Source organism: Streptomyces sp. NPDC087845 (genome assembly GCF_044742755.1).
In the GTDB taxonomy this organism is placed as follows: Bacteria; Actinomycetota; Actinomycetes; order Streptomycetales; family Streptomycetaceae; genus Streptomyces.
Genome location: NZ_JBIUVC010000013.1, coordinates 1 through 221,198 on the forward strand (window position 1 = coordinate 1; position 221,198 = coordinate 221,198).

The following is a 221,198-nucleotide window of genomic DNA, read 5'->3' on the forward strand; positions in this document are numbered from 1 at the left end:
GCAGGGGGGACCCTGTGGGAGAGTAGGACGCCGCCGAACTCCTTTTGTGAGAAGCCCCGTGCCCTTGTGGCACGGGGCTTTTCTGCGTTCAGAGCCCGTCGCCTGTGGGGCGCTCTACGAGCGTCGTGGTGAGAGGGGTGGTGGTTCCTGGTGAGGGCTCGTCAGAACCTTCTGCGGGCACTGGTTTTGAGCATCCCTGAGTTCAGGGTATGCTTTACCTCGTTGCCACAGCGCAGCAAGGCCCCAATAGCTCAGTCGGTAGAGCGTCTCCATGGTAAGGAGAAGGTCTGCGGTTCGATTCCGCATTGGGGCTCAGATAAGAAAGGGCCCCCGCCATTCGGCGGGGGCCTTTTTTGCATGCCTTGTGTGGACACGTCCTGGCCCCACTGGCGCAGGCTCCCCCCCCCCCGGGCCTGGACGCCGTGGTTGGTTCTGGTGCTCCCAGAAGCGGCCCCGGGGGCCGTACCGGGCGTGTGGGGACTGGTCTTGGGGTGGTCCGACATCTCCGTGGATCGCCATGCCCCCGGAATATGGGGTGATTGGCTGTCAGGGTCGCCGCACTCTCACGCACCCGTGTCCGCTGCGGTGTTGGAATGCCGCACCGGAACCGGTCCCGGTGAAATGCGGTCAGGTGGTGGGGTGCTCGGGGACGCGCATGGCGAGGATGGCCATGTCGTCGGAGGCCGGCTCGGCGGCGAAGCGTTCGACCGCCCGCAGGATGCGTGCCGCCACCGCGCCGGCCGTGAGGCCCGTACAGGTGGCCAGGACGTCCGCCAGGCCGTCGTCGCCGAGCATGCGGGTGCCCTCGCGGCGTTCCGTGACACCGTCGGTCACGCACAGCAGGACATCGCCCGGGGCGAGAGTGACCGTCTGCTCGTACAGTTCGAGGTCCTCGATGACGCCCAGCAGCGGCTGCGGTTCGGCCGCCGCTTCGACCGAGCCGTCCTGGTGCAGTCGCAGCGGCAGGGGGTGGCCCGCGCAGACGACCTTCAGGAGAGCACTGCCGTCCTCCTGGGGCCACAGCTCCCCGTACAGGAGGGTCAGGAAGCGGCTGCGGGCGCCCTCGTCCAGGATGGCGGCGTTGAGGCGCTCCAGGACCGCCGGGCCGCCGAAGCCTTCTCGGGCGAGGAGGCGCAGGGCGTGGCGGGCGAGACCGGTGACGGCCGCCGCCTCAGGACCCGTACCGCAGACGTCACCGATGGCGAAGCCGTAGGCTCCGTCGCGGATCGGGAAGACGTCGTAGAAGTCGCCACCGACCTCATTGCCCTCGCCCGCAGCGCGGTAGATGACCTCGATCTCGACGTTGGGGACCTCGGGCAGCCCCGGCGGCAGCAGGCTGCGCTGGAGGGACTGGCTGATCGCCATGCGTTCCGAGTAGAGGCGGGCGTTGTCGAGTGCGAGGGCCGCGCGTCGTGAAAGATCCTCGGCCAGTTCCAGGATCTCCTGGCGGAAGTGGTCGTCGGAGGGCTTTCCGAGCGTGAGCATGCCGATGACGCGGTTTCGGGCGACGAGTGGCAGGACCACGGTCTCTCCGCCCACCGCGGCGGCGGTGGCGAGTGTCGTATGGACACCGGAGCCGAGCCCGCCGGGCTCGCCGAGGCCGAGCGTACGCATCGAGGTGCGCAGGGCCGCCTGGTGGGCGGCTTCGGACGGGGCCGCCCAGACGCGGGCGCCGGGGGTCGGCACGGGGTCCGGGGGAGCGATCTTGGAGAGAAGGGCCTTGAGGCCGTCGATGCGCTCCTCGTCCTCGTGCAGGACGTAGGAGAGGTACGGCTCCGAGGACTGGTCGGCGATCGTGTAGACGGCGCACCAGGTGGCCAGGGTGGGGACCGTCATCTGGGCCATCAGGGCCAGGGTCTGGTCCCGGTCGAGCGTGCCCGCGAGCAGGTCGGAGGCCTCGACGAGGAAGGAGAGGGAACCGCGGCGCAGGCGCTCCAGCTCGCCCAGGCGGGCCGATTCCACGGCCAGCGCGATGCGGTCCGCAGCGAACTGGAGGCGCAGGGCCTCCTCGTTGGAGTAGCGGCCGGCCGCTTCCGCGGCGACTCCGAGAGAGCCGGTGAGGCGTCCTTCGACCTTCAGCGGGACGGTGACGACGGAGCGCATCCCGGTGCCACCGAGCAGGGGGACGGCGCCGGGGACGTTGTCGAGGTCCTCGTGGACGGCGGGCATCCGGGCGGAGCCGTACCGTCCGGTGCCTGCCTCGACCGGAACCCTGGCGAATCGCTGGCGGGCGGAGGGCAGGCCGGTCGTGGCCCGTACCTCGAGTTCCGTTTCGTCGTCCGTCGCCAGCAGCAGGAAGGCCGCATCGGCGTCGAGCATGTCGCGGGCCCGCTCGACCGTGCGCTGGAGCAGGCCGTCGAGGTCGTCGGGGGCCGGGGAGCCGATGAAGATCTCGAACGGATCCGTCTTGTGGCCGTCGGCGTTCGCGTCGGACACCGGTGTGCGGACCGGGGACTGGAGCACGGCGCGTTCGTAGTCGCGGACGAGCAGACAGACCGTGGACGGTTCGCCGTGGGTGTCGCGGACGCGGAGGTGTGAGGCGTAGACGGGGATGGTGCGGCCGTCGGCGCCCCGGATCCCGTAGCTGCCCTCCCAGCGCGAGAGCCGCAGTGCCTCGACGATGCCCGTGTTGGTGCCGGGCGTCTGCGGCCAGGCGGTGAGGTCGGTGAGCTGCTTCCCGGTGACCTGGTCGGCGGTGTATCCGAAGAGGAACGCCGCGTCCTCGTTCCAGGCGGCGATGGAACCGGTGCTGCCGATCTGGACGACGGCGACGCGGACGCGCTCGTCGGCGACCGGGAGCAGTCCGACCGGGAGCAGCGGGCCGGCGGAGCGGATGCCCACCGGGCGCTCCGGAAGATCGAGCTGGAACCAGACATGTTTGCGGGTGGGTGAATACTCGACGCCCCACCGGGAGGCGAGCGCCGCACAGAGCAGGAGTCCGCGGCCGTTCTCGCGGTCCGGACTGCCGAAGTCCAGGCCCGTGCTCTGGAGCGGGATCTCGCGTTCCGGATAGTGGTCCGAGACCTCGACCCGTACGCCGTCCTCCGTACGCAGGCACAGCACGTCCGCGGCCGTGCCCGCGTGCACCACGGCGTTGGTCACGAGCTCGCTGGTGAGAACGACGGCGTCGTCGACGACATCCGTGTATCCCCAGCCCTGGAGAGTGTCACGGACGAAGGCGCGGGCGGTCGCGACGGAGCGCCCGACCGGGTCGAAGGTGGCAGCCGCGCGCGCGGTGATCACAGCACTCCCCATATGGTGTCTCGTCGCTTCCCCGAGTCCTGTGCCCGTTTCTCGCCGCTTCGATTCGCCTAGCCAGGCTAGACGCTCGGTCTCGGTACCGGGTACACGAGGGCCGACTTCGGGCAGCAACGACCAGTAACAGACATGTGACCGGACAAGTGTGGTCTTCCCAACAGAGGTATGTGCGGCAACCGTTGGAGGCTGCACCCCGATCGGGTCGGACCTGGTACGTTTCAACGATTTGACGTCCGCATGGTCACCCGTCGACGGTGGGCAGTGGCGGTAGCCAATGAGGAACTGGGCAAGCTCCCAGATAAGGCCCGAGCGATACGGTCAACCCCTGCGGGAGGGATCACGGTGGAGTCTGGCGTGGCGGCGCGGGGAACAGGCACGCGCACAAAAGGCGGACAGCCCGTGAAAAAGCAGCGCAATGGAACCGTCGATGTCGATGCGGCGGCGCTCAACAGACTACTGGCGGGCCTGGTCGCGATGCGCGACGGGAACTTCCGCAGGCGCCTGACCGTCTCGGGCGACGGCGTGATGGCGGAGATCGCGGCAGTCTTCAACGAGGTCGCCGACCGCAATCTTCACCTCACCGGCGAGCTGGCCCGGGTGCGGCGGGTGGTCGGACGTGAGGGGAAACTCACCGAGCGGCTGGAGACCGGCGCCTGTGAGGGCTCCTGGGCCGCCGCCATCGACGCCTCCAACGAGCTGGTGGACGATCTGGCCCGGCCGGTCTCGGAGGTCGGGCGGGTGCTGTCGGCGGTGGCCGACGGTGATCTCGAACAGCGGATGGAACTGCGCTCGCACACGGCCGACGAAACGGTACGGCCGCTGCGCGGCGAGTTCCTGAAGGTCGCCCGTACGGTCAACAACCTGGTCGACCAGCTGTCGGCGTTCACCGAGCAGGTGACGCGGGTCGCGGTCGAGGTCGGTACCGAGGGCAAGCTGGGCGGGCAGGCCCAGGTGCGCGGGATGTCCGGGTCGTGGAAGGACCTCACGGACTCCGTGAACACCATGGCGTACCGGCTCACGGCGCAGGTGCGGGACATCGCTCTGGTGACGACGGCGGTCGCCAAGGGCGACCTGTCGCGGAAGGTCACCGTCCATGTGGCCGGCGAGATGCTCCAGCTGAAGAACACCGTCAACACCATGGTCGACCAGCTGTCGTCGTTCTCCTCCGAGGTGACCCGGGTCGCCCGCGAGGTGGGCACGGAGGGCGAGCTGGGCGGGCAGGCGACCGTGCCGGGCGTGGCCGGGGTTTGGAAGGACCTCACCGACTCCGTCAACACGATGGCCGGAAATCTGACCTCCCAGGTGCGTGGGATCGCCGAGGTGACGACGGCCGTGGCCAACGGCGACCTGTCCCAGAAGGTCAGGGTGAGCGCCCGGGGCGAGGTCGCGCAGCTGGCCGAGACCATCAACCAGATGACGGAGACGCTGCGGACCTTCGCGGACGAAGTGACCCGGGTGGCCAGCGAGGTCGGTGGCGAGGGTCTGCTCGGCGGCCAGGCCCAGGTGCCGGGGGCGGCGGGGACCTGGAAGGACCTCACCGACTCGGTGAACACGGTCTTCCGGAACCTGACGACCCAGGTGCGCGACATCGCGCAGGTGACCACGGCGGTGGCCAGCGGTGACATGACGCAGAAGGTCACCGTCGATGTGGCCGGCGAGATGCTGGAGCTGAAGAACACCGTCAACACGATGGTGGACCAGCTCCAGTCCTTCGGTTCGGAAGTGACCCGGGTGGCCCGGGAGGTCGGCGTCGAGGGCCGACTGGGCGGTCAGGCCGAGGTGCCGGGGGCGGCGGGGACCTGGAAGGACCTCACCGACTCGGTGAACACGGCGTTCCGGAACCTGACGGGGCAGGTGCGTGACATCGCGCAGGTGACGACCGCGGTCGCCAACGGCGATCTCTCGCAGAAGGTCACCGTCGATGTCGCGGGCGAGATGCTGGAGCTGAAGAACACCGTCAACACGATGGTGGCGCAGCTCTCGTCGTTCGCCGACCAGGTGACGCGGATGGCGCGTGACGTGGGCACGGAGGGCCGCCTCGGCGGCCAGGCCCGGGTCGACGGCGTTTCCGGTACGTGGAAGGAGCTCACCGACTCCGTCAACTTCATGGCGGGGAACCTGACCTCCCAGGTGCGCCAGATCGCGCAGGTGACCACGGCGGTGGCGCGTGGTGACCTGTCGCAGAAGATCGATGTGGACGCGCGCGGCGAGATCCTGGAGCTGAAGAACACCATCAACACGATGGTGGACCAGCTCTCCGCCTTTGCCGACCAGGTGACCCGGGTGGCCCGCGAGGTCGGCACCGACGGGCGGCTCGGCGGCCAGGCGCAGGTCCCCGGCGTGGCCGGTGTGTGGCGTGACCTGACCGATTCGGTCAACGGCATGGCGGGGAACCTCACCGCTCAGGTCCGCAACATCGCGCAGGTCGCCACGGCGGTGGCGCGCGGTGACCTGTCGCAGAAGATCGATGTGGACGCGCGCGGCGAGATCCTGGAGCTGAAGAACACCCTCAACACGATGGTGGACCAGCTCTCGAACTTCGCCGAGCAGGTGACGCGGGTGGCCCGCGAGGTCGGCACGGAAGGCATGCTGGGCGGCCAGGCCGAGGTGCAGGGGGTGTCCGGTACGTGGAAGGACCTCACCCAGTCCGTCAACGGCATGGCGAACAACCTGACCCTTCAGGTGCGCAACATCGCCGAGGTCACCACCGCGGTCGCCAACGGCGATCTGTCCAAGAAGATCACGGTCGACGCCAAGGGCGAGATCCTCGAACTGGTCACGACCGTCAACACCATGGTCGACCAGCTGCTCAACTTCGCCGACGAGGTGACGCGGGTCGCCCGCGAGGTGGGTACCGAGGGCATCCTCGGCGGCCAGGCCCGGGTGCGCGGCGCGACCGGCATCTGGAAGGACCTCAGTGACAACGTCAACCTGATGGCCAACAACCTGACCAGTCAGGTGCGGAACATCTCCCGGGTCTCGTCCGCGGTCGCCAACGGCGATCTGACGAAGAAGGTCACCGTCGAGGCGCGGGGCGAGGTCGCCGAGCTCGCCGACACCGTCAACACGATGGTGACGACGCTGTCCTCGTTCGCCGACGAGGTGACGCGAGTCGCCCGTGAGGTGGGCACGGAAGGCGAACTGGGTGGCCAGGCGCGCGTTCCGGGGGTCTCCGGTACGTGGAAGGACCTCACCGAGTCCGTGAACTCGATGGCGTCCAATCTGACCGGTCAGGTGCGGCAGATCGCCACGGTCACCACGGCCATTGCCAAGGGCGACCTCACGAAGAAGATCGACATCGACGCGCGCGGTGAGATCCAGGAACTGAAGAACACCATCAACACGATGGTCGACCAGCTCTCCTCGTTCGCCGAGCAGGTGACCCGGGTGGCCCGTGAGGTGGGCACGGAGGGGCAGTTGGGCGGCCAGGCCCGGGTCCGGGACGTCGACGGCACCTGGCGCGACCTCACCGAGTCGGTGAACGAGATGGCCGGGAACCTGACCCGTCAGGTGCGGGCCATCGCGGCCGTCGCCACCGCGGTGACCCGCGGTGACCTCAACCTCAAGATCGACGTGGACGCGGCGGGCGAGATCCAGGCCCTGCAGGACAACATCAATACGATGATCGCCAACCTGCGCGACACCACGGCGACCAACAAGGAGCAGGACTGGCTGAAGGGCAATCTCGCCCGGATCTCCGGTCTGATGCAGGGGCGGCGCGATCTCGACGACGTGGCCTCGCTGATCATGAGCGAGCTGACCCCGGTCGTCTCCGCGCAGCACGGTGCGTTCTTCCTGGCCATGCCGACCGGGGACACCGGCGCGGTGGGGTCGGAGAGCGAGAAGGACAGCTCGTACGAACTCCGTATGAGGGGCAGTTACGGATATTCGGCGGGATCGATGCCGACGTCGTTCCGGCCCGGTGAGACGCTCATCGGCACGGCCGCGGAGGAGAAGCGGACCATTCAGGTGGACAACGTTCCGCCGGGATATCTGAAGATCTCCTCCGGGCTCGGCGAGGCGCCGCCCGCGCATGTGATCGTGCTGCCGGTGCTCTTCGAGGGGAAGGTTCTCGGTGTGATCGAGCTGGCCTCGTTCCAGCCGTTCACGCATATTCAGCGGGACTTCCTCAACCAGCTCGCCGAGATGATCGCGACGAGCGTCAACACCATCAGCGTCAATACGAAGACCGAGAAGCTCCTTGAGCAGTCGCAGGAGCTGGCCGAGCAATTGCGGGACCGGTCACAGGAGTTGGAGAACCGGCAGAAGGCGCTTCAGGCATCCAACGCCGAACTGGAGGAGAAGGCCGAGCTGCTGGCCCAGCAGAACCGCGACATCGAGGTCAAGAACACCGAGATCGAGGATGCCCGGCAGGTGCTGGAGGAGCGTGCCGAGCAGCTCGCGGTCTCGATGCGCTACAAGTCGGAGTTCCTGGCGAACATGTCGCACGAGTTGCGCACACCGCTCAATTCCCTGCTCATTCTCGCCAAGTTGCTCGCGGACAATGCCGAGGGGAATCTCTCGCCGAAGCAGGTGGAGTTCGCCGAGACGATCCACGGGGCCGGGTCCGATCTGCTCCAGCTGATCAATGACATCCTCGATCTGACGAAGGTCGAGGCGGGCAAGATGGATGTCAGCCCGACCCGGATCGCGCTGGTCCAGCTCGTCGACTACGTGGAGGCGACATTCCGGCCGCTCACCGCGGAGAAGGGGCTCGATTTCTCCGTACGGGTATCGCCGGAGCTGCCCGCGACCCTGCACACGGACGAGCAGCGGCTGCTCCAGGTGCTGCGCAATCTCCTTTCCAACGCGGTGAAGTTCACCGACAGCGGGGCGGTCGAGCTGGTGATCAGGCACGCCAACGAGGACGTGCCGAACGCCATCCGCGAGCAGCTCCTGGAGGCCGGCTCGCTGCGTGACCCCGATGCCGATCTGATCGCCTTCTCGGTCACCGACACGGGGATCGGGATCGCGTCCAGCAAGATGCTGGTGATCTTCGAGGCGTTCAAGCAGGCGGACGGCACGACCAGTCGCAAGTACGGCGGTACGGGGCTCGGCCTGTCCATCAGCCGGGAGATCGCCCGTCTGCTGGGCGGCGAGATCCACGCGGCGAGCGAGCCGGGCCGCGGCTCGACCTTCACGCTGTATCTGCCGCTGCACCCGAGCGAGTTGCCGCCGCAGGGGTATCCGCAGATCGGCCCGGGGCCGGGCGAGGCGCACGGCGCCGCGGCCGACGAAGGTCTGCTTCCGGAGGCCGGCCCGACTGCCACCGCGCAGGATCCGGCCGGTGTCTCCGGTGTCTTCGACGCCGCTGCAGCCGCCGGGCTGATGCGGCGACGCACGACCCCCGGGAGTGCGGAGCGGCGGCCCGTGCTGCCGCCCCGTGCTGCTGTTCCGGCCGCTCCGCAGGAGCCGTGGGCGCTGGGCGGGCAGGAGGAACCGGAGGTCCGCAGGACGTTCCGGTTCCACGGCGAGAAGGTGCTGATCGTCGACGACGACATCCGCAATGTCTTCGCGCTCACCAGCGTGCTGGAGCAGCACGGTCTCTCGGTGCTGTACGCGGAGAACGGACGCGTGGGGATCGAAGTCCTGGAACAGCACGACGATGTGACGGTCGTACTGATGGACATCATGATGCCGGAGATGGACGGCTATGCCACGACGACGGCGATCCGCCGGATGCCCCAGTTCGCCGGCCTGCCGATCGTCGCGCTGACCGCCAAGGCCATGAAGGGGGACCGGGAGAAGGCGATCGAATCCGGTGCTTCCGATTATGTGACCAAGCCTGTCGATCCTGATCATCTCCTTTCCGTAATGGAGCAGTGGATGCGCGGAGAGTGATCATTGGCTGAGGGAATCGCGATGAGTTGATGATCGACTGTGCTCGCGGGAGTGTGAGAAGGCGCTGTACGGGGAACCTTCTCGTCCCCCACCGCGTTTCTGCTGTGTGCACAGTGACATCGCGGTGACAGGGTGTGGTGACGGGCGGGGTGCGGCTACCATGACCGGCACAAGGACGGACGGCGTAAGGGAGTCGTCCCCTGGGGCGGCGCCCGGTGCAATTCCGGGGCGAGGAGGACGGGCCATGGTGCAGAAGGCCAAGATCCTCCTGGTCGATGACCGGCCGGAGAATCTGCTGGCGCTGGAGGCCATCCTCTCTGCGCTCGATCAGACACTGGTACGGGCATCGTCAGGGGAGGAAGCGCTCAAAGCGCTGCTCACGGACGACTTTGCGGTCATTCTGCTGGACGTCCAGATGCCGGGCATGGACGGTTTCGAAACCGCGGCGCACATCAAGCGGCGGGAACGGACGCGCGACATCCCGATCATCTTTCTCACCGCGATCAATCATGGTCCGCATCACACCTTCAGGGGTTACGCGGCGGGCGCGGTGGACTACATCTCGAAGCCGTTCGACCCGTGGGTGCTGCGGGCCAAGGTCTCGGTCTTCGTCGAGCTGTACATGAAGAACTGCAAGCTGCGCGAGCAGGCAGCGCTGCTGCGTCTCCAGCTGGAGAGCGACACCAACGGCGGCGGGGGCCACGAGAGGGAGCCCGCAGGGCTGCTGGCCGAGCTCTCGGCGCGGCTCGCGGCCGTCGAGGAGCAGGCCGAAGCGCTCTCCAAGCAGCTCGACGACGAGTCGGCGGACGCGGCGGCCGTGGCCACCGCCGCCCACCTGGAACGCAAACTGACCGGCCTGCGCCGGGCACTCGATGCACTGGAGCCCGGCACCGGAAGCGGCGCGCCCGTGCTCCCCTCGTGACGTCGTACCGCCGCGCGACTCCACGACGGGGAACGGTCCGGCGGTGCGACCTCCGGCCGGGGGACGGGCGGTTGCCCGGGGACCCGGCCCAACTGCTGCGCCGTCTCGGTCGTTCGCCGGTGTGACGGATCGCCGGTTCGACGGCCCGAGGTCAGGGCATCCGCCGGCACGGGGGCGTGAGAGCGCGTCAGTTTCCGGCCTCTGTCCAGCGACACGGTCGGGTGAAGCGGCAGGGGCACGTGTTCACGGCCGTCGGCACCGGTAACCTCGGCACCATGGCCTCACGTACGTCCGGCAAGGGTTCCCAGGGCACGGCGGGCACCGCGAAGCGCGTCGGCCGTACCGCGGGGCCGGCCAAGAAAGCCGCGCCCGCGAAAAGGACCGCGCCCGCCAAGAAGACCGCCGCGAAGAAGACCGCGCCCGCGAAGAGGGCCCCCGCCAAAAAGGCGGCCGCGCCCAAACCGGCGCCGTCGCCCACCGGTGGGGTGTACCGCCTGGCACGCGCCGTCTGGCTCGGTGCGGCCCACGCCGTCGGCGCGATGTTCCGTGGCGTAGGGCGCGGTGCCAAGGGGCTCGACCCCGCGCACCGCAAGGACGGAGTCGCGCTGCTGCTGCTCGGTCTCGCGCTGGTCGTCGCCGCGGGCACCTGGTCGAATCTGCGCGGGCCCGTCGGGGACCTCGTCGAGATGCTCGTCACCGGAGCCTTCGGCCGGCTCGATCTGCTCGTGCCGATACTGCTCGGTGCCATCGCCGTCCGGCTGATCCGCTACCCGGAGAAGCCCGAGGCCAACGGACGCATCGTCATCGGACTCTCCGCCCTGGTCGTCGGGGTGCTCGGACAGGTCCACATCGCGTGCGGATCGCCCGGACGGGGCGACGGCACCACGGCGATGCAGGACGCGGGCGGGCTCATCGGCTGGGCGGCCTCCAAACCGCTGATCTACACGATGGGCGAGGTCCTCGCCGTACCGCTGCTGCTGCTGCTCACGGTCTTCGGGCTGCTCGTCGTCACCGCCACACCGGTGAACGCCATTCCGCAACGGCTCCGGCTGCTCGGCACCAGGCTGGGCATCCTCGACCCGGTGTACGACCCCGAGGCGGACGAGGAGAGCGACGACGAACGCTACGACGAGCAGTGGCGCGAAGCGCTGCCCGGCCGCCGCTCCTCCGCCCGCCGCTCCGGGGCGCCCGAGGAGTACGACCCCGACCGGGCGGAGGCCGACGCGCTCTCCAAGCGCCGCAGGCCGCGCAGGCCCACCGCGCAGCCCGCGATGAACCGCACCATGGACGCGGTGGATGTCGCCGCGGCCGCCGCGGCCGCGCTCGACGGGGCCGTGCTCAACGGAATGCCGCCCTCGCCGATCGTCGCCGACCTCACCCAGGGCGTCGCCGCGGAGCGCGAACGCACGGGCTCGCCGGTACCGGGGGCCAGGGAGGGCGAGCCCGCCCTCGGGGGAGGGAAACCGGAGCGGGCGGCGCCCTCGGGCGGTGTACCCGATCTGACGAAGCCCGTGCCCGACTCGCAGTCCCAGCCGTTGCCGGCCCGGGCCGAGCAGTTGCAGCTCTCCGGCGACATCACCTACTCGCTGCCCTCGCTCGACCTGCTGGAACGCGGCGGACCGGGCAAGACCCGCAGCGCCGCCAACGACGCGATCGTCGCGGCCCTGACGAACGTCTTCACCGAGTTCAAGGTCGACGCCGCCGTCACCGGCTTCACCCGCGGACCGACGGTCACCCGGTACGAGGTGGAGCTCGGCCCCGCGGTGAAGGTCGAGCGGATCACCGCCCTCGCCAAGAACATCGCGTACGCCGTCGCCAGCCCCGACGTCCGGATCATCTCCCCGATCCCGGGCAAGTCGGCGGTAGGCATCGAGATCCCCAACACCGACCGGGAGATGGTCAACCTCGGTGACGTACTGCGCCTCGCGGACGCAGCCGAGGACGACCATCCGATGCTGGTCGCGCTCGGCAAGGACGTCGAGGGCGGCTATGTGATGGCCAACCTGGCGAAGATGCCGCACGTGCTGGTGGCCGGCGCGACCGGTTCCGGCAAGTCGTCGTGCATCAACTGCCTGATCACCTCGGTCATGGTGCGGGCGACGCCGGACGACGTCCGGATGGTGCTGGTCGACCCCAAGCGGGTCGAGCTGACCGCGTACGAGGGCATCCCGCACCTGATCACGCCGATCATCACCAACCCCAAGCGCGCCGCCGAGGCCCTCCAGTGGGTCGTACGGGAGATGGACCTCCGGTACGACGACCTCGCCGCGTTCGGGTACCGGCACATCGACGACTTCAACCAGGCCGTCCGCAACGGCAAGGTCAAACCGCCGGAGGGCAGTGAGCGCGAGCTCTCGCCGTACCCGTATCTACTGGTGATCGTCGACGAGCTCGCCGACCTGATGATGGTCGCTCCGCGCGATGTGGAGGACGCCATCGTCCGCATCACCCAACTGGCCCGCGCAGCCGGTATCCACCTCGTGCTCGCGACCCAGCGGCCCTCGGTCGACGTCGTCACCGGCCTGATCAAGGCGAACGTGCCCTCCCGGCTCGCTTTCGCCACGTCCTCGCTGGCCGACAGCCGGGTCATTCTCGACCAGCCCGGTGCCGAGAAGCTCATCGGAAAGGGTGACGGTCTGTTCCTGCCGATGGGCGCCAACAAGCCCACCCGTATGCAGGGCGCCTTCGTCACCGAGGACGAGGTCGCGGCCATCGTCCAGCACTGCAAGGATCAGATGGCGCCGGTCTTCCGCGAGGACGTGGTGGTCGGCACCGCGAAGAAGAAGGAGATCGACGAGGACATCGGCGACGACCTGGATCTGCTCTGCCAGGCCGCCGAACTGGTCGTCTCCACCCAGTTCGGATCGACCTCGATGCTCCAGCGCAAGCTGCGGGTCGGCTTCGCCAAGGCCGGCCGGCTGATGGACCTGATGGAGTCGCGGAACATCGTCGGGCCCAGCGAGGGATCCAAGGCGCGTGACGTCATGGTGAAACCGGACGAGCTGGACGGGGTGCTGGCACTGATCCGCGGGGAAACCGCTTCGTAGCGGCTCCGAGGAGACGCCGGATTCCTGGAGAAGCCGGGTTCGGGGTGAAGTCCGGGCAACCGTTTCGCCGGGTCGTACGTCAAGTTGAAGGGAGGGGCGGCAGGATGGTCCTTCTCGGGGCGGCCCGGCGGATATGACGGGGTTCGAGCCTCTGGCGCGAGTCCCATGCGTTCGAGTCCGACGACGCGAGTCCGATGGCGTACAAAGTCGTTCCTCCCGGTTGCCCCACCCTTTCGTACCCCCCCTAGACTGAACACCCAGCAGGTGGCTCACGCTCGAAAGGCGCCCCCGTGTCCATCGGCAACTCCCCCGAAGACGACCGGCCTTCGATCGGTCGAGTGCTCCAGCAGGCTCGCATCGCCGCAGGTCTCACGGTCGAAGAGATCAGTTCGTCCACCCGGGTGCGCATCCCCATCGTGCGCGCGATCGAAGAGGACGATTTCTCCCGCTGCGGCGGCGACGTGTACGCGCGCGGCCATATCCGTACCTTGGCGCGGGCCGTCGGGATCGACCCGGAACCGCTGGTCTCGCAGTACGACGCCGAGCACGGCGGCCGTCCCGCGCCCACGCCCGCGGCTCCGCTGTTCGAGGCCGAGAGAATCCGTTCCGAACCCCGACGGCCCAACTGGACGGCGGCCATGGTCGCGGCGATCGTCGCCGTCGTCGGTTTCGTCGGTTTCACCTTCCTCAAGGGCGGCGACGACAACTCCTCGACCACACGGGTCGCGGAGGGCTCGACGCCCAACACCAAGACCCCCAAGCCGACGGCCAGCAAGCCCGTCGACCCCAAGCCGGCGCCTTCCGACAGTGCCATCGCCGCGGCACCCAGGGACAAGGTGACGGTGAAGCTCAGCGCCAGTCAGGGCAAGAGCTGGATCTCCGCCAAGGACCACAACGGGCGGCTGCTCTTCGACGGCCTGCTGCTCCAGGGCCAGTCCAAGACGTTCCAGGACCAGGAGCGGGTCGACCTCGTCCTCGGTGACGCCGGATCCATCGAGCTCTTCGTGAACGGCAAGAAGGTCGAGGACAAGTTCCAGCCCGGTCAGGTCGAGCGGCTCTCGTACACGAAGGGCGACCCGGCGGTCGGCTGACCCGTACACGCACCGTCTCCGAAGTCGCCCACGCGACGCGGCGGGCGTCCGGCAATCCTGCCGGGCGCTCGCCGCCTTTGTTACTCGGTGTAACGGTGGAACCCTGCACGGCAGGGCGGGTGCCGGGACAAAGTAGTCTTGAGCCCATGCCCGAACGCCGTACCGTCGCCCTTGTCACTCTTGGCTGCGCCCGTAACGAGGTGGACTCGGAGGAGCTCGCAGGCCGCTTGGCAGCGGACGGCTGGGAGCTCGTCGAGGATGCCTCCGACGCGGATGTCGCCGTCGTCAACACCTGTGGATTCGTCGAGGCCGCCAAGAAGGACTCCGTCGACGCCCTGCTCGAAGCCAATGATCTGAAGGACCACGGCAGAACCCAGGCCGTGGTCGCCGTCGGCTGCATGGCCGAGCGCTACGGCAAGGACCTCGCCGAGGCCCTGCCCGAGGCGGACGGCGTCCTTGGATTCGACGACTACGCGGACATCTCCGACCGCCTCCAGACCATTCTCAACGGCGGCATCCACGCCTCGCACACCCCGCGCGACCGCCGAAAGCTCCTGCCGATCAGCCCGGCAGAGCGGCAGGACGCCGCCGTGGCCCTGCCGGGGCACGCGCAGGAGGCCGCAGCGGTCCCGGCCCCCGAGGACCTCCCCGAAGGAGTCGCTCCGGTCTCCGGGCCACGTGCGCCCCTGCGCCGGCGGCTGGGCACCAGCCCCGTCGCCTCGGTGAAGCTCGCCTCCGGCTGCGACCGCCGCTGCTCCTTCTGCGCCATCCCGTCCTTCCGCGGCTCCTTCATCTCGCGGCGCCCCTCGGACGTGCTGGGAGAGACCCGCTGGCTGGCGGAGCAGGGCGTGAAGGAGGTCATGCTGGTCTCCGAGAACAACACCTCGTACGGCAAGGACCTCGGTGACATCAGGCTGCTGGAGACGCTGCTGCCGGAGCTCGCCGACGTCGAGGGGATCGAGCGGATCCGGGTCAGCTATCTGCAGCCCGCCGAGATGCGGCCGGGCCTCATCGACGTACTGACCTCGACCCCGAAGGTCGCCCCGTACTTCGACCTGTCCTTCCAGCACTCGGCCCCCGGCGTGCTGCGGGCCATGCGCCGCTTCGGCGACACCGACCGTTTCCTGGAGCTCCTGGACACCATCCGCGGCAAGGCACCGCAGGCCGGTGCCCGCTCCAACTTCATTGTGGGCTTCCCCGGTGAGACCGAGGCGGATCTGGCGGAGCTGGAACGCTTCCTCACCGGTGCCCGGCTCGACGCCATCGGCGTCTTCGGCTACTCCGACGAGGAAGGCACCGAGGCGGTCGGCTACGAGAACAAGCTGGACGCCGACGTCATCGCCGAGCGGCTCGCGCACATCTCCCAGCTGGCCGAGGAGCTGACCTCGCAGCGTGCGGAGGAGCGGCTCGGGGAGACCCTTCAGGTACTGGTCGAGTCCGTCGACTCCACCGAGGACGAGCCGCGGGCGGTGGGGCGCGCCGCGCACCAGGCACCCGAGACGGACGGCCAGGTGCTCTTCACCGCACGCGAGGGCCTCGCGCCCGGCCGTATGGTCGAGGCGAAGGTGGTGGGCACCGAGGGAGTGGACCTGGTGGCCGAGTGTTCCGAACTCGTGGAGGCGGCCAGATGACGGGAGTCCCGGCATCCGCGGCGGGCGGCTCCGGCGCGAAGCCGGTCCGCGGCGGCAAGCTGGGCACCGCGGCCGTCAATCAGGCCAGTCTGTGGAACATCGCCAATCTGCTCACCATGCTGCGACTGGTGCTGGTGCCCGGCTTCGTGCTGCTGCTGCTGCACAACGGCGGTTACGACCCGGCCTGGCGGTCGTTCGCCTGGGCGGCGTTCGCCATCGCCATGATCACCGATCTGTTCGACGGCCACCTCGCGCGCACGTACGACCTGGTCACCGACTTCGGGAAGATCGCCGACCCGATCGCGGACAAGGCGATCATGGGCGCGGCGCTGATCTGCCTGTCCTATCTCGGTGATCTGCCCTGGTGGGTCACGGGCGTGATCCTCTTCCGCGAGATCGGCATCACGCTGATGCGGTTCTGGGTGATACGGCACGCGGTGATTCCGGCCAGTCGCGGCGGGAAGATGAAGACCCTGGCGCAGGGAACGGCCGTCGGGATGTACGTCCTGGCGCTGACCGGTCCACTCGCCACCCTGCGCTTCTGGGTGATGGCGGTGGCCGTCGTGCTGACGGTCGTCACCGGGCTCGATTACGTGCGCCAGGCCGTCGTGCTCCGCCGCAAGGGCCTGGCGGCGGAGAGGGCCGCCGCGGCGGGGGCGTCCGGGACGGCCGAGGGGCCCGGGGCCGCCGAGGGTACGGGGCCGGTCTCCGGGGACTCGACGGCGCATGGCTCGACCGCCCATGGCTCGACGGAGGCCGAGCGGTGACCGCCGCGGCCCGGGTGCTGGAGCTGCTCGCGGAGCGTGGTGAGACTCTTGCCGTCGCCGAGTCGCTGACCGGCGGTCTGGTCGCGGCAGAGCTGACGTCCGTGCCGGGTGCCTCGCGCTCCTTCCGCGGGTCCGTGACGGCGTACGCGACGTCCTTGAAGCGGGAACTGCTGGGCGTGGACGACGCCCTGCTGGCGGCCCGAGGCGCGGTGGACCCGGAGGTGGCGCGGCAGATGGCGACAGGTGCGCGTCGCGTTCTCGGGGCAGACTGGGGAGTGGCCACCACGGGAGTCGCCGGCCCCGACCCCCAGGACGGCAAGCCTGTGGGCACGGTCTATGTAGCGGTGGCAGGGCCGGACGACGCGGGGAATGTGACCGCGTTGCGATTGAACGGCGGGCGTACGGACATCCGTAGAGAGAGCGTACGGAGCGTGCTCGCATTGCTCTCCGCCGAACTCGGCAAGAATGCAAGGGCACAGGATACGGAACAGAACGGGGGGAATTGATGTTTGCAGCCCTGAGTGAACACGACATCGCTCCCCGCACGGCCGCGGCGCAAGGCGGTACGGTGGGGCGTGAAGGATGCGGCTACGCGGTCCGAGGAGGGAGCCACCGATGATTCTGCTCCGTCGCCTGCTTGGTGACGTGCTGCGTCGGCAGCGCCAGCGCCAAGGCCGTACTCTGCGCGAAGTCTCCTCGTCCGCCCGAGTCTCGCTCGGCTATCTCTCCGAGGTGGAGCGGGGGCAGAAGGAGGCATCCTCCGAACTGCTCTCCGCCATTTGCGACGCGCTTGACGTACGGATGTCCGAGCTCATGCGTGAAGTGAGCGATGAGCTGTCGTTGGCCGAACTGGCCGAGTCGGCAGCAGCCAGCGATCCGGTGCCAGTGCCGGTACGCCCCATGCTCAATTCCGTCTCCGTGACGTCGGTGGCAGGTGTGCCGACGGGACGGGTGACCATCAAGGCGCCCGCGGAAGCGGTGGATGTGGTCGCCGCCTGACCCGCGCGGTCCCGGTGTGAAGCGGAGCCCCGGTTGGCCCCTCAGTGGGTTGCCGGGGCTTTCGCATGCCCTGGAGCGCTGCTCCGGAGGGGCGCGGTCCGTTCTGGATGCGGCCCGGGGGTGTCTGGGCGAGACTGCGAGTAAGAGGCATCGATCAGGAGGAACACGAGCGGACCGACACGGTCCGACGTGGACCGGCAACAGCCTGAAGTGTCTCGATGCGGCCTGATGCGGGCCGCACCGGCCTGTACCGGGGCGCCGGAGCGCCTCCGACTCAGGTGGAGCCGTGATCCGGAGCAAGCCCGGATCTCCCGGGCGGAGAGCGCACAACGGTCTGCGGCTGCGCACTGCGCGCCGGTGGTGCACCGGTGCGCCCTCCCGCCGGGTGAGCGCGCCGGACTAGGTTCGGCCGGAGGAGGCAGCCATGGTACGGCGATGGGTGCCGGCGCTCGTTCTCGGCGGGGTGTGGTGGTGGGCCGTGCTGCGGCTCGTGCTGGAACCGGCCCATGCGGGGCTTGTCGAGGGTGCGGTGGCGGCGGGCGGATGGGGGCTGAGCCTCCTGCCCGTGCACGCGGCCGCGACCGCTGGGTCGACGCGGGCGAGCGGCACGGATGTCGACGCGGAGGCGGGGGCCGGCGGGGGCGGGGGTGGCCCCTGGGGATGGGAATCCGGTGTCGGGGCGCGGCTCGCGGGCCGGTGGGCGGATGTGGGGCTGCGATGCGTGGGCCGATGGTCGGACGGCGCGATGCGGTACCTGGGGCAGTGGTCGGACGGCGCGGTGCGGTACGTGGGGCAGTGGTGGTCGGATGCGGGGCTGCCGTGGGTCCGCCGGGTCCGGCGAACTACCACGGCATGGCTACGCCGCCGTTCGGGCGGAGGATCTGGCCGGTCATGAAGGCCGAGGCATCGGATGCGAGATGGAGCACGGTGTGGGCGACGTCCTCGGGTTCGCCGACCCGGCCGAGCGGGGACATCCGTGCCATCGTGGCCTCCGCCCGGTGTTGCCGTTCGGCGTCGTGGCGGGCGGTCATGGGCGTACGGATCCAGCCCGGGGCGACGGCGTTGACGCGAATGGAATGAGGCCCCAATTCGGCCGCGAGGGTTTTCGTCAACTGGACGACCGCCGCCTTGGCCGCGCTGTAGCAGAGCAGCCCCGGGTTCGCGGCGTCGACCGCTCCGGAGGCCATGGTGATCAGCGAGCCGGGCGCGCCGCGCGCGATCATGCCGCGGGCCACTTCCTGACAGGCGTACAGCACGCCCTTGAAATTGACGGAGAGGACGCGGTCGAGATCGTCGTCCGTGGTCTCCAGGACGCTGCTCGTATGCATGATTCCGGCGACGGCGGCCAGGATGTCGAGGTCGCCCGCGGCAGCCACCGCGGCCCTGATCCGACCGCGGTCGGTGACATCCAAGGGGTGGACATGGGAGGTACCGCCCGCTCCGGCGATCAGGTCCCGGGTCTCCAGCAGGCCCTTCTCGTCGAGGTCCGCGCAGTGCACGGTGGCGCCCGCCGCCGCGAGGAGGACGGCGCTTGCGCGGCCGATGCCGCCCGCCGCGCCGGTGACGAACGCGGAGCGGCCCGTGAGGTCGTACGCGGTGAGGGGCATGACGGGACCGTACGACCGGAACTGACGGGTCGTCAACCAGGGTGGGGGCCCGATTGGCAGCGCGGACACCAGTAGGCGGGGCGGGTGTCCTGGTCCGCTGTGCGGATGGGGGTGCCGCAGCGCAGGCAGGGGCGGTTGGCCCTGCCGTAGACCCAGAGGCGTTCGTGTGTGCCGTATCCGCGGGTCGCGGCGCCGGTGGTCGTGCGCATCGGGCGGTCGCGGTTGGCTTCGAGGAGCTGCTTGGCCGTGGTGACGAGGCGCGCTGCGGTGGAGGGTGCCAGGTCGCCGATGGGGAGCCAGGGGGTGGCACGGGCGAGGAAGCAGAGCTCGGCCTTGTAGACGTTGCCGATTCCGGCCAGGTTGCGCTGGTCCAGGAGGGCTTCGCCGAGGGGGCGGGCGGGGTCGCTGAGCAGATTGCGCAGAGCGGAGTCGGGGTTCCAGTCGGGGCCCAGCAGATCGGGGCCGAGGTGGCCGACCACCTGCTCCTCGTCCCGGGTGCGAAGGAGTTCGAGGACGGGGAGCCGGTAGCCGACGGCCGTGTGCTCCCGGTTGGCGAGGACCGCACGGATCTGGTGGGCGGGGCCACCGCGCCAGCGCTCACCCGGGGCGTAGACGCGCCAGGAGCCGTCCATCCGCAGATGGCTGTGCAGCGTCAGGTCCCCCTCGATACGGGTGAGGAGGTGCTTGCCGCGCGAGACGACGTCCAGGACCGCCCGGCCGGTGAGGTCGGCGGTGGCGAACCGGGGGACACGCAGGTCGGAGCGGGTGAGGACCCGGCCGGCGAGTGCGTTGTGCAGGCGTCCGGCAGTCTGCAGGACGGTGTCTCCTTCGGGCATGCCTCCATGATGCGGGGCCGAGTGGCGAGTGAGGGCGACGCGCTGGGTGTGTGCGGTGTGCGGTGCATGTTGTGCGTGCAGGCGTTGTGGCTGGTACGGGGCGGTGTGTGCGGGACGGGATGCCGGGCGCGAGCTCTGCGGTGGGTGACGGGCGGGACGGGACGGTGGTTCAGGCGCGTAGGCGGAGTCCCCGCGGGGTGGCCAGGAATCCGGCCGCTTCCAGCGTGCGGCCGAGTGGGGAGGTCAGGGACGAGGCGCCGTTGGTGCGCTCCACCGTGACCGTGCCCAGTGCTCCCGCGCGGGCGGCTGCCGCCAGAGCCCCGGCCGCCGCGAGGAGTGCCGGGTCCTCCGGGTCGGTGGGCCAGGCCAGCAGCGTCTTGCCGCCGCGCTCCATGTACATCGCCAGCTCGCCGTCGGCCAGCACCACCAGGGCGCCCGCCTTGCGGCCCGGCTTGTGACCGGCGCCGTCCGGCGGCTCGGGCCAGGGCAGCGCCGCGCCGTAGGCGTTGGCCGGGTCCGCCGCGGCGAGGACCAGGGCATGGGGCGCGGCGCCCGGATCCGTACGGTCACAGGCGGTGGCCGTGGCCCGCAGCCGGTCGACGGCGCCGTCCATCGCGAACTGCGCCGCTCCCAGGCCCTCGACGACATAGCCGCGCCGCGCCTGTCCGTTGTCCTCGAAGGCGGAGAGGACGCGGTACGCGGCGGAGAAGCCGCCCTCGACGCCCTCCGCCTGGACCGCACCGCGGGTCACCACGCCGTGGCGGTCGAGGAGGGTGCGCGCCAGGGCGTGTGCGCGGTGCGTGGGTTCGGGTTCGGCGGTGGGGAGCAGGGACCAGCGGCCCGAGACGGTGGGCGGGCCGGTGCGGGAAGCGGGTCGGGCGGCGGCGGTGAGCGAGCCGTAGCGGCCGCGCGGGATGCTCCGCTTGGCGCGGTGGGCGGTCGACCCTGCCGTGCGCCCGGATCCGAGGAGCGAACGCAGCGGGGCGAGTGTGTCGTTGGTGAGCCGGCCCGACCAGGCCAGGTCCCAGACGGTGTCGGCCAGTTGCGGATCGGTGCAGTCCGGGTGCGTGGTGGCGCGGACCTGGTCGGCGATCTGCCGGAAGAACAGTCCGTATCCGCCGCTCAGGGTCGTCAGGACGGATTCGTGCAACGCGCTGAGTTCGAGCGGGTGCGGGGGCGGGAGGAGCAGGGGTGCGCTGTCGGCGAGGTAGAGGGACAGCCAACCGTCCTTGCCGGGCAGGGCACCGGCACCGGCCCAGACGACCTCGCCGGTGGTCGTCAGCTCGTCCAGCAGCGCGGGGGTGTAGCCCGTGACCCGGCCCGGCAGGATCAGCTTCTCCAAAGCCGACGCCGGGACGGGCGCGCCCTGCAACTGCTCGATGGCGCGGGCCAGTCCGTCGATTCCGCGCAGGCTGTTGCGGCCCATGTGCTGCCACTGAGGAAGGAAAGCAGCGAGGGCGGCGGGCGGCACCGGCTCCAGTTCATGACGGAGCGCGGCGAGGGAGCGGCGGCGCAGCCGGCGCAGCACGGTGGCGTCGCACCACTCCTGGCCGATGCCGGCGGGGTGGAACTCGCCCTGGACGAGTCGGCCGGCGGCGGCGAGCCGTTGCAGTGCGCCGTCCGTGACGGCAGTGCCCAGGCCGAAACGGCCGGCGGCCTCGGTGGAGGTGAACGGGCCGTGCGTACGGGCGTATCGGGCGAGGAGGTCGCCGAGGGGGTCCTTCACCGGTTCGGTGAACGCCTCGGGGACACCGACAGGAAGGGCGGTGCCCAGGGCGTCGCGCAGCCGTCCCGCGTCCTCGATCGCGGCCCAGTGGTCCGCTCCGCCGATCCGTACCCGGATGGCGCGGCGGGCGGCGGACAGCTCCGGAGCCCAGGGCGGCTGGGCGCCGCGCGCGGCCAACTCCGGGTCGGTGAGCGGTCCGAGGACCCGAAGGAGATCGGCGACCCCTTCGATGTCCTTGATCCGGCGGTCCTCGGTCAGCCACTGGAGCTCCTGCTCCAGCTCGGTCAGGACGTCGGCGTCGAGCAGCTCGCGCAGTTCTGCCTGGCCGAGGAGCTCGGCCAGCAGGTGGGAGTCGAGGGAGAGGGCGGCGGCCCGCCGCTCGGCGAGGGGTGAATCGCCCTCGTAGAGGAACTGGGCGACATAGCCGAACAGGAGGGAGCGGGCGAAGGGAGAGGGCTCCGGGGTGGTCACCTCGACCAGCCGGACGCGGCGTGCTTCGAGGTCACCCATGAGTTCGGTGAGCCCGGGAACGTCGAAGACATCCTGGAGGCATTCGCGGACCGCTTCCAGGACGATCGGGAAGGAGCCGAACTCGGAGGCGACCTGGAGCAGTTGTGCGGCGCGCTGACGCTGCTGCCAGAGCGGGGTGCGCTTGCCGGGGCTGCGTCGCGGCAGCAACAGGGCACGTGCCGCGCACTCGCGGAACCGGGAGGCGAACAGGGCCGAACCGCCTACCTGGTCGGTGACGATCTGACTTATCTCGCCCTGGTCGAACGTCACATCCGCAGCGCCGACGGGTGGTTGATCGCTGTCGTGCAGGGGGAACGGCAGCGGTGCCGGATCCTGGGCGGGGTCCTGCGCCGGGTCGAAGTCCAGGAGGTCCAGCCCCATCAGGTCGGCATCCGGCAGCCGCAGCACAATGCCGTCGTCGGCATGCATCACCTGGGCGTCCATGCCGTACCGCTCGGCGAGGCGGGCGTTGAGCGCCAGCGCCCACGGGGCATGCACCTGCGCGCCGAACGGCGAGTGGACGACGACGCGCCAGTCACCCAGTTCGTCGCGGAATCGCTCGACGAGGACGGTCCGGTCGTCCGGCACATGACCGCAGGCGCGGCGCTGTTCGTCGATGTACGAGAGGGTGTTGTCGGCGGCCCAGGTGTCGAGACCGGCGGCGAGCAGACGCTCCCGGGCGTCCTCCGGCGGCAGCCCGCCGATCTCGCGGACGAACGCACCCAGCGCACGCCCCAGTTCCAGTGGGCGGCCCAGCTGGTCGCCCTTCCAGAACGGCAGCCGGCCCGGAACCCCGGGGGCGGGCGACACCAGGACCCGGTCGCGGGTGATGTCCTCGATCCGCCAGGACGTGGTGCCCAGCGTGAAGACGTCGCCGACCCGGGACTCGTACACCATTTCCTCGTCCAGCTCACCGACCCGGCCGCCGCCCTTCTTGGGGTCGGCGCCGGCGAGGAAGACCCCGAAGAGTCCGCGGTCGGGAATGGTCCCCCCGGAGGTGACGGCGAGCCGCTGGGCACCGGGGCGGCCCGTGACCGTACCGGCCACGCGGTCCCAGACCACACGCGGGCGCAGCTCGGCGAAGGCGTCGGACGGATAGCGGCCGGCGAGCATGTCCAGCACGGCGGTGAACGCCGATTCGGGCAGGGAGGCGAAGGGAGCGGCGCGGCGCGTCACGGCCAGCAGATCGTCCACCTGCCAGCTGTCCAGGGCGACCATGGCGACCAGCTGCTGGGCCAGCACGTCCAGGGGGTTGGACGGGATCCGGAGCGCCTCGATGGAGCCCTCGCGCATGCGCTCGGTGACCACGGCCGCCTGCACCAGATCGCCCCGGTACTTCGGGAAGACCACGCCGGTGGAGACCGCGCCGACCTGGTGTCCGGCCCGGCCGACCCGTTGCAGCCCGGAAGCGACCGACGGCGGCGACTCCACCTGGACCACCAGGTCGACCGCGCCCATGTCGATGCCCAGCTCCAGACTGGAGGTGGCGACCACGGCCGGCAGCCGCCCCGCCTTGAGGTCCTCCTCGACCTGGGCGCGCTGCTCCTTGGAGACCGAGCCGTGGTGGGCGCGGGCGAGCAGCGCGGGGGCGCCCTTCGCCGCGCCCGACTGGGCCATGATCTCGGCCGGGGAGTGCGCCTCCGGCAACGTCGGGGCGGGGGCGTGCTCATCGAACACGGTGCCGGTGGCCCGCTCGTACGCGATCTCGTTGAGGCGGTTGCACAGCCGCTCCGCGAGGCGGCGGGAGTTGGCGAAGACGATCGTGGAGCGATGCTCCTGGATGAGATCGACGATGCGTTCCTCGACATGGGGCCAGATCGACGGCTTGTCCGCCTGGCCCGCCTGGGCGGGGTCGGTGGCGGGGGAGCCGCCCAGCTCACCCAGATCCTCGACCGGCACGACCACCGACAGGTCGAACCGCTTGGTGGACGGCGGCTGGACGATCTCCACCTTCCGCCGCGGCGAGAGGAAGCGTGCCACCTCGTCGACCGGCCGGACCGTCGCCGACAGGCCGATCCGTCGTGCGGGCCGGGGCAGCAGCTCGTCGAGGCGCTCCAGCGATACGGCGAGGTGGGCGCCCCTCTTCGTGCCCGCCACGGCGTGCACTTCGTCGAGAATCACCGTCTCGATGCCGGACAGCGCCTCCCGGGCCGATGAGGTCAGCATCAGGAACAGCGATTCGGGTGTGGTGATCAGAATGTCCGGCGGCCGGGTCGCCATCGAGCGGCGCTCGGCGGGCGGGGTGTCCCCGGAGCGGATACCGACCCGGACCTCGGGCTCGGGCAGCCCCAGACGCACCGACTCCTGGCGGATGCCGGTCAGTGGTGAGCGGAGGTTGCGCTCGACATCGACCGCGAGGGCCTTGAGGGGCGAGACGTAGAGCACGCGGCAGCGCTTCTTCGCCTCGGCGGGCGGCGGGACGGACGCCAGTCCGTCCAGCGCGGCGAGGAACGCGGCCAGGGTCTTGCCGGAGCCGGTCGGCGCGACGACCAGCACGTCCGAGCCCTCGCCGATCGCGCGCCAGGCGCCTTCCTGCGCGGCGGTGGGCGTGCTGAAGGCCCCCGCGAACCAGCCGCGGGTCGCGGGGGAGAACGAGTCGAGCGCAGATCCGGCCATGTCCCCCATCGTGCACCCGGCCACTGACAACAGCCGTGACGTCCATCGGCGACCGCGTCCGGGAGCTGCGAGAATTCGTCCATGGTGGCCGTACCGGAGGCGGGATCGGGGGAGTGGGCGAGGCACTGGCAGTACGCGGAGCTGCCCGACCTCGATCTGCTGCGTGCCCGGTACGTGCGTCACACCTTTCCGCGCCACAGTCACGAGGGGTATGTCTTCGGCACCATCACCCGCGGGGTCGAGGACGTCGGGCTGCCGGGCGGCACCGTCCACGCGGGACCCGGCGACGTCGTCATGATCAATCCGGAGGTGCCGCACACCGCCCGCGCAGGGGTTCCCGAGGGCTGGGTGTACGCCACGCTGTACCCGTCCGCGCAGGTGGTCAACGACATCGCGGCGGAGATGACGAGTCTGCGTGGCACGGTCGGTTTCACCGAGGCCAGCGTCGTGGACCCGTATGCGGCCCGGCTGATCGGCGAGGTCCACCGGGCCGCGGAGGAGGGCAACGCACTCGCCGCCGACACCGTGCTGCGGGTCATGGTCGCGCGGCTGCTCAGCAGGCACGGCAGCGTGCTGCCCTTCCGCGAGCCCCGCTCGGCGGGGGCGCGGGACGCGGCGCGGGCCCGTGCGGTGCTGGAGGGCCGCATGGCTCGGCCGCCCACTCTGGACGCGCTGGCCGCCGAGCTCGGAACCAGCCCGTTCGCGCTGCTGAGGGCCTTCAAGAAGCAGTACGGGATGCCGCCGCACACCTGGCTCACCGATGCCCGCGTGCGGGCCGCGCGCCGGATGCTCGACGCGGGGACGGCGCCCGCGGCGGCGGCCGCCGAGGTCGGCTTCACCGATCAGCCGCATCTCAACCGTCACTTCACCCGGATCGTGGGGGTGCCCCCCGGCGCGTACCAGCGCGAACGTGCAAGAACGTACAAGACCGGTCGAGATCTGCCCACGTAGCGTTCCGGTCGTGGCAGAACAGACATCACTTCCAGCGGGCACCGGCGAAGCACCCGGCGCACCCCACGGCAGCACGACCGTCCACGGGGCGCGGCCAGAGGCGGCAGAGGCGAAGCCGGAGGTCGCCGGGGCGGCATCGGACGCGGTCGCGCCGACGCCGGAGGCCGCCGCGGCGAAGCCGGACGGGGCCGTCGTACGCGATGCTCTCGGCGTCGGTATAGCCGTCGGGCTCTCCGGCTTCGCCTTCGGCGTGACCTCGGCCGGCTCCGGACTGAGCCTGTTGCAGACCTGCGTGCTCAGCCTCGCCGTCTTCACCGGTGCCTCGCAGTTCGCCCTTGTGGGCGCGCTCGCGGCGGGCGGCAATCCGTACACCGCCGCTGCCGGGGCCTTCTTCCTCGGGGTACGCAACTCGTTCTACGGCCTGCGGCTCTCGCAGCTCCTCGTGCTTCCGCGCGCCCTCCGTCCCTTCGCCGCCCAGTGGGTCATCGACGAGACCACAGCCGTGACACTGCCGCAGCCCACCCGGCGGGCCGCGCGGATCGGTTTCGCCGTCACCGGGCTCACCCTTTACGTGCTGTGGAACCTGACCACGCTGCTGGGGGCCCTCGGCGCCGAGGCGCTCGGTGACACCGGCACCTGGGGGCTGGACGCGGCGTCGCCCGCGGTCTTCCTCGCCCTGCTCGCGCCGATGCTGAAGAGCGCCACGGAGCGCGTCACCGCCGCAATCGCGGTTCTGCTCGCGCTCGGACTGCTGCCCGTGCTGCCCGCAGGCGTCCCCGTCCTGCTGTCCGCGCTCGCCGCACCCGCTGTTCTGTTCCTGAGCGGACGACGGAAGGGAACGGGCCGGAGCGAGACCGGGACGGTACCGGGCCGGGGCGAGGCGGGGACGGTACTGAGCCGGGGCGAGTCCACGACGGACGAGTCCATGACGAAAGAGATCACGTTGGACGAGTCCATGACGGGCGAGATCGCGACGGAGGAGTCCATGACGGGCGAGAACGCGACGGAGGAGGGCCGGTGAACGTCTGGATCGCCATCGCGCTGACCGCCGTCGGCTGCTACCTCGCCAAACTGCTCGGCCTGCTCGTGCCCGCCGGTGTGCTGGAACGTCCGCTCGCGCAGCGCCTCGCCGCGCTCCTGCCCGTGGCGCTCCTGGCCGCCCTCACCGCACAGCAGACATTCGGCGACGGGCAGCACCTGACGCTGGACGCCCGGGGTGCGGGGCTTGCCGTGGCGGCCCTGGCACTGGTCCTGCGCGCGCCTTTCCTCGTGGTCGTAGGAGCCGCCGTGGTCGTCACCGCGGGGGTACGTGCCCTCGGTTGGGCGCCTTGACGAGACACCTGGGTAAGTCACATGTGTAAGGGGCTCGGTTCCTGGGACTGAGCCCCTTACACATGTACTCGTCGACCCGTTCAGTGCACTGCGAGGCCCATCGGCGCGGTCTCCGCCACGTCCAGCCGTGCCGCGTCCTTCTCCGGCCGGAGAAAGCAGACGGCGAGCACACCGGCCGGCGCCACCAGCCCCGCCATCAGGAGATACGCCGAGTGGTAGCCCGTGGGAACGGAGGCCGCCGCATCGACCGTCCGGCCTGTGACGAGCGGCGAATTGACGGCGCCTCTGTCCGCCGGCGGTCGCCGACGTGTGGCAGTGCTGGGTCAACGGGTGGCGACGGCCAAGCTGACCACGTAGTGCTCCTCGATCATCCGGTTCGGGAAGACCTCGGCCAGGAGGGCGCGCTCCTTGGCGATAAAGGTGTTCGTCGCCTTTTTGCCGAGGACGAGGAAGTCGGAGTAGCTGGCGAGGTTGGCGAGATGCATGTCGAGAGGGACGCTCCGGGTCCACGACACGTGCCGGTGGACGAAGCCGAGCTCGGGCGGCAGTCCGCGGAACCGGGCCATGGGGTCGTGAGGGCTGTCGTCGGCACCGAAAAGCCGACGCAGGCGCGCGTCCTGGTCGGCAATCCACGGAACGGTGCTGTCCGAGTCGTTCCACCAGAGGGCGAGTGCACCACCGGTGCGCAGGACTCGGAGAGCTTCCGGGACGGATTTGCGCTGGTCGGTCCAGTGCCAGGCTTGGGCATATGTGAGGACGTCGATGGAGGCGGAGGCCAGTGGCAGGTTGTTGCCGTCCCCGATCACCAGGGGGACCTCGGGCAGGCTGAGACGGAATTGAGAGGCCATCCCGGGGCCGGGCTCGACCGCGATGACGTTCGCACCGCGGGCCCGGAGAAGCATCGTCGCCAGTCCGGTGCCGGCCCCGACGTCGGCGACGCGGGCGCCCTTCAAGGGGGAGCCGGTGAGTTCCTCGACCGCGTCGAGCAATTCGGACGGGTAGGAAGGACGGCTCGCAGCGTAGCTGGCGGCAGCCGTGTCGAACGAGCGGGCCTGCGAAGTGATGGTCATACGAATATTGTTGACGGCTGCAGGTACTTGGCGCCGTACTTTTCTGCCTTTCCTCCGACAGCAGATAGTCACCGGGGACGTCGGCGGATGTAGCAGCGTGACGGCTCGCCGCCCACACGAGGGCGGCGACCGTTGAGACAGGGTCGTCGGACGCCAGCCGGCCCTCGCTTGCTCTCCGGCTCGCGCTCGGGTGGTGGTGAGGCGGTAGGAGTCGGTGCCGATGCCGACACGGAAGGCATACGCGTGGCGCCACGATACGGGCGTACGGCGCGCGGTTTGCGGTTGGTGGTTCGCTGGGCAACTTCGCAGGTCGTACGGCTCACAGCGCCCGGGAAACAGGCCACGGTGCCCGGACCCGGACGGGGGCGCCCGATGCCCGATGCCCGGGCCCGGATCCCGGACACGACGACCGCAGGCCCGCCCGTCCGGTCTCAGTCGAGGCTGCGTCCGTGGGCCCGGAGGGTCAGGAGCGCCTTGAGCGTCACGAGGGGCCGCCCTTCCAGAGCCGTCCCCGGCGCCCACTGCCGCCAGTTCACCGGCCAGCCGCCGTCCGCCTGCTGCTCCGCCGCAAGGTGGTCGAGCGAACGGGCCAGCTCCTCGTCGGTGAACCAACCGCGGGCGAGCGACTCGGGGGTTCGGGCGTAGTCGTACGGGAAATGCTGCTCGCCCGGTGCGTATCCGGCCGCCACCGGGTAGTCCGCGCGCCGCTCCGGATCCAGCACGGCGAGCCGCTGTTCCCGCACCAGGCGCCCGAGCCGGTCGGCCGCCGCCTCCGCACGGGCCCGGTCGGGGGCGCCGTCCAGAAAGGCGAGCGCCGCCTCGATCTCGTACGGATGCGACCGGTCCAGGGCCTCGACCGCCGCCCAGCAGAAGTCGGTCGCCCGGAACAGCCAGGCGTGCCATACCGCATTGCGGTGCAGGAGCCCGACGACCGGGCCGGTGGCCAACAGTTCCGCGGGCGGGTCGTCGACGATCGGGATGAACGGCGCGGCCGGATAGCCGCGCTGCGACGGCAGGAGAGCGGGCAGCGCCCCTTCCTTGGTGGACACCTCGGTCAGGAAGCGGCAGATCCGTTCCACCCGCGGTCCGTCGCAGCGGCCGATGTAATCGAGGACATTGAGCGCGTGGGCGGTGTGCAGCGGCTGACTGACGGGGCCACGCAGATCGGGTTCGAGCGCGTGGCCGTATCCGCCGTCCTCGTTCAGATAGGCGGCGAGTGCGGTCTCCACGGCGTCCGCACTTCCTTTCAGGAAGTGATGGGCGAACCGCCGCTGTTCCAGTACACGGGCCGTGAGCCAAATGAACTGCTCAGCACGGTCGAGGGGACTTGTTCCGGTTCCAGCCATGGACCGACCGTAGGGCGGTAAGCGCTCTCGGCAGGGCGTAGCGGCCCGGCTGCACCCTCAGGAGCGGGATACTGACGTCATGCGGTTGACGATTTTCTGGGAACGGATGGCTGACCACTTCGGCGCGGGGTACGCCGATTCCTTTGCGCGTGATCATGTGATGGCCGAGCTCGGCGGGCGGACCGTGCACCAGGCACTGGCCGCCGGCTGGGATGCCAAGGACGTCTGGCGAGGCGTCTGCACGGCGGTCGACATCCCCGCCGACAAGCGCTGATCCCCGGCTCGTCAGCGGCCGGACCTGTGATGCTGTCCGGGGCGGGCGGCTGTTTGTCACAGCTGTAGGCGAGACTGGATCCGTGCCACCGACAGACGAGACAGCCCAGACCCAGACACCGTTCTCCCCGCCCACCCCTCCCGCCCCGACGGCCGCGCCGTCCGGCAGTGGGCCGGCCCGCATGCCGGCGTGGCTGCCGCGTGCCATGGTGCTCGCCCTGGCGCTCTACGCCTGTTTCCAGCTCGGCAGCTGGGCCTTCGACCAGCTCATCGGGCTGCTGATCAATGTGCTGATCGCGTTCTTCCTGGCGCTTGCCATCGAGCCCGCGGTAGGCCGGATGTCGGCGCGTGGCATGCGCCGCGGCCTCGCCACCTTCCTGGTCTTTCTCATGGTGCTGATAGCCGCGGCCGGTTTCGTCGTGCTGCTCGGCTCGATGCTCGCGGGCCAGATCGTCGACATGGTCGAGGGGTTCCCGAAGTATCTGGACTCGGTGATCAACTGGGTCAACCAGAACTTCCACACCGAGCTCTCCCGGGTCGAGGTCCAGGACAGTGTGCTGCACTCCGACTGGCTGCAGAAGTACGTCCAGAACAGTGCGACCGGAGTGCTCGACATCTCCACCACCGTGATCGGCGGGCTGTTCCGTCTTCTGACGATCTTCCTGTTCTCGTTCTACTTCGCCGCCGACGGCCCCCGGCTGCGGCGTGCCCTGTGCTCCGTACTGCCGCCCGCCAGGCAGGCAGAGGTGCTGCGGGCCTGGGAGATCGCGGTCGACAAGACCGGCGGTTATCTCTACTCGCGCAGCCTGATGGCGCTCATCTCCGGGATCGCGCACTACATCCTGCTGGTGATCCTCGGTGTGCCGTACGCGCCCGCGCTCGCGATCTGGGTCGGCCTGGTTTCTCAGTTCATCCCCACGATCGGTACGTATCTGGCGGGCGCCCTGCCGATGCTGATCGCGTTCACCATCGACCCCTGGTACGCGCTGTGGGTGCTCGGCTTCGTCGTGGTCTACCAGCAGTTCGAGAACTACGGGCTGCAGCCCAAGCTCACCTCCAAGACCGTCGACATCCATCCGGCTGTCGCCTTCGGATCGGTCATCGCGGGTACGGCGTTCATGGGTGCCGTGGGTGCGCTGATCGCGATCCCGGCCGTCGCCACGCTCCAGGCGTTCCTCGGCGCCTATGTGAAGCGGTACGACGTGACGGACGACCCGCGGGTGCACGGCCGCCGCCACCAGCGGCGTGGTGAGCCGGCGCTCACCCGGCTGCGCCGGTCCTGGCGGACCGCCGAGAGCGATGACGCCCGCAACGGACAGGACAGGACCCCGGAGCCGGATCCGGAACGCGCCTGACCGCCTCACCGCTGCTGGTGTCGTCGTCGGTGGAGCCGAAGCTCACCTCGACGGTGTCCGCGTGGAGGCGGCGGCAGGTCTCCCAGTCCCAGTCCCAGTCCCAGTCGCGGACGTCGGCCGAGGTGAAATGCTCGTGCACGACGATCAGGATGCCGTTGCAGTCGCTCATGGTGGGCCCCTCACGCTGCCCGGCCGGGCAGCGGCGCCACACTCGCGGACGGCTTCCCGACCGTGTGGGGCACCAAGGCCCTCACTCGGCGCGACGGCCTTTCATGGATCATGGACCGAACTCCGGGAAATGCCTGGCCGGTGACCTCGCAGCGTGTTGTGGGCGCGGTATCCGGAGAGCCGTCGCGGCTCGGTGGCCGGTCGTGCGCTCACCCGGCCGGATACCGCGCCGACTGGCCAGGCGGAGTGTTCAGAGCACGGTGGCGTGCCGGCAGCAGATCGTCGACGTCGAAATCCACAGGCCGTTCGACCACGCTCCGGGGAGGATGCTTCCTGTGAACCATGTACTGTGCGGGCTCGCCGGCAATGCGGCCCTGCCCTTCGAGCTGGTCGACCGGCTGATCGCAGTCGCGGACGCGGACATCGCCGAGGGCCTCGCCCGTCGTGCGGACCTCAGCCATGAGCAGGCGGTCGCCCTGGCCGCGCGGGTCGAGGAGAGCGCTGTGCGACTCGCGTACGAGGGCCTGCTGACCGCCGCAGACATCGATCCCGTCACACAGCCGCAGGCCGCGCTCGCCCTGCTCGACGAGTGTGCCGGTGAGCTGGACTGGGCACGGCTCTTCGCTGCGGACCCGGATGCCGAACGCCGGGAGAAGCTGGCCGCCTGCCCCGGACTTCCCCCCGATGTGCGGGAGACGCTTGCCGCCGACCCGGACGTTCGGGTCGTCGCCGAACTCGCGTTGTGGGCGACGGCGGACGTGGCAGCCCGGCTCGCGCGGCATCCGCACGCCGAGGTCCGCCGCGCGGTGGCGGCCAACGAGGCGACGCCACCGGACGTGCTGGCGATGCTGATCACCGGCAAGGGGCTTCCTCCGGCAGAGCGGTGCCTGGTCTGCGACGACGAGGAGACGCCCTTCGTGCACGATCCGCAGTGTCCGCGGCTCGACTGCGAGCTGCGGTCCGGAGCCTCATGCGACGGCTCCCACGAGTCCACCGTCCACGAGACGGCGGAGCAGGCGCTGGGGAACCCTGCCACGCCTGTCGAGGCCCTCCTCCGGTTCGCCGGCCACTCTTCGACGGTGCTGCGCTGCCGGCTCGCCGCCCGCCCGGACCTGCCGCCGGAGGCAGGGGCGCGGCTCGTCGCTGATTCCGTTCCCGGCGTTCGAGCCGAACTCGCGGGGAACCCGGCGATCGGCGAAGCCCTGATCCGTGTGCTGGCTGTCGACCGCGGCCACGACGTGCAGCGCAGACTCGCGCACAACCCCCGCGTACCGCTCGACGTGCTCTCCCGCCTGGCCGCCGCCGTCAAGATCGGCCCGACCCTGCTGCCGAGGATTGCGGCCGCCTCTCCCGCAGAGGTCAAGGAGCTTTCCGCGTCGTCGAATCCGGCTGTGCGGATGCTCCTGGCCGAGCGGCGAGACCTGCCGGCCGAGATCCGCGACGTGCTGGCCGCCGACCCCGACGCGAAGGTGGCCAAGTCCGTCGCGCCGCACCCGGGCCTCTCGGAGGCTCAGCTGCGGAGCATGGTTGAACGCCACGGGGTCCGGGTCGCCGCCAAGGTGGCGGCCAACCCGGATGTACCGCCGGCACTGCTTGCGGACCTGACCAGACATGTACCGCCGGTCAAGAAGGCACTGCGCGAGGTCGCCCGGCGCCGCGATGCGGCGGGCCCGGCGCTGCTCGCCTGCCTGGCGGACAGGCGGGCACGGCCGATAGCCGCCGGGCATCCGGCCCTGCCGCCGCAGGCCGTCGTCGAACTGCTCGCCGACGACGACTGGCGAGTGGTCGAAGCGGCTGCCGCCAACCCGTCGCTGCCGTCGGCCGTGATGGCGGAGCTGGTGCCTGAGCCGAGCGGGGCTGGTGCCTGAGCCGAGCGGGGCGAGCGGGGCATAGGTCCAGCGCCGCGCGCCGCCCGACCGTGTGTATCGCCCCGCAGGTGCTCCGGCCTCAGGCGTCGAAGCGGCGGCGGGCGGCCTCGATGTGGCTGAGGTACTGGTGGGTCCAGCCGCACATGCCGTCGACCGTCGCCCGGAGGCCCTGGCCCGACTCGGTGAGGGTGTATTCGACCCGCGGCGGCACGGTGGGGTGCACGGTGCGCTCGACCAGACCGTTGCGCTCCAGCATGCGCAGGTTCTGGGTGAGCATCTTGTGGCTGATGCCCTCGATCTCGTTCCGCAGCTCGCTGAAGCGCAGGGTGCCCTCACCGAGAGCCTCGATGATCAGGAGCGCCCACTTATTGGCGACATCGGAGAAGACCTCCCGCGCCAACGAGTCCGCGCGCCTCAGGTCCGCCTCCTCGGGCGAGCCCCCGAACTGCTTGGTCACCATAAGGTTCCCCAGTCACTGAAAAGTGCGTTCTTCCAGGTCAGCGGCCACTCTCCTACAGTTCCCGAGTAACCGCAAGAGACCGAGAGTGTCTCGGTCGGTACGCGAACCCACGTGCGCTCATGACTCGGTACGCGAGCCCGCGTGCGCTCATGACAAGGAGGCAGACAGCATGGCCATCACCCTGGTTAACCCCAGCGGATTGCCGGAGATCCCGGTGTACCGGCAGGTGTCGATCGCGAGTGGGGCGAAGCTGGTCTTCATCGCCGGGCAGGTCGCGTGGGATGCCGAGGGGGTCACGGTCGGCGAAGGCGACCTCGCCGCTCAGGTCGAGCAGAGCTACCTCAACGTCGGCACCGCACTGGCCGAGGTCGGCGCTTCCTTCGACGACGTGGCGAAGCTGACCGTCTACGTCGTCGACTGGACCCCCGACAAGATGCCCCTGCTCCTGGAGGGAATCGCCCGAGCCTCCGCGAAGCTGGGCACCACCCCGAAAGCGCCGGCCACGCTGATCGGCGTGGCGACGCTGGACGTACCTGATCATCTGGTCGAGGTCGAAGCCACCGCGATCATCGACTGAACGGGATGCTCTTCGCTCCCTGGGCGCCGAGGCGGCCGGCTACGGCGTTCAGGGGCCGACCAGCCTGCTCGGTCACATCGCCGACCGGCTCGGAGCGGTGCGCTTGACACTGAAATCGAACATCCATTCTCATGGGATTCCGGCCGGGTTTTCCCGGGCCCGACCGTGGAGTTGTCCACAGGCCGGGAGGACGTCGAGGCCCATTGTCAGTGGCAGGGGTTAGCGTCTTTGACGTGAAGCGATCGACTCAAGCAAATCGGGTGGAACCCATGGCAGGAACCGACCGCGAGAAGGCGCTGGACGCCGCACTCGCACAGATTGAACGGCAATTCGGCAAGGGCGCGGTGATGCGCCTCGGTGAGCGGCCGAACGAGCCCATTGAGGTGATCCCCACCGGGTCGACTGCCCTCGACGTGGCCCTCGGCGTCGGCGGCCTGCCGCGCGGCCGCGTGGTGGAGGTCTACGGACCGGAGTCCTCCGGCAAGACGACGCTGACGCTGCACGCCGTGGCGAACGCGCAGAAGCTCGGCGGCTCGGTGGCCTTCATCGACGCGGAGCACGCTCTCGACCCCGAGTACGCGAAGAAGCTCGGCGTCGACATCGACAGCCTCATCCTGTCCCAGCCGGACAACGGTGAGCAGGCTCTCGAAATCGTGGACATGCTGGTCCGCTCCGGCGCCCTCGACCTGATCGTCATCGACTCCGTCGCGGCGCTCGTACCCCGTGCGGAGATCGAGGGCGAGATGGGCGACTCGCACGTGGGTCTGCAGGCCCGCCTGATGAGCCAGGCGCTCCGCAAGATCACCAGCGCGCTCAACCAGTCCAAGACCACCGCGATCTTCATCAACCAGCTCCGCGAGAAGATCGGTGTGATGTTCGGCTCGCCGGAGACCACGACCGGTGGCCGGGCGCTCAAGTTCTACGCCTCGGTGCGCCTCGACATCCGCCGGATCGAGACGCTGAAGGACGGTACCGACGCTGTCGGAAACCGCACCCGCGTCAAGGTCGTGAAGAACAAGGTCGCGCCGCCCTTCAAGCAGGCCGAGTTCGACATCCTCTACGGCCAGGGCATCAGCCGCGAGGGTGGTCTGATCGACATGGGCGTGGAGCACGGCTTCGTCCGCAAGGCGGGCGCCTGGTACACGTACGAGGGCGACCAGCTCGGCCAGGGCAAGGAGAACGCCCGCAACTTCCTCAAGGACAACCCCGATCTCGCCAATGAGATCGAGAAGAAGATCCTTGAGAAGCTGGGTGTCGGTGTCAGGCCGGATGCCGATGCCGCCGAACCCGGCGCGGATGCGGCAGGCGGCGCAGCGGCTCCGGCCGACAGCGCGAAGTCGGTGCCCGCTCCGGCCGGCAAGAGCAAGCCGGCCAAGGCTGCGGCGGCCAAGAGCTAGACCGTGACGCGTCGTACGGAATGGCCGGTCAGCGCCAGCGACCCTGGTGCCGGTCCTGGTCCCGAATTCGCTGCCGGATACACGGCCGGGTCCGAGGGCGCGTACGAGCCGGAGGCCGGTCACGGCAGCGGCTCGCGCACCGGATTCGGCGAGAGGGAGGGGCGTCGTGCTCGCTCCCGCTCCAGAAGCAGCGGCTCCCCTTCCTCGTCGAGGGCCGAGAAGGGGGAGCCGCGAGACCCGGTGGAGCAGGCGCGCAACATCTGTCTGCGGCTGCTCACCGGGACACCGCGCACCCGGAAGCAGCTCGCGGACGCCCTGCGCAAGCGGGAGATCCCGGATGAGGCGGCCGAAGAAGTGCTGTCGCGCTTCGAGGACGTCGGGCTGATCGACGACGCCGCGTTCGCGGATGCCTGGGTGGAGTCCCGGCATCATGGCCGAGGGCTCGCCCGCCGCGCTCTTGTCCGCGAGCTGCGCACCAAGGGGGTGGACTCCGCAGTGATCGACGAGGCTGTCGGGCAGCTCGACTCCGATCAGGAGGAGGCGACCGCCCGTGAGCTGGTCGCGCGCAAGCTGCGCTCCACTCGTGGCCTGGACCGCGACAAGCGGCTGCGCCGCCTTGCGGGCATGCTCGCCCGCAAGGGGTACGGAGAAGGGATGGCCCTGCGCGTGGTGCGGCAGGCGCTGGAAGAGGAGGGCGAGGACACGGAAGGCCTGGACGAGCCTTTCTGACCGGCGGTTCGAGGGACGTTCGCATGGGACGGCGGCCTCATGGGGAACGCAGGCGCCAGGGGGCGGGCCGCCGGGGCAGGACGGACCTACGTAGGCGGGTGGGGCGGCAGGGGCGCCGGAGCCGCTGCTGTTGCCGAAGAGGTTGCCGTGACTGAAGAAACTGCCGTAGCTGAAGAGAACTGCCGTAGTTGAAGAGAGCCGCCGTAACTGAAGAGGACTGCCGTAGCTGAAGAAGGCTGCCGTCATCGAAGAAGCGAACGGGCCGTTTCCGTAGTCGCGGTGTCGCCCGCATGTTGTGATCTCACCCGCACGCCTTCGAGAGGTCTGCGCGGTTGCGGGAGCAGCGGGTGCCTGAGCACCAGGCGGACCGGTTTTCGCGGACCGGCGGGCCGCGGCCGCCGCCGCCGGGCCGGTCGAGGGGCTGAACACCCAGACGTCCCCGGACTCGGCAAGGGCGATGCCGTAGGGATTCCGTCCTCGGATCCCCGGACCTCCGATCGGCCCGGTGGCGGAGACGTCGTGATCCGTGCGGACGCGGGAAGTACGGGCCGTTCCCGTGAGTGGGTACGTGGTACGTGCAGGTGGGGACGGGTTTGGGGTGCCGCCGGGGGAGAAGGGCGCCATCAACACGGAGAAGCGTCGATCCGGGTGGGCCACCCGATCCTGAGGTCGGCGTACGCGCCTGCTGGGATGTCGCGGGCGGTAGGAGCAGTGAGTCCGGCGGGCGTCAGCGGGCCGCGACCGGCGTGCGGACCACCGCGTGCGGGAGCCGTCGGACGGTGCCGGCACGGTGCGGGCGCGGGGCGGACACCGTCCGACGGTGCTCAGCGCTGCATGGCCGCCGAGGTGCTCCGGAGACCGGCCGTCGCGATGACGGCGCCCAGCAGGCAGAGCACACCGGTGACGGCGACGGCCGTGTGCACACCGTTCATGAACGCCTGGCCGCTGCCTTCCACGACGGCCGCCCGGAGCCGGGCGGGCATGTCGGGCGAGACCGGAGCGACCCCCATCGCCACCGCGTCCCCGGCCCCGGGGCTGTTTCGCCTCCGGTGGGGAGGCGGCGGGCAAGGCGGTGGTGGACGGCATGAAGGCGCCTTGTCTGTCAGGAGTGCTACGCGAAGCCAGGAGTGCTACGGGAAACAGGGAAGGGCGGACGGGGCGGGTCTGTCTCCGGGCACGGGAGATCCCCACGTGCACGGAGACGGCCGTGCGCGCGTTCGGTCGAGCCCCCGGTAAGGGGATCGCGGGGCTATTCGGCGGCGGGCACGGGGCGCAGATGACGAGTGAGCGACGTCAGCGCACCGACGGCCGAACCGAGTGCGTCCATCTCACCGTCGGTGAGGGACTGGAGGGCCTGGGACAGGTGGGCGCCCTCAAGACGCCGGACCTCGGCCAGCTCCCGCCGCGCCCTCGCGGTCGGATGCAGATGGGCGATCCGCTTGTCCCCGGCGTCCTGCCGGCGCTCCAGCAGCCCCTGCTCGGTGAGCTGGGAGACGAGGGCACTGACGTTGTTCGGCCGCATGAGCAGGGCGTCGGCGGCCTCGCGCACGGTCGCCCCCTCCTGCTGCGACACGAAGCGCAGCAGTGCGAGTTGCCCCTCGGGCGGCTTGGGCTGCTCGAAGTCCTGGGCGACCCGCCGGTCGAGAGCCCGGTTCAGCGCGGGCAGGCATGCCGCGAGGGCAGAGGCCACACGGTCGAGGTCCTGGGCGGACGCGCGGGAATCGGGCATGGCCCGAATGGTAGTTCTGAGAATATAGGTATGTCGAAAGATATTTCTGTGCGCGACGCTCGCGCGGCGACGGACGGGCTCCTGTTCCCGTGCCCGGAGCGCCCCGGCCGGTGCACCGGGTGGCGCTCAGCGCACGACGTCGCCCCGGCGGGCATCGGCCCGCGGGGCGGCGTCGGCTGCTGAACGGGGCGGAAGCGGGATCAGACTTCGGCCGCGGCCTGCTCGGGCGCGGCGGCCCTGCTCTTTGCGTCGACGCCCGAAGCGGCGCGGACGGCCGGGATGACGCTCGCGATGGCCGCGGCGATCAGTGCGATGCCGCAGCCGATCATCAGGCCCGTGCGGAAGCCGTTCTCGGAGGTGAAGCTGTGTCCGCCCATGGTGACCGTCATCTGGGAGAGGACCACGCCCATCACGGCGGCACCGACCGAGGTGCCCAGTGAACGCATGAGGGTGTTGAACCCGTTGGCGGCGGCGGTCTCGGAGAGCGGCACCGAACTCATGATCAGTGCGGGCATCGATCCGTAGGCGAGGCCCACGCCGCTGTTGATGACCATGAGGGCCAGCATGAGGCCCCACGCGGAGCCCATGAGCACGAGCGACAGGCCGTACCCGGCGGCCAGCACCAGGACGCCGCAGATCAGGGTGAACTTCGGGCCGCGGGCGTCGGTGAGCTTTCCGCCGAACGGCGAGACAATCATCATCATGATGCCGCCGGGTGCCATCCACAGGCCGGCGGCCAGCATCGACTGGCCCAGGCCGTAGCCGGTGGCCTCCGGAAACTGGAGCAACTGCGGCACGACCAGCATGCTCGCGTACATGCCGAAGCCGACGAAGACCGAGGCGATGTTGGTGAGCAGTACTCGGGGGCGGGCCGTGGTGCGCAGGTCGATCAGCGGCTCCCGCGTGCGCAGTTCCCAGGCGCCCCAGGCCAGCAGGATCACGACGGCGGCGGCGAACAGCCCGAGGGTGGTCGCCGAGGTCCAGCCCCAGTTGGCGCCCTTCGACACGGCGAGCAGCAGGCAGATCAGTCCGGTGCCGAGCCCGGCCGCGCCGAGGGTGTCGAAGCGCTGGCCCTTGGCGCCGGCCGGGATGTCGGGGATGAGGAACCAGATCGCGACGGCGATCAGCGCCGCCAGGGCGGCGGAGCCCCAGAACAGCACGCGCCAGTCGGCGTACTGGGCGACCGCCGCGGCGATCGGCAGGCCGAGCCCGCCGCCGATGCCCATGGAGGCACTCACCAGCGCGATGGAGGAGCTGAGCTTCTCCGGCGGGACCACGTCACGCAGCAGGGCGATGCCCAGAGGCACCATGCCCATGCCCATGCCTTGCAGCCCACGCCCGATGATCATGGGGACGACGGAGGAGGCGAGGGCGCAGACCACGGAGCCGGCCACGAGCGGCACGGAGCACGCGAGGAGCATGCGGCGCTTGCCGATCAGATCGCCGAGGCGTCCGGAGATCGGTACGCAGATCGCCCCCGCCAGCAGGGTGACAGTGATCACCCATGCCGCGTTCGACGGCGAGGTGTGCAGGATCTGGGGCAGCTCCGCGATGAGCGGAGTGACCAGTGTCTGCATGATCGCGGCAGTGATGCCGGCGAGGGCCAGCGTGGCGACCACACCGCCGGTGCGGGCCGTGGGCTGGGGGGCGTCCATTCGGGACTCCAGGAGGTGAGGGGGCTGCCGGGCGTCATTCGCTCGCCCGGAGCCAAAAGTAAACATCTGCTTACATGGACGCTAGGGCAGGCGCGGGAGTGAGGTCAACATCTGTTTACACAACGGCGCGGGCGGTACCGTTCGAGCAGAGAGAGGACAGCCATGAAAGCCAGCAGTTCCCCGGCAGGTCCCGCGCCCCTGGCGCCTGCGGACGACAGCCCGCCGCCATCCCGGCGCGGTGCCGGTGCCAGGACCCGTGGGCTCCTGCTCGACTCGGCCCGCCGACGGTTCGCGTACGACGGATACGCGGCCACGACCGTGCGCGACATCGCCGACGACGCCGGCGTCAATGTCGCGCTCATCAACCGTTACTTCCGGTCCAAGGAAGGTCTCTTCGAAGCCTGTCTGAAGGCGGTCATCGACGAACTCGTCCACGCGGCGGGCGCGGTGGCCGACCTGGAGCAGATTCCGGGGATCATCGCGGGCCACACCGCGGGCGTGGTCGCCACGGACGGCCCCAGGGACGCCCTTCTCCTGCTGCTGCGTTCCTCCGGCGACGAGCGCACCGAGGAGATGCGCACCGGCCTGCTGCGCATGTTCAGCGAGCGGCTCGCCTCGGTGGCCGGATGGCGGCCCGGAGACCCCGACGGCGACGGGCTCCTCCTGCGCGCCCAACTCGTTCTGTCCGTGGCCTTCGGCATCACGGTGCTGCGGGCCTCTCCCGGTCTGGAGCCGCTCGCCTCGGCCACCGCGCAGGACCTCGCGGAGCCGCTGCGCGAACTGGTCGACGCGCTGCTCACCCGTCGCTGAGGCGCGGCTCCGCGTCCCGGTCACGGGCTGGGACGCGGAGCCGCGCGCCCTCGGCGAAGGCCGTGCCCGCGGTGTCCGTGCCGACGCGGATCACTGCCCGGCGCGGGCGGCGCGGGCGATGGTGGCGTCGATCAGGGCGAGTGCGTCCTCGGCGGTTCGGCCGGGGCAGCGGTTCCATGGTCCGATCAGACCGGTCCAGCCTCGGGAACGGAGCTCGGTGACGAGCCAGGCGCCTGCCCGGTCCACGGTGTCGAGGGAGCCGTAGCCCAGGCGGTGGGCGGTGACCAGAGCACCGCAGACGCACCGGGCGCCGCGCGCGTTGCGGAGCCGGTACGGGGTGTTCTGCCAGCCCCACTCGGTCAGGATCTGCCGTGCGTAGGCGAGGTGGGTGGAAGGCCGCACCTCGGGCTGCCCGATGCGCCGCCAGGAGTGGAGCCGGTCGGGGAGGATCGCGCCGAGCCGCCCGGGGAGGGGCCGCTCGCGCGGTGCGGTGGCCGGCAGGGCGCGCACGGACTCGGCGATGAGCTGATCGACGGGTACGGACAGCAGGTCGCGCCAGTCGGCCCGCTGACGGACCGTCGGACGGTCGGTGGCGCAAGGGGAGGCGGGGGGTTCGGGTTCGGCGGCGGTGAGCTCCCAGCCGGTGACGATCCGCTGCCAGACCTCGGTGTCGTGGAGGCGAGCGGCCTGGGCATCGAGCTGATCAGGGGTCAAGGTGGGCGTCGGCATGGGTGCGAAGTCTCCGTCACGTCGGTCCTTGGCGTTGAGCCGAATGTCCGTCGGGTACGGAGATTGCTCCACCGGAGCGTGGCGTTCGGGTGTGTCGGGGCGGATTCGGGGAACCGGCGAGCGGGGCACGGGTCCGGTCCCCGCACCCCGGAGACCGGTGGTACCGCGTTCATGGGGCGCCGGGCCCGCTCCTCGGCGGATGCCCACCCGCAACCTGAGCGGACAACCCCCGTGCGACCACGCGTGCCTGAAAACCGAGCGGACGCCCACGCCGGGACGTGGCCCTCACCCGCGCACGCCCGGGTCCGCAGCAGGCCGACCTCAGCCGACAGCTCCCGCGTCACGTCTCGACCGGCAGTCCCGCCTCCGGCCCCGTGCGTCACGTCTCGACCGGCAGTCCCGCCTCCGGTCCCGTGCGTCACACCTCGACCGGCAGTCCCGCCGAGCGCCACGCCTGGAATCCGCCGATCAGATCGGTCGCCCGGTGCAGCCCCAGCAGCCGCAGGGACGCGACGGCGAGGCTCGACGCGTAGCCCTCGTTGCAGACCACCACGACCTGGAGGTCGTGGCTCACCGCTTCCGGGGCCCGATGGCTTCCCAGCGGGTCGAGCCGCCACTCCAACTCGTTGCGCTCGACCACCAGCGCACCCGGAATCAGTCCGTCCCGCTCCCGCAGCTTCGCGTAGCGGATGTCCACGAGAAGCGCCCCGGCCGCGGCAGCGGCACGTGCTTCGTGCGGGCCGATCCGGACGAAGCCGGCCCGGACCCGTTCCAGCAGTTCGTCGATCCCGACCGGTGCCGCGTCACCCCGAGGGCTGTCGCTCACTGCCAGTCCTCCGGCCGTTCGACCTGTTCGAGACGGAGTACCGCGCCGGAGCGGCTGTAGCGCCGGATCCGCGGCAGCGGCGGGTAGTACGCATGGACGGAGACGGCGTGTTCCGTGGCGGACTCGTTCAGCACCTCGTGGACGTGGTGGCGGCCGAACGCCCTGCCCTGGCCGGTGGCCAGCTGCCGGGAACGGTCGATGCCCCCGGTGAGTTCGAGGGTCTTCCAGCCGTCGGTGGGCAGCCGGGCGGCGAGTGACAGTTCCTTGAGGGTGCCGGCCGCGGTGGTGAAGGCGCCGATCGAGTCGGCGTGGTCGTGCCAGCCGGTGCCGGTACCCGGCGGCCAGCCGATCAGCCATGCCTCACTGCCGCCGGGACCTTCGAGCTGGATCCAGGTGCGGCCCTCGGAATCGAGGGGCAGTGAGGCGACGGCCTCGGCGTCGGCGGCGACACGGCGGACGAAATCGAGCAGTTCCGCGGCGGTCGGACCGGAACCACTGCCGGAAGCGGGCGCGGAGGGGTGTACAGAGGGTGACGACGGGGCAGACATGGAGACCGTCCTGAGAGTTCGCGCGGAGGCACGGCCGTACGGCAGAGCGCACGCCGTGGCGGGAAGAGGCGATTCAGCAGGACGGGCGACACACGCAGCCCGCATAGCGGACGAGGTCCATATGGACCCTCCGCCACAGGCACACATCGGTGTCGGTCACGTTCCGGAGTAGACCATGTCCGTCCGCAGCGGTCAATTGATGCCCGCAGTCTGGTCGGAGCGTACGGAGGCGCGCGCGGCCCCGCCCCGCACCGCGTCTGCCGCGGCGAAGAGTTCCTGGGGCCGTACCCCGCCGAAGGACGCCACGAGATGACCGTCCGGCCTGATCAGCAGCACGGTGTGGGCCGCCGCTCCCGGATAGCTCTCGGTCACCAGCAACTCACCCTTCACCGGCAGCGCGTCGACGGCCGCGACCAGCCGCGGCATGACGCCGGCGGTCATCCAGTGACGCCGGTCCCACACTCCCGTCCCGGGCGCCACCAGGACCACCAGGAGATGCCCCTGTCCCAGCCGCTCGCGCAGCCGCACGGTCGTGCCGTCGGGTGCCGTGACCCGCACATCGGTGACCGGCGCACCCGGGGGCGTACCGACGGATGTGTGCGCCTCGGCGCGTGGGGGCGCAAGGGGCGAGTGCGCGTAGGAGGGGGGCGCACCGAGGGGGCCACAGCCCAGATGTCCGTCGGTGAGCAGCGAGTCGTGCCCCCGTGCGCTCCCCGGTACCAGGGTCCGCAGACCTCCGCCGCCGCGCAGTATCGGCAACGACTGGTCCGCGGCGCGCAGCCGTGCGGCGACAGCGGCCCGTCGCTCGGCCTGGTAGCTGTCGAGCAGTACGTCGGAGGCGCCGTGGTGCCAGGCCTGGGCAAGTTTCCAGGCCAGGTTCTCGGCGTCCCGCAGCCCCTCGTCGAGCCCCTGGGTGCCCAGCGCGCCCAGCAGGTGGGCGGCGTCCCCGGCCAGGAAGGCCCGCTCGACCCGCCAGCGCAGGGCGAGCCGATGGTGCAGCGTGTACACGCCCGTGTCCAGCAGTTCGTACGGCGGTGTCTCGCCGCACCAGCCCTCCAGGGTGTCCCGGATGCGGGTGATCAGGGCGTCCGGAGTGACGAGCTCGCCGCGTGGCGGCAGCAGCCAGTCCAGCCGCCAGACGCCGTCCGGCAGCGGACGTGCCGTCACCTCGGCGCCGCCGGTGCGCCACGGCGGCAGCCGGTGCAGCACGGCCTGTCCGGGCCAGGGAAGCTCGGTGCGCAGTGCCGCGACGGCGTGCCGCTCCACCGCCGTACGCCCGGGGAAGCGGATGTCGAGGAGCTTGCGCACAGTGGACCTGGCGCCGTCGCAGCCCACCAGGTAACTCCCGCGCCACCAGGTCGAATTCGGCTCCCGGGTGTGCACCGTGACCCCGGACGGATCCTGCTCCAGGGTGTCGATCCGGCTGTACGGGGCGACCTGCACCAGCTCCTGAGCGGCCACCGCGTCCCGCAGCCCGCGCGTCAGGACGTGCTGCGGCAGATGGAGCGGGGCGGGCAACGGATCGCCGTCGGGGGAGTCCCCGTCGAGCCGCAGCTCACGCACGAGCTGCCTGCGCCGCATCGATCGCCAGCCGGACCACCGGATGCCCTCGTGCCGGAGCGCTTTGCAGCCGAGCCGTTCCACCAGCGCGGCGGTGTCCTCGCGCAGCACCACCGTACGGGCCGGGCGCGTCTCGTCCTTGGCCGGATCCTCGTCGAGCAGGACGGTGGGGACGCCCTGGGCCGCCAGGGCGAGCGACAGAACCAGGCCGACGGGCCCGGCGCCGACGACGATCACCGGGTCCACGACGAGGCTCCTTGAGTTCGTGCGGACGACGCAGAAGAAGCAGGCGACGCAGAAGAAGCGGACGACGCAGAAGAAGCGGACGACGCAGGCGCCGCGGGCGAAAGGAGCGAATGGTGCCAGTGAGGCGTAGGGGACGGAGGCGGTGTGGCGGCGGGGGCTCGGTGCGCGATCACAGAACGTATGCAACCTACTGCCGGTGCCCGCGTCAAGCGACACCGGACGGCGGCGAGGGGCGGTGGCTCATCTGCCACCGCCCCTCGGAACACCGTGCGACGAGCCGTCAGACGGCGCGCCCGTCATCGACGACGAGCGACGGCGTACCGACGGTCTCGGGTGCGCCCCCGGGTGCGGTGCCCTTTTCCTTCTTGTTGCGCCGGAGCCACTGCTCCAGCCAACTGGCGAAGGACGTGAGCGCGAAGTTCAAGGCAATGTAGATCAGGGCGATGATCGTGAAGCAGGCGATCGTGTTCGCGCCGTAGTTCGCGCTCATCGGGCGGACCGACGCCAGCAGTTCGGGGAACGTCATCATGGCGCCGCCGAGCGCGGTGTCCTTCACGATGACGACGAGCTGGCTGACGATCGCCGGCAGCATGGCCGTCACCGCCTGCGGCAGCAGCACCGACAGCATGATCTGGTTCTTGCGCATGCCGAGTGCCTTGGCCGCCTCCGCCTGGCCCTTCGGCAGGGTCTCGATCCCGGCCCGCACGATCTCGGCGAGGACCGAGAAGTTGTACAGCACGAGTCCGGTCACCACGGCGTACAGCGGACGCACATCGGTGCCGATGGTGGTGTACTCCGCGTACACCGCGTTCGCGGTGATCATCAGGATCAGTACCGGGACGGCGCGGAAGAGCTCCACGACGAAGCCGGCCGGCATCCGTACCCAGCGGTGGTCCGAGAGCCTGCCGATCCCGAACAGGGCGCCCAGCGGCAGCGCGATGATCAGGGCGAAGAACGCCGCCTTGAGCGTGTTCTGGAGGCCCGGCCAGATGTACGTGTGCCACGGCTGGGGGCTGGTGAAGAAGGGCTTCCACTTGATCCAGTCGAGCTGGTGCTTCTCGGCCAGGCCGTCGTAGACCCACCACACCACGGCCGCGGCGCACAGGACGAACAGCACCGTGTAGAGGATGTTGCGCTGCTTGGCGCGGGGCCCCTGGGCGTCGTAGAGGACGGAACTCATCGCTTCACCGCCACCTTCTTGCTCACCCAGCCGAGGATCAGGCCGGTCGGGAGGGTCAGGACGACGAAGCCGAACGCGAAGACCAGCGCGATCAGAATCAGCTGGGCCTGGGCCTCGATCATGTCCTTCATCAGGTAGGAGGCCTCGATGACGCCGATCGCGGAGGCGACCGTGGTGTTCTTCGTCAGTGCGATCAGCACGTTGGACAACGGGTTGACCACCGCGCGGAACGCCTGAGGAAGGATGATCAGCCGCAGTACCTGAGTGAAGCTCAGCCCGAGTGCGCGCGCCGCCTCGGCCTGGCCGACCGGCACCGTGTTGATGCCGGAGCGCAGCGCCTCGCAGACGAAGGCGGCCGTGTAGGCGACCAGGGCGAGTACGGCCAGCCGGAAGTTGATGTCGTCGACGACGTCGGCACCGAGCATGACGCCCAGCGTCTGGTACAGACCCAGCGACGAGAACACGATGATCACGGTCAGCGGAATGTTCCGGACCACGTTCACGTACGCGGTGGCGAAGCCGCGCATCAGGGGGACCGGGCTGACCTTCATGCCGGCCAGCAGCGTTCCCCATATGAGGGAGCCGAGGGCGGAGTAGACGGTGAGCTGCACCGTCACCCAGAAGGCCCCCAGCAGGTCGTAACCTTCAAGAAAGTCGAACACGATCTCCCGCGCTTCCGCGTGTAGGAGGGCACGGCACGCCGCCGTTCACGGACGGCGTGCCCGGTCAGCCCTGCTTCACTTGACGATGTTGCCGATCTTCGGGGCGGGGTCGTTCTTGTAGTTCGCCGGGCCGAAGTTGTCCTTCACTGCCTTGTCCCAGGAACCGTCCGAGACCATCTTGGTGAGCGCGTCGTTGATCTTCTTCTTGAGGTCGGCGTCGCCCTTCTTCAGGCCGATGCCGTAGTTCTCGTTGGTCATCTTGAAGCCGGCCAGCTTGAACTTGCCCTGGAAGTTCTGCTGCGAGGCGTAGCCCGCCAGGATGCTGTCATCGGTGGTCAGCGCGTCGATGACCTTGTTCTCCAGGCCGGTCAGGCACTCCGAGTAGCCGCCGTACGTCTGGAGCTGCGCCTTCGGCGCCAGCTTGTCCTTGACGTTCTTCGCCGAGGTCGAGCCGGCGACCGAACACAGCTTCTTGTTGTTCAGGTCGGCCGGGGACTTGATCGAGTCGTCGTCGGCGCGGACCAGGATGTCCTGGTGGGCCAGCAGGTACGGACCGGCGAAGTCGACCTTCTGCAGGCGCTCGTCGTTGATCGAGTAGGAGGCGGCGATGAACTTCACGTCACCGCGTTCGATCGCCGTCTCGCGGTCGGCGCTCTTGGTCTCCTTGAAGTTGATGTCCTTGGCGTCGTAGCCGAGTTCCTTGGCCACGTACGTGGCGACATCGACGTCGAAGCCGGTGTACTTGCCGTCCGGGGTCTTCAGGCCGATGCCCGGCTGGTCGATCTTGATGCCGATCGTGATCTTCTTGCCGCCGCCCGAGCCGCCGTCCTCCTTGTCGGAACCACAGGCGGTGGCGGTCAGGGCGAGGGCGAGCACAGCGGCCGAGGCGGCGGTGACCTTACGAAGCTGCATGGTGAATTTCCCTAGAGTTGACGCGATGTGAGCGATCGACCGGTCCGGGAACCGGTGGTGCAGGATCAATCAGTGGTGAAGGATCTTCGACAGGAAGTCCTTGGCCCGGTCACTGCGCGGGTTGCTGAAGAACTGGTCGGGCGTGGCCTCTTCGACGATCTTTCCGTCCGCCATGAAGACGACGCGGTTCGCCGCTGAGCGCGCGAAGCCCATCTCATGGGTGACGACGACCATCGTCATGCCGTCCCGGGCGAGTTGCTGCATGACTTCCAGCACCTCGTTGATCATCTCCGGGTCGAGCGCGGAGGTCGGCTCGTCGAAGAGGATCACCTTGGGGTCCATCGCCAACGCCCGCGCGATCGCCACACGTTGCTGCTGGCCGCCGGAGAGCTGGGCGGGGTACTTGTCGGCCTGCGTCGCCACGCCCACCCGGTCGAGCAGTGAACGGGCCTTGTCCTCGGCGGCCTTCTTGTCCGTCCTGCGGACCTTGACCTGGCCCAGCATCACGTTCTCGAGCACCGTCTTGTGCGCGAAGAGATTGAACGACTGGAAGACCATGCCGACATCGGCGCGCAGCCTGGCCAGCTCCCTGCCCTCCTCGGGCAGCGGCTTGCCGTCGATCGATATGGCGCCCGAGTCGATCGTCTCCAAGCGGTTGATCGTGCGGCACAGCGTGGACTTCCCGGACCCGGAGGGCCCGATGACGACCACGACCTCGCCACGGGCGATGGTCAGGTCGATGTCCTGGAGCACATGCAGCGCGCCGAAGTGCTTGTTGACGTTGCTCAGTACGACAAGGTCGTTCGCCGCAGGTGCGGCGTCCTCGGCGCCCTTGGTCACTGAAACTCCGCTCATCGGCTTCTTGCTCCGTCCTCCTCGGTTGGGAAGGACCCTAGTGACGCAGTGCAACGAGCGTCATTACATCTGAGCGGAAATTGAGGATAACGATCCGGCGGCAACCGGACACTCCGTGTGAAGGGGACGGCCGGCGAGGTGCCCGGGGCGTACCGGGTGGATAACGGATGGCTCGATGCAATGGGCGGGCCCTTGACTGACGTACCCGTCATCGGAGTGGATGCCCTGGTACGCCATGACGTGAAACACCTCGATACGGGGAAGTGACGAGAGGCGTACGAGAAATCGCACCGACACCGCACCCGTGGGAACCGAACACCGAGCCCACGGGAACCGACACCGCACCTTCGGAAGGGGGGCCATGAGACTGCTGCTCGTCGAGGACGACAACCATGTCGCGGCCGCCCTCTCCGCGATCCTCGCCCGGCACGGCTTCCGGGTGGTGCACGCGCGCAGCGGCGAGGAAGCCCTGCGGGCGCTGCTGCCGACCGGCACGGAGCCCTTCGGTGTCGTGCTCCTCGACCTCGGGCTGCCCGACCAGGACGGCTACGAGGTGTGCGGGAAGATCCGCAAGCGCACCTCCACCCCGGTGATCATGGTGACCGCGCGCGCCGATGTCCGGTCGCGGATCCACGGTCTCAACCTCGGGGCCGACGACTACGTGGTCAAGCCGTACGACACCGGCGAGCTCCTCGCCCGTATCCACGCCGTCAGCCGCCGCAAAACGGCCGGTGAGGACACCGTGTCCACACCCGTCGCCGCTCTGCGCCTCGGGCACGTCCAGATCGAGCTGCCCACCCGCCGGGTCAGTGTCGACGGGTCGGAAGTCCAGCTCACCCGCAAGGAGTTCGACCTCCTCGCGCTGCTCGCCCAGCGCCCCGGAGTGGTCTTCCGCCGGGAGCAGATCATCAGCGAGGTGTGGCGCACGAGCTGGGAGGGTACGGGGCGCACGCTCGAAGTGCACGTCGCGTCCCTGCGTTCCAAACTGCGGTTGCCCGCACTGATCGAGACGGTGCGCGGGGTCGGCTACCGCCTCGTCGCCCCGTCCGCGTAGAGGCGTACGTCCCAGGTGCGCACCCGGCTGCTTCCCCTGCTCATCATTCTCATGGCGAGCGTGCTGCTCGCCCTCGGCTTCCCGCTGGCCGTCAGCGTCGCTGCCGCCCAGCAGCAGCGCGTCGTCATCGACCGCATCGACGACACGGCCCGGTTCGCCGCACTCGCCCAGTTCGTCGCCGAGCGGACCCCCGGTTACGAGGAGCGGCGCCGCATCCTGCGGAGCGAACTCGACACGTACGCGTCGGTGTACGGCATCCGCTCCGGTGTCTTCTACCGCGACGACAGCGCCATGGCGAAGGCGCCGGCCACCTGGCAGCTGCCGATCGAGGGGGAGGGGAGAGAGGCGTTCAAGGAGGCGCTCCTGGGGCGTCGCAGCCACGATCCTCCGCAGGTCTGGCCCTGGCAGAGGGGCAGGGTCGTCGTCGCCTCACCCGTCGTACGGGACGGGGACGTCGTCGCCGTCGTGGTCATCGACTCGCCCACCGCCGAAATGCGCGCACGCACGCTGCGCGGCTGGTTGCTCATCGCGGCCGGCGAAGCGGTCGCGATGCTGGTGGCGGTCGGCGCCGCGATCCGGCTCACCGGCTGGGTGCTGCTGCCCGTACGGACCCTGGACGCGGCCACTCATGACATCGCCAGCGGCCGGATGAGGTCCCGGGTCGCGGCCTCCGGGGGGCCGCCGGAACTCAGGCGCCTGGCCCGTTCGTTCAACGAGATGGCCGACAATGTCGAGGACGTGCTGGAGCAGCAGCGTGCCTTCGTCGCCGACGCCTCGCACCAGCTGCGCAACCCCCTTGCCGCGCTGCTGCTGCGGATCGAGCTCCTCGCGCTCGAACTCCCCGAGGGCAACGAGGAGATCGCCTCCGTACGCACGGAGGGCAAGCGCCTCGGGCAGGTCCTGGACGACCTGCTCGACCTGGCGCTGGCCGAACACGCCGCGGCCGATCTGCGGCTCACGGACATGGGCGCGCTCACCGCGGAACGCGTCGCGTCCTGGCGGCCGGTCGCCGAGGAGAAGGGCGTACGGCTCAGGGCGGACGGCTCGTCCGCCGTAGCGGCCTGGGCGGACCCCGTCGCCCTGTCGAGCGCCCTCGACGCCGTCATCGACAACGCCCTGAAATTCACCCCTGCCGGTGAAGAGGTCCTCGTCACGGTCGCCGCCGGGCGTGACGACGTCACGGTCGTCGTCGCCGACCGCGGACCGGGCCTCACCGCACAGGAGATGGAGCGCGTCGGCGACCGCTTCTGGCGCAGCGCCCGGCATCAGAACGTGCAGGGCTCCGGCCTCGGACTCTCCATCTCCCAGGCCCTCCTGGCCGCGGGCGGGGGCTCGATCGGCTACGCCGCCCACGAGCCGCACGGACTGCGGGTGACGGTGTCCGTGCCGCGCCAGGGCCCACAGGGCTGAGCGGGAGCGGGGAAGTGGCCGCCGGGATCAGGGCTTGACCGAGCGGTAGTACCGCCTGGCCCCCTCGTGCAGCGGCAGGGGATCGGTGTAGATCGCCGTACGCAGGTCCACCAGCTGGGCCGCATGCACCTCGCGCCCGATCCGGTCCCGGCTGTCGATCACGGTCCGGGTGAACGCCTCGGTCAGCGCCGGATCCGTACGGTCCGTGGTCACCAGCACATTGGCGACCGCCACCGTCGGCACCGCCTGCCCCTGCTGCGCGCTGTGATAGGCGTCGGCGGGCATCACGGCCGACCGGTAGTAGCGGGCCGAACCGCCCACGGCCTGAAGCTCCTTGATCAGCGGGGCCTCCAGCGGCACCAGCCGGATCGCGAACCGGTCCGACAGCTCCTGCACGGCGGAGGTGGGCAGCCCGCCGGACCAGAAGAAGGCGTCGAGCAGGCCGTGCTCCAATTGCCCCGGCATGGTGTCGATGCCGTTGGGCACGGGCGTCACATCGTTCGCCGGATCGAGACCGGCGGCCGTCATCAACCGGTCGGCGACCAGCCGTACGCCCGAACCCGGCTGCCCCACCCCGACGCGCTTGCCGATCAGGTCGGAGACCTTCCGCACCCCGGAGTCCCGGGGCACGACCAGCTGGATGTAGTCGTCGTAGAGCCGCACACAGCCCCGCAGCCGGGCCGCGCCGGGCCCGCCGCTGCTCAGATAGGTGGCCAGGGCATCGGTGGTGGCGATGGTGAAGTCGGCCTTCCCGGTCGCCACCCGCGCGATGTTCTGCTGCGAGCCCTCGCTGGTGCGCAGCCGTATCGACACCTGGGGCAGATCCTTGGCCAGGTCCCCCTTGAGCCGCTCGCCGTAGCGCTGGTAGACCCCGCTGCGCACGCCGGTGCTGAAGGTCAGCGTGCCGCTCGGAGCCGGCTCCCCGAGCGGGAGCAGCCACCACAGCACCAGCCCGAGCACGACGACGAGAGCGGCGCACGCCTGAAGCCTGCGCAGCCGGCCGATACGGGACAGTGCCTGGAACATGGCGGCGATCCTGCCAGCCCGTCCCGGCGATGACCAGGGCCGGACCGCCGCGGTCCCGGGACCGCGGCCCCGTACCCGGCCGAGGGGCCGTGATCCCGGCCGGCGGGGTATTCATCAGTGGGGCCCGGCCGGAGCCCTTACCCTGGACGGGTGAGCGGCAACGACGTGGCTGGTGGAGTAGTGGACGGTTTGAAAACGTACGAGGTGCGCACCTACGGGTGCCAGATGAACGTCCACGACTCCGAGCGGCTGTCGGGGCTGCTGGAGGACGCGGGTTACGTACGTGCCGCGGACGGCTCCGACGGCGACGCCGACGTCGTCGTCTTCAACACCTGCGCGGTCCGGGAGAACGCAGACAACAAGCTGTACGGCAACCTCGGCCGGCTCGCCCCGATGAAGACCAGGCGGCCCGGCATGCAGATCGCCGTCGGCGGCTGCCTGGCGCAGAAGGACCGCGACACCATCGTCCGGCGGGCCCCCTGGGTGGACGTCGTCTTCGGCACGCACAACATCGGCAAGCTGCCGGTGCTGCTGGAACGCGCCCGCATCCAGGAAGAGGCGCAGATCGAGATCGCCGAATCCCTGGAGGCCTTCCCGTCCACGCTCCCCACCCGCCGCGAGTCCGCCTACGCGGCGTGGGTCTCCATCTCCGTCGGCTGCAACAACACCTGCACCTTCTGCATCGTCCCGGCGCTCCGCGGCAAGGAGAAGGACCGCCGCACCGGCGACATCCTCGCCGAGATCGAGGCACTGGTCGCCGAGGGCGTCTCGGAGATCACCCTGCTCGGCCAGAACGTGAACGCGTACGGCTCCGACATCGGCGACCGCGAGGCGTTCTCCAAGCTGCTGCGCGCCTGCGGGAGGATCGAGGGCCTGGAGCGGGTCCGCTTCACCTCGCCGCACCCCCGCGACTTCACGGACGACGTGATCGCGGCCATGGCCGAGACGCCCAATGTGATGCCTCAGCTGCACATGCCGATGCAGTCGGGCTCGGACACCGTCCTCAAGGCGATGCGGCGCTCCTACCGGCAGGAGCGCTTCCTGGGCATCATCGAGAAGGTGCGTGCCGCGATGCCGGACGCCGCCATCTCCACCGACATCATCGTGGGCTTCCCCGGCGAGACCGAGGAGGACTTCGAGCAGACCATGCACGCGGTCCGCGAGGCGCGCTTCGCCAACGCCTTCACCTTCCAGTACTCCAAGCGCCCCGGAACCCCGGCCGCCGAGATGGAGGGGCAGATCCCCAAGGAGGTCGTCCAGGAGCGGTACATGCGCCTGTCCGCCCTCCAGGAGGAGATCTCCTGGGAGGAGAACAAGAAGCAGGTCGGCCGGACGCTGGAGATCATGGTCGCGGAGGGCGAGGGCCGCAAGGACGGCGCCACCCACCGCCTCTCCGGCCGCGCCCCCGACAACCGCCTGGTCCACTTCACCAAGCCGGCCGAGGACGTGCGTCCCGGCGATGTGGTGACCGTCGAGATCACCTACGCCGCCCCGCACCACCTGCTCGCCGAGGGCGCTCCGGTGGGCGTACGGCGGACCCGGGCCGGGGACGCCTGGGAGAAGCGCACCGCCACCGAGGCCGCCAAGCCTGCCGGAGTGATGCTGGGCCTGCCCGGTATCGGCGCCCCGGCGCCGCTGCCGGCCGCGGCGGCCCCCGGCTGCGGCTGCGACTGACACCGGCGGGAGACGGACGGCGGCGGCCGACGGGCTTGCCGCGCCCAACCAGTACGCTGCCCACCATGCTTGTCGCCGCCGCTGTCTGCCCCTGCCCGCCCTTGCTGGTACCCGAGGTCGCCGCCGGTGCCGCGCCCGAGCTCGACGCCCTGCGGGACGCCTGCTCCGACGCCCTCGGCGTGCTGGCCGCGGCCCGGCCCGATCTGCTGATCGTGACCGGGCCCGCGGACCACGCGGGCCGCGGACCCCACCCCGAGGGAGCCACCGGCACTTTCAAGGGCTTCGGCGTCGATCTGGACGTCCGGCTCGGACGCGGCCACGGGGCCGTGACCGACCGCCCCCTTCCGCCGTCCCTGACCGTCGGCGCCTGGCTGCTCGCCCGTGCGCAGTGGGCCGCGGCGCCGGTGGAAGGGCTCGGCGTCGGCGAGCCGCTCGAAACGACTCGCTGTGCGAGCACCGGACGGGACTTGTCCGCCAGGGCGGAACGGGTGGCGCTGCTGGTCATGGGCGACGGCAGTGCCTGCCGCTCGCTCAAGGCCCCCGGCTATCTGGACGACCGTGCCGAGGCGTTCGACGCGGCGGCCGCCTCGGCGCTGGGCACCGCCGACCCCGGGGCGCTGATCGCGCTGGACGCGTCGCTGGCGCACGCGCTCAAGGCGGCGGGCCGGGCACCCTGGCAGGTGCTCGCGGGCGCGGCCGAAGGCGCTGGCCTGGGCGGGCAGTTGCTGTACGAGGACGCTCCGTACGGCGTGGGCTACCTGGTCGCCACCTGGTCCTGAGCGCGTCCGTGGCTGCGCGGGCACGGACGGCGGCCGTGCGGCGTCGTCACCCCACGGCCGTCCGTCCAGTTCGATCGGCTGGTCGGAATTCAGGATGCGGGCGGCGTGCCCGGCGGCGTACCGCTCTCGTCCTGCTCGGTGCCGGCCTCGTCGTGCTTGGTGCCGGCCTCGTCGTGCCTGTGGGACAGGCGCTCGACCGCTTCCTTGGCCTTCCTCGTGCCGGACTCGATCTTGTCGCTGTACTTGCCCTTGGTCTTTTGGTCGACCGTCCGCGCGGCCTTGTCGAGACCCTGGTCGATCTTGTCCCCGTGCTGATGCGCGAGATCGCCGACCTTTTCCTTGGCGGGGCTCAGCTTCGCCTTCAAACTGTCCAGGAAGCCCATCGGGCACCTTCCCTGCTGGGGGACTTCGGTCGGGCGTGTTCTCCGGCCTCGCTGCCGGGCTGCCTCGGAGGGCGAACGGCAAACCATGAAAAAACGCCCGTATTCACTTAGGAATTCTACTGGTACGGCCGAAGATCCGCGCCGTTCGGAGCGGGAGCGGAGGGCAGTCGCCCCGCTCGTTCGGGAAGAGGGTCGGAGGTTTGCGAGACTGGGGCGGTGAGAAGCTCAGCTCCCGCACCGCGGGTCATCACCGTCGTCGGTCCCACTGCGGCCGGAAAGTCCGATCTGGGGGTATTCCTTGCTCAGCAGCTCGACGGCGAAGTGGTCAACGCCGACTCCATGCAGCTCTACCGGGGGATGGACATCGGCACCGCGAAGCTGACGCTGTCCGAACGCGGAAGCGTTCCGCATCATCTGCTGGACATCTGGGACGTCACCGAGACCGCCAGCGTCGCCGAGTACCAGCGGCTGGCCCGGGCGCAGATCGACCGGCTGCTCGCCGCGGGCCGTACCCCCGTCCTCGTCGGCGGCTCCGGGCTCTATGTGAAGGGCGCCATCGACGCCCTGGAGTTCCCCGGCACCGAGCCCGACGTCCGGGCCAGGCTGGAGGAGGAACTGGCCGAGCGCGGTTCCGGGGCGCTGCACGCCCGGCTTGCCGCCGCCGACCCCGAAGCGGGCCGGGCCATCCTGCCGAGCAACGGCCGCCGGATCGTGAGGGCCCTCGAAGTCATCGAGATCACCGGCAAGCCCTTCACCGCCAACCTCCCGGGTAACGATGCGGTGTACGACACCGTCCAGATCGGCGTCGACGTGGCCCGCCCCGAACTCGACGAACGCATCGCCCTGAGGGTCGACCGGATGTGGGCGGCCGGACTCGTGGACGAGGTGCGGGACCTGGAGGCGCACGGCCTGCGGGACGGACGGACCGCGTCCAGGGCGCTCGGCTACCAGCAGGTGCTGGCCGCGCTGGCCCAGGAGTGCACCGAGGACGAGGCGCGCGCCGAGACCGTTCGCGCCACCAAGCGATTCGCGCGCCGCCAGGACTCGTGGTTCCGCCGCGACCCGCGGGTCCACTGGCTCAATGGCGCCGCGGAGCACCGCGGGGAACTCCCGCACCAGGCGCTGGCGTTGGTCGAACGAGCGGTTACAGCCTGATCACGTGATGGCATCGGGAAGCCCTGCCCGTCATTTCGGTGACCGGGAGCGTGCCATCATCGAGCATCGATCGACCAGTGGAGTCCGAGTTGGGAGGGCGCGTGGCGATGGAGGCCGGCCCTCGCGACACAGGACACGACGCACCGGACACGCTGCACGACGCAGGAAGCTTGAGCCCCGACGGGCCCGATGAGCTCGATGTGACCCCCGAGGTCGAGGTCGAGCTGCGGCCCGCGCGGCGTCTGCGCATCTGGCAGCTCGCGCCGATCGTCATGCTCGCCACCGTGGGATCGCTGATGTTCGCGTTCCCGCTGGCGTTCGAATTCGGCGACGGCGGCGCGGTCGTCGCCATGCTGGGCCTGCTGATCAGCTGCTGCGCCGCGGGCTGGGGCATGATGGCCGCCCGCCGCGTGGGATACACCTGGCCCGGACTCCCGCAGCGGGGCTCGGGCGGGCGGGCCGACTGGCGCGTGATCGCCCTGTACGTCGCCGTGTGCGCCGCGCTGGTCGCACTGTCCGTCTGGCGCGTGGCCCGGCTCCGCTGACGGACGCGGCGGCTCCGTCGGCGCGCCGCCGGTCCGGTGCCCGGATCCCTCCCGTCTCCACGCGCCGTCGCGCGGCCCGATTTCGTCGGCTGTCGGTGCCGCCTCGTACAGTTGCTCCGTGAGCACCTCGCAGATCACCTTCCTCAAGGGCCACGGCACCGAGAACGACTTCGTGATCGTTCCCGACCCGGACAACGCCTTCGACCTGCCCGCGTCCGCCGTCGCCCGACTGTGCGACCGCCAGGCCGGCATCGGTGGTGACGGGCTGCTGCATGTCGTACGGTCCGCCGCGCATCCGGAGGCGCGGGCCATGGCCGACGGGGCCGAGTGGTTCATGGACTATCGCAACGCCGACGGCTCGATCGCCGAGATGTGCGGCAACGGCGTACGGGTCTTCGCCCACTATCTGCGGCGTGCCGGGCACGTCGAGGAGGGCGACCTCGCCGTCGCGACCCGGGGCGGCGTGAAGAAGGTGCACATCGCCAAGAGCGGTGACATCACGGTCTCCATGGGGCGCGCGCTGCTCCCCGAGGACGGCGTCACGGTCAGCGTGGACGGCCGCAGCTGGGCCGCCCGCAACGTGAACATGGGCAATCCGCACGCGGTCGCCTTCGTCGACGACCTGGCGCACGCCGGAGATCTGCTCTCCGTACCGCCGTACAGCCCTGCCGCCGTCTACCCCGACGGCGTCAACATCGAGTTCGTCGTGGACCGCGGGCCGCGCCACGTCGCCATGCGGGTCCACGAGCGAGGCTCGGGCGAGACCCGCTCCTGCGGCACGGGTGCCTGCGCCGTCGCTGTCGCCGCGGCCCGCAGGGACGGCGTCGATCCCGCAAAGACCGAAACCCCGGTCACGTACACGGTCGATCTGCCCGGCGGCACCCTCGTGATCACCGAGCGGCCCGACGGCGGGATCGAGATGACCGGAGCCGCCGTGATCGTCGCCGAAGGCACGATCGACCCGGCCTGGCTCGAAACGGTGATCGGCTAGAGCTTCGCTCGAATGGGTGATCCGTTTCACGCTGAGCGAGAGCCGGACTCCGCCACGTGGTGGGCTCGGTAGCATCAAGCACCGGCCCGGAGGCGCGACCGCGCCCTCCCACCGCCGGTCGACGTCGCCGGAGGTGCCCCATGAGTGCAGAGGCCGCCAACCCAGGTGCTCCCATCCGCAGACGGGGCCGGCCCCGGATCGATCTCCGCAGGCTCGGCCGCGTCGCGCTGCTCGGCCCGGTCTCCCGGGACCGACTGCCCGACGCGATCGGTCATGTCGCCGAGGCCCACCGGGCCCACCACCCGGATGCCGACCTCTCCGTCCTGCACCGGGCGTACGTACTCGCGGAGTCCTCGCACCGCGGGCAGATGCGCAAGAGCGGCGAGCCGTACATCACGCACCCGCTCGCCGTCACGCTGATCCTCGCCGAGCTCGGCGCCGAGACCACGACGCTCACCGCCTCGCTGCTCCACGACACCGTCGAGGACACCGAGGTGACTCTCGATCAGGTACGGGACCAGTTCGGCAAAGAGGTCTGCTACCTCGTCGACGGCGTCACCAAACTCGAAAAGGTCGACTACGGGGCAGCGGCCGAGCCCGAGACCTTCCGCAAGATGCTGGTCGCCACCGGGGACGACGTCCGGGTGATGTCGATCAAGCTCGCCGACCGGCTGCACAACATGCGCACCCTCGGCGTGATGCGCCCCGAGAAGCAGGCCAGGATCGCCAAGGTCACCCGGGACGTGCTGATCCCGCTGGCCGAACGGCTCGGAGTCCAGGCACTCAAGACCGAACTGGAGGACCTCGTCTTCGCGATCCTCCACCCCGAGGAGTACGCACACACCCGCGCACTGATCGCCGCCGCGTCCGCCCGGCCGGACGCCCCCGGCGCCGCCGCCCGGGCCCCGCTCGCGGCCATCGCCGAGAATGTCGGGGCGGTACTGCGGGAGGCCGGCATCCCGGCGGAAGTCCTCATCAGGCCGCGCCACTACGTCTCCGTGCACCGGGTCAGGATCAAACGCGGAGAACTGCGCGGCACCGACTTCGGCCGCCTGCTGGTCCTCGTCGGAGAGGACGCCGACTGCTACGCCGTGCTCGGTGAACTGCACACCTGCTTCACGCCGGTGATCTCCGAGTTCAAGGACTTCATCGCCGCCCCCAAGTTCAACCTGTACCAGTCACTGCACACCGCGGTCGTCGGCCCCGACGGGGCGGTCGCCGAAGTCCTCATCCGTACGCACCGGATGCACAAGGTCGCCGAGGCAGGCGTCATTGCCCTCGGCAATCCGTACGCCGCGGACGGCGGCTCCGGGCTCCAGACCGCCGAACCCTCGGACGGCGAGCGCGCCGACCCGACCCGGCCCGGCTGGCTCTCCAGGCTCCTCGCGTGGCAGCAGTCCGCCCCGGACTCCGACACCTTCTGGACCACGCTCCGCGCCGACCTCGCCCAGGACCGGGAGATCACGGTCTTCCACACCGGCGGCGGCACGCTCGGGCTCCCCGCCGGAGCCAGCTGCGTAGACGCCGCCTACGCGCAGTACGGGGACGAGGCGCACCGCTGCATCGGCGCCCGGGTCAACGGCCGGCTGGCCACCCTCGGCACCGTACTGAGCGACGGCGACACCGTGCAGCTGCTGCTTTCCGAGGACGCCGGATCCGGCCCCTCGCCCGACTGGCTCGACCACGCCCGCACCCCCGCCGCCCGCATCGCCATCACGGGCTGGCTCGACACCCATCCCGCGGACGCCCAGAGCCCGCACAACAGCAGGCCCACGGAGCCCAGGCCGTCCGAACCGCAGCCCCAGGGATCCGGCACCCCCGGCACCGACTGGGCCGGGGACGGCACCGCGGACGCCGTGGTGGACCGGCCGGACGCGACCGTACGTCTCGCGGGCTGCTGCACCCCCGCACCCCCCGACGCCGTCACCGGGTTCGTCGTGCGCGGCGGCGCCGTCACCGTGCACCGGCTGAAGTGTCCCACGGTGTCGCGGATGCAGTCCGTCGGCCGGGTGCCGGTCCCGGTGACCTGGGGCGATGTGGCCGGGTGCCGGGTCACCCTGGTCGCCGAGTCCTTCGGACGCCCCCGGCTGCTCGCCGATCTGACCGAGGCGATCGCCACGGCGGACGCGGCGATCATCTCCGCCACCGTCGAACCCCCCAGCGAACAACGCGTCCGGCACACCTACACCTTGCAGCTCCCCGATGCAGCCGGGCTCCCGGCGCTGATGCGTGCGATGCGTGACGTCCCCGGGGTGTACGACGTGAGCCGCGCCCGGCATCCGGCAGCCACCGTCTGACTTCCGCCGACTTCCGCGCCCGATTCCCCGTCCGATTCCGCCGCACAGCGCCATCTGCCTCGGCGATCTCGTTCGAGTGGCGCGGCGCGCGCCGCACCTGTCCCGGCGGGAGTCGCTGGTAGCGGTAGTTCATGCCGTTCATCTCCCGCCGTCTGCGGGCCGCCCTGCTGGCCACCGCATCGGCCGCCCTCATCGCCGCCGCCCTCCCCGCACCCGTGCCGCTCGGCATCGGCGACCCCCTCTTCCCGCACCTCGGCAATCCCGGATACGACGTCCTGTCGTACGACATCGGACTGACCTACCGGGGCAGCAACAGCGAGCCGCTGGAGGCCGTGACCACGATCGACGCGCGGACCACCGAGCCGCTGGACCGGATCAACCTCGACTTCACCCGGGGCACGGTCCGAACGGTCGAAATCAACGGTCTGCGCGCCGACTTCGCCGTGGCGGACGAGGACCTGGTCATCCAGCCGCCCGGCCGGCTCCCGGCCGGAGTGCCGCTGCGCATCACCGTCCGGCACACCAGCGACCCGCGCGGCGACCGGGAAAGCGGCGGTTGGCTGCGCACCGCCGACGGACTGGCCATGGCCAATCAGGCCGATGCCGCACACCGGGTCTTCCCGAGCAATGACCACCCCGCCGACAAGGCGTACTTCACCTTTCGGATCACTGCCCCCAAGGACCTGACGGTGGTCGCCAACGGTCTGCCCGCCGGCAGGACCCGGCACGGTGCCGACACCACCTGGACCTACCGGACCGAACACCCCATGGCCACCGAACTGGCCCAGGTCACCATCGGCCGTTCCACCGTCCTGCGACGCACCGGGCCGCACGGACTGCCGGTACGCGACGTGGTGCCGAGTGCCGACCGCAAGCGGCTGGAACCCTGGCTCGCCAAGACACCCGCTCAGCTGGAATGGATGGAACAGCAGGTCGGCCGCTACCCCTTCGAGACGTACGGGCTGCTGGTCGCCGCCACCGAGACCGGCTTCGAGCTGGAGACCCAGACGCTCTCGCTCTTCGAACGGTCCCTGTTCACCCGGACCGCCTCCCCCGAGTGGTACGTCGACTCGATCATGGTGCACGAGCTCGCCCATCAATGGTTCGGCGACAGCGTCTCCCCGCACGCCTGGTCCGATCTGTGGCTCAACGAGGGACATGCCACCTGGTACGAGGCACGCTACGCAGAGGAGCACGCAGGCAAGCCGCTGGAACGCCGCATGCGTGAGGCGTACGTCAAGTCCGACGGCTGGCGCGCGGCCGGTGGCCCCCCGGCCCGCCCCGACACCCCGGCGCCCGGACAGAAGCTCAGCCTGTTCCGGCCAGTGGTGTACGACGGCAGCGCACTGATCCTCTACGCGCTGCGCCAGGAGATCGGTGAGGACGCGTTCGACCGGCTGGAGCGGCGCTGGGTGAAGAAGCACCGCGACGCCAACGCCGCCACCACCGACTTCGTGCGGCTGGCGTCGCAGGCCGCGGGCCGCGACCTGACCTCGTTCTTCGACGGCTGGCTGTACGGCGCGAAGACCCCGCCGATGCCGGGGCACCCGGACTGGCACAGCGCCAAGCCCGCCGGACAGCGATAAACCCGAGTGACGAGCTCGGCGGACCATGCCACTATCGACGGGTCGACGCGGCGGCCCGACTGCGGATTCCCGACTGGTGGGAATCATCGGGAGAGGTCACGCGTTGTGACTGATGTAACGGATTTCAATCGACGTAAGGATCCAATGACCTCCTCTTCTTCCCTTCCCCAGGACGCGCAGAAAGCGCAGAGCGCTACGGAGAATGCCACCGAGAGCCTCACCGAGAGCCTTCGGGCCGACGCCCTGATGGAAGAGGACGTCGCCTGGAGCCACGAGATCGACGGAGAGCGGGACGGCGCGCAGTTCGACCGCTCCGAGCGCGCCGCCCTGCGGCGTGTGGCGGGACTCTCCACCGAGCTCGAGGACGTCACCGAGGTCGAGTACCGGCAGCTGCGCCTGGAGCGCGTGGTGCTGGTCGGCGTCTGGACCTCGGGGACCGTGCAGGACGCGGAGAATTCCCTCGCGGAGCTGGCCGCACTCGCGGAGACGGCGGGTGCTCTGGTGCTCGACGCCGTCTTCCAGCGCCGCGACAAGCCCGACCCCGCCACCTACATCGGCTCGGGCAAGGCGCTGGAGCTGCGCGACATCGTCCTCGAATCAGGGGCCGACACCGTCGTCTGCGACGGTGAGCTCAGCCCCGGCCAGCTGATCCATCTGGAAGACGTCGTCAAGGTCAAGGTGGTCGACCGGACCGCTCTGATTCTCGACATCTTCGCCCAGCACGCCAAGTCCCGGGAGGGCAAGGCGCAGGTCTCGCTGGCGCAGATGCAGTACATGCTGCCGCGGCTGCGCGGCTGGGGTCAGTCGCTCTCCCGCCAGATGGGCGGCGGCGGTTCCAGCGGTGGTGGTGGCATGGCCACCCGCGGCCCAGGTGAGACCAAGATCGAGACGGACCGGCGTCGGATCCGCGAGAAGATGGCGAAGATGCGCCGGGAGATCGCGGAGATGAAGACCGGCCGCGAGATCAAGCGCCAGGAGCGCAAGCGCAACAGGGTGCCGTCGGTCGCCATCGCCGGCTACACCAACGCGGGCAAGTCCTCGCTGCTCAACCGGCTGACCGGTGCGGGCGTCCTTGTGGAGAACGCGCTGTTCGCCACCCTGGACCCGACCGTGCGACGGGCCGAGACGCCGACCGGCCGGATCTACACCCTGGCCGACACGGTCGGGTTCGTACGGCATCTGCCGCACCACCTCGTCGAGGCGTTCCGCTCCACCATGGAGGAGGTCGGTGAATCCGACCTGATCCTGCACGTGGTGGACGGCTCGCACCCGGTGCCGGAGGAGCAGCTCGCCGCGGTGCGCGAGGTGATCCGCGAGGTGGGCGCGGTGGACGTGCCCGAGATCGTGGTGATCAACAAGGCGGACGCGGCCGATCCGCTGGTGCTGCAGCGGCTGCTGCGCATCGAGAAGCACGCGATCGCCGTATCGGCGCGCAGCGGCGCCGGTATCGAGGAGCTGCTCGCACTCATCGACACCGAACTGCCCCGGCCGTCGGTCGAGATCGAGGCACTCGTGCCGTACACCCGGGGCGGGCTCGTCTCCCGGGTGCACGCCGAGGGTGAGGTGATCTCCGAGGAGCACACGTCGGAGGGCACCCTGCTCAAGGCGCGGGTCCATGAGGAACTGGCGGCCGACCTCTCCTCGTTCGTCCCCGTGGCGCACTGACCGCAGCAGCCGGTGCGGCCCTGTACGGACCGATGGCCCGCTCCCCTCGTCGGGAGCGGGCCATCGGGCGTTCGGGCTCCGGATGTGCCGGCAGCCGCCACCGGCCGCCGGACTTCTCGCTCATCGTGGTGAAGACGCCCTGCGCGCCCTTGCCCAGGCGGGGTCCGGCGAGCCGGCCCGATGCACCGCTGCCCGGGTTCTCCGGGTCCTTGACGACTGTGCCCGAGCAGGCCATGGAACTCTCGGGGAAGTCGAAGAACACCTTGCCGACCGGGGCGGCGCAGTCGTGGTACGGAGTCTTCTCGCGCTCGGCCCCGACCGGAGCGGGCTCCGGGTCGGTGACGCCCTGGTCGCCGGAGAGGTCACCGGCCGCCATGGTCTTCGCCGGTTCCTCGGCGGACCTACGGTGTGGACCGTGCTCCGCGCCACGCGGACACCGCCCACCCGGAGCGCCGGAAGGGCCCCGGCGGGCAACTGCCGCGCAGGGGCCCCGATGGACCGTCACCGTCACCCGGACCGCGCCGGGTGACGGTCCGTCGTCACTGTCCCGCGTACTTCTTGCTGACCGACTCGTACACCGCCTTGGCCTCCTTGCCGAACCGCGGCCCGGCCAGCCAGCCGGCCGTGACCGGGCCGATGGAGGTGTTCGAGACCAGCACGGGCTTGCCGTCCTGGCCCGCCGCGACCCATCCGCCGCCGGACGAGCCGCCGGTCATGGTGCAGCCGATGCGGTACATCGTGGGGTCCTGTGCGGTCAGCGAGAGCCGGCCGGGCTTGTCCGCGCACTGGAACGCCTTCTGGCCGTCGTACGGCGGCGCGGCCGGGAAGCCGGTGGCCGTCATGCCGGCGATCTCCGGCACGGCCGGGGCGTTGAAGTCCACGGGCAGCGCGGAGCCGACCGTCTCCTCCAGGGACTTGCCCGCCGAGCCCTTCTCCGGCGTGACATGCAGCACCGCGAAGTCGTACGGAGCACCCTGCCCGCCGACCGAGGAGCCCTGCGAGATCCACTGGTCGGACGTCTGCGCCCACTGGCCCCACCACACGCCGTAGGGCGCGATCTCCTGCTTGGTCGCCTTCTCCAGCTCGGCCGTCGACAGGCCGCCGTTGTTGTACGACGGAACGAAGGCGATGTTGCGGTACCAGCCGCCCTTCTTACCGGCGTGCACGCAGTGTCCGGCGGTCCACACCAGGTTGGACTTCCCGGGGTGCGCCGGATCCTTCACCACGGTCGCGGAGCAGACCATGGAGCCCTCGGGACTGTCGAAGAGCAGCTTCCCGGACTCCGCGGCGTTGGCGTGGTACGGCGTCCGGACACCGGCGGCCCGGACCGGCGCGGGCGTCGGGTCCGTCACGCCCACGTCGCCCGAGATGTCATTGTCGACCGGCTTCTCCGGCGCCTTGTCGGCATCCCGCATCCGGTCCGGGTCCCAGAGGCCCTCGATGATCGGGTTGACGAAGTCCTTGGCCTCGCGCAGCCACTTGTCCCTGTCCCAGTTCTTCCACTCGCCGTTCTTCCACTGGTCGAGGTCGATCCCGTGCGCCTTGAGCCGGTCCTTCAGATCGTCCGGAATGGTGATCTTGCCGTCCGAGGACTGGCCGGCCGGGCTGCTCGGCTTGTCGCTCGCGTTGTCCTCGTCCGGCCCGCAGGCGGTGGCGGTGAGCGCGAGGACGGCGGCGACCGCGGCCACGGCGAACGTCGAGGAACGCGCGCGGCGTGAGCTCCCCCGACGGGTGGCGGGAACTGGTCGAATGAGTCGCATGTGGTGATCCCCCTGGGACTTCGTAACTCAACGCTTCTGTACTGCACTTCGGTGCCGCTCCGGACCGGCCGTGCCGAACGTCCGGCGGGCAGTCGAAAGAATGCCCGAGCTCTCCGTGCGGCCCCCACTATGCCGGTGCCGATGGGGACGGTGTGCGGCAGGGCCACGGTTCCGCCCCCGCAAGGATCTTCGGATTTACCCGTGATCCGCCGCGCCCGGCGTCGTTGGTACGTGCGAGGGACTTGAGGGAAGCGTTCATCCCCGCAGTCCGTCCATGTGCCGACGTACCGACGTGCAACGCAACCGTTACAGCGGGAGGACCAACAGCCGTGGCCGTGACCGAATCAGCTCCGGTGGCAGCACCGGCGGTGCACGAGGGGATTCTGCGCCGCCAGTCGCTGCGTGAGTCCGCCGCCCGTACCTACGCGCGCTCACTGCCGATCGTGCCGGTACGGGCCCGTGGGATGACCATCGAGGGCGCGGACGGACGGCGGTACCTCGACTGCCTCTCCGGGGCCGGGACCCTGGCCCTCGGGCACAACCACCCGGTGGTCCTGGAGGCGATCAGGAAAGTGATCGACTCGGGCGCACCGCTGCACGTGCTGGACCTCGCGACCCCGGTCAAGGACGCCTTCACCACGGAGCTGTTCGCCACCCTGCCGCGGCGGTTCGCCGACAACGCCCGGATCCAGTTCTGCGGACCGGCCGGTACGGACGCCGTGGAGGCGGCGTTCAAACTGGTCCGCGCCGCGACCGGCCGCAGCGGACTCCTCGCCTTCACCGGCGCCTACCACGGGATGACGGCGGGAGCCCTGGCCGCCTCGGGCGGTGCCGAGGACGTCCGGGTGACGCGGCTCCCCTTCCCGCAGAACTACCGCTGCCCCTTCGGCATCGGCGGCGCCCGCGGTGCGGAGATCGCCGCCCGGTGGACCGAGAACCTCCTGGACGACCCCAAGGGCGGCACACCCGCGCCGGCCGCCATGATCCTCGAACCGGTGCAGGGAGAGGGCGGCGTGAACCCCGCCCCCGACGACTGGATGCGCCGGATGCGTGAGATCACCGAGACCCGGTCCGTCCCCCTGATCGCCGACGAGGTCCAGACGGGCGTGGGCCGCACCGGCGCCTTCTGGGCGGTCGAGCACAGCGGGATCGTGCCCGATGTGATGGTGCTCTCCAAGGCCATCGGCGGTTCCCTCCCGCTCGCGGTGATCGTCTACCGCTCCGAGCTCGACACCTGGCAGCCGGGCGCTCACGCGGGCACCTTCCGGGGCAACCAGCTCGCGATGGCGGCAGGCACGGCCACCCTCTCCTTCGTGCGGGAGAACCACCTCGCCGAGCGCGCCGCGACACTCGGCGCCCGGATGCTCGCGCGCCTCCAGGCGCTGGCCACCGACCACCCGTCCATCGGAGACGTACGCGGACGGGGCTTGATGATCGGGGTGGAGCTCATCGATCCCGAGGCCGCTCCGGGGGAAGCCAACCCGGAGCCACCGCCCGCCCCGGCCCTCGCCGCCGCCGTCCAGCAGGAGTGCCTGCGCCGCGGGCTCATCGTCGAACTCGGCGGACGCCACTCCACCGTCGTACGCCTCCTCCCGCCCCTCACCCTCACCGACGAACAGGCGACAGCGGTCGTGGACCGCCTCGCCGACGCCCTGGCAGCCGCCGAGCGCCTGCCGCACCGCAGGACCACGACCGGGTCGATCCGCTGACCCCGGACACCCTCACAAGGAAGACCGCCGTGAACCCCACCCCCGCGCCCCAGGCCGACGGCCCTCCCCCCACCGAGCAGCGAGGACAGGCCGGGCACACCGGCGGTCTCGTCGTCGAACAGACCACCGTGCCGCGCCAGAAAGCGGCACCGCACGACGAGCAGTACACCCCGAAGTGCCCGGAGGCCGGCGCGACACCCGCCGACCTCCTCGACCATCCGGACCCGCTCCGGGCCGCCGACACTGCGGGTGTCGAGAATCTGCTCCGCTGCTGGGTCCGGGAGAGCGGCATCCCCCGGCCGGTCGGGGACACGCTCCGGATCCCCCTCCCCGCAAGCGGAACCGCTCTGCTCGTCCCCGTCGTCTACTGGTCCGCCACGGGCTGGCACCGCTTCGGCACGCCTGCCCTGGAGGCGGCGCCCGAAGGAGCACCGGCCGCCGACGCCGTCACGGTCGCCGCCCTCCTGGGCCGCGAGGCCGACCACCACGCAAGCGCCGACATGGTGGCCCGGGTCGCCGACTCGGTACGGCGAACGGCCGGCTTCATCGCCGAGCGGCGCCGCACCCCCGACGCCCCGGCCGCAGCGGACCTCTTCCTCACCGCCGAGCAGTCACTCCTCCTCGGCCATCCGCTCCACCCCACGCCCAAGAGCCGCGAGGGTCTCTCCGACTCCGAATCCCGCCGCTACTCACCCGAGGTGCACGGCTCCTTCCCCTTGCACTGGATGGCCGTCGACCGGTCCGTACTGGCAGCCGACTCCGCCTGGACCGACGGAGGCCGTCCGGTGCCGGCCACGGAACTGGTCACCTCCCACACCGAGGGGCTGCGGCTCCCCGGCAACACCGCACCGATTCCGCTGCACCCCTGGCAGGCCCGTGAACTCGGCCACCGGCCCGAAGTGATGGCCCTGCTCGACGCCGGACTCCTTCACGACCTGGGACCGCACGGGAAGCACTGGCACCCCACCTCCTCCGTCCGTACCGTGCACCGGCCCGGTGCCGAGGTCATGCTCAAGCTCTCCCTCGGCGTGCGCATCACCAACTCCCGGCGTGAGAACCTCCGCAAGGAACTCCACCGCGGAGTCGAGGTCCACCGGCTCCTCCGCAGCGGACTCGCCGCGCAGTGGCATGCCGTCCACCCGGGCTTCGACATCGTCCGCGACCCCGCCTGGCTCGCCGTCGACGGCCGGGACGGAGAGCCCGTCGCGGGCCTCGACGTGATGCTGCGCCACAACCCGTTCGGTCCGTGCGACGACGCCGTCTGCATCGCCGCACTCACCGCCCCGCGCCCCCGGTCCGGCCGGACCGGCATGCGCTCACGCATCGCCGAGATCGTCCACTCCCTGGCCACCGCCACCGGAAGAACCGTGGGAGCCGTGGCCACCGAGTGGTTCCTGCGCTACCTCGACCGCGTCGTACGCCCCGTGCTGTGGCTCGACGGCCATGCCGGCGTCGCCCTCGAAGCCCACCAGCAGAACACCCTGGTGCTGCTCGACCTCCACGGCTGGCCCGTCGGCGGCCGATACCGCGACAACCAGGGCTACTACTTCCGGGAGTCCCGCCGCGCCGCACTGGAACAGCGGCTCCCCGGCATCGGATCGGCCAGCGACACCTTCGTCTCGGACACGGTCACCGACGAACGCTTCGCCTACTACCTCGGCATCAACAACGTGTTCGGCCTGATCGGAGCCCTCGGCGCCCAGAATCTCGCCGGCGAATACGTGCTCATCGCCGCCTTCCGCCGGTTCCTCGGCTCGGCCGCCGCACTGGGTTCCCCGCTGCCCGCACATCTGCTGGACAACCCCCACCTGCGGTGCAAGGCCAACCTGCTGACGCGGTTGCACGGCCTCGACGAACTCGTCGGCCCCGTCGACACCCAGTCCGTCTACGTCACCATCGCCAACCCGCTGTACGCCTGAAGGAACATGACCACCGCCTGAACCGCCGAGAGGAGAGCGACACCGTGGCTCCCGCCGATGCCCACACCGACGCCGGTCCCGGACCTGCCCCACAGACCGACACGGGCGCCGAGGACACCCTGGACCTGCCGCTCTCCGAAGAACTTCTCGCCGTGTTCGAGGAGGACGCCCCGGTCACCGGGGCACGGCCACTACCGCTCGGCGGGCCCGCGTCATCCACACCGGATGGCGTGGGCCCGGCAGGGCACACGCGGGCGGCCGTGAGCAGGCCGGCCTCCTCCGATCTGCTCGACCACCCGGCCGACTGGGGACCGGTGGCCACCCCGGCCGGAGTGTTCCAACTCGTCCCCGTCCGGCTGGAACGCGACCTCCCCGTGATCAGCCGCTGGATGAACGACCCGGCGGTCGCGGCGTTCTGGGAACTCGCCGGACCGGAAGCGGCCACAGCCGCCCACCTGAGTCCTCAACTCGACGGTGACGGACGCAGCGTCCCGTGCCTGGGCGTGCTGGCCGGCATCCCCATGAGCTACTGGGAGATCTACCGTGCGGATCTCGATCCGCTCGCGCGCCACTACCCCGCTCGCCCGCACGACACCGGAATCCACCTTCTCATCGGCGGGGTGGGCAACCGTGGACGCGGCGTCGGTACGACGCTGCTCAGAGCCGTCTCCGACCTCGTACTCGACAACCGCCCCCTGTGCGCGCGGGTTGTCGCAGAGCCCGACCTGCGCAACACCCCCTCCGTCTCCGCCTTCCTGAGCGCCGGCTTCCGCTTTTTTGCCGAAGTCGAGCTCCCGGACAAACGAGCTGCCCTGATGGTCCGCGACCGAAGCCACCGTGCCCAGCTGTGAACGAACTGAACGAACTGAACGAACTGCTGCACTGCGTAAACCGCTCGAACCCGATCGGTTCCACCCCGAGGAGTCCCCGTGCCGAAATATCCTGCGAGCCATGATTCAGTGCCGTCTGCCGCGCTGCTCAGCACGCCAGAACTGAACCGGACGGCCTGGGACGGAGCCGCCGCCCGACTGCTCGCGAAGATGCTCGGTCAATTCGCCTACGAGGAAGTCATCGAGCCGGAAGCCGTCGAGCCGGAAGTCTTCGGGCGAAAAGCCGTCGACCGGGAAGGCGCCGAGCCGGTCGGACAGCCCGACGGGGGCGCTACGTACACCCTCGCGCTCGACGACGGCGGAATGCTGAGCTTCAGCGCCCGGCGGGGCGTGTACGGAGGGTGGCACATCGTCCCCGATTCGATCCTGGAGACGTCCGCAGCCACCCGGGAAGCACCGGCCGGAGCGACAGGCGGGAGCGACGGGGAGGCGCGCACGGAACCGGTGCCCCACGGCGACGGGGACGCGCCCGCGGCAGCGGTGCGTGACAGTGATCAAGGCGCGCTCGCCGACCCGCTCCAGGACCGCGGTACCGGCACCGTCCCCTTCCGCGACCCGCTGCAGTTCCTCACCCGCGCCCGCCGCCTCCTCGGGATCGACGGCGCCACCCTCGGCCACCTCATCCGCGAGATCACCACCACCCTCGCCGCCGACGCCCGGCTCGACCACACCGCGCTCCCCGCCGCCCGGCTGGCCGACCTCGACTACGCCGAGCTGGAAGGGCACCAGACGGGCCACCCCTGGCTCGTCGCCAACAAAGGGCGCCTCGGCTTCTCCGCCACCGACGCCTCCCGTTACACCCCCGAGGCCCGCAGGCCGCTCGGACTGCCGTGGATCGCCGTCTCCACCCGGATCGCCGCCTACCGCGGGGTGCCCGGTCTGGCCGCCCCCGACCAGTTGTACGCACAGGAACTCGACCCGTCGGTCCGCGACTCCTTCGCCGCCGTGCTCCGCGCCCGCGGTCTCGATCCCGACGACTACCTCTGTCTTCCCGTGCACCCCTGGCAGTGGGACGAATGGATCGTTCCGGTCTTCGCCCCGGCCATCGCCGCAGGCGACATCGTTCCGCTCCACACCGACGCGGACCTCCGGCTGCCGCAGCAGTCCATCCGCACCTTCAGCAATGTGACCCGCCCCGACCGGCATACGGTCAAACTGCCCCTGTCGATCCTCAACACGCTGGTCTGGCGAGGACTGCCGACCGAACGCACCCTCGCGGCTCCCGCAGTCACCACCTGGGTCCAGGGCCTGTGCGACCGGGACGCCTTTCTGCGCGACACCTGTGGGGTCATTCTGCTCGGCGAGGTCGCCTCCGTGACCGTCGAGCATCCGCTCTACGACCACCTCCCGGAGGCGCCGTACCAGTTCAAGGAGATCCTCGGCGTGATCTGGCGGGAACCCCTCCAGCCCCGGCTCGCTCCGGGCGAACGGGCCCGGACCCTCGCCTCGCTGCTCCACACCGACCCGCGGGGCCGCGCCTTCACGGCCGAGCTCGTCGCCCGCTCGGGGCTGACCCCCACCGCCTGGCTGACCCGGCTCTTCTCCGCGCTGCTTCCGCCACTGCTCCACTTCCTCTACCGCTACGGCACCGTGTTCTCCCCGCACGGCGAGAACGCCATCGTCGTCTTCGACGAACAGGACGTCCCGGTGCGCCTGGCGATCAAGGACTTCGTGGACGACGTGAACATCAGTGCCCTGCCGCTGCCGGAGCACGAGTCGATGCCACAGGACGTACGCCGCATCCTGCTGGCCGAGGAGCCCTCCTTTCTCACCCAGTTCATTCACGCCGGACTGTTCATCGGTGTCTTCCGATTCCTCTCCCCGCTCTGCGAGGAACAGCTGGGACTGCCGGAGGCCGATTTCTGGTCACTTGTGCGGGCCGAGATCCAGCGGCATCACGCCCGCTTTCCCGAGCTCAAGGAGAGGTTCGAGACGTTCGACATGCTGACGCCCCGCATCGAGCGCCTCTGCCTGAACCGCAACCGTCTGCACGTGGACGGATACCGGGACCGTCCCCGGCGCCCGCACGCAGCCATCCACGGGACCGTTCCGAACCCGCTCCACCCCTCCGCCTGAGTCCGGGAGTGATCGCCGTTGTCAGTGGTGCCCCGTAGGGTGGTCGGGCTATGACGAAGCCATCCCTCCCCGAGCTCCTGCACGCCGCCGTGACCGCCGTCGGCGGTACGGAACGGCCCGGCCAGGCCGCCATGGCCGCGGCCGTTGCCGAGGCTGTCGACGACAACTCCCATCTGCTCGCCCAGGCCGGCACCGGCACCGGCAAGTCCCTCGGCTACCTGGTGCCCGCGCTGGCGCACGGGGAGCGCGTCGTGGTGGCCACGGCGACCCTGGCGCTGCAGCGCCAGCTCGTGGAGCGCGACCTCCCGCGTACGGTCGACGCCTTGCATCCGCTGCTCCGCAGGCGCCCCCAGTTCGCCATGCTCAAGGGCCGCTCGAACTACCTCTGCCTGCACCGGCTCCACGAAGGAGTGCCGCAGGACGAGGAGGAGGGGCTCTTCGACCAGTTCGAGGCCGCGGCCCCGTCGAGCAAGCTCGGCCAGGATCTGCTCCGGCTGCGGGACTGGTCGGACGAGACCGAGAGCGGCGATCGCGACGACCTCACCCCGGGCGTCTCCGACCGTGCCTGGGCGCAGATCTCGGTCTCCTCCCGCGAATGCCTGGGTGCCAGCAAGTGTGCGTACGGGGCGGAGTGCTTCGCGGAGCTTGCCCGTGAGCGTGCCAAGCTCGCCGATGTCGTCGTCACCAATCACGCCCTCCTTGCCATCGACGCCATCGAGGGCGCTCCGGTGCTCCCGCAGCATGAGGTTTTGATCGTCGACGAGGCGCATGAGCTGGTCTCCCGGGTCACTGGAGTGGCGACCGGCGAGCTGACCCCCGGCCAGGTCAACCGCGCGGTGCGGCGAGCGGCCAAGCTGGTCAACGAGAAGGCCGCCGACGCCCTGATGACCGCGTCGGAGGGCTTCGAGCGGGTGATGGAGCTGGCGCTGCCCGGACGCCTGGAGGAAGTCCCCGAGGACCTCGGCTACGCGCTGCTGGCACTCCGGGACGCCGCGCGTACGGTGATCTCGGCCCTGGGCGCCACCCGCGACAAGTCCGTCCAGGACGAGGACGCCGTCCGCAAGCAGGCCCTGGCAGCCGTGGAGACGATTCACGGCGTCGCCGAGCGCATCACCCAGGGTTCCGAGTACGACGTCGTCTGGTACGAGCGGCACGACCGGTTCGGCGCCTCCGTGCGGGTCGCGCCGCTCTCCGTCTCCGGACTGCTGCGCGAGAAGCTCTTCGCCGAAAGGTCCGTCGTCCTCACCTCGGCCACGCTCAAGCTCGGCGGGGATTTCAACGGAGTGGGGGCGTCGCTCGGACTCGCTCCCGAAGGCACGGTGGGCGACGACATCCCGCAGTGGAAGGGGCTCGACGTAGGGTCGCCGTTCGACTACCCGAAGCAGGGCATCCTGTATGTCGCCAGGCATCTGGCCACGCCCGGTCGCGAGGGTTCCCGCACCGACATGCTGGACGAGCTCGCCGAACTGGTGGAAGCGGCGGGCGGGCGCACCCTCGGGCTGTTCTCGTCCATGCGGGCGGCGCAGGCCGCCGCCGAGGAACTTCGCGGCCGGCTCGACAAGCCGATCCTGTTGCAGGGCGAGGAGACGCTCGGAGAGCTGATCAAGAACTTCGCGGCCGATCCCGAGACCTGTCTCTTCGGCACGCTGTCGCTCTGGCAGGGCGTCGATGTGCCCGGGGCCAGCTGTCAGCTGGTGGTCATGGACCGGATCCCGTTCCCGCGTCCCGACGACCCGCTGATGAGTGCACGCCAGAAGGCCGTCGAGGAGGCCGGCGGCAATGGGTTCATGGCCGTCGCGGCGACGCATGCCGCGCTGCTGATGGCTCAGGGCGCCGGCCGACTGGTACGGGCCACCGGTGACAAGGGTGTCGTCGCAGTGCTCGACCCGCGGCTGGCCAACGCACGGTACGGCAGCTATCTGCGTGCCTCGCTGCCAGATTTCTGGTACACGACCGATCGCAACCAGGCGCGCCGCTCACTCGCGGCCATCGACGCGGCGGCCAAGGCCAACGGCCAGTAGTCCGTCCGACCGGGCCCGCTGTCTGCGGGGGCCTGCGGCGGACGTGACACAGAAGGACCCCGGGATCGGCGCAGTGGATCCCGGGGTCCGGTTGAAGCCGGCGAGTCTTCACACCCGCCGCAATACCGCCACCACCTTGCCGAGAATCGTCGCCTCGTCGCCCGGGATCGGCTGGTACGCGGAGTTGTGGGGAAGCAGCCACACATGGCCGTCCTCCCGCTTGAAGCGCTTGACCGTGGCCTCGCCGTCCAGCATGGCTGCCACGATGTCGCCGTTCTCCGCGACGGGCTGGCGGCGTACGGTGACCCAGTCGCCGTCGCAGATCGCCGCCTCGATCATCGAATCACCGACGACCTTGAGGACGAACAGCTCTCCGTCACCGACCAACTGGCGGGGGAGCGGGAAGACGTCCTCGACCGATTCCTCGGCGAGAATCGGCCCACCGGCTGCGATCCGGCCGACGAGCGGCACATACGACGCCGCGGGCTTCCCGGTCGTGTCGGTGGGCTGCGAGCTGGGCTGGTCCGAGCCACGGACCTCGTACGCCCGTGGGCGGTGGGGGTCGCGGCGGAGGAAGCCCTTGCGCTCCAGGGCCATCAGCTGGTGGGCGACGGAGGACGTGCTGGACAGACCCACCGCCTGACCGATCTCCCGCATCGAGGGCGGGTAGCCGCGCCGTTGCACGGAATCCCGGATCACCTCGATCACTCGCCGCTGCCGGTCGGTGAGCCCCGAGCTGTCCGCCCGGATTCCTGGAGGTCGGCCGGGCAGCGAGCGCGCTGGGCGCATGGGCTCGGGTCCCTCCGTGTTCGTGACTGAGTCATTCATGGCATGCACCGGCTCGAGTCGGCTCTGGGAGCGGTCCTGGGCAGTGATGGTGGCACTGTCTGCGGTGGTGGTCACGTCGGCCCCTCTCGAATGGTCTCCCTAGCTGGACAACGGTAGTAGCTTTCGAAAGGTTGCGCCAAACACACGTTCGAGTGAAAAACAAATAAAAGTCTGTCGTGTGTTCACTGCTGGGTGTATGCACGACGCCGAGACAGCCGGGTTCCGCTCGGGAGCGACCGGCCGGTCCCACCGGCAATTCGGTTCATTACGCTAGCGTCCGCGGGCGCGGCGCCGCCACGTGGGGTCGCTTCGCGGCCGGCGTCCGGAACCCGGGGGCAGGGTTGTCGGGGTCCGACAGGCGGGCCCCGCAGTCCCGGCGGCGGCGCGGTTCCCGTAACCTCGTGCTCGGCCGTACGCCGCCTGCGGGCCGCCCGCGACGCGCGACACGCGCTAGGGCCGAATGCGCGACCAAACCCAAGATCTAGTGGTTGGATTGCTCCAGCCGCCCAGAAGTTGTGGTCCCTGGTCCGCCGGGGGTGCGGCCATCGCCTATGCTTGAGACTGCTTCGAGGGGCCCTGCCGGGCCCTGGAGAGGCTATTCAGTCGTGCTGTGAAGGAGGGTTGGGAGCCATGCACTGCCCCTTCTGCAGGCACCCCGACAGCCGGGTCGTCGACAGTCGCACCACCGATGACGGCACGTCGATCCGCCGTCGCCGCCAGTGCCCCGACTGCTCCCGCCGTTTCACGACGGTGGAGACCTGCTCGCTGATGGTGGTCAAGCGCAGCGGTGTGACCGAACCCTTCAGCCGTACCAAGGTCATCTCCGGCGTGCGCAAGGCATGCCAGGGGCGGCCGGTCACCGAGGACGCCCTCGCCAAGCTCGGCCAGCGGGTCGAGGAGGCGGTGCGTGCCACCGGCAGTGCCGAGCTGACCACCCATGACGTGGGCCTGGCCATCCTCGGCCCCCTGCAGGAACTCGACCTCGTCGCGTACCTGCGATTCGCGTCCGTGTACCGGGCGTTCGACACACTTGAGGACTTCGAGGCCGCCATCGCGGAGCTCCGTGAGAAGCGGCCTCCCGTGGAGGAGCGCGGGACCGGCGAGACCCTTGAGGTCCCCGTTCCCGCCGTCGCCGCCGACTGAGCGACACCGGCCGATCGGTACAGGTCCGTGGATCGGTGGCAGGCGGCTGTATAGACCTGCTCCGGGTGCTGTGCGCGGCATCCGAAGTATCAGAGACAGACTGTGCCCCGGGAAGTTCTGGGCACTTCAGGGCGTTTTTGCCCACATATGGGAGGCGGCATGACAGAGACGGCGAGCGGCCCGGCACGAGGTTCCCGAGCCAAGGGACCGAAGTCGAGCAAGGGTCTGCGTATCGAGCGCATCCACACCACCCCTGGCGTGCATCCGTACGACGAGGTGACGTGGGAGCGCCGTGACGTCGTCATGACCAACTGGCGCGACGGTTCGATCAACTTCGAACAGCGTGGCGTCGAGTTCCCCGAGTTCTGGTCGGTGAACGCGGTCAACATCGTCACCAGCAAGTACTTCCGCGGGGCCGTCGGCACCCCGCAGCGCGAGACCGGTCTGCGACAGCTCATCGACCGGATCGTGAAGACGTACCGCAAGGCCGGCGAGGACAACGGCTACTTCGCCTCTCCCGCGGACGCCGAGATCTTCGAGCACGAGCTGGCGTACGCCCTCCTGCACCAGATCTTCAGCTTCAACTCGCCGGTCTGGTTCAACGTCGGCACGCCCCAGCCGCAGCAGGTCTCCGCCTGCTTCATCCTGGCCGTCGACGACTCCATGGAGTCGATCCTCGACTGGTACAAGGAAGAGGGCATGATCTTCAAGGGCGGCTCCGGCGCCGGCCTGAACCTCTCCCGCATCCGCTCCTCCAAGGAGCTGCTGTCCTCCGGTGGCAACGCCTCCGGACCGGTCTCCTTCATGCGTGGCGCCGACGCCTCCGCCGGCACGATCAAGTCCGGTGGCGCCACCCGGCGCGCGGCCAAGATGGTCATCCTCGACGTCGACCACCCCGACATCGAGAACTTCATCGAGACCAAGGTGAAGGAAGAGGAGAAGATCCGCGCCCTGCGCGACGCGGGCTTCGACATGGACCTGGGCGGCGACGACATCACGTCCGTCCAGTACCAGAACGCCAACAACTCGGTCCGCGTGAACGACGAGTTCATGAAGGCCGTCGAGTCCGGCGGCAAGTTCGGGCTGCGGGCCCGCATGACCGGTGACGTCATCGAAGAGGTCGAGGCGAAGTCCCTCTTCCGCAAGATGGCCGAGGCGGCCTGGGCCTGCGCCGACCCGGGCATCCAGTACGACGACACGATCAACCAGTGGCACACCTGCCCGGAGTCCGGCCGGATCAACGGCTCGAACCCCTGCAGCGAGTACATGCACCTCGACAACACGTCGTGCAACCTGGCCTCGCTGAACCTGATGAAGTTCCTCAAGGACGACGGCAAGGGCAACCAGTCCTTCGAGTCCGAGCGCTTCGCCAAGGTCGTCGAGCTGGTCATCACCGCGATGGACATCTCCATCTGCTTCGCCGACTTCCCGACCCAGAAGATCGGCGAGAACACCCGCGCCTTCCGCCAGCTGGGCATCGGTTACGCCAACCTCGGCGCCCTGCTGATGGCGACCGGCCACGCGTACGACAGCGACGGCGGCCGCGCCCTCGCCGGTGCCATCACCTCGCTGATGACCGGTACCTCGTACCGGCGCTCCGCCGAGCTCGCCGCGGTCGTCGGCCCGTACGACGGCTACGCCCGCAACGCCGAGCCGCACCAGCGCGTCATGAAGCAGCACGCCGACGCCAACGCCGCCGCTGTCCACATGGACGACCTGGACAACCCGATCTGGGCCGCCGCGACGGAGGCCTGGCAGGACGTGCTCCGCCTCGGCGCGAAGAACGGTTTCCGCAACGCGCAGGCCTCGGTCATCGCGCCCACGGGCACCATCGGTCTCGCGATGTCCTGCGACACCACCGGCCTTGAGCCCGACCTCGCCCTGGTCAAGTTCAAGAAGCTGGTCGGCGGCGGCTCGATGCAGATCGTCAACGGCACCGTCCCGCAGGCCCTGCGCCGCCTGGGCTACCAGGAGGAGCAGATCGAGGCGATCGTCGCCCACATCGCCGAGCACGGCAATGTGATCGACGCCCCCGGTCTGAAGACCGAGCACTACGAGGTCTTCGACTGCGCGATGGGAGAGCGCTCCATCTCCGCGATGGGCCACGTGCGCATGATGGCCGCCATCCAGCCGTGGATCTCCGGCGCGCTCTCCAAGACGGTGAACCTGCCGGAGACGGCCACCGTCGAGGACGTCGAAGAGGTCTACTTCGAGGCGTGGAAGATGGGCGTCAAGGCGCTCGCGATCTACCGCGACAACTGCAAGGTCGGCCAGCCCCTCTCCGCGAAGACCAAGGAGAAGGAGAAGGCGGCGGTCACCGCCAAGGCCGAGGAGACCATCCGTACCGCGGTCGAGAAGGTCGTCGAGTACCGTCCGGTCCGCAAGCGCCTCCCCAAGGGCCGTCCCGGCATCACCACCTCGTTCACGGTGGGCGGCGCCGAGGGCTACATGACCGCCAATTCCTACCCGGACGACGGTCTCGGCGAGGTCTTCCTGAAGATGTCCAAGCAGGGCTCCACCCTCGCGGGCATGATGGACGCCTTCTCCATCGCCGTTTCGGTCGGTCTGCAGTACGGAGTCCCGCTGGAGACGTACGTCTCGAAGTTCACCAACATGCGCTTCGAGCCGGCCGGCATGACGGACGACCCGGACGTGCGGATGGCGCAGTCGATCGTCGACTACATCTTCCGCCGCCTCGCGCTGGACTTCCTGCCCTTCGAGACCCGCTCGGCACTCGGCATCCACTCGGCCGAGGAGCGTCAGCGCCACCTCGACACCGGTTCGTACGAGCCCTCCCTGGAGGACGACGAGCTGGACGTCGAGGGGCTGGCCCAGTCCGCCCCGGTGCGGACGGAGCCGCTGAAGGCGGTGGCTCCGGTGCGGGAGGCCGAGAAGCCGGAGCCGAGGACGGCGCACACCTCGGCGGAGCTCGTCGAGATGCAGCTGGGCATCAGCGCGGACGCGCCGCTCTGCTTCTCCTGCGGGACGAAGATGCAGCGCGCCGGGTCCTGCTACATCTGCGAGGGCTGCGGCTCGACCAGCGGTTGCAGCTGATACCGGGCGGAATTGCGTCGGATGCGACATCCGACGCGGTTCACGCAGGTAGCTGACCAGCAGCTCACGAAGGGGACCGGCCGGAGGCTGGTCCCCTTCGTCGTGCCTGCGACCTGGGTGGCGTAACCGATTCAACGATGTTGCGTGGAATGCATTCCAGACCACCGACCTGGTCGGGCCGCTCGCCGAGCCGAGGGCCTCATCTGCTACTCCTGCTACCGCGTCGACCCTGACGTTGCCGAAGAGTGCGCCGCATGCGGCCAACTCCGCGTGCCCGTGACCCGCCGCCCGGACAACTCGCCGCTCTGCGCGTCCTGTTGGACCGGCCCCCCGCACCTGCGTGAGCTGCGGCACCGTCGGCCCGGCCAAGCCGAACGGCCCTGGCGGGCCGCTCTGCGCATCCCTGCCACCGCCGGCAGCAGAAGCCGGTCCGGGAATGCGGCCGCTGCGGACAAGTACGAGGCATCGCCCGCCGGGCCACCGGATCACGGCCAGACATCCGCGAGGACTGCTCCGACGGGCCCACCTAAACCTGCTCCACCTGCGGAAGAGTCCGACCCTGCCACCGCGGGGCGGACGGCGCGTGGACCTGCCGGACCTGCCGCCCAGGGCTGACCCGGGAGTGCTGCCGCTGCGGACGGAACCGCCGAGTCCACACCCGCCGGCCGATCGGCCCGGTCTGCACCTCGCAGACCGGCCTCAGCTCGAAACTCCTGCCCCACGGCACCGACACCCGGCCTGCCCGGAACGCGGCCCTGGTCGCGCTCGCCGGTAACCTGCCCGCACCGGTCCCTGCCGGCATCCTCGGCCTCCACCCCAACACCGCCGTCCGCTGGTCAGGGTTGGCCAAGACCTCCTGGGCCGACTGCCTCGCCGCCCGAACCCACGGCATGCGGAGGCATCCGGTCAAGGATGTCCAGGACGGAGGCGCCCGTCTCCTTTCAAGCAGAAACACGCGGGACAACCGCCACTGATTTCGAGACCATCAGCCAATGACCACAGAACCGCATCTGCTGTCCCTCCGCATCGTCGTGCCACCGCTGGGAAGCCGACACGGCTCCGTGGAATGCCGACCGGTCATCAACGGACGAGACGTCCTGGCCGAAGTGTTCGATGAGGGCCCGGCAGATGACCCTCGGGATCTCCTGGGGCCGGATGCGCCGCTTCACGCGACAGATACCCCCCGTGAGGTTCGGCTTGCCGTGGCCGAGTGCACGGAAGGATGCTGCGGCGCTGTCTACGTGACCATCAGGCGCGAGGGGCAACACGTGATCTGGAGCGGCTGGCGCAACCCGGACGAGGACGACGTCGATCTCCCAGAGTTTCGGTTCGACGTCGATCAGTACGAAGCGGAGGTCCACCGGGCCTCGACGGACCACGGCTGGGAGTGGCCGGCCCGAACAGTCGCCAGGCTTCTGGAGGAAAGGCTCCGGGAACGTGCCGGCCGGCTGACGACCTGGGAATGCGAACTGGGAGCCGTCTCGGCTTGGCACTGGGAACCTGACCAGATCAACGTCTTCCTGTTCCATCCCGGCCGTTCCGCGATCAGGGAAGGCCGTCCCTGGCTTCAGTTCAGATTGACCCTTCCGATCTCCGGAGACGACCCGGGTGACCAAGCAGAGCGCCTTGAGGCGCGTCTCACGGCCGAAGACCCCCGCGAGGTCGCCGAGATTTGCGGCGGTTCGAAGTAGTTTGCCAATTGGCTCGGCTACCCCTGGCCAGGCCCCCGACGACGCGCATGAAGCGCGGTCGAGGCGAGGAATACGCCACGCCAGGAATAAGTGATCTCCGCCAGTACCGCCACCGCGCGCCGTCGCGGGGGACACGCCGTCCGACGCGGCGCGCGTGCCGACGTAGCCCGCTGATCAGCTGATCGCACGAAGGGGACCGGCCCTCGGCCGGTCCCCTTCGTGCGAGCCGCGGGCGCGGCTGACGGGAGCGCTCGGCCGACCGCAGCGCGGGGCGCGTCCCGCGGCGCGTCACGCTCCCGGCGGGCGGCTTCCCATCATTCCGGCGAACGAATCGGGGTCGCCGTCGAAGCCCCGGACCGCACCGTGGAACTCCCAGACACCGGAGGCACCGCGGACGAACTCGCCGACGGTCGCGGCGGTGGCGGCGCCGACCGAGGAGAAGTCGTCCTCCGCCAGATTCGTGTAGCCCTCCCGGACCTGTACGCCGGTGTTCGGTATGTCGGCGAACGTCTTGCGGCCGTCGCGCTGCTGAATGGCGACGCCGACGACGACCCGGGTGTACGTGGTCGACAACCGGTCCAGTTCCAGCGTCATCACTTCGTCGAACCCGAAGCCCTGGCCGGTCCTGCTGTCGCGGTTGAGCGTGATGGTGCCGTCCGGAGAGCGGCTGTCGAAGTGCACGAGATACGCAGGACTGCCGTACGGCGCGTCCGCGAAGTAGGTCCCCGCGATGATGTCGAGGTCATGGGCCGGGGCGCCCGGAGAACTGGGATCCCATTTGAGCCTGACTTCGACCTTCTCGATGTCCTTGTTGGGCGTGCTCATCGGACTTCCCTCCTTGGTTCGCCGCTGACCGTCGGGCTGTTCATACCACCCGATCATGTCTGCAACCGGCCGTGGATCCAACCGGCTCGGCCATCGGCGACGGAATCGGGCCACTGCCGGTCCGCCGGTTCAGTGCGGAATGCGGCGTGGCGGTCGTTGCCGGACCTCTTCCCGGAATGCCTCGATGGCGCTGCTGACCTGACGGATGAGGTGGGTGTGTTCGATGCGGTCGAGATAGAGGCAGTTGCGGGCCACTCCGTCCAGTTCGAAGGCGAAACAGAGCGTCATCAGTGGGTTGATGAACAGTTCGCCGCCGCGGGTGCGCGAGGTGAACTGCACGTCCCCGAAGGCTCCTTGAACGGCTGCGGCAATCGACCCGTTGACGATGCTGGGACGGTCGGGGGTGTGGTGCTGCGCGTGTGCCACCGCGTCGACGAAGAGGGCGCCTTCGCGTGTCGTACGGGACACGGAGAACGCGCCGAGGCAGGAACCGTCTCGTTCGAGAGCGGCGATGTTCTCCAGCACGAGGCCGTGACTCACCCCGTGATACGCGTCGATGCCGAAGCCGATGGACACGACCAGGCGTTCCGGTACGTCGATGGCGGCGAGCGCCGCGACGCTGGTCAGGTCCTCCTCCGGTGTGCCGAGCCCGGATTCGTCGCCACGCATCAGGATGTCCGTACCGCCGTCGACCAGGACGACCGCGTCGATGTCGTACGTCTCGATCAACGCCCGGTAGGCGGCCCGCAGCGGTTGCACGCCCACGCGGGAGAAGGCGTGCACGGTGCTCGGGTAACCGTGCAGGGCGAGCCACTGGGCGAGGGTGCGTTCCGGGAAGTAGGCCTGGTGGAGAGCCGTTTCGGGGGTGATGGCGGCGACGTCCGGCGCGAGCCAGGCGTCGAGGGGCAGGCCTTCGAGGGCGCTGAACGACAGATTGGCGAGTTGGACGTCCTTGCCCCGGTGGAGCAGGGAGAGCGCGATGGGGAGTCCCGCATAGATGTCGAAGCCGCCGCCGGCTCCGGCGATGAGGACGCGTTCCGCGGATTCGAGCCGGGAGAACAGGGGGTTGGTGTGCAGCGAGGACATGGTGGTCATTCTGCGGTTCATTACGATCGGATCGGGTGTACTCCATCAGAGGGTGACCCGTGCCACGTTCGGCACCGTACGATGGCTCGGTGCTGGTCAAGTGGATTCGTTGCACCGTAGTGGACCGTCGAGGTTTTGAACGGGGACAGCGAGAGTGGGCGGGGCTGCTGGGTGAGCCGGGGTTCAGGGGGCAGGGCGGCGGGTGGAGCCGAGGGCGTCCGGAAGTGGCGCATGTCTTCGCCTTCTGGGAGAACCGCGTCTTCTACGACTCGTTCATGGCGCGTGCCCACGACCGGCTGGCCACCGCGCAGTCCGGTACGTACAGCAGCATGCAGGTCAAGCTGTTCGAGTACCGGTTCGATGTGAAGACCGGCTTCGAGCCGCGCTTCACCGACGCGGATGTCGTCAGGGTGGCGCACAGCAAGGTGCACGAGGACCGGGTCGAGCATTTCGCGTTGATGCAGGAGAGGGTGTGGAACCCGGCGATGGCCGGATCGCCGGGCATGCTGCGGGGGGTGTTCGGGGAGGCGCCGGGGCACGAGTTCCTCGTGCTGTCCATGTGGCAGTCGAGCGCCGAACGCGGCAAGTACCGGGCGGGCAGCATCGAACGGCTGACGCAACGGGCGCAGACGGAGGACGATGTGGCGGCGGTGACGGGAGACGTCGTGCAGCTCGAGCCGTCGTGGACCGTGTGACCGGCCGGGTGGCCTCCGGGGCGGGTGGGGCGGTTCGGCCGAGCCGCTGATCAGGCGGGTCCGGCCGGGGTGGGCGGGGTGCGGAAGACGCCCGCTCGGGCCGCTGCCAGCGCCGCGTCCGCGGCCTGGTCGGCCACCGTGCCGTCGATGGGCTCACGGGTGATGAACAGCCTGAAGAACAAGGGTGAGGTCACTGCCCTGACCAGTGCCCCCGCGTCTGTGTACCGGTCGATCTCGTCGCGCGCGACGGCGCGGGCGACGATCGCCTCGCAACGGGCGAACCGCTCCGTGTAGAAGGCGCTCAGCGCCTCGGCGGCGCGCGGGGCCTGGAAAGCCGCGGCGATGAACGCGGTCGGCGCGGCCGCCGTGGCGGGGTCGGCGAAGGCGTCGGCCGTCGTGTGCGCCAGGGCGCGCAGGTCTCCTGCCAGGGTTCCGGTGTCGGGCGGTGTCCAGCTGTCCTCGCCGGCCAGGTCCAGGGCGTCGACGACCAGCCCTTCGAGGTTTCCCCAGCGGCGGTAGAGCGTCGTTTTGTGGATGCCGGAGTGTTCCGCGACGTATTCGACGGAGAGGCCCGGGTAGCCGTGCTCGACGAGGCCGGTGAGGACGGCATCCCGGACCGCCGCGCGGGTGCGGGCGGTACGGCCTCCGGGGCGGCGGGTACCAGGGGGGAGCGGAGCTGCCGGGACGGTGGTCTCCGGGGCGGCTTTTCGTCCGGTCAATTGCTACTCCTGTTGCGTTAGTGGGCTCCAGTGTGCCACACTCGCCTTAATGCGACATCGATTGCGTTTATGTGGTCGCCGGGCGGGTCGGGGCTGTCTCGTCCCGGGGTTTCCCGCCGGTCGCTGTCGTTTCCGCCGCTTGTTCGCCGACCGAGTCCGGAGGTGCCCTTGCACACGCAGATCGCACTGCACGACGTGACCGTGACCCGCGGCGAAAGGCTGCTGCTCGACGACGTCTCACTGACCGTGCGCCCAGGTGAGCGGATCGGCATCGTGGGGGAGAACGGCGCGGGGAAGACGACTCTGCTCCGCCTGCTCGCCGGCCTCGAACAGCCGGATTCCGGTGAGGCGTTCACGGCGGCCGACGGCGGCACGGGGCTGCTGGCCCAGACCCCCGGACTGCCGCCGGACAGCACGGTCCAGGACGCCATCGACGACGCCCTCGCGGAACTGCGCACCATGGAGCGGAGATTGCGTGCGGCCGAAGCGGAGCTCGGTACGGCCGGCGCTGCGTCGCTCGCCGCCTACGGAGACCTGCTCACGGCGTTCGAACTGCGCGGGGGGTACGAGGCGGACGCGCGCGTCGACAAGGCGATGCACGGCCTCGGCCTGGCACGCATCGGACCGGCCAGGCAGCTCGGCAGCCTCTCCGGCGGCGAGCAGGCGCGGCTCGGCATCGCCTGTCTGATCGCGGCGTCCCCCGAGGTGATGCTGCTCGACGAGCCCACCAATCACCTGGACGGAGCCGCCCTCGACTGGCTGGAGGGCACCTTGCTGTCCCATCCGGGCACGGTGATCGCCGTCTCTCACGACCGGATCTTCCTGGAGCGCGTGACCACAGCGGTGCTGGAGGTCGACTCCGACCGCCGGACGGTCGTGCGCTACGGCGGTGGGTACGAGGGATTCCGGACCGAGCAGACCGCCGCACGGCAACGCTGGGAGCAGTCCTATGCGCAATGGTGCGAGGAGACGGCGGAACTGGAGGAGTACGCAGCGACCACCGCTCACGGCGTCGCGGCCGGCCGCGCCATCAAGGACAACAACAAGATGGCGTACGACCGGGCCGCGGGCCGGGTCCAGGCCTCGGTCTCCGGACGGATCCGCATGGCCCGCAAGCGCCTGGAGCGGCTGAGGCAGGAGCCCGTCCCCAGGCCTCCGGACCCGCTGCGCTTCACCGCTCGGCCCACTGCCGGTGCGGCCGGAGGAGAGCTGGTGTCCCTGACGGGCATACGGGTCGGCGAACGGCTCGCGGTCGACCGGCTCTCCGTGGCGGCGGGCGAGAGGCTGCTGATCCACGGCGGCAACGGAGCGGGGAAGTCCACTCTGCTCCGCGTCATGGCGGGGGTCGTCGAACCGGACGTGGGCCGGGTGGTCCGGCGGGGCGGAATCGGCTACCTCGCCCAGGAGATACCGACGCACCGACCCGCGGAGCGTGTGCTCGCGACATTCGGCCGAGGGCTGCCGCTCACCGACGACGAGCAGGCGGAACTGCTGCTCTCGTACGGACTGTTCCGGTCCCGGGACCTCCAGGTGCCGGTCGGATCCCTGTCCGCGGGGCAGCGCAGACGGCTCGCCCTCGCCCGTCTGCTGGCCAGGCCCGCGGACCTGCTGCTGCTCGACGAACCCGCGAACCACCTGGCCCTCGGACTCGTGCAGGAGCTGGAAGAAGCGCTGACCCAGTGGCAGGGCGCGCTGGTGGTGGTCTCCCACGACCGGTCGCTGCGCCGCCGCTTCACGGGCGACATCCGTCGGATGGAGTCCGGACGGCTGCTCGAATGAGCCGCAGCCGATCTGAGGGCTGTCCCGCAGTCCCTGGTGGATCGGCGTGCGGCGTCGGATGGGGTGCATCGCAAGGTGGAGGGGCGCCCTCATAGTGGATGCATTCGGGCGTTCCGGCAACGCGGCGAGGTGCCGTAGCCGTCGTCGCACGCCCGCCGGGGATTACGGGGCAGCCCTTAGGGTCGGTACATGGCACGACCGCAACGCATTGTCCTCGTCCGGCACGGGGAGTCCGAGGGCAACACCGATGACACGGTGTACGAGCGTGAGCCCGACCACGCACTGAGACTCACCGCGACAGGGCTGCGGCAGGCCAGGGAGACGGGCGTGCGGCTGCGCGAGCTGTTCGACGGCGAGCGGGTCAGCGTCTACGTCTCGCCCTACCGCCGCACGCACGAGACGTTCCGCTCCTTCGGGCTGGATCTTGAGTGCGTGCGGGTGAGGGAGGAGCCGCGGCTGCGGGAGCAGGACTGGGGGAACTGGCAGGACCGGGACGACGTGAGGTTGCAGAAGGCGTACCGGGACGCCTACGGACACTTCTTCTACCGCTTCGCACAGGGAGAGTCCGGGGCCGATGTGTACGACAGGGTCGGAGCCTTCCTGGAGAGTCTGTACCGGAGCTTCGAAGCCCCCGACCATCCACCGAATGTTCTGCTGGTCACGCACGGACTGACCATGCGTTTGTTCTGCATGCGCTGGTTCCACTGGTCGGTGGCCGAGTTCGAATCGCTGTCCAATCCGGGCAACGGGGAGACCCGGACACTGATACTCGGAGAGGACGGGCGCTACACCCTGGACCGGCCCTTCGAACGCTGGCGCACCCCCGAGCCGTACGGCATCACCGGATAGAGTGGAAGGGCGATGACAACCGCTGACTCTGCTTCCGACCAACGTTTCGCACGCGCCCTGGCCAGCCTCCGCGGACTGGCTGTGGGGGACGCACTGGGTTCCCAGTTCTTTGTGCCTGCCAATTACCCGTTGCTGAAGCGCCGCGGACTTCCGCCCGGACCCTGGCAGTGGACGGACGACACCGAGATGGCCTCCTCGGTGCTGGCCGTGCTGGCGCGGCACGAGCGAATCGACCAGGACGCGCTCGCTCGTTCCTTCGCCGACCACCATGACTTCGACCGCGGATACGGCCCTGCCGTGAACCGGCTGCTCAGACTCGTGCGGGAAGGCAGCGACTGGCGGGAGCTGGCGTCCGCGCTGTTCAACGGGCAGGGCTCCTGGGGCAACGGCTCGGCGATGCGCATCGCGCCGCTCGGCGCCTGGTACGCGGACGACCCGGAGCAGGCCACGCACCAGGCCGAGATCTCCTCGTACCCCACGCATCAGCATCGCGAGGCGGTCGTGGGCGCGATGGCCGTCGCGGCCGCCGCCTCACTGGCGGCTTCGCCCACGGGGCCACCCACCCCGGCAGAGCTTCTCGACGGTGTGATCGCGCTCGTACCGCGCAGCGCGGTCGGCGCCGGGCTGCGACGGGCTCGCGACATGCTCGACTACGGCGATGCCGGGACGGTTGCCGCGGTCCTCGGCAACGGCCGGCGCACCAGCGCACATGACACCGTTCCGTTCGCCCTCTGGTCGGCGGCGCGAAGCCTCGGCGATTTCGAGCAGGCCTTCTGGACCACGGCCCAAGCAGGCGGCGATGTCGACACGACCTGTGCGATCGTCGGCGGGATCGTAGCGGGGGACAGGTCGGGCGCACCGCCCGCGGACTGGTCGGCGCAGACGGAAGAACTGCCGGACTGGCTCCCGCGGTAGGGCGAGGGCGACGAAGGCCGCCGACGACGCGACGCGTCGGTCGGACCGCGCAACTGTCACGGTACTGCCACAGCCCTTCCTCGCGCGGCCGGCCGGCACAAGGGGGAGCTACTCTTTCGGCCACGCCGCCCTCGGTGATCATCCTGACGGGCGCGCACCGAATTGAGACGCCGGGTTGCCCCCGTGCTGCTGGCGGCGGTGCGTGAGGACCCCGGTGGGGGAGGGGTCCCATGTCCGATCACATGTCAGCAACACCTCGGCCGGAGGATGTCCCCGAGCGGGCCGAAGGGCCCGAGGAGGCCGAGCCGTCGGGACGGACCGGGACATCCGGACAGGCGGCGTTGTCGAAGGCGCCGGAGCCCGGCGCAAACGCCGAGCCGCCGAAGGGCCCGGCCTCCGCGCGACAGGTCGGACCACACCGTCCGCCCAACCCTTGGCAGCAAGCCGGCCCCCAGGCGTCGGCGGTCTCGCGACTGCGCCCTGCCAAGCCCGCTGCCATCCGGAGCGCGACGCTCTGTTCCGTCCTGGCCACCGCGATACTGAGCTCCTTGCTGCTGGGCGACGGCCTCGGCCTGAACCTGCTGATCGTCGCGATTCCCGCAGCCCTCGGGGCCCACTTCGCCGCACAGGCGGCCGACCGCCGCCTCCGTCCATGGACAGCCGTCTGGGCGGTCGGCGGCCTGGCGCTCCTCGCCGTTCCCGCGCTTCGGGACGCCGGATGGCCCACCTTCCTGGCCGTCGTGTCGGCTGTCGCACTGGGCTCACTCGCCCTGCACGGCAGTCGCAGCTGGCTCGGAGTGTTCCTCGGCTCGTGGGGCCTCTTCAGTTCCATCGCCGACGGTCTGGCGTGGGGCGGGCGAGGCGTGCGCGAACGGATGGCAGGCTCTCGGGACCGGTTGGGCGTCGTATTCCGTACCACCGCGGTGGCGGTCGTCCTGCTCATCGTGTTCGGCGCACTGTTCGCAAGCGCCGACGCCGCCTTCGCCGATGTGCTCTCCGCCCTGACCCCCGACGTGTCCGTGGGCGACAGCCCTTGGCGCCTGCTCCTCTTCGTGATCGGCCTGGTCGGTGCGCTCGCCGCCGCGTACAGCGCGGCGGCGCCGGTGCGGTGGGACGGCATCACCGTCCGTCCGGGGAAGGCGCGCGGACGGCTGGAATGGGCCCTCCCGCTCATCGTGCTGAACCTGCTGTTCGCCGTCTTCATCGCCGTCCAGCTCACGGTGCTGCTCGGCGGATACGACAAGGTGATGGCCGAGACCGATCTCAGCTACGCCCAATACGCCCGGCAGGGCTTCTGGCAACTTCTCTGGGCCACGCTCCTCACGCTGCTGGTGATCGCGATCGCCCTGCGCCGGGCTCCTCGCGGAGGGGCGCGCGACCGCACTCTCGTGCGGGCTGTGCTCGGCACACTGTGCCTGCTCACCCTCATAGTCGTGGCGTCCGCCCTGAGGCGCATGGACCTGTACGTCGACGCGTACGGTCTGACACGGCTGCGCATATCCGTGGCCGCGGTGGAACTCTGGCTCGGCGTCGTGCTCGTCCTGATCATGGCGGCCGGTGCGTTCGGCGCCCGCCTGCTGCCACGCGCCGTCGCCGCGAGCGCGGCCGTCGCCGTGCTCGCGTTCGGACTGATCTCGCCCGACGGGCTGATCGCGGAGCAGAACGTTCAGCGGTACCGCGCCGACCACTCGATCGACATCGACTACCTCCGGGGCCTCTCGGCCGACGCCGTACCGGCCCTGGGCACACTGCCCGAGCCGCTGCGCTCCTGCGCCCTCAAGGACATCGAACGGTCGCTGCGAGCCTCGGACGCCCCCTGGTACGCCACCAGCTGGGGCCAGGCGCGGGCCCGGGACATTCTGAGCAGGCGAAGCGCGAACGACCCGGCACAGAGCTGCGACGCCGCGCGTACGAGTGGCGGAGGCGGTGACCGCGACGGTGACGGTGACCGAGGCGATCAGTACGACCCCTACGATCCGTACTGATCCCGGCCGGGCCCACCCGAGGCAGGGACCTCATCGCCGCTGTTCCACACCGCCCCACGTGCTTCACGAATGTGATGTGGGCATTGCTGAGCGCCTCCTGCCGCTGATCCTCGGTGGTGGATTCCCGGCGTCGGCGCGTCCGTTCGTGAGCACCGCCTTCGTACATCCGGCTCGCCGTGCGCGTGTACCGCAGCAAACTGAGCGCCGCGAGCCACGGCCGTGCCGCAATCCGTTCCGCGGTGCGGCGTACGGCCGGGCCGGCCGTCGGGCGCCCCGGGGTGTTGTCGGCGTACCCATCGGCGTACGCTGACAGGCGCCATGCCGTACGAACCACCCACGCACACCGTCGAGCGCTCACTGCGCGCGACCACTGGTGCCAAGACCGTCGCCGGTGTCGACGAAGTCGGACGCGGAGCGTGGGCGGGACCGGTCACCGTGTGTGCGGCTGTCACCGGCCTTCGCAGACCTCCCGCCGGACTCACCGACTCCAAGCTGATCAGCCCCAAGCGCCGCGCGGAGCTGGCTCCGTTGCTGGAGCACTGGGTCACCGCGTTCGCCCTCGGAGATGCCTCCGCGCAGGAGATCGACGACCTGGGCATGACGGCAGCACTGCGCCTCGCCGCCGTGCGCGCCCTCGAAGCCCTGCCGGTGCGACCCGACGCGGTGATACTCGACGGCAAACACGACTACCTGGGAGAGCCCTGGCAGGTCCGCACTGTGATCAAGGGCGACCAGTCCTGTATCGCGGTCGCGGCCGCCTCGGTGATCGCGAAGGTCCGACGGGACACGATGATGGCCGAACTGGGCGCGGATACCGGTGAGTACGCCGCCTTCGCCTTCGACGCCAACGCCGGCTACCCGTCGCCCGTACACAGGGCCGCGCTGGAGGAGTGGGGGCCCACGCCCCATCACCGCCTCTCGTGGTCCTACCTCGACGCGTTGCCCAGGTGGCAGCACCTCAAGAAGATCCGCATCTCCGCCGAGGCGGCTGCACTGGAAAGCGGGGGCCAACTCGGCTTCGACTTCTGATCGCGCACATGTACCCACCCGCTGATGCCCTGCGCATCGGCGTTTGATAGACAACCACTCATGCCTCTCATCCCCGAGGAGCCTCAGATTCACGAGAGCGCCCAGGGTCCCCGCGCCACTCCGGCCACAGGCCGCGCCGCGTCGACCCCCCGTCCCGTACCCGGTCCGCGTTCAGCGGCCACGCCGCGCCCGGGTCGCCCGGGACCCGGCCCCGCGAGGCCCGCGCCCCCGGCGCAGCGCCCGCACACCACCTCCGGCCAGCCGCAGGCGGCCCGGCCGGAGAATCGTTCCGCACCGCAGATCCAGCTGATCCCCGCCTCGGCCGCCGGCGTACTTGAGGCCGCCGACGAAGCAGTGGATCTGCTGCTCGACTCCGGACGCGCACCGGGCGACATCCTGGTGCTCACCACCGGTGAACAGCACCCGTGGGCCACGCACGAACTCACCTTCGGCGAGGCCGCCTACTGGGCGCAGCACGAAGCGGGCGACGACGTCTTCTTCGCCGGTGCCGGTGCCGGTGCCATGGACCGGCTCAAGCCCCGTCCCGTGGTGATCGTCGCGGTCAACGGCGACGGCGGTGACGCCCTTGCCGACGCGCTGTCCGGTGCGCGTGACCGAGCCGGTGCCCTGCTGATCGTGTGCGGGGACCCGCAGCGGATCAACGCAGTGCTCGGCGCCGGCGTCTGATCCGCAGGCCGTACAGGATCGTGGTGACCCGGCTGCCCCACGGGGCGGCCGGGTCCGCGACCACGGGTCAGCGCGCCGCGGTGCGCCGCAGCGCCTGAGCCGTACCGACGCCGGTACGCATGGGGACCGGATCGGGCTCCAGCGACGCTTCGGCGAGAGCGGACGGCTGCGATGCGGAATGGGGCCGACGTCCGCCCCGCCCCTCACCCAGCACCTGCCAGCCGCCGCGGGTCAGCGTGATGTACGCACCGCACCGCAGGCCGTGCAATGTGCACGCGTCCCGCAGACCCCACATCCACGCCCCGTCCTCCTCCGTCCAACGCTCGTCGCCCTCACGGCAGTAGAGCAGTACCGCGGTACGGACAGGCGTGCGGCGGCGGAGGTCGTGCGGAATGACCCGGCGCAGATGCGCCAGCAGCGCGTTGCGGAACTCCCAGCCGTCCGCGGCCGTGGGGCGACGGGCGAACGAAGCGCTGGCCGCGAGGCGTTCCTCATGGTCGAGTACGGCGACGACAGCGGTTGCCGGTGCCGGCCGGTGCCGGGCGTGCAGGCCGCTGACAACCTCGCGGGGGTTGCGCAGCAACGGTATGCCCGCTTCTGCCCACTCGGCCGGTTCGAGCATCCTGGCAAGGCGGTTGGCGGAGTCGGCGGATGCCGAGGACGTCGACATCGAAGTGGCTGCGGACGGAGCGAATCCGAAGGTCACGGTCCTCCCTTCGCATACGCGCCCACGATGCGGGCAGGGTCGAGTGAGGGCACACCGCGGCACAACCCTTCCGGGCCGCGAAAGGACCGTGCGGGAGCGAGTCCAATTCTTCCTGGCGTATCCGCAGGCGGCAACGAGCAATCGGCGCAGCTGACGGGAATCAGCTGGAATGACTCTGATATCCCTGCCCACGCCGAGCCCGGTCGACGCCTCCTGTCACGCCTGAACGGCGAGGACCAGCGGAAACACCCCCTGCGCCCCTTTCGGCACAGCAGCCGCGCCGCCACGGCCGGTGTCCAGCCGGGTTGCGGCATCGGGCAGTTGAAGGACACAGAGGCCGGGCTTCTCCCGGTTCGGCGGGCCACGCAGGACGAGCGCATCCGTACCCTGCACCGGCGCCCGGCTGCTCCGCCGTATCCGCGGTCACCCGTGCGTTCCCAGTGGCGGCGGTCGTCGGCACGCGTACGCCGGCGGGCGGATCGGCCGGCAGGGTCCGCAGACGCCGGTAGTCGGGGTGGAAGTCATGGCCCCGGTCGGAGGTGCGATGCGCCTCGTCGGCCATGAGGAGCCCGGCCGGGGACGGAGTGCGCTTCGTCGGCCATGAGGAGCCCGGCCGGAGACGGAGTGCGCTTCGTCGACCACCAGCAGACCGCCGGGGCGGCAAGCCGGGGCAGGATCCGGTCCCGGAGATCCGGATCGTTGAGCCGTTCGGGGCCACGGAACTGGGAGGGCAGCCGAATCCCGGACGGAACTGGCCCCCTGGACCTGCGGAAACGTATCGATCGGGGATGGCCGGTGAGTGAAGGGTGAGCAGCGTGTCACGCTGAGTGAATTGGCTGATTGTCAGTGTCATCGGGTTGCATGGGGGCATGGACAACCTGGAGCTCCGCGCTGAAGCCGACGCCATCCTCGCTGAGCTCGTCGGTGCCCCGGGGGCGCGGCTGCGGGAGGACCAGTGGCAGGCGGTGGCGGCCCTGGTGGAGGAGCGTCGGCGGGCGCTGGTGGTGCAGCGAACCGGCTGGGGCAAGTCGGCGGTGTACTTCGTCGCCACCGCTCTGCTGCGCCGTCGTGGTTCCGGTCCGACGGTGATCATCTCGCCGCTGCTGGCGCTGATGCGCAACCAGGTCGAGTCGGCGGCGCGGGCCGGTATCCGGGCGCGGACGATCAACTCGGCCAATCCGGAGGAGTGGGACAGCGTCTACGGGGAGGTCGAGCGCGGTGAGACCGACGTTCTCCTCGTCAGTCCCGAGCGTCTCAATTCTGTGGATTTTCGCGATCAGGTGCTGCCCAAGCTCGCGGCCACGACCGGTCTGCTGGTGGTCGACGAGGCGCACTGTATTTCTGACTGGGGGCATGACTTCCGGCCCGACTACCGTCGGTTGCGCACGATGCTGGTGGAGTTGCCCGCCGGGGTGCCGGTGCTGGCCACGACGGCGACTGCGAACGCACGGGTGACCGCGGATGTGGCGGAGCAATTGGGCACGGGGAGTGGGGACGCTCTGGTTCTGCGGGGGCCGCTGGACCGGGAGAGCCTGCGGTTGGGTGTGTTGGAGTTGCCGGGTGCGGCACATCGGCTGGCGTGGCTGGGGGAGCGGCTGGGGGATCTGCCGGGTTCGGGGATCATCTACACGCTGACGGTGGCGGCGGCGGAGGAGGTCGCGGCGTTCCTGCGGCAGCGCGGGTATCCGGTGGCTTCCTACACGGGGAAGACGGAGAACGCCGATCGGTTGCAGGCGGAGGAGGATCTGCTGGCGAACCGGGTCAAGGCGCTGGTGGCGACCTCGGCGCTGGGCATGGGCTTCGACAAACCGGACCTGGGGTTCGTGGTGCATCTGGGGTCGCCCTCGTCCCCGATCGCCTATTACCAGCAGGTGGGGCGTGCGGGGCGCGGTGTGGACCATGCGGATGTGCTGCTGCTTCCGGGCAAGGAGGACGAGGCGATCTGGGCGTACTTCGCTTCGGTGGGCTTCCCGCCCGAAGAACAGGTGCGGCGCACGCTGGCGGTACTGGAGCAGGCGGGGCGTCCGTTGTCGCTGCCGGCGCTGGAGCCGTTGGTGGATCTTCGGCGCTCGCGTCTGGAGACGATGCTGAAGGTCCTGGACGTGGACGGGGCGGTCCGGCGCGTGAAGGGGGGCTGGACCGCGACGGGACAGCCGTGGGCGTACGACGCGCAGCGGTATGCGTGGGTGGCCCGGCAGCGAGAAGCCGAGCAGCAGGCCATGCGGGACTACGTGGCGACCACGGGGTGCCGGATGGAGTTCTTGCAGCGGCAGCTCGATGACGAGAAGGCGGTCCCCTGCGGTCGCTGCGACTCCTGCGCAGGGCCGTGGCTCGATCCGGCCGTCTCTCCCGGGGCCCTCGCGGCGGCGACCGGTGAGCTGGATCGCCCGGGGGTCGAGGTCGAGCCCCGCAAGATGTGGCCGACCGGGCTCGCCGCGGTCGGAATGGACCTCAAGGGACGTATCCCCGTGGGCCAGCAGGCAGTCACAGGGCGAGCGCTGGGCAGGCTGTCGGACATCGGTTGGGGCAACCGCCTGCGCCCGCTCCTGTCGGACCAGGCCGCCGACGGGCCGGTTCCGGACGACGTGCTGGCCGCCGTCGTGACCGTGGTGGCCGACTGGGCCCGCTCGCCGGGCGGCTGGGCCAGCGGCTCCCCCGACGCGATGGCGCGGCCCGTGGGGATCGTCTCCATGCCCTCCCGCACCCGGCCGCAGCTGGTGGCCTCACTGGCCGGCGGGCTGGCCCGGGTCGGCCGGCTGCCGCTGCTGGGCAGTCTCGCCCATACCCCGCAGGCCGGCGAACACGCGGGGCACCGCAGCAACTCCGCCCAGCGGCTGCGGGCCCTGGCCGCCTCGTTCACCGTGCCCGACGAACTCGCGACCGCCCTGGCCGACACCCCGGGACCGGTCCTGCTCGTCGACGACTACACCGACTCGGGCTGGACCCTGGCCGTAGGTGCACGCCTCCTGCGCCAGACCGGAGCCGACCAGGTACTCCCGCTCACCCTGGCTCTGGCCGGGTGAGCGGGCCGCGCTGACCGCGGCACTCGCCACGCGAAGGCCGTCGGTTCGAATCCGGCAGAGGCGCTTGCCAGCCTGCTTTTCGACCAGTGGGCAGCAGGATCGGCCCTGTTCTCGTATGGCCACGGCGAACGGACATGTATTCGCTGAGTGATTACTCAGGGGTGGACATCGGGCACGTGTGCGCTTCGACGATGAACCGATCGCCCTCGCGGTGAAGGCCAGTCAGCCCTTGAGCGAAATGGGTGAAATTCCCCGAGATTACGCGCTTCGTCGTTCTGCCTTGCGGTAGCGGCAGACGTGGGTCCCGCAGCATGAAACGAGGTCACCAACGAAGAGGTGGAGAGATGATCAAAAAATTCGCTGTCGTTGCGGCTGCTGCCGGCGCTCTCGTTCTCGCGGACGCGAGCTGGGCCGTCGCCAGCTCGGGCGGCTACGGCGGCCATGACAGGCACAGCGGAAACCCCGGCATCGCATGTGTCGTCGGTAGAGACGCAGGTTTCTCGAACATCTGCGGCAACACGAACGTCTTCAACCCCAATATTCTGGGCAGCTTGCTCAACCTGCTCTCCCCGCCTCCCAACAATGGTGGTGGGGGCAACAACGGTGGTGGAGGCAACAACGGCGGCGGAGGCAACGACGGCGGGGGTGGAGGTAACAACGGCGGGGGTAGCAGCGGGGGCAACAGCTGACCACGCCCGACATGGGCATGTTCTCCTCCTTGATCACGCCGACCAGGCTGGGGACGCGCCGGGCGCAACACGGGTGCGGGCTGGGCCGGACAGACGCGGCTCAGCCCGCATCGTGCCAGTTGCCTGACTGGACCACCTGACCATCGTCCTGGAGCAGCTGCATTCACTCCTCGTCCGGATCGACGTCCTCGGGTGCATCGCTGTCACGCAGAGGACGCAGCCCCTGGCCGGGCCCGCCGGCCGCGAAGTCGAACCGGTAATGGCGCAGGATGTCCCTGTCCGGACACCTCCGGGTGAGGGCCGCTCCGCCGATTGGCTCGCGCTCCGGAACGGTGCGTCAGGCAGACTGGACATCTGATGCCGTACTTGAAGGAGTTGTGATGCAGGTAGCCGTGGTCACCTTCGACGGGTTCAACGAGCTCGACAGTTTCGTCGCTTCCGCGCTGATCAACCGCTGCCGCAAGGACGGCCTGGAAGCCTTCATTACGACGCCCACGCCGGTGGTCACGTCGATGAACGGTGTCGAGGTGACCGGGCAGCGCCCGATGGAGTTCGTGACCGAAGCCGATGTCGTGCTGATCGGTAGCGGGGTGAAGACGCGAGACGTGGTCGCCGACGACCGGCTGATCTCCAGGCTGCTGCTCGACCCGGCGCGACAGTTGATCGGTGCGCAGTGCTCCGGCGCGCTGGTGCTCGCCCGGCTCGGGTTGCTGGCCGGCATGCCGGCCAGCACGGACATGAAGAGCCGGCCCTTTGTCGAAGCCTGCGACGTCACCGTGCTGGACGCGCCGTTCCACGCCGAGGGAAACATCGCTACGGCGGGCGGTTGCCTGGCGTCCCAGTATCTCGCCACGTGGGTGATCACCCGAGTGCTCGGGGAGGACGCCGCGCGAGACGTCATCGACTACGTGGCTCCGGTGGGCGAAAACCAGGAGACAGTCGAGCGTGCCGTGCGTGCCGTCCAGGCGGGCGAGGTTGCACTGCGCTGATGACCCGCGATCAGCCTTTCCGGGGCCGCCCGCACCCCGACCCGATCTACCGTGATCCGTCCGAACGTCGATCACCTGCCCGGCGGCGCAATCCCGGAGCCGGTCCGGTCGCGGTGCTTCCGGACGCTCACCAGGGCGGAAGAACACACCCGGCCATCCCCGCGCCACGACATCCACCCAACCCGCAAGACGGACACAGCCAAACCCCGACAGCAGAAACCAACGCACCTACGCCCCGCCGCGCGGGTCAGAGATCACGCCGCTGCTGCTCCGCGTACATCCGTTCATAGATCTGCTCCACGACCGTGTGTTTCCTGGAGTTGTACTCCATTGCATGGCGGGCGCCGGGCGCGGCGGCTGCTTTCGCCTTCGCGTACAGGTCACGGTCGTCCGGGTGCGACCGCAGCCAGTCCCGGAACATCAGGTGCCGCGAGAGTTCGGGCGTACCGGGTCCGAACACATGAAGATTCACGCGTGGGTGCGCGAGTCGGAGCATGCGATGCTCGTGCCACCACGGCTCGCGCACCGTGAGGTCGTAGCCGAGTGCCGTGAGGGGCGGAACATACGTCTCCTCCCGGCGCGGGTCCGCGACGGTGAGGTCGATGTCGATGACGTCCTTGGCCGCGAGGCCCGGCACCGCGGTGGAACCGACATGGACGATTTCGAGAGCCCTGCTCCCCAGCGCCTCGCTGATCCGGGCTTCGAGGGCCGTATACCGGCCGGGCCATTCCTCGTCGTACGGAACCACCTCAAGGTGTTCGACCGTTGGGGCGCCATGCACCCAGGGGTTGCCTTCTTCCGTGTGTGCCGGTTGTTGGTCGTTGTTCGTCATCCGATCAACCCTACGTGAGGGCATCGTGGCGAAGCGCGAGGTGCGGTGCCAGGGGGTGGATCAGTTCGCACCGGGTGCCGGGACGGCGGTGTGCTGGTCGTGCAGTCGGCGTACCGCCTGCCGCCGCGCCTCGCTCTCGTAACGGCCGGGAGTGAGCGGATACTGGTCTCGGCGTCTCATCCCGGCACCGACTTCCTGCTGTCGAACTGCGGCGACGCCGAGGCGGTGACCTGGAAGTCGCGCCACGGCCTGGAGATCGAAGGGATCCTGTGCACCCCGCCCGGCGACGGTCCACACCCCTTGGTGGTCCATGTGCACGGCGGGCCGGTGTGGGCGTACAAGAAGGACGGCGGCACGGCGCCGTGGTGATGCGCGCGCACCCTCGCGTGTAGCCGCGCCGGGCATGGACGCCGGCGCGCAGGGCAGAAGGCTTCGATTCGCGGCACGACGCGTACACAGCGCCCGTCGGCCCGGTTGCTCTCCGGGCGTTCGACGACGGGAACCCGCACGAGAACCGGGCGTGCCACGACTGCCAGCCGTGGCAGCCGAGACCGGGGCTGTGGAGGCGGAGATCCTGGCCGGAGAACGGCACGCGGCGACGTGCCCGAAGTTTCAGCAACTCATCGAAGAATACGGTGAGTTGACGAATCAGCCGACGGCTCCCGGTCGTGAGGGAGTGCCCGGCTGGACGGTATCGCAGCACGGACCACGGGGTCACGGCCCGAGCACTGGGTTCGACCGCATCACGACGTTCCACGGCCGCCTCCTGATGGTGGAAGGCGATCCACTGGAGAATGCCACCGTACTCGCCCGACCGGACAAGCGCCTGAAGCTGGCAGTGAAGGCCGGCCGCATCATGAACCGGTCGACGCTCGATCTTGTTGGTGGTCCGTAAGGTTTCGCCTCCCCGGTCGGGGGCGTGCTGCCGCTGCGCAGCCTCACCGAGTGCGGCCCGCCGACCGGGCCGCACTCCACTTCACAGATGTGCCGTTGCCAGGCTTTCTGTGTGGGTCCTTCCGTAGTTTCTCGGGTTCTGCTGTGATCTCGCTTTCGCGGGCGCCGGTCCACTCCTGGAACGGGCGGGCGGCGCCTACGCGTCGGAGTCGGGTGAGACGACGTCCCAGGTTCCGAATCGGGTCAGGCCGGCCGATCCGGCCGCCGCCACCGAGGCGTGGTTGTCGAGCTGGCAGCGGTACTGCGGCTCGTGTTCCCGTGCGAGCGCGTGCCGGGAGATCGCGCGCACGAGGCGCCGGGCGTGGCCCTTGCCCCGGTACGGCGGGAGTGTCAGCACGCCGAGGTCGGCCAGCGGCGCGTCGCCCCACGGGTACATGCTCGCCACGCACACCAACTGCCCGTCTTCGAACGCCCCGTAGACCGCCCAGTGGTCCAGTTCGACGGATGCGTCGTCGAGATCCTGTTCCGATGCCGCTTCCTCGAACTGTCCGAACACGTCTGCGTCAGCCTTGGTGAGCGGGCGGACCGAGGGGTCGTCCGGTTCGCCGAGCAACGTCTCCCGGGCCTCGTCGGTGAAGTAGAAAAGGTTGTCGGCCCCGTGCAGCGAGATGCCGGACTTTTCCAGCCGCTGCCGGAAGCCCGCTTCGTCGACCGGCTGCCCGCTTTCCAGGCCCACTGCCTCGGCGACCGCCGGGGTGAGCAGAACGCGCGTCTTCCCATCGGTCGTCGTGAGGATGGTGAGTCGTTCGTCCTCGTCGAGCGCGGCGTCGACAGTGACGCTGAAGACGTCGTCCTCGTGGAGGAGCCGACTCGTCGGGGAGGGGGTCAGCCAGAAGTCGGTGATGGCGGAAGGGAACATGTCGGGTGCTTTCTGTTGGGAGGCCGGAAGCCGGACGGGCCGGGGCCGGGGGAGGTCAGAAGCGTTTGACGAGACTGACCGCGCGGTCGGTCACGGTGAAGCCGAGGCTCTGGTACAGACCGAGGGCGCCGGTGGGGCTTTCGGCGTCGACGTCGAGTACGGCGTGGTCGAGCCCCTCGGCCCGCAGCGCCCGCAGCACGTGGGTCAGCAGTGTGCGAGCCAGCCCCTGCCCCCGCGCCTCCCGCCGTACGCCGACGGCTGAGACGTAGCCGAACGGGCCGCCGCGCAGCGGCCACTCGTCCGGCGCCACGTCGACGAAGACGAACCCGACGACGCGTTCTCCACCGTGTGAGTCGGGGGCGACGGCGAGTACGGACAGGTCCGGGCGGAATGCTTCCAGGCGGTCACCGGCGGCCCATTCGGCGGCGGTGGTCGGCTGGCTGCCCCAGTGGTCGCGGAAGGCGTCGTTCATCGCGGACCTGGCACGCTCGTCCCACTCCGCGCTGTAGGGCACAAGCCGTACTCCTGGGACGGGCGGCTGCTCGGCGACCGGCGAGGCGAGGTCGCGTTCCAGTTCCAGCCACCACCGGGTGCGCTCGTAGCCGTGTGCTTCCAGGAGCCGGATGGCCGGGGTGGCGTGGTCCTGCGCGCTTGAGGCGAGCCACCCGGGCAGGGCGGCGTCGCTCGCCGCGAGATGCTGAAGTCCGCGGGCCTCCTGCCATGCCAGCAGCGCTGTGCCGATGCCTTCGCGGCGGCGGTCCGGAACCACCGTTCCGTCGAGCTCTACCCAGACGATCGTCTCCTGGCTCGCCGGGGCCGTGGCCGAGCCGTAGGCGACGGCCCGCCCGGCGGCGTCGACGGCGATCACCGCGTCGCGCTCGGGGTCGAAGACCTCGCTCCTGAACTCCTCTTCCAGCTCGTCCCTCGTCACCAGCGAGCGCGGATGGTCGATCTTTCCGGCGGCACGCGCCAGGTCGAGGATCAGGTCGATGTCGGCGGCGGTGGCAGGTCTCCAGGTGAGCCCGTCACCGGCCGTGGGCAGCGCGATCGACGACGGAGCGGTCACTCGATCGCGCAGTGCGCGGAGTTCGGGGCTGCGATGTGCGGTCCCACTCACGGGGGATCCTTTCTCGGCGCCGACAGCACCCATCGCGACTGCTGTGGCGGTGGGCTGAGGAGAGCGGGCGAGGGCGCTCGCGTCCCGTGGGGGATCGCCTCAGCCACAGCCAGTCTGTTCAGACTTCGCCCGCTGCTGAACCGATCGTATCGATTGAAAACTACGAAAAGAACTGATTAAAGCTGTGCCCTGTGTGGTGATCCCTCGTTGGGTTGGTCATGGGGGCGGGGGACTGCCTGGGTGCGCCGTTTCCTGTGAGCTGGTCAGTCACCGCAGGAGTGACGGGAATTGGGATCGTGCTGAACGCTGAACGCTGAGCGGTTTGCGGCCTTCGGCGTCCACGATCACGGTCGGGCAGCCGGAGCCCGTTGTGAGGCTCCGGCTCCCTCGGAACCGTGCATGCCGCTCGTCGCGGCACACGGCTCGAACGGGCCGCGGAGGGCCTCGGTCAGCGGACGGCGGCAAGAGCCGGCCTGCCGGCCACGAGGAACGTCATCACTGAGTGATGGCGAGTCCGAGTGAAGCGATGGCCATCGCGAGGTAGGCACCGGGAAAGGCAATGTTGTGAAACACGCGGGCACGGAAGTGGGCGGCCATGGCGCCGACGAAGAACAGAACGAGGCCGATTGCGGCGGCGGTGCCGATGACCCGGAACCCCAGGAGTCCGACGGCGAGCCCGACAGCCCCAGCAGCTTTCAGTGTGGCGAGCATCGGGAGCCAGGACCGCGGGAGATCCACTTCAGCTGAGTTGGCAAGGACGAACTCGGCCCTTGCGAAGTCTGCGACGGCGATCCCGGCATTGGCCGCGATCGTGATGAGGGTGACGACTATGTAGGCAACAGACACGACATGCACCGTTCAGGAGAGGACGCGGTAGGCACCGAGGACATCGAATGGCTGCGGTGTCGCACCCGTCCCCACAGCCCACTTGGCCACGGTCGTTTGCAGCTGACGCGCCGCTTCGAGGCCGGGGAGAGGGTTCTCGACCCCCTCGTCGAGGTCCAACAGGGCAATGAATTCGGCACTGTCGGTCCGACGCAGGTACGCATACCGGATGCCTTCCGGCCGCTGCGCCTCCAACGCCGCGAAGGCGGCCTCGATCGCCTCGACGACCTCCGCGACACCTTCGTCGGCCACCTGGTGGCGAATCATCAGGACAGGCATGGCATCTCCCTCGTTTTCTCGCTTGGTGAGCTGCTGTTCGTGTGCTGAATTCACTCTCGGCAAGCGCCGGGGTTGCGTCCAATACCTGCATCTATAACCTGATGGCATGGATGTCGACACCCGGTTGTTGCGCTACTTCGCCGCCGTGGCAGAGGAAGGGAGTCTCACCCGGGCCGCAGAACGGCTGTACGTGTCCCAACCAGCGCTGACCAGACAGATCAAGCAACTGGAGACCCAGCTCGGCGTGCTGTTGTTCACACGGTCCCGGGCCGGCATGGCCCTCACCGAACCGGGCCGGGCCCTGGTGGCGCGGGTGCCCGCGCTGCTGGCCGAATGGGACCGGGCGCTGCGGGAGACGAAGAGCACAGCCGGCCGAGCGGCCCGTGTGCTGCGGGTCGGATTCGTGGCCAGCGCCGCCAACGAATCCACCCAGCAGATCATCGCGATGTTCGCCCGCCGTCGGCCGGGCTGGAGGGTCGACATGCGGCAGGCCGCCTGGTCGAACCCGACCGCCGGACTCGCCGACGGAGATGTCGACGCCGCTCTGCTGCGGCTGCCCTTCCCGGGCCAGGACACTCTGCGAGTGGAGGTGCTGTTCACCGAGCCCCGCTGGGTCGCGCTTCCCACGGCCCACCCGTTCGCCGCGCGTGACCAGATCCCTTTCCGGGATCTGTGGGAGGAGCCGTTTGTGGCAGCCCCACCGGAAACAGGCTGGTGGCGGGAGTACTGGCTGGCCACCGACGAGCGCGAGGGCCATCCGGTCCGAATCGGCGCCGTCACCGACCAGCCCGACGACTGGCTCAGCGCGATCGCCAACGGCTACGGCATCGCTCTCACCCCCGAATCCTCCGCCCGTTTCTACGCCCGCCCCGGCATCACCTACCGGCCCGTCAGCGGAGTCAGCCCCAGCCGGGTCGGCATCGCCTGGGCGCCCGCCGACGACACCAACCCCGTCGTCCAAGACTTCGTCCGCTGCTGCCTGGACAGCGAACCACCCAGACCTGGCGGAACCGTCGCCTGATCCGATACCGCGCCCGGCCTACCGGGCAGGCCGTCCGGCCCACCGGGCAGGTCGCCCGGCTCGCGGACTTCCACCGGCTGGGTTCCTGCAACCAACGGCGCAGGCACTCGGCTCTTGAGCACGGTGTGGTCGTTCCCGATCGGAGCCTCGGAGCCTCGGAGCCTCGGAGCCTCGGAGCCTCGGAGCCTCGGAGCCCTGCCCGTCAGTTCCGAACGGCAGACGGCGGTGTCAACCGGAACCCCGGAGGACAACATGGGGAGCCGCATTCCGGGCTGCTACGATTTTCGGGTGTTCATTGTGATGTTCATCTGACGGTCCTGGGTCTCTCCCGCCCAGGTTCTGATCCGTTGAGGGTGCGGTCTTTCGTGCCCTCCGGACCTCGATCACCGTCAGACTTCGGCGGCTGCGCATAGGACACCGGCCGCACATCACATCGGAGCTTCTCCATGCTCGCAGTGCTTCTCCTGCCTGGCGCGCTTCGCGCCTTCCTCCCTGCCCTGATCGCGCGGTCCGGTCTCGCGATGGGCGGTCTTGCTCTCCTCCTCGCCGTCCAAGGCAGTACGGGTTCGTACACGCAAGCCGGTTTCGCAACAGGGGCGTTCGGAATCGCCAATGTCGTCGCCGCCCCCTGGCGCGCCCGGGCCGTCGACCGATTCGGTCAGCGCATCGCGCTCACCACCATGGCGTCAGGCCAAGCATCAGGGTTCATCGCTCTCGCGCTCATCGCGGAAGCCGAGGGTGTTGCGGTTGTCTGGTTTCTCATTCTCAGCGGGGTGGTCGGGCTGACGGCGCCACCCCTGGGGGCCGCGATGCGCATGATCTGGGCGTCGCTCACCACAGCCGGTGACCAGCGAACAAAGGCATTCAGTATCGACGCGGTGTGCGAAGAACTCCTCTTCGTCGGTGGTCCCGTCGTCATCACCGCGGTCATTGTGGCCAGTTCGCCCGGCATGGGGCTCTGGGTGACCGCGGCAGCGGTTTCCCTCGGCACTGCGGCGATGACGTCCAGCGCGTCGTCGGGAGCGCTTCGCGGCACAGGAGAGAATGCCGCGCGAGGTGATCGCCCGCTTCGCCAGCCGGGTTTCGCAAGGGTATTGATCGTCCTCCTGGGCGTGGGCGGTGTACTCGGCGTCGCGGAGATCGCAGCGCCGGCCGTCGCCGAGCAACGTGACGCCGTCGCAGCTTCGGGCTGGATCCTGGCGGCCTTCGCCGGCGGAAGCGCCCTGGGAGGATTCCTCTACGGGCAGCTGAACCTCAAGGCAGGAGTCGGCAAGAGGCTGTTCGCCCTGTGCGTCAGCATGGGGCTTGCCGCAGTGGTCGTGTCCCAGCTGGACACACTCGGTCTCTTCGCTGCGGGCCTCGCACTCGTCGGCCTCTTCCTCGCTCCCTCTCTCATCACCGGGTACCTCATCGCCGACACCATCGTTCCGGAAACCAGCCGGACGGAGGCGTCGACATGGATCAACACCTCCGTGAACCTCGGCGCATCGCTGGCGTCCGCGGCAGCTGGAATCGTCATCGACACTTCTGGTGCGTGGTTCGCCCTTCTGCTCGTGGGGGCGATCGCTCTCGTTCTTGCCTCAGCTGTGCCGTTCACACGACTGCGCACGATCGAGCCGCCTGCGGTCCACGTTCCCGATCGTTGCGAACACAGCTGATTCGGCACCCTTGCGTGCCGGAAGCGCGGCTCCTCACCACTCAAGGACTCTCGACCCACTTGTTCCGAGGGGCCGCGCGACCGCACATGGTCACAACAAAGTCGGGCGTTGCTGCGCAGTGTGGCTCACGGGGTCGTACCGCTCGGGCACATCCCGCCCAGCGGACCCGGTCCGAACTCCCCCACGACCCCGTTGAGTTCGCACGGTGCGGTCGTCCGACCGCTTCCAGCAGGTCTGAACGGGCTCTCTGCCGCCATCGTTCTCAGGCCGCCGACGGCTGCCTGAGTCCTGCAACATGGCGTGACCACGAACCTACTCGTCTCACGGCCCGCGCCGCTGGGGCGGATCCGACGGGCGGGCCCGGCCTCGGGCCGGGCCCGCCTACTTCCTACTGTGTTTCTGTCGCCTTGAGCTGGTACAGCTCGGGCACGGAGACCTTGATCGGCTCTTGCGTGGTCCGCGCGATCACGACGACCACGGGCTCGTTGGGGTCGGGATTCTCCTCGCGATGCGGGACGAACGGGGGGACGAGCAGGAAGTCGCCGGGATCCGCGGCGATCCGTACCTCCTGTTCGCCGTCGTGGAAGACGAACACGGGGTGGCCGCTGACCACGTAGATCCCCGCCTCCGACTCGCCGTGGTGGTGGTTGTCCGTTGCGCTCAACGGCGGGTTCTCCACCCGGCCCATCCAGAGGTTCTTCGAGCCGACTGTGCCGCCGCTGATCGCGGTGTAGCCGTCCAACTCGCCGGATCGCACATGGTGGACGCGGTTCCCCAGCGGCGCGTTGCCGTCGCTGCTCGTTGCCGTCCCGACGCCTTCGTGGGTGGTCATCGTGTGGCCTCCTGACTGTCTTCGGTGGGCTTCGGCCGGGCACCAGACTGCGACCGTCGTGCCTCGTACGGCAACCATCGTTGCCGTAATGGCAACTCGCACCCATCCGGGGCGGCGGTCTCCGCCCGCAGCAGGGCGCAACGGCGGTCGCTGGGGTGGCCGCCCCTCCGCGGCCTTCCGGCTCCGGAGGTCCTCGATCAGGCACTTGCGCACATCGCCGCGCAGGGCCTCAGCCCCCGGCGGGCCCTGACGGACGGCCGGTGTGTTCGGCGAGCCGCCGACCGTTTTTCCGCGTCCCGGACCAAGCAGGCCAGGGGCGCGGTCCCGCGTCCGCCACCGCAGACCGACCCGGCCGGGCCGACCTCCACCCGACCCACCAACGACTCCGACTCGGCCGCTCACACGCCTACTTCAACAGGCCCCGACGTCCCCCGTATGCCCCCAGCCCGAGGCGGGCGGCTTGCTCTTCGGCTGCTGCCCGCCGACGGGGATGCGGCGGCGCTCGGGCCGGCCCGCGTCACCCCGCGTGGCGGTGGTGGATCTGCGGATCTCCGTCCTTCTTGCGGCTGATCTCCACCAGCTTCGGATAGTCGACCGCGACCCCGTGCAGCAAGGTGTGCACAGCCTGCTCCACTTCGTCGTCGCTGGTGACGGCGTGGCCGAACAAGGCGCGGTAGTGGACCAGCGAGGCGAGCAGGTCGAGCAGCAGGTCCCGGTTGACGTCGTCGCGCAGGTCGCCGCGCGCGATGGCGGCGTCGAGGACCTGGCCGACGGCGATCCGCGGCGGGTCGAAGAGGGAGGCCATGAACGTCTCGCGGCACTGCGGGTCGGCGCCGCAGTCGGCGAGCAGTGAGGCGAGAGCATCCGGTGGCATGCGCTGGAATGCGGCGACGTACAGCTTGATCGCGTCACTCAGGTCGCAGATCGTGCAGTCGGAGGCGGGAGGCCTGAGCCGGCCCAGGCGGGCGGTCAGGGCGTCGAGCACCAAGCTGGGCAGGGTGCTCCAGCGCCGGTAGACGGCAGGCTTCGTCGTACCGGCGCGCCGTGCCACGGCCTCCACGGTGAGCCGGGTGTACCCGACCTCGTCGAGGAGATTGAGCACCGCGTCGAGGACCGCCTGGTCGATGGCCGCGTCGCGTGGGCGGCCGCCTGGGGCCCGGCCGCTGGGTGCATGTTTCGCTTCAGCCATTGCGCCAGCCTACGGCCCCGGGGATCAGTGGACGGGCAACCGGGAGGTGGCGACGGCGACCGGGGCTGCGGAGTTCGTCACCCGGGGCCGGGTGACGAGATATCCGTGTTCCCGCACGTCGGGGCGGAGACGAAGGAGTACGTGAACAGGCCGCCCCAGGACGAGCGCAACCAGGGCGAGGGGGCCGCGAAGGTGCTTCGCAAGGCGAGGGCTGAGGCTGCCGGCCGTTTGTTGTTGCCGCTGACGGTCGTCGACCCGAGCGACGGCAGGGATCCGAAATGACCATCTCACGCCCCCCGTCCAGGTGCTGCCGGAGTCCCGCCTGCGCGACAGCCGGCCGAAGCGGGCCCGGGGCGTCTCGACCCGGTCGACGACACCCACCACAGGTGGATGCACCGGCAGCTCACCGTGCGGGAGTCCCGCCGCAAGCTCGCCCGCATCATCTGCCACGGCAAGCGCGGGCACGCGGGCAGATGATGCGGGCGCACCGGACGGGACAGGAGAACCGGCGTGGCTCGGCCCGGTTCACAACACCGCCGTGTTGTGAACCACCCGCTGCCTGGACGCGTGGAAAACAAGTTGCTGGATGCGCGATGACGGGCCAGGGTGGTGCCGCCCAGCAGACCGTGAACGGAGACCACCATGCGCCGACTCCTCGACTTGACCCAGCCCACCCACCGGACGGTCACCTTCGAGGACTTCGGCACCCATGCACATCTCACGCACCCTGAACATCGGCATTCTCGCGCACGTCGACGCGGGTAAGACGAGTCTGACCGAACGCCTGCTCTACAACACCGGCGCCATCGCCCACCTCGGCAGCGTCGACGCGGGCAGCACACAGACCGACACCGGGGCCACCGAACGCGAGCGCGGGATCACCATTCGCGCGGCGGTTGCCGCTTTCACCGTCGGCGGTAGCCGGGTCAACCTGATCGACACCCCGGGCCACACGGACTTCGTGGCGGAGGTGGAGCGCGCTCTCGGTGTGCTCGACGGTGCCATCCTGGTGCTCTCCGCCGTGGAGGGTGTGCAGGCCCACACCCGCGTTCTGATGCGCGTCCTGCGGGCCATGGAACTGCCGACCCTGCTGTTCGTCAACAAGATCGACCGGTCCGGAGCCCGCTACGGGGAGCTGTTGGACGAGGTCCGCCGCTATCTGGCTCCGCGCGTCGTGGTTATGGCGGGAGTACGGGACCTCGGTACCCGCGACGCCCGGGTGCTGCCCGGCTCCTTGGCCGAGCCCGCCTTCCGCGACGCGCTGGGCGAGATTCTCGCCGACTGCGACGACACACTGCTGCGCCGTGTCGTGGACGGCCCACCGCCGACCCCGGCGCAGTTGTGGGCCGGGCTCGTCGATCAGACCGGACGGGGGCTGGTGCACCCGGTGTACTTCGGGTCGGCGCTCAGCGGGCAGGGGGTGGGGGACCTCATCGACGGGATCACCGGCCTGCTGCCGCCCTCGACGCCGACGAGTGCCGGCAGTGAACCCGCGGGGACCGTTTTCGCGGTGGAGCGCGGTCAGAGCGGGGCGAAGACGGCCTTGGTGCGGTTGTTCTCCGGTGAGGTGGCGGTGCGGCAACGAGTCGTCCTGCACCGTCCGGGCGTAGAGGGGCCGGCCGGCGAGACGGTGGGCCAGGTCACCTCCCTCCAGGTCGTCGGCGGACAGGGCGAAGAGGCCGCCGGCCCTCTGACGGCGGGGAACATCGGCCGGATCGGCGGCCTGCCCGGCGTACGGGTCGGTGACCGGATCGGCCTGCGCGGCGGGGACACGGACAGAGCCCAGCCGTGGTTCCGCCACGCTTCGCTGGAGGCCGTGGTGCGTCCCGCAGAGGACGACCCCGCCGCGGCGGCACGGCTGGCGGCGGCCATGGCCCAACTGACGGACCAGGACCCGCTGATCGGCGCTCGCGTCCAGTCCGACGGGGCGATCGCGGTACTGCTCCATGGCGAGATCCAGAAGGAGGTGCTCACGGAGACGCTGGAACGGGACTTCGGGGTGCGTGCGGTGTTCTCGCCCAGTCACATGGTGTGCCGTGAGCGGCCGTCGGGGGTCGGCGAGGCCTGCGAGGAGATCGGGCGGCGGGCCCCGAGTCCGGGCGGCTTCTGGGCGACGGTCGGTCTGCGCGTGGAGCCCGGCGGGCTGGGCGATGGAGTCGTCTTCGGTTACGAGACCGAACTCGGCGCTCTTCCGCGGGCCTTCCACTGCGCCATCGAGGAGACAGTGCACGCTTCGCTGCGCCGGGGGCCGCGCGGCACGGAGGTCACCGACTGCCGGGTCACACTCGTCCGATCCGGTTTCGTCGGGCCGCTCAGTACCGCCGGCGACTTCCGCGGCGCCACCGAGCATGTACTGCGCCGCGCCCTGGAACGGGCCGGTACCCGGCTTCACGAACCCTACGAGGCCTACGAGGTGGAGACGCCTCTCGGTGACCTGTCGCCCGTGACGGCCTGCCTCGGTGCCTGCGGGGCGACCGTCACCGAGACGGTGGGCGGCGCCGACACCTGGCTGCTACGGGGGACGCTCCCGGCACGCGCCGTGCCGGAGGTTGCGCGCCGGTTGCCGGGCCTGACCCGCGGTGAAGGCGTGTGGTGGTCCCGACCCTGCGGGGACCGTCCGGTGGACGGGACAGGGGCTGGACAGGGCCATCCCGGTAGTCCCCGCCCGGACGCCAGGGAGTAGAGGGGCTCACCGGTAGGTTCCGGGTCCACCGACGAGGGCGGCGAGGCCGCGTTCGGCGACGTGCGCAGCGACGGCGTCGACGCAGGGGCGACTGCGGGCGGTCAGGTGCGGTACATGGCGAACCTGCGGCAGGTCGCTGCCCCGGCTGGTGAACAGCCGGCCGATCGCTTCGGCACGCAGGAGATCATTCGCGGCCGCGGCGCCGCGGCGCCGAGGTGCATCGAACCTCGCCTTCATCCGGAGCGCAGATCGCTCGGGCGGAGCGATAGCGGTTCAGGAACCCCGTAGTCATGCCGGTGGGCGGTCGGGCCTCCGACGAAGGAAGAACCCCTGGTCACAAGGGCGCCTGCTCGGCGGAGGTTCGGAGGGCTCGCGGGACGCCGGACATTAATGTTACGTTCCGGCTCGTAATAAATCTCTCGGAGGGGTAGCTCGTGACCACCAGAAGCGAGGAGCCGACCGCGGCACCGTCACCAGCCGGATGGGGAGCGCTGCTCGGCCGCGAACACGGGGCCGTCGCGGCGACGCTCGCGGCCGGAGTCGCGCTGCACGCCGTGAATGTCTACCTGGCGACCACCATCCTGCCGTCGGTCATCGCCGACATCGGCGGATCGAACCTGTACGCCTGGGCCACCACGATCTTCGTGTTCGCGTCCGTGCTCGGGTCGACGGCCGCGTCCGCCGGCCTCGGAGCCCGCGGTCCACGCTCCAGCTACCGCCTCGCGGCACTGCTGCTCGCGGCCGGAACGGTGGTCTGCGCGCTCGCCCCGACGATGCCCGTCCTGCTGGCCGGGCGCCTCATCCAGGGCATGGGAGGCGGCCTGCTCTTCGCCCTCTCCTACGCCATGGTCCGCATCACGCTGCGCGAGGCACTGTGGCCGCGGGCCATGGCGCTCGTCTCCGCCATGTGGGGTGTCGCGACGCTCGTCGGTCCCGCCCTCGGCGGCGTCTGTGCCCAACTCGGTGTCTGGCGCGGCGCGTTCTGGGCGCTTCTGCCGTTCCTGCTCTTCTTCGCCTTCTGGGGTGCGGTGCGACTGCCCGAGGGGGCGGCGGGGGAGTCGGCCCCGCGCATTCCCTGGGCGAACGTGAGCCTGCTCGGCCTGGCCGTGCTGCTCATCTCCGCAGCCAGCATCTCGTCCCGGCTCGCCGTCAACGCCGCCGGTCTCCTGGCGGCCGCACTGCTCCTGGTCGCCTGGCTGCGACGCGAGCGGCGTACGAGGCTCCGGCTCGTCCCGGCCACCGCATTCGGCCCGGACGCGCGGCTGCGGCTCGTCTACGTCACCATGGCGCTGCTGGTGCTCGCCAGTACCGTCGAGGTCTACGTGCCCTACTTCGCGCAGCGGCTTCAAGGGCTCGGACCGCTGGCGGCCGGGTATCTGGGCGCCGTCCTGGCGGCGGGCTGGACGCTCGGCTCGATCGCGTGCAGCGGGATGCAGCACCGCAGAGGGCTGATCATCGGCGCCGGTCCAGTCTTCTCACTGATCGGGCTCGTCGGGCTCTTCTTTGCCGGACCGGTGCACTCGGGCGGGATTGCGACCGTCGTGGCAGTGGGCGCCGGGCTGCTCCTGCTGGGCTGGGGCATCGGCATGGCGTGGCCCCATCTGCTCACCCGGGTCCTGCAGTTGACGCCGGAGGAGGACCAGGACCTTGCCGGTTCCTCGGTCACGACGATCCAGCTCACCGCGACCGCCATCGGATCGGCGCTCGTCGGGATGGTCGCCAACGTGATCGGATTCTCCGACGGCGCCGACGTCACCGACCTGCAGAGCACGGCACGCTGGATGTTCGGTCTGTTCGTGCTCGCACCGCTGGCAGCTGTGGCGACGGCGTGGCGCGCCCGCCGTTGAGGCAAGCCTCCGGGAGCCGTCCCACCGGCGGGGCAACGAAACGGAGCGGGCGGTCAGCCGACTCGAAGCGGGCGGTCAACCGCCTCGAGAACAAGGACTTCAGCCGGGCACAAGATGTACGTTCCCGAGGCCGCTGCCGCCCTCTTCGTACGCGAGGGGGCGTGCCTGGAGCCGGTGGTCTACGGCGGAGAGAAGGAACACGGCCTGCGCGCCGGCACTGAGAACGCCGCCCTGGCCATCGCCCCGGGCCATCGCTCTGGGCGCCGCCGCTCAACTCGCCGCCGAGGAACGCGCTGACGGACAGGCCGAACGGATCGCGCAACTGCGCGACCTCCTCAACCGGCGCCCGGAGGCCGCGCTGCCCGGCCGTGTCCAGCTCAACGGCCCCGCCAAGAAGCGCCTGCCGAACACGTTGAACATCAGCATCGACACATCGGCATCGATGGCGTCCTGGGACACGAACTTCTCACCACCACCCACCACGGCCTCGACCTCGCCGACCTCGCCGAGCACGGCGATCGTGCCGAGCGCGGCGTCGCCGACAGCGTGATCCGTCTGTCCGTCTGCCCGTCTGTCTGTCGGCCTCGAAGACGCCGACGACCTCATCGGAGACCTCGCCCAGGCCCTCGACGCCCGACCCCGCTCGGTCCTGTCCCGCCCCTGCCGGCGGGCGGGACAGGACCGGGGAACACACTGCTTTTCGACCGAAAGAGCACACCGTGACGAGCACCGCCTCAACCGCGAACACCGGCATGTCCCCCCAGCCCGAAGCCCAGCGCCGCATCCTCGCCGTCCTGGCCACGTCCCAGGCCTTCAGCGGGGCCGGGCTCGCGGCCGGCGTCACCATCGGCGCGCTGCTCGCGCAGGACATGCTCGGCTCCACCGACCTCGCGGGCCTGCCCAGCGCCCTGTTCACCGCAGGCTCCGCCCTCGCCGCCGTCGCCGTCGGCCGCGTATCCCAGTCCCGAGGCCGCCGCCCCGGCCTGGCCGCCGGATACCTCACCGGCGCCATAGGCAGTGCCGGAGTCATCGCCGCCGCCGTCGCCGACAACCCCGTCCTGCTGTTCGTCGCCCTGTTCGTCTACGGTGCGGGCACCGCCACCAACCTCCAGGCCCGCTACGCCGGAGCCGACCTCGCCGCACCCGCCCACCGCGCCCGCGCCGTGTCCACCGTCCTGGTCGCCACCACCCTCGGCGGCGTCGTCGGCCCCAACCTCGCCGCCCCCACCGGCGACCTCGCCGACACACTCGGCATCCCCACGCTCGCCGGTCCCTTCCTCCTCGCCGGAGCCGCCTACGCGCTGGCCGCCCTCGTCCTGGTCATCTGGTTGCGCCCCGACCCCCTGCTGCTCGCCCGCAGCCTCGACCTGCAGCAGCAGGCGACAGCCGCCGCGGCGAAGACAGCGGACGACACCGAGCCCACCCCGGCACACAAGCGCGGTCCCGGGCTGATGCTGGGTGCGCTGACCACGATCCTCACCCAGCTCGTCATGGTCGCCATCATGACGATGACCCCCGTCCACATGCACGACCACGGCCACAGCACTGCCGCCTCCGGCCTCGTCATCGCCATCCACATCGGTGCCATGTACCTGCCGTCGCCCCTGACCGGCTGGCTGGTCGACCGCTACGGCCGCATCGCCATCGCCGCCGCCTCCGGGATCACCCTTCTGGCCTCCGGGATCACCGCCGCCGCAGCGCCCGCCGACTCCGTCGCCGTGCTCGCTCTTGCGCTCGCCCTGCTCGGTCTGGGCTGGAACTTCGGCCTGATCTCCGGCACCGCCATGATCACCGACGCCGTGCCGCTCGCCACCCGGGCCAAGACGCAGGGCATGGTCGACGTCGCCATCGCCATCGCCGGTGCCACCGGCGGCCTCGCCTCCGGCATCGTCGTCTCCGCCACCAGCTACCCCGTCCTCGCCCTCACCGGCGGCATCCTCTCCCTCGCCATCCTCCCCGCCATCGCTGCCACCGCGAGCAGCCGATGAACCAGCCCGCCCCGCCCTCCGAAGCCGACCTCACCGTGGACGGCACCGGCCCGCTGGGCGTTACCCTCCGCTGCGCCTGCGCAAGCAGATCGGGGGCGCCCCGCCGGGCGCCCCCGTCCATGTCATCGCCACCGCTCCGGCCGTCCCGCTCGACCTGCCCGCCCGGTGCCACACGGCCGGGGCGGGGCGGCATCCGGGGAGTCCGTTGCTCGCCTCGTCAACGCTGCCGACGCGACTTCCGTCTCGTCGGTCTCGAACACACCCTCGCCGCGGCCTCTCTCGGACTGCAGCCGTGATCTGCATCGAGACCGCCACAGTCCGGCATCCGCGCTCCCGAAGGACGGCTTCGTTGCGCAGACCCTGTGCCGCTCGCGCGGGGCCCCGGGGCGGGCGACGCCGGACCGCACCCGAGCGAGTCGTGCGTCCCTTGCCGCCGTCCGAGGCCGAGGTTTCGCGGGTACGAGAACTACCAGGAGCAGCAGCGCCTGGCCTCACGCGTACCGGCCGAGGTGGTACACACTGCCTTCACCGAGCGCGAAGTCCGGTCGGTCCAGGCTCAGTTCCCCCCTGCCAGGTCGATCGCCACCGCCTCGATCAGGCACCGATCAGGCACCGGTCAGCGTGAGCGGGAAGGCCGCAGCGGCCCGTTTGCCGCGCCGAACCACAGCCCTCGGCGTCGGCCGAACCACAGCAGCAGCAGGGGCGCAGCCGGCGGAAGGCGATCGGGCCGATCCATGTTGGCGCCACCCTGCTTCTTCCGCAGGCGCCCTCAACCGAGCAAGCCGACGGCCGCGTTGACGAGTTCCGCGTCGGCGGCCTCGGTGCGGTGGGCCGCGATGCCGGAACGGAAGAGCGCCGCTCCTTCGATCAGTACGGTGAAGACGTTCGCCCGTGCCTGGCAAACAGTGTCGGAGAGAGTGGGGTTGCGGGCGCGGAGGAACCTGGCCACGTGGTCCTGGTAATCGACGTAGAAGGTGCGCAGGACCTCCGCGACGGCTTCCTCACGTCCTGCCAGTGCCCACAACTCGGCGTAGACCCGCACCAGTTGCTTGTCATCGTGCTCGGCCAGAAGCTGACGGACCAGTCGCTCCGCGTCCGGCGGAGTGTGCGTGGCCGCGTCGGCGAACAACGGGGCCAGCCTGTCGAGGGAACGATCCAGGGTGCGGCGCAGGACGGCGGCGATCAACTCTGTGCGGGAGGGGAAGTAGTACTGCACGTGCCCCAGGCGCGTATGTGCTGTGACCGCCACTGCCCGCATGGTCAGTTCGCCGTACCCGGACTCGAAGAGGATCTTCTCGGCGGCGTTCAGGATCAGAGCGCGCCGCTGGGCGCCCTTCGTCGTGGTGGCGGTGCGCTTCTCCTGTTCCGGGGACGGGTCGTTCATGCCGCCCTGCCCTCGCCGGGTTCGTCCCGCACGGCCCTGCGTACAACCAGGTCGACGCCCTGCGCGGCGAGGTCCGACGGCACGCTTTGCGGGCTCGGGAGTTGTTCGGGGAAGACCACGCCGCTCGGTGCGGGGGCGCCGTCTTCGCCGCGTACCCGGCGCAGGCCCATCAGGGCGCCCAGGGCTGTCAGATGGGCCTGCCCAGCCGGATCGGTCACGGTCGCGGAGAGGGTGTCGCCCCCGTGGGTGACGTCGACACGGAGCTGAGCCGTGCCGCCCTCGCCGGGGGCGTACAGCAATCCGCGGCGGGCACCGGTGAACCGCTCGCCACGGCCCCAGCGGAAGAACCCGAGCCGCTTGGCGGCCAGCAGGGCCGCCGTGGACGCGGGTGAGCTGAAGCCGATCCGGGTGGTTGCAGTCTTGGCCGCGAGGGTGAGGGGGAGGGTGAACTGCTCGGGTGTGTCGATCCTGGCGACCCGGGTGAGGGCCTCCCCGATACGTACCTGGCCGACGTCGCTCAGCGGCATGACCGTGCGCCGCTGCCCGTCCTGCGTCACCTCGTAGTCCAGTCCGAGGCGGTCCATGAATTCCACCGAGTCCGCGCCCGCCCGGTCGCCGAGGTCCCAGCGGATCGCCACGTCGACCGTGTCCATGCCGCCGAGCCGGTCGCGGAGACAGGCGGCGACGAGGCTGGTCACACCCCCCATCCACGCGGAGGACAGCAGTACCGGTGCGGTCGGGCCTGCCAGCGCCGCGACGGTGGCCGCGCGCTGCAACCGCGCGGTCCAGCGGGTGATGTCCACGAACGGCACCCCGCCGCTGATCGCGGCGCGCAGCACCCGGTCGTCCGGATCGTTGACCACCGTGACAATCGCGCTGGCCCCAGCCCGGAACGGTGCCGGGTCCGCCAGATCCCAGGTGCGCAGTTCCGCGCCCGTCTCATCTGCCAGCCGCTGTCCGCGCTGCACGTTCCGCCCCGTCAGTACCAACGGCCACGAGGGGGCCGCCATCCGTGCGAGCTCCGCGCCCACCGTGCCGTATCCGCCGACCAGGAGCACCGGTCCGTCGGCGTCAAAGATGAGTTCGTCATTCATGACACTCAATATAGGTCAGGTGACCAAAAAATGTTGCGAGGGCGGTGTGATGTTGACCGCGGCCGATCGACCGTGGTCGGTAACGCGCACCTCCTCAGACGTGGCGGCAGGAGCGGGCTGTGCGGACAGCGGCGGCCACGAGAGGGGAGGCGTTGGGCGGCCGGGGGTCCCCGTGCAGCTGTCCGCACAACATTCCAGGGGCGCGCGGGCCGGTCCCCGTGTTGCTGCGGAGAGGCAGCGGCACCTCGGGGCGGGATTCAGGCGCGGCGGCCGGTCCGCCCATGAGCGGGTGGCAGCCGAACGGCCGTTGCCAGGTTCGAGGTGGCGTCCTGCCTGTCCATGTGCGCGATCACCAGCACCCCGTAGAGGATCACCAGCACCTCGTCGAGATCGACGACCGCCCGTCCGCCGCTGTCGGGGCGGCAGTGCCGACCAGGGCCCAGCCGTGTTCGCGGACGCGGGCGCGGGCCCGGCGGATCACGGGTCGGCGCGTGCTTCCCGCTGCTCACGGGCGTGTTGACCGGGGGAGAGGCGGTCGGGCCGCAGGTCACCGGCCCGAACACACCCGGTTCGGCGCTCAGCGGGGCGACATCGGCCAGGCAGTCCCCGCCCCACGCGACCGCGCATTGCCACATCGAGCAGGATCTCGCCCGGATCGTGCACGGCCCCCCCGCTCCCATCATGGCGCCGACGACGCCGCTGATATCGCGCTGTCCAGCCAGGACTTGTGGACCGTCTCCACCGGCAGCACGGCCTCGGCCTGAGAATCCACTCCGCGGCCACACCCTTGACACGGACACAGGGGTACGGCTCGGCTCCGCGCACGCGGTGGCCGCCCGCCGGCGTTCGACAAGACCGCCTACCGCGAGCGCGACGCCGTCGAATGCGGCATCCAATCGCCTCAAGAGGCACCGGGCGGTGACCACCCGGTATGACGAGCTCGCCGCCCGCTACGAAGCGACCGTTCTCGTCGCGGCCATCAACGAGTGGCCGTGACCAGCTGTCATGCGAAACCGGCCAGGACGGCGCGTGAGCGTCAGGAATCCATGTCGGCTCGGTCGGACTCACTGCGCAGAACGCAGAATTCGTTACCTTCAGGATCAGCGAGGATTGCCCAGCCCGAACCATCAGGATTCCGGTGATCGGCGACAAAGGTGGCACCGAGACCCAGCAGCCGGTCCACCTCCTGATCGCGCGAGGTCTCAGGGCGCAAACACAGATGGATCCGATTCTTGATCGTCTTACCCTCGGGCACCTGGTTGAAGTGCAGCACCGGGCCCTCCGCCAGCAGCACCTGAGTCTCCCGGGCGCTCGGTCCGTCATCCGAATGCAGCGGACGGCCAGTCACACTGCTCCAGAACCGAGCAAGCTCGTAGGCGTCCGCACAGTCAATCGCCACGTTCTGCAATACCGAGACCATGCGCGCGAGCCTTCCTGATCTCCACGCCGAACGCCACCGGGTTGCACTCATTCTTCGCGCACACAGCTCAGGCTCCTGGCAGCACTTCAGATACACGGCCTAGGTGTATTGATCACGACCGTCAACAACGCTCGTGATCAGTGCATCCAGGACCTGTCCGACGGGTCACGCGTCCAGTTCAACGGCATCGGGCGCGAGGGCCGTGAGATTCCGATGATTCCGGCCCGGCCGCCGCGGCCTGGTTGCGCATCAACGCCGGCAGCGGCGAGACGATCAAGGTCGGTCCGCCGTCCCGCCCGGAGCATCCATGTCGTGACGAAGTGCACGGCGGACGTGCCCCAGTTGTTTCGCTGGACGAATCAGGGCCCCGGGCCTCGCGTTTGACGGCGACGCGCGCCTTGATGCCCCGCCACCGGTCCTCCCGCGGCCGTGCGGCACCCGAGGTGTCCTCCGACGAGTCGGGCACGTACAGAATCGGCCGAAACCCTGAGCGCTGTGCGGTCTGCGTTGGTCATGTCCCCATGCAACCTGATGGCTACGACAAAGCGCGAACGGCACCGCAAGCCTGTGGACAAAGTTATCCACAGGGGTCGCGGAATATGGCCTCCCGCGGGACGGTCGTGCCATGAACCAGCACCACGAATCCACCGGTCCTGTCGACGAGCAGCAGATCACCCTGCGGGGGCCCGCCGAGCTCGCCGACGCCCTTCCGTATCTCATGGGGTTCCATCCGAACGACAGCGTGGTCATGGTCGCCCTGCACGGCGGCCGGGGCCGCTTCGGCGGGCGACTCAGGCTCGGCATCCCGCAGGCGCCCCAAGAATGGGCGTCCGTCGCCGAGCAGCTTGCCGAGTGTCTGATCAAGGGAAGCGAGCGACGTGGGGAGCGCCCCGACGCGATCGTCATCTTCCTCTGCCAGGATCCTGCCGAAGGAGAGAACGGCGGCCAGGTCATGGAGCGGCTGCGCCCCCTTGCCCAGGGTCTGCGTACGGCCTGTGGCACCCTCGACGTACCCGTGCTCGAAGCACTCTGCATCTCTGACGGCCGATACTGGTCGTACTGCTGCCCGGACAAGCGCTGCTGCCCGTCCGAAGGGAACCAGATGGCTCTGCCCGGCACCTCGGTGATGGCGGCCGCCGCCGCGTACGCGGGAATTCAAGTGCGGGGAACGCTGCGGGAGATGGAGGCCAGGCTCGAACCGCTGCACACCGGGGCGGCGGCGGACCAGCTGCGCGCACTTGACTCGGCCGGGGCCGAACTGGTGCCGAAAATCCTCGACGAGGCGGGACGCAAGGACGTGGCCCGGGAGACCCTGGGGCTCGCCCGAAGGCTCATGAAGCGCCTCGAGGAGGCGCCGGTGGCGGGGCCCTCCGCGTCGGACATCAATGACGACCGGCTGATCGGCCATGACGAGGCCGCTGCACTGATCCTCGGACTGCAGGACCGGGAAACCCGCGACAAGGCCGCGGAATGGATGGAAGGGGCCGAAGCCGATTCCGCGTTGCGGCTCTGGCGAGCGCTGTCCCGCCGCTGTGTCGCGCCGTACGAGGAACACGCCGCGGCGCCGCTGACCCTGGCCGGGTGGGTCTCCTGGTCGACGGGGGATGAACCGGGTGCACGGGTCGCGCTGGGTCTCGCCCTGCGGGTGGACCCCGGGTACACCTTCGCTCAGCTTCTCCACGAGGCGTGCAATCAAGGTCTCGATCCGGAGACGCTGCGTCGTTGTCTCCGCGGTGAGCGCAATGCCCGGACGGGCCGGCGCCCCCACCGCACGGACCGGAACACTCGGCCCCGCACGGTACGCCCGACCGCCACGCGGCGAAGGAAGGTCCCTTCCGGCTCCACCCGCCCCGAAACGGCTGCTGCCCGACACCGACCCCGGCAGGTCTCCGGCCGCCGCGGGTCCAGGAGCGGTCGTTGACCCGAGCCGCTCGTCACTCCGTGACACCTCTCGCGATGGTCCGGCAGTGGGTACCCCGAGCGGCAACGCGCGGGGAGCAGAGTCCATGACGCGCGGTAGGCGAAGGCCATGAGCAGGCCGGCGTAGGCGGCTTCCCGGCACGCCGCCGTCCCGTCGATGCGGCAGGTGGCCAGTGGGCGGTGCTTGGACACGCGGTGGTGCACGGAGTCGATGATCTCCGGGGCGTCGGTGGTCGGCGCCCCGGAGGTTCCCGGGCGATGAGCAGCCCCTGGAGGACGGCGAGCAGCCGCCACCGGCGCCGCGGTAGAGCTCGGCCCGGTGCTCTGCCGTCCGGGACGGCCCCGGGAACGGTGGCCGGGCCGAGTGCGGACTCCGGCGTGGACTCCGGCGTCGTAACGGACGAAGAACGCGGAGAAGGGCACGTCGGAGTGGCCGAGTCGAAGCCGCCGTGCCCGGGGGTCCTGCCGAATCGCACGGCAAACGCAGTCATGCCCAAGAGCGCGACGAAAGGAGTGTTTATCGTCAGGCAGACGACTATGATCACCGCATGCCGCCCTACGACCCGTCGACCTTCCCGCCCTTCGCTGTCACCGTCGACCTGGTTGTGCTCACGGTGCGCCGTCATGCGCTCTGTGCGCTGGTGGTGCGCCGTGGTGAGCCACCATTCCAGGGGCGATGGGCGCTGCCCGGCGGGTTCGTCAAAGCCGATGAGGATCTCGGAGCCGCAGCGGCGCGCGAACTGGTCGAGGAGACCGGACTGTGCGCCCAGGATCCTGCGGCCCCGGCGGTCGGCAACGGTGCCCATCTCGAACAGCTGGCCACCTACGGCGATCCCGGGCGCGACCCCCGGATGAGAGTCGTCAGCGTCGCGCACCTCGCTCTGGCTCCCGATCTGCCGGCACCGCGGGCGGGTGGCGATGCGAACAGTGCGCGTTGGGCGCCGGTCGAGGATCTGCTCGGGCTGGAGAGCGGGCCCGGCCACGAGGACGAGAGCCAGACCCCGCTGGCCTTCGATCACGCGCAAATCCTTGCCGACGGCGTCGAACGGGCGCGTTCCAAGATCGAGTACTCCTCTCTGGCCACCGCTTTCTGCCCGCCCGCGTTCACGGTCGGTGAGCTTCGGAGGGTGTACGAGGCGGTGTGGGGGGTGGTTCTCGACCCGCGGAATTTCCATCGCAAGGTGACAGGTACGCCGGGCTTCCTGGTGCCCTCCGGCGGAACGACCACCCGACAGGGCGGTCGCCCTGCCCAGCTGTTCCGGGCCGGCGCGGCCACGGTGCTCAACCCGCCGATGCTGAGGCCGGAAGTCTGACCTGGCGGAACGCCCGCAAGATCAATGCTGCACTAAATGTCGGATATGTCGCGTTATCTTGCTGTGGTACCCACCCTGCCGCCGAGCGGTCTCACCTTCCGCGAGAGAAGCGATGCTCCAGGCCATCGGACTCACCAGCGCCCCCCGCCGCGGCCTTCCGGCCGACGTGCGCGACCTCACCTTCGAAGCCCTGCCCGGCCACGTCACTGCCCTTCTCGGTGCCCCCGGTTCCGGCAAGACCGCCGCCCTCCGCCTGATGCTCGAACTCGACCCGGGGCGGGGAGTCACCTACTTCCGGGGCAGACCGCTGCACCGTATTCCGCACCCGGCGCGGGAGGTGGGCGTACTTCTCGGGGACGTACCGGGTCACCCTGCCCGCACCGCCCGCGGTCAGCTCCGCATGCTCTGCGCCGCCGCAGGTGTACCGGCGTCCCGGGCCGACGAACTGCTCGAAGCCGTCGGCCTCGCCGCACTCCGGGATCAGCGCGTCGGCACGCTCTCGGTCGGCATGGACCGTCTGCTCGCCCTTGCTTCGGCGCTGCTCGGTGATCCGCACACGCTCCTCCTCGACGATCCCGCAGAAGGCCTCTCCTTGCGCGAGGAGAACTGGCTGCACGGCCTGCTGCGGGCTCACGCCGCCCAGGGAGGGACCGTTCTCTACACCACGACCGACCCCAAGGCGGCGGCGTGGGCTGCCGACCATGTGGTCACCATCGACGGCGGACGTCTCGTCGCGGACCAGAGCGCCGACGACTTCTCCCGGACCCGTCTCCGTCCCCGCGTCGCGGTCCGGACCCCGCACGCGGCCCGCCTCGCCGCCGTCGTCGCCCGCGAGGCCCGCGCGGCCAGGCGCTCGGTCGAGGTGGTCGCAGAAGCGAACAGCCGCCTCTCCGTCTACGGCTCCACCTGCGCGGAAATCGGCGACGCGGCATTCCGGCACGGGCTCCCGGTGCACCAGCTCGCCGACGAAGTGGCCGACGCCGGGCCCGCTCGGCCCGTGGTTTCCGCAGGCCCCGGCGAAGGGGAAGCCGCACCGCGACCGGCCGCGCAGGCATCCGGCCCGGATCTGCTCCCGCCGATCCGCCGCCACCCGGCCCGCGGCCCGCTCCACCCGCTGCGATACGAGCTGCGCCGCCTCTTCGGTGTCAGAACGACAACCTTGGTCATGGCCGCCGTTCTTGCCGCCTCGGTCGGGCTGTCCGTCCTCCTCGCCCGCTCCGGCCATGCTCAGCTGCCGAAAATGCTGGCGGGCTGGCCGTCCCTGCTACCGCTGCCACCCGCGGCGGTCGGGGCCGGACTGATCGGTGCCCTCTCATTCGGCGACGAATTCCGCTACCCCGCCCTCGCGGCGGGCCGGGGCACTGTTCCGCGACGCCTGGGGCTGCTTCTCGCCAAGCTGGTCGTGTCAGCAGGCGTCGCGCTGGTGCTCGCCGTGGTGGTCGTGCTGGCCTCGGTCGAGGCTGTTCGCCTGGTGTATGGCGCCGATTTGATCAAGGTGCCGTCGAATTCGGCCTTCCTCGGCGCGAGTTGGGCGGGGCTGACGGTCGGCTGCGCCTGGGCGGGCCTCTTGGCCGCCGGGGTCTTCAGAGTGGCGACGGCCGGCGTCGCCGCGGTACTTGCCGTTCCCGTACTCGTCGTTCCGCTTGTCCAGCAGGCGCTGACGGGGCCGGGCTCCCGCTCGGTGGCCGGACTTCCGGGCAGGCTCCGCGAGCTGGTGTGGCCGCGCTGGCCGTACGAGACGGATCGATGGGTGGCCGCTGTCGTGCGCGTGGTGGCACACCCCGTGGGCACCGCGCTGTCATTGTCGCTGTCGGCCCTGGTCTGCGCATATCTGTTCACCAGCCTTCGCAGCAGGGTTCGTTGGTGATCGCAGTGAGCCGTCGGACCGCTCCGAGGCCCACAACTTCCTTAGAGATGCCTGATTTCAACCAATAAGGCGTCAATTGGGGGGTGGGTGCCGATCACCCTTTCGTGTGCTTTTCACCAAAGACCTCAAGGGTCGGGTGAGCCGCGCCGACAAAGGATGCGTGAGTACCCTTGCGCACACCATGATGACCGCCGCCCGCTCCGCCGATTCCGGCCTCGCCGGCCCGGGTGAACTCGACCGCTACCCGTACGCGGAGGCGCCGGCCGGCGAGCGCGCCGCTCTTCGCTCCTGGGAAGGTCCCGATGCCGACCTCGGCCGGGCGGGCCGACGGGGCTCGGCCAGCCGGGGCCGCGGCCTCCACGGCCAACTCGTTCAGCAGCTGGGCCAGATGATCGTCTCCGGCGACCTGGGCGCCGACCGCCCCCTCGTGCCGGAAGAGATCGGTCAGCGTTTCGAGGTCTCCCGCACCGTCGTACGCGAATCGCTGCGCGTTCTTGAGGCCAAGGGCCTGGTCAGCGCCCGGCCCAACGTGGGCACCCGGGTCCGCCCCGTCAGTGACTGGAACCTGCTGGACCCCGACATCATCGAATGGCGCGCCTTCGGACCTCAGCGCGAGGACCAGCGCCGCGAGCTGGGCGAGCTCCGGTGGACGATCGAGCCGCTCGCTGCCCGTCTCGCCGCCGGCCATGGCCGCGAGGACATTCAGCAGCGCCTCGGCGACATGGTCGAGATCATGGGGCACGCGCTCGGCCAGGGTGACGGGATCACCTGCTCCCGGGCCGACGCGGAATTCCACTCCCTGCTGATCCAGGCGGCGGGCAATCGCATGCTGGAGCACCTCTCCGGCATCGTTTCCGCGGCACTGCAGGTCTCGGGTGGCCCTGTCACGGGCTGCGACCGCCCCACCGAGGCGTCTCTCGGCCACCACGCCCGCATCGTCGACGCCCTTGCGTCCGGCGACTCGGCAGGCGCCGAGGCGGCCATGCGCCAACTGCTCGTCGTTCACCCCGAGGTGGAGCGGGTGGTGCCCGCCCCCCGCGAGCACTGAGCACAGCACGGCCAAGGTGTTCGAACCACGTGTCGCCGGGCCCTCACGGTCCGGCGGCACAATTGTGGGGAGATGGCACCCATGGTCACGTTCGTCGCAAATGAGGTGTGACTCGGGCCACGCGGATTGGGCGTAACACTCCTCGAAACAGTGCGATGACTTAAGAGGTGACCGCCGCGGAAGGAATACAGCAGCCATTCAGTGCGCTGTGCAGTTCTGAGGCCAAGCCCGCGCCGTCGGTACATTCCCAGCCCGGCGGTCGTCGGTTCCAGCCCACCCCAGGGCCGGACCGGAAGCCGTTTCCATCGTTCCGAGAGGTTGTTCGTGTCGGCCAGCACATCCCGTACGCTCCCGCCGGAGATCGCCGAGTCCGAGTCTGTGATGGCGCTCATCGAGCGGGGAAAGGCTGATGGGCAGATCGCCGGCGATGACGTGCGTCGGGCCTTCGAGGCTGACCAGATTCCGCCAACCCAGTGGAAGAATGTTCTGCGCAGCCTCAACCAGATCCTCGAGGAAGAGGGTGTGACGCTGATGGTCAGTGCCGCGGAGCCGTCCAAACGTGCCCGCAAGAGCGTCGCAGCAAAGAGCCCGGTCAAGCGCACCGCCACCAAGACTGTCGCGGCCAAGACGACCGTGACCAGGACGGTCGCGGCCACTGCCGCCGCGTCGGCAGAGACCGTGGGCGTGGTGGCCGACGACGCTGCCGCGGCCGGCCCTGCGAAGAAGACAGCAGCCAAGAAGACGGCTGCCAAGAAGACCGCCGTGAAGAAGACGACGGCCAAGAAGACAACAGCGAAGAAGTCCGGAAAGCAGGACGACGAGCTCCTCGACGGCGATGAGGCGGCCGAGGAAGTAAAGGTCGGCAAGGGCGAGGAAGAGGAGGGCGAGGGCGAGAACAAGGGCTTCGTCCTCTCCGACGACGACGAGGACGACGCGCCTGCGCAGCAGGTCGCCGTCGCCGGCGCCACCGCCGACCCGGTCAAGGACTACCTGAAGCAGATCGGCAAGGTTCCCCTCCTCAACGCCGAGCAGGAGGTCGAGCTCGCCAAGCGCATCGAGGCCGGCCTGTTCGCCGAGGACAAGCTGGCGAACTCCGACAAGCTCGCGCCGAAGCTCAAGCGCGAACTGGAGATCATCGCCGAGGACGGCCGCCGCGCCAAGAATCACCTGCTGGAGGCCAACCTCCGTCTCGTGGTTTCGCTGGCCAAGCGCTACACCGGCCGCGGCATGCTCTTCCTGGACCTGATCCAGGAGGGCAACCTCGGTCTGATCCGCGCGGTCGAGAAGTTCGACTACACCAAGGGCTACAAGTTCTCCACGTACGCCACCTGGTGGATCCGTCAGGCGATCACCCGCGCCATGGCCGACCAGGCTCGCACCATCCGCATCCCGGTGCACATGGTCGAGGTCATCAACAAGCTCGCCCGTGTGCAGCGTCAGATGCTTCAGGACCTGGGCCGCGAGCCCACGCCGGAGGAGCTGGCCAAGGAACTCGACATGACCCCGGAGAAGGTCATCGAGGTCCAGAAGTACGGTCGCGAGCCGATCTCCCTCCACACCCCGCTGGGTGAGGACGGGGACAGCGAGTTCGGTGACCTGATCGAGGACTCCGAAGCGGTCGTCCCGGCCGACGCGGTCAGCTTCACGCTTCTCCAGGAGCAGCTGCACTCGGTGCTCGACACGCTCTCCGAGCGTGAGGCCGGCGTGGTCTCGATGCGCTTCGGTCTCACCGACGGCCAGCCGAAGACGCTGGACGAGATCGGCAAGGTCTACGGCGTGACGCGCGAGCGCATCCGGCAGATCGAGTCGAAGACCATGTCGAAGTTGCGCCACCCGTCGCGTTCGCAGGTGCTGCGCGACTACCTCGACTAGGTCGCAGGAGTACACAGGCCGAGGGCCCGGATCCCGCAGGGGAGCCGGGCCCTCGGCCTATCTGAGAATGCGGTCCCTGGCAGGTCGGATGACTCTGGGTGGGAATGGTTCACCACAGAGTCAGGAGTGCGCATGTCCCGTACCGTCTTCCGCGCCATGACCGGGGCGCTCGCCCTGGCGGCCGCCGCGGCAGCGATACCGCTCGGATCCTCCGCACCGGCTGTTGCGGACAGCATCGTCATCGGTGGTCAGCCCGCGCATGTCAAGGACAGCCCCTGGGTGGTCGCGCTGTCCAGCCGGGACCGGTTCGGAGAGACGCGCGCCGGCCAGTTCTGCGGCGGCGTCGTGATCGCGCCCAAGAAGGTGCTGACCGCGGCGCACTGCCTGAGCCGGGAGGCGCTCGGGGGCGATGTCGGGAAGGTGCGCGATCTGCGGATCATCTCGGGCCGGGATGCCCTGCGCGGGACCGGGGGGAAGGAGGTGCCGGTGCAGGCGACATGGAGCAATCCGGGGTTCGACCCTCTCACGAACGCGGGAGACGTGGCGGTGCTCACTCTGGCCGCGGCGCTGCCCGCGAAGAGCGTGATTCCGATGGCCGAATCCGGTGACGCGGCGTACGAGCCGGGTACGGGTGCCGTCGTCTACGGGTGGGGTGACACGACCGGTGACAGCGACTACGCGTCGTCACTCCGCTCCGCCCAGGTGAGCGTTCTGCCGGACAGCTTGTGCGAGCAGGCGTACCCGGGCGGCAAGGACGGCACGTACGACGCCTCGGCGATGCTCTGTGCGGGCAAACTGCAGGGTGGGTACGACGCATGCCAGGGTGACAGCGGAGGGCCGCTCGTGGCCCGTGGGCGGCTCATCGGGCTGGTGTCCTGGGGGAATGGCTGCGGGAGGGCAGGGAGCCCCGGTGTGTACACGCGTGTTTCCGCTGCCATGGGCTGGATGCCTGGCGGTGGCACCGCGTAGCCGCGCGTGCACGAGAACGGGCGGCTTCCTCCTGGGAAGCCGCCCGTCGGCCGGTCCGGAACCTGGCCCTGGCTCGTCGTGGATGCGAGGTGTCAGTGTTGTTCCTCTTCGGCGGCTTGGGCCTGCACGGCTGTCAGCCGGTCCGTCTCATCCTGTATTTCCGCGGCGATCTTCTTGAGTTCCGGCTCGAACTTGCGACCGTGGTGGGCGCAGAAGAGCAGTTCACCGCCGCTGATCAGGACGACGCGCAGATATGCCTGGGCGCCGCAACGGTCGCAGCGGTCTGCTGCGGTCAGCGGGCTCGCGGGGGTCAGAACAGTAGTCACGTCGCCTCTTCTCTAGCTCGACGAGCTGTCGTACCAGGGTCAACATCCAACCAGGCCCAAAACGTTCCCGCTCGTGGCTTTTCTTCGAAACTTCTTCTCGAGATGGCTGTCTGTTGCCGGTTGGCGGCGAATGTGCCGTATTGCGTAGCGCTACGGTTTCGCGTTGCTTGTCTTGTGTGGATCCTCCCGGCTGGCTTGCCGGTTTGTTCATGAGGACGTGCCCGGAGCCTAAATGGTTCATGCCTGGAAGGGAACGTGATGTGCACGTCACTCCCAGGAGGGATCGAACGTGTATGCGAGGCTGGACTAGTGTGAGGGTTCTCGGAGGGTGGCGTTACAACCGCTCTACCAGGCCTCGGTACCCTCTCAGCGGTGACCGAAGCCGAGCCCTTACCCACTTGGGCCTCAAATGAAATTCAGCGAGGAGCGAACCGCGTGACCGCCGATACGTCCGTGCCGTCCACTGCGCTGCTGACCGGAGCAGACCGAGACGGTTCCAACTACACCGCGCGGCACCTGCTCGTACTCGAGGGGCTCGAAGCGGTTCGCAAGCGTCCCGGGATGTACATCGGGTCCACCGACAGCCGCGGCCTCATGCACTGCCTCTGGGAGATCATCGACAACTCCGTCGACGAGGCCCTGGGCGGCTACTGCGATCACATCGAGGTCATCCTCCACGAGGACAATTCCGTGGAGGTCCGGGACAACGGGCGCGGCATCCCGGTCGACGTCGAGCCCAAGACGGGCCTGTCCGGCGTCGAGGTCGTGATGACCAAGCTGCACGCCGGCGGAAAGTTCGGTGGCGGCTCGTACGCCGCGTCCGGCGGTCTGCACGGCGTGGGCGCCTCCGTGGTGAACGCACTCTCCGCCCGGCTCGATGTCGAGGTCGACCGCAACAGCGCGACCCATGCGATCAGCTTCCGCCGCGGAGTCCCGGGGATCTTCACCGAGCAGGGGCCGGACAGCCCCTTCGACCCGGCCAACGGCCTGCTCAAGGGCAAGCGGGTACCGAAGGCGCGCACCGGAACCAGGGTGCGTTACTGGGCGGACCGGCAGATCTTCCTCAAGGACGCCAAGCTCAATCTGGAGACGCTCCACCAGCGGGCGCGGCAGACGGCCTTCCTCGTCCCCGGCCTCACGATCGTCGTCCGCGACGAACGCGGTCTCGACGGCGAGGGCAAGGCCGAGGAGACCTTCTGCTTCGACGGCGGAATCAGCGAATTCTGCGAGTACCTCGCCCAGGACAAGGCGGTCTGCGACGTCCTGCGTCTGACCGGCCAGGGCACATTCAAGGAGACCGTGCCGGTCCTGGACGAGCGTGGTCACATGACGGCGACCGAGGTCACCCGTGAACTCGGCGTCGACATCGCCATGCGCTGGGGCACCGGATACGACACCAACCTCAAGTCCTTCGTCAACATCATCGCCACCCCCAAGGGCGGCACGCATGTGACCGGGTTTGAACGCTCCGTGACCAAGACGATGAATGAGGCGCTGCGTTCAGCCAAGCTCCTCCGCGTCGCCGAGGACGACATCGTCAAGGACGACGCGCTGGAGGGACTCACCGCGGTCGTCACCGTACGGCTGGCGGAGCCGCAGTTCGAGGGGCAGACCAAGGAGGTGCTCGGCACCTCGGCGGCCAACCGGATCGTTGCCAATGTCGTGGCCAAGGAGCTCAAGGCGTTCCTGACCTCGACGAAGCGCGATACCAAGGCTCAGGCCAGGGCGATCCTGGACAAGGCCGTGGCAGCCGCGCGCACCCGCATCGCGGCCCGCCAGCACAAGGACGCACAGCGCCGCAAGACGGCGCTGGAGACCTCTTCGCTGCCGGCGAAGCTCGCCGACTGCCGCAGCGACGACGTGGAGCGCAGCGAGCTCTTCATCGTCGAGGGGGACTCCGCGCTCGGCACGGCCAAACTCGCGCGGAACAGTGAGTTCCAGGCACTGCTGCCGATCCGGGGCAAGATTCTCAACGTCCAGAAGTCGTCCGTCTCGGACATGCTGAAGAACGCCGAGTGCGGTGCGATCATCCAGGTCATAGGAGCCGGGTCGGGGCGGACCTTCGACATCGACGCCGCCCGCTACGGGAAGATCGTCCTGCTGGTGGACGCAGATGTCGACGGCGCGCACATCCGTTGTCTGCTGCTGACCCTGTTCCAGCGCTACATGCGGCCCATGGTCGAGGCGGGCCGGGTCTTCGCGGCCGTACCCCCGCTGCACCGGATCGAGCTGGTCCAGCCCAAGAAGGGCCAGGACAAGTACGTCTACACGTACTCCGACAACGAGCTGCGCCAGCGGCTGCTGGAGCTGCAGCGGAAGAACGTCCGGTACAAGGACTCGATCCAGCGCTACAAGGGTCTGGGCGAGATGGACGCCGACCAGCTGGCGGAGACCACGATGGACCCCCGGTACCGCACCCTGCGGCGGATCAACATCGGGGATCTGGAATCGTCCGAGCGGGTCTTCGATCTGCTGATGGGCAATGAGGTGGCACCGCGCAAGGAGTTCATCGCCAGCTCGGCCGCGACGCTGGACCGCTCGCGCATCGACGCCTGAGCGACGCCGTCTCCACCCGTGGGTGGAGACGGCTTCTCCACCCACGATCAACCCCTGAGCCGATCCCCTGACCAGGTCGTTTCCGTAGCGTCGAAGGTGTCAACGAACCTTCCCGCATCTCGGAGGCAGCCATGTCCGGGCTCGTCAATGTCCTGGTGATCGTCGCTGTCGTCGCCGTCGTCGTGGTCCGCCAGTGCTCGGCACGGCGAATCTCCGACGACAGGCGCTGGTGGATCCTGCCGGGCATTCTCCTCGTCGTGTCGCTGCGCGACCACGGGCTGGTGGATGCGCATCACGAAGCGCTGTCCGTGGCCGTCCTGGGCGCGGAGCTGGCGGTGGGGCTGGCGACCGGCGCCGGCTGGGGCTGGACTTCGCGGTTGTGGCGCGAGGCGGACGGTTCGCTGTGGAGCAAGGGGACCAAGGCCACCGTCCTCGTCTGGACCGGGGGCCTGGCGCTGCGTGCGGCCCTCTACGGGGCCGCCGCGCTGATGGGAATACACCAGGGCAGTGCCGCACTGATGTCGGCCCTCGCGGTGACGCTGGCGGTGCGCAGTGGTGTGCTGATGTGGCGGGCCGGGCAGATGAGTCCGGCGTACGGTGGCTCTGCCGACGGGATGTCGTCGCAGTCGGCGTGGAAGGACCGCGTGTGACTCGTACGACCTGGACGAGCTGGCCCTCCCGGGAAGCCCTCTCCTCGGGGAATCGCACCCGTCCGCGGGCGATGATCGCCTGGTCCGTCCGGGTGGGCCTGCTCACCGCCATGCTCTGGGGCACCTTCACCAGCGGACGGTTCGGGCCCTGGGGGGTGGCGTCCGGCCTGGTGGGCGTTGCGGCCTGTGCGATTGCCGCTCGGGCGTTCTTCCGGACCAGCCTGGAACACCGGCTGCGGCCGTCGCTGGCACTTCTCGCACTGCTGATGACGGCGGCACTCGGGGCACAACAGGCCGGTGCCGGAGTGCCGGCGGTGATCCTCTGGTGCGGGTGCGCCGTCGCCGCCCTGGAGCGGTTGCCCCTTGCGGCGGGCCTCCCCGCCACGGCCGTCGCACTCGGTGCCTACGCAGCCGTCAACACCGATAGCTGGCTGAGTACAGCCATGACCACAGGAGGCCTCTGTCTGGCGGGCTACGTTCTGCGACTGGACGCGGAGGCCCGGGGCAATGCCCAGAGACTCCTCGTGCAGGAGCGGGCGGCCCGTGCGGCGGAGGCCGAGACGGCTGCCCTGGACGAGCGGGCCAGGATCGCCCGCGAAATCCACGACGTCCTCGCCCACAGCCTCTCGGCGCAGCTGGTGCATCTGGAGGCGGCGCGGCTCCTGATCGAGCGGGAACCCCCGGGGGAGTTCAGGGACCGGGTATTGGAGCGGGTGGTGGCGGCGCGTTCCATGGCACGCGAGGGTCTTGCGGAGACCCGCCAGGCGCTCTCGGCGCTGCGTGGGGAGGTTTCCCCGGTGGAGGACTTCCTGCGGCAACTGGTGGCCGCCGAGCCCGCCGAGGTCAGTGTGGAGGGGGAGCAGCGGACACTGACCGCGGAGGCGTCGCAGACGGTCCGCAGAGTGGCACAGGAAGCCCTGACCAACGTGCGCAAGCACGCGCCCGGGGCCCGGGTCCTTGTCCGGCTGGAGTATCTGCCGGACGAAGTCGCCCTGGAGATCAAGGATTCGGGACGACGCGGACCCGAGGACGAGCTCGCTGTCAGCGGCTCCGGATACGGTCTGCTGGGGATGAGGGAGCGGGCCGAGCTGATGGGCGGGACGCTGGAGGCCGGTCCCGGCGAGGAGGGTTTCGTGGTGAGTCTGCGGGTGCCCGCGTGAACGCGCGGGTCGTGGTCGCCGACGACCAGTCGGTGGTCCGCGAAGGAATCGTGATGCTGCTGGGGCTGCTGCCCGGAATCGAGGTGGTCGGATCGGCGAAGGACGGCGAGGAGGCCGTCGCGCTCGTGGCCGAACTGGCCCCCGACGTGGTTCTGATGGATCTGCGGATGCCCCGCTGCGACGGGGCGGAGGCGACCCGGCGGATCCGCAAGGACTATCCGGGGACCCAGGTGGTGGTGCTCACAACCTTCGCGGACGACGACTCGCTCTTCCCCGCGCTGCAGGCGGGGGCCAGGGGCTACCTCACCAAGGACGCCGGGGGAGAGGAGATCGTGCGGGCCATCCAGGCCGTGCTGTCGGGCGAGGCCGGACTCTCGCCTTCCGTGCAGCGCCGTCTGCTGGAGCACGTCACCACACAGCCGCCGCAGGGCCCGGCCCCGGAGTCGCAACTGCCCGACAGTCTGACACCACGTGAGCTGGAAGTACTGGTCCTGATCGCGGAAGGGCTGTCCAACCTGGAGATCGCCCGCAGACTGCACATCTCGCAGGCCACCGTGAAAAGCCACATCAACAACCTCTTCGCCAAGGCCGGCGTACGCGACCGGGCACAGGCCGTTCGGTACGCGTACGTTCGGGGCCTCGCACAGCCGCCCGGGTCAACCTTCACCTGAAGAGGTGAAGACCGGCGAATGAAGTGCCCGGGATCTTCCCGATCTGCCCATTCTTGGGTACGCGGCCGAAGTGGTCCGTGGACAAGGGGAGTTGTTCGGTGGAGAAGGAAGCAGGGCCTGAGGCCGCAGCGTTGCGGCTCGACGACCCGTGGTACGACGTGCTGGCCTCCGGATGGGGCGAGCTGGACGGTGCGGGGAGCTTCGCTCCCACCGGGCGACCAGGGCCCGGAGATCAGCAGGGCAGCCCCAGCGCGGCCGAAATCTATCTGGAGGTGCAGCGCAGCGGGGCCTTCCAGGAAGTACGCCGTCGGTACCGGCGGTTCGTCGTCCCGGCCACCCTTGCCTTCCTCGTCTGGTATCTCGCGTACGTCGTCGTCGCGATCACCGCTCCCGGGCTGATGGCCCGTCCGGTGGCCGGAGCGGTCAATGTCGCGATGGTCGCGGGACTCGGGCAGTTCCTCACGACGTTCCTTCTCACCGGGGCGTACGCGCGGCACGCACGGCTCCGCAGGGACCGGGCCGCGCTCGAACTGCGGTGGGAGACGCAGGAGATGACGCGGGGGATCGGGCGTTGAACGGGAACCACCAGACGCTGGCGCTCCTGCTGTTCAGCGCCTTCATCGCAGTGACGCTCGCCATCACCACCTGGGTGAGCCGCAACCGGCACGGCTCGGCCGAGGAGTTCTATGCGGGCGGCCGGCTCTTCTCTTCCATGGAGAACGGTTTCGCCATCGCCGGCGACTACATGTCGGCCGCGTCCTTCCTCGGCATCTCGGGGCTGATCGCCCTCTTCGGCTACGACGGCATGCTCTACTCGGTCGGATTCCTGGTCGCGTGGCTCGTCGTCCTGCTGCTGGTCGCCGAACTGGTCCGCAACTGCGGCCGGTTCACCCTCGCCGACGTGGTGGCGGCGCGCATGGCGGAGCGCCCGGTCCGGATCGCCGCGGGCACCTCGTCCGTCACCGTCTCCGTGCTCTATCTGGTGGCGCAGATGGTCGGTGCGGGCAGCCTGGTCGCGCTGCTCCTCGGCGGTACGAGCGGTGCCGCCCGTTCCTGGACCGTCATCGGTGTCGGGGCGCTCATGGTGATCTATGTGTCGTTCGGCGGGATGCGTGCGACGACCTGGATCCAGATCGTCAAGGCCGTTCTGCTGATGGCGGGAACGGTCGTGCTTACCGTGCTCGTCCTGGTCCACTTCCACGGCAACTTCAACGCCCTGCTCACCTCCGCGGCAGAACGGAGCGGGCACGGAAGCCGCTTCCTCTCGCCCGGTCTCCGGTACGGCGGAACCTGGACGGCGCGCATCGACTTCATCAGCCTGGGCCTCGCCCTGGTACTCGGCACGGCGGGGCTGCCGCACATCCTGTCGCGGTTCTACACCGTGCCGACGGCCCGTGCGGCCCGCCGTTCGGTCGTCTGGTCCATCGGGCTCATCGGCGGCTTCTACCTGATGACGATCGCGCTCGGATTCGGGGCGGCGGCCCTCGTCGGGTCGGCGGAGGTGCGGGCGTCGAATCCGGCGGGGAACACCGCGGTTCCGCTGCTGGCCCTGGTGCTCGGCGGCGGCGAAGGATCCACCGGGGGGACGATTCTGTTCGCCGTGGTCGCAGCCGTCGCCTTCGCGACCATCCTCGCCGTCGTCGCGGGGATCACTCTTGCCTCGTCCGCCTCTGTGGCCCATGACCTCTACGCCTCGCTCAGGCGTCCGGGCTCCAAGCAGTACAGCGAGGTCGCTGTGGCCCGGGTCGCCGCAGCCGGGATCGGGGTGGCCGCCATCGGACTCGGCCTGGTCGCCCAGGATCTGAATGTGGCGTTCCTCGTGGGGCTCGCCTTCGCAGTCGCAGCTTCGGCCAACCTTCCGGTGCTGCTGTACTCCCTGTTCTGGCGAAACTTCACCACCCGCGGAGCGGTCTGGTCCGTCTACGGCGGGCTGATCCCCGCCGTATTGCTCGTGCTGCTCTCGCCGGTCGTCTCCGGCAGCCCGACCTCGTTCTTCCCCGGCGTCGACTTCCAGTTCTTCCCTCTGGAGAACCCCGGTCTGGTCTCCATCCCGCTGGGCTTCATGGCCGGCTGGATCGGCACGATCACCTCCACCGAGCCGCCCGACGCCGCCAAGCACGCGGAGACCGAGGTCCGTGCGCTGACCGGGGCCGGGGCGGTGTAACCGGGGCCCGTACGCACGGGCCGGGTCCCCGTACGGACCGGACCCGAAGGGTGTGAGGACCGGGTCTCAGGTCTGTCCGCCGGTGGACCAGGCGTAGCGGTGTTCCGGGCGGCCCGTCTCGCCGTACCGCAGCGTCAGCCGCACCCGGCCCGTCCTCTCCAGCAGTTTCAGATAGCGCTGGGCGGTCTGCCGGCTCATCCCGGCGCTCTCCGCGATCTCCTGCGCGGAGAGCGGCCCCTCGGCGCTGCGGAGCGCCTGGCGGACCAGTTCCGCCGTGGTCGGCGAGTGGCCCTTGGGCAGGTCGGGTTCACCCGCCGCCCACAGGGCGCCGAAGAGCCGGTCCACCTCGCCCTGCTCGGCCTCTCCGCCGCGTTCGAGGGTGTGGCGCAGCGCCGCGTACGCCTCCAGCTTGGTGCGCAGCCCGGCGTAGGTGAAGGGCTTCACCAGGTACTGCAGCGCGCCGTGGCGCATGGCCTCCTGGACGGTGGCGACGTCGCGCGCCGCTGTCACCATGATCACGTCGGTGTGGTGGCCGAGCCTGCGCAGTTCCCGCACCATCGTCAGACCGTTGCGGCCGGGCATGTAGTGGTCCAGCAGGACCAGGTCCACGCGCTGTTCCCCGATCGTGGCGAGGGCGTCGGCGGCGGAGTGAGCCTGAGCGGTCACCCGGAATCCGGGCACCCTGGAGACATAGGCCGCGTTGACCTTCGCGACCCGGATGTCGTCGTCCACGACCAGGACCTCGATCACTGTGCTTCTCCCGCGATGCCGGTGTTCGGTTCGGTCGGTTCCGGTTCGGTCCTGCCGGTTCCGGTTGTTTCCGGTCCGGCCGTTTCCGGGTCCGTCATACCCGGATCGGCGAGGGCCTCCGGCAGTACGACGGTGAACTCGGCACCGCCGCCCGCGGGCCCGTCCACCGTCACGCCGCCCCCCTGCCGTTCTGCCAGCCGCCGTACCAGTGCGAGTCCCAGGCCACGTCTTCCGTGTGCCGGGAGTTCCTTCGTCGACCAGCCTTCCGTGAAGATTGACGCGCGTTGCGCCGGCGGAACCCCGGGGCCGCTGTCGCGGACGCGCAGCACCACCGTACGTCCCTCGGCGCGCAGGCCCAGCTCGATCAGGGCGCCGTCCGTTCCGGCTGCCGCGTCCAGCGCGTTGTCCACGAGATTGCCGACGACGGTCACCAGCCCACGAGGATCCACGAGCCGGTCCGGCAACAGGCTCCCCGGGGCCACGCGCAGAGCGACGCCGCGCTCCGCCGCGACCGTGGCCTTGCCGACCAGAAGCGCAGCCAGCAGCGGGTCGCGCACCTTCTCGGTGACCTGTTCGGCCGTTGCCCGGTGCACGCCGACGACCTCGGTGACGTACTCCATGGCGTCCTCGTGCATGTCCAGCTCCAGCAGCCCCAGGAGTGTGTGCAGCCGGTTGGCGTGCTCGTGGTCCTGGGCCCGCAGTGCGTCGATCAGGCCGCGGGTGGAGTCGAGTTCGCGGCCGAGGTGTTCGAGTTCGGTGCGGTCGCGGAGGGTGGCGACGGCGCCGCCGTCGTCGGTCGGCATCCGGTTGGCGAGCAGGACCCGGGCGCCCTGCACCGTCAGCAGATCGTCGCCGACCACCCGGCCGGCCAGCACATCCGCGGTCCGGCCCTCGCCGAGCACGGTGTCGAGGGGGCGGCCCGCGGCGTCGGGGCCGAGCCCGAGCAGCCTCTGGGCCTCGTCGTTGAGGAGCCGGATGCGGCCGTTCTGGTCGAGCGCGACGACCCCTTCCCGGATGCTGTGCAGCATCGCCTCGCGCTCCGTGAGGAGCGCGGAGATGTCGGAGAACGCGAGGTCATGGGTCTGCCGCTGGAGACGTCGGGAGATCAGCCAGGCGGCCAGGGCCCCGACGGAGAGCGCTCCGCCCGCGTAGGCGAGCAGTCCGGGAATCGCCGCGAGCAGTCTGGCCCGGACGCTGTCGTACGCGATACCGACCGAGACCGCGCCGACGACCCGGTTCGCCTCGTCGCGCAGCGGTACCTTCCCGCGGGCCGAGCGGCCGAGCGTGCCGCTGTCGATCTCCATGACGTCGCGGCCCGCGAGCGCGTCGCTCGGGTCGGTGGAAACGACCCTGCCTATCCGAGCGGTGTCGGTGTGCGACCAGCGCACCCCGCGCCGGTCCATGACGACGACGTACTCGGCGCCGGTGGCGCGTCTGATCCGTTCGGTCGCGGACTGCACGGGGCCGGCGGATGCCGGGGCCGTGGTGAGCAGTGCCTCGGTGATCTGCGGCTGGGCCGCCGTGCTCTGCGCGATGGCGAGCGCGCGGCGCATCGCCTGGTCGTCGAGCTGCGCGCTGAGGGGTGCCAGGAAGAGGCCGGTGGCGAGTACGGTGACGCCGGTGGCGATGGCCAGCTGCATCAGCAGGACCTGGGAGAAGACCCGCTGCGGCCAGCCGAGCCGGCGGGCTCTTCCGGCGGCGGGCGGTGGGGCGCTCATCGTATGAACGGTAGAGGGCATTCCGGCGCTTTCCGAAATCCCTCCGCAATTCCCCTGGGCCTTCCCGAATTCCCCTGGGCCTTCCCGGACCTCCTCGATCTCAGGTTTACGCAACCGGCTTGCGCTTTTTGCACTATTCTTGCGGGTATGACGCGACGGCTTGCGCAGGTGGCGCAGAAGGTGGGAGTCAGCGAGGCCACGGTCAGCCGGGTGCTCAACGGAAAGCCCGGCGTCTCCGACGCCACCCGGAAGGCTGTCCTCTCCGCGCTCGACGTCCTCGGATACGAGCGCCCCACCCAGCTGCGCGGTGAGCGGGCCCGGTTGGTCGGCCTGGTCCTGCCCGAGCTGCAGAACCCGATCTTCCCCGCCTTCGCCGAGGTCGTCGGCGGTGCGCTGGCCCAGCAGGGCCTGACCCCTGTGCTGTGCACCCAGACCATGGGCGGCGTCTCCGAGGCCGACTACGTCGAACTGCTCCTTCAGCAGCAGGTGTCGGGCGTGGTCTTCGCCGGTGGGCTCTACCAGCAGGACGACGCCCCGCACGATCACTACGGACTGCTCGCGGACCGCAGGATCCCGGTCGTTCTCATCAACGCGGCCACAGCTCACCTCGGGTTCCCCGGGGTCTCCTGCGACGACTCCGTCGCCATGGAACACGCCTGGCGCCATCTCGTCTCGCTCGGCCACGAGCGCATCGGCCTGGTGCTCGGCCCCTCCGGTCACGTCCCCTCGCAGCGCAAACTGGCCACCGCCCACGCGATCGCCGAGGCGGCGGGCGCCACCGTGCCGGACGAGTGGGTGGCCAGGACCATGTTCTCGCTGGAGGGCGGGCAGGCCGCCGCCACGCGCCTGCTCGACCGGGGAGTCACCGGCATCATCTGCGCAGGCGACCCGCTCGCGCTCGGATCGGTGCGCGCCGCGCGCCGCCGCGGCCTCTCGGTCCCCGCCGATGTCTCGGTCGTCGGCTACGACGACTCGGCCTTCATGAACTGCACCGATCCTCCGCTGACCACCGTCCGGCAGCCGATCGAAGCCATGGGGCGCGCCGCCGTCGAACTGCTCTGCGCGCAGATCGGGGGCCGCGCGGTGCCCTCCGACGAACTGCTCTTCGAGCCGGAACTGGTCGTGCGTGGCTCCACCGCGCGGCCGCCGCGCACAGTCTCCCGCTGACTGTCGTAATTTTGCGCTGTGCGGACTGCCTATTGCGGCGGTTCGCCCGTGGCGGTCGGTAGCGGCTGAGGGGGGCAGGGGCCTCCGTACTGGCCGGTGGGACGCATGCGCAGCGGTCGTTCCCCGTACTCCTCCAAGGCGTGGGCGATCCAGCCGGCCGTGCGCGACACCGCGAACACCGTCTCGCCCGCCTCCGCGGCCATGCCGGAGGAGACCGAGAGCACGGCGAGCGCCAGATCGACATTGGCGTGCAGGGGTGCGTGGCGGGCGGTCGTGGTGACCACGTCGCGCGCCGCGGCAAGCGCCGGAGCCGCCTGCGGGACGTCCGCGAGGAGGGCGAACAGGGTCCGCGCCCGCGGGTCCTCCGCGCCGTAGAGGCGATGGCCGAGCCCCGGCACCCGGCGTCCGGTACGGAGATGGTCCGCGACCACCGGGACCGCGCTGCCCCGCTCCAGGACCTCGGTCAGCATTCGGTGCGCCAGGCCGCTCGCCGCCCCGTGCAAGGGGCCCTCAAGCACTCCGAGGCCCGCGGAGACCACCGCGTACGGATGGGCGTGGGCGGACGCGGCGACCCTGGCGGCCAGCGTCGATGCCGCGAGATCGTGGTCGATCAGCAGGGCGAGGGCGGTGTCCAGCGTGGCGATCGAAGGCTCGTCGGCCGGTCGGGCGGTGAGTTTCGGCCACAGGCGCCGGGCCAGCCCGGCCGCCCCTGCTTCGGCCCCACTCCCGGCTGCCTCCCCTTCGGCCGCGTCGCCCGCCGGCGATACGTCCGCTGCCAGGGGCAGCGCTTCGACCAGGGTCGGGATCAGACTCCGCGCACTGGCGAGCACCGCCTCCCGCGAGAGGTCGAAGCGGAGCGGATCGGCGGCCGCCGCGGCGATCACGGCCACCCGCAGCCGGTCCGTCGAACCGCTGTGCGCGGGCAGCGCGTGGACCGCGCGGCGTGCCGCGGCCAGCGCCTCGTCAGGTGCGGTGAAGCGGATGCCGGGCCGCAGATCGCCGGTCCAGAGCCATTCGGCGACCTCCTCGTAGGCGTACCGCCCGGCCAACTCGGTCGCGTCGACGCCACGGAAGTAGTAGCGGTCGCTCTCGATCAGCGTGATGCCGGTACGGAAGACCAGGTCGCCGGTGGCGGGGGAGGGGTCCCGGCGGCCCGTGCGCCGGGCCAGCGCATCGACCTCCGCCGCGTCGAACGTGCTGCCGCGCCCGCCGGGAGCGCGCCTGCTGCTCAGCTGCCCCCGGCTGACGTACGCGTACACCGTCTCCGGCTTCACGCCGAGACGCGTGGCCGTCTCCCGGGTGCTGAGCCGGCGCGAGTCGGTCGCGTCGCGGTCGTCACCGGATGCTGCTTGATCCTTCATGCCGCCAACCGTATCCATATTGATTCAATCAACATTGACAGAACTGAAGTCAACCATAGATGGTCGAATCAATATTGATGAGACCCGTCGAGAGGGTCACCGAGGAAAGAGATGCCGACCATGACCAGCGGAACCCGAACCCCGCTCGACGTACCCCGAGGACTCGCGGGTGTCGTCGTCACCGACACGGCCCTCGGCGATGTCCGCGGACGCGAGGGCTTCTACCACTACCGGCAGTACTCGGCGATCGACCTCGCGCAGAGCCGCAGCTTCGAAGACGTCTGGTACCTGATGTTCGAGGGCGCGCTGCCCGATGCCGCGGCCCGTGCCGAATTCGCCGCCCGCACCGCCGCGCTGCGCCATCTGCCCGCCGAGGTCCGTGCGGCCCTGCCCGCCATAGCCCGCGCCGGAGCGGCCTCGGGGCCCCTGGCCGGTCTGCGCACCGCCCTCTCGCTCCTCGGAGCCTCGGCCGGATTCCAGCCGGTGTACGACATCGACGCCGACCGGCGCCGGAGCGACGCCCTGGCCGCCTGCGCCGCCGTCCCCACCGTGCTCACCGCCCTGCACCGGCTCGGCCAGGGTCTCGAACCGGTCGAGCCGCGCGACGATCTGCCCCACGCGGCCAACTACCTGTACATGCTCACCGGGTCCGTACCGGATGCCGCACGGGTCAGGGCCGTGGAGCAGTACCTGATCTCCACCATCGACCACGGCTTCAACGCCTCGACCTTCACCGGCCGGGTCGTCGCCTCCACCGGAGCCGATGTGGCGGCCTGTCTGGTGGCGGCCGTCGGCGCGCTCTCCGGACCGCTGCACGGCGGAGCGCCCAGCCGCGCCCTCGACACGCTGGATGCCATCGGCACCCCCGACCGCATCGACGGCTGGATCCGCGAGCAGGTGCTCGCGGGCGGGCGGATCATGGGCTTCGGCCACCCCGTCTACCGCACCGAGGACCCCCGCTCACGCATGCTGCGGGGCATCGCCCAGGGCTTCGGCGGCCCGCTCGTCGACTTCGCCGTCCAGGTCGAGCGGCAGGTCGAGGCGATCCTCGCCGAGCTCAAGCCCGGCCGTGAGCTGCACACCAACGTCGAGTTCTACGCCGGAGTCGTCATGGAGCTGTGCGGGCTGCCGCGCGAGATGTTCACGCCGACGTTCTGCGCGGCGCGGGTGGTCGGCTGGAGCGCCAATATCCTGGAGCAGGCGGCGGACTCGAAGATCATCCGCCCGGCGGCCCGCTATGTCGGTACGCCCCCGCCGCAGCCGGTCCCGGCGCCCTGACGTCTCCGAGGAAGGTCTCCGTTGAGCCCGTCGTCCCCGCCCCGCAAGCAGCAGATCCCGGTCATCGTCCTTGCGGGGTTCCTGGGATCCGGCAAGACGACGCTGCTCAACCACCTGCTCCGCAACCGAGCGGGAAACCGGATCGGCGTGATCGTCAATGATTTCGGTTCCATCGAGATCGATGCCATGACGGTCTCGGGACAGGTCGGCTCGACGGTCTCGCTGGGCAACGGATGCCTGTGCTGCGCGGTCGACGCGAGCGAGCTCGACACCTTCCTGGAGACGCTGACCCGGCCCGCCGCCCGCCTCGATGTGATCGTCATCGAGGCCAGCGGGCTGGCGGAGCCACAAGAGCTGGTGCGCATGCTCCTGGCCAGCGACAACCCGCACATCGTGTACGGGGGCCTGGTGGAGGTCGTGGACGCCGCCGAGTTCGACGCCACCCGGGAGCGTCATCCGGAGATCGAACGCCATCTCGCCGTCGCCGATCTTGTCGTGCTGAACAAGACCGACCGGGTCGGGAGCGAGGAACAGGCCCGTATCAGGGACGCCGTCGCCGCTACGGGCGCCCCGGCCGGCGGCGAGGCGGAGCGCGGCAGCGCGACCGCCGTCATCTGTGCCTCATACGGACGCGTCGACCCCGAGCTGCTCTTCGACCCGGCGCTGCGGCCGGACGGCGAGGAGAAGGCCCGCCAGCTCACCTTCGAGGACCTGCTCCTGGCGGAACGGGCCGAGGAAGAGGCCGGCGCCGGGCACGAGCACCATCTGCATGCCGCGTACGAGAGCGTCTCCTTCACCTCGGACGTACCGATGAACCCCCGCCGCCTGATGGAGTTCCTCGACTCCAGGCCGCACGGCCTCTACCGGATCAAGGGGTTCGTCGACTTCGGTGTGGGCGACCGCGACAACACGTACGTCCTGCACGCGGTCGGCAGGTTCCTGAGATTCGCCCCGCGGCCGTGGGCACGCGACGAACCGCACCTCACCCAGCTGGTGCTGATCGGCTCGGGCATCGACCCGGACCGGCTGCACAAGGAGCTGGCCGACTGCCGCGAGAGCGCCGCCCCGGCACCGGGCACGACGCAGGACGCCGCACATGAGCGAAGCATGTGGGGCGTCCTGCGGTACGTACAAGGGCCCGACGGCGACGCGTAGCGGCAGCTCCTCCGCCCCTGCGGTCGGCTGCCCGCGCCATGTCCTAGACGGGGCCGGCCACCACCGCGACCGGCTTGACCAGCGGTGTCCCCGAACCGTCACGCCGCGGGTCCGGCTCCGGCAGCTCGGTCGGCGTGCCGTTCTTCTGCGCGGCCCGGGCGGGCGTCGCGCCCGCCCAGCCGAACACCAGGACGTCCTCGCCCTTGAGGAACCGCTGGCAGCGCACCCCACCAGTGGCCCGGCCCTTGCGCGGATACTGATCGAACGGGGTGAGCTTGGACGTCAGCACCGAGTCGTCCAGCGTGCCGTGCGAGCCCGCCACCGTGAACACCACCGCGTCCACCGCCGGATCCACCGCGGTGAACGAGATCACCTCGGCGTCCGCCGCGAGCTTGACGCCTGTCATGCCGCCCGCGGGCCTTCCCTGCGGCCGTACCTGCGCCGCCGGGTAGCGCAGCAGCTGCGCGTCGGACGTGATGAAGACCAGGTCCTCCTCGCCCGTGCGCAGTTCGGCCGCGCCGACGATCCGGTCACCGTCCTTGAGGGTGATGACCTCCAGCTCGTCCTTGTTGGACGGATAGTCCGGCACCACCCGCTTGACGACCCCCTGCAAGGTGCCGATCGCCAGACCGGGAGAGGCCTCGTCGAGCGTGGAGAGGCAGATGACCTCCTCGTCGCTCTCCAGCGTGAGGAACTCCGAAACCGTCGCCCCGCCCGACAGACTGGGCGCCGCGTGAGTGTCCGGCAGCTGCGGCAGATCGATCACCGCGAGCCGCAGCAACCGCCCCGTCGACGTCACCACGCCCACATCGCCCCGGGCCGTCGCCGGCACGGCCGACACGATCACATCGTGCTTGGCACGCTTGGCGTCCTCGGCGAAGACGATCGGATCGTCATGGGCGGTACGGGCCAGCAGGCCGGTCGACGACAGCAGCACCCGGCACGGGTCGTCCGCGACCTCCAGCGGCACCGAGGCGACCTGCGAGCCGGCCGACTCCAGCAGCACGGTTCGCCGGTCGGTGCCGAACTTCTTGGCGACCGCCGCCAGTTCGGAGGAGACGAGCTTGCGCAGCTCGGTGTCGGAATCGAGGATGGCGGTCAGCTCGTCGATCTCGGCGTTGAGCCGGTCCCGCTCGCTCTCCAGCTCGATCCGGTCGAAACGGGTCAGCCGGCGCAGCGGGGTGTCCAGGATGTACTGCGTCTGGGTCTCGCTCAGCGAGAAGTGCTCGATGAGCCGCTCCTTCGCCTGCGCCGAATTGTCGCTGGACCGGATGAGCCGGATGACCTCGTCGATGTCGATCAGCGCGATGAGGAGTCCCTCGACCAGGTGCAGCCGGTCGCGGCGCTTGGTCCGGCGGAACTCACTGCGCCGGCGCACCACCTCGAAGCGGTGGTCGAGATAGACCTCCAGGAGCTCCTTGAGGCCCAGGGTGAGCGGCTGGCCGTCGACCAGCGCCACATTGTTGATGCCGAAGGACTCCTCCATCGGCGTCAGCTTGTACAGCTGCTCCAGCACGGCCTCCGGCACGAAGCCGTTCTTGATCTCGATGACCAGACTCAGCCCGTGCGCGCGGTCGGTGAGGTCCTTGACGTCCGCGATGCCCTGGAGCTTCTTCGCCGAGACCAGGTCCTTGATCTTGGCGATCACCTTCTCCGGGCCGACGCTGAAGGGCAGTTCGGTGACGACCAGGCCCTTGCGGCGCGCCGTGACGTTCTCCACGGCGACGGTGGCGCGGATCTTGAACGTGCCGCGGCCGGCCGCGTAGGCGTCCTTGATGCCGCCGAGGCCCACGATCCGGCCACCGGTCGGCAGGTCGGGACCGGGGACGAACCGCATCAGGGTCTCCAGGTCCGCGCCCGGATGCTTGATGAGATGGCGGGCGGCGGCGATGACCTCGCCCAGGTTGTGCGGCGGCATGTTGGTCGCCATGCCGACCGCGATCCCGGTCGTGCCGTTGACCAGGAGGTTCGGATAGGCGGCCGGGAGGACGACCGGCTCCTGCTCCTGGCCGTCGTAATTCGACTGGAAAGCGACGGTGTCCTCGTCGATCGACTCCGTCATCAGCGACGTCGCGTCGGCCATCCGGCACTCGGTGTACCGCATGGCGGCCGGCGGGTCGTCGTTGCCGAGCGAGCCGAAGTTCCCGTGCCCGTCGACGAGGGGGAGCCGCATGGAGAACGGCTGCGCCATCCGCACCAGCGCGTCGTAGATCGACGCGTCACCGTGCGGGTGCAGCTTGCCCATGACCTCGCCGATCACGCGGGCGCACTTCACATAGCCGCGCTCCGGGCGCAGGCCCATCTCGTTCATCTGGTACACGATGCGGCGGTGCACCGGCTTCATGCCGTCGCGGGCGTCCGGCAGGGCCCGTGAGTAGATCACCGAGTACGCGTACTCGAGGTAGGAGCCCTGCATTTCGTCGACGACGTCGATGTCGAGGATCTTCTCCTCGAAATCGTCCGGCGGCGGCGGGGTCTTCGTGCTGCGGCGGGCCATCGCTGCTGCGACTCCTTCACGGATTCTGACGGATTCTGTCCGGGCAACCTCAGGTTCTGACGCGGACCATTGTGGACCGCCGCACTGACATCGCCGACCTCGACCCGTCCCAAGAGGCGTTCGCGACCCCTGCCGAGAGGGGTCTGGCGGCCGTCCTGCGGGGGACGCGCCCCTCTTTCACGCGAACTTCCGCGGTATGGGAACTTCGCCAGGTGCCTGTGCGCTTGCTTACAGTGGCAGGTCTCGCAGGAAATCCATTATCGCGATCGAAGGGACGTACATGCCCATGGGTCACACGGCCACAGCCCAGGCCGGCTCCGGCGGCTTGACAGCGACCGAGCACCGTCTGGCCAACGGCCTGCGCGTGGTGCTCTCCGAGGACCATCTGACCCCGGTCGCCGCGGTCTGCCTCTGGTACGACGTCGGTTCGCGCCACGAGGTCAAGGGACGCACCGGTCTGGCTCACCTCTTCGAGCACCTGATGTTCCAGGGCTCCGGCCAGGTGAAGGGGAACGGACACTTCGAGCTGGTGCAGGGAGCCGGCGGTTCGCTCAACGGGACCACCAGCTTCGAGCGCACCAACTACTTCGAGACGATGCCCACGCACCAGCTGGAGCTGGCCCTCTGGCTCGAGGCCGACCGGATGGGCTCACTGCTCGCCGCGCTCGACGAGGAGTCCATGGAGAACCAGCGCGACGTCGTCAAGAACGAGCGGCGGCAGCGATACGACAACGTCCCCTACGGCACGGCGTTCGAAAAGCTGACGGCTCTGGCCTACCCCGAGGGCCACCCCTACCACCACACGCCGATCGGCTCGATGGCGGACCTGGACGCCGCGACCCTCGAGGACGCGCGCACCTTCTTCCGTACGTACTACGCGCCCAACAACGCGGTGCTCTCGGTCGTCGGCGACATCGACCCCGAGCAGACGCTCGCCTGGATCGAGAAGTACTTCGGCTCCATCCCGTCCCACGACGGCAAGCAGCCGCCGCGCGACGGCACGCTCCCCGAGACCATCGGCGAGCAGCTGCGCGAGGAAGTGCATGAGGAGGTCCCGGCGCGGGCGTTGATGGCCGCCTACCGGCTGCCGCACGACGGCACCCGTGAGTGCGACGCGGCAGACCTCGCGCTGACCGTGCTCGGCGGCGGCGAGTCGTCGCGGCTGCACAACCGCCTGGTCCGCCGTGACCGTACGGCCGTGGCGGCCGGGTTCGGGCTGCTGCGGCTGGCCGGTGCGCCCTCCCTCGGCTGGCTGGACGTCAAGACGTCCGGCGGCGTCGAGGTGCCTCAGATCGAGGCCGCGGTCGACGAGGAGCTCGCCCGGTTCGCCGCCGAGGGCCCCACGCCCGAGGAAATGGAACGTGCGCAGGCCCAGTTGGAACGCGAGTGGCTGGACCGGCTCGGTACGGTCGCGGGCCGCGCCGACGAACTCTGCCGGTTCGCCGTGCTGTTCGGCGATCCGCAGCTCGCCCTGACCGCCGTGCAGCGGGTGCTCGCCGTCACCGCGGAAGAGGTTCAGGCGGTCGCCAAGTCCCAGCTGCGCCCCGACAACCGGGCCGTGCTGGTCTACGAGCCGGTCGAGCCCGCGGAATCGGCGGACACCGACGAGACCGACGCCGACGACACCGACACGCACGAAGGAGCGGACAAGTGACCGACGCTGCCGCGACTGGAGTATCGATGCAGTTCCACCCGCAGCCTGCCCCCGGCGTCGCCCGCCCCTGGGCCTTCCCCGCGCCGGAGCGCGGTGCTCTGCCCAACGGCCTCACGGTGCTGCGCTGCCACCGCCCGGGCCAGCAGGTCGTGGCGGTGGAGATCTTCCTCGACGCCCCGCTGGACGCGGAGCCCGAGGGCCTCGACGGTGTGGCCACGATCATGTCGCGGGCGCTCTCCGAGGGCACCGACAAGCACACCGCCGAGGAGTTCGCCGCCGAGCTGGAGCGCTGCGGCGCCACCCTCGACGCGCACGCGGACCACCCCGGCATCCGGGTTTCCCTGGAGGTCCCGGCCTCCCGGCTGGCCAAGGCGCTCGCGCTGGTGGCCGAGGCGCTGCGGGCGCCCGCCTTCGCCGACAGCGAGGTCGAGCGGCTCGTGCGCAACCGGCTCGACGAGATCCCGCACGAGCAGGCCAACCCGGCCCGCCGCGCCGCCAAACAGCTCTCCAAGGAGCTCTTCCCGGCCTCGGCGCGGATGTCGCGCCCGCGCCAGGGCACCGAGGAGACGGTCGAGCGGATCGACTCGGCCGCCGTGCGTGCCTTCTTCGACGCCCATGTCAGGCCGTCCACGGCGACCGTCGTGGTCGTCGGCGACCTCACCGGCATCGACCTGGACACCTTGCTGGCCGACACCCTCGGCGACTGGTCGGGCGACACCGCCGAGCCCCGTCCCGCCCCGCCGATCACCGCGGACGACACCGGCCGGGTGGTGATCGTCGACCGTCCGGGCGCGGTGCAGACGCAACTGCTGATCGGCCGGATCGGCGCCGACCGGCACGACAGCGTGTGGCCGGCCCAGGTGCTCGGCACGTACTGCCTGGGCGGCACGCTCACGTCCCGGCTGGACCGGGTGCTGCGCGAGGAGAAGGGCTACACCTACGGCGTGCGGGCCTTCGCCCAGGTGCTGCGGTCGTCGGCCCCGGACTCCGCCTCGGGGCCGACCGGTGCCGCGATGCTGGCCATCAGCGGATCGGTGGACACGGAGTCCACGGGACCGGCGCTGAAGGACCTGTGGACGGTACTGCGGACCCTGGCGGCCGAAGGGCTGACCGATGAGGAGCGCGAGACGGCCGTGCAGAACCTCGTGGGTGTCGCACCGCTGAAGTTCGAGACGGCGGCCTCCGTCGCAGGCACCCTCGCCGACCAGGTCGAGCAGCACCTCCCGGACGACTACCAGGCGCATCTGTACGCCCGGCTCGCGGAGACGGGCACGGTCGAGGCGACCGCGGCAGTGGTCAGCGCCTTCCCGGGCGACCGGCTGGTCACGGTCCTCGTCGGTGACGCGGCGCAGATCGAGGAGCCGGTCCGGGCACTGGGCATCGGAGAAGTGTCGGTGGTCGCCGGCTGACCGGGCCGGCCCGTTGCGCGTGGCGGTCCGCCGGTGGCGGTCCGCCCGTGCCGCCTCACCGGTCGGACGCCCCGTCCGGCGGAGGACGGACCGGGCGGACCGAGTGTCGGCTGCACCGGTCGGCTCACCAGTCGGCCCACCATCCGGTGTCATGTGTCCACATACCGGGACAAGAGGAAGACTCCTGTGAGCGAGATCTCGCCAGGGTCTTCCTTTTTGTCCGTTCTGGTGGGGAGGTTGCCTGTCTGTCCTGTGGGATGCGCTACAAAACGGCCTGTCCGTTTGGTGAATGAAAGTGACCCCGCTTAGCGTCGGCTGGGCTGTCCGTCACTCGTATGCCGCATCCGCGACGTACCGGGCAGCCATCGCCGAGTCCCCGTCAGGCGCGAGCCTGGGGAGCCGGGGACCCACGCAGTCCCTGGGGTGAATCGGATGTCTGGGCCTCGGTGAGGCCGGGGCGTCCGTAGGAGACCTTCCTGCTCCGAACCCGTCAGCTAACCCGGTAGGCGAGAAGGAAGGAAAGGACCAGCCACTTCATGGCGTTCACCCGTGCCACCGGGAAGCATCGTGCCCCGAGCCGACTGACGCGCAGGAGCGCGAAGATCGCCGGCGTCGCGGCCCTGGCCACCACCGGCGTCGTCGGCGGCATGGCCTCGCCGGCCCTCGCCGCGGACGCGTCCGTCAGTGAGACCGGTCTGAACCAGGTCATCGCCATCGACAGCGCCCTCGCCGGCCAGATCGGCGCCCAGGCCGACGCGCAGCGCCGCCAGGCCGATGCCGCGGCAAAGGCGAAGGCGGAGGCTCAGCGCAAGGCAGAGGCCCAGAAGCGGGCCGAAGCCAAGAAGAAGGCGGAAGCGAAGGCCGAGGCCGACGCGAAGCGCGCGGCCGAAGCGCGCGCCGAGAAGGCGCGCGCCGCCCGGTCCGCCGAGCGCACCCGCCTGGGGGCCTTCCAGCTCCCGGTCGCCGGTTCGTACGTCACCACCGGCTACAAGTCCAGCGGCTCGCTCTGGTCGTCCGGCAGCCACTCGGGCATAGACTTCCACGCCGCGTCCGGCAGCTCCGTCGTCGCCGTCGGTGCCGGTACGGTCGTCGAGGCCGGCTGGGGCGGCGCGTACGGCAACAACATCGTGCTCCGGATGACGGACGGCACGTACACGCAGTACGGCCACCTCTCCTCGATCGGCGTCTCCGTCGGCCAGAGTGTCGGCGCGGGACAGCGGATCGGCCTCTCCGGTTCGACCGGCAACTCCACCGGCCCGCACCTCCACTTCGAGGCCCGGACCACGCCTTCGTACGGCTCCGACATGAACCCCGTCGCATACCTGCGCGCTCATGGCGTCAACGTCTGACCGACGCCCCCGCAGCACCCCTTCGAAGGCCCCGGCGATACGCCGGGGCCTTCGCCGTGCCCGCGGTGCCGCGCCGTGCCCGCCGTGCTCGACCCGCCGTGCCCGGCTCCCGCGCCCGCCCGTGGTTCCTGCCCGTCGAGCCCCCCGTGGCCAAAAGATATTCATGAATTTCCGCCCGGCATCGGAAATGCGGCCGCATTGGAATAGAGTCGCGGAACAGGCGTCGGCCGGCCGCGTTCCGCGGGGATCGAGGCGGAGGTTCGGACATGCACATTCCCGCGCATTCGGTATGCACGGCAATCCGTGACGACATCGTCTCCGGTGTCTTCGAACGCGGCAGCCGGCTCACCGAGGAGTTGCTGGCGCGCCGTTACGGGGTCTCCCGTGTGCCGGTACGGGAGGCGCTGCGCACGCTGGAGTCCGAGGGGTTCGTGGTCACCCGGCGGCATGCGGGCGCCTGTGTCGCCGAGCCGACCGAGCAGGAGGCGGCCGACCTGCTGGAGGTCCGGATGCTGCTGGAGCCGCTGGGTGCCGCGCGCGCCGCGCACCGCCGTACCGAGGCACATCTCAAGGTGCTGCGCGGCCTGGTCAGGCTCGGCCAGGAGCGGGTCAGGCGGGGCGAGGGGGAGGATCTGCGCTCGCTGGGCGGCTGGTTCCACGAGACGTTGGCGCAGGCCTCCGGCAGCCCCGGCCTGATCGCGCTGCTCACCCAGCTCCGGCACAAGATCGCCTGGATGTACGCGGTCGAGCAGCCGGCCCGCCCGGCGGACTGCTGGGCCGAACGCGGAGCCATCGTGGACGCGGTGGCGCGCGGCGACGCGGAACGGGCCAGGGCGATGGCCGCCCAGCACGCCGAACGGGCCGCGGCCGCGCACCGGCTGCGCCGCACCGACCGGCCGGAACGCGGACCCGCGGCATCTCGCACCGACCGGCCGGAACGTGGACCCGCCGCCTCCCGCACCGGCCCGGTGAGGGCTTCGCAACATCCCGTAAACACCACAGGCGTCCGGCATTAACAATTACGCCGTATAAAAAGAGCCGCCATTCCGTGAGGCTTTCTTCGGGCTGTCCGAATTACCTTCGCGCGGGAATACATTTGCTCGTCCCGGACCGGGAATGCGAAAGAGCCGCGGACCCGGTCAAGGGTGTCGCGGCTCTTTGAGGAGAGGGCGGGAAACGGGTCAGACCGTCTCCGGCAGCTCATCGAGCCCTTCGGCGACCAGCTTCGCCAGGCGGTCCAGGGCGGCTTCGGAATCGTCGGCCTCGGATGCGAGCACGATCTCCTCGCCGCCGTGCGCGCCGAGACCGAGCACCGCGAGCATGGAGGCGGCGTTCACCGGGTTGCCGTCGGCCTTGGCGATCGTCACGGGGACGCCGGAAGCCGTGGCGGCACGGACGAAGATGGAAGCGGGGCGGGCGTGCAGGCCCTCGGCCCAACCGACGTTGACGCGGCGCTCAGCCATGGTTCTGCCCTTCACGAATCAATAGTTGTCTAGACCAGTCTCTCACGCAGTGCGCGATGCTCCGGCCGACCCGCGGCAGGCGTACAGCCCGTGCCGCACCGCCGCTCGGCCCCCTCAGACTGCCCCGGCCCCAGGGCCTACGCGACTGCTGACGGAGTCGTAGTCTTTGCGCATGCAGCCCTCGCCGGAGCAGAGTCCGCATCACGCGTACCCCGACCACTGGGAAGCAGACGTGGTGCTCCGTGACGGAGGAACCGCGCGGATCCGGCCCATCACCACGAACGACGCCCAACGGCTGGTCAGCTTCTACGAGCAGGTCTCCGACGAGTCGAAGTACTACCGCTTCTTCGCTCCGTACCCCCGTCTGTCCGACAAGGACGTGCACCGCTTCACCCATCACGACTACGTCGACCGGGTGGGGCTCGCGGTCACGGTCGGCGGCGAGTTCATCGCGACCGTCCGCTACGACCGGATCGACGAGCGGGGCAGGCCCGCCTCCGCGCCCGCCGACGAGGCCGAGGTCGCCTTCCTCGTCCAGGACGCGCACCAGGGCCGGGGCGTGGCCTCGGCGCTCCTCGAACACATCGCGGCCGTCGCCCGGGAGCGCGGCATCCGCCGCTTCGCGGCCGAGGTGCTGCCCGCCAACAACAAGATGATCAAGGTGTTCCGGGACGCCGGGTACACCCAGCAGCGCAGCTTCGAGGACGGCTCCGTCCACCTCACCCTGGACCTCGAACCCACCGCGGAGTCCCTCGCCGTCCAGCGCGGCCGAGAGCAGCGGGCCGAGGCGCGCTCCGTACAACGGCTGCTCGCCCCCGGCTCCGTCGCCGTCATCGGTACCGGCCGCACACCCGGCGGGGTCGGCCGCACGGTCCTGCGCAATCTCCTCGGGGCCGGTTTCACCGGTCGTGCGTACGCCGTGAACCGCGCCTTCGCCGCCGACCAGGGCACGATCGACGGGGTCCCGGCCCACCGTTCGATCGGCGAGATCGACGAACCGGTCGACCTCGCGGTCGTCGCCGTTCCGGCCGACCGGGTTCCCGAGGCCGTCGCCGACTGCGGCGAGCACGGTGTCCAGGGGCTGGTCGTGCTCTCCGCCGGGTATGCCGAATGGGGGGCCGAGGGCAGGGAACGGCAGCGGGAGCTGGTCCGCCAGGCCCGCTCGTACGGGATGCGGATCATCGGACCGAACGCCTTCGGCGTCATCAACAACGCCGAGGCCGTCCGGCTGAACGCCTCCCTCGCCCCCGAGCCGCCCGCTCCCGGACGCATCGGCCTCTTCACCCAGTCCGGAGCGATCGGCATCGCGCTGCTCTCCGGGCTCTACCGGCGCGGCGCCGGGCTCTCCACCTTCATCTCCGCGGGCAACCGCGCCGACATCTCGGGCAACGACTTCCTGCAGTACTGGTACGAGGACCCGGACACGGACGTCGCCCTGCTGTACCTCGAATCGCTCGGCAACCCCCGCAAGTTCACCCGCCTCGCACGGCGCACCGCGGCGGTGAAGCCCGTGGTCGTGGTGAAGGGCGCCCGGCACAGCGGCTCCACCCCGCCCGGCCACGCGGTGCCGGTCAGCCGTATCCCGGACGCGACGGTCTCCGCGCTCATGCGGCAGGCGGGCGTGATCCGGGTCGACACGGTGACGGAGATGGTCGACGCGGGCCTGCTCCTCGCCGACCAGCCGCTCCCGGCGGGCCCGCGGGTCGCGATCCTCGGCAACTCCGAGTCGCTCGGTCTGCTCACGTACGACGCCTGCCTGGCCGAGGGGCTGCGCCCGCGCCCGCCCCTCGACCTCACCACCGCCGCGACCCCGCAGGACTTCCGGGACGCCCTGGCCGAGGCCCTCGCCGACGACGGCTGCGACTCGGTGGTCGTGACGGCCATCCCGTGGGTGGGTGAGGACGGCCAGGCCGAACCGGGCGACGGAGAGGTACTGGCGACCGCCCTGCACGCGGCCGCGGCGGCCGGCCCCGCCAAGCCGGTGGCCGTCGTCCACGTGGAGATCGGCGGCCTGGCGGAGGCGCTCGCCGTGGCCACCAGCACGGTCGCGCAGCAGCGCCCCTCGACGCAGCCCTCCTCGGCCGCGCCCCCCTCGCGCGCCGGAGCCGAAGCCCGGACCGGCCCCGCCCCGGCGCACACCACTTCGGCCGCCGACCCCGGCACGGCCACCGCCGCCACCGGCGCGGAAGGCAAGGCAGGCGCGGAAGGCAAGGCAGGCACCGACGTCCGGGAAGGCGCAGGATCCGGCCCCGGTTCCGGCCCCCGCACCCGTGCCGGCCGGATCCCCGCCTACCCCGCCGCCGAGCGGGCCGTGCGCGCCCTGGCCGAAGCGGTGAGGTACGCGCAGTGGCGACGGCAGGCGGCCGTGCCCGGCAAGGTGCCCGAGTTCCTCGACGACACCATCGACGAACAGGGCGCCGCCGGCCTGATCGATGCCCTGCTCGGCCCGGACCCCGATCCGCGGGGCAGGCCGCTCGCGCACGAGGAGGCGGGCGAACTCCTGGGCCGCTACGGCATCACCGTACGGCCGACCCTGCCGGCCCCCGACCCGGAAGCCGCCGTCGCCGCGGCGGCGCGGCTCGGCTATCCCGTGGCGCTCAAGACCACCGCGCCCCACCTCCGCCACCGCGCCGATCTCGGCGGTGTCCGGCTGGACCTCGCCAACGAGAGCGCGCTGCGCCGGGCGTACGGGGAACTGACCGCTCTGCTCGGCAAGCCCACCGAACTCCGACCGGTCGTCCAGGCCATGGCGCCGCGCGGTGTCGACACCGTCGTGCGGGCCACGATCGATCCGGCGGCGGGCGCCGTCCTCTCCTTCGGGCTCGCGGGCGCGCCCTCCGAACTCCTCGGCGACACCGCCCACCGTCTCGTTCCGGCCACCGACCGTGACGCCGCCGAGCTGATCCGGTCCATCCGGGCGGCCCCGGTGCTGTTCGGCTGGCGGGGCGCGGCGCCCGTGGACACCGCGGCCCTCGAAGAGCTGCTGCTGCGGGTGTCCCGGCTGGTCGACGACCATCCCGAGATCGTCTCCATCGCCCTGGAACCGGTCGTGGTCTCCCCCCAGGGGCTGACCGTTCTCGGCGCGAGCGTCCGCCTCTCGCCGCCCCCGGCCCGTACCGACCTCGGTCCCCGTCGCCTCCCCAACTACTGACCGGCCACGCGCCGACCAGCATCGCTCCGTCCCCGGCCGCCGGACGGCCGCGAACGCGCCGGTCTCCTCACCCGCCGGGCCCCGGTCGCCCTGCCGGACAACGTCCCCGGCAGTCATCCGCCCCCCGTAGGATGGTCCTCATGGCTAAGACCGGTACGACGACCCAGGGGCTGCGCGCGGCGATCGAGCGCAGTGGCTACTACCCGGCCCTCGTGGCCGAGGCGGTGGAGGCCGCCGTGGGCGGTGAGCCGGTCGCTTCGTACCTGGTGCACCAGGAGACCACCTTCGACTCCAACGAGGTGCGCCGCCATGTCACGGTCCTGGTCCTGACGGACACCCGCTTCATCGTCAGTCACACCGACGAGCAGAACGCGGACACCAGCTCTCCGACGCCGTACGCCACCACCTCCACGGAGTCGGTCAAGCTCGACCGGATCTCGTCGGTCGTGGTCAGCCGCGTCGTGGCCAATCCGGAGAAGTACGTACCGGGCACACTGCCCCGCGAGGTCGTCCTCACCATCGGCTGGGGCGCGGTCTCCCGCATCGATCTCGAACCGGCTGCCTGCGGCGACCCCAACTGCGAGGCCGACCACGGCTACACCGGCAGCTCCACCGCCGACGACCTGAGCCTGCGGGTCAGCGAGGCCGGTGACGGCCCGGACACCGTGCGCCAGACCCTCGCCTTCGCGCAGTCCCTCTCCGAAGCCACGGCCGCGACCGCGGCGACCGGCCGCTGATGGCCCAGCCGGCCTGGCAGGACCCCGTCCCGCTCCCCGTCGAAACCGCCCCCGTTCCCGAGTACGGCAGCGGCTCGCTCGCCGATCTGCTGCCCACGCTCGCCGCGGGACAGGGAGTGCCCGGCTTCACCGCGGCGATCCCCGAACTCACCCCCGCCGACCGGAACTGCGTGTTCCTGATCGACGGCCTCGGCTGGGAGCAGATCAAGGCCCACCCGGACGAGGCACCGTTTCTGCACTCCCTGCTCCCGACCTCGCGCGGTGGCACCGGCCGTCCGATCACGGCGGGCTTCCCGGCCACCACCGCGACATCACTGGCGTCGGTCGGTACCGGACTTCCGCCGGGGGAGCACGGACTTCCCGGGTACACCGCGCGCAATCCGGAGACCGGCGAGCTGATGAACCAGCTGCGCTGGCAGCCGTGGACCCCGCCGAGGGCCTGGCAGCCGTACCCCACCGTCTTCACGCTCGCCGACGCCGCGGGGGTGCGCACCGCCCAGGTCTCCGCCCCCGCCTTCGAGCAGACCCCGCTCACCAAGATCGCGCTCAGCGGGGGCTCGTTCCTCGGCCGGCTCTCCGGCGAGGAGCGGATGGACGTCGCCGCCCAACGGCTCGCGGCGGGTGACCGGTCGCTCGTCTACACGTACTACAGCGAGGTCGACGGCAAGGGCCACCGCTTCGGTGTCGACTCCGACGCCTGGCGCGGACAGCTGATGTACGTGGACGGCCTGGCCCGACGTCTGGCCGAACAGCTCCCACCCCGTGCGGCGCTGTACATCACCGCCGACCACGGCATGATCGACATCCCCTTCGACGAGCAGTCCCGGATCGACTTCGACGAGGACTGGGAACTGGGCGCGGGCGTCGCCCTGCTCGGCGGCGAGGGCCGGGCCCGTCACGTGTACGCGGTCCCGGGGGCCGAGAACGACGTGCTGACCGTCTGGCGGGAAGTGCTCGGCGAGCAGTTCTGGGTGGCGAGCCGGGACGAGGCGATCGAGGCGGGCTGGTTCGGTCCGAAGATCGACGAGCGTGTGCACGGCAGGATCGGCGATGTCGTCGCGGCGGCCCACGACGACGTGGTGATCACCGCCTCGGTCAATGAGCCGCACGAGTCCGCGATGGTGGGCATGCACGGCTCGATGACCCCCGTCGAGCAGCTCGTCCCACTCCTTGAAGTACGCTCGTAGCCGCTTTTCCCCACCACCTCCTCCCCAGGTCCGCTTCGCCCCGCCCGAAAGGTGCTCAGCCCCTCATGCCCGAGCTTGTGTTCTTCTCCGGAACGATGGACTGCGGAAAGAGCACGCTGGCGCTGCAGATTGCGCACAACCGGTCGGCGAGGGGGCTGCAGGGTCTGAACTTCACCCGTGACGACCGTGCGGGGGAGGGGAAGCTCTCTTCACGGCTCGGGCTGGTGACCGAGGCGGTCGAGGCGGTGCCGGGCATGAATCTGTATGCCTATGTCGTCGACCGGGTGTCGCAGGGCGGCAAGGTCGACTACTTGATCGTGGACGAGGCGCAGTTCCTGGAGCCGGTGCAGATCGATCAATTGGCGCGGGTCGTGGATGACTTGGGCCTGGATGTCTTCTCCTTCGGGATCACCACCGACTTCCGCACGAAGCTCTTCCCTGGCTCGCGGCGGCTGATCGAGCTGGCGGACCGCCTTGAGACGCTGCAGGTGGAGGCGATGTGCTGGTGCGGGGCGCGTGCTACGCACAACGCCCGCACGGTGGGTGGCGAGATGGTGGTGGAAGGTGAGCAGGTCGTGGTCGGTGACGTGAGCAGCCCCGCTGCGGAGGTTGGCTACGAGGTGTTGTGCCGGCGTCACCATCGTCGCCGTATGACGAGCGGTTCGGTCCGTGCTGGCGCGCTCTCGCCGGACGTCCTGCCGGTGGGCTCCGACTGAGAGTTGTCGGCCGAAAGGCCGTGTCTCACTGTGCGGTGGTCTGCAGAGCCTCTCGGTCTCCGCCTGCACCCGCGTCACCTGCTTCCAGCCGCAGCTGGACATTGTGGCCGACCTGGCCGGGGTGGTCGTCACCAGCGACGCCATGCACACCAAGCGCGAGCACGCCGACTGCCTTCTCGGTCGCGAAGCCCACTGCATCGTGATCGTCAAAGGCAACCAGAAGAAGCTCCGCAAGCAGCCCAGAACGGTGTCCTGTGCGGTGAGTTCGAGGAAGCGTGTGCAGCAGCAGAGGGTGCGGCGGCGAGGCCGAGAAAGGCCAGGTGGCTGCGGGGTGCGACGTTCGTAGCGGTGGTTGAGCCGGTGGTAGCCGGTCAGCCAGGACATGGTCCGCTCGATGACCCGTCCGCGGCGTCCTGATCGTTCGCCTGACTCGACCAGCCCAGGGTCCGCTCAACCACCCGGCGTCTCGGCAGCACCACGAACCCGGTCCTCTCTTCGCTCCGCTTGACGACCTGAAGGGTGATGCGGAGTCTGTCGCGGGCGAAGTCGACGAGGCGGCCGGTGTAGCCGCCGTCGGCTGCTGGACGAACCGACGTCCGGCCTGGACGCCGACGCCGAACCGCTGGTGATCGGTGCCCTGCGGCAGCTGGTCGCAAGCGGACAGTGATCATGGCGACGCACCGCCCAGCACCGCTGGGGACGGCGACCCGCACGGTCCGGCTCACTGCGACGCCGCCCACGTCAGGAGGCCGGAACGAGGTGCCGTAGCTGTCGTCGCACGCCCGCCGGGGATTACGGGACAGCCCTTGGTACGGACACCACAGAAACTCTCCTGGCGCCAGGCTGCTACCGCCGTCACAGTGAAACAACGAAGGCTTCGCTGTGGGATTCGTTTCGCTGAATGGAATCCACTGACCCCCCACCTAAAGTAACCCACCGGGTTACGCCCTTCGAATACCCCCCCGAGGGGGCATAATCCGGTCGCCTATCTGCCTGAAAAAGGCCAATCCCGGATCGGTCTTGGATCACACCCGCCCGTGCGGCGGGGAATGCGTAGAAGGAACGATGACCATGAATGCGAACTCCTCTGTGCTGGTCCGGCGGTCACGCATGTGCCTGGCCGCTGTCGCCGTTGCCGGAGCACTGGGACTGCTCAGTGCGTGCGGCGGATCGTCACAACCCAAACCGTCGGGCGCACTGAGCCCCGGCACTGGCCAGACCCTGCCTGGAACGCCCGGTGCCACCGGGACGGGCGGTACGGTCAGCCCACCGCCGATCACGCCCTCGACCTCACCTACCGCCAGCCAATCGTCCGCTCCGGCGGCCGCCAACGCGGTGACGATCAAGAACTTTGCGTTCTCCCCGGCCAAACTGACGGTCAAGGCGGGCACGAAGGTGACCTGGACCAACACCGACCCCGACACTCACACCGTCACCAGCAAACAAGGATCGGGCGGGCCGCTGAAGTCGGCAGGCCTGGCCACCAACGACACCTACAGCTACACCTTCACCAAACCCGGCACCTACCCCTACTACTGCACCATCCACCCGTTCATGACCGCCACCGTGGAGGTGACCCCATGACCGGACCCGCACACGACTCCAGTGGTGACGGCGAGCACGGCATGTCCCGCCGTCAGCTCATGCGGCACTCCGCCTGGTTCGGTGGCGCCGTCATTTTGACAGTCACCGGGGGAGAGGTGATCAGCCATATCCCCGGTTCGACGGACCCCACCCCGGCGGGCAGCGCAGACCTGCGATTCGTGCAGATCTCCGACAGCCACATCGGCTTCCACGGCCCTGCCAACCTGAATGTCGCCGGAACGCTCACCGCAGCGATCAACCAGGTCAACTCACTTGGATTCCGCCCCGACTTCGTCATGCACAGCGGCGACCTGACACACCTTTCCACCCCCGCCCAGTTCGACCAGGTCAAGCAGATGCTGTCGCATCTGCGCACGGACCGGATCTTCACCGTGCCGGGCGAGCACGACTCGATCGGGGACAACGGACGCGCATACCGAAAAGCTTTCGCCAAAAACACCCTCGGCGACGGCTGGTACAGCTTCGACACTCACGGTGTGCACTTCATCGCGCTGGTCAACACTCTGCACCTTGAGCAACTCGGTCACCTGGGCAGCGATCAGATCGATTTCGTCCGCAAGGACATCGCCGGCCTGTCATCGGACACCCCAATCGTCGTCTTCAGTCACATCCCGTTGTTCGCGATGTATCCGAAGTGGGGCTGGGGCACCGACGATGCGGTGCAGGTGCTGTCGATGCTGCGTCGTTTCTCGTCAGTCACGTGCCTCAATGGGCACGTCCACCAGCTTTTCACCAAGACCGAGGGCAACATCACCTTTCACTCGGCCGCCCCCACCTGCTACCCGTTTCCCAAACCCGGCCAGGGCCCCGGCCCCATTCCGCAGGTGCTGCCCGCCGGACGCCTCAAGGACGCACTTGGCATCCGCACCGTCAACTACCGGCAGGGCAGCCACGCACTGGCGGTCAAGGACGAGAAACTCGCATGAGCACCCGGAGCCTGCCCGCCCTCGTACTGCGCTTGGTGCTCGCCGCCACGCTCGCGGCAAGCGGATACATCCACGCCCAGCTCTACATCGACGGATACCGCTCCATCCACGTCATCGGCCCGTTGTTCCTGCTGCAGGCCGGCGCCGCCTTCGCAGTTGCCGCACTTCTGCTGCTGGCGGCGCCCCTGCTACTCCGAGTCGCTGCCGCCGCAATCGCCATTGGCGCGCTCGCCGGGTTCGCCACATCCCGCACCATCGGATTGTTCGGATTCACCGAACGCGGCCTGCAGCCCGCCCCGCAGGCGCTGCTCAGCCTCATCGCCGAGACGCTCACTCTGCTGACTGTCGTGGCCTGGCAGGCATTCGAGGTCCGGCGACACCGTCGCACCCGGCCGCACCACGACGAGACCAGCCGAGTGCGGCCCGACCTCCGCACCATGGCACCGGACAGATGAACCAGACACCGACGCGCCTCCCACACGGCGGACACCACCCGGTGCGGCGGCCCACCAGCCGACCGACAAGTGGCAGGCCGGCTGTCGAAGAGGGACTATGGACAGGAAGCGTGCGCTTCATGCGCCGACCGTGTGTCCGCGTGAACGGTAAAACTTTTTTGGAAAGCGCACCTGGCTGATTACGAGGCTCGAATTTTGTGCACGGGCCACGAGATGCGCAGTCTTGGGGTGACGTGATTTTGTTGCCCTGAGACGCGCCCTGACGGTTCGCGACACCGGCACAATAGGTGGTCACGAGCGGGAGCAATGCGGGACCGTGCAAATCGGTCCAGAAATCGACCGTGCGTTTCGGTCCAAAACCAGAGTAGATATCGGGGTTTGTTTCGAGCGACGGGCACATCGATCCCAGGGCACCCCTCGGGGGTTGAGTACGGTCTGCCGCACTTCGCCACTCCACCTGTAGGAATGTCCCGAACATTCGATCGGAAACGGGGCCTGCGCATGGGATGGCTCGCCTTTGGTTACTTCATATCGTATGTTCCGTACGCCATGCTGGTGAAGGCACTGGCCAGCGGAGTGACACCGCTTTCGGGGAATCCGGTCAACGGCTTTGAGTTGCTGCCCGCAGCCGCCCTCGGACAGCTCGTGGTGATGCCTGTGTTCGTAGCCCTGTCGGGTTGGTGGCGGCACATGCGGCGGGGTGAGATCGGGGGACGTCGGATTCCAGCGGCGGGTCGGGAAACGTTGGCAGCCGGCTTCTTTGCTTCGCTTATTATCGGCACCACCACGATGAACTACACTTTTTCCGGCATCTCGATCCTCTTCATGCTGTTGTTGATGCGCGGGGGAGTTCTGGCTGTCTCCCCGTTGGTCGACAAGGCGCGCAAACGGCGGGTGACGACATCTTCCTGGGTGGGGTTGTGCCTCAGCCTGATCGCGGTTTCAGTGGCACTCGGTGATGTGAACAGCTACCACCTCACGCTGGCTGCCGTGCTGAGCGTCCTGATCTATCTCGTCGGCTATGTGGGCCGGTTCGAAATCATGAGCCGGGTGGCCAAGTCGGGGGTTCTCGCAACAGACCGCCGCTTCTTCGTGGAGGAGCATGTCGCCGCACCTGTTTGGCTGGTTCTGCTGCTGGCGGCAGGGGCACTGGCCGGGCAAGCACAGTTGCGTGCGGGCTTCACCACATTCCTCGGTACCCCTGTCGCGTTGGCGGCGGCGGGCATAGGCGTGGCGTACGAGGTGCTGTTCGTCTTCGCTTCGCTGATCTACCTCGACCGGCGCGTGTACACCTGGGGCGTGCCGGCATGGGCGTTCGCCAGCCTGATGTCCGGTCTGGCCGCCTCCTTCTCGCTGGCGTGGATGGCCGGGCTCCAAGCTCCGGGCGACGCTCAGCTCCTCGCGCTCGTCTTCGGCGTCGGCGCGGCCGCGGCGCTGTCCTACCCGTCGGCCGTCACCTGGTGGCGGGCACGCGCCACCGGGGCGGTGTGCCGCGTGCTGTTCGTCTGCGGCGGGAACACCTCCCGTTCGCCCATGGCCGAGGTCATCGCGTGGGCCCAGGCCGCGGAGGCGGGAGTCGCGTACGCCTTCCGGTTCTCCAGCGCGGGTGTTGCGACGACGCGGCCCGGGGACCCGATGGCTCCCGACGCCCGGTCCGCGCTCGCTGAGCTCGGACTGGACCGAGTGCCGGGCCGGGGGAATCCCCGGCTTCACCGAGCACGCCCGGTCACCCCTGAGCTCTGCCGGGACAGCTCCGTCATCTACTGCATGACCCGGGCCCATCGCCACAGGGTGATCGCCGTGGCACCCGAGGCCGAGGACCGCACCCTGTGTCTGGATCCGCGCTGTGACATCGCCAATCCGGAAGGGCAGTCCCCGGAGGTGTACGGCCGGTGCGCCCGGCACATCCAATGGTCCGTCCGCGTCCGCCTGGGCGAACTCCTTCGCTCCGACCTCCTCGCGGCGCACCGTCGAGCCGCAACACCCGGACGCGGCAGGTGATCGCGGTGATCGGCGGCATCCCGGAGGCGTTGGCGGACGCCCTGTGCGAGGCGTTCGACCACGGTGATCGGCCCACGCCTGAATACGCCGACCGGCCGCCGTCGCCGGCCGACGTCGTCGAACGCCGTGCCCGCGCCGCCGGGTCGGGAGCGCTGCCGGCAAAGGGGGACGCCGCCGCGGACACCGCTGCCGCACGGGCCCGCTTCCGCGACAACCTGCGTTCCTACGGGCCGCCGACCGCCGGCTACGCGGATGTCCTGCGCCTGCGGCTGGGCATCGACACCGACTGCCCCGTCGTGTGCACCCCGGCTGTCAACCGGTTCGTCCTGCCGCAGGCCCCTCTGGAGGAGTACGTCCAATGGAGCGGCTGACGAACGGGTGCGACGCCGCCGTCACGCGGCGGGCTCACATAGTCGCAGTGATCGACCAACCGGAGGATCTCACCACGCCTCGCCTGCGCGGCCTCGCAGGGGTGGCCGACGCGCTGGAGGTGCGTGCCGACCTGGTCGGCGACCCCGATCCGCACCGGCTGCGCCGACACTTCACCGGGCCGGTGACCTACAGTCTGCGAACCGCGCGCCACGGCGGTCGCTCGGCTGCCGGCCCGGTCGAACGCCGCACCCGGCTCCTCCGCGCGGCGGACCACTATGACGTGGTCGATCTGGAGGCCGTGGACGACCTGGTCCCGGAACTGCTGGCGGGCATCCCGGCCCGGCAGCGGCGCGTCTCCTGGCACCAGCCCGAACCCGCACGCCCCGAACGGAGCGCCGACCGCGGGGCAGACGTGCTGGAGGCATCCGCGGAACTGCGGGAGCGGTTCGCCGCGATGGCCACCACACCTGCGCTGCTGTACCTCCTCGTGCCGCAGTCGGGAACCCAGTTCGGGTCGGCCTCGCCGCTGCTGCTCACCGGGCTCGGGCGCTCCGACGTGACGGCGTTCGCGTCCGGTCCGGCCGGCACCTGGACCCGGGTGCTGGCGCCGTGGCTGGGCGCGCCCCTCGCCTTCGGCCGAGCCGGTGCCCCGGGGGCGGACGGAATGCCGAGCGTGGACCAACTCCTGACCGACTACGGACTGCCCGCTCTGCCACCGCTCAGCGCCCTGTTCGGCATTGCCGGCCATGCCCCGGGACGCTCGCTGTCACCCCGGCTGCACAATGCGGCGTTGCGGGAGCTGCGACTGCCCGCGCTCTACCTGCCCTTCCAGGTGGACACGTTCCCCCGCTTCTGGCACTGGGCCAACGGCTTCGGGGCGCTGGCCCGGCTGCCGCTACGCGGGCTGACCGTGACCGCTCCCCACAAGCAGAGCGCGGTCGAAGTGGCCGACGTCGTCGGCCCGCAGGCGCTGCGGTGCGGCGCGGCCAACATTCTGTGGCACGATGCCGGGCGCTGGCGGGCGGCCACCACCGACACCGCAGCTGCCCTGCACATCCTTGCCCGGGCCGGGGTCGATCCCAGCGGCCGCAGGGCCGCCGTCATCGGTTGCGGCAGCACCGGGCAGGCCGTCGCGCTGGCCCTGCTCCAGGCCGGAGCCCGGGTGACCCTGGTCAACCGGGGGCATGCGCGCGGCCGGGAGGCCTCCTCGCGCCTCGGGGCTCCCTACGTACCGCTCTCCCGGTTCTCCCCGGCAGGACACGCTGTGCTCGTCCACGCCACGCCCCTGGCGGAAAGGCAACCGTTTCCGGTTGCCGCCGTCGACCCGGACGCGGCGGTGCTGGAAATGGTCTACCGCGATCCGCCGACCGCGCTCATGACCGCCACCCGCGCCCGCGGACTGATCGGCATCGACGGCTGGGACGTCCTGCTCGTCGAAGTGAGCGAACAGTTCCAGCTGTTGACAGGCCATCCGTTCCCCGACGCGCTGCCACTGCGCTCCCTCTGCTTCAGCCAGGTCGGGCGCGCCGACGTCCATGACCTCACCGAGCCGGGGGAATCGCCCCCGGCGCAGTCCCCGATGCAACCCACGAGCGGAGAGGCACCATGACAAGCCGTTCGGCCTCCCCCGCCGGACCGGCCGCACCGCGGCCGCCGGACACCCCCGACGTCTCGGCTCTGCTGGGCGACTGGGTCAACACCGACCAGGGCAGTTCGAAGGGCGCCCTACGGCTGAACGTGACGTGGCACGAGAAGGGCCTGTTCGTCAGGGCTTTCGGCACCGGCAGCCCGCAGCCGCGCGACTGGGGTGAGGTGTCGGCGGTCGTGTACACCGCGCCAGGAACCCCATCGGCCGCCTGGTCGTTCTCGGCGATCTACCACTTCGGCTCGCTGCGCACCGTCCTGTGCGCCTACCACAAGACGGGCATCCTGGTGGCCACCACGAGCAATATCTTCAGCGATGGCGGCGGGGGAGCCGACCACTGGGCCCGCTCGTTCTTCCACAGGGCGGAGGGGCGGACATGACGGCACGGACGGTCGATGCGGCGCCGCTGGCCGGTGGTTGGATCAACTTCGACACCACCGCCACAGGCATCCACCTGGTCGATGCCGCGGTCGACGGCAGCCGGCTCATGCTGCGGATCACCGAGCGCGGCGACCCGGACCCGTCACAAGAGACGCTCGTACGGACCGCAACGCCCGTCACCGGCGCCACCCTGCCCGCCGTCCCGCTGGCCGATGACATGGACGCCGCCGAGGCCGTGGCCTTCCTCGCCGAAGGTCCACTCGGCTCCCGCCAGGTCATCCTCTGCGGCTACCTCAACCGCGGCCTGCTGACCATCGATGTCCATACCGTCCATACCGCCGATCCGCAGATACCGAACGTGATGTACCGCGCCCACTTCTACCGTTCGGAAGGGGCCGTCCTGCTATGACCGACGACCTGGGCCACGATCCGGCCCGCGGTCCGGTGGCCGGGGGCGACCGGGGCGTTCTCGACGCCGTGGCGAAGCTGGCCGCGGACAACTTCGCCCCCCGCGCCGAGGAATACGACCGCAGGGCCGTCTTTCCCGCCGAGGACTTCGACGATCTGTTCTCCGGCGGGTTCCTGGCCGCCCCTGTGCCGCGGGAGCACGGCGGCCTGGGCTACGGCCCCCAGCAGCGCAACACCCTGCCCCTGTGGGAGATCACCACCACGCTGGCCAAGGCCGATCTGTCACTGGCCCGCTGCTGGGAGGGGCACGCCAACGCGCTCGTCCTCATTGACGCCCTGGCCGGCCCGGAGCAGAAGCGACACTGGTTCACCGGCGTGGTCGAACACGGAGAGAAATGGGCCGCATGGAGCGGCGAACCCCAGGCCCCCAAGCCGGGCGAGACCGGTCGCTTCGGCACCCTGCTGACACCGGTCCGCAGCGGCTGGACCCTCCGCGGCAGCAAGGCGTTCGCCACCAGCGCCACCGGAGCCCAGTGGGCGATCCTGCTCGTCGATCCGGCCGGCCCCGGCGGAGCCCGGCACAGCCGAGAGGCCCACGGAAAACTCCTGCTGCTCGCCTGCGACCTGTCCGACCCGACTGTGACTGTGGACAGTTCGTGGTGGGACCCGATCGGCATGCGCGCGACGGTCAGCCATGTGGTGCGGTTCCACGACACCTTCGTACCGCGCGAGCATCTCATCGGCCGCCCCGGCGCCTACTTCGAAGGGCACTGGCAGACCGCTTTCATCCCGCACTACGCTGCCAGCTTCCTCGGCGGCGCTCTGGCCGCGAACGAATACGGGCTCGGGTACCTGATACGGCAGGGCAAGGGCGGTGATCCCCATGTGCAGCAGCGGGTGGGCAGCATGGCGGTCAACATCGACACCGCCCGCCTCTGGTTGCGCCATGTCGCCGGTCTGTGGGACGAAGGCAGGGTCGAGGAGGCACGGATCGCCGGCAGCAGGGCCTGGCATGTGATCGAGCATTTGGCGGAAGAGACAGTGCACCACGTCATCCGCGCGTGCGGTGCCCGCAGCCTGATCCGCCCGAGCCCCGTGGAGCGGATCCTGCGCGACCTGACCTTCTACGAGCTCCATGACAACGACGACCACGTCCTGGCGACCATCGGGCAGGCCGTACTCGGCGAGCAGCACGACCCGTCGTTCCACAGACCATGACTCCGAACCCTCAAGCCGGGTAAGGGAACACGTCATCGCAGAGTATCCATCGGCGAACTTGATTCACGTCTGTCGCTGCCTTGATGACTGCACATCGCCACACGCGAGGGCCATCTCCGCTGCGGGCTCCAGCCCGCACAACGCGCTCCGATCATCGTTGTGCACCTGCGAAGGACCGCACTTGGCCATGTCCGCCCGCTCGCCGTCGTCGTCCCGGCCGATGCCGTAGGCGGTCCGAAGCCCCGGGCACCTATGGCTCTACGAACACGGCCCCTCCTTCGCCTGGGTCGGCATGTCGCTCTCATCGGCCGTCCGGCCCAACCGCTCTCCTTGATTCGCGTACCTGCTGGCGCGCCGACTGGACCCGGCAGGGACTCTTCGGACGTACTGGCGAGACCGGCCCGCAATGCCTGGAGAACCTGTTGAGAAACCCTCACCTCGCGACCGCCTGGGCCGCCGTTGACGCCATGCGTGCCATGGTGCACAACGGTTGCTCCGGCGGCAGAAGGACGACGATCGCCGTGAGCCCGCAGCCCGCACCGGCGACGGTCGCATCCGCCCGCACCGATCCTCGCTCCGTCTCCGGGCCGTCGGTCCGCACCACCGGCACTCCCAGCGCCGCGCTCGGCACCACGTGGTGTGCCGTCCAGCTCCAGGGCGACAAAATCGGGAGCGGGGGTGGCTGATCACGTGGACGGCCTCGCTCACCCTGCCAACCACCGACGGCTCTACGGCGTCCTGTGGATGCTCCTGCCCGTGGCGGTCACGGTCGGCCTCTACTGGTACGGCCGGGTACACACCCCCGTCTACGAGAACAGCCTCTTCGGGCAGCGCGGCGACGACGCCAGACTGCTCAAAGCCCAACTCGGCTCCGCACTGCTGGGCCTGGCGCTGATTCAGCTGCTTCTCGCCCTCTGGATGTACGGCCGCCTGCCCGCACTGCGAACCGCACCGCACCGGGTCAACACGACGCACCGCCTCATCGGTCTGACCGCCTTCCTCCTCTCCCTCCCCATCGCTCAGCACTGCATCACCACCTACGGCGTCCAGCTGACCGACACCCGCCTGGCGCTGCACTCGCTCACCGGCTGCTTCCTCTACGGGGCTTTCGTCGCCAAGGTCATCGTGGTCCGCCACCGCCACTGGCCCAGCTGGGCACTCCCTCTGGCTGGAGGCACCCTCGTCACCGCGATCGCCCTGATCTGGTACGCCGCCGCCTTCTGGTATCTGAACGGCTTCCAGGCCCCCGGCCTGTGAGCAGAGCGCGAGACGTCTCTCCCGACGGCCAACGGCGGGCCGGAGACATGAAGTCAGCCCTGCCTGTTGTTCTCGTGGCGGCCGGGACCCGTTCTATGAGTCAACGGTGGCTTGTGGCCCACGGACCACACGGCTGTACCCCACTCCGCGGTGGGTGGCCCGACATGCATATGACGCCCGCTCAGGGGATCCAGGCGCTGGACGGTCCCCCCCGGCGGGGGAGGGCTACTGAGGCACGGCAGTACATCCCACTGCCCACTTCACGAAAGCCATCCGGCAGCCAAGTCGAGACGCGGATCGTCAAGTCCTGGCACCGAGGCCCCACCCTTCCTGGTCGGCAACGGCGATGGCGACTCGGACGGTCGTGTTGTCCCCGGTGCCGAGCTCGGTCGCGGAGAGCACCGTCATGTTTGCTCCGAAGGCCCGGCGGCAGAGTGTCTCGATCTCGTCAGCGGTCACCGACTGCTGAAACGCCTCGGGCGCACGCGGGATCGGTTCGGAACTCCGTGAGCGGAAGCTCTCTTCACGGCTGGGGCCGGTCACCGAGGCCGTCGAGGCCGACGGGGGCACGGACGTCTTCGCGTTCGGCATCACCACCGGCTTCCGGACCAAGCTGTTCCCCGGATCCCAGCGGCTGATCGAACTGGCCGACCGGGTCGAGACCCTCCAGGCCGAAGCTCTCTGCTGGTGCGGCGCACGGGCCACGCACAACGCCCGTACGGTCGGCGGCGAGATGGTCGTCGAAGGCGCCCAGGTGGGCGTGGGCGACGTCAACCAGCAGGCGGGCGAGGCCGGTTACGAGGTGCTGTGCCGGCGGCACCACCAGCGCAGGACGACCGGCGCCGCCGCCCGTGCGGGCGCGCTCTCGCCGGACGTGCTGCCCGTCACCTCTGCCTGAACCCGTCCCTCCGGGCGTCCGGCACGGATGCTTAGGATGACGCTGTGAACACGGTGAGCGGAACAGAGGCCGAGTCGGAACCGGGCCCGTTGGGCAAGGTGCAGCCGCGGCAGCTGATCGTCACGGTCTACGGGCTGTACGCGCGCGACACCGGCGGCTGGATGTCCGTGGCCGCGCTGATCCAGCTGCTCGACGCCCTCGGCGTCGAGGGGCCGACCGTACGGTCCTCGGTCTCCCGGCTGAAGCGCGCCGGACTGCTCGAAGCCGAATCGGTGTCCGGGGCGGCCGGTTACCGGATCTCGCCCGAGACCGAGCGCATTCTGCGCGACGGCGATCCGCGCATCTTCGCGGCCCGAAGGGCCACCGTGGACGAGGGCTGGGTGCTGGTCGTCTTCTCCGTGCCGGAGTCCGAGCGCGCCAAGCGGCACACCCTGCGCACCCAGCTGACCCGGCTCGGCTTCGGTTCCGTGTCCGCCGGGGTGTGGATCGCGCCGGGACATGTCCACGGCGAGGCGGAGGACATGCTGGCCCGGCACGGGCTGCGCTCGTACGCCGATCTCTTCCGGGCCGACTATCTCTCCGTCGCCGGGGACAAGGGCGAGGACGGGAACGGGGACCTGCCCGCGAAGGTGCGCTCCTGGTGGGACACCGTCCGGCTGCAGCAGTTGTACGTCGAATTCCTCGCGGCGCACCGTCCGGTGGCCGCGCGGATCGCGAGGGGCGGCCGGGTGACGGACAGCGAGGCGTTCACGACGTACATCAGGGTCCTCACCGACTGGCGTCGGCTCGTCTATCTCGACCCCGGCGTCGCACGCGAACTGCTGCCCGCCGAGTGGAGCGGAACCGAGGCGTCCGAACTCTTCGACGAACTGCACTCCCGGCTGGCCGGTCCCGCCCATCGGCATGTCGAGCGGGTCCGGACCGGCTGACCCCGCCACGCGGCCGGGGCCGGTCCGCCCCGGCCCGGCGGTTCAGCGAGCGGTCGACCGTACGATCGTGAACACCGCACCCTCCGGGTCCGCCACGGTCGCCACCCGGCCGCCCGCCCCCTCCCGGGGCGGCTGCAGGACGTATCCGCCGATTTCCACCACGCGATGCGCTGCCTCGTCGGTGTCGTCGACCTCGAAGTACGTCATCCAGTGGGGGCCGCGGTCACGCGGCAGGGCATGGCCGACACCGTGCAGCGAGGCCACCGGACGGCCGTGCAGATGAAGGGTCTGGTAGTCGAAGTCGGCCGAGACGACGGCCTCCGCCTCGTAGCCGAAAACCGTCTGGTAGAACTTGCAGACCGTCGAGGTCTCGCGGGTCACCAGTTCGTTCCAGACGGGTGTGCCGGGGGCCCCCGCGAGCGCCGTACCAGGGTGCGCGGCGGCCTGCCAGATCCCGAAGACCGCGCCGCTGGGGTCGGAGGCGATGGCGAGGCGGCCCGCCTCACCCGCGTCACCCGAGTCGAGCGGCCCGACCGCGACCGTGCCGCCGCAGGAGCGGATCGCTTCCGCCGTGGCGTCGGCGTCGTCGGTGGCCAGGTAGGTCGTCCAGGCGACCTGCAGATGGCGGTCGGGCGGCAGTTGGCCGATGCCCGCGACGACTTTTCCGTCGATCAGCGCGCGGACGTACGGACCCAGCTGGTCCGGGCCCGGCACGAACTCCCAGCCGAACAGACGGGCGTAGAAGTCCTGGGTCGTGCTCAGGCCGTGCACGAGCAGACTCACCCAGCAAGGTGTTCCGGGCGTGCGCCGGGCGGCAGCCTCGGTCATCGTCACTCTCTCCTCGGACCATCGGGGTGGCCGTACGGGGAACGGGGCCGGTATGCCGTCGTGCGGTACAGGATGTGTGCGCCCCGTGCAGATGTTGCACCACCCGGCCCATGATGCGCCCCGGCCGCGCCGCACTTTCCGCGATCTCGACGGAGGGACACCGTTTTGGCGAGAAACGTCCTCTGCGACGTTGTTACGGGTGGGGAGGCTGCTGCGCGAGGATGGCACTCATGAAGCCCATCATCACGGCATCCGAATACGCGAGCGAGTCGGCGGGGCCACGTCCGCCGGTGCTCCTGGACGTACGTTGGCAGCTGGGCGGCCCGCACGGCCGTCCCGACTACGAGGCCGGGCACATCCCCGGGGCGGTCTTTGTCGATCTGGATGCGGAACTCGCCGGTCCGGCAGGCAGGGGCGGTCGTCATCCGCTGCCCGATCCGGAGGAATTCGGTGCGGTGATGCGCCGGGCCGGTGTCTCCCGGGACACTCCGGTGGTCGTGTACGACGGCGGCCAGGGCTGGGCGGCGGCTCGCGCCTGGTGGCTGCTGCGCTGGACGGGGCACAAGGACGTCCGGGTCCTGGACGGCGGTCTCGCGGCCTGGAAGGACGCGGAGGGGGCGCTCGGGACGGAGATCCCGACCCCGGCCGAGGGCGACTTCCGGCCGGTCCCCGGCGCTCTTGCACTGTTGGACGCGGACGGAGCGGCGGCCCTGGCCCGCTCGGGTCTGCTGCTCGACGCGCGGGCCGCGGAACGGTACCGGGGCGATGTGGAGCCGATCGACCGGGTGGGCGGCCACATTCCGGGTGCGGTGTCGGCACCGACCTCCGAGAACACGGGGGACGACGGCCGGTTCCTGCCCGCCCCGTCGCTGGCGGCACGCTTCAAGGGCCTCGGCGCGGACCGGGCGCCGGAGATCGGCGTCTACTGCGGCTCCGGTGTCTCCGGCGCCCATGAGGTACTTGCCCTGGCCGTCGCCGGGATTCCCGCGGCGCTGTACGCGGGCTCCTGGTCCGAGTGGTCCGCCGACGAGTCCCGCCCGGTCGCCAAGGGCCCCGACCCCCGGTAACGGAATCCGCGCCGCCCGTCGCGGCCGGAGCCGACCAGGCGGGATCCGGCCACATGTGGCGGGCGCGGCACGCGCCGCCCGCACGGTACGGGCGATGCGTCGGGCGGATACGGCACAAGGGCCCGTGCGCAGCGGCGTACGGGCCCTCGTCATGCTGCGGTCGCCCGCCTCAGTCCTGCTTCTTCCGGCGCGTACCGAAGACGATCTCGTCCCAGCTCGGCACGGCTGCCCGGCGGCCCGGCCGGACGCCGTCCGCCTCGGCCTGGCGGTCCGTCGTCCCGGTCAGCCGGTCGCGATGACCGGCCACCGCCCGCGGCATCAGTACATCCGCATAGGCGGAACCAGCACCCGCGGAGGCTGCCGCGGCCGGCGGCTCGTCGGCCTCCGGCTCCTGCGTGGCGGGTTCGAGGGCGGGCGGCTCGGGCGGTGCGGGACGCTCCGGCACCACCATGTCGCCGCGGAAGCTCGGTACGGCCTCCAGCAGGCTGGTCAGCGAATCACGCTCCCCGGCCGAGATGCCCCCGAAGTGCTCCTCGGGCTCGGGCGCGGGGGCCGGGGCCGTGGGCCGCTCCATCTGGCGGTCCAGGGCGCGGTCCAGCGGCCGGTCGCGGGGCAGCCGGGCGATCCGGGGCACGAACGGGAAGCTCGGCTCGGGCGCGGCGACGTCATCGGTCTCACCGATCAGCGAACGCGCCTCGTCGTCCACCGCCTGGACCAGCCGGCGCGGTGCGTCGTACGTCCAGCTCGCCGAGTGCGGCTCACCCGCGACCCGGTAGACCAGCAGGACCTCCCAGGTGCCGTCGTCACGGCGCCAGGAGTCCCACTGGACGGTCTCCTTGTCGGCGCCGCGCAGCAGCAGCCGTTCCTGCACGGCCTCGCCGAGCTGGGGACCGGCGTTCTCACCGGGACGGCGCACGGAGGTCTTCCGGGCCCGCTCGGCCATGAAAGCGCGCTCCGCGAGCACGGGGCCCTCGAAGCGGCGGACACGGTCGACCGGAATCCCGGCGAACTGAGCGACCTCCTCCGCGGAGGCACCGGCTCGTATCCGCGCCTGGATGTCGCGGGGGCGGAGGTGGCTCTCCACCTCGATCTCGATCTGGCCCAGCCGTGCGCGGTCGTTGCGCACGGCGGCTCTCAGCCGCTCGTCGATCGGAAGCGTGTACTCCGTGCTGTCCGCAGCCTTGAGCACCAGTCGTGTGCCGTCGTTGGAGACGGCCACGACACGCAGTTCGGGCATGGGGACCTCCCGGGTGGTGCCTGCCGACGTCACGTGCGTCGCTGCTTCCGCTAGTCGAGTGTGGCCTGCCCGGGTGCAGCCTGCCACAACATTGCCGTGTTGCCCGGCGTGTCGGGCGTGAGCCCTTGATCGCCGGTATGACACGGTGACCTATTGTGCAACACAAAGTGACCGATGGTCACCTCGTGTAGCCAGTCCCCGTGCGATGACGTGGCGCCGCCGGATCGAGTGCCTCCTTCGGCCCCCTCCCGAAGATCCCGGACACCCATGCGGGAGTCCGGCCCCAGGGCTCGCCACAGTACTCCATTCGGGCCATGTGGGTGGACCGCCGCGCCACCGAACTTCTCCTGAGGTGCGGGAGTTGAGTCGCCCCGCGGGGTGTGGAACGCCCTTCGCGCGTGTCCTGCTTCACAGAATCCCCTGAAGCGGAACTATTCACTTCGCTCAAATGTCCCTTCCTGTTGCATGGTGGGAGAGATGTCAATCAAGGGCTGGAAATGGTGCAGAAGCCGGAAAGTGACATAGAGCCCAAAGAAAGGCGTATAGATCTGAGCCTGCCTCAGGTGGCGGGCAGCGCCGTGGCGGCAGTCGCGGCAGCGGTGGCGGCCTCGCAGCTGGGTGTGTACGGAACGATCCTCGGCGCCGGGGTCATGAGCGTCGTCGCCACCTGTGGCGGTTCGGTCTTCCAGCACTTCTTCCGCCGCACGGGGGAGCAGATCCGCGAGGTGACGGTCCAGGCGAAGCAGCCGGGCCGTGAGGTGACCGTGCACACGCGGGAGACGGGCCCCCCTCGGGGGCCGCGGCCATCGGCGGCCGGAACACCTGACGGAGCCACGGACGCCACCACGATGATGCGCGCCGTGGACGCCGCGGCCGTGCGGGGCGAGACGGACGCCACGACCGTACTGCGCAACGTGGCGGACGATCCGGACCGCACACGGCTGCTGAGGCCGCTCGACGGGGCACCGTCGCTCACCACGGCCCGGTCGGCCCTGGACGAGGAGTTCTCCGAGGCCACCACTCACGGCACCCGCCTCCGTGGCTGGAAGCGGTCGGCGCTCGGAGCGGCCGTGGTCTTCGCCGTGACGATGGGCGGGATCACCACGTTCGAGCTCGTCTCCGGCAACGACCTGAGCGGTGGCCGGGGGACCACCGTCGGCTCCGTCGTGCGCGGCGGGGAGCGGGGCTCCGGGTCGAACGACCCGGCACCGTCGACCGGCACCGACCCCGGCCGGAAGCAGAGCCCGGGGCAGGAGAGCGGCACGACACCCGGCACGGACTCGCAGGGCGGGCAGAGCCGGAACCCGGACCCCGGCCAGGGCGGCCGTTCCTCGGCAGACCCGGTTCCCAGCCCCACGCCGTCCGACGGCACCGGCGGCCGGACGAGCCCGTCCCCGCAGGCCACGCCCTCCCCGTCGGCGCCCGGCGACGGCGGCGCCACCGACCCGAACCCCGCGGGCGCGGGCGGCGACGCCCCGGCGCAGGGCGACCGCGCCACCACGGGCACGGACACCGGGCAGTGAACGGCCGCCGTGCTCAGTCGCCCAGCACCCGGCGCAGATAGTCGTTGCCGAAGAGCCGGTCCGGGTCCAGCCGGTCGCGTACGGCGGTGAACTCGCCGAACCGCGGGTACGCCCCGGCGAGGTACTCGGCGTCGCGGGTGTTGACCTTGCCCCAGTGCGGGCGCCCGGCGTGGGCGGTCATGATCCGCTCGACCGCCGTGAAGTACGCCTGGTAGGGCGTGCCCCGGTACAGATGGACCGCGATGTACGCGCTCTCCCGGCCCGAGGCCGTGGAGAGCGCGATGTCGTCCGCCGGGGCGGTACGGACCTCCACCGGGAAGCCGACCCGCAGCGGCGAACGCTCGACCATCGCCCTGACCTCGCGCAGCGCCTCCACGGCGGCCTCGCGCGGCAGCGCGTACTCCATCTCCACGAATCGGACCCGGCGCGGACTGGTGAAGACCTTGTACGGGATGTCGGTGTACGTACGGGCCGACAGGGCGCGACTGGAGAGCTTGGCGATCGACGGAATGGTGGCGGGCACCGCCCGGCCGAGCGAACACGCCACCTGGAAGATCCCGTTGGAGAGGAGCTCGTCCTCGATCCAGCCGCTGACCTTCCCGAGCGGGGCGGCGGGGCCCGCGCTGCGGTTGTTGCGCTTGGTGTTGCAGTTGCCGGTGTGCGGGAACCAGTAGAACTCGAAGTGCTCGTTCTCGGCGACCAGCTCGTCGAAGCCGGCCGTGACCCGGTCGAAGGTCATCGGCTCCTCACGGGCCGTCAGCAGGAAGATCGGCTCCACCGCGAAGGTGATCGCGGTGACAACGCCCAGGGCGCCGAGCCCGATCCGGGCGACGGCGAAGATGTCGGCGTTCTCCTTCTGCGAACAGGTCAGCACCGTGCCGTCGGCGGTGACCAGTTCGAGGGCGCGGATCTGCGCGGATATGGACGCCGAGTCGCGGCCGGTGCCATGGGTGCCGGTCGAGGTGGCGCCGGCGACCGTCTGCTCCATGATGTCGCCCATGTTGGTGAGCGACAGGCCCTCCCGGGCCAGGGCGGTGTTCAGCCGCTTCAGCGGAGTGCCGGCCTCGACGGTCACCGTCATCGCCTCGCGGTCGATCTCCCGGATGCCGGTGAGCAGATCCGGGCGGATCAGCACGCCGTCGGTGGCCGCCGTCGCGGTGAAGGAGTGCCCGGTGCCGACCGGTTTGACCCGCAGACCGTCCTCGGAAGCCCGGCGCAGCACCTCGGCGAGTTCCGCCACCGAGGCGGGGGACACGGCCCGTACCGGACGGGCGCTGACATTCCCCGCCCAGTTACGCCACGCGTTCGTCGTCGTCCGTGCGGTGTCGGTCATCTTCCCCGCGCCCTTCCGTAGGAACCGGCCCGCTGAGCCGGCGGTATCCCAGGAACGCCACCGCGGCCGCGAGCGCTCCCGCCACGGCGGGCACCGCGTACCCCGCCTCGGCCCCGGACGCGTCGACCATCCAGCCGGCGGCCGAGGAGCCGAGTGCCACGCCGACGGCGAGCCCGGTGCTGGTCCAGGTCATGCCCTCGGTCAGTTTCGTGCGCGGTACGTGCTGCTCGACGAGGGCCATCGTGGTGACCATCGTCGGTGCGATGGCGAGGCCCGCGACAAAGAGCGCCACGGCCAGAAACGGGAGGTTCCCGGCCAGTTGGAGGGGGATCATACTCACGGCCATCGCGCACACACCCACCAGCCACCGGGCGGACGCCTTCCCCTTGAGGCGCAGCAGGCCGAAGACAGCTCCGGCCAGGCAGGAACCCAGCGCGTACACGGCCAGTACGAGGCTCGCCGCGGCCTTGTGGCCCTGCTCCTCTGCGAAGGCCACCGTCACCACGTCGACCGCCCCGAAGATCGCACCCGTCGCCACGAACGTCACCACGAGCACCTGGAGGCCCCGGGCGCGCAGCGCGGTACCGCCGGTGTGCTGCTCGCGCGGATGGGGCACCGGCTCGGTGGCGCGCTGCGCGGTCAGCCAGCAGACGCCGGCCAGCAGGAACCCGGCCGCGAGGAGCGGCCCCGCCTCCGGGAACCAGGCGGTGGACAGACCGATCGAGATGATCGGTCCGAAGATGAAGCACACCTCGTCGACGATCGACTCCCACGAGTACGCGGTGTGCAGCTGCTGCGGCGAGCCGCGGTAGATCTCCGCCCAGCGCGCCCGGATCATCGAACCCACGCTGGGCACGCAGCCCGCGCCCGCCGCGAAGACGAAGAGCGACCAGTCCGGCAGCCGCTGCTGCGCGCAGATCAGGAGGCCGGCCACCGCCGCCAGTGCGACGAGGGTGGCGGGACGCAGGACACGGCGCTGCCCGTGCCGGTCGACGAGCCGGGAGATCTGCGGCCCGGCCACCGCCGCCGACATCGCCAGCGTCGCGGAGAGCGCGCCGGCGAGCCCGTAGCGGCCGGTGAGCTGCGAAACCATGGTCACCACACCGATGCCCATCATGGACAGCGGCATCCGGCCGAGGAATCCGGCCGCCGAGAACCCCTTGGTGCCGGGGGCGGCGAATATCGCGCGGTAGGGACTGGGCAAGGAAGTCTCCGGAACAGCGTGATCGCACGCGCCTGTAATGCATGAATATGGCCGGTACAGCTTACGGTCGGGGTGGTCGGTCCGACAGCGGGGTGGGCCGGGTAATCGATGTCGGTGGGAGCGCCGTCCGAGGCGAGTGGCAGGATCGATGCCATGTCCGATCTGCGCGACCCCGCTCCCTACGACGCCCTGCTGCTGCTCTCCTTCGGCGGCCCCGAAGGCCCGGACGACGTGGTCCCGTTCCTGGCGAACGTGACCCGTGGCCGCGGCATCCCCGAGGAGCGGCTGAAGGAGGTCGGCAAGCACTACTTCCTGTTCGGCGGCGTCAGCCCGATCAACGCCCAGAACAGGGCCCTGCTGGACGCCCTGCGCAAGGACTTCGCCGAGCACGGACTCGACCTGCCGGTGTACTGGGGCAACCGCAACTGGGCGCCGTACCTCACGGACACCCTGCGCGAGATGGTCATGGACGGACGCCGCCGCATCGCCGTACTCGCCACCAGCGCCTACGCCTCCTACTCGGGCTGCCGGCAGTACCGCGAGAACCTCGCCGAGTCGATGGCGGCCCTGGAGGCCGAGGGGCTTCCGGTGCCCCGGGTCGACAAGCTCCGGCACTACTTCAACCATCCCGGATTCGTGCGGCCCATGGTGGACGGCGTGCTCGCCTCCCTGGCCGACCTCCCCGAGGGCGTACGGGCCGGGGCGCACCTCGCCTTCACCACACACTCCATCCCCACCTCCGCCGCCGACACCTCCGGCCCCGTGGAGGAGCACGGCGAGGGCGGCGCGTATGTCGCCGAGCACCTGGACGTCGCCCGGCTGATCGTCGACGCGGTGCGCGAGGAGACCGGCGTCGAGTACCCCTGGCAGCTCGTCTACCAGTCGCGCAGCGGAGCCCCGCACATCCCGTGGCTGGAGCCCGACATCTGCGACCACCTGGAGGTGCTGCACGGCGAAGGGGTCCCCGCCGTGGTGATGGCCCCCATCGGGTTCGTCTCGGACCACATGGAAGTGCTGTACGACCTCGACACGGAGGCCACCGCGAAGGCCGCCGAGCTCGGACTCCCGGTGCGCAGGTCCGCGACCGTGGGCGCCGACCCGCGATTCGCCGCGGCCGTGCGTGAACTGGTGCTGGAGCGCGCGGCCACCGAACAGGGGCGCGGTGCGCAGCGGTGCGCGCTGGGAGCGCTCGGCCCGAGCCATGACCTCTGTCCGGCCGGCTGCTGTCCGGCCCGGGCCCTCAAGCCCGCCGCCGCGGGCGTCGACAGTCCGTACGCCTAGGGGCTACGGGACAGCCCTCAGCCCCCGCCGTTCGCCCGGAGAACCTGGAGCGCCGTGACCGACCCGAACCTGTCCGAACTGCTCGACCTCGCCCTGGAGGCCGCCCGCCGCGCCGGTGCGCTGCTGCGCGACGGCCGCCCCGCCGACCTGGGGGTGGCCGCGACCAAGTCCAGCCCGATCGATGTCGTCACCGAGATGGACATCGCCGCCGAGAAGCTGATCACCGGCTTCCTCACCGAGCGGCGCCCCCAGGACGGTTTCCTCGGTGAGGAAGGGGCCAGCGCGGAGGGCAGCAGCGGTATCCGCTGGGTCATCGACCCGCTCGACGGCACCGTGAACTACCTGTACGGACTGCCCACGTGGGCCGTCTCCATCGCGGCCGAGCGGGACGGCGAGCGGGTCGTGGGCGTGGTGGAGGCCCCGATGCGCCGCGAGACGTACCGGGCGGTGCTCGGCGGCGGCGCGTACGCGACCGGCGGTGTGTACGGCGAGGGCACCGCGCTGCGCTGCCGGCCGGCGCCGCCGCTCGACCACGCGCTCGTCTCGACCGGCTTCAACTACGTCGGCCGGGTCCGTGCGCACCAGGCGGACGTGGCCCAGCGGCTGATCCCGCGGCTGCGCGACATCCGGCGCAGCGGCTCGGCCGCGGTGGACCTCTGCGATGTGGCCGCGGGGCGGCTCGACGGCTACTACGAGCGCGGGCTCCACCCGTGGGACCTGGCAGCCGGTGATCTCATCGCCCGCGAGGCGGGGGCGTACACCGGCGGCCGTCCCGGGCTGCCCGCCGACGGTGACCTGACGGTCGCCGCGACACCGGGTGTCTTCGAGCCGCTGCAGGCCCTGCTGGAGGAGCTCGGCGCCTGGCACGACTGAGGGCTGTCCGGGCCCGTCCCGGCACGCGAGAGGGCCCCTGACGCCGGATGCGGCATCAGGGGCCCCTCACGTGGTTCAGACGCGCGTGGCGCCGATTTCGACGCCGTGCTCGGCGGCGAGGCGGTGCAGGTCGTCCAGCTCGCCCTGCTCGACATCCGCGAGGAAGTCGTCGCCCGTCTCGCGAGCTTTCGTGAGGTCGGACTCGGTCGTCTTGATGCGCTGCAGCAGACCTGCGGTGAAAGCGTCCATAATGCGCCCCCTCATCGTGGGTCGGTGGCACGGGGGTGTGCCCGGGTTTCCCTCCGCACGGAGGCGGTAGGGCGGGTGATCACGCACTCTCCGGGGACGGAGTGGCCAGTGGCGCGCCACATTCAAGGCGTGATCGCGGGTGTGAATGCGTCCTCCCCGGCACCGAGCTCAGAGAAACCTCAACTGGCCCGGAAATCCTGCGGCTTCCCCGGGTCCCTGGCCGGCCAGCGCCGCCTTACCGCCGGTTTATACGCGTTGCGGGCAGGATGGAGCAGCACAGACCGATGCCGATGAGCGGCCCGCATCACGGACCGTGAGCGCATCGGGACGTTCCGCAGTTTTCGACGTTCTGAAGTTTCTAGGGAAGGACAGCGCCGTGCGCGTACTCGTCGTGGAGGACGAGCAGCTGCTCGCCGATGCGGTGGCCACCGGATTGCGCCGTGAGGCCATGGCCGTCGATGTCGTGTACGACGGAGCCGCGGCCCTGGAGCGCGTCGAGGTCAACGACTACGACGTCGTGGTGCTGGACCGGGACCTCCCTCTCGTGCACGGCGACGACGTCTGCCGCCGGATCGTCGAGCTGGGCATGCCCACCCGGGTGCTCATGCTCACCGCGTCCGGGGACGTCAGCGACCGGGTGGAGGGGCTGGAGCTGGGCGCCGACGACTATCTGCCCAAGCCGTTCGCCTTCAGCGAGCTCACCGCGCGGGTCAGGGCGCTGGGCCGGCGTACGACGGTGGCGCTGCCGCCCGTCCTGGAACGCGCCGGAATCAAACTCGACCCCAACCGCCGCGAGGTCTTCCGGGGCGAGAACGAGATCCAGCTCGCACCGAAGGAATTCGCCGTGCTGGAGGTGCTGATGCGCAGCGAGGGCGCGGTCGTCTCGGCCGAGCAGCTGCTGGAGAAGGCATGGGACGAGAACACCGACCCGTTCACCAATGTCGTCCGGGTGACCGTCATGACGCTGCGGCGCAAACTCGGCGAGCCGCCGGTGATCGTCACCGTGCCCGGTTCCGGATACCGGATCTGACGGCCGATGCCCACTGTCCCGGCGCCGCCGGCAGCGCCCCCGAAGCCCACCTGGGAGCCCAAACAGCAGGAGCCGCCCTACTGGCTGCGCCCCACCATCCGGATAAGGCTCACGCTGCTGTACGGCGGCATGTTCCTGATCGCGGGCATCCTGCTTCTCTCGATCATCTACATGCTGGCCGCCCAGGCCCTCCATGTCGGCGGCGAACTGCCGTTCAAGATCGTGAGCGGCCGGGTCACCAGTGACGTGTGCAACTTCAGCTTCAGCGGCGAGCCCACGTCCGACGCCGTCAACGCGGCCATGAACTCCTGCGTCAACCACCAGCGCCAGCAGGCGCTGGACACCCTCCTGAACCGGTCACTGCTTGCCCTGGTCGGCCTCAGCGTCATCGCCTTCGCCTTCGGCTACGCCATGGCGGGCCGGGTGCTCTCCCCACTGGGCCGGATCACCCGCACGGCCCGCCAGGTGGCCGGAACCGATCTGTCCCGCCGGATCGAGCTGGACGGCCCGGACGACGAGCTGAAAGAGCTCGCCGACACCTTCGACGAGATGCTCGACCGTCTGGAGCGCGCCTTCACCGCCCAGCAGCGGTTCGTCGGAAACGCGTCGCACGAGCTGCGCACCCCGCTCGCGATCAATCGCACGCTGCTGGAGGTCCATCTCTCCGATCCCCAGTCCCCGCCGGAGCTCAAACAGCTCGGCAAGACCCTGCTGGCCACCAACGAGCGCAGTGAGCAGCTGGTCGAGGGCCTGCTGCTGCTCGCCCGCAGCGACAACCAGGTCATCGAGCGCAAACCCGTCGACCTGGCCGAGGTGGCCTCGCGCGCGATCGACCAGACGCGCGGCGAGGCCGAGGAGCGCGGCGTGGAGATCCGCGGCGAGCGGGCCCCCGCCGTCGTCCAGGGCAACGGCGTCCTGCTGGAGCGGATCGCGTTGAACCTCGTGCAGAACGCCGTGCGCTACAACGTCCCGGAGCAGGGCTGGGTGGAGGTCACCACCGAGCTGCAGTCCGGCCAGGCCGTGCTGGTGGTCTCGAACACGGGCCCCGTGGTGCCCGCGTACGAGATCGACAACCTCTTCGAGCCCTTCAGGCGGCTGCGTACCGAGCGAACGGGCAGCGACAAGGGGGTCGGGCTCGGCCTGTCGATCGCGCGGTCCGTGGCGCGCGCTCACGGCGGCCGTATCCTCGCGGAACCCCGTGAGGGCGGTGGCCTTGTGATGCGTGTCTCACTGCCGGTCTGACGGGCCGGACGAGGCGATCCGCCCGCGCATCACTTTGTTCGCTTTGAGCGGAATTTTCGGGACCTGGGCCTGGAACGGCCGTGTGTGATCGATCACAGAATCGAATGCGGGGACACCCACGCTCCGTGATCAGGGTCTTCACCGGAAAACCCGCAAAAGTCGGGGTTTTCGGGGCCCGATATCACGGGAAGTACACGGGGTGGCGCCCGTGAAGCGCGACACCGGGACCGTGTACGGTCCCCATCGCCACCCAAGCCGATCGCTCGCGAGCGGTTCTTTTGGGTGTCGATTGAGTAACAGACCTTGATGTGAGGCAAAATCTCCGCCTCGGGTCGGGCACAAGTCCGGCCTCTCACGCGTTACGAGCGCTGAGACACCGCAGACACCCAGAGGGGGAGAGCGACATGGCAACGGATTACGACACCCCACGCAAGACCGATGACGACGTCGACCAGGACAGCCTTGAAGAGCTCAAGGCACGCCGGAGCGACAAGACGGCGTCCGCCGTCGACGTCGACGAATTCGACGCGGCCGAAGGACTGGAGCTGCCTGGAGCGGACCTGTCCAACGAAGAACTGGCCGTAAGGGTCCTGCCCAAGCAAGCCGACGAGTTCACGTGCATGAGCTGCTTCCTCGTGCACCACAGGAGCCAGCTGGCACGCGAGAAGAACGGCCAGCCGATCTGCCGCGACTGCGACTAGGTCGAGCCGGCCGTGGCAGGCGACACACCGTTCCGGAAGCGACGCTTGCGGCGCAAGAGGTCGTCGGAGGCGAATCAGGGCGGTACAGGCCCGGCGGAAGGCGTAGCAGCGCCTGCCGAGCGGTCCGCCCTGCCACCCTCCCCCGGGGAGTGGGACGACGAGCGGGGCCTGTCGGCCTCGCTCGAAGCAGTCACGGCAATCGAAGGACACGAAGGAGTCGACACGGCCGATGGGGCCGGACAGGTCGACAGGACGGAGCCCGTGACCGGGGCAGGCCGTCTGAGTTCAGTGAAACGGGGAGCACGCAAGGGCGGGGAGAGCGCCAGGGCCGCGATCGGTCATATCGCCGACCTGATCATCGAAAACGCTCCCCGCATCCCTGTGCGCGATCTCGCGACCCTGCGCAAGCAGTTCCCGGGCCTCGGGCCCGAGGAGCTGGCCGACAAGCTCATCGGGGGAGCGAGCAGAGCCACCGCCACCGTCGGCGCCGGTATCGGCGCGGCGGCCATGATGCCCGTACCGCCCGCCATGTTCGCCGAGCTGGCGGCGGAGATCACCGGCGTGGCCTCGATCGAGATGAAGCTCGTCGCCGAGCTGCACGAGGTCTACGGGCTGCGCCCACCGGGCGGGGTCATCCAGCGTTCCGGCGCCTACATCACCTCCTGGACGGAGGAACGCGGCATCGACGTCGCCCACCCGACGACGGTCAACGCGGCGCTGGGCGGCCAGATGAAACGTGAGCTGCGCCAGCAGATCATGAAGCGCATGGTGCGCGATCTGCCGAATCTCGTCCCGTTCATGGTCGGTGCCGCCGTCGGCGCGGTGATGAACCGGCGCGACACCAGAAAGCTCGCCGAACGGGTCAGGAAGGACCTGCGCAAGCGCCAGATCCCCTGGGACCGGCTTCCGCAGCTGCCGCCACTGGAGCGTCCGGACGCCCTGCGCAAGGGCCTGCCGGGCGAGCCGGAGAGGTAGCCGGCGTTCCCCCGGGGCCACCCGACGGGCCGCACGGCACGTCGTGCGTCCGGGCCCGCAGCGCGCCGTGTGCCTAGGCCCGCACCGCACTGAGTGCCGCGACCAGGGCCTGCGGCTCGCGGGTCGACAGATAGAGGTACGGCGTCGGGTCCTGCGGGTCGGTGACCTCCACCCGGACCGCCGTCGGGATGTAGCTGCGCAGCAGCATGAACGCGCGGGTGTCCGCCTTGTACGAGCGCCAGGCGCGCGCCTCCTCCGCGTTCAGCACCTCGGCCGCGCCGAGCGCCGTCACCGGAATCCGTGCGTCACCGGCCACCAGGGCGCCCGCGACCACGCGGATCCTGGCGGAACCGTACGAGCTCACCGCGACGGCGGACAGGGCCGTACCGCCCACCAGGCCGGCCAGCAGCGGCAGGGTGCCGAGCGGCAGCAGCATCAGGGCGCAGGCGATGCCGACCAGGAAGGCGATGAGCCACCACGAGCGGGGCGCGGTCAGTCGTTCTTCGAAAGGCGGGGCGGAAGGCTGCATGAAGCCAAGCTTGGCACGGCGCGACCCACGGGTGGCCGCGCGGGTAAGGTCTGCGCCTGTGAGTGGAACATCTGCGGCTCTGAAGCCCCCGGTCGGCGCGGTGAAACCGGTCCGGCACCCCGAAGCCCCGGCACCCGGCGAACTCCTCGGCGCGCACTACGAACACTGTTTCGGCTGCGGCGAGGGGCAGCAGCACGGACTGCATCTCCAAGCGCGGGCCGGCGAGGGCGTCAGCGTCACGGCCGAGTTCACCGTGAAGGCAGCCCACCAGGGCGCCCCGGGGCTGGCGCACGGGGGCATTCTGGCCACTGCGCTGGACGAGACGCTCGGCTCGCTGAACTGGCTGCTGCGGGTGATCGCGGTGACCGGGCGGCTGGAGACCGACTTCGTGCGGCCGGTGCCGGTGGACACCGTGCTGCACCTCGACGCCGAGATCACCGCGATGCACGGCCGGAAGATCTACTCCCGGGCAACCGGCCGGATCGGCGGGCCGGACGGACTCGTGGCGGTCCGTGCCGAGGCCCTTTTCATCGAGGTCGATGTCGACCACTTCATCGAGAACGGCCGCCCGGCCGAGATCCAGGCCGCGATGGCCGACCCGGACCAGGTCAAGCGCGCCCGCGCGTTCGAGGTGAACCCCTGATGCGCCGTCCCGTGGACGTACTGATCCGCCGTGTCGACCCCGAGGTGCCGATTCCGGCCTATGGGCACCCCGGCGACGCCGGGGCCGACCTGGTGACCACCGAGGCCGCCGAGCTGGCTCCGGGCGAGCGGGCGGTGCTGCCCACCGGAGTGTCGATCGCGCTGCCCGACGGGTACGCCGCGTTCGTGCACCCGAGGTCCGGTCTCGCCGCACGCTGCGGAGTCGCCCTCGTGAATGCCCCGGGGACGGTTGATGCCGGGTACCGTGGAGAGATCAAGGTGATCGTCATCAATCTCGACCCGCGCGAGCCCGTGCGGTTCGAGCGGTTCGACCGGATTGCCCAACTGGTCGTACAGCAGGTCGAGAAGGTGCGCTTCCACGAAGTGGCGGAGCTTCCCGGCTCGGCCCGCGGCGAGGGAGGGTTCGGATCGACCGGAGGCCATGCTTCCGGTGATGTCGATGGCGTCAGGGGCGGGATTACCCAGGGCGGGAACAGCTACGCTTCGGTCGTACCCGACCGGGAAGGACAGTGACGTGTTCGGACGTCGCAAGAAGAGTGGTTCCGCCGAGGACGTGGCGGACGAAGCGCGCGAGGCCGAGCAGGTCGTCGACGAGCTCGATGACGCCGATGGGGCCGCGAGCGGCTCGCGTCGGGTGAATCTTCCGCCGGCGCCGCGGCCGGACGGACCGTGGGACATCACCGAGGTCTCCCAGCCCGGCGAGGGCCGGGTCGACCTGGGCGGCATCTTCGTGCCCGGTGTCGAGGGGATGGAGCTGCGCGTCGAGGTGGCCGGTGACGCGATCGTCGCCGCGACCGTGGTGCTGCGCGACAGCGCCATCCAGCTGCAGGCCTTCGCCGCCCCCAAGAAGGAGGGCATCTGGGGCGAGGTCCGCGAGGAGATCGCCGGGGGCATCACCCAGCAGGGCGGGATCATCGACGAGGTCGAGGGCCCGCTGGGCTGGGAGCTCCGTGCCCAGGTCCCCGTACAGCTCCCGGACGGGACGAACGGCGTGCAGCTGGTGCGCTTCGTCGGCGTCGACGGGCCGCGCTGGTTCCTGCGCGGAGTGATCTCCGGCCAGGGCGCCGTGCAGCCGGAGGCGGCGGGGCTGCTGGAGACGGTCTTCCGGGACACCGTGGTCGTCCGCGGCGAGGGCCCGATGGCGCCGCGCGACCCGATCGTCCTCAAGCTCCCCAACGACGCCCAGATGGTGCCCGAGGGCGTCCAGCAGGAGAGCCAGGAGGGCTCGAAGTTCTCCGGCGGCATGGGCCAGCTCCAGCGCGGACCCGAGATCACCGAGGTGCGCTGAACCGCCGATCCGACGCACGCTGAACCGACGTGCGCTGAGCTGATACGGGCATCCGCCCGGCACAGCCGAAGGCCGGTGGGCCGTATCCCCTTCCCAGGGGGTGCGGCCCACCGGCCTTTTCGCATGCGGCCCAGGGGCCCGGGACGAGCTCCCGGCGTGCACGGCAGGGGCGCGTAAGGGGCGCGTATGGGGCACGTATGTGCGCCGTCAAGGGCCTGCCCCTGCCCGTAAGGAAGCCATCAACGCAGGCCGGAACGGCCGAAACGCGAGGTTTGCTCAAGCGGTCAGAGATTCCGTACCTCATCTAGGAGCACACGATGGCCGATGTGGCCTTCGTCGTCACCACGATCGCGGTGTTCGCGTTGGTGGCTCTCATCGCCAAGGGGGTGGCCAAGCTGTGACCGCCGAAAACGTCGTCGGCCTCGTCGTGGCCGTTGCCCTGCTGGGCTATCTCGTCCTCGCCCTTCTGTACCCGGAGAGGTTCTGAGCCCGATATGAGCCCCGTCCTCGCTGGTGTGCTCCAGGTCCTCGCGCTCGTTGCGGCGCTGGGGCTGGCGTACCGACCGCTCGGCGACTACATGGCCGGCGTCTACTCCTCGAAGAAGCACCTGCGCGTCGAGAAGTGGATGTACAAGGCCATCGGCGCCGATCCGAACACGCAGATGCGCTGGCCCGCGTATCTGCGTGGTGTGCTCGCCTTCTCCGCGGTGAGTGTTCTCTTCCTCTACCTGCTGCAGCGGCTCCAGGGCAGTCTGCCCGGATCGCTCGGCTTCTCCTCGATCGACCCCGACCAGGCGTTCAACACGGCGGCGTCGTTCGTCGCGAACACCAACTGGCAGTCGTACTACGGCGAGCAGGCCATGGGCCATGTCGTGCAGACCGGCGGCCTCGCGGTGCAGAACTTCGTCTCGGCCGCCGTCGGCATCGCCGTCGCGGTGGCGCTGGTACGGGGCTTCGCCCGCTCCCGCACGGGTGAGCTGGGCAACTTCTGGTCCGACCTGGTGCGCGGCACCGTACGGATCCTGCTGCCCATCGCCGTGGTCGGCGCGCTGGTGCTGGTCGCCTGCGGCGCCATCCAGAACTTCTCCGGCATTCACGAGGTCGGCCAGTTCACGGGCGGTTCGCAGCAGTGGAACGGCGGTGCCGTGGCCTCCCAGGAGGTCATCAAGGAGCTGGGTACGAACGGCGGCGGCTACTTCAACGCCAACTCGTCCCACCCGTTCGAGAACCCCAACGGACTGTCCAACCTGTTCGAGATCTTCCTGATCCTGGTCATACCGTTCGCACTGACGCGGACGTTCGGCCGGATGGTCGGCTCGCTCAGGCAGGGCTACGCGATCCTGGCGACGATGGGCGTCATCTGGCTCGGCTTCACCTCTCTGATGATGTGGACCGAGTTCGCCCACCACGGGCCCGCCTTCGACATCGCGGGCGGGGCGATGGAGGGCAAGGAGACCCGGTTCGGGATCGCCGGCTCGTCGATCTTCGCCGTGGCCACCACGCTGACCTCGACCGGTGCGGTGAACTCCTTCCACTCCTCGTACACGGGATTCGGCGGCGGGATCACGATGCTGGGCATGCAGCTCGGCGAGATCGCGCCCGGCGGTGTCGGCTCCGGCCTCTACGGCATGCTGATCATGGCGATCATCGCGGTGTTCATCGCGGGTCTCATGGTCGGCCGTACACCCGAGTACCTCGGCAAGAAGATCGGCACCCGCGAGATCAAGCTCGCCGCCTGCTACATCCTGATCACCCCGGCGCTGGTGCTGTGCTTCACCGCCGCGGCGATGGCGCTGCCCACCCCGCCCCACTCGATGACCAACACCGGTGCGCACGGATTCTCCGAGGTGCTGTACGCGTACACCTCGGGCGCGAACAACAACGGTTCGGCGTTCGCCGGGCTGAACGCGGACACGCAGTGGTTCAACACGACGATCGGTCTCGCGATGCTGCTGGGCCGGTTCCTGCCGATGGTGTTCGTGCTGGCGCTGGCCGGCTCGCTCGCCGAGCAGAAGCCCGTGCCGGCGACCGTGGGAACCCTGGGCACGCACAAACCGCTCTTCAGCGGACTGCTGGTCGGCACCGTCCTGATCATCACCGGGCTGACCTACTTCCCGGCCCTGGCGCTGGGGCCGCTGGCCGAAGGGCTGGCGTCATGACCACTCGTACGAAGCAAGAGGACTCGATGTCCACTCTCACCCCCACCCGGGCACCGCACCAGGACGCGCCCACGGGTCACCAGAGCGAAGGACGCGTCGGCGGGGGCCTGTTCGACCCCAAGCAGCTGCTCAAGTCCTTCCCCGACGCGATACGCAAGCTCGACCCCCGGGTGATGGTCAAGTCCCCGGTGATGTTCGTGGTGCTGATCGGTTCGGTGTTCACCACCGTACTGGCGTGCCTGGACCCCGGCGACTGGTTCGGCTGGGCGATCGCGGTCTGGCTGTGGCTGACCACGATCTTCGCCAACCTGGCGGAGGCGGTCGCCGAGGGGCGCGGCAAGGCGCAGGCCGACACCCTGCGCAGGGCCAAGACCGACACCGTCGCCCGGCGGATGACCGGCGGGAACGAGGAGCGGGTGCCGGGCACCGAGCTCCGCGTCGGCGATCTGGTGGTCTGCGAGGCCGGAGACATCATTCCCGGCGACGGAGACGTCGTCGACGGCGTGGCGAGCGTGGACGAGTCCGCGATCACGGGGGAGTCGGCGCCGGTCATCCGGGAGTCCGGTGGCGACCGCAGTGCCGTCACCGGCGGTACGAAGGTGCTCTCCGACCGCATCGTCATCAAGATCACGACCAAGCCCGGCGAGACGTTCATCGACCGGATGATCGCCCTGGTCGAGGGCGCCGCCCGGCAGAAGACGCCCAACGAGATCGCGCTGAACATCCTGCTCGCGTCCCTCACCGTCGTCTTCCTGCTCGCCGTCGTCACCCTCCAGCCCTTCGCGATCTACGCGGGCCAGAAGCAGTCGATGATCGTGCTGACCGCCCTGCTGGTCTGCCTGATCCCGACGACCATCGGCGCCCTGCTCTCCGCGATCGGCATCGCCGGTATGGACCGGCTGGTGCAGCGCAACGTGCTCGCCATGTCGGGGCGGGCCGTCGAGGCCGCCGGAGACGTCTCGACCCTGCTGCTCGACAAGACCGGCACCATCACGCTCGGCAACCGGCAGGCCGCCGAGTTCGTCCCCGTCCGGGGCACGACCGAGGCCGAACTGGCGGACGCGGCCCAGCTGTCCTCACTGGCCGACGAGACGCCCGAGGGCCGCTCGATCGTCGTGCTCGCCAAGGAGAAGTACGGGCTGCGCGAACGCCACCAAGGCGAACTGCGGCAGGCCGAGTGGGTCGCGTTCACCGCCCAGACACGCATGTCCGGCGTGGACGTCGACGGACGCAAGGTCCGCAAGGGTGCGACCGGTTCGGTCGTCACCTGGGTCAAGGAGCGCGGCGGCAGCGTCTCCCCGGACGCACAGGCGCTCACCGACCGGATCTCCGAGGCCGGCGGCACACCGCTGCTGGTTGCCCGGGAGGACGAGCACGGCGCCCGCGTCCTGGGTGTCATCCACCTCAAGGACGTCGTCAAGGAAGGCATGCGGGAGCGGTTCGACGAGCTGCGCCGCATGGGCATCAAGACGGTCATGATCACGGGCGACAACCCGCTGACCGCGAAGGCCATCGCCGAGGAGGCGGGGGTCGACGACTTCCTCGCCGAGGCCACCCCCGAGGACAAGATGGCTCTCATCAAGCGGGAGCAGGCGGGCGGCAAGCTCGTCGCGATGACGGGTGACGGCACCAACGACGCGCCCGCGCTGGCCCAGGCGGACGTCGGCGTGGCCATGAACACCGGAACCTCGGCCGCCAAGGAGGCCGGGAACATGGTGGACCTGGACTCCAACCCGACCAAGCTGATCGAGATCGTCGAGATCGGCAAGCAGCTGCTCATCACCCGTGGCGCGCTGACCACCTTCTCGATCGCCAACGACGTCGCGAAATACTTCGCGATCATCCCGGCGATGTTCGCGGTGGTCTACCCCGGTCTGGACAAGCTCAACATCATGCAGCTGTCCTCGCCCCAGTCCGCGATCCTGTCCGCCGTCGTCTTCAACGCGCTGATCATCGTCGCGCTGGTCCCGCTCGCCCTGAAGGGCGTGCGCTACCGGCCCAGCAGCGCCGACTCGATGCTCCGGCGCAACCTCGGGATCTACGGGCTCGGCGGTCTGGTCGCCCCGTTCATCGGCATCAAGATCATCGACCTGATCATCTCCCACATCCCCGGAATCGGCTGACCTGCCATGAACAACTCCGTAGCAAACACCGCCCGGTTGCTCTGGGCCGGGCTGCGCGCCCTGCTCGTCCTCACCGTCGTCTGCGGCGTGCTCTACCCGCTCGCCGTCACCGGTGTCGCCCAGGGCGTCTTCCCCGACAAGGCCAATGGCTCCGAGATCACCGCGAACGGCAAGGTCGTCGGCTCCGAACTCATCGGCCAGCGCTACGACCTGCCGCTGAAGAAGGGACAGCAGACCGCGGCCCCGGACCTCAAGTGGTTCCAGCCGCGCCCGTCCAACGGCCTCGGCACCAACAGCGTCAACACCCAGTACAAGCTGATCCTCTCCGGCGCGACCAACCGCTCCGGCGACAACAAGGAACTCATCGACTGGGTCACCGCCGCCAAGGCCGCGGTCGTCAAGGACAACTCCGTCCCCGGCCACCCCGTCAGCCCCGCCGATGTGCCGGCCGACGCCGTCACCTCCTCGGGCTCCGGCCTCGACCCCGCCATCTCCCCGGCGTACGCACAGCTCCAGGTGCGCCGTGTCGCCGAACGCAACCATCTCGACGTCGCCCAGGTGGAGAAGCTCGTCGAGCACCACACGGACGGCCGGATCCTCGGCTTCGTGGGAGAGCCGCGGGTCAACGTCCTCCAGCTCAACATCGCCCTCAAGCAGTTGGTGAACGAGGGCTGAGCGGCTTTCGTGAAGCCCGGGGGAGCCCGACGACACCTCGGTGCCGTCGGGCTCCCCGGCGTTCCTGCTCTAGGGCCTCTCGTTCGGATCATGCCGGGCTCGCGGGGTCCGGCACGCACGCTCGCCGCGTTGTCGTCGGTCGCCGACGCGCTGCGTCGACTCCCTCTTCCGCCTTGCGATCGCACGCACCAGACCCCGCTCCCTGATCCAGCCTGATCCAAACGAAAGACCCTAGGAGGCCGGCGCGCCCAGGCTGCCCGGATAGAGGTACTTCGCCGGCGGGATGACCGTGCCGTCCACCCAGGCCCCGAAGAAGCCCGTCAGGTCCTTGCCCGAGACCTTCGCGGCCAGCGCCTCGAACTGCCGGAACGAGGCGTTGCCGTACGCGTGGTCATGGGTCCAGGCCTTGAGCGTTCCGAAGAACGCGTCGTCACCGACCGTGCGCCGCAGGGCGTGCAGCATCAGGGAACCCTTGAAGTACAGGGCGGCGTCCAGCTCCTTTCCCTGGCCGGGGTCGTAGAGCTTGGTCGACCAGAACGACGGATTGTCCTTGTTCTCCTCGACCTCGGAGCGGTAGTAGTCCTTGTCGAGGTCGGTGCCCTTGTGCTCCTCCCACAGCTGCCCGGCGTACTGGGCGAAGCACTCCGCGACGCAGCCGTCCCGCCAGTCCTTGAACGACACGCTGTCGCCGAACCACTGGTGGGTGTTCTCGTGGACCAGCGAGGTGTCGAAGAACACCGTGCTGAACGTGGGGCGGCTCTGCGTCTCCATGGCGACGGGGCCGCCGGTGGGCTCCTTCGTGGCGCCGACGACGATGGCGCCCGCCGAGGAGAAGGGGTACGGGCCGAACTTCGCGGTCAGGAAGTCCAGAATCTCCGTCTGCTCGGCCTCCGCGTCGAGGTCGATGACGGCGTCCGGGCTGTACGCCGTGATGACCGGCGTTCCGGCGGACGTCTTCCCCCGGTGGACGGTGAACTTGTCGATGGCGACGGTGCTGAGGTACGTCGCCAGCGGCCGGTCCTCGGACCAGCGGAAGGTCTTTCTGCCGTCCTTGGCGGTGGCCGGGCCGGGCAGGCCGTTGCCGACGGCCGTCCAGCCCTCGGGCACCGTCGCGGTGAGGGCGAAGGTGGCCTTGTCGGACGGGTGGTCGTTGGCGGGATACCAGGAGGTCGCGGCGTGCGGTTCGCCCGTCACGTACGCGCCGCCGCTCTTCAGCGTGTGCCAGCCCTCGGCGTCGGGCTTGCCGGCGTACGTCACCCGGACCGCGAACGTCGTGCCCTTCGCGATCGCGCGGGCCGGGGTGATGACCAGCTTGTGGGCGCCGGACCGGGAGAACGCCTTCGCCGGGGTGCCGTTCACCGAGACCGATGCCACGGTGAAGCCCTTGAGGTCCAGGCTGAAGCGGTCCAGGCCGGTCAGGGCGCGGGCGGTGACGGTGGTGTCGCCGTCCAGGTGGTCGGTGCGCGCCGGGTCGTAGGCGATGCGGACGTCGTAGTGCGACACGTCGTAGCCGGAGTTGCCGTCGTCGGGGAAGTACGGGTCACCGACGCCCGGGCCGCCGATGGCGGCCGAGGCGGGGACGGTGGCCAGCAGGGAGCCGCTCACGACCGCGGCCACGAGGGCGGCGGCGGTCCTGCGGCGTCGATTCAGCAGTCTGCGCATGTCTCGTTCCTGGGATGGGGGGTCAACGCCGGGGAGCGGCGGCGGCGAGTTTCCACAGCACGCCGATGAGGGCGTCGGTGCTGGTGGTCTCCGTCTTCGGGTCCACGTTGGCGAGGTCGTCGCACGCCTCGTGGATGCAGTCCGAGATGCCGGTGCTGAAACCGGACGACGGAATGCCGGCGTTTCCGAACGACTCGTGGTCCGAACCGCCGACACCGATGTCGAACGTGGGGATGTCCCGCTCGGCGAACCACGCCTCGAACGCCTGCTGGGCCTCGGTCTCGCCGTGCTCGTCGTCGTGGACGACGAGCCACTGCTGGGTGTTCTTGCTGCCCGCCTGGTCGAAGTTGAGGTAGACGTCGATCTTGCGGCGCTCGGCGGCGGAGAGCTTCCCGACGTAGTCCGCCGAGCCGATCAGCCCCAGCTCCTCCGCGCCCCACCACGCGAACCGAAGGTGCCGCTCGGGCTTGAGACCGGACTCGGCCACCTGGAGGGCGGTGGCCAGGACCGCGGCCGAGCCCGAGCCGTTGTCGTTGATTCCCGGGCCCTCCTTGACGCTGTCGAGGTGGGCGCCGGTCAGGAGCACGTGGTCCGGGTCGCCGCCCGGCCAGTCGGCGATCAGGTTGTTGCCGGTGACGCCGTCGTATGTGAAGGGGACCAGTTTCGTGCGGAAACCCGCCCGGTCCAGAGCGCTCTTCACATACGCCACCGAGTCCGCGTACCCCTTCGTGCCGTGTGCGCGGTTGCCGCCGTTGCGGTCGGCGATGCGTTGCAGTGCGCGCAGGTGGGGCATCACCCGCTGTTCGGAGACGGTGGGGGCCTGTGCTTCCCCGGCGGCGGTGGTGGCCTGTGCTTCCCCGGCGGCGGTGGCGGCCGGTACCGCGGACAGGGTCAGGGATATTCCGAGGGCTCCGGCGGCCAGCCCGGGAAGACTCCTTCGTAACGTCATACGCACCCTTTCAAGGACGGGGCTCTCGCCCCGGTGGACCTTGGCCAGACTGGTCAGCCGGTGTCAGGAAGTTGTCGGGAAGCGGTCGTCCTTCGATGAGGGAGCCGCCGGGGCCGCCGGCCCCCGGGTCCGACGAGCCGTCAAGCCCGTGCCGGATGCCCGCGTCCGGTTCCCGGGGAGCTCCTGCGGCGGCCCCGGCGCCGCGCCGGGACCGCCCGGACTCCTGATCAACGCCCTCCGGCCATTGCCCAGCCCCCGGTCGCATGCACATACTGGCGGCCGACGGGACCGAGCACGCACGGGGGAGAAACATGTACGGGGGAGAGGCATGACCGACAACACGGGCCGGACGAGCACCGGCGGGCAGGGCGGCGCCGCAGTCGCCGAGGACCCGGCCCGCGGACCCATGGTGCGGGTCGAGGACCTGCACCGCTCGTACGGTTCCGGCGCAGGGGCCGTGCACGCGCTGCGCGGGGTGTCGTTCGAGGTGCCGCGCGGCGAGCTGGTCGCGCTCAAGGGCCGCTCGGGCTCCGGCAAGACCACGCTCCTCAACCTGGTCGGCGGCCTCGACAGCCCCGACGGCGGCCGGATCACCGTCGACGGTACGGACCTCGCCGACCTCGGCGAGAACGAGCTCCTGGAGCTGCGCCGGGACCGGATCGGCTTCATCTTCCAGTCGTTCGGCCTGATCCCGATCCTGACCGCCGCGGAGAACGTCGGCGTACCCATGCGGCTGCGCAAGGCGGACCCCCGCGAGCGCGAGGACCGGGTGGCGCTGCTGCTCTCCATGGTCGGCCTCGCCGACCATGCCGCTCAGCGCCCCGGGGAACTCTCCGGCGGCCAGCAGCAGCGCGTCGCGATCGCCCGCGCGCTGGCCAACCGTCCCGCGCTGCTGATCGCGGACGAGCCGACAGGGCAGCTCGACGCGGAGACCGGGCTCGCGGTGATGGAGCTGTTGCGGGCGGTGGTACGGAGCGAGGGTGTCACCGCGCTGGTCGCGACGCACGACGCGCAGCTGCTGGGACTGGCGGACCGGGTGCTGGAGCTGAGCGACGGGCACATCGTCGAGCACGAGTAGCGGGCGGGGCGGCACGGGGCGGGGGAGGAGGCCGGGCTCGTCCGGCTGGACTCCGATCCCGCCGGATCGGTCCACCGGCCCCGCCCCGGGCGCCGGAATCCCGCACGGCCGACCCGCTGAGTGGCGGCCCGCGCGTCAGAATCCTGTCAATTCGGTCCCCCACCCCACCCCACGTCCCATATGCCGGGAATCCTCGGGGTAGCTTCGAACCGGCTGCCGCATCGGCCGCAGCCGGTTCAGAGAAGACAATGGGGCCATGGCACGCGGCAAGCTTCGGATCTACCTGGGTGCGGCACCCGGCGTCGGCAAGACGTACGCGATGCTTTCCGAGGCCCATCGGCGCGTGGAGCGGGGCACCGACTGCGTCGTCGCCTTCGTGGAGCACCACGACCGTCCGCGCACCGAGGTGATGCTGCACGGCCTGGAGCAGATCCGGCGGTGCGAGATCGAGTACCGCTCGGCCGTCTTCACCGAGATGGACGTGGACGCGGTACTGGAGCGCGCCCCGGCCGTCGCCCTGGTGGACGAACTGGCGCACACCAATGTGCCGGGCTCCCGCAACGCCAAACGGTGGCAGGACGTCGAAGAGCTCCTCCAGGCCGGCATAGACGTGATCTCCACCGTCAACATCCAGCACCTGGAATCACTCGGCGACGTCGTCGAGGCGATAACCGGCGTACGCCAGCGCGAGACGGTCCCCGACGAGGTCGTCCGCAGGGCCGACCAGCTCGAACTCGTCGACATGTCGCCCCAGGCACTGCGCCGCCGGATGGCCCACGGCAACATCTACAAGCCGGACCGGATCGACGCGTCGCTGTCCAACTACTTCCGTCCGGGCAACCTGACCGCGCTGCGCGAGCTGGCCCTTCTCTGGGTCGCCGACCGGGTCGACGAATACCTTCAGCAGTACCGCGGCGAGCACAACATCCGCACCACCTGGCAGGCCCGCGAACGCATCGTCGTCGGACTCACCGGCGGCCCCGAGGGCCGTACGCTCATCCGCCGCGCGTCCCGCATGGCGGCCAAGGGCTCGGGCAGCGAGATCCTCGCCGTCTACATCGCCCGCAGCGACGGACTGACCTCCGCCTCGCCCAAGGAACTCGCCGTCCAGCGCACCCTCGTGGAGGACCTCGGCGGCACGTTCCACCACGTCATCGGCGACGACATACCGTCGGCGCTCCTCGAATTCGCCCGTGGGGTGAACGCCACGCAGATCGTCCTCGGCTCCAGCCGCCGCAAGGCCTGGCAATACATCTACGGTCCGGGCGTGGGCGCCACGGTCGCCCGGGAGTCCGGCCCCGACCTCGACGTCCACATCGTCACCCACGAAGAGGTCGCCAAGGGCCGCGGGCTGCCCATCGCCCGCGGCGCCCGGCTGGGCCGGGTCCGGATCATCTGGGGCTGGCTGGTCGGAGTCGGCGGCCCGGCCCTTCTCACCCTGCTCCTGACCGGCCTGGACAACGGCCCCGGGCTCGCCAACGACGTTCTGCTCTTCCTCTTCATGACCGTCGCCGCGGCCCTGCTCGGCGGGCTGCTGCCGGCCCTCGCCTCGGCCGCCGTCGGCTCGCTGCTGCTGAACTACTGGTTCACCCCGCCCACACACACGCTGACCGTCCAGGACCCGGAGAACTTCGTCGCCATCGTGATCTTCTTCGCGGTGGCTGTCTCGGTCGCCTCGGTCGTCGATCTGGCGGCCCGCCGTACGCACCAGGCGGCCCGGCTGCGGGCCGAGTCGGAGATCCTCTCCTTCCTGGCGGGCAGCGTGCTGCGCGGCGAGACCACCCTGGACGCGCTTCTGGACCGGGTCCGCGAGACCTTCGGCATGGAGTCCGTCGCCCTGCTGGAGCGGCAGAGCGACGTCGACCCGTGGACCTGCGCCGGGAGCGTCGGGCCGGCCCCGGTGGCCCGGCCGGAGGACGCCGACGTGGACATGCCGGTCGGCGACCACATGGCGCTCGCGCTCTCCGGCCGGGTGCTGCCCGCGGAGGACCGCCGGGTGCTCGGCGCGTTCGCCGCCCAGGCCGCCGTCGTACTGGACCGGCAGCGCCTGGTCGGCCAGGCGGAGGAGGCCCGGCGGCTCGCCGAGGGGAACCGGATCAGGACGGCGCTGCTCGCCGCGGTCAGCCACGATCTGCGTACCCCGCTCGCCGCCATCAAGGCCGCCGTCAGCTCCCTGCGCTCCGACGACGTCGCCTGGTCCGACGAGGACGAGGCCGAACTCCTGGAGGGCATCGAGAACGGCGCCGACCGCCTCGACCACCTCGTGGGCAACCTCCTGGACATGTCCAGGCTGCAGACCGGTACCGTCACACCGCTGATCCGCGAGATCGACCTCGACGAGGTGGTCCCGATGGCCCTCGGCGGCGTCCCCGAGGGCAGTGTGGACCTGGACATCCCCGAGACCCTGCCGATGGTCGACGTCGACCCCGGTCTGCTGGAGCGGGCCGTCGCCAACATCGTCGAGAACGCGGTCAAGTACAGCCCCTACGGCGAACGCGTCAACGTGTCCGCCAGCGCGCTCGGCTCACGCGTCGAGCTACGGGTGGCCGACCGCGGCCCCGGCGTCCCCGAAGACGCCAAGGAGCGCATCTTCGAGCCCTTCCAGCGCTACGGCGACGCTCCGCGCGGCGCGGGCGTCGGACTGGGCCTCGCCGTCGCCCGCGGCTTCGTGGAATCCATGGGCGGCACGCTGGACGCCGAGGACACCCCCGGCGGCGGCCTCACCATGGTGCTGACGCTCAAGGCGGCATCGGGATACGTTCCGGTCAGCCCCGACCTGCCCGCGCGGGTCACCTCATGACCTCGCAGGTCACCTCATGATCTCCGCAACGTTCCGGGAGATCGCCGTACAGCAGAAAGGCAGGGCCCCCATGACCCGGGTGCTTGTGGTCGACGACGAGCCGCAGATCGTACGCGCCCTCGTGATCAATCTGAAGGCGCGCAAGTACGAGGTGGACGCCGCGCCCGACGGCGCGACCGCCCTTCAGCTCGCCGCCGCCCGCCACCCCGATGTGGTCGTCCTCGACCTCGGACTGCCCGACATGGACGGCGTCGAGGTGATCAAGGGGCTGCGCGGCTGGACCCGGGTGCCGATCCTGGTGCTCTCCGCCCGCCACACCTCCGACGAGAAGGTCGAGGCCCTGGACGCCGGCGCCGACGACTACGTCACCAAGCCGTTCGGGATGGACGAGCTGCTGGCCCGGCTGCGTGCCTCGGTCCGCCGCGCCGAACCCGTCGGCCAGCACGGCTCCGACGACATCGTGACCGTCGAGACCGAGGGGTTCACCGTCGACCTGGCGGCGAAGAAGGTCCACCGCGAGGGCCGCGACGTACGGCTCACCCCCACCGAGTGGCACCTCCTGGAGGTGCTGGTCCGCAACAGCGGCCGCCTCGTCAGCCAGAAGCAGCTGCTCCAGGAGGTCTGGGGGCCCTCGTACGGCACCGAGACCAACTACCTGCGGGTCTACATGGCACAGCTGAGGCGCAAGCTGGAGGCCGACCCCTCGCACCCGCGGCACTTCGTCACCGAGCCGGGGATGGGCTACCGCTTCGAGCGCAGCTGAACGGGCCGCGCCCGGCAACGCGCACGCCCTGACGTCGCGGACGGCCCTGCTCCGCACCCCCCGCGTTGCAGGGCGGGCCTGGCTCCGCACCCCCCCCCGCGTCGCAGGGCGGCCCGGCTCCGCAACCTCCGCGTCGCGGGACGCCCCTGCTCCGCAGCCCCTGCGTCGCAGGACTTCCCCGCTCCGCAACCCTGGGGAGCAACCCGGTCGAGTGAGACCCGGGACACCCGCTCGGAGCACAGGAGACCGGTACCCTTCGGTTATGAGTGCTGTTCCTCGATTCGAGAAGCCCGGCAAGGCGGCGAAACCGTCCGGCCGCTTCCGGCGGATGCTCGACCGGCTGTCCAGCTCCCAGGAGGACCTGGAGTCCGAGGAGCTGCAGGAGGACGCGCAGGCGTCGGGGTGCACGCGGATCTCCGAATGCACCGATCGGCAGATCGTGAAGGTGACTGGTACGTTGCGGACCGTCACCCTGCGGCCGCGCGCCGGAGTGCCCGCCCTGGAGGCGGAGCTCTTCGACGGCACCGCGCCGCTGGACGTGGTCTGGCTGGGCCGGCGCTCCATCGTGGGCATAGAACCGGGACGCAAGCTCATCGCCTCGGGCCGGATCGCCATGAGCCATGGACGCCGGGTGCTGTTCAACCCCAAATACGAACTCCGACCGCTCGGCAAGGAGTAGCCGGTGACGTCTCTTGACAAGCCGACGTCCGACACGGACCGCACCACCCGCACCGACCAGCAGGAGGCTGACGCGAAGGCGGTCACCGAGGCAGTGCTCTTCGAGGCGTTCGGCGGTGTCCGGGGGATGGTGGAGACAGTCCTTCCCGGGCTGCTCTTCGTCACGATCTTCACGATCAACAAGGATCTGCACCTCTCGGCCATCGCGGCCCTGGTGGTTTCCCTGGTCCTCGTCGCCGTACGGCTGATCCGCAGAGACACCGTCAAGCACGCCTTCAGCGGTGTCTTCGGTGTGGCCTTCGGTGTGGTCTTCGCGATGATGACCGGCAATGCCAAGGACTTCTATCTGCCGGGCATGCTCTACACGCTCGGCCTGGCCCTCGCCTACCTGATCACCACCCTCGCCGGGGTGCCGCTGATCGGCCTGATCCTGGGCCCGGTGTTCAAGGAGAACCTCTCCTGGCGCACCAGGAACCCCGGCCGCAAGAAGGCGTACGCCAAGTCCAGTTACGCCTGGGGCCTGATCCTGCTCGCCAAGTGCGCGATCCTCTTCCCGCTGTACTGGTGGGCCGACACCACGCAGCTCGGCTGGGTCCTGGTCGCGCTGAAGATTCCCCCGTTCCTGCTCGCGGTCTATCTGACCTGGGTGTTCCTCGCCAAGGCGCCGCCGCCCATCGATGTCTTCGCCGAGATGGAGGCGCAGGAGCAGGCCGAGACGGTCCGCAAGGCGGAAGCGGCCGCCGCCGCGACGCGCCACGAGGACTACTGAACCGCCCTGGACAGACGGGAGGGGCCCGGAACCGTGTGAAACGGTTCCGGGCCCCTCCCGTCTGTCCAGGGGGCGCTCCGGTCAGTCGTCGGAGTCTCAGTCGTCCGAGTCGCCCCGGCGCACCGACAGCAGGTCCTCCAGCTGCTCTTCGCGCGCCTGCGCGGCCACGAAGAGCAGCTCGTCACCGGCCTCCAGCGTTTCTTCGGTGCTCGGCGTCAGCACGCGCTGCCCGCGGATGATGGTGACCAGCGAGGTGTCCTCGGGCCAGGCCACTTCGCCGACCTGGATGCCGGCCAGCGCCGACTCCGGGGGCAGCGTCAGCTCGACCAGGTTGGCGTCGCCGTGGCTGAAGCGCAGCAGCCGGACCAGATCGCCGACGCTCACCGCCTCCTCGACCAGGGCCGACATCAGACGGGGCGTGGAAACCGCCACATCGACGCCCCACGCCTCGTTGAACAGCCACTCGTTCTTGGGGTTGTTGACCCGGGCGACGACCCTCGGCACGCCGTACTCGGTCTTCGCGAGCAGCGAGACGACCAGATTCACCTTGTCGTCGCCGGTCGCGGCGATCACGACGTTGCAGCGTTGAAGCGCCGCCTCGTCGAGCGAGGTGATCTCGCAGGCGTCCGCCAGCAGCCACTCGGCCATCGGCACCCGCTCCACGGAAATGGCCGTGGGCGCCTTGTCGACGAGCAGCACCTCGTGCCCGTTCTCCAGCAGCTCGCCCGCGATGGAACGGCCCACCGCACCGGCCCCGGCAATCGCGACACGCATCAGTGACCGCCCTCCTCAGGACCTTCGGCGAAGGCCGCCTCGACCTTCGCGATCTCGTCCGTACGCATCATCACGTGGACCAGGTCGCCCTCCTGCAGCACCGTCTGCGAGGTGGGCAGTATGGCTTCACCCAATCGGGTGAGGAACGCCACGCGAACGCCCGTCTCCTCCTGCAGGGTGCTGATCTTGTGGCCGATCCAGGACGGGGTGGTGTGCACCTCCGCCAGCTGCACACCGCCGCTCGGATCCCGCCACAGCGGCTCGGCGCCCGAGGGCAGCAGCCGCCGCAGCATCTGGTCCGCCGTCCAGCGCACCGTGGCGACCGTGGGGATGCCGAGGCGCTGGTAGACCTCGGCGCGCCGGGGGTCGTAGATCCGCGCCGCGACATTCTCGATGCCGAACATTTCGCGGGCGACCCGTGCGGCGATGATGTTCGAGTTGTCACCGCTGCTCACCGCGGCGAACGCACCGGCCTCCTCGATCCCCGCCTCGCGGAGGGTGTCCTGGTCGAAGCCGACACCGGTGACGCGCCGCCCGCCGAAGCCGGACCCGAGACGCCGGAACGCGGTCGGGTCCTGATCGATGACGGCGACCGTGTGCCCCTGCCGCTCCAGGGTCTGCGCGAGAGCGGCTCCCACTCGCCCGCAGCCCATGATGACGATGTGCACCTTGCGCCTACCTCGCAGTCCTGGTCGTCCGGCTGACCTGCGAAAACACCCTGCTCACAACTTCTTCCTCAGCTTGCCGGGCAAACAACGGGGCAACGGTCTGTCCCGTTGCCCAGGATGAGCTTATGCGGCCGGGAGTGCGAGGCCTCATCCGAGTGCGCCTTCGCCGCGCCCGCGATGCGGACGGGGAGGGCCGCCGACTGCGATCCCGCGAAACGGACCTCTTGAACGCCACGAGGACAGACATCTAACATGTCAGTTCATGGAGACCTTGCGCCCCGTCCGACGGACCCTGCTGCGGGACACCGCGTACGAGGCGATCCGTGACGCCATCGTCCGCGGCGACATCCCGCCCGGTGCCCCGGTCCGCGACGCCGACCTCGCCGAACGCCTCGGTCTGTCCCGGGCCCCGGTGCGCGACGCACTGTCCCGGCTCTCCGGCGAGGGCCTCGTCGAGTCCAAGCCGCAGAGCTATACGCGGGTGACCCGCCTGGTGCCGCGTGACGTACGGGACGCGGCGGCGGTCGTACAGGCCATGCAGGAACTGGCCGCCAGGACCGCCGTACCTCTCCTCACGGATCCGGACATCACCGCGATGCGGGAGGCGAACGACCGCTTCCGGGACGCGACGCTCCGCGGCGACGTGGCGGACGCGCTGCGCGCCGACGACCGGCTCCACGGCGTCCTCGTCACCGCCTGCGGCAACCGTGCCGTGGCCGCCACCGTCGAGCGCTACACCCCCCTGATCCGGCGCCTGGAGTGGCGGCGGTTCAACACGGCGAGTGCGGCGCACGGCTCGGCAGAGCTGCACGACCGGCTGATCGAGGCGTGCGCGGGGCGCGATGCCGATGCGGCGGCCCGGGTCACCGCGGATATCTGGCGGGCGCTCGAAGAACTCGCCGACGAGCTGTCCGTTGAACCTTCTGACGAACGGGGCGCTGGTCAGGCAGCCGAACCCCTGTGACGAACGGGGCGCTGATCCGGCTGCCGATCCGTCCGCCGGGCCGTCTGCGGATCTGTCCGGCGAGTGGACTCGGGACGCCGGTCCGAGCAGGGTCGGGCGCACTGCCGGGGCCGCAACTCCGCCGGTCCGGGCACCGACCGGGACGCCCGCGGACGCCCCGACGACCACGACCCTCGCCGCCACCGACCTCACCACCGTCACCGCCACCAACATCACCACTGTCACCGTCACCGCCACCGTCACTGCCACCGACGTCACCACATCACCCCCGACCCGAGGGAGCTTCCGTGACACCCCCAGCCCCGCCTTCTCGTTCCTCCGCCCCTTCCCCTTCCCCTTCCCCCTCTCCCTCCCTCTCCTCGTACGACCGCTATCCCCTCCTCTTCGGCCCCTCTCCCGTCCACCGCCTGGACCGGCTCACCGACCACCTCGGCGGCGCCGCCGTCTGGGCCAAGCGGGAGGACTGCAACTCCGGCATCGCCTACGGCGGCAACAAGACCCGCAAGCTCGAATACCTCGTGGCCGACGCCCTGGCGAAGGGCTGCGACACGCTCGTATCGATCGGCGGTGTCCAGTCCAACCACACCCGCCAGGTCGCGGCGGTCGCCGCCCGCGCCGGCCTCAAGTGCGTACTCATCCAGGAGAGCTGGGTCGAGTGGCCCGACGCCGTCTACGACAAGGTCGGCAACATCCTGATCAGCCGCCTGGCCGGTGCCGATGTCCGCCTGGTGCGCGCCGGGTTCGGCATCGGTGTCAAGGAGAGCTGGGAGCAGGCGCTGCGCGAGGTCGAGGAGGGCGGTGGCAAGCCGTACGCCGTCCCCGCCGGTGCGTCCGACCATCCGCTCGGCGGACTGGGCTTCGCCAACTGGTCGTACGAGGTCGCCGAGCAGGAGCGCGCACTCGGCGTGTTCTTCGACACCGTGATCGTCTGCTCGGTGACCGGTTCCACCCAGGCCGGGATGGTCGCGGGCTTTGCCGCGCTCGAAGAGGAGGGCGGCCGTCCGCGTCGCGTGCTGGGCATCGACGCCTCCGCCGAACCCGCCCGGACGCGTGAGCAGATCGCCCGGATCGCGGCCGGCACCGCACGACTCATCGGGGTGCGCCGCGAGCTCACCGTGGATGACATCGAACTGGACGAGCGCTACCACGCGGGTACGTACGGTATCCCCGACGACGCCACCCTCGACGCGATGCGGCTCGCCGCCCGTACCGAGGGTATGGTCACCGACCCCGTGTACGAGGGGAAGTCGATGGCCGGGACGGTCGACCTCGTCGCGCGCGGCGAGATCGCCCGCGATTCCACCGTCCTCTACGCCCATCTCGGCGGCCAGCCCGCGCTCAATGGCTACAGCGCCCTCTTCGCGGACGCCTGAGCGCAAGGATTTCGTTAAGGATTTCGTGGCTTTTTCGGCCGAGCGCAGGAGATTGCAGGGCCACGAGGGTGGTGGGTCTGCGGCTTCCATACGGAACGCTTACGATCCTCTGCGTGTCCAAACTGACCGACCTGCCCAAACGGATTCTGATCGGACGGGCGCTGCGCAGCGACAAGCTGGGAGAAACGCTCCTCCCCAAGCGCATCGCACTTCCCGTCTTCGCATCCGACCCGCTTTCATCGGTGGCGTACGCACCAGGAGAGGTTCTCCTGGTGCTCTCCGTCGCGGGCGTGTCGGCCTACCACTTCAGCCCCTGGATCGCGCTCGCCGTCGTGGTGCTGATGTTCACGGTCGTTGCCTCGTACCGGCAGAACGTGCACGCCTACCCGAGCGGTGGTGGTGATTATGAGGTCGCCACCACCAACCTGGGACCCAAGGCCGGGCTCACCGTGGCCAGTGCGCTGCTGGTCGACTACGTGCTGACCGTCGCCGTGTCGATCGCCTCCGGGGTGGAGAACCTCGGGTCCGCGATCCCGTTCGTCGTCGAACACAAGACGGCGTGCGCGATCGTGGCCATCGTGCTGCTGACGCTGATGAACCTGCGCGGCGTCAAGGAGTCCGGCAAGCTCTTCGCCATCCCCACGTACCTTTTCGTGGCCGGCGTCTTCATCATGATCATCTGGGGCGCGTTCCGCGGGCTGGTCCTCAACGACACCATGCATGCCCCGACCTCGGGCTACACGATCAAGGCCGAGCACCAGGGGCTGGCCGGCTTCGCACTGGTCTTCCTGCTGCTGCGGGCGTTCTCCTCCGGATGCGCCGCCCTCACCGGCGTCGAGGCGATCAGCAACGGCGTGCCCGCCTTCCGCAAGCCGAAGAGCAAGAACGCCGCGACGACCCTCGCGATGATGGGCCTGCTTGCCGTCACCATGTTCTGCGGCATCATCGGTCTGGCCATGGCCACCGATGTGAAGATGGCGGAGAACCCGGCCAAGGACCTGATCAACAACGGTGTCCCGGTCGGCTCCGGCTTCGTCCAGGACCCGGTGATCTCCCAGGTCGCGGCCGCCGTCTTCGGCGAGGGCACGTTCTTCTTCGTCGTTCTCGCGGCGGCCACCGCACTCGTTCTCTTCCTGGCCGCCAACACCGCGTACAACGGCTTCCCGCTGCTCGGCTCGATCCTCGCCCAGGACCGCTACCTGCCGCGCCAGCTCCACACCCGCGGTGACCGGCTGGCCTTCTCCAACGGCATCGTGCTGCTGGCGGGCGCGGCGATCCTGCTGACCTGGGTCTACGGAGCGGACTCGACCCGGCTCATCCAGCTCTACATCGTCGGCGTCTTCGTCTCCTTCACCCTCAGCCAGACCGGCATGGTCAGGCATTGGAACCGCCACCTGGCGACGGAGAAGGACCCGGCCAAGCGCCGCCACATGGTGCGCTCCCGCGCGATCAACACCTTCGGCGCCTTCTTCACCGGCCTGGTGCTCGTCGTGGTGCTCGCCACCAAGTTCACCCACGGCGCCTGGGTCGCGCTGCTCGGCATGGTGATCTTCTACGGGACGATGACGGCGATCCGCAAGCACTACGACCGGGTCGCCGAGGAGATCGCGGCGGATGAGACCCCGCCCGACGAGACGATGCGGCCCTCCAGGGTCCACTCGATCGTCCTGGTCTCCAAGCTCCACCGGCCCACGCTGCGTGCCCTCGCCTACGCCAAGCTGATCCGCTCCGACCGCCTGGAGGCGCTCTCCATCAGCGTCGACGCGGCCGAGACCAAGGCGCTCAAGGAGGACTGGGAGCGGCGCGGCATCGACATCCCGCTGAAGATCCTCGACTCCCCGTACCGCGAGGTGACCCGCCCGGTCATCGACTACGTGAAGGGCCTGCGCCGGGACAGCCCGCGCGACGTCGTGAGCGTGTACATCCCGGAGTACGTGGTCGGCCACTGGTACGAGCACCTCCTCCACAACCAGAGCGCCCTGCGTCTGAAGGGGCGGCTGCTGTTCACCCCGGGCGTGATGGTGACCTCCGTGCCGTATCAGCTGGAGTCCTCCGAGGCGGCCAGGAAGCGCGCCAGGAAGCGCGCCGAGTGGAACGCGCCGGGCTCCGTGCGCCGTGGCCCCGTGGAGCGCAGGCCCAAGGAACCCGCCAACCGGGGCTGACCCGCGGACGAGGGCTGACCGCGCCGGCAAGGGCCGACCCGGCCGGCAAGGGGTGGCTGCGCCGACGACACCGACCGCGCCCTACCCGCTCGTGGTAAGCGGCCGGACGACACCCACGTAGACTCGTGGGTTGTTGTCCGGCCGTTTTTCCCTTGATCTCTGGAGCCACCCCCTCATGCAGAACGAACCCACGTCGTCGCTGGTCGGGGAGGAGTACGAGGTCGAGGTCGGGCCCGTCGCACACGGCGGCCACTGCATCGCCCGTACGTCGGAGGGCCGGGTCCTCTTCGTACGGCACACCCTGCCCGGCGAGAAAGTCGTCGCCCGGATCACCGAGGGCGAGAGCGACTCCCGCTTCCTGCGCGCCGACGCGGTACGGATCATCGAGGCGTCCAAGGACCGCGTCGAGGCCCCGTGCCCGTACGCGGGTCCCGGCAAGTGCGGCGGCTGCGACTGGCAGCACGCCAAGCCCGGTGCCCAGCGCAGGCTCAAGGGCGAGGTGATCGCCGAACAGCTCCAGCGCCTTGCGGGCCTCACTCCCGAGGAGGCGGGCTGGGACGGCACCGTCATGCCGGCCGAGGGCGACAAGCTCCCGGCGGGCGAGGTCCCGGCCTGGCGCACCCGGGTCCAGTACGCCATCGACGAGGACGGCCGGGTCGGCCTGCGCAAGCACCGCTCGCACGACGTGGAGCCCATCGAGCGCTGCCTGATCGCGGCCCCCGGTGTCACCGAACTCGGCGTCGAGAAGCGGGAGTGGCCCGGCATGGCGTCGGTGGAGGCCATCGCCGCCACCGGCTCCCACGACCGCCAGGTCATCCTCACCCCGAAGCCCGGCGGCCGGCTGCCCCTCGTCGCGCTCGACAAGCCCGTCTCGGTGATGCGCGTCGACGAGCGCGACGGCGGCGTCCACCGGGTGCACGGCAGGGCCTTCGTTCGCGAGCGCGCCGACGACCGCACCTACCGAGTCGGCTCTGGCGGCTTCTGGCAGGTCCACCCGCAGGCCGCCAACACCCTCGTCCGCGCCGTCATGCAGGGCCTGCTGCCCCGCAAGGGCGACACCGCGCTCGACCTGTACTGCGGCGTCGGCCTGTTCGCGGGCGCCCTCGGCCAGCGCATCGGTGAGAAGGGCGCGGTTCTGGGCATCGAGTCCGGCAAGCGCGCCGTCGAGGACGCCCGGCACAACCTGAAGGACCTGGAGCGGGTCCGCATCGAGCACGGCAAGGTCGACCAGATCCTGCCGCGCACCGGCATCACCGAGACCGACCTGATCGTCCTCGACCCCCCGCGCGCAGGCGCCGGCAAGCAGACGGTCAAGCACCTGACGGGCCTGGGCGCCCGCCGCATCGCCTACGTGGCGTGCGACCCGGCGGCCCTCGCCCGCGACCTGGCGTACTTCCGCGACGGCGGCTACCGGGTGCGGACGCTGCGGGCGTTCGATCTGTTTCCGATGACGCATCATGTGGAGTGCGTTGCCATCCTGGAGCCGATCAAGTAAGGGCTCTGAACTGCGATTTCGCCGGTGGGCATGATGTGCCTCGCGGACGGTGCACCGCCGCTCCTCTGCGCCCTGGCGGAGTCGCTGAGGTCGGCGCACACCCACACCGTCATACGCGGTGTAAGCCTGTGAACAAAGTCAATGCGTTAGCCTGGCCCCGGAGTGGGAAGACGCGAGGGGCTGCCTGCTCAAGTGCTCGCGCTAGCCGGCACTCCGGTTCCGCTCGGCCGACGCCTCTGGAGAAGTGATGACCTCGCCCCCCGTCGTACCGGTGACCCTGGCCGAGATCGCCCGGCTCGCGGGGGTGGGGCGGGCCGCCGTGAGTAACTGGCGCCGTCGGCACGACACTTTTCCGCCGCAGATCGGCGGCACCGACACGAGCCCGCACTTCTCCCTGACGGACATCGAAAAATGGCTCAGGGACAACGGGAAACTGGGCAAGACCACGAGCCGCGAATGGCTCTGGCCCCGGTTCGAGGCCTTGGGTGACCGTGACGAGACAGGGCTCGCCATCGCCACCGTGGGACGGCTGCTCGCCCGCGGGGAGAGTGACGGCGGCGGGTCAGACGGTGCCGGTGCGGGCCCGGTGCGGGCCGCCGTGGAGCTGGGGCGACGCGAGGGTTCGTACGACATCCTCATGTTTCTCTTGCGCCGCTGGCTGGATACCCATGTACGCCAGATCACCACCACCCCCGAGCCGCTGGCCGATCTCATGGCCGATCTGGCCCTGCGGACGCGTGGGCCTTTCGTCGGCGAGCACCCTGAGGATCCCCTCAGGGTGCTCGACCCCGCGTGCGGAGCGGGCCATCTGCTGGCCGCCGCCGCGAAGGCCGTCCCCACCACGCTGAACCGCCCTGCCGCGCTTCTCGGTTGTGACCGCGATCCGGTGCTCACCGCTCTGACCGACATGCGGCTCGCACTGCTGCCGGGCCCCGAGACGCCGGGGCCCGCGCCCGTGCCCGTGATCGCGCCGGGGGACTCCCTCCGCGCGGATCCCCTCATCGGCGCACAGGCGGACATGGTGCTCTGCAACCCGCCGGCCAACGAGCGGGACTGGGGGTACGAAGACCTTGCCGCGGATACCCGGTGGGTGCACGGCACCCCGCCTCGTACCGAGCCCGAACTCGCCTGGGTGCAGCACTGCCTGGCCCGGCTCCGCCCAGGCGGCAGCGCGGTCCTGCTGCTGCCGCCGACCGTGGCCGCGCGCAAGGCCGGACGGAGAATCCGCAGATCGCTGCTGCGCACCGGGGCCCTGCGGGCCGTGGTGGCTCTTCCGCCCGGATCCGCGGCGCCGCACAGTCTGTCTCTGCATCTGTGGGTGCTGCGGCGGCCTGCTCCGGGGGAGAGTCCGCAGGGTCCGGGGGAGTTCTTGTTCGTCGACGCCGCCGCGCGGTTTCCCCGGTCCACCTCTCGGGACAGCGGTCCTGAACGGGGCGAACTCGGGGCCTTCATCCGGTCCGTCGTCGGCACGGCCGGCAGGGGAGCCGTGGCCGGGGCATTGTGTGAACAGGCGACCGAGGACTCCGGCGCGACCGCCTGGGCTGCGGCCGTCCCTGTCATCGACCTCCTCGACGACGACGTGGACCTCACTCCTGGCCGCCATGTCACGCCGGCTTCGGGACACGTCGGACCCCGGCTCGCGGACTCCTGGAGCGAGGTCGGCGAGCTGCTCGACGGTCTCCGGACCGAAAGTGCCTGTCTGGCCGCCCTCGAACTCACCCGCGGTACGGAGGATCAGCCGAGCGCGACCGTCGGTGAACTCGCTCGGGCGGAGGCGCTCACCCTGCGCTCGGGCCGCCTTCCGGCCGAAGCGGCCGTACCGGAGCCCGGGCACGCGCGAGTCCCGCTGCTGACCATCTCCGATCTGCTGCTGGACGAATCCCCCAGTGGGTGGGTGTATCCGGACGACGCCGTCGTGGTGGAACCCCGGGACGTGGTGGTCGTCGGTGTGTCCAGGGAGTTCTCGGCCTGGGTCCACGAAGGCCCGCCGATGGCGGTGGGCCCGCAGATCCATGCGCTCCGGGTCGACCCGGATGTGCTCGACCCCTGGTTCCTGGCGGGTTCACTCAAGTCGCCGGCCAACGCCCGCCACGCCGGCACCCATGCGTCCAGTTCTTCCCGGATCGATGTGCGCCGGCTCCAGGTGCGCCGGATTGATCTGTCGGAGCAGCGGCGGTACAGCGACGCGTTCCGGCACCTGGCCGCCTTCGAGGGACTGGCCGAACGCTTGCGGATCGTCGCCAAGAGGATGGGACGGGATCTCGGAGACGAACTCGCGGCGGGCCGCCTGGCGCACGGGGAGTAGACGGGGCCCTGGGGGAGCGGAGGTCTGCCGGGGGGATGCCGGGCCAGGTCGGGTGGTCCGGATCCGGCCCGGCCCAGTGATGTCATTCCCGCTCGGGCGCCGTGCTGGAGTCCGACCCGCCGTCCCGCTCGGCGAGCAGTTCGGAGATGCGGTCCGCCACCTCGCGGCGTTCCGTCTCCAACTGACTGGCGTACGGTTCGGGCAGCGACGCCGCCAGGTAACCGGCCTCGGTGACCACGTCGACGGCCGCTGCGATGTTTCCGTCGGACTCCAGCCGGCACCGGGCGGCGCGCAGACCGAACACCGTCCGGTCGGCCCGCTCCTGAGGGCCTTTTCCGGGTAGCAGCTCGTCCGCGATGCTCTGGTACCGCTGCGCGGCGGAATCGAAGTCTCCCGCGAGCCAGAGCCCCCCGGCGGTCAGTTCCCAGACCTTCCGGACCAGCGGGCGGCGTCCCCACTCCTCGCGAACGCGGTAAGTGAGCCCGGCGAGTTCACTTACCGCGCCCCCGGGTCCTCCCTCCGTCAACTCCCGCTCGGCCGCCGTGCAGAGCAGCGCGATCGCGTCCGGGTCCAGCCATCCCGCCTGCTCGTCCTCCTCGGTGCTCCAGGTGGGCTCCTGCTGGGGTGACTCGTCCGGGTCCACGGTCGTCTCGGGGCACCGGAAGGGGCGTGTGGGGTCGTGCAGGATCTGTGGCAGGGGCTCGGGGTCGCCGGGCCTGGGGGTGAACTCGACCAGGACGTCGAGGATTTCCCTCATGGTCGGGCGCTGTTCCGGCTCTTTGGAGAGCCCCCGGAGTACCAGCTTGTCCAAGGCGTCGGGGATTCCCGCCGCCAGATCGCCCGGGCGCAACGGCATGTTGCGCAGATGCTGGCGCCCCACCGATCCGTCCCGTTCATTGGCCACGAACGGGGGCCTTCCGGTGAGGAGTTCGTAGAAGACACAGCAGAACGAGTAGACGTCCCAAGCCGCGGTGGCCTCTTCGCCCTGGATCTGCTCCGGCGCCTGGTAGCCCAGTGTGCCAAGGGTGGAACCCGGCTGGGTAAGGGTGGACTCGATTCCGAGCTCTTTGCCGATGCCGAAATCGATCAAGACCCCCACGCCCCGCTCGGAGATCATCGCGTTATCCGGCTTCAGATCTCGGTGGAGCACACGGAGCTCATGGGCGTGGACGAAGGCGGCGGCGATCTGCGCGGCGGCGGAGGTGGCGACGAGGGGTGCGAGCGGTGCGTACTGGTTCAGGAAGGCGCGCAGATTGATCCCCACCACGTAGGACATGACCAGGTAGGGGACACCGTGATGTGTTCCGAAGGTGTACTGCTCGGGGATGTTGGGGTGTCGCAGGCGGGCGAGGAGTTGTGCCTCGCGATAGAACCTGAGGCGCCGAAAGTGGAGTTCCTCCTCCCGGTCCCGGGCGTCGAGCTGAAGGAGATCCTCGGGATCCAGCCGCAGAAACTTCACGGCGACCTGTCGACCGGTCGTCCGGTCGCGGGCCCGCCAGATCTGGGCCATTGCTCCCTTGCCGGCCGGATCGACCAGCTCGTAGCACTCGCCGATCAACTCCCCCGCCCGTACGTCCTCCCAGTCCGCTTCCACTCTCTGCGCCCCTCTGTAGTAGACCAGAATGCCCCGTCTGAAGGCGCAGCGTACCGTGTATCAGATGTAGTGGATGACATCCAACGACTTAGTTCACAAACTGTGTCACACTATTCGAGTGCTCCGGTGGCCCGTGTTCCTCGGTGTCACCCCGTCCGTGCCGCCCTGAACAGGGGGAACCATGGAGAATCCGCCCGGAACCACCGGTGAGAGCTGGCTGGTCAAGGTCAGCACCACCCACGCCCGGACCGACCCCCATGCCTGTCCGTCTCATCTGCGCACCGCGGTCCGGCCCCTGCTCGGCGCGGAGGCCCCGGATGCCGCCGGAGCGCCGCTTATACCCCTCATGGGTGAACGGCCCAAGCTCCTGGAGGACTTCGGCGCCGGCCCCCTGTTCGCCGCGCTGGACCTATGGGAGCACGAGCGCTGGCAACCCGGGCGGGTAGTCGAGGAATTGCGCCAGACATCTGGCGCGTTCCGTGGGCGCAGCGCACCCGCGCACCCCTCCCTCATCGCGTGGACCATCCAGGCGTTCGAACGGTATGTCGCCGCCCGTACGCGGGAGCAACACGCCGCGCAGGCCGCGGGGTTGCCCCCCACCGTCCCGGTACGGCTGGACTGGACCGCGCGCACCGCGCTCCGGGAGCACCCTGACGGCCGGGGCGCCCGGCAGTACGAGCACAAGACCTGGGGCCGCCAGTACGCTTCTGCGGACGGCGCGGTGAGGGATCTGTGGATCCCCTCCTTCGGCCGTGCGAAGCCCGACCGTCCGGCGGCGGAGAAGGCCGCGATCGCCTATGTCGTCGCACAGGGCCTGCCCGCCCGGAGGCGTGCCCGTCAGGCTCGCCCGCCGGAGACCTCCCTGGTGAACCCCACGCCACCGGAGCGGGTGCGGGTCTTCGACTTCGGCTGTGCGGACGGCAGTGTCACCCCCCTGCTCGACTGGGGGCCGGATACCGTGCGCGAGCGGTTCGGGCGGGATGCCGCACCCGCCTTTGTCGCCGCCGCCACCGGCACCGGAGTACGCCCAGGCGCCAGTTGTGTCGACTGCAAGGTCATCGGGCACTGTGCCGAGCTGCCGCGCACTCCGCACCTGTGGGGGCCGTTTCGGGGCGCCGCGCCGTTCCGTGCCAGGCGCCGCTCCATCTCCGCCTGGGACCTGCGACTTCATGGAGACTGTCCCGCCCAGTACCACCTCGTGCGCCGGCTGTATCTCAACGACCTGACTCCCGAGAACCCCGGGGCGCGCCGGGGGCGGGTGGTGGACGCCGTGCTGAACGCGCGGCACGAGCGGCCTCTCCCCGGCGGCTGCCGGGAACTTCCCCAGGCGCACGAGGGCATGCTGCCCCCGGGGCACTCGCTGGAGGAACCGCTGGCCCTGAGCGCCCTGCGGATGCTGGATGAACACCGGGCGCTCTGCCCGCTGGACGGGCTGACTCAGGACGAGAAGGTGCTGCCGCAGCACCGGGTCACGGCGTACATCCCCGAGCTGGACGTCGTCGTCCTCGCCGTGCCGGACCTGCTCCACACCCGGCGGGGGCGGTGGATCTGGCGGGAGACCAAGACCGCCGCCGCACCCCTGTGGGAAGGCCGCCCGCTGCTGCGGGCCTTCCCTCAACTTGCCTTGGCTGTGCTGCTGTTCGACAAGGGTGCCGTGGGCGAAGGGGCGCGCCGCGGCCGTGTCGAGCTGGAGCATTTGCGGGAGGGCGCGGGGGAAAGTCGCCTCGAAGCCATCGATCCCAGCCGCCCCGCGACGGTGGCGGAAGCCCATGAGGTGATCGCGGATCTCGCCGAGCCTCTGCTCCGGGACACCTCGTACGAGCCTCGCACCGGTCGCCACTGTCGCACCTGCCAAGTGCGTACCTGGTGTGCCCCCGGCACCGCGTACGTCTCCGCCTCCCCGCCGGCCTCCGTCCCCGACGCCGCGCCGGGATCGGTCGAGCCGGCGTGAGTGATGATGCCGGGACGATTCCGGACTGGCTGGAGAACCCCGACGTGGTCCTGCTCCGCGACGTCGCCACGGCCGTCGCGCGGCTGGACGAGGTCGGCCGACTGGACTCCTTCGCTCTTCCGTACCCTCCTGACGCTCAGCGCGCCTTGGACCGACTGGTCCTCGCCTGTCTGCGCAGCGGGGCGCAGCCGCCGACGGGGGTGCCGGAGATGATCGGCTGGTGCCGGACCCGCCCCTTGCGGAGCTGGCCCCTCGACGCGCTGCCTCTGGATCTCTTCAGGGGGGACAACCGGCTCATCGACCCGCACTCCGGGAGGCCGACACAGCTCTGCGGCGAGCTCGAGGTCAAAGGGTTCGGGAACAGTACCGGCCGCCAGTACGCCCAGCTGGTGATCGGCGAAGCCATGAACGCCTGCCGCGCGGCGAACGTGCCCGAGTCGTACACGGCGTTCCGGCGGCTGCTGGTCACCCGGCCCGTGCTGACCGAGGCGGAGTGGCCCGACGTCAGCACGGACCTCTACCTCGAACCGGTCCAGTTCCTTGTCGACGAGGTCTACGCGCCTGTGCCGGCGGGCCATGGCAGGGACGGCGTCGGCCTCGCTTGCGACCGCTGCCTCACGCTGCTCGTCCCCTTGGTCGACGGCGGCTGGTGGTGCGAACGCGAACACTGCCGGCGCCTCGGCCCTCCTCCCCCCGGCCGGCGACTGCCCGCCGATGAAGTGGGGGGACTGTGGCAGCTCCGGCGCCCGCTCCGGCAGTTCGTCACCGGGCCAGGACACGCCGAGGTGGATCTGGAGAGGAAGCTGCGCCGTCTCGGCCTCGCCGTCGAGATGTGGCCCGGCTACGACGCGTACGACCTGAGGATCACCTTTCCCGACGGCCACATCTGGGCGATCGACGTGAAGGACTGGACCCACCCGGGGTTTCTGGGCCGTGCCGCCGGCACCGTACGGCCCGAGCCGCCGTACGACGAGGCGTGCTGGGCCGTGCCGCAATTCCGGGTCCGCGAGCGCGGCGACTACCTGGAGACCTTCGCCCGGGAGCGCCCCGCGCACGCGGCCGGGCTGCGCCTGCTCACCGACGACCAAGTAGTCGAGGCCGCCCGGAAGCGCCTGCGCGGCGAACGAGGCCCGGACGCGCGCATTGCACCGGAGCCGCACAGGAGGAAGGGGACGGATCGTGCGTGACCGCAGCGACTGGTACCAGGGGCTGGCCAAGGACCTGAGGCCCTGGCCCACGGAGTACCGCGGCATCAAACCCGCTCTGCTCTGCCAGGTCGAACTGGGCCTGCGACTGCTGGAGACGCTGGAGCCCGGACGGGCGGCGGACGGAGTCTGGGTCCTCCTCGGCGGCTACCCCTTCGCCTCCGCCGCCGGACTGGCGAGAACCCCCGAAGACCAGCTCGCCCTGACGGCGGCCCGCCACCTCCTGTGGCCCATGAGACGACGGCGCCTGTGGCGACAGAGCCTGGAAAGCTACCAGCAGCTTCCCGAGCAGCTGCGCGGCTACCGGGTTCCGGCCGGTGGCGGACCCGCACGCCGGGTCGCGCACCCGGTGGCCGCTCACCGCTTCGATGTCTACGACAACGCGCTCGGACGGGTCCCGGGCTTCGCGACGAACCCGCTTCCGTACGCGGGGGAGGGGGCCCATCGTTTCAAGGAGCAGCGCCGTTATTCCTCCGTCACCATCCCCCCGGAGTTCGTGTTCGATCCCCCGCTGGGGCACGACCTCGTCGCTCCCCGCCCCGGCCCCGGCGGCCCCATCGAGGTTCCCCTTGCCGAACTCGAGGACACCGCGAGGTGGATGGAGGCGCGGGAGCTCCAGCTCGGGAGGCCGTCCGGCCAATGGTGTGAGCGGCTGGCCAGCCTCGAACTGGACGTCCGTACGGCGGACGGAACGGACTTCGAGAAGGCAGAGGCGCTCACCTTGGACGGGCTGACGCACCTGGTGGGCATGGTCGGCGCCGGGAAGTCGACCCTCATGATCCTGCTCGCGGTCTGGGCGCACCAGCGGAATCTGCGCACCACCCTGGTGGTCGGCGATGTCGCCGAGCAGCTCAGCCAGACCCAGCTTCTCCAGGGGCTCGGTCTGCGGGCGGCGCTCGTCCAGGGCGCCACCACCCGGCCCAAGCACACCCAGCGCCTGCACCGGCGGCTCGCCGCACGCGGCAAGCGCTCGCTGCTGGACCACACCGACCCGGCCTTCGCCCACTTGAGCACGGCCTGTCCGCTCGACGCGCTGCGTGCCCTGGAGGCCGACGCGCCACTGCGCTTCGCCGACGCGCCCTGCGGCTCCTTGTATCCGGTGGACCGTCGTGCGGACGAACCCGACCAGGAGGAGGACGCGCGGTCGCACGCCGCCCGTGTCACCCGGGAACTCCGGTACGCCCGGGGCGTGCGCCCGGCCGGCGCCGCCGGCGCCGGCCCCGAGCCCGTCGATGCCGAGGAAATGGAGGACCCGGGGAAGCCGCACGCCTGCTCGCTGTGGAGCGTCTGCCCCCGTTATTCCTCCTCGCGCGACCTCGTGGACGCGCTCATCTGGGTCGCCAACCCAGCGAGCTTGGTCCAGACTTCCGTGCCGCGGCAGCTCAACGCCGAGCGCCTGCGGTATCTGGAACTCGCCTGCCTGCGCAGCGACATCATCGTCGTGGACGAAGCCGACCGCGTTCAGATGCAGCTCGATCAGATGTTCGCCCCCACGGCCACGCTGGTCACCACAGGCCCTGAATCGTGGCTCGACCGGCTCCAGACCCATGAGATCGGCGAACTCTCCCGGCAGGGCCGGCTGCAACTCTCCGATCAGGATGTCGAACGTTGGTCGGCCGCCCTAGATGTCGTCGGCTCCGCCGCCGATCGGCTCTACGCCATGCTCATCGATACCCCGGCCCTGCGGAAGTGGGCCCAGATCGACTACTTCAGCCCATGGACCCTTCAGGAACGCCTGCTCAACGCCTGGTATCCGCCGCCCCAACGGGCCGTCGAGGACGACGACACGGTGGACGAGGCCGCACTCTACGACGACGAGGAGGCCCTGCACCGTCCGTCCGAGGCCACACCCGTTGTGGAGGACACCCCCTGGGCCGCCCGCCGGGACCGGCTCACCAAGGTCTTCGACGTCTTCCGTGATGACCCCCTCGGTGATCGTGGGCCGTACGGCACCTTCGCCGACGACCTGGCGAGGCTGGCCCACGACGTCCTGCACACGCTTCAGGAGAAGCGGACGCGCGGGCGCGTGCGAGCCCTGCTCGACGCCCTGCTCGACGGTGCGCCCAGGCCCTTCGAGCGACCACCGCTTCCCGGCGAGGTACCACGGAACGAATCCGAGTTCACCGAGGAGTGGCTCGAACTTCAAGCGGAGAGACTGGAGTTCACTCTGGTACTCGCGGCCCTGCACCAGCGGCTCGACCGGGTGACCTTCCTTTGGCCCCAGGTCGAGGCAGCCCTGCGGCTCGACCCCGGAGAACACGAGCTGACCAGGCGCCCGCCCCTGGACTACGCACCCCTGTTGCCCGAGTCCCCCATGGGCAATGTGCTCGGCTTCCAGTTTCTGCTCGACGAGCGCGACAGCCGGGACGGACGGCGCACGGGCACCCTTCGCTTCTTCCGGTGCGCCGGGGTGGGCCGTGAGCTCCTTCTCTCCCTGCCCCGGCTGGGCGCGGACGCCGACCGGGGCACGACGGGCCCGAACGTCCTGCTCATGTCCGGGACCAGCTGGGCGGGAACCTCCACCCGGGCCCACGTGGTCGCACCCGTCCAGGCGGTGCTCAAACCACAGCCGGAGGCACTGCGCTCGATCGGCGAGTCCCTGTTCCGCACCGAGTTCATGTACGACGACGCCGGGCAGCCCATCCGTATCTCCGGGCAGAACCCGGAGACGCGAGAGGCAGTCCTGCGCCTGCTCGTGGAGAAGCTGGCACGCCCCCCTCGGGACCGCACCCGTAGTCCCCTCCAACGCGAACTGGCACAGATTCCCGATCCGCGTCGTCGACGAGCCCTTCTGCTCGTGGGCAGCTACCGGGAGGCCGCGCTGGTGGCCGCGACGCTCTCGGAGATGTCCGCCTGGCGGGAACGCGTCCGGGTGCTCGCCGCGGACGACGCCGCGCTGGAGGCCTCCCTCGCCGCGGAGGCGCGCTCCGCGGGAGCGGCGACGGCGCCCGTCGTGCGCCGGGGCGATCTGGCCGAGTTCGCGGCCGACAAGAGTGCCCAGATCCTGGTCGCGCCCCTGCTCGCGGTCGAACGCGGACACAACATCCTCACCCCTTTCCAGAGCCCCGGAGAGGAGCGGGTGGCCGCGTTCGGCACCGTGTTCTTCCTCGTTCGCCCCCACCCCCGCCCGGACGACCTCTTCCTCTCCGTCTTCGCCGTCAACGACTGGGCGGCGCGGTTCGTCCGCGACCAACCCGGGCTGGCCGAGGGCACCTTCGCCGGACTGGTCGGCGACGGGGCGGATCTGGACGGAGCGGGCAGCGCCTTCCGTACGGCCGCGCGCGGGGTGTGGCGCCGCCTGCTCTCCCGCTCCTACATGTACTCCAGGCTGTCCGCCCCGGAGAAGGAGTCGTTCGCCTGGGATCAGCTGGTCACCCTCTGGCAGGTGATCGGCCGCCTGGTCCGCGGCGGGGTTCCCGCCAGAGTCGTCTTCGTCGACGCCGCGTTCGCCCCCCGGCTCGCGGCGGCCGGTGGCCGCGCGACCGACCAGCGCCGACCGCGCTGGCAGAACGATCCCGGCCTGCTGGTCCGCCTGCGCGACGTGCTGGCCCCCTACTTCGCCGAAGACCCCGGAGCCTGCGCCGACCCCGCCGATCCATCCCTGGTCAGGCTGCTCTACCGGCCGCTGTACAACGCGCTGTGCGGGATCGACACCTCGCCGCCCAGAGACCGCTGACCCACGCCGGACAGACACCGGCCCCCATCACACAGCCTCCGAGGGAGTATCGCCGTGTACCGAGAGATCCGCCGATCCGCCTACCACCTCGCCGACCCCGCCGCACCATGGACCCAGGACTACCGAGCCCTGCGCTTCCCCGAACACTGGCAGAGCCCACTTCTGGCGCTCCACAACCACGGTCGCCCCGAGGCCGAGTGGCAGCGGACCCTGCCCACCAAGAGCCTGGACACCGCGCTGCAGACACTCGCTCCCGAAGTGATCGTGCGGCCGCGGGCCCGCCCTCCCGTCGGTGAGGGACCTCTGCCACCCGAGGACTTCTGGATGTACGTGCCCGCGGACGCGCCCGACCCTCTCCCCGGCCGGGCGGGCGGTCAGGTATTCAACGCCTGGCTGCGCACGCTGATGCCCCGGCGAACCGAGCCCACCCCGGAGCTGCGTGCCCTCCTCCTGCGATGCGGCGACGAGCTGGCGGGCACCCCGTTGAACTGGGAGAGCGTGCCGGGGATGGACCTTCTCGGCGCGCACCTCACCGACGGCGGGACGGCCGCACCGGAGCCCCGGCAGTTCCAACTCGCCGCCGACGCGCTCGCCCGCCGCGTCCGGGGCCTCGACCCCTATCCCTTCGACGGGGGTGAACTGCGCTTCCAGGCGCTGCCCCGAGGCCCCCGGGACCAAGGCGCGGAGCTCATGTCGCAACCTCTGTGCCGCACCATCAAACGCAAGGAGTGGTGGTTCTCGATCACGCTCAACATCTCGCTGCACACCACCCCCTTCGACCCACGGCCGCGGCTGCATCTGCACTGGGGGGTACGCCGCTGGGCCACCCACACGAGGTCCGACACCGGACGGCTGCCGCTGCCGTACGGACAGTCCACCACGGTGTATCTGCGGCCCAAGATCCCCTGGCTGCCGGGGGTGCCCGCGACCAAACGCGGCGCGCTGGCCCGGCTGCGGCGCGACCGCGCCTCCAACGGATTCACCTGGGTCGAGAACGACCCGGCCGGCATCTTGCACCAGCTCAGCGTCGTCGGACAGTTCCCCGCTCCCGACCACCTGCTCGCAAGCCCGGAAGACTGGATCGGCGACGGCCCCGGCGTCCGGGCCGCCGTCGTCCACAGCAACCACATGGGCGCGCATGAGGTCGGCCCGGGACTCATGCCCCATCAGAAGTCCCAGCTCACCGCTTGGGCGGAGACGGCGCTGCCGCCGGGCGTGGTCCGGCTGCCCGATCTGGTGCGCGGACGCGGAAAGGGCATCGGAGCCCCGGCCAATCGGCGTGCCAAGCCGTTGGGCGAGCCGGCGAAGAAGGCCGAGGAATCGCGCGCGGCGCTTGCCCGGCGCCGCGCCATCGCGGTGCTCGGGGACCGTGCCGGGCTCACGTCCGATCCGGAAGCCGCGCAGACGTATGTGACGGCCCGGCTGCTCTGGCGGACCGCGGAACTACGCCGCCACGCGGTCCGGGAGTTCGCCAGGACGCTGGGCCTCGACGGCGACGGCGGAGCGCACGACCTGTCGGAACAGGCCTTCGACGACGCCCGTCCAGGCCGGCCCGTGATGCTCGAATGGCGGAGCCCGGAACTCGTGGTGCGGCTGCGCTGCCTGCCGCTCACCGACGGGCTCGCGGACGGGCTCGTTCTCGACCCGGCCATCGGACGCCGGGGAGAGCGAGCGGCCCGTGCTCTGACCGTTCGCCGCCGGGAGCTGAGCGGCTGGCTGCGCGCGGACGGCGCCGACCCGAGCCGTCCCGGCCTCGCCCTGGTCGAGATCGGCCACCGGACGACCTTCCGCGAGGCGGACACCGACCCCAAGTTCGCCCAGCGCCTCGGGTGCGCCGACGCGGGAGTGTTGACCCAGTTCGTCGTCACGCCCTCTGGAGAACGGCGGATCGCCAACGCGGACACCGTCGAACACCGGGCTCACCAGGCCTGGCTGGACGGCTTCCGCCAGCTCGGCGTACGTGTCCTGCCGGAACACACCCTGGGCGGCGACCTGCCGGACGGTCTTCAGTACGCCGCCCTCTGGATGGTCAAGCGGCGTAAGGACGGACCTACCCGGCTGCCGAGGCATCTGCCGGTCGCCGTGCTCGTCACTCCGCTCGCCGAGGGCGGTGGACTCTGCGTCGTCCGTGGATGGGACGACGACACCCGCACCTGGATCCCCTATCCGCACTTCCTGCTCGGGCTGGTGAAGAAGGCCGAGATCGACCCGTTCGCTCCGGACGAGCCCGGCGCCGACGGCGCGCCGCGTATCACCGCGAAGGCACGGCGGACCAATCTGTCAGAGCAGCGCAAGGACACCGCGCGCTTCCTCCAGCGCATGCTGCACTCGCTCCGCCATCACCCGACCGTTCTCATCACCCATGCGCAGAACAGCAGGTCGCACTGGCCTTGGCTGCAGGACGGGCAGATCGAACCCGACGCGATCAGGGTCGGTCACGCTCCACCGGGAGGCATCGACGACGAACTCCGCCTGGTCCGGGTGCGCGGGCGAGCCGGCCATGAGACGGCTCAGTGGTGGGGCCTGGCGGAGCCGGGCAAGGCCCATGGCCAGCCGGCGGGGTTCTGGGCGGTACCTCCAAGGGGCGGGGAATGCGGTGACATCGCTGCGCGGGTGTTCTACAGCAGCACGGAACGTCCCGGAACCTTCGCGGTCTCACCGGCACTCGACAGGCTTGCCGCCCGGGTCAACGCCGCGGGAAAGCTCACCTCCCAGGCGGGCACCGGAGCCTGGAACCCGACGCTGGTCGAGATCGCCGTGCTCGGCTGCCATGCGGAGCGGGACGTGGAGCTGCCGTCATCTTCCGCGCCAGACGAACCCGAGGCCATCGCTCTCGCGACGCACCAACTGCGCATGGCTCCCGATTATCCGGTCGCGCTCTCTCTTCCGCTTCCCCTGCACCTCGCCGGACTGGCTCAGGCGTACGTCCTTCCCACCGTCGCGGCGGAAGAACCGGGAGCGGAGGCGACAGACGGGGAGATCGCGCCGGAGCGTTCCGACGAGGGGATCGAGAGCCTTCCCGACGACCGAAAGCCGGCCCCGGATGCCGCTGGCGTGCCGATTCCGGCTCCGCGTCGCGAGGCGCCGGACCGGTCGGCTCTCCTCTGATTTGGGGGATTCGGATGGATTCGGGGGAAGGGTTCCAGGAGGGCCGCCGCCCGGGTGAGCGGCGGCATACCCGTTGCATCGGCCGGAGGCGGGCCGGGGCTCTCTCACCAGGGCCCGCCTCCGGCGGTGTCGCTCAAGCCCGCCTCCGGCCCGGTTCCGGCGTCACGGCCCCGGGCCTTGGCAGGCCTGTTCTACTCGAATTCGGAGAACAGCGCCGATTCGCGGGCGAGTTCAGCCGCCGGACGGACGGGCTTCCATACGCGGCCGTGCCACGTGGCGGAGGCCGCACCGGAGGTCAGACGGGCGTCGTGCCGCCGGGTGGAGTTCGTCCCGTTGACGCAGCGCCTCGGGGCGGGCCGGTTGGTACGGCGTTCGATGTGGTTTCGGGGCATGAGCTTCTCCTAGCTTTGAGTTCCTTGTTCGACTACTGGGTCGGATTCCCTCGCAATCGAAGATCAATTCGAGGTGATCGAATAAATGACCCAGTGATTCCCGTCCCATCGGACTAGTCGGATCGGGGTGCTCGAAGATTGTCAGGCCGATCCCGTCGCGGCCAAGTGGCAAGCGTTAGGCGAACGTTAAATGCCGCTCGACGAGATGTGCCATGCTTCTCCTCCGATGCTCGCGGATCCACCGCGAACGGGAAGAAGGTGAGGCGTCATGGAGCTCCGGTTACTGGGTCCGGTGACAGTCCTCAGGGCGGGCCGGGTCGTCGGGGTGAGGTCGCGAAAGGCCTTGGAGCTGCTGGTCGTTCTCCTTGCCTCGCCCGGCCTTCGCGCGTCCCACGACGAGATCATGCGTTACCTGTGGCCCCAGGAGCCGTTGAGCCCGAATCGAATTCGGCAGACTTTTCACCAGCTTCGGAAGTCTGTGCCGGAAATTTGCTCCGAGAGCAACGAGAGAGGGTTTTGTGGAGTTCATGTCAAGTCGGAAGAGGTTGATTACCTGCGCTTCCGTGGATTACTGCGGACGGCGGACTCCACACGCGACTCCTCGGTGCGGCTCGATTCACTTCGCGACGCGACAGGGGAGTGGCGCGGGATTCTCTTCGATGGGATGCAAGGGGTCGCTTTCGATCGGAGACGGCATGAACTGATGGGGGAGCTCCGGGAGGCCACGACCGCCTGTGTCCAGACGGAACTGGAGTGCGCTCAGCTGCGGGCCGCCCTCGACCGGGTCGACTCTGCCCTGGTGCACTGGCCGACGAGTGAGGCATTGCTTGAACTCAAGGTGCGCGCACTGCGTACTCTCGGCAGGGAGGTCGAGATTCCGCCGCTTTTGGCAGAGTGGGAGCGGGAATGCGGCCGCTCCACCGCGCACCTGCTGCTCGCGGGCACGACAGGTGAGTACGACCAGGGGACTGCCGTCTCCCTCCGCGCCATGACCCCGCCGAGGCCCCGTCAGCTTCCGCTCGGGTCGGTCTCGCTGGTGGGGCGCCGCCGGCAGCGCGACCGGATGACCGAGGTTCTTCTGGGGCGATCCCCGGAGCGGTCCCGGCTGGTCGCCCTGTCGGGACTGCCCGGCGTCGGGAAGTCCGCGCTCGCCGTCGAGGTCGCGGTGGCGCTCGACCAGTACTTCGCCGACGGCATCCTGCACGTTGATCTCGGAGGGGTCGCTCCTGAGGGCCTTCTGAGCCACGAGCACGTCATCGCCCGGCTTTTGAACGATCTCGGCGTGCGCCCGGCCACGCCGACGCCGGACGGCATGCTGTCCGCGTACCGCACCGCGCTCGCGGACCGTTCGGTCCTCTTGATCCTGGACAACGCGCGGGACGAGGCGCACGTCCGCCGGCTGCTCCCCCCGGCCGGGGCCAGCGCGACGATCGTCACCGGCCGCCGCCACCTGGACGGGCTGGAGATCCGGGAGCACGCTGAACTCATCCCTCTCGAACCACTGAATCGTGCAGACGCCGCCGCACTCCTTGGCAAGCGGCTCGGCGAGGACCGCATGCGCACAGCCGCTCCCTTCGTGCCCGACATCGTGGAACATTGTTCCGGGCTTCCGCTGGCGCTCGGAATCATGGCCGCGCGCATCAAACGGCGTCCATGGGCATTGCCGGACATTGTGCGCGAACTGCGAGTGGAAAGCACTCGGCTGCGCTCACTCGACCTGGGCTCCGAGGATCTGAGCGTACGTCTGTCGCTCGACGCTTCCCGCCGACAGCTCTCCGTGCCGGCGGCAAGACTGCTCGAACGGCTGGCGATCCATCCGGGGCCGACGATCAGTTGGGCGGCACTGCGGGCGATCGAGCCCGAGGACAGTCCTCACGTCAGTAATGCGGTCGACGAGCTTCTGGGGATGAGCCTGGCGCTCGAACCCTCGATCGAGCGGTACGCCCTGCATGATCTGGTCCGGGTCTACGCCGAGGCGCTGACCCGCGAGTGGGCCGAAGCCGAGCGTATTCGCGTAGTGAAGCGAGTGCTGCATTACCTGCTGCACCAGGCGTGGGCCTGCGACCGGCGGCTGGAGCCCGGGCGGCGGTTGCCGATCGGCCAGCCCGGCACACTCGTAGTCATGGACCCGGCCGACGCGACGGCGGCGATGAGGTGGTTCGAGGCGGAGTACTCGACGCTGACCGCCGCCGTCGGACTGGCCCAGCGGCACGGACTCGACCGCTACACATGGTTGTTGTCGATGACCCTGGTCACCTTCCAGTGGCGGTCCGATCGTCATCTGGACGCGCTCGCCGGTCTCCATCGCGCTCTCCCCGCGGCGACACGGGAGTCCGGCCCGGCCGACGTGGCCATGGTGCGCCGGATGCTCGCCGGGACCCACCGAGCCCTGGGCAACGTCGAGGCTGCCGTGCGGGAGCTGAACGGCGCGGTGCGGATCAGTGACGACGACGGAGACACGCTGGGAGCCGCCCTGGGGCGCCATACCCTCGGGGTTCTGCTCCAGGAGAGTGGTGCCCCCGGGGAGGCGCTGGATCACTTCGGTGCGGCCCTGCCCGCCTTCGAAGAACTCCAGGACGTCCTTGGGCAGGCGGCTGTACTGAGCGGCATCGGGAGCGCGCGATACGACCTCGGGCAGTACGAGGAGGCGGCCGAGTGCTGCTTGCGGGCCCTGTCCCTGCTGACAGACACGGGCGATGTCAACGGGCAGGCGCACGCGCACTTCAGTCTGGGCCGCATCCGGATGGCGCGGGAAGATCCCGAAGCCGCTGTCGTCGAGTTGGTGCGTGCCCGCGTGCTGTACCGGTCGCTGACCTATGGCAGCAGGGAGGCCCGGACGCTGGTGTGGCTCGCGAAGGCGCTCAAGGCTGCGGGAAGGACGGCCGAGTCGGCTGAGGCGATGGGGCAGGCCGCGGCTGTACTGAGGAGGGCGGGGGAGAGGGACCTCGACACGGCCCTCGACCGGCTTGCCCGCCTTCCGTGACAGGTTTGATTGGCATCCGGCATCCGGCATCCGGCGAACGGGCGGAGCCTGAGCCGGGGTAAGAGGGGCCGGCTCGCGCACTCCGGTCACTTGCGCGGTGCGATCGAGCCGCACAAGCTCCGCCTTCATTCGCTCGGCCTCACCCCGGCCGGCCCACTCCGCGGTACGGCGCTGCGTCACGGGCCGGAACGCGGTATCCCCGGCCCGGACCAGTGCCGGTCCGCCTTCTGGCGTCAGTGCCGTCAGCTCTTCAAACTGGATGTTTGCCCCCATTCGCGGCCGGAGGTCGCAGGGCAACCTCTCACGAATCACCCATGTACCCGGTCAAAGTTATCGAGGACGACGAGACAGAGTGCAGCCCGAGGTCGGTGAGCGGGAAAGCCGGCTTACACTCATCGCTCAAGTCATTGCCTTGTGCGGCTTCGCTGTGGTGATGCTGACCCTCTGGTTCGGGGGCGGTACGGCAGACGCCCGTGACGCTTATTTGACGCTCCAGGCCCGGGACGACACCAGTACAGCGGGCGGGAACCCGTCTGACCTGCGCTTTCTTTGATGGCTTGGAGTCGCACGTGTTTCCGATGACGCATCACGTGGAGTGTGTGGCGATTCTTGAGCCTGCTGAGAAGGGTGCCTGACCTTCGGATTTGCAGCCTGGGTGGGTCGCTCGACCTGTTTCCCTCCGTGTAGCGGGTCGAGCGGACAGATCGAATCCTGGAGGTGACTTGACCTGCGGTTTTATGGTGGAAGTAACTGCATCGGCATCGATTTCGGGACCTCGTTCGAAGATTCTTGACGTTGGGATGACGCTTGCTCCGAGGTTCTGGCCGAGCCGCATGGCTCTGTTCGCTGGGGCGATCACGAGGTGATTTGGGTATCTCGGACCATGGCAGGCAGCTCAGTTCC

General features: G+C 70.1%; 179 protein-coding genes, 1 tRNA gene, 5 pseudogenes and 1 riboswitch. Of the genes and pseudogenes, 121 read left to right on the top strand and 64 right to left on the bottom strand.

The features are described from left to right. Nucleotides 1–240 precede the first annotated feature (240 nt). A tRNA-Thr gene (locus ACIOMQ_RS29075) sits at nucleotides 241–313 on the top strand. 314 nt (nucleotides 314–627) lie between these two features. Here ACIOMQ_RS29075 and ACIOMQ_RS29080 read toward each other — a convergent pair. Next, entirely contained in the window at nucleotides 628–3,243 is a 2,616-nt protein-coding gene (locus ACIOMQ_RS29080) for a SpoIIE family protein phosphatase (RefSeq protein WP_362203285.1), read from the bottom strand. Between the two features lie 414 nt (nucleotides 3,244–3,657). Here ACIOMQ_RS29080 and ACIOMQ_RS29085 point away from each other — a divergent pair, with 414 nt between their 5' ends. The 8 genes from ACIOMQ_RS29085 (at nucleotide 3,658) to ACIOMQ_RS29120 (ending at nucleotide 17,556) form a co-directional block, all read left to right on the top strand. Next, nucleotides 3,658–9,099, top strand: a complete 5,442-nt coding sequence (locus ACIOMQ_RS29085; protein WP_402191047.1) for a HAMP domain-containing protein — start codon at nucleotides 3,658–3,660, stop codon at nucleotides 9,097–9,099. 244 nt (nucleotides 9,100–9,343) lie between these two features. Further along, entirely contained in the window at nucleotides 9,344–10,021 is a 678-nt protein-coding gene (locus ACIOMQ_RS29090) for a response regulator (RefSeq protein ID WP_362203291.1), read from the top strand. A 275-nt stretch (nucleotides 10,022–10,296) separates the two neighbouring features. Beyond that, the gene (locus tag ACIOMQ_RS29095) at nucleotides 10,297–13,068 is read left to right on the top strand and encodes a DNA translocase FtsK (protein ID WP_401263490.1); all 2,772 of its coding nucleotides are present in this window, start codon (nucleotides 10,297–10,299) and stop codon (nucleotides 13,066–13,068) included. A 290-nt stretch (nucleotides 13,069–13,358) separates the two neighbouring features. Then, nucleotides 13,359–14,159 carry a RodZ domain-containing protein gene (locus ACIOMQ_RS29100; protein ID WP_362203297.1) on the top strand — a complete coding sequence of 267 codons (801 nt, stop codon included), beginning with the start codon at nucleotides 13,359–13,361 and terminating at the stop codon, nucleotides 14,157–14,159. A gap of 146 nt (nucleotides 14,160–14,305) precedes the next feature. Next, the gene (gene rimO, locus ACIOMQ_RS29105; RefSeq protein WP_401263491.1) at nucleotides 14,306–15,790 is read left to right on the top strand and encodes a 30S ribosomal protein S12 methylthiotransferase RimO; all 1,485 of its coding nucleotides are present in this window, start codon (nucleotides 14,306–14,308) and stop codon (nucleotides 15,788–15,790) included. Further along, nucleotides 15,787–16,557: a CDP-diacylglycerol--glycerol-3-phosphate 3-phosphatidyltransferase gene (gene pgsA / locus ACIOMQ_RS29110; RefSeq protein ID WP_362203303.1), complete on the top strand. Its 771-nt coding sequence runs from the start codon at nucleotides 15,787–15,789 to the stop codon at nucleotides 16,555–16,557. Before rimO ends, pgsA begins: the two co-directional genes overlap by 4 nt. After that, the gene (locus tag ACIOMQ_RS29115; RefSeq protein WP_401263492.1) at nucleotides 16,554–17,063 is read left to right on the top strand and encodes a CinA family protein; all 510 of its coding nucleotides are present in this window, start codon (nucleotides 16,554–16,556) and stop codon (nucleotides 17,061–17,063) included. Before pgsA ends, ACIOMQ_RS29115 begins: the two co-directional genes overlap by 4 nt. Before the next feature lie 109 nt (nucleotides 17,064–17,172). Beyond that, nucleotides 17,173–17,556: a helix-turn-helix domain-containing protein gene (locus ACIOMQ_RS29120; protein ID WP_018105285.1), complete on the top strand. Its 384-nt coding sequence runs from the start codon at nucleotides 17,173–17,175 to the stop codon at nucleotides 17,554–17,556. An 842-nt stretch (nucleotides 17,557–18,398) separates the two neighbouring features. Here the strand turns inward: ACIOMQ_RS29120 and ACIOMQ_RS29125 are convergent. The 3 genes from ACIOMQ_RS29125 to ACIOMQ_RS29135 form a co-directional block, all read right to left on the bottom strand. Beyond that, entirely contained in the window at nucleotides 18,399–19,163 is a 765-nt protein-coding gene (locus tag ACIOMQ_RS29125; protein ID WP_362203311.1) for an SDR family NAD(P)-dependent oxidoreductase, read from the bottom strand. Between the two features lie 32 nt (nucleotides 19,164–19,195). Further along, entirely contained in the window at nucleotides 19,196–19,999 is an 804-nt protein-coding gene (locus ACIOMQ_RS29130; protein ID WP_362203314.1) for a DNA-formamidopyrimidine glycosylase family protein, read from the bottom strand. A 169-nt stretch (nucleotides 20,000–20,168) separates the two neighbouring features. Then, on the bottom strand, nucleotides 20,169–24,851 hold the full coding sequence (locus ACIOMQ_RS29135) for a DEAD/DEAH box helicase (protein ID WP_402191050.1): 4,683 nt from the start codon (nucleotides 24,849–24,851) through the stop codon (nucleotides 20,169–20,171). Between the two features lie 81 nt (nucleotides 24,852–24,932). On the opposite strand from ACIOMQ_RS29135, the gene ACIOMQ_RS29140 reads away from it, so the two are divergent. The 3 genes from ACIOMQ_RS29140 to ACIOMQ_RS29150 are packed head-to-tail and all read left to right on the top strand — an operon-like array spanning nucleotide 24,933 to nucleotide 27,134. After that, the gene (locus tag ACIOMQ_RS29140) at nucleotides 24,933–25,802 is read left to right on the top strand and encodes an AraC family transcriptional regulator (RefSeq protein WP_401935956.1); all 870 of its coding nucleotides are present in this window, start codon (nucleotides 24,933–24,935) and stop codon (nucleotides 25,800–25,802) included. 10 nt (nucleotides 25,803–25,812) lie between these two features. After that, complete coding sequence (locus ACIOMQ_RS29145; protein WP_402191054.1) at nucleotides 25,813–26,823, top strand: AzlC family ABC transporter permease; 1,011 nt, start codon at nucleotides 25,813–25,815, stop codon at nucleotides 26,821–26,823. Continuing rightward, complete coding sequence (locus tag ACIOMQ_RS29150) at nucleotides 26,820–27,134, top strand: AzlD domain-containing protein (protein WP_401757649.1); 315 nt, start codon at nucleotides 26,820–26,822, stop codon at nucleotides 27,132–27,134. The genes ACIOMQ_RS29145 and ACIOMQ_RS29150 overlap by 4 nt, the downstream gene beginning before the upstream one ends. Nucleotides 27,135–27,457: 323 nt before the next feature. Here ACIOMQ_RS29150 and ACIOMQ_RS29155 read toward each other — a convergent pair whose 3' ends face one another. Together ACIOMQ_RS29155 and ACIOMQ_RS29160 are read right to left on the bottom strand one after the other, a co-directional pair. Continuing rightward, entirely contained in the window at nucleotides 27,458–28,204 is a 747-nt protein-coding gene (locus ACIOMQ_RS29155) for a class I SAM-dependent methyltransferase (RefSeq protein ID WP_401263496.1), read from the bottom strand. A gap of 431 nt (nucleotides 28,205–28,635) precedes the next feature. Further along, nucleotides 28,636–29,550, bottom strand: a complete 915-nt coding sequence (locus ACIOMQ_RS29160) for a hypothetical protein (RefSeq protein WP_362203332.1) — start codon at nucleotides 29,548–29,550, stop codon at nucleotides 28,636–28,638. A 79-nt stretch (nucleotides 29,551–29,629) separates the two neighbouring features. Between ACIOMQ_RS29160 and ACIOMQ_RS29165 the strand changes: the two genes are divergently transcribed. From ACIOMQ_RS29165 to ACIOMQ_RS29175, 3 genes are all read left to right on the top strand, one after another. After that, the gene (locus ACIOMQ_RS29165) at nucleotides 29,630–29,824 is read left to right on the top strand and encodes a DUF3046 domain-containing protein (RefSeq protein ID WP_362203334.1); all 195 of its coding nucleotides are present in this window, start codon (nucleotides 29,630–29,632) and stop codon (nucleotides 29,822–29,824) included. 181 nt (nucleotides 29,825–30,005) lie between these two features. Continuing rightward, nucleotides 30,006–31,178, top strand: a complete 1,173-nt coding sequence (locus ACIOMQ_RS29170; protein ID WP_362203709.1) for an AI-2E family transporter — start codon at nucleotides 30,006–30,008, stop codon at nucleotides 31,176–31,178. Nucleotides 31,179–31,681: 503 nt separating this feature from the next. Further along, on the top strand, nucleotides 31,682–33,214 hold the full coding sequence (locus tag ACIOMQ_RS29175) for a hypothetical protein (RefSeq protein WP_402191057.1): 1,533 nt from the start codon (nucleotides 31,682–31,684) through the stop codon (nucleotides 33,212–33,214). A 79-nt stretch (nucleotides 33,215–33,293) separates the two neighbouring features. Here ACIOMQ_RS29175 and ACIOMQ_RS29180 read toward each other — a convergent pair whose 3' ends face one another. After that, nucleotides 33,294–33,674 (bottom strand): winged helix-turn-helix transcriptional regulator, encoded by a 381-nt coding sequence (locus ACIOMQ_RS29180; RefSeq protein WP_401935965.1) that lies wholly within the window; start codon nucleotides 33,672–33,674, stop codon nucleotides 33,294–33,296. 169 nt (nucleotides 33,675–33,843) lie between these two features. On the opposite strand from ACIOMQ_RS29180, the gene ACIOMQ_RS29185 reads away from it, so the two are divergent. The 3 genes from ACIOMQ_RS29185 to recX all read left to right on the top strand — a co-directional run bounded on the left by ACIOMQ_RS29185 (nucleotide 33,844) and on the right by recX (nucleotide 36,377). Continuing rightward, nucleotides 33,844–34,251, top strand: coding sequence for a RidA family protein (locus ACIOMQ_RS29185; protein ID WP_401935968.1), 408 nt, complete (start codon nucleotides 33,844–33,846; stop codon nucleotides 34,249–34,251). Nucleotides 34,252–34,520: 269 nt separating this feature from the next. Next, nucleotides 34,521–35,648 (top strand): recombinase RecA, encoded by a 1,128-nt coding sequence (recA, locus tag ACIOMQ_RS29190; protein WP_362203345.1) that lies wholly within the window; start codon nucleotides 34,521–34,523, stop codon nucleotides 35,646–35,648. Nucleotides 35,649–35,651: 3 nt separating this feature from the next. Next, the gene (recX, locus tag ACIOMQ_RS29195) at nucleotides 35,652–36,377 is read left to right on the top strand and encodes a recombination regulator RecX (RefSeq protein ID WP_401935972.1); all 726 of its coding nucleotides are present in this window, start codon (nucleotides 35,652–35,654) and stop codon (nucleotides 36,375–36,377) included. 824 nt (nucleotides 36,378–37,201) lie between these two features. Here the strand turns inward: recX and ACIOMQ_RS29200 are convergent. From ACIOMQ_RS29200 to ACIOMQ_RS29210, 3 genes and pseudogenes are all read right to left on the bottom strand, one after another. Next, nucleotides 37,202–37,405, bottom strand: a pseudogene (locus ACIOMQ_RS29200) (MFS transporter); the annotation flags it as partial. A 221-nt stretch (nucleotides 37,406–37,626) separates the two neighbouring features. Next, a complete protein-coding gene (locus tag ACIOMQ_RS29205; RefSeq protein ID WP_362203351.1) occupies nucleotides 37,627–38,106 on the bottom strand; it encodes a MarR family transcriptional regulator in 480 nt (159 codons plus the stop codon). A 200-nt stretch (nucleotides 38,107–38,306) separates the two neighbouring features. Beyond that, a complete protein-coding gene (locus ACIOMQ_RS29210; protein ID WP_401263499.1) occupies nucleotides 38,307–39,761 on the bottom strand; it encodes an MFS transporter in 1,455 nt (484 codons plus the stop codon). A 162-nt stretch (nucleotides 39,762–39,923) separates the two neighbouring features. Between ACIOMQ_RS29210 and ACIOMQ_RS29215 the strand changes: the two genes are divergently transcribed. After that, complete coding sequence (locus ACIOMQ_RS29215) at nucleotides 39,924–40,571, top strand: TetR family transcriptional regulator (protein ID WP_362203357.1); 648 nt, start codon at nucleotides 39,924–39,926, stop codon at nucleotides 40,569–40,571. A gap of 90 nt (nucleotides 40,572–40,661) precedes the next feature. On the opposite strand, the gene ACIOMQ_RS29220 is transcribed toward ACIOMQ_RS29215, so the two are convergent. From ACIOMQ_RS29220 to ACIOMQ_RS29260, 9 genes are all read right to left on the bottom strand, one after another. After that, nucleotides 40,662–41,300, bottom strand: coding sequence for a hypothetical protein (locus ACIOMQ_RS29220; protein WP_362203360.1), 639 nt, complete (start codon nucleotides 41,298–41,300; stop codon nucleotides 40,662–40,664). Nucleotides 41,301–41,718: 418 nt separating this feature from the next. Then, entirely contained in the window at nucleotides 41,719–42,126 is a 408-nt protein-coding gene (locus tag ACIOMQ_RS29225) for a rhodanese-like domain-containing protein (RefSeq protein WP_401263502.1), read from the bottom strand. Beyond that, nucleotides 42,123–42,674, bottom strand: a complete 552-nt coding sequence (locus ACIOMQ_RS29230) for a cysteine dioxygenase (RefSeq protein ID WP_362203366.1) — start codon at nucleotides 42,672–42,674, stop codon at nucleotides 42,123–42,125. Before ACIOMQ_RS29230 ends, ACIOMQ_RS29225 begins: the two co-directional genes overlap by 4 nt. A 73-nt stretch (nucleotides 42,675–42,747) precedes the next feature. Beyond that, nucleotides 42,748–42,834: a putative leader peptide gene (locus ACIOMQ_RS29235; protein WP_356936238.1), complete on the bottom strand. Its 87-nt coding sequence runs from the start codon at nucleotides 42,832–42,834 to the stop codon at nucleotides 42,748–42,750. Nucleotides 42,835–42,866: 32 nt separating this feature from the next. Next, nucleotides 42,867–44,480 (bottom strand): FAD-dependent monooxygenase, encoded by a 1,614-nt coding sequence (locus ACIOMQ_RS29240; protein WP_401757743.1) that lies wholly within the window; start codon nucleotides 44,478–44,480, stop codon nucleotides 42,867–42,869. 280 nt (nucleotides 44,481–44,760) lie between these two features. After that, entirely contained in the window at nucleotides 44,761–45,660 is a 900-nt protein-coding gene (locus tag ACIOMQ_RS29245; protein WP_401757661.1) for an amino acid ABC transporter permease, read from the bottom strand. Further along, a complete protein-coding gene (locus tag ACIOMQ_RS29250; RefSeq protein WP_362203375.1) occupies nucleotides 45,657–46,322 on the bottom strand; it encodes an amino acid ABC transporter permease in 666 nt (221 codons plus the stop codon). The genes ACIOMQ_RS29245 and ACIOMQ_RS29250 overlap by 4 nt, the downstream gene beginning before the upstream one ends. A gap of 75 nt (nucleotides 46,323–46,397) precedes the next feature. Further along, a complete protein-coding gene (locus tag ACIOMQ_RS29255; protein WP_362203378.1) occupies nucleotides 46,398–47,234 on the bottom strand; it encodes a glutamate ABC transporter substrate-binding protein in 837 nt (278 codons plus the stop codon). 69 nt (nucleotides 47,235–47,303) lie between these two features. Next, on the bottom strand, nucleotides 47,304–48,089 hold the full coding sequence (locus tag ACIOMQ_RS29260; protein WP_362203381.1) for an amino acid ABC transporter ATP-binding protein: 786 nt from the start codon (nucleotides 48,087–48,089) through the stop codon (nucleotides 47,304–47,306). A 361-nt stretch (nucleotides 48,090–48,450) separates the two neighbouring features. Here ACIOMQ_RS29260 and ACIOMQ_RS29265 point away from each other — a divergent pair, with 361 nt between their 5' ends. Both ACIOMQ_RS29265 and ACIOMQ_RS29270 read left to right on the top strand, forming a co-directional pair. After that, nucleotides 48,451–49,143, top strand: a complete 693-nt coding sequence (locus ACIOMQ_RS29265; RefSeq protein ID WP_362203384.1) for a response regulator transcription factor — start codon at nucleotides 48,451–48,453, stop codon at nucleotides 49,141–49,143. 15 nt (nucleotides 49,144–49,158) lie between these two features. After that, nucleotides 49,159–50,553 carry a HAMP domain-containing sensor histidine kinase gene (locus ACIOMQ_RS29270; RefSeq protein ID WP_362203387.1) on the top strand — a complete coding sequence of 465 codons (1,395 nt, stop codon included), beginning with the start codon at nucleotides 49,159–49,161 and terminating at the stop codon, nucleotides 50,551–50,553. A 27-nt stretch (nucleotides 50,554–50,580) separates the two neighbouring features. Here ACIOMQ_RS29270 and ACIOMQ_RS29275 read toward each other — a convergent pair whose 3' ends face one another. Beyond that, nucleotides 50,581–51,579, bottom strand: a complete 999-nt coding sequence (locus ACIOMQ_RS29275) for a TAXI family TRAP transporter solute-binding subunit (protein WP_362203390.1) — start codon at nucleotides 51,577–51,579, stop codon at nucleotides 50,581–50,583. A 180-nt stretch (nucleotides 51,580–51,759) separates the two neighbouring features. Here ACIOMQ_RS29275 and miaB point away from each other — a divergent pair, with 180 nt between their 5' ends. Together miaB and ACIOMQ_RS29285 are read left to right on the top strand one after the other, a co-directional pair. After that, the gene (gene miaB, locus ACIOMQ_RS29280; RefSeq protein WP_362203713.1) at nucleotides 51,760–53,253 is read left to right on the top strand and encodes a tRNA (N6-isopentenyl adenosine(37)-C2)-methylthiotransferase MiaB; all 1,494 of its coding nucleotides are present in this window, start codon (nucleotides 51,760–51,762) and stop codon (nucleotides 53,251–53,253) included. Between the two features lie 65 nt (nucleotides 53,254–53,318). After that, on the top strand, nucleotides 53,319–54,032 hold the full coding sequence (locus ACIOMQ_RS29285; RefSeq protein WP_402191061.1) for a class III extradiol dioxygenase subunit B-like domain-containing protein: 714 nt from the start codon (nucleotides 53,319–53,321) through the stop codon (nucleotides 54,030–54,032). Between the two features lie 89 nt (nucleotides 54,033–54,121). Here ACIOMQ_RS29285 and ACIOMQ_RS29290 read toward each other — a convergent pair whose 3' ends face one another. Further along, a complete protein-coding gene (locus tag ACIOMQ_RS29290; protein WP_362203395.1) occupies nucleotides 54,122–54,415 on the bottom strand; it encodes an antitoxin in 294 nt (97 codons plus the stop codon). 216 nt (nucleotides 54,416–54,631) lie between these two features. Between ACIOMQ_RS29290 and miaA the strand changes: the two genes are divergently transcribed. The 6 genes from miaA to hflX all read left to right on the top strand — a co-directional run bounded on the left by miaA (nucleotide 54,632) and on the right by hflX (nucleotide 62,654). After that, nucleotides 54,632–55,570 carry a tRNA (adenosine(37)-N6)-dimethylallyltransferase MiaA gene (gene miaA / locus ACIOMQ_RS29295; RefSeq protein WP_401263506.1) on the top strand — a complete coding sequence of 313 codons (939 nt, stop codon included), beginning with the start codon at nucleotides 54,632–54,634 and terminating at the stop codon, nucleotides 55,568–55,570. 107 nt (nucleotides 55,571–55,677) lie between these two features. Next, nucleotides 55,678–56,115: a hypothetical protein gene (locus ACIOMQ_RS29300; protein ID WP_362203716.1), complete on the top strand. Its 438-nt coding sequence runs from the start codon at nucleotides 55,678–55,680 to the stop codon at nucleotides 56,113–56,115. A gap of 118 nt (nucleotides 56,116–56,233) precedes the next feature. Further along, complete coding sequence (gene dapF / locus ACIOMQ_RS29305; protein WP_401935985.1) at nucleotides 56,234–57,106, top strand: diaminopimelate epimerase; 873 nt, start codon at nucleotides 56,234–56,236, stop codon at nucleotides 57,104–57,106. A gap of 140 nt (nucleotides 57,107–57,246) precedes the next feature. Beyond that, nucleotides 57,247–59,403, top strand: coding sequence for a RelA/SpoT family protein (locus ACIOMQ_RS29310; RefSeq protein ID WP_402191064.1), 2,157 nt, complete (start codon nucleotides 57,247–57,249; stop codon nucleotides 59,401–59,403). A gap of 131 nt (nucleotides 59,404–59,534) precedes the next feature. Then, nucleotides 59,535–60,989: a M1 family metallopeptidase gene (locus ACIOMQ_RS29315; RefSeq protein WP_362203407.1), complete on the top strand. Its 1,455-nt coding sequence runs from the start codon at nucleotides 59,535–59,537 to the stop codon at nucleotides 60,987–60,989. A gap of 144 nt (nucleotides 60,990–61,133) precedes the next feature. Further along, on the top strand, nucleotides 61,134–62,654 hold the full coding sequence (hflX, locus tag ACIOMQ_RS29320) for a GTPase HflX (RefSeq protein ID WP_362203410.1): 1,521 nt from the start codon (nucleotides 61,134–61,136) through the stop codon (nucleotides 62,652–62,654). Here the strand turns inward: hflX and ACIOMQ_RS29325 are convergent. Beyond that, entirely contained in the window at nucleotides 62,590–63,030 is a 441-nt protein-coding gene (locus ACIOMQ_RS29325) for a hypothetical protein (protein WP_401263785.1), read from the bottom strand. The two genes, hflX and ACIOMQ_RS29325, sit on opposite strands and share 65 nt — an antisense overlap. 163 nt (nucleotides 63,031–63,193) lie before the next feature. Further along, entirely contained in the window at nucleotides 63,194–64,414 is a 1,221-nt protein-coding gene (locus ACIOMQ_RS29330) for a trypsin-like serine peptidase (protein WP_402191067.1), read from the bottom strand. Between the two features lie 329 nt (nucleotides 64,415–64,743). Between ACIOMQ_RS29330 and ACIOMQ_RS29335 the strand changes: the two genes are divergently transcribed. The 5 genes from ACIOMQ_RS29335 to ACIOMQ_RS29355 all read left to right on the top strand — a co-directional run bounded on the left by ACIOMQ_RS29335 (nucleotide 64,744) and on the right by ACIOMQ_RS29355 (nucleotide 73,029). After that, nucleotides 64,744–66,123: a diaminobutyrate--2-oxoglutarate transaminase family protein gene (locus ACIOMQ_RS29335; protein WP_362203416.1), complete on the top strand. Its 1,380-nt coding sequence runs from the start codon at nucleotides 64,744–64,746 to the stop codon at nucleotides 66,121–66,123. A gap of 29 nt (nucleotides 66,124–66,152) precedes the next feature. Continuing rightward, complete coding sequence (locus tag ACIOMQ_RS29340) at nucleotides 66,153–68,042, top strand: IucA/IucC family protein (protein WP_362203419.1); 1,890 nt, start codon at nucleotides 66,153–66,155, stop codon at nucleotides 68,040–68,042. Between the two features lie 44 nt (nucleotides 68,043–68,086). Continuing rightward, a complete protein-coding gene (locus ACIOMQ_RS29345) occupies nucleotides 68,087–68,893 on the top strand; it encodes a GNAT family N-acetyltransferase (protein WP_401263509.1) in 807 nt (268 codons plus the stop codon). A gap of 78 nt (nucleotides 68,894–68,971) precedes the next feature. Beyond that, nucleotides 68,972–71,008 carry an IucA/IucC family protein gene (locus ACIOMQ_RS29350; protein ID WP_401263510.1) on the top strand — a complete coding sequence of 679 codons (2,037 nt, stop codon included), beginning with the start codon at nucleotides 68,972–68,974 and terminating at the stop codon, nucleotides 71,006–71,008. Nucleotides 71,009–71,058: 50 nt separating this feature from the next. After that, nucleotides 71,059–73,029, top strand: a complete 1,971-nt coding sequence (locus tag ACIOMQ_RS29355) for an ATP-dependent DNA helicase (protein ID WP_362203428.1) — start codon at nucleotides 71,059–71,061, stop codon at nucleotides 73,027–73,029. 108 nt (nucleotides 73,030–73,137) lie between these two features. On the opposite strand, the gene lexA is transcribed toward ACIOMQ_RS29355, so the two are convergent. Then, a complete protein-coding gene (gene lexA, locus ACIOMQ_RS29360) occupies nucleotides 73,138–73,932 on the bottom strand; it encodes a transcriptional repressor LexA (protein ID WP_362203431.1) in 795 nt (264 codons plus the stop codon). A 555-nt stretch (nucleotides 73,933–74,487) separates the two neighbouring features. On the opposite strand from lexA, the gene nrdR reads away from it, so the two are divergent. From nrdR to ACIOMQ_RS29375, 3 genes are all read left to right on the top strand, one after another. Continuing rightward, the gene (nrdR, locus tag ACIOMQ_RS29365; RefSeq protein WP_362203434.1) at nucleotides 74,488–75,000 is read left to right on the top strand and encodes a transcriptional regulator NrdR; all 513 of its coding nucleotides are present in this window, start codon (nucleotides 74,488–74,490) and stop codon (nucleotides 74,998–75,000) included. Nucleotides 75,001–75,159: 159 nt separating this feature from the next. Next, the gene (locus tag ACIOMQ_RS29370) at nucleotides 75,160–78,054 is read left to right on the top strand and encodes a vitamin B12-dependent ribonucleotide reductase (RefSeq protein ID WP_362203437.1); all 2,895 of its coding nucleotides are present in this window, start codon (nucleotides 75,160–75,162) and stop codon (nucleotides 78,052–78,054) included. 992 nt (nucleotides 78,055–79,046) lie between these two features. Further along, nucleotides 79,047–79,745, top strand: a complete 699-nt coding sequence (locus ACIOMQ_RS29375; protein ID WP_401263511.1) for a hypothetical protein — start codon at nucleotides 79,047–79,049, stop codon at nucleotides 79,743–79,745. A 288-nt stretch (nucleotides 79,746–80,033) separates the two neighbouring features. On the opposite strand, the gene ACIOMQ_RS29380 is transcribed toward ACIOMQ_RS29375, so the two are convergent. Both ACIOMQ_RS29380 and ACIOMQ_RS29385 read right to left on the bottom strand, forming a co-directional pair. Further along, the gene (locus ACIOMQ_RS29380) at nucleotides 80,034–80,570 is read right to left on the bottom strand and encodes a TerD family protein (RefSeq protein ID WP_401263512.1); all 537 of its coding nucleotides are present in this window, start codon (nucleotides 80,568–80,570) and stop codon (nucleotides 80,034–80,036) included. A gap of 129 nt (nucleotides 80,571–80,699) precedes the next feature. After that, a complete protein-coding gene (locus tag ACIOMQ_RS29385; protein ID WP_401757745.1) occupies nucleotides 80,700–81,656 on the bottom strand; it encodes a DUF1152 domain-containing protein in 957 nt (318 codons plus the stop codon). A gap of 89 nt (nucleotides 81,657–81,745) precedes the next feature. Between ACIOMQ_RS29385 and ACIOMQ_RS29390 the strand changes: the two genes are divergently transcribed. After that, the gene (locus ACIOMQ_RS29390; RefSeq protein WP_362203445.1) at nucleotides 81,746–82,351 is read left to right on the top strand and encodes a YdbC family protein; all 606 of its coding nucleotides are present in this window, start codon (nucleotides 81,746–81,748) and stop codon (nucleotides 82,349–82,351) included. Nucleotides 82,352–82,401: 50 nt separating this feature from the next. Here the strand turns inward: ACIOMQ_RS29390 and ACIOMQ_RS29395 are convergent, their stop codons facing one another. Beyond that, nucleotides 82,402–83,070, bottom strand: coding sequence for a TetR/AcrR family transcriptional regulator C-terminal ligand-binding domain-containing protein (locus ACIOMQ_RS29395; protein ID WP_401263513.1), 669 nt, complete (start codon nucleotides 83,068–83,070; stop codon nucleotides 82,402–82,404). 168 nt (nucleotides 83,071–83,238) lie between these two features. On the opposite strand from ACIOMQ_RS29395, the gene ACIOMQ_RS29400 reads away from it, so the two are divergent. The 6 genes from ACIOMQ_RS29400 to ACIOMQ_RS29425 all read left to right on the top strand — a co-directional run bounded on the left by ACIOMQ_RS29400 (nucleotide 83,239) and on the right by ACIOMQ_RS29425 (nucleotide 90,314). Continuing rightward, nucleotides 83,239–84,849 carry an ABC-F family ATP-binding cassette domain-containing protein gene (locus tag ACIOMQ_RS29400; protein ID WP_402191072.1) on the top strand — a complete coding sequence of 537 codons (1,611 nt, stop codon included), beginning with the start codon at nucleotides 83,239–83,241 and terminating at the stop codon, nucleotides 84,847–84,849. A gap of 189 nt (nucleotides 84,850–85,038) precedes the next feature. Continuing rightward, nucleotides 85,039–85,698, top strand: a complete 660-nt coding sequence (locus ACIOMQ_RS29405) for a histidine phosphatase family protein (protein ID WP_362203454.1) — start codon at nucleotides 85,039–85,041, stop codon at nucleotides 85,696–85,698. 12 nt (nucleotides 85,699–85,710) lie between these two features. Then, nucleotides 85,711–86,613: an ADP-ribosylglycohydrolase family protein gene (locus ACIOMQ_RS29410; protein ID WP_401263516.1), complete on the top strand. Its 903-nt coding sequence runs from the start codon at nucleotides 85,711–85,713 to the stop codon at nucleotides 86,611–86,613. Nucleotides 86,614–86,843: 230 nt separating this feature from the next. Beyond that, nucleotides 86,844–88,598, top strand: coding sequence for a DUF4153 domain-containing protein (locus ACIOMQ_RS29415; protein WP_402191074.1), 1,755 nt, complete (start codon nucleotides 86,844–86,846; stop codon nucleotides 88,596–88,598). Nucleotides 88,599–88,916: 318 nt separating this feature from the next. Beyond that, nucleotides 88,917–89,627, top strand: a complete 711-nt coding sequence (locus tag ACIOMQ_RS29420) for a ribonuclease HII (protein ID WP_362203463.1) — start codon at nucleotides 88,917–88,919, stop codon at nucleotides 89,625–89,627. A 60-nt stretch (nucleotides 89,628–89,687) separates the two neighbouring features. Beyond that, nucleotides 89,688–90,314: a hypothetical protein gene (locus tag ACIOMQ_RS29425; RefSeq protein ID WP_362203466.1), complete on the top strand. Its 627-nt coding sequence runs from the start codon at nucleotides 89,688–89,690 to the stop codon at nucleotides 90,312–90,314. 67 nt (nucleotides 90,315–90,381) lie between these two features. Here ACIOMQ_RS29425 and ACIOMQ_RS29430 read toward each other — a convergent pair whose 3' ends face one another. Next, nucleotides 90,382–91,020 (bottom strand): hypothetical protein, encoded by a 639-nt coding sequence (locus tag ACIOMQ_RS29430; protein ID WP_362203469.1) that lies wholly within the window; start codon nucleotides 91,018–91,020, stop codon nucleotides 90,382–90,384. Between the two features lie 297 nt (nucleotides 91,021–91,317). Then, nucleotides 91,318–91,594: pseudogene (locus tag ACIOMQ_RS29435) on the bottom strand (recombinase RecQ); the annotation flags it as partial. Between the two features lie 295 nt (nucleotides 91,595–91,889). Between ACIOMQ_RS29435 and ACIOMQ_RS29440 the strand changes: the two are divergent. The 3 genes from ACIOMQ_RS29440 (at nucleotide 91,890) to ACIOMQ_RS29450 (ending at nucleotide 95,721) form a co-directional block, all read left to right on the top strand. Further along, nucleotides 91,890–94,043, top strand: coding sequence for a DEAD/DEAH box helicase (locus tag ACIOMQ_RS29440; RefSeq protein ID WP_401263519.1), 2,154 nt, complete (start codon nucleotides 91,890–91,892; stop codon nucleotides 94,041–94,043). A gap of 344 nt (nucleotides 94,044–94,387) precedes the next feature. Further along, entirely contained in the window at nucleotides 94,388–94,732 is a 345-nt protein-coding gene (locus tag ACIOMQ_RS29445; RefSeq protein WP_362203475.1) for a hypothetical protein, read from the top strand. A gap of 380 nt (nucleotides 94,733–95,112) precedes the next feature. Next, nucleotides 95,113–95,721: a DJ-1/PfpI family protein gene (locus ACIOMQ_RS29450; RefSeq protein WP_401936008.1), complete on the top strand. Its 609-nt coding sequence runs from the start codon at nucleotides 95,113–95,115 to the stop codon at nucleotides 95,719–95,721. A gap of 247 nt (nucleotides 95,722–95,968) precedes the next feature. Here ACIOMQ_RS29450 and ACIOMQ_RS29455 read toward each other — a convergent pair whose 3' ends face one another. Further along, complete coding sequence (locus ACIOMQ_RS29455; protein ID WP_401263520.1) at nucleotides 95,969–96,553, bottom strand: GrpB family protein; 585 nt, start codon at nucleotides 96,551–96,553, stop codon at nucleotides 95,969–95,971. Between the two features lie 90 nt (nucleotides 96,554–96,643). Here ACIOMQ_RS29455 and ACIOMQ_RS29460 point away from each other — a divergent pair, with 90 nt between their 5' ends. Together ACIOMQ_RS29460 and ACIOMQ_RS29465 are read left to right on the top strand one after the other, a co-directional pair. After that, on the top strand, nucleotides 96,644–96,922 hold the full coding sequence (locus ACIOMQ_RS29460; RefSeq protein WP_401988487.1) for an alpha/beta hydrolase family protein: 279 nt from the start codon (nucleotides 96,644–96,646) through the stop codon (nucleotides 96,920–96,922). A gap of 169 nt (nucleotides 96,923–97,091) precedes the next feature. Continuing rightward, nucleotides 97,092–97,448: a hypothetical protein gene (locus tag ACIOMQ_RS29465; protein ID WP_362203484.1), complete on the top strand. Its 357-nt coding sequence runs from the start codon at nucleotides 97,092–97,094 to the stop codon at nucleotides 97,446–97,448. 195 nt (nucleotides 97,449–97,643) lie between these two features. On the opposite strand, the gene ACIOMQ_RS29470 is transcribed toward ACIOMQ_RS29465, so the two are convergent. From ACIOMQ_RS29470 to ACIOMQ_RS29485, 4 genes are all read right to left on the bottom strand, one after another. Next, the gene (locus tag ACIOMQ_RS29470) at nucleotides 97,644–98,366 is read right to left on the bottom strand and encodes a GNAT family N-acetyltransferase (RefSeq protein ID WP_401936013.1); all 723 of its coding nucleotides are present in this window, start codon (nucleotides 98,364–98,366) and stop codon (nucleotides 97,644–97,646) included. A 55-nt stretch (nucleotides 98,367–98,421) separates the two neighbouring features. Next, nucleotides 98,422–99,483, bottom strand: a complete 1,062-nt coding sequence (locus tag ACIOMQ_RS29475) for a GNAT family N-acetyltransferase (protein WP_401936016.1) — start codon at nucleotides 99,481–99,483, stop codon at nucleotides 98,422–98,424. A 495-nt stretch (nucleotides 99,484–99,978) separates the two neighbouring features. Next, a complete protein-coding gene (locus ACIOMQ_RS29480) occupies nucleotides 99,979–100,329 on the bottom strand; it encodes a DoxX family protein (RefSeq protein ID WP_362203493.1) in 351 nt (116 codons plus the stop codon). A 12-nt stretch (nucleotides 100,330–100,341) separates the two neighbouring features. Then, entirely contained in the window at nucleotides 100,342–100,647 is a 306-nt protein-coding gene (locus tag ACIOMQ_RS29485; protein ID WP_402191077.1) for a hypothetical protein, read from the bottom strand. 106 nt (nucleotides 100,648–100,753) lie between these two features. Here ACIOMQ_RS29485 and ACIOMQ_RS29490 point away from each other — a divergent pair, with 106 nt between their 5' ends. Beyond that, nucleotides 100,754–101,668, top strand: a complete 915-nt coding sequence (locus tag ACIOMQ_RS29490; protein WP_362203499.1) for a LysR family transcriptional regulator — start codon at nucleotides 100,754–100,756, stop codon at nucleotides 101,666–101,668. Nucleotides 101,669–102,114: 446 nt separating this feature from the next. Then, nucleotides 102,115–103,326: an MFS transporter gene (locus ACIOMQ_RS29495; protein WP_362203502.1), complete on the top strand. Its 1,212-nt coding sequence runs from the start codon at nucleotides 102,115–102,117 to the stop codon at nucleotides 103,324–103,326. Between the two features lie 388 nt (nucleotides 103,327–103,714). Here the strand turns inward: ACIOMQ_RS29495 and ACIOMQ_RS29500 are convergent, their stop codons facing one another. Both ACIOMQ_RS29500 and ACIOMQ_RS29505 read right to left on the bottom strand, forming a co-directional pair. Beyond that, on the bottom strand, nucleotides 103,715–104,158 hold the full coding sequence (locus ACIOMQ_RS29500) for a cupin domain-containing protein (protein WP_362203505.1): 444 nt from the start codon (nucleotides 104,156–104,158) through the stop codon (nucleotides 103,715–103,717). 517 nt (nucleotides 104,159–104,675) lie between these two features. Further along, nucleotides 104,676–105,347, bottom strand: coding sequence for a TetR/AcrR family transcriptional regulator (locus tag ACIOMQ_RS29505; RefSeq protein WP_401757700.1), 672 nt, complete (start codon nucleotides 105,345–105,347; stop codon nucleotides 104,676–104,678). Nucleotides 105,348–105,452: 105 nt separating this feature from the next. Here ACIOMQ_RS29505 and ACIOMQ_RS29510 point away from each other — a divergent pair, with 105 nt between their 5' ends. Then, complete coding sequence (locus ACIOMQ_RS29510; RefSeq protein ID WP_402191079.1) at nucleotides 105,453–105,629, top strand: hypothetical protein; 177 nt, start codon at nucleotides 105,453–105,455, stop codon at nucleotides 105,627–105,629. 427 nt (nucleotides 105,630–106,056) lie between these two features. Beyond that, nucleotides 106,057–108,030 (top strand): GTP-binding protein, encoded by a 1,974-nt coding sequence (locus ACIOMQ_RS29515; RefSeq protein ID WP_402191081.1) that lies wholly within the window; start codon nucleotides 106,057–106,059, stop codon nucleotides 108,028–108,030. A 6-nt stretch (nucleotides 108,031–108,036) separates the two neighbouring features. Here the strand turns inward: ACIOMQ_RS29515 and ACIOMQ_RS29520 are convergent, their stop codons facing one another. Continuing rightward, entirely contained in the window at nucleotides 108,037–108,267 is a 231-nt protein-coding gene (locus tag ACIOMQ_RS29520) for a hypothetical protein (RefSeq protein WP_362203518.1), read from the bottom strand. A 197-nt stretch (nucleotides 108,268–108,464) separates the two neighbouring features. Here ACIOMQ_RS29520 and ACIOMQ_RS29525 point away from each other — a divergent pair, with 197 nt between their 5' ends. Beyond that, nucleotides 108,465–109,877, top strand: a complete 1,413-nt coding sequence (locus ACIOMQ_RS29525; RefSeq protein ID WP_402191084.1) for an MFS transporter — start codon at nucleotides 108,465–108,467, stop codon at nucleotides 109,875–109,877. Nucleotides 109,878–110,147: 270 nt separating this feature from the next. On the opposite strand, the gene ACIOMQ_RS29530 is transcribed toward ACIOMQ_RS29525, so the two are convergent. Then, on the bottom strand, nucleotides 110,148–110,390 hold the full coding sequence (locus tag ACIOMQ_RS29530) for a hypothetical protein (protein WP_402191086.1): 243 nt from the start codon (nucleotides 110,388–110,390) through the stop codon (nucleotides 110,148–110,150). A gap of 206 nt (nucleotides 110,391–110,596) precedes the next feature. Here ACIOMQ_RS29530 and ACIOMQ_RS29535 point away from each other — a divergent pair, with 206 nt between their 5' ends. Next, nucleotides 110,597–111,865: an MFS transporter gene (locus ACIOMQ_RS29535; RefSeq protein WP_402191089.1), complete on the top strand. Its 1,269-nt coding sequence runs from the start codon at nucleotides 110,597–110,599 to the stop codon at nucleotides 111,863–111,865. Between the two features lie 769 nt (nucleotides 111,866–112,634). Here the strand turns inward: ACIOMQ_RS29535 and ACIOMQ_RS29540 are convergent. The 5 genes and pseudogenes from ACIOMQ_RS29540 to ACIOMQ_RS29560 form a co-directional block, all read right to left on the bottom strand. Beyond that, complete coding sequence (locus ACIOMQ_RS29540; RefSeq protein ID WP_401263531.1) at nucleotides 112,635–113,249, bottom strand: TetR/AcrR family transcriptional regulator; 615 nt, start codon at nucleotides 113,247–113,249, stop codon at nucleotides 112,635–112,637. Beyond that, nucleotides 113,246–114,343, bottom strand: a complete 1,098-nt coding sequence (locus ACIOMQ_RS29545; RefSeq protein ID WP_401757709.1) for a saccharopine dehydrogenase — start codon at nucleotides 114,341–114,343, stop codon at nucleotides 113,246–113,248. The genes ACIOMQ_RS29540 and ACIOMQ_RS29545 overlap by 4 nt, the downstream gene beginning before the upstream one ends. Nucleotides 114,344–114,600: 257 nt before the next feature. Next, nucleotides 114,601–114,978: a hypothetical protein gene (locus ACIOMQ_RS29550; RefSeq protein ID WP_401988500.1), complete on the bottom strand. Its 378-nt coding sequence runs from the start codon at nucleotides 114,976–114,978 to the stop codon at nucleotides 114,601–114,603. A 401-nt stretch (nucleotides 114,979–115,379) separates the two neighbouring features. Beyond that, on the bottom strand, nucleotides 115,380–115,763 hold the full coding sequence (locus ACIOMQ_RS29555; protein WP_401263766.1) for a VOC family protein: 384 nt from the start codon (nucleotides 115,761–115,763) through the stop codon (nucleotides 115,380–115,382). 226 nt (nucleotides 115,764–115,989) lie between these two features. Next, nucleotides 115,990–116,278: pseudogene (locus ACIOMQ_RS29560) on the bottom strand (recombinase RecQ); the annotation flags it as partial. Nucleotides 116,279–116,388: 110 nt separating this feature from the next. Here ACIOMQ_RS29560 and ACIOMQ_RS29565 point away from each other — a divergent pair. The 6 genes from ACIOMQ_RS29565 to ACIOMQ_RS29590 all read left to right on the top strand — a co-directional run bounded on the left by ACIOMQ_RS29565 (nucleotide 116,389) and on the right by ACIOMQ_RS29590 (nucleotide 124,752). Then, nucleotides 116,389–117,684, top strand: coding sequence for a DUF4192 domain-containing protein (locus tag ACIOMQ_RS29565; RefSeq protein ID WP_402191092.1), 1,296 nt, complete (start codon nucleotides 116,389–116,391; stop codon nucleotides 117,682–117,684). 547 nt (nucleotides 117,685–118,231) lie between these two features. Continuing rightward, nucleotides 118,232–118,996 carry an NUDIX domain-containing protein gene (locus ACIOMQ_RS29570; protein ID WP_362203536.1) on the top strand — a complete coding sequence of 255 codons (765 nt, stop codon included), beginning with the start codon at nucleotides 118,232–118,234 and terminating at the stop codon, nucleotides 118,994–118,996. 112 nt (nucleotides 118,997–119,108) lie between these two features. Continuing rightward, entirely contained in the window at nucleotides 119,109–120,863 is a 1,755-nt protein-coding gene (locus ACIOMQ_RS29575; RefSeq protein ID WP_401263535.1) for an ATP-binding cassette domain-containing protein, read from the top strand. Between the two features lie 160 nt (nucleotides 120,864–121,023). Beyond that, nucleotides 121,024–121,911 carry a FadR/GntR family transcriptional regulator gene (locus ACIOMQ_RS29580; RefSeq protein WP_362203542.1) on the top strand — a complete coding sequence of 296 codons (888 nt, stop codon included), beginning with the start codon at nucleotides 121,024–121,026 and terminating at the stop codon, nucleotides 121,909–121,911. A 324-nt stretch (nucleotides 121,912–122,235) separates the two neighbouring features. Beyond that, entirely contained in the window at nucleotides 122,236–123,783 is a 1,548-nt protein-coding gene (locus ACIOMQ_RS29585) for an RNA polymerase sigma factor (RefSeq protein ID WP_362203545.1), read from the top strand. A 132-nt stretch (nucleotides 123,784–123,915) separates the two neighbouring features. Then, nucleotides 123,916–124,752: a S1 family peptidase gene (locus ACIOMQ_RS29590; protein WP_401263536.1), complete on the top strand. Its 837-nt coding sequence runs from the start codon at nucleotides 123,916–123,918 to the stop codon at nucleotides 124,750–124,752. 92 nt (nucleotides 124,753–124,844) lie between these two features. On the opposite strand, the gene ACIOMQ_RS29595 is transcribed toward ACIOMQ_RS29590, so the two are convergent. Then, nucleotides 124,845–125,078 carry a hypothetical protein gene (locus ACIOMQ_RS29595; protein WP_024489001.1) on the bottom strand — a complete coding sequence of 78 codons (234 nt, stop codon included), beginning with the start codon at nucleotides 125,076–125,078 and terminating at the stop codon, nucleotides 124,845–124,847. A gap of 435 nt (nucleotides 125,079–125,513) precedes the next feature. Here ACIOMQ_RS29595 and ACIOMQ_RS29600 point away from each other — a divergent pair, with 435 nt between their 5' ends. From ACIOMQ_RS29600 to ACIOMQ_RS29625, 6 genes are all read left to right on the top strand, one after another. Then, complete coding sequence (locus ACIOMQ_RS29600) at nucleotides 125,514–127,634, top strand: DNA topoisomerase IV subunit B (protein WP_362203551.1); 2,121 nt, start codon at nucleotides 125,514–125,516, stop codon at nucleotides 127,632–127,634. Nucleotides 127,635–127,765: 131 nt separating this feature from the next. After that, the gene (locus ACIOMQ_RS29605; RefSeq protein WP_362203554.1) at nucleotides 127,766–128,284 is read left to right on the top strand and encodes a DUF1453 domain-containing protein; all 519 of its coding nucleotides are present in this window, start codon (nucleotides 127,766–127,768) and stop codon (nucleotides 128,282–128,284) included. Then, entirely contained in the window at nucleotides 128,281–129,444 is a 1,164-nt protein-coding gene (locus ACIOMQ_RS29610; protein ID WP_362203557.1) for a histidine kinase, read from the top strand. Before ACIOMQ_RS29605 ends, ACIOMQ_RS29610 begins: the two co-directional genes overlap by 4 nt. Further along, complete coding sequence (locus ACIOMQ_RS29615; RefSeq protein ID WP_362203560.1) at nucleotides 129,441–130,115, top strand: response regulator transcription factor; 675 nt, start codon at nucleotides 129,441–129,443, stop codon at nucleotides 130,113–130,115. The genes ACIOMQ_RS29610 and ACIOMQ_RS29615 overlap by 4 nt, the downstream gene beginning before the upstream one ends. Before the next feature lie 131 nt (nucleotides 130,116–130,246). Further along, complete coding sequence (locus ACIOMQ_RS29620) at nucleotides 130,247–130,690, top strand: DUF485 domain-containing protein (RefSeq protein ID WP_401757747.1); 444 nt, start codon at nucleotides 130,247–130,249, stop codon at nucleotides 130,688–130,690. Next, a complete protein-coding gene (locus tag ACIOMQ_RS29625; RefSeq protein ID WP_402191095.1) occupies nucleotides 130,687–132,279 on the top strand; it encodes a cation acetate symporter in 1,593 nt (530 codons plus the stop codon). Before ACIOMQ_RS29620 ends, ACIOMQ_RS29625 begins: the two co-directional genes overlap by 4 nt. Nucleotides 132,280–132,345: 66 nt before the next feature. Here ACIOMQ_RS29625 and ACIOMQ_RS29630 read toward each other — a convergent pair whose 3' ends face one another. Both ACIOMQ_RS29630 and ACIOMQ_RS29635 read right to left on the bottom strand, forming a co-directional pair. After that, nucleotides 132,346–133,029, bottom strand: coding sequence for a response regulator (locus ACIOMQ_RS29630; protein WP_402191097.1), 684 nt, complete (start codon nucleotides 133,027–133,029; stop codon nucleotides 132,346–132,348). After that, complete coding sequence (locus ACIOMQ_RS29635) at nucleotides 133,026–134,747, bottom strand: ATP-binding protein (protein WP_401757715.1); 1,722 nt, start codon at nucleotides 134,745–134,747, stop codon at nucleotides 133,026–133,028. The genes ACIOMQ_RS29630 and ACIOMQ_RS29635 overlap by 4 nt, the downstream gene beginning before the upstream one ends. Before the next feature lie 147 nt (nucleotides 134,748–134,894). Here ACIOMQ_RS29635 and ACIOMQ_RS29640 point away from each other — a divergent pair, with 147 nt between their 5' ends. Further along, the gene (locus ACIOMQ_RS29640) at nucleotides 134,895–135,914 is read left to right on the top strand and encodes a LacI family DNA-binding transcriptional regulator (RefSeq protein ID WP_401263539.1); all 1,020 of its coding nucleotides are present in this window, start codon (nucleotides 134,895–134,897) and stop codon (nucleotides 135,912–135,914) included. Nucleotides 135,915–135,943: 29 nt separating this feature from the next. On the opposite strand, the gene ACIOMQ_RS29645 is transcribed toward ACIOMQ_RS29640, so the two are convergent. Next, nucleotides 135,944–137,275 carry a citrate/2-methylcitrate synthase gene (locus tag ACIOMQ_RS29645; RefSeq protein WP_402191099.1) on the bottom strand — a complete coding sequence of 444 codons (1,332 nt, stop codon included), beginning with the start codon at nucleotides 137,273–137,275 and terminating at the stop codon, nucleotides 135,944–135,946. A gap of 111 nt (nucleotides 137,276–137,386) precedes the next feature. Here ACIOMQ_RS29645 and ACIOMQ_RS29650 point away from each other — a divergent pair, with 111 nt between their 5' ends. Both ACIOMQ_RS29650 and ACIOMQ_RS29655 read left to right on the top strand, forming a co-directional pair. Beyond that, the gene (locus tag ACIOMQ_RS29650; protein WP_401936059.1) at nucleotides 137,387–138,553 is read left to right on the top strand and encodes a citrate synthase/methylcitrate synthase; all 1,167 of its coding nucleotides are present in this window, start codon (nucleotides 137,387–137,389) and stop codon (nucleotides 138,551–138,553) included. 21 nt (nucleotides 138,554–138,574) lie between these two features. Further along, entirely contained in the window at nucleotides 138,575–139,708 is a 1,134-nt protein-coding gene (locus tag ACIOMQ_RS29655) for a CobW family GTP-binding protein (protein WP_402191101.1), read from the top strand. 43 nt (nucleotides 139,709–139,751) lie between these two features. On the opposite strand, the gene ACIOMQ_RS29660 is transcribed toward ACIOMQ_RS29655, so the two are convergent. Beyond that, on the bottom strand, nucleotides 139,752–142,205 hold the full coding sequence (locus ACIOMQ_RS29660; protein WP_402191103.1) for a DNA topoisomerase (ATP-hydrolyzing) subunit A: 2,454 nt from the start codon (nucleotides 142,203–142,205) through the stop codon (nucleotides 139,752–139,754). A gap of 280 nt (nucleotides 142,206–142,485) precedes the next feature. Between ACIOMQ_RS29660 and ACIOMQ_RS29665 the strand changes: the two genes are divergently transcribed. The 4 genes from ACIOMQ_RS29665 (at nucleotide 142,486) to ACIOMQ_RS29680 (ending at nucleotide 147,633) form a co-directional block, all read left to right on the top strand. Next, entirely contained in the window at nucleotides 142,486–143,859 is a 1,374-nt protein-coding gene (locus tag ACIOMQ_RS29665; RefSeq protein ID WP_362203587.1) for a pitrilysin family protein, read from the top strand. A gap of 26 nt (nucleotides 143,860–143,885) precedes the next feature. Beyond that, nucleotides 143,886–145,268 (top strand): pitrilysin family protein, encoded by a 1,383-nt coding sequence (locus ACIOMQ_RS29670; RefSeq protein WP_362203728.1) that lies wholly within the window; start codon nucleotides 143,886–143,888, stop codon nucleotides 145,266–145,268. Nucleotides 145,269–145,624: 356 nt separating this feature from the next. After that, a riboswitch (cyclic di-AMP (ydaO/yuaA leader) is annotated at nucleotides 145,625–145,791 on the top strand. Nucleotides 145,792–145,804: 13 nt separating this feature from the next. Beyond that, complete coding sequence (locus ACIOMQ_RS29675; RefSeq protein WP_402191105.1) at nucleotides 145,805–146,617, top strand: M23 family metallopeptidase; 813 nt, start codon at nucleotides 145,805–145,807, stop codon at nucleotides 146,615–146,617. A gap of 266 nt (nucleotides 146,618–146,883) precedes the next feature. Next, nucleotides 146,884–147,633: a GntR family transcriptional regulator gene (locus ACIOMQ_RS29680; RefSeq protein ID WP_362203594.1), complete on the top strand. Its 750-nt coding sequence runs from the start codon at nucleotides 146,884–146,886 to the stop codon at nucleotides 147,631–147,633. A gap of 165 nt (nucleotides 147,634–147,798) precedes the next feature. Here ACIOMQ_RS29680 and ACIOMQ_RS29685 read toward each other — a convergent pair whose 3' ends face one another. Further along, a complete protein-coding gene (locus ACIOMQ_RS29685; RefSeq protein WP_266749172.1) occupies nucleotides 147,799–148,080 on the bottom strand; it encodes an HPr family phosphocarrier protein in 282 nt (93 codons plus the stop codon). Nucleotides 148,081–148,252: 172 nt separating this feature from the next. On the opposite strand from ACIOMQ_RS29685, the gene ACIOMQ_RS29690 reads away from it, so the two are divergent. From ACIOMQ_RS29690 to ACIOMQ_RS29705, 4 genes are all read left to right on the top strand, one after another. Continuing rightward, entirely contained in the window at nucleotides 148,253–151,231 is a 2,979-nt protein-coding gene (locus ACIOMQ_RS29690; protein WP_362203598.1) for a GNAT family N-acetyltransferase, read from the top strand. A gap of 140 nt (nucleotides 151,232–151,371) precedes the next feature. After that, entirely contained in the window at nucleotides 151,372–151,968 is a 597-nt protein-coding gene (locus ACIOMQ_RS29695) for a DUF5998 family protein (RefSeq protein WP_362203601.1), read from the top strand. Then, complete coding sequence (locus tag ACIOMQ_RS29700) at nucleotides 151,968–153,155, top strand: nucleotide pyrophosphatase/phosphodiesterase family protein (RefSeq protein WP_362203604.1); 1,188 nt, start codon at nucleotides 151,968–151,970, stop codon at nucleotides 153,153–153,155. Before ACIOMQ_RS29695 ends, ACIOMQ_RS29700 begins: the two co-directional genes overlap by 1 nt. Nucleotides 153,156–153,220: 65 nt before the next feature. After that, a complete protein-coding gene (locus ACIOMQ_RS29705) occupies nucleotides 153,221–153,871 on the top strand; it encodes a thymidine kinase (protein WP_362203607.1) in 651 nt (216 codons plus the stop codon). Nucleotides 153,872–153,896: 25 nt separating this feature from the next. Here ACIOMQ_RS29705 and ACIOMQ_RS29710 read toward each other — a convergent pair whose 3' ends face one another. After that, complete coding sequence (locus ACIOMQ_RS29710; protein ID WP_402191139.1) at nucleotides 153,897–154,064, bottom strand: hypothetical protein; 168 nt, start codon at nucleotides 154,062–154,064, stop codon at nucleotides 153,897–153,899. Nucleotides 154,065–154,129: 65 nt separating this feature from the next. Next, nucleotides 154,130–154,306: pseudogene (locus tag ACIOMQ_RS29715) on the bottom strand (IS5/IS1182 family transposase); the annotation flags it as partial. 636 nt (nucleotides 154,307–154,942) lie between these two features. On the opposite strand from ACIOMQ_RS29715, the gene ACIOMQ_RS29720 reads away from it, so the two are divergent. The 11 genes from ACIOMQ_RS29720 to ACIOMQ_RS29770 all read left to right on the top strand — a co-directional run bounded on the left by ACIOMQ_RS29720 (nucleotide 154,943) and on the right by ACIOMQ_RS29770 (nucleotide 164,139). Next, entirely contained in the window at nucleotides 154,943–155,455 is a 513-nt protein-coding gene (locus ACIOMQ_RS29720; protein ID WP_401936078.1) for a cupredoxin family copper-binding protein, read from the top strand. Beyond that, nucleotides 155,452–156,402: a metallophosphoesterase family protein gene (locus ACIOMQ_RS29725; RefSeq protein WP_401988526.1), complete on the top strand. Its 951-nt coding sequence runs from the start codon at nucleotides 155,452–155,454 to the stop codon at nucleotides 156,400–156,402. The genes ACIOMQ_RS29720 and ACIOMQ_RS29725 overlap by 4 nt, the downstream gene beginning before the upstream one ends. Beyond that, nucleotides 156,399–156,857 (top strand): hypothetical protein, encoded by a 459-nt coding sequence (locus ACIOMQ_RS29730; protein ID WP_362203616.1) that lies wholly within the window; start codon nucleotides 156,399–156,401, stop codon nucleotides 156,855–156,857. Before ACIOMQ_RS29725 ends, ACIOMQ_RS29730 begins: the two co-directional genes overlap by 4 nt. A gap of 501 nt (nucleotides 156,858–157,358) precedes the next feature. Next, nucleotides 157,359–158,858: a hypothetical protein gene (locus tag ACIOMQ_RS29735; RefSeq protein ID WP_402191108.1), complete on the top strand. Its 1,500-nt coding sequence runs from the start codon at nucleotides 157,359–157,361 to the stop codon at nucleotides 158,856–158,858. A 5-nt stretch (nucleotides 158,859–158,863) separates the two neighbouring features. Continuing rightward, entirely contained in the window at nucleotides 158,864–159,229 is a 366-nt protein-coding gene (locus ACIOMQ_RS29740) for a hypothetical protein (RefSeq protein ID WP_402191110.1), read from the top strand. Between the two features lie 47 nt (nucleotides 159,230–159,276). Then, nucleotides 159,277–160,839: a hypothetical protein gene (locus tag ACIOMQ_RS29745; RefSeq protein WP_402191112.1), complete on the top strand. Its 1,563-nt coding sequence runs from the start codon at nucleotides 159,277–159,279 to the stop codon at nucleotides 160,837–160,839. Next, nucleotides 160,836–161,255 carry a hypothetical protein gene (locus ACIOMQ_RS29750; protein ID WP_362203628.1) on the top strand — a complete coding sequence of 140 codons (420 nt, stop codon included), beginning with the start codon at nucleotides 160,836–160,838 and terminating at the stop codon, nucleotides 161,253–161,255. Before ACIOMQ_RS29745 ends, ACIOMQ_RS29750 begins: the two co-directional genes overlap by 4 nt. Beyond that, complete coding sequence (locus tag ACIOMQ_RS29755; protein ID WP_401757726.1) at nucleotides 161,252–161,665, top strand: hypothetical protein; 414 nt, start codon at nucleotides 161,252–161,254, stop codon at nucleotides 161,663–161,665. Before ACIOMQ_RS29750 ends, ACIOMQ_RS29755 begins: the two co-directional genes overlap by 4 nt. Next, on the top strand, nucleotides 161,662–162,882 hold the full coding sequence (locus ACIOMQ_RS29760) for an acyl-CoA dehydrogenase family protein (protein ID WP_401936090.1): 1,221 nt from the start codon (nucleotides 161,662–161,664) through the stop codon (nucleotides 162,880–162,882). Before ACIOMQ_RS29755 ends, ACIOMQ_RS29760 begins: the two co-directional genes overlap by 4 nt. A gap of 422 nt (nucleotides 162,883–163,304) precedes the next feature. Next, nucleotides 163,305–163,568, top strand: a complete 264-nt coding sequence (locus ACIOMQ_RS29765; protein WP_362203637.1) for a hypothetical protein — start codon at nucleotides 163,305–163,307, stop codon at nucleotides 163,566–163,568. Continuing rightward, entirely contained in the window at nucleotides 163,561–164,139 is a 579-nt protein-coding gene (locus ACIOMQ_RS29770; protein WP_362203640.1) for a DUF6529 family protein, read from the top strand. Before ACIOMQ_RS29765 ends, ACIOMQ_RS29770 begins: the two co-directional genes overlap by 8 nt. A 300-nt stretch (nucleotides 164,140–164,439) precedes the next feature. Here ACIOMQ_RS29770 and ACIOMQ_RS29775 read toward each other — a convergent pair whose 3' ends face one another. Further along, nucleotides 164,440–164,730 carry a hypothetical protein gene (locus ACIOMQ_RS29775; RefSeq protein ID WP_402191114.1) on the bottom strand — a complete coding sequence of 97 codons (291 nt, stop codon included), beginning with the start codon at nucleotides 164,728–164,730 and terminating at the stop codon, nucleotides 164,440–164,442. Here ACIOMQ_RS29775 and ACIOMQ_RS29780 point away from each other — a divergent pair. Together ACIOMQ_RS29780 and ACIOMQ_RS29785 are read left to right on the top strand one after the other, a co-directional pair. After that, nucleotides 164,648–165,037, top strand: a pseudogene (locus tag ACIOMQ_RS29780) (thymidine kinase); the annotation flags it as partial. The gene ACIOMQ_RS29775 and the pseudogene ACIOMQ_RS29780 overlap by 83 nt on opposite strands. Nucleotides 165,038–165,081: 44 nt before the next feature. Next, complete coding sequence (locus ACIOMQ_RS29785) at nucleotides 165,082–165,966, top strand: PaaX family transcriptional regulator C-terminal domain-containing protein (RefSeq protein WP_362203646.1); 885 nt, start codon at nucleotides 165,082–165,084, stop codon at nucleotides 165,964–165,966. Nucleotides 165,967–166,008: 42 nt separating this feature from the next. On the opposite strand, the gene ACIOMQ_RS29790 is transcribed toward ACIOMQ_RS29785, so the two are convergent. Continuing rightward, the gene (locus tag ACIOMQ_RS29790; protein ID WP_401263551.1) at nucleotides 166,009–166,794 is read right to left on the bottom strand and encodes a VOC family protein; all 786 of its coding nucleotides are present in this window, start codon (nucleotides 166,792–166,794) and stop codon (nucleotides 166,009–166,011) included. A gap of 230 nt (nucleotides 166,795–167,024) precedes the next feature. Here ACIOMQ_RS29790 and ACIOMQ_RS29795 point away from each other — a divergent pair, with 230 nt between their 5' ends. Further along, complete coding sequence (locus ACIOMQ_RS29795) at nucleotides 167,025–167,861, top strand: sulfurtransferase (RefSeq protein WP_362203652.1); 837 nt, start codon at nucleotides 167,025–167,027, stop codon at nucleotides 167,859–167,861. 169 nt (nucleotides 167,862–168,030) lie between these two features. Here the strand turns inward: ACIOMQ_RS29795 and sepH are convergent, their stop codons facing one another. Beyond that, nucleotides 168,031–169,098 carry a septation protein SepH gene (gene sepH, locus ACIOMQ_RS29800; RefSeq protein ID WP_362203655.1) on the bottom strand — a complete coding sequence of 356 codons (1,068 nt, stop codon included), beginning with the start codon at nucleotides 169,096–169,098 and terminating at the stop codon, nucleotides 168,031–168,033. Between the two features lie 497 nt (nucleotides 169,099–169,595). Here sepH and ACIOMQ_RS29805 point away from each other — a divergent pair, with 497 nt between their 5' ends. Continuing rightward, nucleotides 169,596–170,621, top strand: coding sequence for a hypothetical protein (locus ACIOMQ_RS29805; protein ID WP_402191116.1), 1,026 nt, complete (start codon nucleotides 169,596–169,598; stop codon nucleotides 170,619–170,621). A 13-nt stretch (nucleotides 170,622–170,634) separates the two neighbouring features. Here the strand turns inward: ACIOMQ_RS29805 and ACIOMQ_RS29810 are convergent, their stop codons facing one another. Both ACIOMQ_RS29810 and ACIOMQ_RS29815 read right to left on the bottom strand, forming a co-directional pair. After that, a complete protein-coding gene (locus ACIOMQ_RS29810) occupies nucleotides 170,635–171,954 on the bottom strand; it encodes a D-arabinono-1,4-lactone oxidase (protein WP_362203661.1) in 1,320 nt (439 codons plus the stop codon). Next, a complete protein-coding gene (locus ACIOMQ_RS29815; protein WP_362203664.1) occupies nucleotides 171,914–173,158 on the bottom strand; it encodes an MFS transporter in 1,245 nt (414 codons plus the stop codon). The genes ACIOMQ_RS29810 and ACIOMQ_RS29815 overlap by 41 nt, the downstream gene beginning before the upstream one ends. 153 nt (nucleotides 173,159–173,311) lie before the next feature. On the opposite strand from ACIOMQ_RS29815, the gene ACIOMQ_RS29820 reads away from it, so the two are divergent. Together ACIOMQ_RS29820 and ACIOMQ_RS29825 are read left to right on the top strand one after the other, a co-directional pair. Then, the gene (locus ACIOMQ_RS29820) at nucleotides 173,312–174,439 is read left to right on the top strand and encodes a ferrochelatase (RefSeq protein ID WP_401936098.1); all 1,128 of its coding nucleotides are present in this window, start codon (nucleotides 173,312–173,314) and stop codon (nucleotides 174,437–174,439) included. 54 nt (nucleotides 174,440–174,493) lie between these two features. Continuing rightward, entirely contained in the window at nucleotides 174,494–175,312 is an 819-nt protein-coding gene (locus tag ACIOMQ_RS29825) for an inositol monophosphatase family protein (RefSeq protein WP_362203670.1), read from the top strand. Between the two features lie 75 nt (nucleotides 175,313–175,387). Here the strand turns inward: ACIOMQ_RS29825 and ACIOMQ_RS29830 are convergent, their stop codons facing one another. Then, nucleotides 175,388–175,561, bottom strand: coding sequence for a hypothetical protein (locus ACIOMQ_RS29830; protein ID WP_362203673.1), 174 nt, complete (start codon nucleotides 175,559–175,561; stop codon nucleotides 175,388–175,390). Nucleotides 175,562–175,937: 376 nt separating this feature from the next. Here ACIOMQ_RS29830 and ACIOMQ_RS29835 point away from each other — a divergent pair, with 376 nt between their 5' ends. The 4 genes from ACIOMQ_RS29835 (at nucleotide 175,938) to ACIOMQ_RS29850 (ending at nucleotide 179,509) form a co-directional block, all read left to right on the top strand. Then, on the top strand, nucleotides 175,938–176,591 hold the full coding sequence (locus ACIOMQ_RS29835) for a response regulator transcription factor (RefSeq protein ID WP_362203676.1): 654 nt from the start codon (nucleotides 175,938–175,940) through the stop codon (nucleotides 176,589–176,591). Nucleotides 176,592–176,597: 6 nt separating this feature from the next. Further along, nucleotides 176,598–177,833, top strand: a complete 1,236-nt coding sequence (locus ACIOMQ_RS29840) for an ATP-binding protein (protein ID WP_362203679.1) — start codon at nucleotides 176,598–176,600, stop codon at nucleotides 177,831–177,833. 404 nt (nucleotides 177,834–178,237) lie between these two features. Then, nucleotides 178,238–178,534: a DUF4193 domain-containing protein gene (locus ACIOMQ_RS29845; RefSeq protein ID WP_003965732.1), complete on the top strand. Its 297-nt coding sequence runs from the start codon at nucleotides 178,238–178,240 to the stop codon at nucleotides 178,532–178,534. A 12-nt stretch (nucleotides 178,535–178,546) separates the two neighbouring features. Next, complete coding sequence (locus tag ACIOMQ_RS29850) at nucleotides 178,547–179,509, top strand: hypothetical protein (RefSeq protein WP_362203682.1); 963 nt, start codon at nucleotides 178,547–178,549, stop codon at nucleotides 179,507–179,509. Nucleotides 179,510–179,582: 73 nt separating this feature from the next. Here ACIOMQ_RS29850 and ACIOMQ_RS29855 read toward each other — a convergent pair whose 3' ends face one another. Further along, the gene (locus ACIOMQ_RS29855; RefSeq protein WP_402191120.1) at nucleotides 179,583–180,038 is read right to left on the bottom strand and encodes a DUF3093 domain-containing protein; all 456 of its coding nucleotides are present in this window, start codon (nucleotides 180,036–180,038) and stop codon (nucleotides 179,583–179,585) included. Between the two features lie 58 nt (nucleotides 180,039–180,096). Between ACIOMQ_RS29855 and ACIOMQ_RS29860 the strand changes: the two genes are divergently transcribed. From ACIOMQ_RS29860 to ACIOMQ_RS29890, 7 genes are all read left to right on the top strand, one after another. Beyond that, nucleotides 180,097–180,681, top strand: coding sequence for a PaaI family thioesterase (locus tag ACIOMQ_RS29860; RefSeq protein ID WP_362203688.1), 585 nt, complete (start codon nucleotides 180,097–180,099; stop codon nucleotides 180,679–180,681). After that, nucleotides 180,681–181,214 (top strand): dUTP diphosphatase, encoded by a 534-nt coding sequence (gene dut, locus ACIOMQ_RS29865; protein ID WP_362203692.1) that lies wholly within the window; start codon nucleotides 180,681–180,683, stop codon nucleotides 181,212–181,214. Before ACIOMQ_RS29860 ends, dut begins: the two co-directional genes overlap by 1 nt. A gap of 1 nt (nucleotide 181,215) precedes the next feature. Continuing rightward, complete coding sequence (locus ACIOMQ_RS29870) at nucleotides 181,216–181,989, top strand: DUF3710 domain-containing protein (protein ID WP_362203695.1); 774 nt, start codon at nucleotides 181,216–181,218, stop codon at nucleotides 181,987–181,989. Nucleotides 181,990–182,386: 397 nt separating this feature from the next. Further along, nucleotides 182,387–182,476, top strand: a complete 90-nt coding sequence (gene kdpF, locus ACIOMQ_RS29875; RefSeq protein ID WP_037777601.1) for a K(+)-transporting ATPase subunit F — start codon at nucleotides 182,387–182,389, stop codon at nucleotides 182,474–182,476. Between the two features lie 7 nt (nucleotides 182,477–182,483). Beyond that, the gene (gene kdpA, locus ACIOMQ_RS29880) at nucleotides 182,484–184,148 is read left to right on the top strand and encodes a potassium-transporting ATPase subunit KdpA (protein ID WP_362203700.1); all 1,665 of its coding nucleotides are present in this window, start codon (nucleotides 182,484–182,486) and stop codon (nucleotides 184,146–184,148) included. Next, the gene (gene kdpB / locus ACIOMQ_RS29885; protein ID WP_401263555.1) at nucleotides 184,145–186,271 is read left to right on the top strand and encodes a potassium-transporting ATPase subunit KdpB; all 2,127 of its coding nucleotides are present in this window, start codon (nucleotides 184,145–184,147) and stop codon (nucleotides 186,269–186,271) included. The genes kdpA and kdpB overlap by 4 nt, the downstream gene beginning before the upstream one ends. A gap of 6 nt (nucleotides 186,272–186,277) precedes the next feature. Then, nucleotides 186,278–186,946 (top strand): potassium-transporting ATPase subunit C, encoded by a 669-nt coding sequence (locus ACIOMQ_RS29890; protein ID WP_362203706.1) that lies wholly within the window; start codon nucleotides 186,278–186,280, stop codon nucleotides 186,944–186,946. 231 nt (nucleotides 186,947–187,177) lie between these two features. Here ACIOMQ_RS29890 and ACIOMQ_RS29895 read toward each other — a convergent pair whose 3' ends face one another. After that, nucleotides 187,178–188,608 (bottom strand): M1 family metallopeptidase, encoded by a 1,431-nt coding sequence (locus tag ACIOMQ_RS29895; protein WP_362212772.1) that lies wholly within the window; start codon nucleotides 188,606–188,608, stop codon nucleotides 187,178–187,180. Nucleotides 188,609–188,630: 22 nt separating this feature from the next. Beyond that, complete coding sequence (locus ACIOMQ_RS29900; protein ID WP_401988538.1) at nucleotides 188,631–189,557, bottom strand: M20/M25/M40 family metallo-hydrolase; 927 nt, start codon at nucleotides 189,555–189,557, stop codon at nucleotides 188,631–188,633. A gap of 328 nt (nucleotides 189,558–189,885) precedes the next feature. Between ACIOMQ_RS29900 and ACIOMQ_RS29905 the strand changes: the two genes are divergently transcribed. From ACIOMQ_RS29905 to ACIOMQ_RS29925, 5 genes are all read left to right on the top strand, one after another. After that, entirely contained in the window at nucleotides 189,886–190,635 is a 750-nt protein-coding gene (locus ACIOMQ_RS29905) for an ABC transporter ATP-binding protein (RefSeq protein WP_401263557.1), read from the top strand. A 256-nt stretch (nucleotides 190,636–190,891) separates the two neighbouring features. Beyond that, entirely contained in the window at nucleotides 190,892–193,435 is a 2,544-nt protein-coding gene (locus ACIOMQ_RS29910; RefSeq protein WP_362212779.1) for a sensor histidine kinase KdpD, read from the top strand. Between the two features lie 70 nt (nucleotides 193,436–193,505). Beyond that, complete coding sequence (locus ACIOMQ_RS29915; RefSeq protein ID WP_362212787.1) at nucleotides 193,506–194,198, top strand: response regulator; 693 nt, start codon at nucleotides 193,506–193,508, stop codon at nucleotides 194,196–194,198. A gap of 262 nt (nucleotides 194,199–194,460) precedes the next feature. After that, nucleotides 194,461–194,877, top strand: coding sequence for an OB-fold nucleic acid binding domain-containing protein (locus tag ACIOMQ_RS29920; protein ID WP_362212782.1), 417 nt, complete (start codon nucleotides 194,461–194,463; stop codon nucleotides 194,875–194,877). A gap of 3 nt (nucleotides 194,878–194,880) precedes the next feature. Further along, nucleotides 194,881–195,645 carry a DUF3159 domain-containing protein gene (locus ACIOMQ_RS29925; protein ID WP_402191123.1) on the top strand — a complete coding sequence of 255 codons (765 nt, stop codon included), beginning with the start codon at nucleotides 194,881–194,883 and terminating at the stop codon, nucleotides 195,643–195,645. Nucleotides 195,646–195,741: 96 nt separating this feature from the next. On the opposite strand, the gene ACIOMQ_RS29930 is transcribed toward ACIOMQ_RS29925, so the two are convergent. Both ACIOMQ_RS29930 and ACIOMQ_RS29935 read right to left on the bottom strand, forming a co-directional pair. Next, nucleotides 195,742–196,419, bottom strand: a complete 678-nt coding sequence (locus ACIOMQ_RS29930) for a TrkA family potassium uptake protein (RefSeq protein WP_266688162.1) — start codon at nucleotides 196,417–196,419, stop codon at nucleotides 195,742–195,744. Continuing rightward, nucleotides 196,419–197,087 (bottom strand): TrkA family potassium uptake protein, encoded by a 669-nt coding sequence (locus ACIOMQ_RS29935; protein WP_362202227.1) that lies wholly within the window; start codon nucleotides 197,085–197,087, stop codon nucleotides 196,419–196,421. The genes ACIOMQ_RS29930 and ACIOMQ_RS29935 overlap by 1 nt, the downstream gene beginning before the upstream one ends. A gap of 262 nt (nucleotides 197,088–197,349) precedes the next feature. Here ACIOMQ_RS29935 and ACIOMQ_RS29940 point away from each other — a divergent pair, with 262 nt between their 5' ends. The 5 genes from ACIOMQ_RS29940 (at nucleotide 197,350) to ACIOMQ_RS29960 (ending at nucleotide 205,386) form a co-directional block, all read left to right on the top strand. After that, nucleotides 197,350–198,051, top strand: a complete 702-nt coding sequence (locus ACIOMQ_RS29940) for a GntR family transcriptional regulator (protein ID WP_401263559.1) — start codon at nucleotides 197,350–197,352, stop codon at nucleotides 198,049–198,051. 287 nt (nucleotides 198,052–198,338) lie between these two features. Then, a complete protein-coding gene (locus tag ACIOMQ_RS29945; protein WP_402191125.1) occupies nucleotides 198,339–199,424 on the top strand; it encodes a 1-aminocyclopropane-1-carboxylate deaminase in 1,086 nt (361 codons plus the stop codon). A 113-nt stretch (nucleotides 199,425–199,537) separates the two neighbouring features. Further along, nucleotides 199,538–201,586, top strand: coding sequence for an APC family permease (locus ACIOMQ_RS29950; protein WP_362202217.1), 2,049 nt, complete (start codon nucleotides 199,538–199,540; stop codon nucleotides 201,584–201,586). 175 nt (nucleotides 201,587–201,761) lie between these two features. Further along, nucleotides 201,762–203,081 (top strand): class I SAM-dependent RNA methyltransferase, encoded by a 1,320-nt coding sequence (locus tag ACIOMQ_RS29955; RefSeq protein WP_401263562.1) that lies wholly within the window; start codon nucleotides 201,762–201,764, stop codon nucleotides 203,079–203,081. 247 nt (nucleotides 203,082–203,328) lie between these two features. Continuing rightward, nucleotides 203,329–205,386: an N-6 DNA methylase gene (locus ACIOMQ_RS29960; protein WP_402191129.1), complete on the top strand. Its 2,058-nt coding sequence runs from the start codon at nucleotides 203,329–203,331 to the stop codon at nucleotides 205,384–205,386. A gap of 82 nt (nucleotides 205,387–205,468) precedes the next feature. On the opposite strand, the gene ACIOMQ_RS29965 is transcribed toward ACIOMQ_RS29960, so the two are convergent. Further along, complete coding sequence (locus tag ACIOMQ_RS29965; protein ID WP_402191131.1) at nucleotides 205,469–206,980, bottom strand: serine/threonine-protein kinase; 1,512 nt, start codon at nucleotides 206,978–206,980, stop codon at nucleotides 205,469–205,471. A 181-nt stretch (nucleotides 206,981–207,161) separates the two neighbouring features. Between ACIOMQ_RS29965 and ACIOMQ_RS29970 the strand changes: the two genes are divergently transcribed. Genes ACIOMQ_RS29970 through ACIOMQ_RS29985 form a run of 4 tightly spaced genes read left to right on the top strand, consistent with a single transcriptional unit; the run spans nucleotide 207,162 to nucleotide 216,920 of the window. Then, nucleotides 207,162–208,931 (top strand): PD-(D/E)XK nuclease family protein, encoded by a 1,770-nt coding sequence (locus ACIOMQ_RS29970; protein ID WP_401263565.1) that lies wholly within the window; start codon nucleotides 207,162–207,164, stop codon nucleotides 208,929–208,931. Next, nucleotides 208,928–210,118, top strand: a complete 1,191-nt coding sequence (locus ACIOMQ_RS29975) for a hypothetical protein (RefSeq protein ID WP_401263566.1) — start codon at nucleotides 208,928–208,930, stop codon at nucleotides 210,116–210,118. The genes ACIOMQ_RS29970 and ACIOMQ_RS29975 overlap by 4 nt, the downstream gene beginning before the upstream one ends. Beyond that, nucleotides 210,111–213,812, top strand: coding sequence for a hypothetical protein (locus tag ACIOMQ_RS29980; protein WP_402191134.1), 3,702 nt, complete (start codon nucleotides 210,111–210,113; stop codon nucleotides 213,810–213,812). The genes ACIOMQ_RS29975 and ACIOMQ_RS29980 overlap by 8 nt, the downstream gene beginning before the upstream one ends. A gap of 54 nt (nucleotides 213,813–213,866) precedes the next feature. Beyond that, nucleotides 213,867–216,920, top strand: coding sequence for a pPIWI_RE module domain-containing protein (locus tag ACIOMQ_RS29985; protein ID WP_401263568.1), 3,054 nt, complete (start codon nucleotides 213,867–213,869; stop codon nucleotides 216,918–216,920). Nucleotides 216,921–217,111: 191 nt separating this feature from the next. Here the strand turns inward: ACIOMQ_RS29985 and ACIOMQ_RS29990 are convergent, their stop codons facing one another. Next, on the bottom strand, nucleotides 217,112–217,312 hold the full coding sequence (locus tag ACIOMQ_RS29990) for a hypothetical protein (RefSeq protein WP_383214987.1): 201 nt from the start codon (nucleotides 217,310–217,312) through the stop codon (nucleotides 217,112–217,114). Nucleotides 217,313–217,655: 343 nt separating this feature from the next. On the opposite strand from ACIOMQ_RS29990, the gene ACIOMQ_RS29995 reads away from it, so the two are divergent. Then, nucleotides 217,656–220,295 (top strand): BTAD domain-containing putative transcriptional regulator, encoded by a 2,640-nt coding sequence (locus tag ACIOMQ_RS29995; protein WP_401263569.1) that lies wholly within the window; start codon nucleotides 217,656–217,658, stop codon nucleotides 220,293–220,295. The last annotated feature ends 903 nt before the right edge of the window (nucleotides 220,296–221,198 follow it).

Excerpts from the sequence above, each read along its gene's own strand:
- ACIOMQ_RS29805 (WP_402191116.1), top strand. The coding sequence starts at position 169,596 with ATGGTGCAGAAGCCGGAAAGTGACATAGAGCCCAAAGAAAGGCGTATA.
- ACIOMQ_RS29900 (WP_401988538.1), bottom strand. The coding sequence starts at position 189,557 with ATGACGTTACGAAGGAGTCTTCCCGGGCTGGCCGCCGGAGCCCTCGGA.
- ACIOMQ_RS29375 (WP_401263511.1), top strand. The coding sequence starts at position 79,047 with ATGACCACAGAACCGCATCTGCTGTCCCTCCGCATCGTCGTGCCACCG.
- ACIOMQ_RS29170 (WP_362203709.1), top strand. The coding sequence starts at position 30,006 with ATGCCGGCGTGGCTGCCGCGTGCCATGGTGCTCGCCCTGGCGCTCTAC.
- ACIOMQ_RS29830 (WP_362203673.1), bottom strand. The coding sequence starts at position 175,561 with ATGGACGCTTTCACCGCAGGTCTGCTGCAGCGCATCAAGACGACCGAG.
- pgsA (WP_362203303.1), top strand. The coding sequence starts at position 15,787 with ATGACGGGAGTCCCGGCATCCGCGGCGGGCGGCTCCGGCGCGAAGCCG.
- ACIOMQ_RS29810 (WP_362203661.1), bottom strand. The coding sequence starts at position 171,954 with ATGACCGACACCGCACGGACGACGACGAACGCGTGGCGTAACTGGGCG.
- ACIOMQ_RS29405 (WP_362203454.1), top strand. The coding sequence starts at position 85,039 with ATGGCACGACCGCAACGCATTGTCCTCGTCCGGCACGGGGAGTCCGAG.
- ACIOMQ_RS29855 (WP_402191120.1), bottom strand. The coding sequence starts at position 180,038 with ATGCAGCCTTCCGCCCCGCCTTTCGAAGAACGACTGACCGCGCCCCGC.
- ACIOMQ_RS29540 (WP_401263531.1), bottom strand. The coding sequence starts at position 113,249 with ATGAACGACCCGTCCCCGGAACAGGAGAAGCGCACCGCCACCACGACG.
- ACIOMQ_RS29640 (WP_401263539.1), top strand. The coding sequence starts at position 134,895 with ATGACGCGACGGCTTGCGCAGGTGGCGCAGAAGGTGGGAGTCAGCGAG.
- ACIOMQ_RS29120 (WP_018105285.1), top strand. The coding sequence starts at position 17,173 with ATGATTCTGCTCCGTCGCCTGCTTGGTGACGTGCTGCGTCGGCAGCGC.
- ACIOMQ_RS29505 (WP_401757700.1), bottom strand. The coding sequence starts at position 105,347 with ATGGCTGAAGCGAAACATGCACCCAGCGGCCGGGCCCCAGGCGGCCGC.
- dut (WP_362203692.1), top strand. The coding sequence starts at position 180,681 with ATGCGCCGTCCCGTGGACGTACTGATCCGCCGTGTCGACCCCGAGGTG.
- ACIOMQ_RS29130 (WP_362203314.1), bottom strand. The coding sequence starts at position 19,999 with ATGCCCGAAGGAGACACCGTCCTGCAGACTGCCGGACGCCTGCACAAC.
- ACIOMQ_RS29230 (WP_362203366.1), bottom strand. The coding sequence starts at position 42,674 with ATGTCTGCCCCGTCGTCACCCTCTGTACACCCCTCCGCGCCCGCTTCC.
- ACIOMQ_RS29455 (WP_401263520.1), bottom strand. The coding sequence starts at position 96,553 with ATGACGAACAACGACCAACAACCGGCACACACGGAAGAAGGCAACCCC.
- ACIOMQ_RS29515 (WP_402191081.1), top strand. The coding sequence starts at position 106,057 with ATGCACATCTCACGCACCCTGAACATCGGCATTCTCGCGCACGTCGAC.
- ACIOMQ_RS29840 (WP_362203679.1), top strand. The coding sequence starts at position 176,598 with ATGCCCACTGTCCCGGCGCCGCCGGCAGCGCCCCCGAAGCCCACCTGG.
- rimO (WP_401263491.1), top strand. The coding sequence starts at position 14,306 with ATGCCCGAACGCCGTACCGTCGCCCTTGTCACTCTTGGCTGCGCCCGT.
- ACIOMQ_RS29750 (WP_362203628.1), top strand. The coding sequence starts at position 160,836 with ATGACAAGCCGTTCGGCCTCCCCCGCCGGACCGGCCGCACCGCGGCCG.
- ACIOMQ_RS29725 (WP_401988526.1), top strand. The coding sequence starts at position 155,452 with ATGACCGGACCCGCACACGACTCCAGTGGTGACGGCGAGCACGGCATG.
- ACIOMQ_RS29370 (WP_362203437.1), top strand. The coding sequence starts at position 75,160 with ATGACAGAGACGGCGAGCGGCCCGGCACGAGGTTCCCGAGCCAAGGGA.
- ACIOMQ_RS29205 (WP_362203351.1), bottom strand. The coding sequence starts at position 38,106 with ATGCCCGATTCCCGCGCGTCCGCCCAGGACCTCGACCGTGTGGCCTCT.
- ACIOMQ_RS29440 (WP_401263519.1), top strand. The coding sequence starts at position 91,890 with ATGGACAACCTGGAGCTCCGCGCTGAAGCCGACGCCATCCTCGCTGAG.
- ACIOMQ_RS29650 (WP_401936059.1), top strand. The coding sequence starts at position 137,387 with ATGCCGACCATGACCAGCGGAACCCGAACCCCGCTCGACGTACCCCGA.
- ACIOMQ_RS29565 (WP_402191092.1), top strand. The coding sequence starts at position 116,389 with ATGAACCAGCACCACGAATCCACCGGTCCTGTCGACGAGCAGCAGATC.
- ACIOMQ_RS29570 (WP_362203536.1), top strand. The coding sequence starts at position 118,232 with ATGCCGCCCTACGACCCGTCGACCTTCCCGCCCTTCGCTGTCACCGTC.
- ACIOMQ_RS29955 (WP_401263562.1), top strand. The coding sequence starts at position 201,762 with ATGCAGAACGAACCCACGTCGTCGCTGGTCGGGGAGGAGTACGAGGTC.
- ACIOMQ_RS29180 (WP_401935965.1), bottom strand. The coding sequence starts at position 33,674 with ATGGTGACCAAGCAGTTCGGGGGCTCGCCCGAGGAGGCGGACCTGAGG.
- nrdR (WP_362203434.1), top strand. The coding sequence starts at position 74,488 with ATGCACTGCCCCTTCTGCAGGCACCCCGACAGCCGGGTCGTCGACAGT.
- ACIOMQ_RS29140 (WP_401935956.1), top strand. The coding sequence starts at position 24,933 with ATGGTGGCCGTACCGGAGGCGGGATCGGGGGAGTGGGCGAGGCACTGG.
- ACIOMQ_RS29210 (WP_401263499.1), bottom strand. The coding sequence starts at position 39,761 with ATGGACGCCCCCCAGCCCACGGCCCGCACCGGCGGTGTGGTCGCCACG.
- ACIOMQ_RS29125 (WP_362203311.1), bottom strand. The coding sequence starts at position 19,163 with ATGCCCCTCACCGCGTACGACCTCACGGGCCGCTCCGCGTTCGTCACC.
- ACIOMQ_RS29135 (WP_402191050.1), bottom strand. The coding sequence starts at position 24,851 with ATGGCCGGATCTGCGCTCGACTCGTTCTCCCCCGCGACCCGCGGCTGG.
- ACIOMQ_RS29275 (WP_362203390.1), bottom strand. The coding sequence starts at position 51,579 with ATGTTCCAGGCACTGTCCCGTATCGGCCGGCTGCGCAGGCTTCAGGCG.
- ACIOMQ_RS29415 (WP_402191074.1), top strand. The coding sequence starts at position 86,844 with ATGTCCGATCACATGTCAGCAACACCTCGGCCGGAGGATGTCCCCGAG.
- ACIOMQ_RS29665 (WP_362203587.1), top strand. The coding sequence starts at position 142,486 with ATGCCCATGGGTCACACGGCCACAGCCCAGGCCGGCTCCGGCGGCTTG.
- ACIOMQ_RS29260 (WP_362203381.1), bottom strand. The coding sequence starts at position 48,089 with ATGAGCGGAGTTTCAGTGACCAAGGGCGCCGAGGACGCCGCACCTGCG.
- ACIOMQ_RS29970 (WP_401263565.1), top strand. The coding sequence starts at position 207,162 with ATGGAGAATCCGCCCGGAACCACCGGTGAGAGCTGGCTGGTCAAGGTC.
- ACIOMQ_RS29940 (WP_401263559.1), top strand. The coding sequence starts at position 197,350 with ATGGAGACCTTGCGCCCCGTCCGACGGACCCTGCTGCGGGACACCGCG.
- ACIOMQ_RS29485 (WP_402191077.1), bottom strand. The coding sequence starts at position 100,647 with ATGCCTGTCCTGATGATTCGCCACCAGGTGGCCGACGAAGGTGTCGCG.
- ACIOMQ_RS29490 (WP_362203499.1), top strand. The coding sequence starts at position 100,754 with ATGGATGTCGACACCCGGTTGTTGCGCTACTTCGCCGCCGTGGCAGAG.
- ACIOMQ_RS29285 (WP_402191061.1), top strand. The coding sequence starts at position 53,319 with ATGCTTGTCGCCGCCGCTGTCTGCCCCTGCCCGCCCTTGCTGGTACCC.
- ACIOMQ_RS29555 (WP_401263766.1), bottom strand. The coding sequence starts at position 115,763 with ATGGTCTCGGTATTGCAGAACGTGGCGATTGACTGTGCGGACGCCTAC.
- ACIOMQ_RS29095 (WP_401263490.1), top strand. The coding sequence starts at position 10,297 with ATGGCCTCACGTACGTCCGGCAAGGGTTCCCAGGGCACGGCGGGCACC.
- ACIOMQ_RS29645 (WP_402191099.1), bottom strand. The coding sequence starts at position 137,275 with ATGAAGGATCAAGCAGCATCCGGTGACGACCGCGACGCGACCGACTCG.
- ACIOMQ_RS29905 (WP_401263557.1), top strand. The coding sequence starts at position 189,886 with ATGACCGACAACACGGGCCGGACGAGCACCGGCGGGCAGGGCGGCGCC.
- ACIOMQ_RS29790 (WP_401263551.1), bottom strand. The coding sequence starts at position 166,794 with ATGACCGAGGCTGCCGCCCGGCGCACGCCCGGAACACCTTGCTGGGTG.
- hflX (WP_362203410.1), top strand. The coding sequence starts at position 61,134 with ATGACCTCCTCTTCTTCCCTTCCCCAGGACGCGCAGAAAGCGCAGAGC.
- ACIOMQ_RS29605 (WP_362203554.1), top strand. The coding sequence starts at position 127,766 with ATGTCCGGGCTCGTCAATGTCCTGGTGATCGTCGCTGTCGTCGCCGTC.
- ACIOMQ_RS29575 (WP_401263535.1), top strand. The coding sequence starts at position 119,109 with ATGCTCCAGGCCATCGGACTCACCAGCGCCCCCCGCCGCGGCCTTCCG.
- ACIOMQ_RS29410 (WP_401263516.1), top strand. The coding sequence starts at position 85,711 with ATGACAACCGCTGACTCTGCTTCCGACCAACGTTTCGCACGCGCCCTG.
- ACIOMQ_RS29680 (WP_362203594.1), top strand. The coding sequence starts at position 146,884 with ATGCACATTCCCGCGCATTCGGTATGCACGGCAATCCGTGACGACATC.
- ACIOMQ_RS29635 (WP_401757715.1), bottom strand. The coding sequence starts at position 134,747 with ATGAGCGCCCCACCGCCCGCCGCCGGAAGAGCCCGCCGGCTCGGCTGG.
- ACIOMQ_RS29695 (WP_362203601.1), top strand. The coding sequence starts at position 151,372 with ATGGCTAAGACCGGTACGACGACCCAGGGGCTGCGCGCGGCGATCGAG.
- ACIOMQ_RS29310 (WP_402191064.1), top strand. The coding sequence starts at position 57,247 with ATGAGTGCAGAGGCCGCCAACCCAGGTGCTCCCATCCGCAGACGGGGC.
- ACIOMQ_RS29445 (WP_362203475.1), top strand. The coding sequence starts at position 94,388 with ATGATCAAAAAATTCGCTGTCGTTGCGGCTGCTGCCGGCGCTCTCGTT.
- ACIOMQ_RS29930 (WP_266688162.1), bottom strand. The coding sequence starts at position 196,419 with ATGCGTGTCGCGATTGCCGGGGCCGGTGCGGTGGGCCGTTCCATCGCG.
- ACIOMQ_RS29255 (WP_362203378.1), bottom strand. The coding sequence starts at position 47,234 with ATGCAGCTTCGTAAGGTCACCGCCGCCTCGGCCGCTGTGCTCGCCCTC.
- ACIOMQ_RS29450 (WP_401936008.1), top strand. The coding sequence starts at position 95,113 with ATGCAGGTAGCCGTGGTCACCTTCGACGGGTTCAACGAGCTCGACAGT.
- ACIOMQ_RS29550 (WP_401988500.1), bottom strand. The coding sequence starts at position 114,978 with ATGTGGCAATGCGCGGTCGCGTGGGGCGGGGACTGCCTGGCCGATGTC.
- ACIOMQ_RS29155 (WP_401263496.1), bottom strand. The coding sequence starts at position 28,204 with ATGACCATCACTTCGCAGGCCCGCTCGTTCGACACGGCTGCCGCCAGC.
- ACIOMQ_RS29795 (WP_362203652.1), top strand. The coding sequence starts at position 167,025 with ATGAAGCCCATCATCACGGCATCCGAATACGCGAGCGAGTCGGCGGGG.
- kdpA (WP_362203700.1), top strand. The coding sequence starts at position 182,484 with ATGAGCCCCGTCCTCGCTGGTGTGCTCCAGGTCCTCGCGCTCGTTGCG.
- ACIOMQ_RS29775 (WP_402191114.1), bottom strand. The coding sequence starts at position 164,730 with ATGCCGAACGCGAAGACGTCCGTGCCCCCGTCGGCCTCGACGGCCTCG.
- ACIOMQ_RS29495 (WP_362203502.1), top strand. The coding sequence starts at position 102,115 with ATGCTCGCAGTGCTTCTCCTGCCTGGCGCGCTTCGCGCCTTCCTCCCT.
- ACIOMQ_RS29165 (WP_362203334.1), top strand. The coding sequence starts at position 29,630 with ATGCGGTTGACGATTTTCTGGGAACGGATGGCTGACCACTTCGGCGCG.
- ACIOMQ_RS29590 (WP_401263536.1), top strand. The coding sequence starts at position 123,916 with ATGTCCCGTACCGTCTTCCGCGCCATGACCGGGGCGCTCGCCCTGGCG.
- ACIOMQ_RS29545 (WP_401757709.1), bottom strand. The coding sequence starts at position 114,343 with ATGAATGACGAACTCATCTTTGACGCCGACGGACCGGTGCTCCTGGTC.
- ACIOMQ_RS29690 (WP_362203598.1), top strand. The coding sequence starts at position 148,253 with ATGCAGCCCTCGCCGGAGCAGAGTCCGCATCACGCGTACCCCGACCAC.
- ACIOMQ_RS29820 (WP_401936098.1), top strand. The coding sequence starts at position 173,312 with ATGTCCGATCTGCGCGACCCCGCTCCCTACGACGCCCTGCTGCTGCTC.
- ACIOMQ_RS29845 (WP_003965732.1), top strand. The coding sequence starts at position 178,238 with ATGGCAACGGATTACGACACCCCACGCAAGACCGATGACGACGTCGAC.
- ACIOMQ_RS29760 (WP_401936090.1), top strand. The coding sequence starts at position 161,662 with ATGACCGACGACCTGGGCCACGATCCGGCCCGCGGTCCGGTGGCCGGG.
- ACIOMQ_RS29730 (WP_362203616.1), top strand. The coding sequence starts at position 156,399 with ATGAGCACCCGGAGCCTGCCCGCCCTCGTACTGCGCTTGGTGCTCGCC.
- ACIOMQ_RS29300 (WP_362203716.1), top strand. The coding sequence starts at position 55,678 with ATGGAGGCCGGCCCTCGCGACACAGGACACGACGCACCGGACACGCTG.
- ACIOMQ_RS29890 (WP_362203706.1), top strand. The coding sequence starts at position 186,278 with ATGAACAACTCCGTAGCAAACACCGCCCGGTTGCTCTGGGCCGGGCTG.
- ACIOMQ_RS29915 (WP_362212787.1), top strand. The coding sequence starts at position 193,506 with ATGACCCGGGTGCTTGTGGTCGACGACGAGCCGCAGATCGTACGCGCC.
- ACIOMQ_RS29325 (WP_401263785.1), bottom strand. The coding sequence starts at position 63,030 with ATGGCGGCCGGTGACCTCTCCGGCGACCAGGGCGTCACCGACCCGGAG.
- sepH (WP_362203655.1), bottom strand. The coding sequence starts at position 169,098 with ATGCCCGAACTGCGTGTCGTGGCCGTCTCCAACGACGGCACACGACTG.
- ACIOMQ_RS29245 (WP_401757661.1), bottom strand. The coding sequence starts at position 45,660 with ATGAGTTCCGTCCTCTACGACGCCCAGGGGCCCCGCGCCAAGCAGCGC.
- ACIOMQ_RS29425 (WP_362203466.1), top strand. The coding sequence starts at position 89,688 with ATGCCTCTCATCCCCGAGGAGCCTCAGATTCACGAGAGCGCCCAGGGT.
- ACIOMQ_RS29685 (WP_266749172.1), bottom strand. The coding sequence starts at position 148,080 with ATGGCTGAGCGCCGCGTCAACGTCGGTTGGGCCGAGGGCCTGCACGCC.
- ACIOMQ_RS29705 (WP_362203607.1), top strand. The coding sequence starts at position 153,221 with ATGCCCGAGCTTGTGTTCTTCTCCGGAACGATGGACTGCGGAAAGAGC.
- ACIOMQ_RS29355 (WP_362203428.1), top strand. The coding sequence starts at position 71,059 with ATGACGAAGCCATCCCTCCCCGAGCTCCTGCACGCCGCCGTGACCGCC.
- kdpB (WP_401263555.1), top strand. The coding sequence starts at position 184,145 with ATGACCACTCGTACGAAGCAAGAGGACTCGATGTCCACTCTCACCCCC.
- ACIOMQ_RS29670 (WP_362203728.1), top strand. The coding sequence starts at position 143,886 with ATGCAGTTCCACCCGCAGCCTGCCCCCGGCGTCGCCCGCCCCTGGGCC.
- ACIOMQ_RS29720 (WP_401936078.1), top strand. The coding sequence starts at position 154,943 with ATGAATGCGAACTCCTCTGTGCTGGTCCGGCGGTCACGCATGTGCCTG.
- ACIOMQ_RS29675 (WP_402191105.1), top strand. The coding sequence starts at position 145,805 with ATGGCGTTCACCCGTGCCACCGGGAAGCATCGTGCCCCGAGCCGACTG.
- ACIOMQ_RS29895 (WP_362212772.1), bottom strand. The coding sequence starts at position 188,608 with ATGCGCAGACTGCTGAATCGACGCCGCAGGACCGCCGCCGCCCTCGTG.
- ACIOMQ_RS29220 (WP_362203360.1), bottom strand. The coding sequence starts at position 41,300 with ATGCCGACGCCCACCTTGACCCCTGATCAGCTCGATGCCCAGGCCGCT.
- ACIOMQ_RS29330 (WP_402191067.1), bottom strand. The coding sequence starts at position 64,414 with ATGCGACTCATTCGACCAGTTCCCGCCACCCGTCGGGGGAGCTCACGC.
- ACIOMQ_RS29755 (WP_401757726.1), top strand. The coding sequence starts at position 161,252 with ATGACGGCACGGACGGTCGATGCGGCGCCGCTGGCCGGTGGTTGGATC.
- ACIOMQ_RS29735 (WP_402191108.1), top strand. The coding sequence starts at position 157,359 with ATGGGATGGCTCGCCTTTGGTTACTTCATATCGTATGTTCCGTACGCC.
- ACIOMQ_RS29960 (WP_402191129.1), top strand. The coding sequence starts at position 203,329 with ATGACCTCGCCCCCCGTCGTACCGGTGACCCTGGCCGAGATCGCCCGG.
- ACIOMQ_RS29910 (WP_362212779.1), top strand. The coding sequence starts at position 190,892 with ATGGCACGCGGCAAGCTTCGGATCTACCTGGGTGCGGCACCCGGCGTC.
- ACIOMQ_RS29380 (WP_401263512.1), bottom strand. The coding sequence starts at position 80,570 with ATGAGCACGCCCAACAAGGACATCGAGAAGGTCGAAGTCAGGCTCAAA.
- ACIOMQ_RS29990 (WP_383214987.1), bottom strand. The coding sequence starts at position 217,312 with ATGCCCCGAAACCACATCGAACGCCGTACCAACCGGCCCGCCCCGAGG.
- ACIOMQ_RS29185 (WP_401935968.1), top strand. The coding sequence starts at position 33,844 with ATGGCCATCACCCTGGTTAACCCCAGCGGATTGCCGGAGATCCCGGTG.
- ACIOMQ_RS29215 (WP_362203357.1), top strand. The coding sequence starts at position 39,924 with ATGAAAGCCAGCAGTTCCCCGGCAGGTCCCGCGCCCCTGGCGCCTGCG.
- ACIOMQ_RS29090 (WP_362203291.1), top strand. The coding sequence starts at position 9,344 with ATGGTGCAGAAGGCCAAGATCCTCCTGGTCGATGACCGGCCGGAGAAT.
- ACIOMQ_RS29290 (WP_362203395.1), bottom strand. The coding sequence starts at position 54,415 with ATGGGCTTCCTGGACAGTTTGAAGGCGAAGCTGAGCCCCGCCAAGGAA.
- ACIOMQ_RS29420 (WP_362203463.1), top strand. The coding sequence starts at position 88,917 with ATGCCGTACGAACCACCCACGCACACCGTCGAGCGCTCACTGCGCGCG.
- ACIOMQ_RS29520 (WP_362203518.1), bottom strand. The coding sequence starts at position 108,267 with ATGAAGGCGAGGTTCGATGCACCTCGGCGCCGCGGCGCCGCGGCCGCG.
- ACIOMQ_RS29385 (WP_401757745.1), bottom strand. The coding sequence starts at position 81,656 with ATGTCCTCGCTGCACACCAACCCCCTGTTCTCCCGGCTCGAATCCGCG.
- ACIOMQ_RS29470 (WP_401936013.1), bottom strand. The coding sequence starts at position 98,366 with ATGTTCCCTTCCGCCATCACCGACTTCTGGCTGACCCCCTCCCCGACG.
- ACIOMQ_RS29500 (WP_362203505.1), bottom strand. The coding sequence starts at position 104,158 with ATGACCACCCACGAAGGCGTCGGGACGGCAACGAGCAGCGACGGCAAC.
- ACIOMQ_RS29315 (WP_362203407.1), top strand. The coding sequence starts at position 59,535 with ATGCCGTTCATCTCCCGCCGTCTGCGGGCCGCCCTGCTGGCCACCGCA.
- ACIOMQ_RS29660 (WP_402191103.1), bottom strand. The coding sequence starts at position 142,205 with ATGGCCCGCCGCAGCACGAAGACCCCGCCGCCGCCGGACGATTTCGAG.
- recA (WP_362203345.1), top strand. The coding sequence starts at position 34,521 with ATGGCAGGAACCGACCGCGAGAAGGCGCTGGACGCCGCACTCGCACAG.
- ACIOMQ_RS29160 (WP_362203332.1), bottom strand. The coding sequence starts at position 29,550 with ATGGCTGGAACCGGAACAAGTCCCCTCGACCGTGCTGAGCAGTTCATT.
- ACIOMQ_RS29700 (WP_362203604.1), top strand. The coding sequence starts at position 151,968 with ATGGCCCAGCCGGCCTGGCAGGACCCCGTCCCGCTCCCCGTCGAAACC.
- ACIOMQ_RS29920 (WP_362212782.1), top strand. The coding sequence starts at position 194,461 with ATGAGTGCTGTTCCTCGATTCGAGAAGCCCGGCAAGGCGGCGAAACCG.
- ACIOMQ_RS29265 (WP_362203384.1), top strand. The coding sequence starts at position 48,451 with ATGAGACTGCTGCTCGTCGAGGACGACAACCATGTCGCGGCCGCCCTC.